A 220,310-nucleotide genomic window follows, 5' to 3' on the forward strand; every position below is an offset into this window, starting at 1 on the left:
CTGTTGGCCGCGCAGGAAGTCGGCGGGGTCGACTTCTCGTGTGCCCAGGGACTCTTCTCCGCTGCGCTGCTCGCGGGTGGAACTCCGGTGGCCGCACAGGAAGTCGGCGGGCCCGACTTCCCGCGCCTTCGGGGCCCGTGGGGCTCGGGCGTGGGTGGAGCTCCGGAGGTGGCGCGTAGGAAGTCGCTCGCGGGCGGAGCCCTGTTGGCCGCGCAGGAAGTCGGCGGGGTCGACTTCTCGCGCCTTCGGGGGCGTGGGGGCTTGGCCGTGGGTGGAGCTCCGGAGGTGGTGCACAGGAAGTCGGGGGGCCGACTTTTGGTGCGTTCGGGGATCCTTTCCCGTTGCGCCGAGCGGGTGGAACTTTGCCGGCGGTACCGGAAGTCGGCGGGCCGACTTCTGGCGCGCTCGGTGGCCCTTTCCGGCTGCGCCGCTCACGGGCGGAGCGCTGTTGGCCGCGCAGGAAGTCGATGGGGTCGACTTCTCGTGTGTTCGGTGCCCGTGGGGCTCGGGCGTGGGCGGAGCTCCGGAGGTGGCGCACAGGAAGTCGGCGGGGTCGACTTCTGGCGCGCTCGGGGGCTCTTTCCGGCTGCGCCGCTCACGGGCGGAGCCTTGTTGGCCGCGCAGGAAGTCGATGGGGTCGACTTCTCGTGTGTTCGGGGGGCGTGGAGCTTGGCCGTGGGTGGAGCTCCGGAGGTGGTGCACAGGAAGTCGGGGGGCCGACTTTTGGTGCGTTCGGGGGCTACCGGCGGGGGTCGGGGATGCCGGCGGCGCGGAGCCTGGCCTCGGTGAGGGTGAGGCGGGCCGAGACCAGGGCCTGGTCGTCGCGGTGGTGGTTGATCAGCCGGTATTGGACGGAGGCCCGGGCCCAGGTGCGCAGGCTGGCGGGGGCGCCCAGCAGCGACGGGTTGGCGAGGTGGCGGTCGGCCATCGCGGCGGCGAGCTCCTCGATCCTCGGGTCGTCCGCCTCCCAGGCGCCTCGGCCTCCCGGCTGCGGCGGGCCAGGGTGACGAACTCCGGGTCGTCCAGGCGGTGTTCGAGCTGGGTCAGGAAGCCGTCGAAGCCCTCCGGTACCAGCGCCCGTGCCAGCACCAGGGCCTCGCGCTGCGCCGCCACGTAGTCGGGGCCGGGCATCCGCTCCAGGACCGCGCAGGCGCGGTCGGGCAGCAGGGCCCGGTCGCCGTCGGCGAGGCGGTGCAGGGTGTCACGGCGGGCGGTCAGCTCCGCGATCCGCTCGCTCAGCCGCCGCTCCACGTCGGTGAGGGAGCCGGCGAACCGCCCGCCGTCGGCGCCGAGCAGCGGCCCGATCTCCGCCCGCGGCACCCCGGCGGCGGCCGGTGTGCGGACCTGCACCAGCCGCAGCAACTCGCCCGAGCCGTACCGCCGGTAACCGGAGGCGTCGCGCCGCGCTCCTCGACCAGCCCCGCCGGTGGTAGTGCCGCACCGTCTACACCGTGACGCCGACGGACGCCGCCGCCTGACCGATCGTGACCCCGGCGGCTGCGCCGAACACCTCGTCGACGAGGCGGCGCTGGGCGCGTTGGACCGCCGCCGCGACGGACACCTCGGCGTCGTCCACGTAGGTCAGGGCGGCGGTCACGGTGGTGCCGCCGTCCGAGAGCCGTACATCAGTGCCGCCGAGCCGATGGGGGCGCCGTTGTGGTGGTAGAGCGGGCCGGTGTCGATGGGCTGGACGGAAGTGCCCGTCGACCGGCGGCCCCGCCTGGCCGCTCAGCTCCCGGGTCCGGCGGCGACCCACTCGCCGCTCGCGTCGTTCACCCGCAACTGCGCGCCGAGGAACCCGGATCCGGCGATCCCCTCGATCGCCCGCCGCAGCCCCGGGCGGTCCGGGCCCCAGCCGGTGTGGTGGGTGGGCATGCCGCTCTCCCTCGCGTCCGTCGGGCCCGCGTCCGTGCCCGGGCCCGTCTTGCAGGAGCCCGCGCCCCTGACCCGGGGCAACCTCAACCGTGTCCCGGCTCACATCCGCCGCCGCCGTCCGTCCGTCCGGCCGGGGGCCGTCGGGGCCGTCCGGGGCCGGGGGGTCAGGAGGTGTGCGGGGTCACCAGGCCGGATTCGTAGGCCAGGACGACGAGTTGGGCCCGGTCCCGGGCGTGGAGCTTGGTCATGGCGCGGTTGACGTGGGTCTTCGCCGTCATCGGGCTGATCACCATGCGGCCCGCGATCTCGTCGTTGGACAGGCCCCGCGCGACCAGGGCGACCGCTTCCCGCTCGCGGCCGGTCAGCTCCTCCAGCCCCGGGCCGGGGCCGGCGGTGGGCGGCTGGGCGAGGTACCGGCTGATCAGTCGGCGCGTGATCGACGGTGCCAGCAGGGCGTCGCCGCGCGCCGCGACGCGCACGGCGTGCAGGAAGTCGTCCGGGACGATGTCCTTGACGAGGAATCCGGCGGCGCCGGCGCGCAGCGCGTCGTAGACGTGTTCGTCCAGGCCGTAGTTGGTGAGGATGACGACGTGCACCCCGGCCAGGGCCGGGTCGGCGGCGATGCGCGCGGTCGCCTCGATGCCGTCGACGCCGGGCATCCGGATGTCGACGAGCGCGACGTCGGGCAGGTGCTCCCTGGCCAGGTCCAGGGCCTGCTTGCCGTCGGCGGCCTCGGCCACCACCTCGATGTCCTCCTCGAGGTCGAGGAGCGCGCGGAACCCGCTGCGGATGAGCGGCTGGTCGTCGACCAGCAGGACGCGGATCACGGCGTCCGGTCCACGGGGAGGTGGGCCCGGACGGTGAAGCCGCCCCCGGGTCGGGGTTCGGCGCGCAGCCGCCCGCCCAGGGCGGTGACGCGTTCGCGCATGCCGAGCAGTCCGACGCCGGGTGGCGGCGCGGTGTCCGGCGTCGCCGTGCCGTCGTCGTCGACGCGGACCGCGAGGCCGTCGGGACGGCAGTCGATCCGCACGCAGGCGGTGGCGGCGCCGGCGTGGCGGGCGATGTTGGTGAGGGACTCCTGGACGATCCGGTAGACGGTCCGGTCCACCGCGATGGGCACGTCGGGCCGTCGTCCCCCGATCGTCAGCGTCGCATCCAGGCCCAACGTACGGGCCCGTGCCACGAGTTCGGGGACGTCGTCGATCCCGCGCGGCGGGGCCGTGTCGTCGTCGCGCAGCGCCTCCAGGGTGGCGCGCAGCTCCCGGGCCGCCTCCCGGCCGGCCTCCTGGATCGCCAGCAGCGCCTCGGGCACCGGCTCGCCGCGCCGGCGGGCCACGTGGACCGCGACCTCGGCCTGCACCTTGATCACCGAGATCTGGTGGGTGAGCGAGTCGTGGAGCTCGCGGGCGATCCGCAGCCGCTCCTCGTCGGCGCGGCGGCGCGCGGTCTCCTCCCGGGTGCGCTCGGCCTCGTCCGCCCGGCGCTCGGCCTGCCGCAGGGCTTCCCCCGCGGCGCCGGCCGCGACCAGCCAGGCGATCTCCAGGGCGCCGCGGGCCTGGGCGAACGCCTGGCCGGTGTCGTGCAGGCCCGAGGCCAGGGCGGCGGCGGGCAGCGCGGCCAGCACGGCCACGCTGCCCGCCGCCGTGACGGTGCGGTGGCCCGCCCGTACGGCCGTGTACACCGCGAACAGGTAGGCGACGGCGGGCACGTCGAACCCGGCCGCCTGGTAGCCGACCGTGCACAGGCCGGTGACGGCCAGGACGGGCACCGGGGCGCGGCGGCGCGCGACCAGCGCGAGGCCGCCGGCGGCCAGCAGCGCGTACCCGGGCACCGTGAAGCCGGTGGCCGGGTGGCGCCCGGTCAGCCCGGTGAGCAGCAGTGTCGCCGTCACGCCGGCGGCGATCGCCCAGTCCATGGCCGCGGCCCGGCCGGTGCCCGGGGTTCGGGCGCCGGCCCCTGCTGTCCTCATGGGCGCACCCTAGCGAGAGGCCCGCGCGGGGCGACTCCTCCGAGCGGATGACCGGGCGGCTACCGCGCCCGCGGCAGGCTCGCGGCTCCTACGGCGCCGGCGGTAGCCGCTACGGCGCCTGCGGCAGGGCGCGTTGTCCGCGTCTGCCGGACGCCCGGGGGCGGGGCCGACGGACATGATCGGGCGACGTCAGCCGAAGCCCGGCGGACGTCCGGCCGGAGCGCGCAGGGCCTCCGGCCGGAGCACGAAGAGGGAGCACCCATGTCCGTACGACTGTCCGTACGACGTACAGCCGCCGTGGCCGCCGCGGTCCTGGCCGCGGCCGTGGCGTCGGCCGCACCGGCGGCCGCCGACGCGCGGCTGCGGCCCGTGGCCGTCGCCGCGACCGCCCTGAGTGCCGGTCGGCTCGGGGCCGTCGCGGCGGCACTGCTGGCGTTGGCCGGCGCGGTCACGGGCGGGCTGGCGCTGGCCCGTTGCGCCGGCCGGGTCTCCTCCGGGCCCGGGCGGCGCGGGGCCGTCCTGGCTCTGGGCGCGGCGCTGACCGGCACGGCCCTGGGCGCGCTGGTGACGACGACGGCCTCCGGTGGCCTCGGCACCGGCAACGGTCTGGGCGGGGCCGTGGTGGCCGTGCTGGTGGGGCTGGCCGGCGCCGCCCTCAGCGCCCTGGCGCTAACCCGACTGCGCGGTACCGGTTGACCAGCTCGCCGTGAGGAAGGTGCCCACGTGCCGGGCGAGGGTCCGTACGAATCCTTCCGCGGCCGGCAGGGGGCCGATGAGGGCGTCGCGGTGGGCGGGGGTCAGGAGGCCGGCGTGCTGGAGGCGGGGGACCATCGCGGCGTAGTCGGTGAAGGCCCAGTGGCCTGCGGCCGGGACGCGGGCGCGGCGGACCGTGCCGGGGGAGCGGGCGGCCAGGGCGGACCAGGAGCGGTCGAGTTCGTCGCGGTGGGGGAAGAGCTCGCTGCCGAGCAGGAGCAGCGGACGGTCGGTGCCCTGCGCCGTGATCCGCAGCGGCTCCGGGGTGGCGCCCGGGGCGGCGGGCGGGTGGTCGAGGTAGCCCTCCAGGTTGACGGCGGCGCGCACGCGGCGGTCCTCGTGGAACACCTCGGTGACCGCGCTCGCCCCCGCCGAGTGCCCGTACACGGCGAGGCGGTCGAGGTCGAGGACGGCGGCGAGGCCCGGCGGCAGCGGCAGTTCGGCGGCGCGGTGGAGTCGGTCGAGGACGAAGCGCAGGTCGGCGATCCGGGCGTCGATCACGGCGCGCCACAGCGGCGGCCGGTTGCGGGGGTCGCCGCGCAGGACGGTGGAGCGCACCGGGTCGTGGCGGAAGGCGGTGGTGCCCGGGAACTCCACCGCGAGCGCGTCGCCCGGGTGGTCGACCAGGACCACCACCGCGCCGTGGGAGGCCAACTCCTCGGCCAGGCAGGTGCCGAGGCCGCGCGGGTCGCCGCCGCCCGGGCTGTACACCAGCACCGGCCGGCGCGCCGCGCGCCCCGGCGGGCCGGTGCGGACCGGGGCGTCGGGGCGGGAGTGGGTGCGGGTGGCGGCCCAGTCCACGCCCGCGGCGGGCAGCTGCAGCGGGGTCTGCGGGGCGACCAGCCCGAAGAGGTCCGCGGCGCCGGGCGGCAGCTGCGGCGCGGGCCGGGCGGGGGCGCCGGGGCAGGGGGCGGCCGGGTAGAGGAAGGTCACCATCAGCTCCCGCACCGGCAGTTCGGGCTCCAGCGGATCGGGCCGGGAGGAGTCGACCAGGTAGACGCTGCGGCAGCCCACCGGGTACCGGCCGCTCGGCGCGGGCAGGGTCAGGACCAGGGCGCCCGGGGACGCGGCGGCGGCGCGCCCGGCGCCCGGCAGCAGGAGGGCGGCGGGCGCCGCCGGCGCGGCCCGGGTCAGGGTGCGCCGGCTCACCGGCAGGCCGCGGGTCGTGCCGGTGGTGCAGTGGCGGGTGAGGTCGCGGGTCGTGCCGCGGGTGGTGTCGTGGACCATGGAGCCAGGTTCGGCCGCGCCGCCCGGGGCGGGCGATCGTTTAGGTTGAGGGCTCAAGGATGGACACCGGCCCGGGGAGGGGCGCCGTGCTGCGGATCCACTGCACCCCCGAGGACCTCGCCCGCGTCACCCTCGCCCCGCGCCCGGCCCCCCTCCAGGAGCTCAACACCGCGCTGGCCACGATGTGCCGCGCCGACGCCGACCCGCTGCACGGCCCCTGGCGCCGCCGGGCCCTGCACGCCCTGCCGCAGGCCGCCGCCGCGCTGGCCGACCTCGTCCCGGCCGGCCGCGCGCCCGGCTTCCTCGACGTGTTCGCCGACGGCCTGCCCGAGGCGCTCGAACAGGTCCGCACCGCCCCGCCCGGCTACGTCCGCACCGAACTGCGCCGCGCGTACGAGCCCGCGCCCACCGCCCCACCGCCCTGGGTCGGCGACCTCGCCCGGGGCGACGCGGCCGCCTGGCGGCTGGTCCACCGGGCGCAGCGCGCCGCGTACGACACACTGCTCGCCCCGGTCTGGGACCAGGTACGGGACCTGCACCGCGCCGAGTTCGTCCGCCGGGCAGTGCAGCTGGCCGAGGGCGGCGCGGCGGCGCTGCTCGACGGGCTGCTGCCCGGCGCGCGCCTGCGCGAGGGGGTGTGGGAACTGCCGGGCGCGCCCAGGGAGATCCGCCTCGCCGGGCGCGGACTGCTCCTGCTGCCGACCTTCCACTGGTACGGGCCCGCGCTGCCCGCCGACCTGCCCGGGCGCCCGCTCGTCCTCACCTACCCGGCCGGGCCCGGGCTGCTGCCCCGGCCCGACGGCCGCACCGGAGCGCAGGCCCTGGCCGCCGTGATCGGCGCCACCCGCACCGAACTGCTGCACCTGCTGGCCGAGGAGCGCACCACCACCGGCCTCGCCCGCCGGCTGGGCGTCAGCGCCGCCACCGTCTCCGCCCACGCGGGGGCGCTGCGCGGGGCGGGGCTGGTCACCAGCGTCCGCGCCGGCAAGGCCGTGCTGCACCGGCGGACGGCGCTGGGGGAGCTGCTGGCAGGGGGGTGACGGCGCGCCGGACCGGGCGCCGCAGGAGGCGGGGCGGTGAGGAGACCGGGTGGCCGGGTGGCCGGGTGGCGCCGGGCGGCCGGGCGGCCGGGTGACGGGGTGGCCGGGTGGCGCCGGGCGGCGGGATGGCCGGGGGCGGGGGTGTCCCGGGAGCCGGGGCCGCCTCCGGCACGATCGGGAAGAAGGCGGCCCCGGCCCCGGTACGGGTTCCGTACGGGCGGGGCATCGACCGCGATGCCCGTACGGCTGCGGTCGGCACCCATTCCACGACTTCAACAGCACTTGAAGTCAAGCCCGGCCGCAGGCGGGCCCCGCCCGAGGGTGCCGCCGCGGGGCGGGGTAGCCTCGCTCCCGGCGGGGGCCTGCGGGGGGACGGACACCAACAAGACGGACAAGACGGGCAGGGGCGGGCGGATGACCGAGCAGCACAGCTACTGGCGGGCGTCGGACGGTTCGGCGGTCAGCGCCGGCCAGGCGCACATCGTGTGGACCAGGGCGGCCTACCCCGCCCTGGTCGAGGTGGCGGGCCGCTACCACGCGGTGATCAGCTACGCGGACCTGGCCGAGGCGGTCCAGGAGGCCTCCGGGGTGCGCACCCGGATCCACCAGCGGCACTGGATCGGCAAGGTGCTGTCCCTGGTGATCCGCGAGGCGCACCGGCGCGGCGACCCACCCCTGACCGCCCTGGTGGTGCACGCCACCGACGGCCGGGTCGGCCCCGGCTACCAGGAGGTGCTGGCGGTCGCCGGACAGCCCCCGGTGGCCGCGGAGATGGACCGCGAGCAGCACGCGGCCGCCGCCCGCCTGGCCTGCTACCGGCACTTCGGCGCCGACCTGCCCGCCGACGGCGGCACGCCCGCCCTGGCCCCGCGCCTGCGCGCCTCGGTCGAGCGCAAGGCCGCCGCCACCGCCGTGCCGCGCCCCCCGGCGATCTGCCCGAACTGCTTCCTGGAGCTGCCCGCGACCCGGGTGTGCGACTCCTGCGGGACCACGGTCGCGTCGTGACCGGCCGGGACGAGGGTCGCGCCGTGACCGGCCGGGACGACGGTCGTGCCGTGACCGGGGGCGCCGCGCGCCGGTGAGCGGGGGAGGGGCTGAGCGGGCGTCACACGGCGGCGGGCAGCCGCCCCGGCATCTGCCAGCCCTCGGCGAGGCGGGAGGGTGCCAGGCGCCGCCCGTCGCCGAAGAACTCGCAGAACTTCATGATCAGCGGGTCCCAGCCGACCGGGTCGACGTAGTGGTCGCTGCCCGGCACCAGCAGGCTCTCCTCGACGTGGGCGCGCACCACCGTCACCTCGAAGGCGGTACGGCCCCCGCCCGCCAGCGGCGTCGCCGCCTCCACCCGGCACTCCAGCTGCACCGGGCACTCGGCGGCGCGCGGCGCCTTCACCAGCTCGCCGGGCAGCTCGGTCAGGCCGGCGGCGGCGAACTTCCGCCGCTCGTGGCGGTAGCCCTGCTTGACCCGGTACTCGGCGATCCGCGGGTTGGCGGTCAGCAGCGCGAGGGCGTCCACGGCGTCCACCTGCGCGGAGGAGGGCAGGTTGAGCACGCACTCGCCCTCGCGCCGCAGGTTGGCGGAGGTCTGGGAGCTGTCGCCCAGGCCCAGCACGCACGACTGCCCCAGCCACCACGCCGAGGACATCGGCATGAGGTTGGAACTGCCGTCCTCGTTGCGGGAGCCGATCAGCACCACGGGGGTGCCGAAGTACAGGACCTTCAGATCGATGACCTTGTGCACGGGAACTGCCGTCCTCGGAAACTCGGGAACTCGGGAACTCGGCGACCCGGGAACGCGGATCGCCGCCGGTCACCGACTCTGCCCCCGCCCGTGCGGGGGCGCTGGCGGCGATCGGACATCGCGTTCCGAGGACGCCCGGCTCCCGGCCCGCCCGGCTCCCGAGGCCGCCCGGCTCCCGAGGCCGCCCGGGTTCCCGGGCCCGCCCGGTCCCCGGCCCGTCCGGTTCCCGAGGACGGACCGGGGACCCGCCGTCAGCCCACCGGCCCCCGGGCGGAGACCAGCCGGGCCCGGCCGTCGCGCAGCCGGTAGGACAGGCCCACCACGGCCACCTTCCCCTCGGCGATCCGCGCGGCCAGCGCCTGCGAGCGCTCCACCAGCAGGTCCACGGTCTGGCGGATGTGCTCGTCCACGATCCCGTCGCGGTCCTCGATGCCCGCCGCCCTGGCGGACAGCACGCTCGGGGTCACCCGCTCCACCACGTCCCGGACGAAGCCGCCCGGCAGCTGCCCCTGCTCCAGGGAGTCCAGCGCCGCCGCCACCGCACCGCAGGAGTCGTGCCCCAGCACCACCACCAGCGGGCAGTCCAGCACGCTCACCCCGTACTCGATGCTGCCCAGCGCCTCCGCGCCGGTGACGTGTCCGGCGGTGCGCACCACGAACAGGTCGCCCAGGCCCCGGTCGAAGATGATCTCGGCGGCCAGCCGGGAGTCCGAACAGCCGAACAGCACCGCGAAGGGCCGCTGCGCCGGGGCGAGGGCCGCGCGGCGCCCGGCGTCCTGGTTGGGGTGCTCGGGGTTGCCCGCGACGAACCGGGCGTTGCCCTGCATCATCACCCGCAGGGCCTGGGCGGGGTCGGTCAGGAAGTCGTCCGTCGGGCCGTCGAGCGGGGGCTCAGGGCTGGTTATCGGTGTGGGGATCATGCCAGCACCCTAGATCGCCGCAGGTGGGGTCCGCAGCCCCGGGTCAAGGGCCGGACGGCCCCATGGACGCGCCCACGCCCCCCTCACGACCCCTCACGACCCCCCCCGACGCCCCCTCACGCCCCCCCCGGGCTCCCCACGGCCCGTCGGTGCCGGCGGCAGCGGGCCCCGCCGGGGGCGGCCCGTATCAGCCCTCGATGCCGGTGGAGGTGTGCGCGGCGCCGACCGGTTTGGACTCGGGTGAGCCGCGCTGGCGCAGGTACACGGAGAGGATGGCCATGGACGCGACCGCGAGGAGTTCGGACTGCCAGTTCTGCAGGGTGCGGCTCCAGAAGTCGGCGGACAGCACGTACTGGCCCCAGCGCACCGGCGCCTGCAGGTCGCGCAGCTGCTCGGCGTTGTAGGCGGACCAGCCCGAGATCGACTGGGACGTCCAGGAGCCGAGGAAGAACACGGCCATGACGATGCCCAGGGACCGGGAGTAGAAGCGCAGGCGCAGTCCGCGCGCTCTGGCCCAGGCGGGTGAGTCCGCGGTGGCGTGCGGGCCGATCTTCTGTTCGCGGTCCGACTCCGTCCCGGCCTTGCCCATCTCCTTGGACTCGGGGGATCCGCGCTGCAGGAGCCAGACGGTGCCGAAGATGTAGAGGAAGAACTGCAGGTACTCCGACTGCCAGTTCTCCGTCACGTCGACGGCGAAGTCGGAACCGGTGAGGTAGCCGGCCACGTCCAGTGGCTGGAGGCCGGCGGCGACGAGCTGGTTGTTGAGGTCGGCACGCCCGGCGGCGGCCTGCCCGGCGAGGGCGAGCAGGAACGCCGTGCCGAAGGCGAGGGTGAGGCCGTTGTCCCTCAGGAACCTCGTGGCCCGGCTCACCGCTGCAGCGCTCCGATCGCGGTGAAGTAGGCGAGGCCGCCGACGACGGTGGCGATGCACAGGACGAACAGGCTCCGCATCCCTCACGCTCCCTTGATCCCGCACTGGTACGGGCGCCGGTCGCGCGGCGTGCAGCCCGCCGCGGTGACCTTCCAGCCCTCCGGGAACGCGGACAGGAAGAGGGTATCGCCCTCCAGCACCACGCGGGCCTGCCGCCCGAACACGTCCACGCGCCGCACCGGCCCGCCCGCGGGCAGGTCGACGCCGGCCAGGGCCGGCTCGCAGTCCTTCTTCTCCTGGTCCTCCAGCTCCTCGCGCGTGGCGGGCGCGAGCGTCCCGCAGAGCGCCGCGGCGTCCGAACGTCCCGCGGCGTCCTCGAACCCGGCCGCCACGGCGGCCGCCGCGTCCTCGCGCCGATCCACCTGGCCGCAGCCCGCAAGGCCGACCAGGGCGGCGACGCCCGCCGCCCGCACCCACCGCATCCGCAGCCTCATCCCCCCCCAGGGCACCACGCCGGCGGGGCCGGGCCAAGGAGGCGCGGCCGGACGGGCGCGGGCGGGCCGCACCGGGCGGGGGCGCCGTCTGTCGGCGGCACTCGGTACGGTGGCGGGTGTGCCACCCTCCTCCTCTTCCCCCGCCTCCTCCCCCCGGCTGCCGCTCGACGACCTCGTCCGGCTGCGCCGGGCCCGGGACCGGATGGACCGCGAGTACGCGCAGCCGCTGGACGTGCCGGCGCTGGCCCGCACCGCGCTGATGTCCTCCGGCCACTTCTCGCGCAGCTTCCGCGCCGCCTACGGCGAGACCCCGTACAGCTACCTGATGACCCGCAGGATCGAGCGGGCCAAGGCGCTGCTGCGGCGCGGGGACCTGAGCGTGACCGAGGTGTGCATGGAGGTGGGCTGCACCTCGCTGGGCTCCTTCAGCACCCGCTTCACCGAACTGGTCGGGCAGAGCCCCAGCGCCTACCGGGCGCGCGACCACGAGCAGGGCGCGGCGATCCCGGCGTGCATCGCCAAGATCCGCACCCGCCCGGCGCGGCACGCCCAGGCCGAGGACGGCGCGGGCAGCGCGGGCGCCGGGGACGCCGAACGGTAGCGTGACCGCCATGAGCATCGAACTCGCGCAGTGCTTCATCGCCGTCGACGACCACGACCGGGCGCTCGCCTTCTACCGCGACGTCCTCGGCTTCGAGGTGCGCAACGACGTCGGCTTCGAGGGCATGCGCTGGGTCACCGTCGGCTCGCCCGACCAGCCCGGCGTGGAGATCGTCCTGGAGCCCCCGCTGGCCGACCCGCACGCCTCCGCGGACGACCGCCGGGCCGCCGCCGAACTCCTCGCCAAGGGCCTGCTGCGCGGCGTCATCTTCCGCACCGACGACTGCGACGCCACCTTCGAGCGGCTGCGCGAGGCCGGCGCCGAGGTCCTCCAGGAGCCGATGGACCAGCCCTACGGGGTGCGCGACTGCGCCTTCCGCGACCCGTCGGGCAACATGCTGCGCTTCAACCAGCCCCGCACCCGGTAGCCGGGCGCCCGGTAGCCGACCGGGCGGATGCGGAGCTCAGACGGGTGGCAGCCGGCGGCGCAGCAGGCAGAACTCGTTGCCCTCCGGGTCGCCCAGGACGTGCCAGCTCACGTCGCCGCCCTGGCCGACGTCGACGGGGACGGCGCCGAGCGCGAGCAGCCGCCGCAGCTCGGCGTCCTGGTCGCGGTCGGTGGGGCTGACGTCGACGTGCAGCCGGAGCTTGGCGGGCCTCGGGTCGCTGGTGGGGCCGAAGACCAGGGTGGGCTGCGGGCCGCCGAAGCCGGTGCCGGGCGGCCCGATCTCGATGCTGCCGTCGTCCTCCCGGCCGACCTCGACGTAGCCGAGGACCCCGCTCCAGAACGCGGCCAGCCGCTCGGGGTCGGCGGCGTCGATGACCAGTTCGCTGATGCGGCATGCCATGGCCGGTGAGCCTACGCGCCGCCCGGGCCGGCGCTCCGGGCGGCGCTCCGGGCGGCGCTCCGGGCGGCGCCGTGGGCGGTGGGCGGGGCGTCAGGTGAGGGCGGGCAGCGGGTAGTCGGGCAGGGCGATGTCGCCGGCCTTGGCGAACTGGGCGGCCAGCACGGGGCGCAGCGGCCAGCGGCCCATCCAGCGCATGGAGGCGGCGCGCAGGCGGATCATCAGGGCGCCCTCGGGGGCGTAGCCGTTCAGGCCGCCGGGCGGCAGTTCCTGGGCGCGGGCCACATAGGGGCGCATCAGCTCCTCGTAGCGGGCGAAGGCGGTGCGGAAGTCGCCCGCGGCGGCGGCGAGTTCGCCGGCCAGCAGGTAGGCGCCGACCAGGGCCAGGCTGGTGCCGAGGCCGGTCAGGGGGCTGGGGCTGTAGCCGGCGTCGCCGAGCAGGGCGACGCGGTGGCGGCTGTAGCGGTCGAGGTGGATCTGGCCGAAGGAGTCGAAGGCGAAGTCCTCGGCGGTGCGCATCCCGGCGAGCAGCCGGTCGACCTCCCAGCCGGCGCCCGCGAAGCGCTCGGCGAGCAGGCGCCGCTGGGCGGCGGTGTCGCGGCGGTCGTACGCCAGGGGCGCGCTGCGCAGGCCGAGGGAGGCCTTGACCTCGCCGGGCAGCCGGCCGGGGCGGGCGCCGGCGACCAGGCCGCCGGGGGCGTTGTACATCAGGAACCAGCCGTCCAGGGCGCGGGCCAGGGCGGGGTCGTGGACGGTGAACCAGGCGTGGTAGCCGCCCAGGGGGCGGTAGTGGGCTGCTTCGGGGCGGCCGGCGGGACCGGCGGCGGGACCGGCGGCGAGGCCGTGGCCGGGGGCGCCGTCGGCGGGGAAGGCGAGGCGGCGGACGGCGGAGTGCAGTCCGTCCGCGCCGACCACCAGGGCGAAGCGGCGGGCGGGGGCGTTCTCGAAGGTGACGCTGACGCCGTCGGCGTCCTGGTCGAGTGCGGTGACGGTGTCGTCCCAGAGGTACTCGACGCCGTCGGTGGCCTCGCGCAGCAGGTCGGCGAGGTCGCCGCGGAGGATCTCGATCTCGGAGACGATGCCCTCGCCGCCGAACAGGTCGACGGGTATCCGGGCGGTGGTGCGCCCGCGCCGGTCGACCAGGGCCATGCCGTGCTGCTCGACGCACAGCGCGCGGGCCCGCTCCATCAGGCCCATCCGCTCGATCACGGTGCGCCCGGCGCCGCGCAGGTCGACGGCCTGGCCGCCGGGGCGCGGGCCCGGGGCGCGTTCGACGACGGTGGGGGTGAAGCCGTGGCGGCGCAGCCAGTAGGCCAGGGCGGGGCCGGCGATGCCGGCGCCGGAGACGAGGACATCGGTGTCCGGGGTGCGGTCCAGGTGTTCCATGCCGCCGAATGTACGCCGTACGCATCGGCGTCAACAAGCTCTGGACTGGGGGTATTTGAAGCTGGTGCACTAGTGCGGCGGGGTGCTCCGGGGCGGCTCGCGCGGCGCGCGGGGGCGTTCGCGCAGGCAGACGGCCTACCGGGTGCACTAGTGCGGCACCATGGGGCGATGGAGAGCACTCGACAGACAGTCAGTTCCGGCTCGCCCCTCGAACCGCGGATCGGCTTCTCCCGCGCCGTGCGCAAGGGGAACCACGTCGCGGTCGCGGGCACCGCCCCGATCGGCGAGGACGGCACGACGGTGGGCCAGGGCGACGTCCACGCCCAGACCGTCCGCTGCCTGGACATCGCCGAAGCCGCCCTGCGGGAGGCGGGTGCCGCCCTTGCGGACGTCGTGCGGACCCGCGTCATGCTCACCGACATGAGCCGGTGGCGGGAGGCCGCGCGCGCCCACGGCGAGCGCTTCGCGCAGATCCGCCCGGCCACCACCTTCGTGGAGGTGTCGCGCTTCATCGACGAGCGGTGGCTGGTGGAGGTCGAGGTGGACGCGGTCCTCGGCTAGCGGTCCGTGCGCCGCCGCCCCGCCCCGGTGCCGCACCGGGGCGGGGCGGCGGCGTGCCCGGGGAGGTCAGGCCGCCGCGGCCCGCGCCGCCCGGCGCAGCGAGCCGACCACCGCCGACAGGTCCTCCTCGGCGATCGACGGGTCCGCCAGCAGCACCTCGCGGGCCGCCGCCAGCACCGGGCCGCCGCCCGCCAGGGCGAGGTCCTTGGCGGCCAGCCGCACCGGGAAGTCCGCCTGCGTGCTGTAGGCCCGGGCCGCCACCCCCGCGAGCGGCCCGACCGACAGCACCTCCCGCACCTGGTCCTGCGGCACGCCCAACTCCTCGGCCACCGCGACCGCTTCGCCGAAGGCGGTGACGCAGGCGACGATCGCGCCGATCACCACCGCCTTCAGCGCCGCGCCCGAGCCCGGGCCGCCGCAGCGCCGCACCCGGCCCAGCCGCTCCAGGACGGGCTGCGCGCGGTCCAGGTCGGCGTCCTCGCCGCCGGCGAACACCACCAGGTCGCCGGTGGCCGCCGGGCCCACGCTGCCGACCACCGGGGCGTCCACCAGGGCGACGCCGTCGGGGAGCCGGGCGCGCAGAGCGGCGGTGGCCCGCGGGCCGATCGAGGACATGTCGATCCACAGCGTGCCCGGCGCGAGCGCCGCCGTGAACTGCGCGGCCACGCCGGTGACGGCCGCCGGGTCGGACAGCATGGTGACGACGACGTCCGCGCCGCGTACGGCCTCGGCCGCGGTGGCGGCCGCGGTGGCCCCGGGGACGTCGCCGGCGCGGCCGGGGGAGCGGTTCCAGACGGTCAACGGGTGTCCGGCGGCGGCGAGTCGGCGGGCCATCGGCAGGCCCATCCGGCCCAGTCCCAGGAAGGCGATCTTCTTCATGGCCACCACGCTAGGCAGCCAGGAGCCAGGCGACAAACGAATGTCCCGCATGGTAGCCATGCGGGATGGACATGGCTTGGCTGGACGTCTTCCGCACCGTCGCGCACCTGGGCTCCTTCACCGCCGCCGGGGAGCGGCTGGGCTTCACCCAGTCCGCGATCTCCCGCCAGATCGCCACCCTGGAAGGCGAGTTGGGCACCGTACTGTTCGACCGGCTGGCGCGCGGGGTGCGGCTGACCGAGCACGGCCGGGCGCTGCTGCCGCACGCCGAGGCGATGCTGGAACGGCTCGACACCACCCGGCGCGAACTGACCGCCCTCACCGAACTCACTGCCGGGCGGCTGCGGGTGGGCGCCTTCGACAGTGCCAACGCCGCCCTCGTCCCCGGCGCCCTCGCCGCCTTCCGCGCCGCCCACCCGGGCGTGGCGATCAGCCTCACCGAGGGGCTGACCGCGCACCTGCTGGACCTGCTGGCCGACGGGGCGATCGACCTCGCCCTGGTCGCCTCCTACACCGAACCCGACGGCCACGGCGAGCAGTTCGACTACCGCCCGCTGATGGCGGACCCGGTGCTGGTCGCCCTCCCGCGCGGACACCGCCTCGCCCGGCGCCGCCGCCTGCGCCTGGCCGAACTCGCCGACGAACCGTGGATCGCCGCCAGCCGCCACGCCGAGTCCACCCTCCTCGCCGCCTGCGTCCGCAGCGGCTTCCAGCCCCGCATCGAGTACGCCGTCGCCGCCTGGAGCGCCAAACTCGGCCTGGTCGCCGCCGGCCTGGGCGCCACCCTCATCCCCTCCCTGGCCGCCCGGGTCAGCCGCCCCGGCGTCGCCCTCGTCCCGCTGCACCCGGACGACACCCCGGTGCGGCGGGTGCACACCGTCACCCTGCGCGGCCGGCGGGTCCCCGCGGCGGTGGAGGCCTTCGAGGCGTTCCTGAAGGAGGCGGCGGGCGAGGGGAACCGGTAGCCGGGCCGGGCCCTCACAACCGGCCGCCGGACGCCGACCGCCGGACGCCGACCGCCGGACGCCGGGCCCCTCCTCCTGCTCCGGCCGGTATCCCTGAACACGGCCCCTGGCCTGTGGGTTTGCCAGATCGTCAACGCCGTTCGCATCCCCGGGCCGGCGCGCCGCATGATCAAGACGCACCCACGGCCACCGGACCCCGAGGAGTCTCCATGACCGAGCCGAGCCGACCGCGCCACCGCACCGTCGACGCCCCCGCCGGACGCCTGCACCTGGTCGAACAGGGCACCGGGCCGCTGGTCCTGCTCGTCCACGGCTTCCCCGAGTCCTGGTACTCCTGGCGCCACCAGCTTCCCGCCCTCGCGGCGGCCGGATACCGCGCGGTCGCACCCGACGTGCGCGGCTACGGCCGCTCCGCCAAGCCGTCCGCGCCCGAGGAGTACCGGATGCGCGCCCTGGTGGAGGACAACCTCGCCCTGGTGCACGCCCTGGGCGAGCGGACGGCGGCGGTCATCGGGCACGACTGGGGCGCGAACATCGCGGCCGCCTGCGCCCTGCTCCACCCCGAGGCCTTCCACGCGGTGGGCCTGCTCAGCGTCCCCTACACCCCGCCCGGCGGCCCCCGCCCCAGCGAGGCCCTCGCCCGGATGGGCGGGGACCAGGAGTTCTACGTCTCCTACTTCCAGGAACCCGGCCGCGCCGAGGCCGAGATCGAGCCCGACGTCCGGGGCTGGCTCGCCGGCTTCTACGCGGCCCTGTCCGCCGACACCATGCCGCCCCCGGGCCGGCCCGACCCGCACTTCGTCGGCCCCGGCGGGACCCTGCGCGAACGGTTCCCCGCAGGCCGGCTGCCCTCCTGGCTCACCGAAGCCGACCTCGACCACTACGCCGGGGAGTTCGAGCGCACCGGCCTGACCGGGGCACTCAACCGCTACCGGAACATGGACCGCGACTGGGCGGACCTCGCCGACCTGAACGGAGCCCCCCTCACCCAGCCGTCCCTGTTCATCGGCGGCGCCCTGGACGCCACCACCACCTGGATGGCCGACGCGATCGCCGCCCACCCGGCCACCCTCCCCGCCCTGGTCTCCTCCCACCTCCTGGACGGCTGCGGCCACTGGGTCCAGCAGGAACGCCCCCAGGAGGTCAACCGCCTGCTGACCTCCTGGCTCGCGACGCTCGCCCCGCCCCGCCGGCCGGCGCAGCCCGCGTAGCACACGGAGTACACGGAGCCGGCGAAAGGGACGCAGCCCGCGCTCAGCAGGTGGTGTCGGAGGCCGGCAGCGCCCCCGTCGACAGGTAGGCGTCGACGGCCCGGTCCGCGCACGCGTCGTAGCCGTTGAGGTAGACGGTGTGGACCCGGCCCGGCACGGTGACCAGCCGGGAGCCGGCCAGGCGGGCGTGCAGCGCCAGCGCGCCCTGGTAGACGGCGTGGGTGTCACCGGTGGCGTGGATCTGCAGCGCGGGGACCGCGGTGCGGACCTCGACGGGCGGCTCCAGCGGGGCGCCGCGCCAGAACGCGCACGGGAGGGGCCCGTTGTAGACCGGGCCGAACACCGGCTGGGCGGCGCGGGAGCGTTCGACGGCCTCGCGGTACCACCAGGCCGGGCGCGGCATCGCCGCGTCGTCGCACAGGATGCCGAGCGCGGCCGCGAGGTCCGCGCCGCCGGCCGGGCCCGGGTCGAGGACGACGGTCAGCAGCTCGTGCAGCACCGGGCCCACCTGCACCGGCCGGCCGTCGGCGGCGTCCAGCAACTGGCGCAGCACCTCCGCGTACAGGGCGCTGTCGCGGTCGTCGCTCTGGCAGACCGCGAGCAGCACCGGCAGCAGGGCGCCGTCGAGCCGGAACCCGTCGACGGCGATCGGCTCCGCCTGCGCCCGGCGCACCAGGCCCTCCACGGTGGCCCGCACCGCCGCCGGGGTGGCGCCCAGACGGTAGGCGGCGTCGCGCGCCGCCGCCCAGGCGGCGAAGTCGTCCAGGGCCCGCTCGTTGGGCCCCGCCATGTCCTGGATGGTCCGCACGCCGTACCGGGCCGGGTCGAGCGCGCTGTCCAGCACCAGCCGGTCGACGCGCTGCGGGAACAGCTGCGCGTACACCGCGCCCAGCAACGCGCCGTAGGACTGCCCGAAGAAGGACGTCCGCCGCTCGCCCAGCGCGGCGCGCAGCACGTCCACGTCCCGGGCGATGTTGCGGGTGGTCAGGTGGGGCAGCAGGTCGGGGTACCTGTTCCAGCAGGCGTCGGCGTCGGCCTCGGCCAGCCGCAGGCTCTGCGCGAAACCGGCCGCGGAGGCGCCCGCCGAGCGCAGCCACGTGCCGCGCGTCAGACCGCAGTCCAGACCACCGCTGGCACCCACCCCGCGGGTGTCCATGCCGACGATGTCGTACCCCGCCGCCGCCTCGGGCGACAGCCGCTCGCGCAGCGCGGCCGGCATGTCCAGCCCCCGGTTGCCGGGCCCGCCGGGGTTGGTCTGCAGGACGCCCCGGCGCCCGGCCTGGTCGGCGGCCCTGATCCGGGAGACCGCCAGCGACAGGGTGCGCCCCTGCGGCTCCCGGTAGTCCAGCGGCACGCTCAGGGCCGCGCACTCGGTGCCGGCGGCCGCCAACCGCGGGTCCGGGCAGGCGGACCAGGCGAGCGGCTGGCGGCGGAAGCGCTCCAACGGGTCCGCGGCGGCCGACGCGGACGCGGACGCGGAGGCCGGGGCGGCGGAAGGGACCGGGGCGGCCGCGGTGAGCACGGCGGCGGCGCAGACGGCGAGGGCGGCGGCGAACGCCGGAGCGGTCTTCATGTCGGCCAGCCTAGAAGGCAGTTGAGCACGACGGCGGACCGGCTCCCCGAACCGCCCTTGACCTCAAGCCGACTTGAGGTCCTAGCGTCGACCCCGTCCTGACGACCAGTCGAAGGAGCACCGGACATGACGATCACGACGTACGAACCCCAGGTCATCGCCGCCCAGCCGATCGGGGCGTGGACCGGCCAGGTCTACCACCTGGTGGTGGGCGGCCTGCGCGAGCAACTGGCCGTGGAAGGCCTCACCCAGCCCCACTGGTGGACGCTCAACCACGCCGCCGGCCGGCCCGGCGGATGGACCCGCGCGACCCTGGCCGAGCGGCTCGCCCCCTACGACCACCAGGACACCGCCTTCGACACCGTCTTCGACGACCTGATCGCCCGCGGCTGGCTGACCGAGGACGCCGACGGGGCGTTCACCCTGACCGAGGAGGGCGAGGCCGGCCGCCTGCGCGCCCACGACCGCAACCGGAAGGTCATCGAGCGCGCCCACGAGGGCGTGGACACCGACGAGTTCGTGACCGCGATCAACGTGCTGCGCCGCGTGGTGGCGAACATGGGCGGCAACGGGAACCTGCCCGACTGACGGCCCCGGCACCGCCCGCCCCGGCACCGCCCGCCCCGGCACCGCCCGCCCCGGCACCGCCCGCCCCGGCACCGCCCGGCGCGGTGCCGGCGGGGGCGGTGCCGGGACGCGCGGAGAGGAATTGACCCATGGAAACGGTCGCCGATTGCCACCTGATCATGGGTCTTTGCGGCCGTAGGTTGGTCACATGACGACGACGAAGAACCCCGCCACCGCCACCACCGCCGCCCCCGTACTGACCCGCTGCGCCGAGGCCGAGACCTGCGCCGACCCGAGCGCCACCATGACGCTGCTGGCCGACTCCGCCCCCGCCGAGGGCGGTTTCACCGTCTACCGCTCCACCTTCGCCGCCGGCGCCGCCGGGGCGCCCGCGCACTTCCACACCCGGGCGTGGGAGCTGTTCTTCGTCATCGGCGGCTCGCTGCGGGTGCTGGTCGGCGAGGAGGTCACCGTGCTCGGCGCGGGCGACTTCCTGGCCGTGCCCCCGCACACCCCGCACGCCTTCGCCGCCGCCCCCGGCGCCGAGGCCGACGTGCTGTGCGTGTTCACCCCCGGCATGGAGCGCTTCGACTACCTGCGCCTGCTGGGCAGCGTCATGCGCGGGGAGAGCGACCCCGGCGCGATCGCCGCCTCGGCGGAGCGCTTCGACAACCACTGCGTGGACAGCCCGGCCTGGCGCGCGGCCCTGGCGGGCGACGCCGCCTGACATCCGCCGGGCCGCTCGGGCCGGGGCCGCTCGACGGGCCGGGGGCGTTCGACGGGCCGGGGGCGCTCGACGGGCCGGGGCCGCCGGGGTGTGGAACGGTGGTAGCCCGGGGGTGTCCCGGTTGCGAGAGGAGTGGCCATGTCGTCGAAGCGCCGCCGCAAGAAGAAGGCCAGGGCCAGGCGCGGGGCCAACCACGGCCGCCGGCCCCAGTGCTGACCAGCGGCCGAACGGGTGAAGGCGCCCGGGCGGGCCCAACGGGCCGTCCGGGCGCGCGCGCCGTGCAGTAGCCCTCTGCCCTCCGGGCTCCGGCCGTCCTGGCCGCCGCCCTCCCGGGCCGCCGCCGGCCCGGGGGCTCCCGGCTCACAGCCGCCCGCGCCCCGCGAAGCCGCCGCGCGCCACCTTGTGGTACTGGCTGTAGTCGGCCCAGCGCGCGCCGAAGGCCAGTTCCAGCACCACGCTCCGCCCGTCCGCGCGGGCCTCGGCCAGCAGCCGCGCCGCGTCCGCGTCCGGCGGGGTCTGCTCCAGGACGAAGAGCCGGTTGGCGTACGGGCCCGCCGGGATCGGGTCCCGGGGCGGGATGCCGGGCCGGTCCCAGGTCAGCCGCGCGCCGGGGCTGGACAGGCAGGGGGAGTCCATCCGCCGGCCGTTCGCGTCGACGCCGCCGTCGCGGTACCAGCGCAGCGCCTGGTCGAGGCTGCCGTGCGGGTCCGGCCCCTGCCCGTGGGCCTGCCACTCGGCCACGCCCGCCGCCGCGATCCGCGGCAGCACGTCGAGGACGTCCTCGCGGACGACGAAGTAGGCGCGGGCGTGGATCCGGCAGACCAGCAGGGTGTCCCGGGGGTGGTCCGAGCCGTGGAAGGTCGGGCGGGTCGACTGGTCCAGGACCTGGGTCAGCACGTGCTCGACCCCCTCCACCGCTCCCAGCGCCGCGACCAGCCCCCGGATCCGCTCGCGCTCCGCCGCCCGGGCCGCCCGCGCCCGCGGTGAGTCGATCAGCCTGAGCTTGCGCCGCTCGGTGGGCCAGTGCCGCGCCCGCAGCGACTGCGCGCCGTCGACGACCGGGCCCACCAGGAGGACGACGAGGCCGACGAGGCTCGTCGCCAGGTCCTTCAGCAGCTTCTTCACCGGCAGGTGTCCTCTCGGGTCGCACGCGCTGTCCGCACCCACACCCTGGCCCGCCCGCACCCGGCCCCGCAATCCGCTCCGGTACTCAACTTCCCTGCGTACCCGCACGGTTGCCGGGTGTTTCGGCGGTCTCCGCGCGGCGCGCCTGCCGTGTGCGGGCGGCTGCGCGATGCTGTTCCCGACCACCTGACGCCCCGTCATCGAAGAGGGTTCCCCTTGAGCGACGACCTGCTGACCACGAAGATCGCCCTCGGCTTCGACCACCTGGACGCCGACGGCGACGGCCTCCTCACCGAGTACGACCACGTCCTGATGGGCCGGGCCTGCGCCGAAGTCCTCGGGCACGCGCGGGGCTCCGACGCCGAGCGCAGCATGATCGCCGCCTACGTCGGCATCTGGCGCGACCTCCACCTGCCCCACGCCGGCAGCGCGCAGGAGATCACCCGCGACGACTTCATCGCCTCCACCCTGACCCTGGCCGACGACCCGCGGGCCGCCGCCGCGACCATCGGCCGCCTCGCCGAGGTCTTCCTCTCCGTCGCCGACGCCGACGGGGACGGCACCGTCGACGCCGAGGAGTTCCGCGCCTTCCACCGGGCCCACTTCCCCCGCCTCGACCGCGACCGGGTGGACGTCGCGTTCGGGCACCTGGACCGCGACGGCGACGGCACCCTGTCCCGCGAGGAGTTCGTCGGCGCGGTCCTCGAGTACTGGACCAGCCGCGACCCGCAGGCCCCCGGGAACTGGTGGACGGGCCGCCACCCCCTCCAGCCGCAGTAGGGTGCCGGGCCGGTCGGTGGGCGTGAACCCGCCCTGGGCGCACGCCCGTTGGAGTCGGAAAGGGAAGGTCACGCCCGATCACCACCAGGGCCCCGGTCGCGGAGGTTTCTTGCATGCCGATCAACCGTAGGACCCTGCTCAGGGGCGCGGCGCTCGCGGCCACCACCGGTGCGCTGGGCGTCGCCGGCTCGCTCGCGCCGGCCTCCGCCGCCCCCGACCGCCTGGTCCACCGCCCCACCGACCGGTGGATGTCGCTGCTGGGCGACAACGTGAAGCTGTCGCAGCTGACGATCCCCGGCACCCACGAGACGTGCGCGATCTACGACGGCGGCGCCTTCGGCTTCGCCCAGTGCCAGGAGTGGCGCATCCCCCAGCAGCTCCAGGCGGGGGTGCGCTTCGTCGACATCCGGTGCCGGGTGATGGGCGACGTCTTCACCATCCACCACGACAAGATCTACCAGAAGATCAACTTCGGTGACGTGGTGAACCTGTGCATCGACTTCCTGAAGGCGAACCCCCGCGAGACGATCATCATGCGGATCAAGAAGGAGTACACCGAGGGCCAGGACTACCGCTTCAGCGAGATCTTCAACTACTACATGGACGGCAGGGACGGCAAGGGCGGCTACCGGCCGTGGTTCTGGCTGCCCAGGGCCGGCTCGCTGCCCGACGGCCTGCCCACCCTGGGCCAGGTGCGCGGCAAGATCATCCCCATCATGTCGGACTTCACCTGGGGCGACGGGCGCTACGACCCCCTGCAGTGGGGGGACGGCTCCCGGATCTGGCTGCAGGACGCCTGGAGCGACGGCTCCAGCCGCAAGGTCCAGCGGGTCAGGGAAGGACTGGACACCGCCTTCTACGGCCAGAACGACGGCAAGCTGTACATCCACTTCGCCAGCTCCAGCAGCTTCCCGGAGACCCCGTACAGGATCGCCAAGGTCGTCAACCCCTCCATCCAGGACTACCTGACGCCGCGCATCTCCCAGCGCGCGCACTACGGCGTGATCGCGATGGACTTCGTGGACGAGCGCAAGGACCTGCTGCAGATGATCGTCGACTGGAACTTCGGGCTCTGAGCGGACCCGAGTCGCAAGCCGCCCCGGCCCGGGCCCGGTAGGAGCCCGGGGCCGGCGGCGGACGGCGGCGGTTCGGGCCCCCGTGGTCGAGCCCGAACCGCCCGGGCGCGGAGCGCCGGTCAGCCGACCGGCGCTCCGCGGCGTTGTCGGCGGGCGCGGCGCCGGTGCGGACCGGATTTCCTCGGATACCCGCCGGGGCCGTCGTCGGATCCGACGGCCCGAACGTGTACATCAGGGCGGCAACTCCCCGACGGCGCCTGCCGCATGCCCTCCGACCGCCGACCGCCGACCGCACCGTCCCGCGCGACCGTCGCGCACCGATCCCGCCCGTCACCCGCCGGCCCGTCCGCCGGCTTTCCGCCGGCCCTCCCGCCGGCCCTTCCACCGGCCGTCCGCCGGCCTTCCGTCGACCCCTCCGCCGTCCGGGGGCCCGCCCCGGCCGTCCAGCGCAGTGGCGGACCCCTCCACCCGACGGACCCGCCCCCACCCGTTGCCGCCCCGTGACCGTGCCCCTCACCGCCTCCACCACGAAGGAGTCCTGATCATGCGCAAGCTCATCATCGACTTGGTCGAGCGCACCGTCGCCACGTACGCCACGGCGTTCCTCGGCCTCCTGCTGGCCGACGGCTTCGACCTGACGTCGATCAGCGCGCTCAAGGCGGCGGCGCTGGCGGCACTGCCCGCCGCGCTGACCGTGGTCAAGGGCGCGGTGGCCACCCGCGTCGGCGACCCGCACTCGGCCGCCCTGCTGTCCCGCGGCCGCGAGTGACCGGCCCCACCCGCCACCGGGAGCCGTGACGGCGCGGCCCGTGCCGCCCTCACCACGGCACGGCCCCGGGCCACGGCCACGGGACGGGGCGTACGGACCGCGTGGACGCCGAGCGCTCGCCGCCGAGGCCCGGCCGCCGTGCGCGGGAAGCCGGCCCGACCGACTTCCCGCGCGCCTCCCGGCGGCCGGGCCGGGCGGCGCCCGGCGGGGACGCGGTGTCGGCCGGCTGTCAGCGGGGACGGCGGGATGACGGTGAGGTGTGAGCGGCCCCCGGGACGGTGGGGACCGGGCGCAACCGGCCGTGCCGCGCGGTCGCGCCCGCCACCAGACCGCTCCGAACTCCGGGAACCGCCATGCCCACCACACCCCCCGCACCCCAGGCCGCCACGCGGTGGGACGTCCACCGGCCGCCCCGCGCCGAGGGGAGGAACTTCCTGGTCACCGGCGGCAACGCGGGCATCGGGTACTTCGTCGCCGAGCAACTCGCCGGCACCGGCGCCACGGTCGTCCTCGGCAGCCGCGACCGGGCGAAGGCCGAAGCCGCGATCGCCTCCATCGCCTCGCGCGTCCCCGGCGCCCGGGTCCGGCACCTGCCCCTGGACCTGGCCGACCCCGACTCGCTCCGGGCCGGCGTGGACGCCCTCGCCCTGGACCGCCTCGACGCGGTCGTCCACAACGCCGGCGTGGCGCTCGACCACCCGCCGCGCCGCGAGACCCGCGACGGCCACGAGCTGATGTTCGCCACCAACCACCTGGGCCACTTCACGCTCACCCACCTCCTCGCGCCGCTGCTCCTGGCGACCCCGGGCAGCCGGATCGTCACCACGGGCAGCTTCGCCGCCAAGTCCGAACGCCTGGACCTCGACGACCTCCAGAGCACGCGCGACTACCGGCCCAAGCGCACCTACGCGCGCTCCAAGCTCGCCCAGATGCTCTTCGCCGTCGAACTCGACCGGCGCCTGCGCGCCGCCGCCGGCACGACCCTGAGCGTCCTCGTCCACCCCGGCGGCGCGCTCGACCCCCTCACCCCGTCGCGCCCGCCCGTCCACGTCCGCACCACCGGCGAGCGGCTGCGCAACCTGCCGCTGGGACTCGTCGTCCAGGGCAAGGACGCCGCCGCCTGGCCCGCCGTCCGGGCCGTTCTCGACCCGCACGTGCGCGGCGGCCAGATGTGGAGCCCCCGGGTGTTCGGACTGCGCGGCACGCCCCGGCTCGAACCCCTGTGGCCCCACCTGACCGACACCGCGACCGCGGCCCGGCTGTGGACGGCCGGCTGCGAACTGACCGGCCACGAACCGACGTTCACCCGCTGAACCGACGATCCGCGGAGCCCGTCGAGCCGCCGGTCCCGCCGCCCGCCCGGGCCCAGCCGCGCCGTCAGTACCAGGCGGCGGGCGGTGCGGCGGTAGCCGAGGCGCTCGAAGGCCGCGGCCATCGGGACGTTCGCCAGGTCGGTGTCGGCGCGCACCGGCGCCGGGCCGCCCTCGGCGGCCAGGATGCGGGTGGTCCCGGCGAGGATCTCCCGCGCGTACCCGCGGCCCCGGTACCCGGGCAGCACCCCGAGGTAGCCGACCACGCGGGAGGCGTGGTTGCGCGAGGGGATGCCGAAGCCGACCGTCCCGCCGCCGGGCGCGTGCGCGGTGCGCCACCACGACCGGTCCCCGGACATGGTGTCGCGGTAAAACGCGACGTCGGCGCGCGCCTGCGCCCGGGCGCCGATCCGCGCGGCCCCCCGGCGGCCGGCCGCATCCAGGGTGCCCTCCAGCACCCGGCGGAACAGCTCGACGAAGACCTCGTCGTCGGGCTCGGCGCGCAACAGCAGGCGCCCCGACGGCTCCGGGAGGCCGGTGCCCGGCGTCCACTCGTAGCGCAGCCGCTCCACGACCACCGGCAGGCCGGCGCGCCGGGCCGCCTCCCGGCGCCAGGCCACGCCCGAGACGACGTCGGGCCGCTCGTGCCAGTCGCCCGGGAGGAAGAGGTGGTACTCGGGCGCGGCGCCCGCCCCGGCCCCGGCGAACGCCGCGTGCGCGGCCGTGAGCAGCCCGGCGGCCAGGGCGGTGCGGTCGGCGGCCGACCGCACCGAGCCGTCGACGAACACGGCGTCCAGGGCGCCGGGCCGGGCGCCGCCCGGGGCGCCCCACCAAACGGCGAGCGCGAGCGGCGCGGCGCCGGGCGCGGCCTCGGCCACCCACGTCCAGGCCGGCCGGTACTCGCCGCCGGCCAGCCCGGCCCGGTACGCGGCGGCCGTGAGGCCACAGGCCGGTTCGGCGACGAGCAGGGGCAGCAGGCCGTCGGGTTCGGACCCGACGGCGGGACGGAAGAGCACGGCGCCTCACCGACCTCCTGCGCGGTGCGCGAACGCAGAGAGACCGCTCGGGCCACCAGGGCCGGGCGGTCTCTGCTGTTCGGACGGGCCCATGCGCCAACACGGCCCGCTGCCGATGTTCCCGAGTTGTTGGAGTGAACAGCGCCCCCGGGTCCGGACCCGCGGGTCCGGGTGACGCCGCTGCAAATCGTCACATCAGGCCAGGACGGCGGACAAGGGCATGCTGCGCAAAGGCGCACCAAAATCCGGTTTCACTTCGTTGAACTGCGCCTTTCTGATAGGGCGTTCACGAGATTGCGGCCAGGGACCGGGACGGTGGCGCATCAATCCGCGCGATGTTCACCGAACCGATTGGGATTCACCCGTACGCCTGACAGAGTGTGAGGCCACCGGGCACCCCGTGCGACGCCAACCGCGCAAGTGCCCGCCAGTTGGAGTGGACAGTGATATGGAGGCCTCCTCGATGACGAGGAACCGCAACAAGCGCATCCGCACCCGAACCCGCACCGCCCACCGCGCGACAGCGGACCCGGTACCGCTGCGCCACCCGCACCCGCACCCCCGCCCGTACCCGGGCCCGGGCCCGAGCCCGTCCCGGCCGCTCGCGGCCGGTGGGACGGCCGTGGTCGTCGTCGTGGTCGTCCTGACCGTCACGCTGGCCGCCGCCCTGGTGACGGCGGGCATGTCGGCCGGAGCCGCGCTCGAACTGGCCACCGGAGCCTGCCTGTTGGCCGCAAGGCTCCGACGGGAGCGGGCCTAGGAAGAACGCCTGCCTGCGATGGGACGCCGCGAGAATCCGATCGAGGCGACCGAGCCGGCGCTGGGCCGGCTGGCCGCCTGGCTGCGCGAGCAGCGCGAGCAGGCCGGACTGACGTACCGTCAGCTCGCCGCTCGGACCAACTACCACCCCACCACCCTGCAACGGGCCGCCGGCGGACGGTCCGTACCGAGCTGGAAGGTCGTCGAGGCCGTCACCCGCGAATGCGGCGGCGACCTCAAGACCGCCCGGCGCAAATGGGCCCAGGCCAACTACTGGGCCCACGTGCCCCGCCCCTCGGGCAGCCGGCGGCTGCGCGCACCCCGGCGGGTCGACCCCCAGCAGGTCGACTCCTTCGCCGACCTGCGCCGGGCGATGCACGAGATGCGCCGCAAGGCCGACTGGCCCTCCCTGCGGGAACTGGACCGCCGCGCCCGCGACCGGGGCGGACGCCTGCCCTCCAGCACGCTGGCCCTGGTCCTCAAGGGCGAGGCCCCGCTGCGCAAACCCGTCTTCCTCGCCTACATGGAGGTCTGCGGGGTCAGGGAGGCCCGCCGCGCCCTGTGGGCGGCGGCCTGGGACCGGACGCACAACGCCCGCACCCCGCCCCCGGTCAACTCGCGCACCTACCAGAGCGAGTTCGCCCGGGCCATGCAGTCCTCCAGCGCCGGCACCTCGACGGACATCCTGTTCCGGCTCTGGATGACCCTGCGCAGCAGCCTGGCCGCCGAACGGGACGAGGGCCCCGGCCACCCCGCCACGGCGGGCCGCGAAGGCACCGACGACAACCCGCCGGTGCTCGTGTGACGCGGTCCGCGGCCGGGGCGCGCCACCCGCGCCCCGGCCGCGGACCGGCACCCACCCGCAGCACCCACCCGCGCCACCTCGGGACACCACGGGACACCACCATGCCGACACCACCACGCCGTTCGGCCGCCCCCGCACCCGCCCTGGGCCTGTGGGCGCTGCACGACCTCCACCTGCGCCACTACCTGGACTACGCCGCCCTGCTCCTGCCGCCCGCCGACGCGCCGCTGGCCGTGCGCGCCGCCTTCGAGGAACTCGGCGGCCACTGGCTCGAGGCCCTGTCCACCGCCAGCCCGGCCGCCTGCGCCTGGCAGGCGGTGCGCCGCCGCGTCTGCACCCTGGCCGGCCCCGGGCCGCTCGACCCGGTCGCCCACCTCACCGCCACCCAGCAGGACGTCCTGCTGCTGCACCTGGTCCTCGACCTGTCCGCCACCGAGGTCGCCGCCCTCACCGGCACCGAACCCGCCGCCGTCCACGTCCAGCTCCGCTCCCTGGCCGCCGCCCACCGCTGAACCGGGCCCGGCCGCCGCCGGACGCGGGGGTGAGCCGGGCCGGGCCGCACCGGGCCGGGCCGCACCGGGCCGGGCCGAACCGGATTGAGCCGAACCGGGTTGAGCCCGCAGACCGGTCGGGGCCGTAGACGTGGACGGGGCGCCCCTGCCGGAGCGGGCGCCGGGGCGTCAGGAGGCAGACGTGCTCAGGTTCCACGGGGCATGGCGGATCACCGTCGTCGGCAAGAGCGCCGACTTCGACCAGCGGGCGGTCGTGCGCGGCGCGTACGGGCTGCGGGTGCTGCCCGGACGGGTCGGCGCCACGATCGAGGTGGACGAGGAGAGCTGGACACTGTCCCTGGAACACCTCCTGTGGGGCCGCAGCTGGCAGCCCAACCTGCGCACCACCCCCGGACCGGTCACCGAACACGACGGCCTGCGAAGCCAGTTGCTCACCAGCAACGACTGCCACTGGCCGGGCAAACCGCTCGACTACGTCAACTTCGTGCTGCGCCTGGACCAGGCCGTCACCCCGGCCGCGGCGCCGGTGCGCGCCGTGCGGCTGACCGAGGAGCCGGTCGGCGCGCCCGTCCAGGCCGTGCGCACCTCCTCCTCGGGCTGGCCCGAGCCCGCACCCGGGCGCGAACCCGGGCGCGAACCCGGGCGTGAACCGGGGCGAGCGCCCGGGCGCGGCACCGCCCCCGCGGCGCGGCCGCTGTCGGCGCCGGTCTCCTCGCCGCTTCCGTCGTCGTCGCCGGGGCAGCCCGGGCGGGCCACCCGGTAGCCGGTCGGCGGGGCCGGGGGATAACCCCAGGTCGCAGCGGCCAGCTGGCCGGGTGTCGCGGCGGGCCGGCACCGGGTTGGCTGGTCGCATCAGCACCAGCCGAACCGAGAGGCCGTCACCCGTGCACCTCCGTAAGACCGCTCGCACCACCCGGACCACCCGCACCACCCGGGCCACCCGCACCGCCGACGCCACCGGCACCACCGGCCGCCGCGCCGCCAAGGCCGTCGCCGTCACCGCCCTGGCCGCCGCGCTCGGCGCCACCGTCATGGCCGGAAGCGCCTCGGCGATCATCAACGGCCGCGACTCCACCGAGCGCTACCCCTTCATGGCCACCCTCCCGCTCAGCGCCGCGCAACTCGCCGACGGCGCCTGCGGCGCCACTCTGATCGACCGCCAGTGGGTGCTCACCGCCGCCCACTGCGTCGTCGGCGACGAGGACACCAAGCTGACCCTCAAGGGCACCGTGCGCATCGGCAGCGCCCACCGCGACAGCGGCGGCACCGTACGCAAGGTCGACCGCGTCGTCGTCCACCCCGGCTTCGAGTTCGGCGACGGCGCCACCCGCCCCAACCAGAACGACCTCGCCCTGGTCCGCCTCGACCGCCCCGCCCCCCAGAAGCCCGTGCGCATCGCCGAACACCGCGCCACGCCCGGCACCCCCACCAGGCTGCTCGGCTTCGGCACCATCGTCGACACCCCCAACTTCCCGGACATGGTCTTCCCCGACCGCCTCCAGGAACTGCCCTCCCGCATCGGCGCCACGAGCGACTGCGCCCCCGGCTGGGCCGACCCCACCCGCCTGTGCACCCTCAGCCAGATCCCCGACGCCATGGCCTGCATGGGCGACTCCGGCGGCCCGCAGATCCAGCGCGGCCGCGGCGGCCGCTGGGAACTGGTCGGCACCACCTCCGGCCCCGGCGCCCCCGGCGTGCCCTGCGCGGGCGGCCCCGGCCTGTACACCGACGTGCCCGCCTACGCCCCCTGGATCCGCGCCACCCTCGCCACCGGCTGACCCGGCGAGGCTAAAGTCCCAGGTGAGAACCATCGCGCCCGAGGAGACCACGCCATGCCGACCGACCCCACCGCAACCCCCGCCCCCGCCGCGCACCCGCACCCCGCGCGTCTCGGCCTGGGCACCGCGGCCGTCGGCCGGCCCGGCTACATCAACCTCGGGCGCGACGCGGACCTGCCCGCCGACCGCACCGTCGACGCCCTGCGCGAGCGCACCCACGCCCTGCTCGACGCCGCGTACGCCGCCGGCGTGCGCTACCTCGACACCGCCCGCTCCTACGGCCGCGCCGAGGAGTTCCTCGGCCAGTGGCTCGCCGAACACCCCGACGCCGCGGCCGAGGTGACGGTCGCCAGCAAGTGGGGCTACACCTACACCGCCGACTGGCGGACCAGCGCGGTCACCGCCCACGAGGTCAAGGAACACTCCACCGCCGTCTACGACCGCCAGATCCACGAGACCCGCACCCTGCTCGGCGACCACCTGGACGTCTACCTGGTCCACTCCGTCACCCCCGACAGCCCCGCCCTCACCGACCCCGCCCTCCACCACCGCCTCGCCGCCCTCGCCGCCGACGGCGTACGCGTCGGCCTGTCCACCAGCGGCCCCGCCCAGGCCGACACCATCCGCCGGGCCCTCACCGTCACCACCGCCGGACGCCCGCTGTTCACCGCCGTCCAGTCCACCTGGAACCCCCTGGAGACCTCCGCCGCCACCGCCCTCGCCGAAGCCCACGCGGCCGGCCGGCTGGTCGTCGTCAAGGAGGCCATGGCCAACGGCCGCCTCGCCGGCCGCAACGCCACCGGCCCCGACACCGCCCCGCTGCGCACCCTCGCCGACCGCACCGGCACCACCCCCGACGCCCTCGCCCTCGCCGCGGCCGCCGCCCAGCCCTGGGCCGACGTCGTCCTCTCCGGCGCCGCCACCCTCGACCAGCTCACCTCCAACCTCGCCGCCACCGCCCTCCACCCCACCCCCGAAGACCTCGCCGCCCTCACCACCATGGCCGAGCCGGCCGACGCGTACTGGCGCACACGCGCGTCCCTGCCCTGGTCCTGACGGCGCGGGCCGCCCTCGGCCGGCCCGCCCTCCGGCTTCGCCCGCGACGGTGAAACCGCCCGAGGCCTACGGCGCCGTCCTCTCCGGGGCTCGCCGCCCTCGGCCGGCTCGCCCTCCAACCCCCGCGGCCGCGCGGCCGCCCCTCGCGCTCCTCTGCCGCTCGGCACCAGGGCGCTCACGCAGCTGCGACTCGCGGCGGGCAAGCCATGGACCGGCCAACTCCTCGATCAAATCGCCGAGTTGCGTACGCGAGATGCCACAGAAGGCAGGACGGGCCGAGGCCGCGCGGGCCCACTTCCTGGTCACACGCGAAGAACCCGCGGCGGCCCTTGCCGCGTCACGGCCGTCCGTGAGGCCCGCCACCCGGCGGGGAGAGCCGGGCTCGGTAGGGTGACCGCCATGGACGATCACTCCGGACCCCGGGGCTTGTCACCGGCCCTGCTCGGCATCGGCGGCGACTGGCTACCCGTCACCGCCGGCGAGTCGGGGGCCTTCGTCTTCCGCAGCGCGGACGCCGGCCGGTATGCCAAGTGCGTCCCCGCGGCGGATGCGGCGGACCTGGCGGCAGAGCGCGACCGGATCGTATGGCTGAGCGCCCAGGGAGTACCGGGGCCGGCCGTCCTCGACTGGTACGACACCGGCGCGGGATCCTGCCTGGTGACCAGTGCCGTCCCGGGCATTCCCGCTGATCAGGTGCCGGCCGAGGATCTGCGGGGCTCCTGGGGCCGCGTCGCGGACGCGGTCCGTCGGCTGCACGAGGTACCCGTGACACAGTGCCCGTTCCGCCGGGGCCTGGACACCATGATCGCCCTGGCACGCGACGTCGTCGCCCGTGACGCCGTGAACCCGCAGTTCCTCCCCGTCGAGCAGCAGCACACCCCACCCACCGACCTGCTGGCCCGCCTGACCCAGCAGGCTCCCCGGCGACGGGCCCAGGAGGCCCACGACGCAGTCGTCTGCCACGGGGACCTGTGCCTGCCCAACATCATGCTCGATCCCCACACCCTGGACGTATCCGGCTTCATCGACCTGGGCCGCCTCGGACAGGCCGACCGCTACGCCGACCTCGCACTCCTCCTGACCAACGCGCGGGAGACATGGGCCGACGAGGAGCAGGCACAGGCCGCAGACGCGGCGTTCGCCGAGAGATACGGCATCGCCCTGGACCACGACCGCCTGCGCTTCTACCTTCACCTCGACCCGCTCACCTGGGGCTGACCCCTCGGCCCGGCCCCACCGATCGCGGACCGACTCGTTACCGGTGCGGCGGGTGGCCATGGCTGCTCGCCCCCTCCTGGCGGGGCGCCCGTTGCGGAGGCGGCCGAGCCCGGCGGCCGCTGCTCGTTGTCGGTGCCCGCCCCTACGGTGGGCCGCATGACCGAGTACCTGGACCTCGCGGCCGCCCTGGCCGCCCTGCCCGTCGAGCTGCCGCCCGGGCGGCTGGCCACCGAGGAGGACGGGCGGCAGCCGCTGCTGTGGATCAGCGACGACCCCGCCCCCGGCGGGCTGTGGCGGCAGCTGCACCGCGCCCACCCGCAGAGCGGGCTGTGGCCGCTGCTGCTCACCCCGCTGGACCGCACCGGTCCCGACTACCGGCCCTGGCTGTCGGGCGAGTTGTACCCGACCGACGCCGCCGAGCCCTCCCTCTACGACCCGGCCGCCCTGCTGCGCACCTGGTGGAAGCAGGTCGACGGGGATGAGGACGGGGAGGAGGGCGAGGACGCCGAGATCCTGGACGAGGCGCTCGCCCCCTACGGCCGCACCTGGCCCGGCCTCGCCCCCGCCGCCGGCGTCCCCGACGGCGCCGCCGGCACCGAGGCCCGGGAGCTGGCCGAGGTGCTGCGGTTCAAGGGCGCCCGCCTCGGCCTGGTGCGGGCCGGCAGCGGCGCCGAGGCGTTGACGGTCTGCGGCTGGGGCGGCCCGGCGAACCACGCCGGCACCGGCAAGATCGCCGCCGTGCTCGCCGACTGGGAGCGCCGCTTCGGCGCCCAGGTCGTCGAAGTCGGCTTCGACACCCTGGAGTTGAGTGTCCCCGTGCCGCCCGCCACGCTCGCCGAGGCGCTCCCGCTGGCCGCCGAGCACACCGCCTTCTGCCCCGACCTGGTGTTCCAGGGCACCGGCTCCCTCACCGCGTACGCCGAGGGGCTGGTGGGTGCCCACCAGTGGTCCTTCTGGTGGGACTGACCCGGCCCTGAACGGGCCTGGACGGCCGGGCCCCGGACCTGGGCCTCAGTACTCGGAGCTGGGCGCCGCCGTGACCGGCCCGAGGTCGGGTTCGTCGCGCAACTCCACCGCCGTGCCGTGGTGTTCGAGCTCCAGGACGACCAGTTCGTTGGCGCCGGCGTGCCACAGCGGGGCGGGGGCGTAGAGGGTGCGCTGGGGGCCGGCGGCGCAGTGGCGGCCGAGGAGGAAGCCGTTGAGCCACAGCAGGCCGCGGCCCCAGCCGGGCAGGGCGACGAACGCGTCGGCGGGGGAGGGCAGTTCGGCGGTGTAGCGGTGGAAGGCCGGCTCCCCGTCGGGGGTGTGGGCGTCGTCCGTGAAGCGCAGTGCGGACAGGTCGGTCAGCGGCAGCGGCCGGATCTGCCAGTCGAAGAGCCGCTGGTGGCCGTGCGAGACGCCGCGGGTGATGCCCTTGCGGTCGTCCATCTGCGGGCCGTAGTTCACCCGGCCCAGCGCCTCCACCAGGATGTCCAGCACCACGCCGTCGGGCCCGGTGGCCAGCGGCAGCGTCGCGCCGGGGGAGTTGCGCTCCAGTGTGCCGATCGGGCGGCCGTCCGCGAACACCTGCGCCCGGTCGGCCAAGCCGTCGATGCGCAGCGGTAGTTCGGGGCGCGGGCCGGGTACGCGGGTGCGGTAGTGGATCAGGCCGCGGTCCTGCCCGACCTGCTCCATCGGCAGCGGCGCGGCGTGCCGGCGCGGCTGCGACAGCGCGTCCAGGGCCGGTGCCAGCGGCGCCCGCCCGTCGGCCCGCTCCAGCCGCTGGGGGGCGATGCGGGGCGGCGGGTCGGGCAGGTCGCCGTCCGGCAGCGGCAGGTAGCGGCCGATGACCTCGCGCAGGGCGTGGAACTTGTCGGTCAGTTCGCCGGCCTCGCCGATCGGCGCGTCGTAGTCGTAGCTGGTGACGGTCGGCTCGTAGCCGGCGTCCAGCGGGTGGGCGCCGGAGTGGTTGGCGCCGGACCACAGGCCGAAGCTGGTGCCGCCGTGCGCCATGTAGAGGCTGACGGAGGCGCCGGTGGCGAGCAGCTCGTCGAGGCAGGCGGCGGTCTCCTTCGGGTCGCGGACGTGGTGGGGCAGGCCCCACTGGTCGAACCAGCCGATCCAGAACTCCATGGCGGTCAGCGGGCCTTCGCCTTGGTGGCGGCGGAGCACCGCGAGGCGCTCGGGGGCGCGGGAGCCGAAGGTGGCGGTGGCGAGGTGGCCGGGGATGGCGCCGCCCTGCTGCATGGTGTCGTGGGCGCCGTCGGTGGTGAACAGCAGGCAGTCCACGCCGCGGCGCACCAGGCCGTCGCGCAGGTGGGCGAGGTAGGCGGCGTCGTCGCCGTAGCTGCCGTACTCGTTCTCCACCTGCACCGCCACCACCGGCCCGCCCCGGCTCGCCAGCAGCGGCAGCAGTTCGGGCGCCAGCGCGTCGAACCAGCTGTCCACCTCCGCCAGGTACGCCGGATCGGCGCAGCGCAGCCGCAGCCCGTCCACCGCGAGCAGCCGGGCGGGCAGCCCGCCGAACTCCCACTCCGCGCAGATGTACGGGCCCGGGCGCAGGATCACGTCCAGCCCCAGGGCGCCGGCCAGCCGCACGAAGCGGCCCACGTCCCGCCAGCCGGTGAAGTCCACGGTGCGGTCGGGCAGTTCGTGGAAGTTCCAGGGGACGTAGGTGTCCACGGTGTTCACCCCCAGCGCCCGCACCCGCCGCAGCCGGTCCTCCCACAGCCGCGGGTGCACCCGGAAGTAGTGCACCGCCCCGGCCACCACCCGGTGCGGTGCCCCGTCCCGGACGAACCCGTCCGCGTCGTACCCGAGCATCGCGCGCACCCCGCCTTCCCACCGCAGACCCTGGCCCCGCCGAGCCTAGCGAGGAACGGGCCGCGGGGGCTGTCGCCGCTCAGGTGTCGTAGCAGCCGTCCCACGGGGCGGTGAAGCCCAGGCCGTCCGGGTAGAGCTCCATCCAGACGCGGTCCTCCTCGTCCTGCTCCTCGTCGTCCTCGTCGTCCACCTCCACGACCAGGCCGAACAGGGCGCCCTCGAAGCGCACCTCGAAGGGCGCGATGACGATGTCCTGGTAGTGGCGCCCCGGCAGGGCGTCCAGCCATTGCGCCAGCAGCACCTGGGCCGCGGCGACGGCCTGCCGCTCGCCGTCCGCCGTCGTGCCGGTGAACTCGATGCGCGAGCCCAGGTGACGCCCGGTCGCGTCGAACCGGTGCAGCACGGCGTACCAGCGCTTGCGCGGCTGCCAGTCGTCGCCGCTCCACCCCTCGGGGAAGGCCGCGGTGACGGACGCGAGGAACTGGCCGCCCTCGCACCGGCCGATGGTGTCCGTGCGGTAGCCGGGCTCGTGGCGGATCGGTATGACCTCGGGAACGTTCATGCCCCGAACCCTAGGCCCCACCTGCGACAACGCCTCAGAGCCGTCTCAGGCGGTGCCCTCGGCGCGGACGTCGTACTCCCGACGTGCGGCGAGGACTTCGTCGACGTGCTCCACCGACCACTGGGTGAGTACGCGCAGTGGTCCCCGCAGGGTCTGGCCGAGGGGGGTCAGGTCGTACTCGACGTGGGGCGGCACCTCGGGATACACGGTCCGCCGGACCAGTCCGTCGCGTTCGAGCGTGCGCAGCGTCTGGGTCAGCATCTTCTCGCTCACTCCGGCCAGCCGCTGCCGCAACCGGGTGAACCGGCAGGCTCCGTGCTTGCCGAGTTCTCCCAGCACGAGCACCGCCCACTTGCTGCCGATCTGGTCGAGCAGGTCGCGCGAGGGGCAGCCGCGCGTGTACGGGTCCCAGGACGCCATGGGCTCCGTCACATTCTCGGCGGTCGCCATTCCACTCACCTCGATACTTTCCCGTAGGTGGTCACCTTACCAACAAGTGGCTACTTACCGATGGAGAGTGAGCAGGTCAATCTGGGGTTCGTCACGCCGCGAGGAAAGTTCGCGGCAGGAAGGGGCGATCTCATGTCCATCGTCGTCACCGGAGCCTCAGGCCAGTTGGGCAGGCTCACCGTCGAGGCGCTGCTGCGGCGCGGAGTCCCGGCCGCGGACATCGTCGCGACCGGACGGGACACCGCACGCATCGAAGACCTCGGCCACCGCGGCGTCGTGGTGCGCCGGGCGGACTTCGCGGAGCCGGACAGCCTCGCGGCGGCGTTCCGGGGAGCGGACCGGCTGCTGCTGGTGTCCACCACCACCGTGGATGAGCGGACGGCCAACCACCGCCGGGCCGTCGACGCGGCAGTGGCGGCCGGCGTGTCGCTGGTGGCGTACACGAGCATGACGCAGGCCGACACGGCGACCAGCATCCTGGCCCGCACCCACCGCGCCACCGAGGAGTACCTGCGCGAACGCGAGGTCCCCGGCACACTGCTGCGCAACAGCTGGTACCTGGAGAACTACACCGCCCAACTGCCCCTGTTCCGCCGGCGCGGGACGGTGATCGGAGCCGCGGGCAAGGGCAGGATCAGCGCCGCGTCAAGGGCCGACTACGCGGAGGCCGCCGCCGTCGTGCTGACCACCGAGGGCCACGCGGGCGCGGTGTACGAGCTGGGTGCGGACGAGGCGTTCACCCTGGCCGAGCTGGCGCAGGCGGTCTCGGCGGCCACCGGGGAGCCGATCGCCTACACCGATCTGCCCGCGGACCGGCTCACCGAGGCGCTGACCGGGGTCGGCCTGCCCGCCGAACTGGCGCACGTCCTCGCCGACGCCGACCTCGGGATGAGCCGCGGCGAGCTGTACACGGGATCCGGCGACCTCAGCCGCCTGATCGGCCGGCCGGCCACTGCCCTGTCCGACGCCATCGCCGCCGCGCTGCGCTGACCGTCCGCTCGCCCTCGCGGCCGTCGCGCCCGGACCGTCGCGCCCGGACCGTCGCGCCCGGACCGCCGCGAGGCGCTCACCCCCCTCGTTCCGTGACCGTGTACGACCCTGCCATCACCCGGAAAGTTGCCGACCATGTCCTCCCGCACCGTTCCCCCGCACGCCGCGTCCACCCGCGCCGCGTCCGCCCGTACGACCGTCCGCGTCATGGGGCGGCGCGCGCTCGTCACCCTTACTGCCACCTCCGCGGCCCTGACCGCGTTCACGCTTCCCGCGACCGCCGCCACCCCCGGTGGCCCCGCCCCCGCCCACGCCTCCCAGGGCGGGAACGGCAACCAGGCGATCACCCTCGACGGCAGCCGCGCGTTCCCCGAAAGCGTGGCGGCCGACCGCCACTTCGTCTACGCCGGCAGCATCGGCGACGGCACCGTCTACCGGGGACGCACCGGGGCGACCACGCTCGAACCCTTCCTGCCGGCCGGCCAGGACGGCCGCACCCAGGCCACCGGCATCAAGATCACCGGCAACCGCCTGCTGGTCGCCGGCGCGTTCACCGGGCGCTTCTTCGTCTACAGCACTTCCGGGAGGCTCGTCGCGGCCTACACCGTTCCTGACACCGGCGAACAGACCCTCGTCAACGACGCGGCCGTGGCCCCCGACGGGGACGTCTACATCACCGACTCGCTGCGCGCCGTGGTCTACCGGATTCCGGCCGCCGAGGTGGACGGCCCCGCCACCGGCGCCCACCGGACCCTGCGGGTGGCCTACCACCTGCCGGACTACGTGGCCGGCCAGTCCAACGGCAACGGCATCGCCACCGCCCCCGACGGCACGTCGCTGATCATCGGCTACTGGTACAGCGGCGCCCTCTACCGGCTCGACCTCACCACCGGCGGTGTCCGCAGGATCGACGCACCGCCGCTGCCCAGCGCCGACGGCATCGTCCGGCGGGGAAACACCCTGTACGTCGCGCGTTCGGTGAACAACGAGGTCACCGAACTGCGACTGTCCGCCGGGAGCACCCGGGCAGTCGTCGTCTCCGAACGCACCTTCCCAGGCGCCGACACCACCACCGGCGTCGCCGTGAGCGGGGGCCGGCTGCTGGTGACCAACTCCCAGATGGACACCTACCTCTACGGCGAACCGCTGACCAGCCCGGCCTTCACCATCGAGAGCCTGCCGCTGCGCTGAGGCCCGGTCGGGGACGCCCGCCGCGCGCGGCGCGGGCTGCCGGTGCAGAGCGCGAACAGGACGCCCTGCAGGGCAACGCCGGTCATCTACCGGGCGAGGGCCCGGCGACCGCTCCGGCCAGGGCGGCAGCAGCGGCTCGACCGGGCCCACAGCTCGTCGTCCACGATCCACGGCTTGTCGCTCACTCCATCACGAACCGACGAATCGTCACATCGGTCACGCCCCACCGGCAACGATCACCGTTCTGACGGGCTGGTGGCCGCCGGATGCCGCCGGGCGGCCTGCCCCGGCTATGTCGGCGGCAGGCCGAGAGTGGGGAGGTGGTCGGCCATCAGGAGGGCGACGAGTTCGCGGCGGCTGCCCGTGCCGGTCTTGTGGAGGATCGCGGTGACGTGCTGCTGGACGGTGGGCACGGTCAGGTGGAGGCGGGCGGCGATGTCCTTGGTGCTGGCGCCGCGCACCGCGTGCAGGGCGACCTGCTGTTCGCGCGGGGACAGGCCGTGGGCGAGGAGGGCCAGCGGCAGGCGCTGGACGGGGGAGACCGGGGAGGCGACGACGGCGACGCCGCCGCGGCGGCCGTCCAGCGGGGAGGCGTGCAGGGTCAGCCACTGGCCGTCGGGGGTGCACACCCGCGTCTCGACGGGGGCGCCGCGGCGGGCGGCCTGGCGGGCGGGGGTGAGGAAGGCGGTGGGCACCCCGCCGGTGTGGGCGGTGGGTTCGGCCATCCGCCCGATCAGTTCGCGGGCCGCCGCGTCCGCCGAGCGCAGCCGCCCGTAGCCGTCCAGGACCGCCACGGCCGGGGCGGGCACGGGCGGCCGGGGGCGGGGGCCGCGCAGGGCGGCCAGGTGGCTGTCGCGCAGCGCGGCGCCGATGGGGGCGGCGACGCGTTCGGCCAGGCGCAGGTCGGGCAGGTCGTAGCGGCCGCGGGCGCGTTCGCGCATGAACGCCGCGCAGCCCCAGCGGCCGCCGCCGAGGTCGAAGTTGATCCGCAGTTCGTCGCCGTAGCCGCAGGGGTGGAGCAACTCCCGGTAGCGCAGGCTGCGTTCGGGGCGTCCCTCGGTGGCCCGGTCCACGGTCTGCACCCGGTGGCCGGCGGTGCGGATCGCGGCGAAGGTGGTGGTGTCCTCGCCCTGGAGCTCCAGTTGCACGGCCTGCTCGAACTGTGCGAAGTCGAGGTTGTCGGCGACGGTGGAGGTGGGGAACCCGGTGACCGGGTCGTTGCCGTGCCAGCAGCCGCCGTCGAAGCCGAGCGGCTTCGCCAGCAGGGCGTGCAGCTGGCGGAACAGCTCGGCCGCGGGTAACCGGGAGGCCGACAACTCGCGGATGGATCCCAGGACTTCGCGCTCGATGTCACGTCGTTTGGCCACGGACGGAATACTACGGACGCCGGGGCCCGCCGTCCGGTGAACGGCGAAGCGGGGGCGGGCGCGCCACTGCTCGGCGCACCCGCCCCCGGTCCCCCCGGACCCCCGTCCCGGTCCCCCCGCACCCCCGTCCCCCCTGGTTCCCCCGTTCCCCCCGCACCCCGTCCCGGGCTCCCCTCGTCACCCGGGAAGCGGGGTCAGCTCCACGGGTTGGCCGGCTGGTCGTTGATGGCCGTCCAGAAGCGGGTGCCGGTCGGCAGGGTGCCGTTGGCCCACATGCCCCAGCCCCCGGCGTCGTGGAACTCCGTCATCCGGAAGCCGCTGCCGAAGGAGGAGGCGCACAACTGGTCGGCGACGGCCTGGCCGGTCAGCCGGGTGCCGGCCACCGGCGCGGTGGCCTTCAGCTCACCGCCGCCCCAGGCGTGGGAGCCGGACGTGGGCGGCATCCCGACCGGGGCGGGCCGGCCGTCCTGCTTGATGCACAGCACCGGCAGCTGGAAGCCCGCCGGGGTGTCGCCGTTGTACGGGTCGCTCTGCCCGTCGTAGCCGACGTGCACCAGGTTGTCGGCACGCTGCTCCAGGTTCGCCCAGGTCATGCCCTTGTGGGCGCCGATCGGGCCGAACATGGCCGCGTAGGAGACCGTGTCGATGTCCCACTGCTGGTAGGGGCTGTCGAAGCAGTCGACCATGTAGGGCGTCCAGCCGCCGAAGTTCTTCCTCCGGTTGTCCAGGCACTGGCCGCCGCCCTCGTTCCTCAGCCGCACCCCCACCAGGCCCCACTTCGCCGTCTCACCGGTGGCGTTGAACGGGGTGACCTGCCAGCGCTGGAGCGGCTCGTCGACGTAGCACTGGTTGGCGGTGGGGCCGTTGGTCAGGCACGAGTTCGGGTCGACGCCGGTGCGCACGGTGAAGTAGCCGGGCCGGCCCGGGACGGCCCGGAACTCGAACTTGCCCGGGTTGTCGGACGGCGCGCAGGGGTGCATGTCGGGCTTGCCGTACGTGGTGCCGTCGGGACAGCGGTCGGACCCCTGGTTGTACAGGACCGTCACCAGGGTGTCGGCCGAGGCGGTGCCGGGCACCAGCGCCAGACCGCTCAGGGCGAGCACGACCGCGAGGGTGAGACTTCGGACCAGCGAACGCACGGGATCTCCAGATCGGGGGAGACGACGGTTTGCGGTCGGCCGACCGCCGTCAGCCTGTCAGCACCCCGTCGACCGCCGGTATCCGTGATTCCTAGGACCCCACCGGCACCCCCCGCGCGGCCGAACCCGGCCACCCGACCGGCTACGGCCGCACGCGCTCGCGCCACCAGGCGACCGTCGCCCGCAGCTGCTCCTCCAGCGGCGTGGCCCGCACCGCGAACGCGGCCTCGTACGCCGAGCAGTCCACCGTGAACGGCCGGTCGAACTGGTAGCGCACCTCCCGCAGTTCGCGCAGCAACGGGGAGAACAGCCCCGCCACGGCCAGCGCGGCCCCGGGCAGACGGCGCACCGCGACCGGCCCGCCGCCGGCCTCGGCGGCCAGCCGCTCGACCATGCCGCGCACCGGCATCGGCGCGACGGTGGGCACGTGCCAGGCCCGGCCCCAGGCCCGCTCCTCGCCGGCGATCTCGACCATCGCCCGGGCCACGTCCGGCAGGTAGGTCCAGCTGTGCGCGGCGTCCGGGTCGCCGAGCACCGCGACCTGCCGGCCCTTCAGCAGAGCCGGCATCACCCGCGCGGCCAGATGGCCGCCGTCGGTGACGCCGGGGCCGAAGAAGTCCGAGGCCCGCACCTCCACCGCCCGGATCCGCCCGGCCTCGTGCAGCGCCCGCGCCTGCTCCCAGGCCGCCGCCCGCACCCGCCCCTTGGGGCCCCTCGCGGCGAGCGGCAGGTCCTCGGTCAGCGCAGCGGCCACCGGCCCGTAGCCGTACAGGTTGCCCAGCAGGACCAGCACCGCGCCGCTCTCCTCGGCCGCCGCGCACAGCGAGGCGCTCAGCGCCGGCCACAGCCGCGCCCACCGCGGCAGCGGCGGCGCGGCGCAGCCGTGGATGGCGGCGGCACCGCGGGCGGCCCGCGCCAGCCCTACGGGGTCGCTCGCGTCCAGGGCGAGGTGCTCGACGCCGGGGACGGCCGGCCCGGCGGGGCGGCCGGTGCGGGTGACGACCCGGACCTCGTGGCCCTGTTCGGCCAGCAGGCGGGCGGTGGCGGCCCCGGCGGGCCCGTGTCCGACGACCAGGTGGAAGCTCATCCGCCCCACCCTAGCGGCGCCCCCGGACGGGCGGGACACGGGGCGCAGCACGGGGAAAACCGCTGGTGGGCGGCAGTGAACCCGCCGGCGGGCGGGGTGGGCCGGCGCCGCCGGACAACCGGTACGGCAATCGTAGAAGTGGATCTATGCTGGCGGACGTTCATGATCCCTTCACATGAAGCAGGTTTGCTCCCGATGAAGCTGCCCCGGGTGTCCGCCGTCGTCGCGGCCGCCGTCCTGGCCCCCGCCGTCCTCTTCCCCGCCACGGCCTCGGCCTCCGACACCCCGAAGCCGACCGGCGTCTCCGGCCCCGACACCGGCTCCGACTCCGTCAAGGACGCCGCACCCGAGGACGGCGACGGCCAGGAGAAGCGCGACCGCGCCGAGGTCCAGCGCATCCTCGCCGACCCGGCCAGCGGCCCCGGCGTGCGCGAGGCGGCCGAGAAGGCCCTCAAGGGCGGCGCCGCCGAGCTGCGCCACTTCCTGAAGGTCGAACTCGACGAGCAGCGGGCGATCGACAACCGGGTCAGGGCCTCCCAGATCCACCACCTGGGCGGCCCGGCCGTGAAGGCGGCCGCCAAGGCCGCCCTCCGGGGCACCGACGCCGACATCACCGCGTTCCTGACGACCGGCCAGTACACCGCCCGCGCCCAGGACGACCGCGCCGAGATCGAGCGCATCCTCGCCGACCCGCTGACCGGCCCCAAGGTCCGCGCGGCGGCCGAGCAGGCCCTCAAGGGCGGCGCCGCCGAGCTGCGCCACTTCCTGGAGGTCGAGCTCGCGGAGAAGCAGCGACCCGACAACCTGCTGCGCCTGACCCGGATCGCGGACGGGGCCGAGGGCGCGGGACCGGCACTGCGCCTGGCCGCCGCCAAGGCCCTGGACGGCACCTACCAGGACGTCCTCGACTTCCTGACGACCGGCCAGTACACCGCCCGCGCCGAGGACGACCGGGCCGAGGTCGAGCGCATCCTCGCCGACCCGGCCAGCGGCCCCGGCGTGCGCGAGGCGGCCAGCAAGGCCCTCAAGGGCGGCGCCGCCGAGCTGCGCCACTTCCTGGAGGTCGAGCTGCCCAAGCAGCGCGCCGACGACAACCGGGTCAAGCTCGCCCAGCTCATGGACGCCGGCGGCAGGGCCGTGCGCGAGGCGGCCGGCAAGGCCCTGGACGCCGGCACGAACGCGGCCGTCGAGGAGTTCCTCAAGACCGGCTTCTTCAAGGCCCAGTACGAGGACGACCGGGTCGAGGTGCTGCGCGTCATCGCCGACAAGTCGACCGGCCCGCACACCGCGGCCGCCGCCCAGAAGGCCCTGGACGGCTCCGCCGCCGACGTGCGGCGCTTCCTGACGGTCGACCTGCCGAACCTGCGCTTCAGCGACAACCGGCTCAAGGTCTCCCAGATCGCCGAGACCGGCGGCCCGGCCGTGAAGAAGGGCGCCCTGGCCGCCTTCGAGGGCAGCTACGCGGACATCCTGGCCTTCCTCAAGGACGGCTGGGCCAAGGCCAAGGCCGAGGACGAGGCCGCGGCGGCCAAGCCCGGCACGGGCACGGGCACCGGCACGGGCACCGGCGGCTCCGGGCAGCAGCCGCAGACCGTCCAGCCCGCCGGCCTCACCGGGACCACCAGCGGCACCGGCACCACCGGCACCACCGCCACCGGTACGGGCACCACCACCGGCACCCGTACGGCCACCACCGGCACCCGTACCGGCACCACGGGCACCACCACCGGCTCCGGCACGCTCGCCGCCACCGGCACCGACGGGCTCGGCTGGGAGGCCGGCGGCGCCGCCGCGGCCCTCGCCGCGGGCGCGGCGCTGGTCGTGGCCGCCCGCCGCCGCTCCGCCGAGAGCTGACACCCCCTCGCGTCCCCGGCCGCCGCCCACCCCGGCGGCCGGGGACGCGCCGCGTCCCGGACCGTCCAGGTTCGGCCCGGTCAGCTCAGTCGCCGTCCCCGCCGCCGTCCCCGCTGTTGCCGCTCCCCTGGCGGGGCCGGCTGCGCTGATAGCCGCGCACCGCCTTCCCGGCGCCGACGGTCAGGGCCGCGACCGCGCGGGTCCAGCGCGGTCCGCCCCGGTCGGCCCACACCACGCAGACGCATCCCGCGACGACCAGGACCAGCACCCCCACCACAACCGCACCGACCACCACGGCCACCCGCCCTTCTCCCGACGTCCTGATACGTGTGACGTGCGGATCCTTCCACCCGGTTCGGCCGCGGGTGCGGGGGCTGTGCCAGGATGCGGTAGCCGAACGGCCCTGGTCACCGCACCGGCCGCCCGCAGCCCCACCCGTCAGCCGTACCCCGAGGAGTCACCCGTGGCCACTGCCAAGTTCGCCACCCTGCACACCACGGCGGGCCCGATCCGCCTGGAGCTGTTCCCGTTCCACGCGCCGAAGACGGTCCGCAACTTCGCCGAACTCGCCGAGGGCACCCGGGAGTACACCGACCCGCGCACCGGCGAGCCGGGCACGGGCCCGTACTACGACGGCACGCTCTTCCACCGGGTGATCGCGGGCTTCATGATCCAGGGCGGCGACCCGACCGGCACCGGCGCCGGCGGCCCGGGCTACTCCTTCGCGGACGAGTTCCACCCGGAGCTGTTCTTCACCAAGCCCTACCTGCTCGCGATGGCCAACGCCGGCCCGGGCACCAACGGTTCGCAGTTCTTCATCACGGTCGGCACCCCCGCCCACCTCAACCGCAAGCACACCATCTTCGGCCAGGTCGCCGACGCCGCCTCCAAGGCCGTCGTCGACGCGATCGCCACCACCCCGACCGAGAACGAGCGCCCCGTCCAGGACGTGGTGATCACCTCCGTCGAGATCGAACACTCCTGACCCGGTGACCGCTGCCCGGAACTCCTTCCCGCCCCGCCCGGTCCGCGGCGTACGGGCCAGCTGCATCCACCAGACCAGCTGCCCGGGCGACCTCGCGATCGTCACCGTGGACTTCGAGCCCTGGCAGGAAGGCCTGCACGTCGAGTCCGCCCCGGGCGCCACCGTCAAGGGCGGACCGGAGCCCGGGGACCTGGAGCGCTTCCACGCCGCCCTGGCCGAGGGCGTGCGCGCGGAACTGGCCGATCGGCTGCCCGGCGTTCCCGTGGCGCTGGCCCTGGTGGTGCACCACACCGTCGTGCACCTGACGGACTCGCGCGAGCACTCCTTCCACACCGCCGGCCGCCTGGCGGTGCGCGAGGCGCTGACCCGGCTGAACGGGAGCGGGCACCAGGAGAGTTGACGTAGCGTCAGGGAACTCTCGCCCGGTGCCCCGCCTCGGCGGCCGCGGGTCGGCAATTCCGGTGCACGCCGGTGCCGGGCGGCGGCCGCTCACCGCGCACGGCCCCGCCCGACCGGGGCCGGGCAGGGCCGTGGGGCGGGGCGGGTCGGCCCGCCGCGGGGTCGGTGGGCGCCCGAGGGGATCAGTACCCCGGGGGCACCAGGCTCCAGTGCTGGACGTAGGTCCCGTGGTAGCTCTCGACGGTGACCGCGCTGCCGACCTGTGCGCTCCCGGTGAGGTAGAGCTCGGGGTGGGCCGCGAGCGAGACCGTCATCAGGCCCCTATCCCAGTACTGCCTGTTCCACTGCTGGTTCACGTTCTTCTCGTCGCAGGTCTGGAGCGTGACGGGGCCCTTGGCGCCGTTGCTCGGCGCGGTCAGGCACGTGCCCGTCGCCTTGTTCTTCAAGAGCTGCTTCCCGGCGGTGCCGCTCAGGCTCCAGAACTGGCGGTCGTCGTTCTGCTCGCGCTCGGCCATGACGACCTTGCCGCCGCTGTCGACGTCCATGCCCTTCGTGGAGCTGTTCGGCGGCTGGACCTCGTACCGGAGCCAGGTGGGCTCGGTCTGCTGGGGTGGCGGTGCCGCCTGCGGGGCGGCCGCCGCGGCCAGACCGGGTGTGCCGCCCAGCAGCGCGGCGGCGATGGCCGCGACCGCGAGGCGCTTGGCAGGAGACGTGCTGGTCACTCTCATGTGCTGTCCCTTGTGGGGTGTCCGAGAGGTGTGCGGGCTCCCCGGCGGATCGCGTCGGGAGCCCGGCGGGCCACGGGTCCGCGCCGGGGGGGAGGATGCCCGAGGGGTCGGATCGCTCGCCGCCCGGCTGACGGGCTCCCGGGGGGCCCGGTGGGCACGGCAGATGCCTCGCACCCACCCGACCAGGCTAGCCAGATGTCCGGCCGCCCGCAGCTTCGAGGAAACGTGCAGGTCACGGCAGTGCCGGGGGCGCCGAAGGGCTGCCAGGGGGGCACTGCTGCGCCACGGGCCGGACGAACCACTGCCGGTCGTCCGGCCGCCCGCAGCTCCTCCGGCGCCCCGGGGCCGATCCGCCTGGGCGGGGGCCGTTCCTCCCGGGGGCGGGGAACGCGGCGGCCGCCGCCCGCTGGAGTGCGGGCGGCGGCCGTGAAGAAGTGAGACGGCGCTACGTCAGGAGCAGCTGCTGAACGTGGCGCTGGTGTTGGCGATGTAGAGGGTGGCGCCGGCGAGGGGGTCGGAGCTGAGCGGGACGGTGACGGTGTCCTCGGCGGTCCACGGGATGCCGTGGGCGTCGAAGGTCCAGGTGCCGGTGACCTTGCGGGCGACCTTGGCGAGCGTCACCCAGCCGTACTGCTGGGTCGGGACGGTGACGGTCACGCTGTTGTTGACGCTCCTCGACCCGTGCCACTCGTTGGTGAGGTGCAGTGCGGAGCTGATCGTCGCGGTCAGGACGTTCTCGGGCAGGCCGGAGGAGATGGAGGACGTCATGTCGACGCCGATGCTGTTGGACCAGCCGCTCTCGTCGGTGACCGCGAAGGACTGCTGCACGGCGCTGCTGGTGTTGTTGAACCAGACGGAGGAGACGCAGGTGCGCGGCAGCGGCGCGGCCGGGGCCTCGCTCACCGTGGTCCAGGAGCAGCTGGAGGCGTCCTTCTGGCACTGCTTGGCGCCGTGGTCGACGGCCAGGTTGCGGGCGGCCTGCTCGAAGCCGGTGGACCACCGCTGGTTGACGGTGCCGTTGCAGGTGTACTGGTCGGTCCAGGCGTCGTCGTAGTTGCCGCCGAGCAGCAGGTCCAGGCAGGTGTTGTCGCCCTTGTGGCGGATCATGAACGAGTCGCCGCCGCCGGGCGCCGGCTGGAAGTACCAGCGCTGGCTGGCCTGCCCGGCGCAGGACTGCTGGCGCAGCGCCGGGGTGAAGAAGGCCAGGTCGATGCACTTGCCGGTGTCGTTGTTGACGATGGCGAAGGTGGAGTCGGCCGGGTCGACGCTCAGCCGCCAGGACTGGTGGTAGCCGGGCGCGGAGTTGGTGACGATGTAGGCGCCGTCGCCCATGTTGCCGTTCTGGACGTCGAGTTGGCGTCCGTTGCTGAGCGACTTGATGGTCAGGCACTGCTGCGGCGAGGCGCAGGCGGCGAGCGGGGCGGGCGCGGCCGCCGCAGCGGCGGCCGGGGTGGCCGACGCGGCGTGGGCGGGCGCGGTGGCCAGGCCCAGTGCGGCGCAACAGGTCACCAGGAAGGCCGCGAACAGGCGCAGCCAGGACGCCGTACGGCCGGGGGTCGTGATGGCGGGCAAGGGTGAAGTCCTTTCGTCGGGAACGGTGTTGCGGGAGAGGAGCGGTGCGCGCGGGCTCAGGGCGCGGCGGCGAAGGCCGCCTCCAGGCGCGGGACGTAGTCCACGAGGTCCTGCGCCCAGCAGCCCGCGGTGTGGCCGCCGTGGCAGTCGGCGCCCCAGCCGGTGCCGTCGCCGTAGTCGACGAAGCGGTACGGCAGGCCGAGCGCGTCCAGGCGCTGCTTGAGGCGCTTGGCGGTGCCCTCGGCCCAGAACTCCATGTCGGCGGGGCTGTTGTTGCCGTTGCCGGTGTAGACGGCGATGCCGGTGTCGGCGAGGCGGGCCGCGCGCGCGACCGGGTCGGCGGCGTTCCAGCGCCAGTCGGCGTTGAACACCGGGTACGGGGTGCCGAAGATCGCGTCGCTGGAGACGGTGGGGCCGAAGTCCATCGCGCAGGGGCGGCCGTCGCTGGGGCCGCAGAGCACGGCGCCGACGTTGGTCAGGGTGGCGACCACCGCGCCGCGGATGATCATCTCGTCGGCGGACAGGTCGTTGGCGCCGGACATGGTCAGGACCTGGCCGAACAGGTCGGGGCGGTCCTGGGCGTAGTGCAGGGCGCCGAAGCCGCCCATCGACAGCCCGCCGACGGCCCGGTGGGCGCGGTCGGTGCGGGTGCGCAGGTTGGCGTCGACGAACGGCAGGACCTGCTGGAGGTGGAAGGTCTCCCAGTTCTGCGCGCCGGCGGCGGTGTTCTGGTCGAGCCAGTCGGTGTACCAGCCGCGCAGGCCGCCGTCCGGGATGACGGTGATCATCGACTGGGCGGCGGTCAGCGCGGGGTAGGCCAGGGCCGGGTCGCTCGGGTTGTCCGAGGCGCCGTGCAGGAAGTACAGCACCGGGTAGCGCCGGTCCGGCTGGGCCGCGTAGTCGGCGGGCAGCAGGATGCGGATGGTGTGCGGCCCGGCGACCTGCGCCGTGGTGACGGTGACGACGAAGTTGGTGGCGCTGCCGGTGGCGGCGCCGACCTGGGTCAGCCCGAAGCCGTCCGCCAGCGGCGGCGGCCCGTCGGCCCCGGCCCGTACGGCGGGCACGGCCGCGGGAGCGGCGGCCCCGGGACCGGCGGCCGCGGGCGTGGCGGTCCCGGGAGCGGCGGAGGCCACGGGCGGTGCGGCGAGCGGGAGCAGGCAGGCGGCCAGGGCGGCGAGAGCCGCGCGGGCGCGCCGGAGCCGGGCAGGGGTCATGGGCGTCCTCGGCCTTCAGTGATCTGACTGATCGCCGACAACTCTCGCCAGCCGCCCCGCCCCGACGCCAGAGCCCCCGGCGGCGCACCTGGGCCACTGGCGCATGTGCGCCGCCCGCGCGGGTAGGCTCTCCCGGCCCCCACCGGGGCGGGGGAAAGCGATGACTGGGGGGCCGTCGTGCACGACGTGCTGGAACCGGAATCCGAACGCGGCCGCGTCTACCACAGCCTGGTCGGCCGGCCACGCGCCCGCGTACCCGAACTCGCCCGGGAGAGCGGCCTGGACGAGGACGCCGTCCTCGCCGTCCTGCGCGACCTCGCCGACGAGGGCGTCGCCGTGGCCTTCGACACCACCGACAGCGCCGACGACCGCGACCACGCCTGGGAGGCACTGCCGCCCGCCCGGGTCGTCGAGGCGGTGCTGCAGCACGACGCGCTGCGCCAGGCCACCGCCCGCCGGGCCGGCGCCGAACTGGAACGCCTCTACCGCTTCGCCCGCCGCGACACCGGCAGCTACGGGGCGCTGGAGGTGGTCGAGGACCCGGCCGAGGTGCTGGCCGCCAGCCGGCGCCTGCAGCTCGCCGCCCGCCACCAGCTGCGGGTCATCGACGTGCCGCCCTACTCCGGCAGCCCGGCCCACTACCTCGACCAGGAGGTGCTGCAGCGCCGCCGGATGGCCGCGGGCGTCGTCTACCGGGTGATCTACCAGGGCTGCGCGTTCCAGCACCCGGTGGTGGGGCCCAACATGGCCCGGATGATCGAGGCGGGGGAGCAGGCGCGGACGTTGGACGAGCCGCCGCTCAAACTCGCCATCGGGGACGACGAGCTGGGCATCGTCACCGTGCCCGCCGACGACCGCCCCGGCGTCGTCTCGCTGCTGATCCGGCCCTCGGGCCTGCTGAACGCCCTGAGCGCGGTCTTCGAGACGCTGTGGCGCCTGGCGGTGCCCGCGTCCATGGCCGAGGTCGACCTGCGCATCGACGAACGCGACCGGCGGATCCTCACGTTGATGGCCGGCGGCGCCACCGACGACGCCATCGCCCGCCGGCTGGGCCTGGGCCGGCGCACCGTGGTGCGCCGGGTGTCGACGCTGCTGGCGCACCTGGGCGCCACCACCCGCTTCCAGGCGGGTGTGCAGGCGGCGCGGCGGGGGTGGCTGTGACGGCGGGGGTGGCTGTGACGGCGGGGGGTGCGCTCGAAGCGCCGGTCGTGTGAGCGCCCGGGGCCCGGTTCGCCGGGGCCCCGGGCGCTCACGCGGCGCCTCGGTTCACGTCAGCACGGGTACACGCTGCCGCCGTCCGGGAGCAGGGTGTCCTTCACCCAGCCGTCCATCGAGGTGCCGCTCTTGCGCAGGTGGGTCCACGTCCCGTCGTTCTGCGTGGTGGTGTAGCAGTGGTAGAAGACCTGGTCACCGGGGTTGAGCGAGCCCACGATGCCGCACGTCGTGTGCGGGCCCGAGCGGACGTTCACGCCGCTGCGGGTGATGGTCTTCGGGTTGCTGCCGTCGGGGTCCTGGTTCGACCACGCGTGCGTGCAGCTGAGCAGGCCGCTCTGCCCGGTGGTCCCGGCGGTGGCCACCGTCGGAGCCAGCCCGAGCGCCGTGCCGGCGACCACGGCGGCGGCCAGCAGGGCCGCGCTCTTCCTGATCGACATGTGCTTGCCTCTCTCTCTCGCTCTCGCTCTCGCTCTCGCAACCGTGACCGTGACCGTCGCGGGTGCGCGGGACGGCCGCCGGTTCGCGGTGGGGACGTGCCGCGGGGCCGACGGGTCCGACGTGGACCCTCGGGGCCCGGCGGCCGCCTTCAGGCTGCACGGTGGCGCGGGCGCCGCCCAACGTGATTCGGTCTGGCCCGAACAAGGGCGAAGCGGACGGTTGCCGCTGACGGGTCCTCCACCGGTCTCCGTCTGCCGGTCTTCGGTCGGTGCCCGTTCGGTCAGGCACGTCCGGAGGGCGCGTCGAGCACCGCCAGGCCGGTGGGGGTGGCGACGTGGGCGGTCGTGCGGCGGTCCCGGTGGGTGTCGATCAGGCCCGCGTTGCGCAGCGTCGTGGCGTGCTCGCTGGCGCTGGCCGTGGCGATGCCGACGAGCGCGGCGAGCTGCCGGGTCGAGCAGCCCGGGTGGCGGGCGATGGTGCTGAGCACCGCGGCCCGGGTGTGGCCCAGTACGGACCCGACGGCGTCGGGAGTCGGGCCGGCCCGGTGGGTGCCGGGCGGGAGGGCCGTGAACAGCGGTGTGGCCGCGGCCTCCTGGAGCCGGGCCACCGGGTAGGAGAGGACGGGTTGCGGCGCCGCGTCGAGGTCGACGACCGGGGCCTCGACGGCGAACACCGACGGCTGCAGCAGCATGCCCTGTCCGGCCAGGTGCACGTCGGCGTCCAGACCGGAGGCCATCGCGACCTCCAGCACGGGCGCCCGCCAGCGGATGCGCCGCGGGTTGACGTGTGCGAGGACGGCCTCGATGCCGCCGCCGAGCAGTTGGCGCGACCGCACCGCGGCGTCGGCCGCCGTCATGGCCTGGACCTCCCGCCAGTGCGGGAGGAGGGCGTGGCCGGCCAGGTGCTCCAGGCTGTCGCACAACTTCCGTAGCAGCAGTGGGTCGTCGGGCAGCCGGTGGGCCCAGGAGGGCAGCGGGTGGGCCTGGGCCGTGTGCTCCAGGCTGGCCCGTAGGCGGGTGCGGGGGGTGGAACGGACCTGTTCGATCAGCTCGACGGGGGTGGCGGCGTTCGCGCCGCTCAGGAACCCGGTGATCGGCCCGCGCGGGGGCATGAGCGCGAGGACCATGCGCGAGGCGGGGTGCAGGGAGGTGAGGGTGCGGTGGCGCCAGGCCCCGAGCCGCACCGGCTGGGTGCGTTCCTGGAGTTGCCGGGCCGCGGTGGTCAGTTCGAGGCAGGGCGCGGGTCTGTCGGCGATGCGGGTCCGCGCGAGGTCCTCCACGGTGAAGTGAATGCGTAACGGCACGTCGTCGCCCTCCCACGAAGCCCGACCGGCTGCTGCCGGTGCTGCTGCCGGTCCTCCCGCTCTCGACGGCCATCCTCGTCCAGAGCGGGGTCGTGGGCCAGCGGGACCGGCGGGGAAGGCGGTCCCGGCGCCGGAACTGCCCGTTCAGCAGGCCGGGTTCGCCCAGCTGATGCGGATCTCGCGGTCGCCGACGGGGAGGGTGAGGACGGGGTGGTCGGCGAGGGCGCGGATGACGTCCCGCTGGGCGCAGGGGCCGGTGAGGCGGCGCTCCAGGACGTGGTGCTCGAAGCGGGACATCGGCAGGTGGCGGACCGAGGCCCAGATCCGTTCGAGGGCGTCGGCGTTGAGGGTGTGGACGGCGGGCGGGCGCAGTCCCGGGAGTTCGACGAGGACGTCGTGGTCGGCCCTCACGCGGTCAGCTCCGACCAGACGATCTTGCCGGTGTGCTCGCGGGGGGAGCAACCGGTGCGGGCGGAGAGGGACTTGACGAGGTACAGGCCGCGCCCGGCCTCCCCGTCGAGGGTCAGCGCACGCAGGACGGGCTCGCGGTCCCGCCGGGCGTCGTGCACCTCGATCCGCAGGCGGGCGAGGGAGGGGGAGAGGGAGAGGTCGAGGGCGAGGTGGATGAGGTGCCCCGGCGGCGTGCCGTGCACGAGGGCGTTGGTGACGAGCTCCGAGACGATCAGGAGCCCGGAGTCGAGGAACCGCGCTCCGGCGGGGGTGGAGGAGAGGAGCTCGCAGAGGTGGAGGCGCCCCTCGCCGGGCGCGCGGCGGCTGCGCGGCAGCCAGGTGGTGGAGGAGTGGCAGGACATGGCGAAGGCACCTTCCAGGGACGGGGTTTGAAGCCATGTGGAAGCCGGGCGGAGGCATGGGGATGCCCGGCGGTAGACGGTCGTGGTTACTCAGGCAATCCGAAGGACTACTGGCTGTAGCATGCTCCGCGATGGCTCGATTGCGCAAGCGCACTCCCGCGCAATTGCGTTGCATCGCAAGATGCTTGTGATCATCGGGGGAGGTGGCAGACTGTGACTCGATGTCAACCAAGAGGGAGCGACGAGCGTGGACAGTCCAACCGTGCTGCGCCGTAGGCTCGGCTCCGAGCTGCGACGATTGCGCGAACGGACCGGGCGTCAGGCCAAGTCCGTCGCGGATGAGCTCGGGTTCAGTGCAACCAAGGTGTCGCGGATCGAGTCAGGCCAGACAACCCTGAAGGAATCAGACGTCCGTGCGATGCTCGAACTGTACGGCGTCAGTGACGACGCCGAGTTGAGGCAGTTCATCTCGCTGACCCGCCGCAGCACGCAGCGCGGATGGTGGCACGACTACGCGGACACGTTGCCGGACTGGTTCCAGACGTACGTGGGACTTGAGGCCGACGCCGCGCGGATCCGCTCCTACGAAACGGAGTTGATTCCGGGGCTGTTTCAGATCCCCGCCTACTCCCGCGCAGTATTCCGCGCGTCCTTGGAAGGGCAAGGCGGCGACATAGAGGGCACTGTCGATCGACGGTCGCAACTCAGAATGCAACGGCAGGAAGTCCTCCATCGGACGGACCCACCCGTCATCCAGGCGGTGCTCAACGAAGCGGCGCTGAGCCGGCCCATCGGCGGCCCTGATGTGATGCGTGAACAAGTCCTGCATCTACTGAAGCTTGTTGAGCAGCCGAATCTCTCCGTTAGGGTGCTGCCGCTCAGCGCTGGCGCGCACGCCGCGATGAGCATGCCGTTCCACATCCTCTCGTTCTCGGACGTGCCTGGCCAGCTTGTCTATGTCGAGGCGCTGACCAGCAGCCTCTATCTGGAGAGGGAAGCTGATATTGCGCGGCACGAGTTCGTTTTCGACCGGCTGACCGAGATGGCGATGAGCCCGCAGGAGTCCGCTACCTGGATGATTCGGCTACTGAAGGAGAACTATCGCAATGACTGCTGACCTGGAATGGCGCAAGAGTAGCTACAGCGGCGGCGAAGGTGGCAACTGCATCGAGGTCGCCAGTGGGCTTCCGGGCTCCATTCCCGTTCGGGACAGCAAGGACCCTGATGGCCCGGCCCTCGCCTTTTCGCCCGAGGCGTGGCGGTCCTTCGTCGCCGGTGTCCAGGCGGGCGACTTCGCGGCCGGCTCCTGACCTGCCTTCACCGGGCGGGCCCGCGGACGCCGCGGGGCCGCCCGGTTCGGGCGAGCCGTCTCAGAGGTGGCTCAGGATCCAGTCCCGCAGATAACCGGCCCCCACCTCGCTGTAGTTCGCGGCCGTCGAGCAGTTCTGGCCCTTCATGACGCCGACCTGGAACAGCTGGCCGCCGATGCTCACCATCAGCGGGCCTCCGCTGTCGCCCGGGCAGGGGCCGCCGGTGGTCGGGATCGACTTCAGCCCCGCGGCGTCGTTCTCGGCCGGCTTGATGGACACGCCCTTGAACTGCAGCCGATCGGGACGCTGTCCGGACCCGTTCTGCCCCCAGCCCGCGATGAGGCCGTCGTCGTACTGCGTGAACGGACCGCCCTGCTGGCCGTCCCACCGGAAGCTCTGGCCGGGATCGGCCAGGCTGATCGGCGCGACGCCAGTCACCGGGGAGCTGAGCTTCAGCAGGGCGATGTCGTTGTGCCCGCCGCTGTACCCCGGGTAGGAGTAGAGCGCGACGGCCTTCCTGACCTGCCCGCCCGTGTCGTTCATATTGGTGCCGACCCGCACGCTCATGTCACCGGGATTGGTGACACCACCCACGCAGTGTGCCGCTGTGAGCACCCAGTCGGCTCGGATGAGGGTCCCGGTGCAGTAGGTCCCCCCGACGTAGGAGACCTTGGCGACGAAGTTGAAGGAACTGTCGGTGACCGCGTTGCCACCGGTTATCGCCTGGGCCGGGGACGGTGCGAGGCCCGCCATCCCGGCGCTGACCAGGCCGCCCGCGACCAGCAGCCGCAACGAATTCCCGAGAGTTCCTTGACGTTTGAAAGACATCGGCTCGTCCTTGTCTCCCGACGATCAGGATGCCCCTCGAACAGTCTGGCGCGCCGTGCCCCGCTCCGCTCGGCGAAGTCCCCGGCCCGGCCCGGCCCAGGGCCTCGGGGCCCTGATCTCGCCGGACACCCTTTCCTCCCGCCGCATCTCGACTACGCTCGCCAGGGCCAGGACCAAGATCGACCGAGGGGGCCACGCCATGCCGTACGAGACCGGTGCGACGGTGAGACTGACCAGGGACGTGCAGGTCACCGCGCAGGCCGCGGGCCTGCCCGGGCCGCTGTTCCTGGCCGAGGGCCTGTTGGGCATCGTCACGGGCTCGGCGCAGCAGGAAGCCGGCGGCGGCGGTGCGGCCCAGGCCGCGCTGGCGAGTTTCGACCAGCAGATGCGCGGCGCCCGGTTCGACGGCTTCACGTCCCACGTGATGAACGACATCCGGCAGAAGTTCATCCAGGCGGGAGCGACCGACACCGGCTCCGGCCCCGGCGCCCGGACCAGGTACCGGGTGCGCTTCGAGAACGGGTTCGTCCTCGACGGCCTCGAAGAGGGCTCGCTGGCCAGGGCCTGAACCCCCTCCGGTGCCGCGCCGCCGAATGCCCGCTCAGCCCGGGTAGGTGATCGAGCCCAGCGGCGGGCAGGGGACGAGCGCGGTGCTGACGCCCGGGCGTTCGACGAACGCCCGGGCCTCGGCGGCCCGTTGGCGCCGGGTGTCCAGGCCGTCGGCGTACCAGGCGTCGTTCCTGGCCCGGTGGTGGTCCCAGGTGTCGTCGATGAGGCTGAGGCTGGTGTTGCCGGCACTGCGCTGGAACTCCGCCTTCACGGCGGCCTGTTGGAGCGCGGTCTGCAGCGCCGCCAGGTCGATGCGGGTGATCCAGACGCCGAGGGTGTTCGGCTCGCGGGTCGGCATCGGGGCCTTGGGGAGCAGGGACACCCCGGTGTCGAGGCGGCCGAGGTTGTCGACGGTCGCGTCCTGGGACTCCTGCACCGCGATCCGCATCTCCCGGTGCAGCCAGAAGAGTTCGTCGAGGTCGGCCATGGTGATGCGCATCCGCTGGTACGCGGCCTGGAAGCGGGGGTCGTGGTGCAGCGCCCGCATGGGGGGGACGTGCAGGCCCACGCAGTCGTTGAAGCCGGCCGTCACCGCCGCGTCGAGGTGCAGGACGGCCTGGTCCGCCTGCCCGTGGGCGAAGGCCAGGTCGCCGAGGCTCGCGTGGCCCGCCGCGACGAGCCACGTGCCGTCGGGGCCGAGCGCCGTGGCCCGCGCGACGACGTCGGTCAGGCCCGAGGCGCTCCTCGCGGTCGGACCCTCGGTCACGATCGCCACCAGCAGTTCGTGGACACGGGCTGCCAGTGAGTTGACGGTGTCGGCCATGGATCTCCTCGGACCTGGGTGGTGGAGAGCGCGAAAGGGGCTGCCGAGCCTGTGGCGACCCTGGTGGAGATGACGGGCGGGCAGGGTGAGCGGTTCCGCTCGTGCCCGTGCGGGCCGGGGACCTGGCCCACCACACCCTGCCGTGTTCGAATCGATGTGTCGACACTGCGTCATCACCGCAGGCAGTGGCCCATTGCGGTTCGATCACGGTGTGTCCGGTTCGTCGAACATTGGATGAGAGTGCGGGGATTTCCTGTGTTGGCAGGGGCACCGGCGGCCTCTCATAATTCCTGCCGACACGTGTGACGGAAGCCCGGGGAACCCGCTTGGGGGAGTGGTTCCCGCGAGGGGCCCGCGCGTGAGATTCCGCATTCTTCCTGGGGGGATTCCCTTGCCCGAGCCCGAGAACGAGGGCGCCACCGCCGTACCTCCGGCACCGGCCGCACCGGCCGCCGCGCCGCGGCAGGCCCCGCGCCGGCTGCCGCGCGCCGTCGGCGTCGCGCTGGCCACCGCCGGCCTGCTCGCCGTCACCGCGGCCAGCGCCGCGGTGACCGTCGCCGTCGGCAAGCCCGCCGCCCGCCCGGCCACCGCCGCCCCCGCCCCGTCGAAGGCGGCCGCGAGCGCGAGCGCCACCGCGAGCGCGACGCCGTCGGCCGCGCCCGTCCCGGTGCCCACCGCCGCCCCGGCCGAACCCGCGCCCGCCAGCACCGTCAAGGGCACCGTCAGCGGCGGCAGGCACGAGGGCGACCTGCGCTACTTCCTGCTCCCCATCCCGGCCGGCGGCGAGTCCTACGGCCCCGTGGACGGCGTGACCATGACCGACGACGACGTCGCCGCGGTCTTCGGCAAGCAGGACGGCATCATGGACATCCTCAAGTCCTACGGCTACAAGGGCGGCGCGACCCGGATGTACCGGACCGCCGACGGCAAGGCCGAAGTCACCGTCACCCTGCTGAAGTTCGGCTCCACCGCGATGGCGGGCGACTTCGTCAGGAACTACCGGATCAAGTCGATGGACCCGTTCGACATCGACGGCGACCAGGGCGGCCGCGGCTACCTGAAGACCCCCAAGCAGCAGGCGTACACCGGCTCGATGACCGGCATCTCCAGCCAGGGCGACGTCCAGTACACGATCGACGTCGACGTGAAGGGGACACCCGACAAGGCGCTGCTGAACGAGCTGATGAAGCGCCAGCGCGAGTGGCTCACCACCGGCGGCTGAGCCCGACCCCGGCCCCGACCGCCCGCCCGACGCCACCTCCTTCCCTTCCTCTTCTGGAGCCACTTCCGTGACCACCGAATCCGCGGAGCCGGTGCCCGCCGCGCCCGCGGCCGCTGTCCCGCCGCCGCCCGCCGTGCCCGTCGCGCCTGCCGTGCCCGTCGCGCCTGCCGTCCCCGCCGAGCCGTTCGCGGCCGAGGGCGCGGCCGAGCCCGCCCCCGCCCCGCGCGCCCCGCGCCGCCCCCGCCCCGTGCTGCTGACCGTCTGCGCCCTGGTGCTGGGCACCCTGGCCGGCGGCGGCGTCGGCTACGCCGTGCAGGCCCAGCGCCCGCCCACGCCGCTGCCGCCGCTGCAGGTCGTCCGCCCGTCGTACCCGGCCGAGACGGTCGACCCGGCCGCCCTCGCCGCCGAGCAGCCCGGGCCGCTCGCCATCGACGGCGACCTGACCAAGCTGCTGGTCAGCGCCCCCGAAGGCAGCACCCCCTGGGCGGACTACCCGGACAAGCCGAGCTGGATCTCGATCGGCGAGGTCGCCGAGCGCAGCGGCAGGTCGGCCGCCATGTTCAAGGACCTCGCCGCGAACGGCTTCCGCCGCGCGGCCGAGGTGGACTGGAAGAAGGACGACGTCCGGTACCGCGTCCAACTGGTCCAGTACACCGCGGACCACGCCGACAACGCGAAGTCCCCCGCCTGGCCGCAGACGTTCGCCGAGAACGCCAACGGCGGCTACAAGGTGGACCCCGAGCCCCACCACTGGGCCGAGAGCACCGAGCAGTACTACTACGGCGAGGCCATCGCCAAGCGCGGCTCGCTGCAGATGACGATCGAGGTCTTCGGCACCCAGCCGGTGAACCCCGACACCCTCAAGGACCTCGCCAAGCGGCAGTGGGAGCGGCTCGTATGAACGACGACACGATGACCGCGACCCCGGCCGCGCCCGAGGCCCCCGCCGCGCCCGAGCCGACGCCCGCGCCCGAGGCCCCCGCCCCGCCGAGCCCCCCGCCGAGCCCCGCCTCCCGCCGCCTGCTGCGCGCGGGCGCCGCGACCGCCGCGGCCGCGCTGGTCGGCGTGGCCATCGGCGTCGGCATCATCAAGACCCAGTACGACGACGACCCCGCGCCGGCCGTCGCCGCCGCCCCGGCCGCCGCTCCCGTCCCCACCGCGACCGCCACGCCGTACGGCGCCAAGTCCAACGGCAGCCACTTCGGCTCGCTGCGCGACCTGCTGCTGCCCGTCCCGGCCGGCTACCAGCCCGGCCCGGACGACGGCGGCTACGGCAACGACACGGAGTTGAACCGCGAGCAGCTGTCCGCCGAACTGGACGCCGACCTCCAGCAGCTCCCCAAGGAGAAGCGCGACACGATGCGCTCCTACTGGGAGGGCATGCACGTCAAGGCCACCGGCGTGCGCACCTACCGCGCCGACGGGGACGACTTGGTGATCGGCCTGAAGCTGCGCCAGTTCAACCAGCAGGAAGTGCAGCGGATCAACGAGTACACCGCGGTCTTCACCGGCGACACCGGCCTGTTCCGGGTCGGCCCGGCCGTCCCCGGCCACCCCGAGGCGCACTGCTACCTGATGCCGGCCCCGCCGTCCGCGCCGATCGACTACCTGGAGTGCTCGGCCGCCGAGGGCGACCTCCTGGTGATCATGAGCGCCGAGGGCGTGGCACCGCTGCCCAAGGACAGGATCGTCGCCCTCTTCACCCTCCAGCTCGACCGCCTCGCCCGCCCGGGAGCCTCCGTATGACCGACCAGTCCGCCCCGCCGACCGCTCCCGAGGCCGTCGCCGTTCCCGAGGCGGTCGCCGTTCCCGAGGCCGCAGCCGCTTCGGAGACCGTCGCCGCTCCCGAGGCCGTTCCCGTTCCCGTCCCTGAGGACCCCGCCGTCCTCGCGGAGCAGGAGGCCCGCCGGGACCGTCGCCGCAAGGCCGCGGTGCGCTGGAGCTGCGCCGCCCTGGTGTTCGTCCTCGCCGGCACCGGCACCGCCCTGGCGGTCACCGCGCCCGAGCGCACCGACCTGCCCGGCCTGGCCACCGCGGGCGACGGCCGCTACACCTTCGCCCCGCTGACCCTGCCGCCGCTGCCCGCTGGCAAGGCCGCCCCGGACGACAAGGGCAAGACCCCGCACCACGCGGACCTGCGCCACCTGCTGCTGCCCGCCCCCAAGGAGGCCGGCGGCTCGCTGACCCCGCCCGTCTTCCCGGCCCCCACCCTCGGCCCCACCCCGTCCGGATCGCCCACCGCCTCCCCGGCCTCCCCGGCCTCCCCGGCCTCCCCGGCCTCCCCGGCCGCCCCGGCCCCGACGGCCTCGGCCCCGGCCGCCACGCCCGCCGCCGCCTCCGGGCTCGGCCAGTGGGTGCCCTGCGACGCGATCGCCGAGGAACAGCAGGACGCGGCCCGGGTGCACGCCCTGCTCCTGGAGGAAGCCTGCCGCGCGGCCACCGTCCGGGAGTGGACCGCCTCCGACGGCACCCGCACCCAGATCCGGCTGCTGCGCTTCGGCTCCTTCCGGGAGTCCTGGGAGGCCTTCGGCGCCCTGCGCGCCAAGGCCCGCCCCAAGGCCGCACCCGACACCAGGACGACCCCCCACGACAGCTGGGACACCGTCGACGGCACCAGCCTCACCACCATGGAATCCACCACGGCCGGCCCCGGCGGCGCCCCCACCGCCCGCTTCGGCTACCTCTCCGCCTCCGACATCCTCGCCGTCGTCACCATGACCAACCCCGCCGGCGTCCCCGTCACCCCCTTCCGCCAGGTCGTCACCCTCCAGGCGGACCTGCTGGTCTGACCCCGACCCACCCGCCGCGACCGGGCCGGCGCCCCCACTCCGGGGCGCCGGCCCGCCGTCCGTCCGGGCGCCGGTTTCTGGCACAGGATCGGGATATTTCCCGCACCGGCCCGTGAACGACCCCGCCGTACGGTGATGACGCAGCAGAGACCGGCACGAGACCGGCACCGTCATCCCAACGACCGCAGGAGAACCCATGCGCACGCGCCGCCTCGTCCTCACCGCCGCCGCCGTCACGGCGATCGCCGCCGCCGCGACGGCCTGCGGCCCGGAGAACAGCGACGCGAGCCCCGCTCCCGCCGCCACCGCCGCCGCGCCCGCACCGGCCACGGCTGCCCCGGCCACGGCCGCACCGGCCGGAGCCGCGCCCACGAAGAGCGCCCCGCCCAAGGCCCCCGCCGCCCCGTCCGCCTCCGCGACCTCCGCCGACAAGAGCGGCTACGGCCAGGCCTGCGGCGCCAACGACCTGGTCTTCTCCGCCAAGTCCGAGAGCCAGGGCGGCGGTTACATCCTGATCAGCGCCAAGGCCAAGCCGGGCATCACCTGCACGCTCCCCGGCACCCACCCCGTCATCGCGTTCGGCTCCGGCGGCATCGAGGCCGCGCCCGTCGAGCACGGCACCGCAGAGCCGATCACCCTCAGCGGGGCCAAGACCGCCTACGCGGGCATCATGGCCAAGACCACCAAGGGCAACCAGGCCGTCGAGTTCACCGACGCCGTCATCGGCATCGGCAACCCCGACCCGAACCCGGCGAGCGTCCCCGTCGGAGCCACCCCGGTCGACAAGCCGGTCGTCACCAACTGGCACACCCTGCCCAAGGACGCCGTCCCGGTGAACTGACGAGACGTCATATGGTCGCTGCTGAAAGCCGGATGGCAGCGCGGTGCCTCAGACCGTCGGTGCGCTGACGGCGCGGTGACGGTACGGCCGGGCACCTTCGAGAGGTCCCGTCCCGCCTCTTCCGGGGAGCGCCCATGCCGATCACCATCCGACCGGGAAGCACCGTGATGTTCACCGGCGACTCGATCACCGACTGCCGGCGCCGGGAGAGCGAGGACGGCCTCGGCACCGGCCACCCGCTGCGCGTCGCGGGCGAATGGGCCCACCGGCACCCGGACCGCCCCGTGACCTGGCTGAACACCGCGAACGCGGGCGACAAGGTGATGGACCTGGAAGCCCGCTGGCGCCCGGACGTGCTCGACGCGCGCCCGGACGTGCTGTCGGTCCTCGTCGGCGTCAACGTCACGGGCCGGCACACCCTCGACCCCGACGGATACCCGATCCCCGCAAAACGGTTCGAGGCCGGCTACGACCGTCTCCTCGCGCCCCAAACCCCGCTCCGGGCCCGGACCGGCCCTGCCCCGACAACTGAGCTCTGCCGGGCGGCTCCGAGTCACCCGAGGACGAACGGGACCCGTTCCCCGAGCGTCCCCAGGGCGGTCCGCTCGGCCTCGCTCGGGGCCCGCCGCCCGGTGCCGACCAGCAGCGCGTCCGCGTCGGACAGGGCGGCCGGGAACGGGGCCCCGGCGATCCGCTCCAGCAGCCTCCGTGCCGCGGCCAGCCCCTCGGCGGGCGGGCCGGGCACGTGTGGCAGGTGCGCGACCAGGTCCAGGTGGTGCAGCGTCCACTCCAGCACGTACGCGTCCAGGTAGTCGGCGGCGGTCAGCACCTGCCCCTGGGTGGCCACCCGCAGCCGCGGGTCGGCGAGGTCGGCGGCCCGGCCCGCCGCGGAGCCGACGTCGTCCAGGTGGAAGCGCAGCAGCGCCGGGTCCCCGTACGCGGCGGCCAGCCGTACGGTCAGCGCGGCCAGCGGGTCCTGCCCGTCCGGCGGCTCCCGGTGGACCTCCCAGTACGACGCGGCGTCACGGGTCGGCTCTTCCGGGGAGGGGGTCACCAGGGTGATCAGCACATCCTGCGCGTCGATCACCAGATGGCAGACCAGATCCCGCACCAACCAGCCCGCACACCCCGACGGCTGCGCGAAGTCCTCCTCCGCGAGCCCGTCCACCGCCGCCCGCAACGCCACCCACGACCGCCCGAAGAGCCCCACCCCCGCAAGCTACCACCACGGCCCCACCACCCTCCCGCCCGCCGCAGCACCAAAAGTCGGCCCCGCCGACTTCCCCTCCACCCTCCGCGCGAGCCCCGCGCCCGTTGCGCCGCAGGTGTCGTCCGCCCCGCACGGGAAGTCGGCCCGGCCGACTTCCCGCTCCACCTTGGCGTGAGTGCTGAGGTTCTCGCTGGAGACCTCACCGCCCGCTGCGGCACGGGAAGTCGACCGGGTCGACTTCCTGCTCCATCCTCCGCGCGAGCCGTGCACGCCTTGCGCCGGAGGTGCCGTCCGCCCGGCATGGGAAGTCGGCCCAGTCGACTTCCTGCTCCGCTGCGGATGGGTGCCGAACATTGAGGGTGCGGCCTCGGGGGCGTGCGGGTGCGGAGGGGGAAGTTGAGTGGGGCGGCTTTCTGCTCCGTCTTCGCCTCCGTTGCCGCTGCGGTACGGGAAGTCGGACCCGCCGACTTTTCACTCCCGCTCTGTGTGAGCGCTACACCCCTTCGATGGGGGTGCCGCCTATCCGGCGTGGGAAGTCGAGCTGGCCGACTTCTTGCTCCGCCTTGGTGTGCGTGCTGAGGTTCTCGCTGGAGACCTCACCGCCCGCTGCGGCACGGGAAGTCGGCCCGGTCGACTTCCTGCTCCGCTGCGCACGGTGCCGCACATCGAGGGTGCGCTTCCCAGCGGCGTGCCGGGTGTGGGGTGGGAGGTTGGGTGGGGCGGCTCCGTCTTCGCCTCCGCCTCCGCTGCGGCACGGGAAGTCGGGCCGGTCGACTTCCCGGTCGGCCCTGGTGTGAGTGTGGGGTGTTCTCGGGGGAGATCCGACTGCCGGCTGCGGGGCCGCAGTGGACGGGGAGGTGCTCGGTCAGTCGGAGAACCCGAGGTGCAGGATGGTGGCCCAGTTGTCGGTGACCAACAGCAGGTTGCGGCACCATATGTCGTCGACCAGGTACGGGCCGTTGACGTCACCGGCGCTTCGGACGGGCCCCAGGTGTGCTTCGATGACGTCGGCAACGCCGTCGGCGAGTTCGCCGGCCCCCCGGATCTCGGCGGGGGTGCGCACGTCGGGGTCCGAGGACCTCTGGGCGGAGTGCATGAACCCGTCGATCACCTGGCGGCGGAATACGTCCCGCCAGGCCCGCGGTGACTCGAACGGGACGACCGACGTTCCTGCCTGGCGTCCACGGGCCCCCGGGTGGCACACGGATTGAGCGAGATCCTTCAGCCGGTCATGCCCGGGCGTCACCCCGGCCACGGGGACCACGTGGAGCAGCTGTACGGACGACACCCCCCAGTTGCAGTCGTCGAGCAGTTCCTCCAGTGGTTCAGCCGCGTCTGACACCGCGTCCGGAGCGTCGAGTGGATTCGGCATGGGCGTCTGGATCCTCTGTGCGGTTCTGCGCTTCGGCCTCAGTCTTCCACTCCACACCCGGGGGCGTCAGGGGGTGCCGGGGGAGGGGTGGCGGTCGAGGGCGTGGCGTAGGCGGTGGATCTCGGCGTGGGCGTCGGCGAGTTGGCGGCGGATGTCGGGGGGTGGTGCGGTGCGGGTGCGGTGCAGGGCGGCGATCCACTCGGCCTCCTCCGCCGGGCCGGCTCCGCAGGCCCGGACGAACTCGACGAGGACGCGCTCGGTGCAGTCCCGTTCGCCCGTCAGCACCCCGTGCAGGGTGCTGCGCGGCAGGTGGCTCACGGCGGCCCGTACCGCGCGGGCTTCCAGTTCGCGCAGGGACGGGCTGCCGGCGCGCAGCCGCAGCCGCCGCATGGCGAGGAGCAGTTCGGAGCGCTCCGTGACGTAGCGCAGGGCCCGGCCCGCGCCGGGCGCGGGTGGTGGGCCCGGCAGCCGCTTGCCCGTGCGCCGACCGGGCCGGTTGGCGTCGGCGCGCAGCCACAGCCGCTCGGCGGTGCGCACCGAGCCGCCGCAGGCCCGGGTGTAGGCCTCGGTGACCGGCCAGGTCGGCACGGTGCGGCCCTCGTCCGCGCGGGAGAGGGTGGCGAGGGAGACGGGCTGGGTGAACCCGGCGGTCTTGTGCGCCATCTGGCTGTAGGTGAGGCCGGAGCGCTCGCGCAGCCCGCGCAGCCACTGCGCGAGCGTCCGGACCTCCTTGTCCCGCTCAGCCAGGGCGCTGTTCAGGCGCCCCACCGGCCGCCGCCTAGCGGGCCCGGTGGGCGGTGAGCGCCTCGGCCAGGCGGCGGGCCAGCTCCGTGCCGAGCAGTCCGGCGGCGGCCAGGGTGGCGACGGCGGTGCGGGCGGGGGTGCCGGAGGCGGTCAGGGCGGTGGTGAGGAGGAGGACGACGACCACGAGCACGGTGGCCGGGACCGGCACCCCGGTGCCGGGTGCCGTCCGGATCTCGACGCACGCCGCGTGCGCGGCCGGGGTGTACTGCTGTTCCATGCGGTCTCCGCTTCGCTGGGTTGCGGGGGGTTGCCACTCGACCGGGGTCCTCGTGCGCCCGACCGGCCTTCCAGGGCCGGTCGGGCTGGACGCCCACGTATAGGGTTGCCGTGGGCCACGGCGGCGGTCCACCGCTTTACGGCGCCGTTTCTCGCTTTGTCCCACTCGAAGTTGAGAAACCGTCAGGGAAAATCCGCAGCTCACACCCGCCGCCCGCTCCCGCCTGCGGGCTCCGGCGGCCCGCCGCGTCCGACCTCGCGCACCCTTTCGGGCTTGCCACGGGGGCGCGAAAAACGCCAGTCTTGGTGGCTGTCGGCGGGGTACGTCCCCGCACAAGCCCCGCCCCGGGCCCGGAGCCGGAGGTGCCGGGGCTCGGCGCGGCAATCGGCACGACGACGGGGGCGGCGGGAAGCCGGCTGGGCGGAAGGCGCCCACCCCCGTCCGACGAACGCGGTCTCCCCGGCCGTTGCCACTCGACACCATCCAGGGGATCCGGCCTGCCCTGTTCCAGCAGGGCCGGCCAGGGGCGGCCCCGCCGCACCCGGGCCCGCACCAGCGGGCCGTCCGGCCGGCTGCCGGGTCAGCCGATCAGCCGGCCGGCGGGGCGGGCGGTCAGGCCGACAGGCGGTCAGTCGGCCGACCGGTCCTCGGCCCGGTCCTCGGGTCGGTCCGCCGTGACCGGCAGCAGGCCGCGCTCGCCGAACACCTTCTTGGCGACGAAGGTGGCGTTGAGGGCCTTCGGGAAACCGCAGTAGGCGGCGGAGTGCAGCAGCGCCTCGACGATCTCCTGCGGCGTCAGCCCGACGTTCAGCGAGGCGTTGACGTGGACCTCCAACTGCGGCTCGCACCCGCCGAGCGCGGTGAGCATGCCCAGGGTGACCAGCTGCCGCTCGCGCGGCGGCAGCCCGGGGCGGCTGTAGATCTCCCCGAACCCCCAGGCCACGATCTGGTGCCCGAGCTCGGGGCTGATGTCCCCCAGTGAGTCCACCACCCGCCGCCCGACCTCGCCGTCGATGCGGTCGAGCACCTCCAACCCGTGCGTGAAGCGCTCCCGGCGGACCTCGGCCTCGTTCGCGGACGTGCTCATCTGCAATGCTCCTGTCCCGTCTCCCGGCCGCCGACCACCGGCGGCCCGAACCACGGCAGAACCGTAGGACTTGGAGTGCACTCGAACTCAAGCCCACCACGCCGCCCCGCCTTCGCAGGAAGATTTGCGGTCGAACCCCCCTGAAATGGCATCACTGCGCCCTATCCGGGCCGAAAGATTTCCTGTGCGCAAACCACCCGAAGGGATGGCCCCGCATCAGGACGCCACCCACGAGCGGGCAGTGCGCCACGAGCGCCGCGCCGGGCGGCGGCTGCCGGCGCCACCCGGCGGGAAGGCCGTGGTGCACGGGTTGCACGGCGTGGGTGGCATGAGTCGACCGCGATGCGCCGGGCGCCCGCAGGGCGGGGAGCCGGCCGCCCGGCTCCCCGCCGCCGTACGGGCGCCCGCGGGGGTCAGGCGCGGTGGTACTGGACGGGGGTGGTGACCTCGCCGCCGAGTTCGGCGGCGGCGTGGCGGGCCCAGTAGGGGTCGCGCAGCAGTTCACGGCCGATCAGGACGGCGTCGGCGCGGCCCTCGGTGAGCACGGCCTGGGCCTGGGCGGCGTCGGTGATCAGGCCGACGGCGGCCACCGGCAGGTCGGTCTCGCGGCGCACGGCCTCGGCGAAGGGCACCTGGAAGCCCGGCGCGGCCTCGATCCGGGCGTCGGGCACGACGCCGCCGGTGGAGACGTCGAGCAGGTCGACGCCGTGGGCCTGGAGCTCCTTGGCGAGGCGCACGGTGTCCTCGGAGGTCCACCCCTCGCGGCCGTCCTGCGGGTCCTCGGTGAGCCAGTCGGTCGCGGAGACGCGGAAGAAGACCGGCAGGTCCTCGGGCCACACCGAGCGGACGGCGTCGACGACCTCCAGCGCGAAGCGGATGCGGCCCTCGAAGGAGCCGCCGTAGCCGTCGGTGCGGTGGTTGGAGGCGGGGGAGAGGAACTGGTGGACCAGGTAGCCGTGGGCGCCGTGGACCTCGGCGACCTGGAAGCCGGCGTCGAGCGCGCGCCGGGCGGCGTCGGCGAACTGCCGCACGATCCCGCCGATCTGCTCCTCGGTCAGCTCGTCGGGCGTGGCGTGGGCGGGGGAGAAGGCCTCGGCGCTGGGGCCGACCGGGGTCCAGCCGTGCTCCTCGTCCGGGGTGACGGGGCGCCCGCGGTCGACCCAGGTCCGCTCGGTGGAGGCCTTGCGGCCGGCGTGGGCGAGCTGGATCGCCGGCACGGTGCCCTGGCTCTTCAGGAAGGAGGTGATCCGGCGGAAGGCCGCGGCCTGCTCGTCGTTCCAGATGCCGAGGTCGTACGGGCTGATGCGCCCCTCGGGGCTGACCGCGGTGGCCTCCGTGATGATCAGCCCGGTGCCGCCGGCGGCGCGGGCCGCGAGGTGGGCGAAGTGCCAGTCGGTCGGCACGCCGGCCGCCTCCCCGTCCGGGGCGGCGCTGTACTGGCACATCGCCGGCATCCAGATCCGGTTGGAGACGGTCAGGGCCCGCAGGGTGAGGGGCGCGAAGAGAGAGGTGCTCATGTCGGTCGGACTCCCGGTGGGGTCGGCTGGCGCCGGGCGAAAGGGTGAGTGAGCATGCAACTTTTGCAGCTGCATTTACATTCCCAAACAATAGTTGCGCGCGCAGGCATTCGCAAGGGGTGCCCCCGCCGCCGCACTCGCCCCTGCCCGCCCGCATGGGACCGGGAACGTAGGCCGTCGGGGAGCGCCCCGCCCGGGCGGGGCGCGGGATCGTGATCGGGCACGAAGGATCGACACGCGGACGAAGCGCGGGAGTCGACGCCCCCGCAACGCCGGACGGCGCCGCCCGGGGGACCGGGCGGCGCCGTCGAGGCGGGACACGTGCCGCACGCCGTACGGCACGTGCCGGGCCGTCAGCGCGCCGTCTGCGGGACCCGCTGGGCCGGGACGGCGCCGTGGGTGGCGCGCGGGGCGGCGGAGGCGGCCGCCGGGGAGGCGCCGAGGGCGGTGCCCCGGGTCTCCTCGGCCCACATGACGCAGACCAGCAGGCCGAGGGCGGTGGTCCCGGCGGCGATCAGCATGGTCGGGCCGGTGCCGAGCCCGGTCAGCGACAGCGGCAGCAGGTAGGTGCCGACGGCCGCGCCGATCCGGCTGACCGAGGTGGCCACGCCCACGGCGGTGGCCCGGATCTCGGTCGGGAACAGCTCGTTGGGGTACGTCCAGTCGAGCACGTTCGGCCCGCCGCACAGGAAGGCGTACGCGCACAGCGCCAGCAGCGCCACCGCCGCCGGGGCGGTGGGCCACACGCCCAGCAGTGCCAGCGGGACGGTCATCAGCGCGAACGACCAGATGATGACGGGCCGCCGGCCGCGGGTGTCGATCAGGCGCAGCGCCGGGTAGCAGCCGAGCAGGAAGACCAGGCTGATCAGACCGGTGCCGAGGGTCTCCATCACGGTGCCGCCCGGCATGCCGAAGGAGGAGAGGATCTGCGGGCCGAAGGTGAGCATCGCGAACAGCGGGCCGACCTGGCACAGGAAGAACAGGCCGCAGAACAGGGTGCGGCGCCGGTAGGGTTGGGTCATCAGCAGGCGCAGGCCGGCGGGGCGGCCGCGCTCGGCCGGATCGGGCATCAGCTCCCGGCCGTCGACCCGGACCCCGAGGTGCTTCTCGACCACGCGCACCGCGTCGCCGACCCGCCCGTTGGCGGCCAGCCAGCGCGGCGACTCCGGCGAGCCGCGCCGGATCACCAGGAACACCACGCACAGCACGGTGGAACTCGCCAGCATCCAGCGCCAGCTGCCCGGACCGGCCAGCTCCAGGAACAGGTAGCCCACCACGTAGGCGAGCACGGAGCCGGCGTACCAGGCGACGATCTGCTGCCCCAGCAGCCGGCCGCGCTGCTTGGCGGGCAGCCACTCGGCGAGCAGCGAGGTGGCGATGGGGTAGTCGGCGGCCACGGCCATGCCGAGCACGAAGCGCAGCACGGCGATCGCCCACACCGCGTCCACCCAGAAGGAGAGCACCGAGCAGGCGACCATCACGAGCAGGTCGGCGGTGTACATCACCTCCCGGCCGATCCGGTCGGTCAGCACGCCGAAGAGCGCGCCGCCGACGAACATTCCGACCAGGGCGGCGGCGCCGATCAGGCTGACCTCGGCGGTGGACAGCCCGAGGTCGGGACGCATCCCGATCAGGGCGACGCCGACGATGCTCAGGATGTAGCCGTCGAGCAGCGGGCCGCCCGAACAGGCCAGGGCCAGCCTGCGGTGGAACGCGGTATACGGGGCGTTGTCGATGGTCTGGGACATGTGCTGGGGGTCCTCCGGAGCGTACGGCGCGCACTGCGCACCGTGCGCCGGGTAGACGGCAGGGAAAGGCGCCGCCCACCTCGGACGGCGCCGTCGCCCGGTCACAACGGGCGACCGTCCACGGTTGCCCCGGCCCCGTGGGGGCGCCACCGGGCCGAAGGTCGACCGGATTCACGACCAAGGTCCCGAAGCGGACAGGCCCTTCGCCCGTGGGCGGGCGGCGCCCGCCCAGTCCTGCCGGGGGTGGCCGCCGCCGACGGCGGGCAGGGCGCGCCGGGCGTGACCCTTGTCACCCGGGAGCCCCAACTGCCCTGGAAATGTGACCTGTTCCACAGCAGGCCGGTGCCCGTCCGTACGGGCGCGGGCGCGCTGCGTGACCCGGAGCGGGCCGCCGCGGGCCCCGGAACGCGCCGCCGCGGGCCCGGTGTCGGCTCCGCGTCAGGGCGCCGGGCGCGCCAGCCCCAGCCGGGCGAGGCCGGAGTCCAGGGCCGCCTCCAGGTGGTCGGCGGAGCCGGTGGTGAGGAGGATCAGCACCCCGCCCTGCACCCCGGCCAGCAGCGCCGCCGCCTCCCGGTCGGCGTCCAGTGCGGGGTCGAGCGTCCCGTCGTCCCGCAGGTGGCGGATGCCGGCGGCGAGTTGGCGCTGCCACTGCCCCAGCAGCTCGGCGGCCACCGTCCGGCCCGCGCCGGCGCCCGTGCCGGCGGCCGTGCCCAGCTGGGACAGCGCCACGTGCAGCGGGCAGCCGACGCCCTGCGCGCGGTAGCGGGCGAGGACCTTGTCGCGCCACCGCCACCAGGCCTCCCGGGAGGTGAGCGCGCCCAGCTCGGGCTGCTGGTCCTCCAGCACCCGGGCCGCCTCGAAGCGGGCCACCGCCAGCAGCAGTTCGTCCTTGCCGCCGGGGAAGTAGTGGAACAGCTGGCTCTTGCTGGTGGAGGTGCGGGCCATCACGTCCTCCAGGCGCAGCGCGAACACGCCCTCCTCGCGGATCTCCCGGGCGGCGCCCTCGACGATGCGCTGCCTGGTCGCCGCGCCCTTGCGGGTCGGCGGCACGTGCTCCCGCGCCGCGGTCACGGCAGCAGCACCAGCTTGCCGGTGGTGCGCCGGGACTCCAGGTCCGCGTGCGCCCGGGCCGCCTCGGCCAGCGGGTAGCGGCCGGTGACGTGCGGGGTGAGCCGGCCCGCCAGGACGAGGTCGAACAGCTCGCCGGTGCGCCGTACCAGGGCCTCGCGGGTGGGGACGTGGTGGTGCACCACCGGGTACGTCAGCAGGATGCTGTTCGGCAGGTCGGTGGGCCGCAGCTCGGGCACGCCCATGAAGGGGCCGTAGTAGGCGTGCACGCCGTGCGGGCGCAGGGACAGCTGGGAGGAGGCGAAGGTGTCGGCGCCGCCGCCGTCGTAGACGACGTCGGCGCCGCGCCCGCCGGTCAGCTCGCGGATCCGGTCCTCGAAGCCGCCGCCGGAGTGGACCAGCACGTGGTCGGCGCCGGCCTCCTTCGCGACGGCGGCCTTCTCCTCGCGGGAGACCAGGGCGATCACGTCGCCGCCGCGCGCCTTGACCAGCTGGGTCAGCAGTCGGCCGACCCCGCCCGCCGCCGCGTGCACCACCGCGGTGTCGCCCGGCGCGATCGGGTGGGTCTCGGTGCTCAGGTGGCCGGCGGTCAGGCCCTGCATCAGCAGGCCGCCGGCGACCTCGTCCGGCACCCCGTCGGGCACCCTGACCAGCGAGGCGGCCGGGACGGCGAGCAACTCGGCGTAGCTGCCCGGGTGGTAGAACCAGGCCACCCGGTCGCCGGCCGCGAACCCGTCCACTCCCTCGCCGAGCGCGACGACGTACCCCATGCCCTCGGCGCCCAGGACCGCCGGCGCCGCCCAGCCCGGGCCGCCCACGGCGCGGGCGCCGACGTCCATGTAGTTGACGCCGGCCGCGCCCAGGCGCACCAGTGCCTCGCCGGGGCCGGGGACCGGGTCCGGCAGCTCGGTCCAGCGCATGACCTCGGGGCCGCCGTGCTCCTCGATCCGGATCGCGTGCATGGGTGACACCTTCCTGTGCGGGCCCGTCCGGGCGCGGAGAGGGGGGACGGGAAGCACGGTAGGCAGCCGGAAATGGACCCTCAAGTCCAGAAATCCGTACGGTCGGGGGGTGGTTGGCCGTCACCCCGGGGCCGGCGCGGCCGGCGTTGTCACCGCCGGCCGCGCCCGCCGGGGTCGGCGGGGTTCGCGGCGAGGCGCCCGAGCATCGCCATCACGGTGATCCGCGCGTCCTTGTCGTTCGTCACCGCGCAGTGGGCGTCGACGGCTCGCTCGTCCGGGTCCTCGTCCGGCTCGATCAGGCCCACGCCGATCAGGTCGACGGCGTACTCGCGGCACCGGGAGTAGCCCGCCGCGGCGCTCATCGCCTCGACGTGGTCGATCCCGTCGGGGTCCGCGGCGCGCAGTCGCGCCGGGGTGGGCGGCGGGCCCTCCACCTGTTCGACCCAGGCCGAGACGGCCTCCCGGGGGCAGCCCCGCTCCAGCTTCGAAGCGCTCGCCGCGGTGAGCGCCAGGTGGATGACGAGCGACCCGAACCAGGCGGTGACCTCGGCCGGAGGTGTGTCCGTGCCCGCCGGCGGCATCACGGCCCGGTACAGCGCGGCCGCGTCCTCGGCGCGGGCGGCGGCGACGACCGCCTTCACCGCGCTGCCGAGGGCGCTCTGATCGATCGTCACGTCGGTGAACCCTTCCCGGAGTCGGCAGCCGTCAACCTACCGCTCCGCAACCGGGGGTGTCGCTTCGCGCGCGGCCGGAGGGCCCCGGGGCCGCGGGTCGGGCCGATCTGCTGCGGAACCCGTCGCGACTGCGGCAGGATGCGGTACGGATGCCTACGGCCGGGCGGCGGTGACGACGAGTGAGACGTTCTGCCCGCCGAAGCCGAAGGAGTTGCTGAGCACGGCCTCCTGGGGGGCGTCCCGGCGCGCGGCGACGACGTCGAGGTCGATGTCGGGCGCGACGCCGGCCGCGGTGAGGTTGCGGGTCGGCGGGATGACGCCGTGCTCCACGCTGAGGACGGCGACGAGCGCCTCGATCGCGCCGGCCGCGCCGAAGAGGTGGCCGAGCGACGCCTTGGGGGCCGTCACCGTGGCGCGGCCGAAGACCTCCCTGATCGCGTGCGCCTCGGCGGTGTCGCCGGCCGGGGTCCCGGTGGCGTGGGCGTTGACGTGGCCGATCCGCCCGGGAGCCAGGCCGGCCTGCGCGAGGGCCTTGCGCATGGCGCGGACCTGGCCGGAGCCGTCCGGAGCGGGGGCCGTGATGTGGTGGGCGTCGGCGGCGATGCCGGCTCCCGCGAGCACCGCGTGGACGTGCGCGCCCCGCCGGGCGGCGTGCTCGGCGCTTTCGAGCACCACGACGGCGGCGCCCTCGCTGAGCACGAACCCGCTGCGGTCCGCGGCGAACGGCCGGGACGCGGAGGCGGGTTCGACGGTGTACCGCGACAGCGCCTGCGCCTGGACGAAGCCGGCGACGGTGATCGGGGTGATCGCGGCCTCCGTCCCGCCCGCGATGACCACGTCCGCCTCCCCGGCGCGGATGAGCCGGGCCCCCAGGGCGATCGCCTCGGCGCCGGAGGAGCACGCCGAGACCGGCGTGTAGGACCCGGCCCGCGCGCCGTACTCGATGCTGATCAGCGCCGCCGCCGCGTTGGGCATGAGCATCGGCACCGTGCGCGGCGAGACGCGCCGCCGCCCGGCCGTCTCCAGGGCGTCGTCCTCCTTCAGCAGCGTCCCCACGCCCCCGATGCCCGTGCCGATCGCCGACGCGAGCCGGTCCGGGTCCACCCGCGGGGCACCGGCGTCCGCCCAGGCCTCGGCCGCCGCGACGAGGGCCGCCTGCTGCGAGCGGTCGAGCCGCCTGGCCCGCACCGGCGGCAGCGACCCGGCGGGGTCGACCGCCATCGTCCCGGCGGCGGTGTCGGGCAGGCCGGCGTCCTCGTGGCCGCGCAGGGCGCCGCCGCGGATGCCCGACTCGCCTGCGAGCAGGGCCTTCCAGGTCGACTCCACGTCTCCGCCCAGTGGTGTGGTCGCGCCGAGTCCGGTCACGACGACCTCGGTCCGGTGCATGCCCCTCCGCCTTTCTTGTATGCCATACAAGCGAACGGGGCTAGTTGTATCACATACAATTCGGGGGTGGAGAAGAAGCGAACCGAAGCCCGGTCGACACCGGCCCGGGTCACCGGTGTGTCCTCGCGTGACCGCGGTCGCGCGACGAGGCGCCAGCTGATCGAGGCGACCGCACGGCTCTGCGAGCAGCGGCCCGGCGCGGAGATCAGCGTCGCGGAGATCGCGAACGCGGCGGGCGTCTTCCCCAACCAGGTCACCTACTACTTCGGCTCCAAGGACTCGCTGCTCGTGCACGCCGCCTTCCTCGGCCTGCTGCACGACGCCCGGCGGATCGAGCGCCTCGGCCGCCAGGCCCCCGACGCGGCGGCGTTCCGGCGCAACATCGCCCGCGCCGTCCTCGCCATGCCCTCGCTCCCGTCGGTCGCGCGGGCACTCGCCGCCGGGATCTCCAAGCCCGACCTCGCCCCCGTCGTCGACCGGCACCTCCAGCTGCTGTTCCGGCAGTCCGAGCGCTTCGTCGGCCAACTCCTCGACGCCCGCGGCTGGCAGGCCCGCCGCCCGCTCGACGTGGAGACCAGGACGTTCTGGAGCACCGCGCTCGGTGCGGTGCTGCTCGTCCGCGCGGGGGCGAACGGCACCGTCGCCGACCTCGACCTCGCCGGAGCGCTGACCGTCCACGACGAGTCCGGGCGCGGCGACTGAACCCGGCCGTCCGTGCTGTTCGTGCTGTGCGTGCTGCTGCTGTCCGTGCTGTCCGTGCTCTCCGGCGGGCAGGCGCTCGACGGCCGGGACGTGCGCCGGACTCTGACGGTCCGTCGGCACGAAGCCGCAGGCCCCGGACCGCGTACGGTCCGGGGCCTACGGCGCGCACCCCCGAGGGGGCCGCGCGGCCTTCAGGAGGGGCAGCCCCCGGGCCGTACGGAGCTGATCTGGTCGTTCAGGCTGTACTGCGTGACGTCGCCCGTGTAGTCGGCGGCGACCGGAAGGCACCGGCCGCCGAAGTCGACGTTGGTGTACACCGACCAGACGCGGCCGGTGCGGTTGCGCAACGACGACGTGATGTTGTCGAAGTCCAGCGAGCCCAGCGAGGCGCGCTGCCCGCCCAGCCCCACCACGCGGCCCTGCCCGCCGACGTCCTGGAACAGGCAGAAGTTGCCGCTCGCGCACCGGTCGTAGCCGCTCTGCGCGGGCGCCGCGGCCGCCGTCGGGGCCAGCGCGGTGAGAGCGAGCCCCGCGGCCATCGACAGGCAGGCGGCCGTCGTGTGGAACTTCGCCATGTCTTCCTCCTGATGCGGTCGGGTGCCGAGCGCGGTGCGCCGGTGACGCGCCTGCGACGGCCTGCCGGGTACGCCGGTCCGGACGGTGGGGCGCTGCCTCCCGGCTCGCCTGCGACTGTGGCAGAGGCAGCGGGCCGGGCGGCGGACATGTCCGGCGATGTCACCCGCGAGGGGCATGGGCCGGGCATTCCTCACATGAGTGGTGAACACGGCGCCCGAGCGGGCCTCGGGCGCCGGTCGCGCGCCGGGTCGTCCCGCCGGGCCGTCCCGCCGGGTCGCCCCCGGGGCGTACCGCCGGGCGCGTCCCGCCCGACTCCGTTCGCGCCGGTCCCGTGACGGCCCGACGGCGATTTCGTGACCTTGATCCCGCCCGCGGCCGCGTCCGGGACCGATACCGTCAGCTCAGGGCGGGTGGGGCGCGGGTGTCGCGCCGGGCGCGGAGGGGAGCGAGGGGCATGGAGCGGCTGGCAGCGGACGATCCGCGGCAGGTGGGCGAGTACCGGTTGCTGCGGCAGCTCGGCGCGGGCGGGATGGGCCGGGTCTACCTGGGGCGCACCACGGGCGGACGGACCGTGGCCGTCAAGGTGGTCCGCCCCGACCTGGCCGGGGACGGCGACTTCCGGGCCCGCTTCCGCCTGGAGGTCGAGGCGGCCAGACGGGTCGGCGGCGCCTGGACGGCACCGGTCCTGGACGCGGACACCGAGGGCGGGCGCCCCTGGGTGGCCACCGGCTACGTCGCCGGGCCCGCACTCACCACCGCCGTGGGGGAGTTCGGGCCGCTGCCCGAGCCCGCCGTACGGACCCTGGGCGTCGGCCTGGCCGAAGCGCTCGCCCACGTGCACGGCCTCGGACTGGTGCACCGGGACGTCAAACCGTCCAACGTGCTGCTGACCCTGGACGGGCCGCGGCTCATCGACTTCGGCATCGCCCGCGCCCTGGACGCCACCACCATGCTCACCCGGTCCGGCCAGGTGTTCGGCTCGCCCGGTTTCATGTCCCCGGAACAGGCGAACGGGCTGCCCGCCGGGCCGGCCGGCGACGTCTTCTCGCTCGGCGCGGTGCTCGCCTACGCGGCGACGGGCACCAGGCCGTTCGGCTCCGGAGTCAGCGTGCCCGTCCTGCTCTACCGGGTCCTGCACGAGGAACCCGACCTCTCCGGACTGGACGGCCCGCTGCGCGCCATCGTCCGGGACTGCCTGGCCAAGGACCCGGCCGCCCGCCCGACACCCGGACAGCTGCGGGAACGGCTGGACGGCGACGGCTCGGCCGCCGCCCGGCTGGGGCACGGGGACTGGCTGCCGGCGCCGCTGGCGGCGGCGGTCGGGCGCAGCGCCGTGCAACTGCTCGACCTGGAGGGGGAGGCCGAGGCGGGGCCGGCGGCCTTCGTCCCGCCGGCTCCGCTCGTCGCCCCGGCTCCGCTCGTCGCCCCGGTCCCGCCGCCGTCGGCACCGGCCACCGTGCCGGACCACCGGCCGCACCCGTCGCGGGCCCGCGGCCGGCGGGGGTACGGCGCGCTGGCGGCCGTCCTGGTCGGCGTGCTGCTGCTCGGCGGCGGATACCTGCTGGTCGAGCGGCTGCGGGACAAGGACCAGCAGGCCACCGGGCCGAACCCCGGACAGAACGCCCCAGCCGGGGGCAGGACGGCGCCGCCCTCCGCCCCGGCCTCGAAGAACAGCGAGCCGACCGACGACGGCTCCGACCCGGCCGAGGACAGCCCCGCGCCCGGCGCGTCCCCCACCGAACCGGGCCCGGGCACCATCCCCGCGAAGTTCCTCGGGACCTGGATCGGCGAGCGCAAGGCCGTCAACGGGGACGTCACCACCGTCACCCTCACCATCGCCCAGTCGGCGCCGAGCCAGGCGAAGAGCAGGATCCGCGTCGAGACGCCGACGACCGGCGCCTGGTGCGAGGGCGCGTGGACGCTCAGCGACGCCGACGAAAGCCGGGTCACCTACGCGTCCAAGACGACCGGCTACTCGCCCGGCGGGCGGTGCATCGACGACGGGGAGACCTACCGCAAGATCATGATGCTGCCGGACGGCGCACTGCGTTACTACATGGACCTGCTCAAGAACGACCAGTTCATGGTGCTGCAGAAGAAGAGCTGACCAGCCGTCCGTCCGGGCTCCCCTCCCGGACGCCCGCGGGCCGCCCTGTACACCACCCGGGCGCCCCGTGCCGGCCTCCCGCAGCGCGCACCCCGGGGACCTCGGCGAAGCCGAACCCCCACCAGGACGCCAGCAATCACCCCCACCCATCCCCGGGGATGCGCAGGAAGTCGGCGGGGCCGACTTCCTACGCGAGGTGGCCGAGATCCGGGCCCGGGGCACGGGCCTCTCGATCGCCGCAGAGCCACCAACTCCCCATGTGCCGCCGGGGGCGCGCAGGAAGTCGGCGAGGTCGACTTCCTGTGTGGGGTGGTCGGGAGCCGGGCCCCGGTCACCCGGGTCTCTCGATCGCGGCAGCGCCACTCCCAACCCGCCGCTGGGAGTGGCAGGAAGTCGGCGGGGTCGACTTCCTGTGCCCGGGCCCCGGCTACCCGGGTCTTCCGATCGTCGCAGCGCCGTCAACTGCCCGCCTGCCGCCGGGTGTGCGCAGGAAGTCGGCGGGGTCGACTTCCTACGCGGGGGTGGTTGGTCTGGGGCCGGGGTGTGGTGGTGCTTGGGGTGGTCTGGCGCCTGGAAAGTCCGTGAGGCCGACTTCCTGTGCGGGGAAGTCGGCCTCGGGGTGGGCTGCCGCGTAGGAAGTCGGCGGGGCCGACTTCCTACGCGGTGAGGGCGGTGACCAGCAGGGTGAAGGCGCCGATGATGACGGCGACGCGGACGTAGTGGAGGCGGTCCCAGCGGTTCTGCTGCTGCTTCCAGTCGGCGGGCCGGTTCTCGGGGGTCCACGTCTTGCCCCGGTTGTTGATCGGGACGAGCAGCAGGACCGACATGACGACGCTGAGGGCCAGCAGTGCGCCGGAGGTGACGACGAGGCCGGTGTCGTGGTGCTCCCGTCCGGCGACGGCCCAGGCCGCGACGAGGACGAGCGAGGTGATGTACCAGACCGGCATCACGGCGCCGAGCATCCGCCCCCCGTGGGCGCGGCCGCGGATGGCGCTGTCCTCCGGGAGGGCGTTGAGGATCGGGTTGATGACGAAGGCGACGGAGAACTCCACCCCCACCATCACGCCGACGATCACGGTGGTGAGGACCTGGAGTGCGTTGAGCATGATGGGGCCCGTCCTGAGATCTAGCGTTGATAGATGACGTGTCGACGCTAGACCTTCTGCTGCTCGATTGTCTAGCGGTGCTAGGATCCGAATCATGTCGGTACAGGAACGCAAGGAACGCGAACGGGCGGACCGCGAGCGCCTCATCGTGGCAACGGCCCGTGAACTCGCCGAGCAGCAGGGCTGGGACGCCGTCACCACCCGCCGGCTCGCCGAGCGCATCGAGTACAGCCAGCCCGTCCTCTACAGCCACTTCCGCGGCAAGCGCGAGATCATCGGCGCCGTCGCCCTCGAAGGCGCCGCCGAGCTGGCCGCGGCGGTGCGGGCGGCGGCCTCCGCCGCCGACGGTCCGCGCGCCCGGGTCACCGCCCTCGCCCGCGCCTACCTCGACTTCGCCGCCCGCAACCCGGCGGTCTACGACGCCATGTTCCAGCTCGACGGCGGACTGGCGTTCGCGCAGGAGGACACGCCGGAGCCGCTGAAGGACGCCTTCGCCGCCCTGCTGGAGAGCCTCGGAGAGGTCGCGGGGGACGGCGTCCACCCGGCGCTGTTCACTGAGGTGTTCTGGGCGGCCCTGCACGGGCTGGCGACCCTGACCAGGGCGGGACGGCTGCCGCCGGAGGAGGCCGAGCGCAGGACGGAGCTGATGGTGAGCCGGCTCGCCGTGGTCTGACGCACCGTCCCGGCGGGGCCCGCAGCCGGGGTCCGCGGGCGCCGCGGCTGCGTCGGCCGGGTCGAGGCCGAACGGCTCGCGGGGACGGGTGCACGCGAACGGCTGGTATTACTGGGGCATGCAGGAAGAGACCGCACGCTCCGCGATCGACACGTTCATCTCCGCGTTCAACGCCTCGGACGACAGCTATGTGACCGCCCTGCTCTCCCAGGCCCTGACCTCGGACGTGGTCTTCTGGGGGCCGTTGGGCCGCAGCGAGGGAATCGCGGCGGTCGAGCGGTTCGTGCTGGACATCCGGCACCACCCGGCGGGGCCCGGCACGATGGTGCGCTGCTCGGCGGTGGACATGCCCGACGAATGGGCCCGCTACCAGTGGGTCTTCACCACGCCTGACGGCGGCCCCCGCCTGGCGGGCACGGACGTCGTCCATCTGCGGCGGAGCCTCATCGACCAGTTCATCGTCTTCGCGGGGGAGATCGGGCCGTCCGCCTCCTGAGCCGTCCGCCTCCTGAGCCGTCCCTCTGCCGCCGTCCTTCTCCTGGACCTGCCCCATCGGCGTTCGGGGGCGGCGGTGGGCGGGGGCGCGTGAGAAGTCGGCGGGGCCGACTTCCTGCGCGCGGTGGTGGGGGCGGCCCGAGCTCGAAGTCCGTCGAGGGCCTGTCGCGAACGTGCCGGTCGCAGCCGCTCGTTGAGGGCTGCGACCGGGGCGGTCGCCACCTGGGGCGCGGCAGGGTCCTCGCGCCTCGGGGCGGCATCGCCGCAGCCTTGACCTCAAGCGCACTTGAGGTCCTAGCCTGGCGATCATGACGACCACAAGCACCCCGAACGGCACCGCCACGCTCGGCCGGCGCCCCATCGCCCTGGCCGCCTGGAGTGCCACCGAGGCGATCCTGCGGCACTCGCAGGCCGCCCTGGCGCGCATCGACGTCACCCAGCCCCAGTGGTGGGCGCTGAACAACGTCGTCCGCGCCGAGCACGGCCTCACCAGGGAGGAGCTCCGCGCCGTGGCCGTGCCCTACGGCATGGGTGCCGAGGTGATAGTCCACGCCGCCGACGCGCTGGTCCACCGGGGCTGGCTCGGCCTCGGCGCGGACGGCCTGCTGACCCTCACGGAACAGGGCCGCGAGGGCCTGGCAACGGCGAAGGAACACATGGACCGGGTGCGTGCGGAACTCCTCGGGGACATCACGGAGGAGGAGTACGCGACCGCGGTCTCCGTGCTCCAGCGCGTCACCGACAACCTCGCCCCGGGGCGGCCCTGAAGCCCGGCCACCTCGTCTCACGGCCGCCCGCGCGTCCGGGCCCGGGGCGTCCGGCTACGCCGGGGCGCCGGCCCCGGCGCTGGGGGCGAACCCCGTCCCCTGCTCGGCGAACACCCTGATCGCGGCGCCCAGGAACTCCACCATCCTGGGGTGGTAGGAATCGTGGAACGCCCTCATGGCCTCGTCCTCGGCGTAGAAGAGCGACATGCCGACGTAAGCCTCCCTGGAGGGGGTGTAGAACCGGCTGACGATGTCGAAGTGCCTGCGGACGAGCTCCTGGACCTGCTCGTCCCCGGGCAGGGAGCCGCCGTCCAGCAAAGGCGTGATCTCCCGGTACAGGACGTCCCAGTCCTGGTGGACCCGCTCCCTGTCCACATGTGCCCAGTTGTCGGTCCCGGCGAGGCTCTTCGCCTGCTCCTGGGCCAACGCTCGGCGGCACTCGTCCTCGTAACTGTTCTCCACGGCACCGGTTCCCATCGTTCGTCACCTCTGAGGGGGATCCCCGAGAGGCTGCCGACATGTCGACATCGGCCGGCCGTCGATGATCAACTGCCGGTCCAGGCCGAACGGTGGCACACGGCCACCGGGTCGGCAAACCATTTCCCGGACCCTCCGGTGCCCGTTCCGGTCAGCCGGCGGCGGAAGGACGCCGTCCCCAGGCGCTCTGACAGGCAGCGAGGCGACCGTGCTGCTCGCAGTCCTCGACGCGGGGCTGGGACCGGCGCTTTCCCGACGCTCAGCCCAGCAGCTGGGTGAGCCGTTCGAGGTCGTCGCGTACGGACTCCTGCTCCTCCGCGGTGAGGCGCACTGCGGTGGCCGCGGCGAGCGCGGACGTCGCGGCTTCCTCGTCGCCGAGCCGAGTGGCAACGTCGGCGCGCAGCACGAGAAGGCGAAGCAGCTGCACGGATGTGGGCCTCTCGTCCCGTAGGCGCAGTGCCCGGTCGATGATCTTCGCGGCGCCCGTCAGGTCCTCCTTGGAGTCGGCGAGGAGGGAAGCGTGGTGCACGGCCCGGGCGAAGGTCTCCTTGGGGGCGGGGCGGTGGTGCTGGTCGTCGCTCACCTGCTGCCCGAAGCGGATGCAGTTGCCGCCCGGATCGGTCATGAGGAACTGCCGCACACCGTGGGACGTGTCATTCAGCGGCCCGATCCGCGGCAGCCCGCGGCTCGGCACTCGCCCGTACGCCGCCTTCAGCCGGGTCCGGAAGGTCTCGTGCAGCCCGTCGATGTCATCGGTCCGGACGATGCAGGTACTGAACGACTCGGCCGGCTCGTAGTGCTTCATCCCGAAGAAGTGGAGCTGTATGCCGCCGCGCTGGACGGCTGCGTACGGGTTGGGGCTCTTCTGCTGGAAGGTCACCTCGAACCCGAGGGTCGTATAGAAGTCGAGAACGGGCTGGATGGTCCGACACGGCAGGATCGGAATCGTCGTCTCGCTCATGCTGATCACTCTAGTCAAAGCCGGCCAGGGGTCAGGGGGCTGAGGGCGCGTCAGCGACGCGCTTACGGGCCCTCGGCGGCGTGCGCCGGCACCAGCAGCCCCCGGCCTGCTGGTGGGTGGCGTGGGAAGTCGGCGGGGCCGACTTCCTGTGCGGCGGGGTTCAGTCGTGGGTGGCTTCCCGGGCGCGGGTGCGGCAGTGGGTGAGGGCGTTCTTGAGGCGGGGGTCGGGGTTGGTGGCGGTGAGGAGTTCGCCGGCGGTGGTGAGGGTGGTCCAGTAGGTGGCGGGGTCGCCGGTGCGGGGGAGGGGGTGGGCGGCGGCGAGGGAGAGGTAGGCGGCGGTGAGGTTGCCGGTGGTGAACCAGCGGCTGAGGCCGTGCTGGTGGCCGGGGCGGATGCCGCCCATGGCGTCGACGGCGGTGAGGAACAGGTTGACGACGGCGAACTCGGTCTCGGTGAGGGGGGCGGGGATGTCGAAGACGCCGAGGGCTTCGAGGAGTTCGCCGGTGTCGTGTTCGGAGCCGGGGCGGGGGTTGGCGAGGAGGGCGTCGTAGCACTCGTCGAGGCGGCGGGTGGTCTCGGCGAGGGGGATGGCCAGGGCGAGGCAGACGGCTCGGGCGCAGGGGAGGGGCTGGTGGCCGAGGCGGGCGATGAGGGCGTAGGTGGTGGCGGGGGTGGCGCCGCGCGAGAGGGTGTGGCGGGCGAGGGTGGTGAGGTGCATGGGGGTCCGGGCTTTCAGGCGGTGGTGACGAGGGTGGGGGAGACGAGGGCCCAGACAAGTTTGCCGGTGCCGCCGGGGCCGGCGGCGCAGCCCCAGCGGTGGGCGAGTTCGTTGACGAGGAGGAGGCCTCGGCCGTGCTCGGCGTCGGGAGAGGGGGAGTTGACGGTGGGGCGGCCGGTGCCGGCGTCGTGGACTTCGAGGCGCAGCAGGTGGTCGGGGGTGAGGGTGAAGCGGACCTCGATGTGCTGGTCGGTGGGCGCGTCGCAGTGCTGGACGGCGTTGGCGAAGAGTTCGCCGAGGAGGAGTTCGGCGGTGTCGCGGTAGCGGTCGCCGGAGGGGAGACCGGAGAGGTAAGCACGGAGGAGGTAGCGGGCCAGGGGCGTGGACTCGGTGCGGGAGTCGAGGCGCGCGACGAACGTGCGGGGGCGGCGGCGGGTTGTGAGCATGGGGGGAGCACCTCGGGGGGCGTGTTGCTGGCGGAGGGGCCGGACCGTACCGGTGGAGGTCCGGCCCTGGGGCGTTGCCGTGGGGTCGGGGTTTGATCAGCCGACCGGGACGGGGACGCCCTGGATGAGGAGGGGGATGCCGTCGCCGTGTTCCCAGGCGTCCCAGGCGTCTTCGACGCGGCGGCACTGGTCGTCGGCCATGACGTCGGGGAACTGGTGACGGGGGACCCAGCGGAGGGCGCGGAGTTCTTCCGGGGGCTGGTGGTGGCGGACGGCCTCAATCTGTCGGGGTGTGAGCAGCCCGCCCGCGTAGACGAGGTTGAGGCCCTCCGGGAACTCGGCGGCGGGCACGTAGTCGATGGTGAGGATGGTGCGCAGGGGCAGGACGAGGCCGGTCTCGGCTTCGAGGTGCCGGCGGGCCGCGAGGTGGGGCAGTTCGTCCTGCTCGGCGCTGCCGCCGGGGAGGGTGAGGCCGCTCCGGTAGGCGGGATCGACGAGGAGGACGGAGAGTTCGCCCGATCCGCCGGGGTCCTCGCGCAGGGCGAGGATCTGCTGCCCCGACCGGCGGGCCGGGGGCTTGCTCATGATGCGGGTCCTGCTCAACTCTGCTCCAGGAGTGAAGAATTGAAAGGTCGCGCGACGCGATTGCTTGACTTCCCGCAGGCGTCGGGTGCGACTCCACGGTTCCGGGCGCAGTGACTCGTCCACGGGAGACCCCTGGCGAGCACAGCGATGGACGGATCACCAAGAGTGCCTCACTGGCCACTCTTGGTGAGCATGCTGCTACAGTCTCGCACTCGGGATGGAATTGCAACATGTGTCACCACCGTCAATTGACGGTGGTAGTGAGCTGGCGCCCTTCGCTTGCGGGCGGCAGACTTGACGAGACGTCAGTTGCTGCTGATAGGGGTGAGGCATGGACGAAGAGGCCACGAACGAAGAGCAGGACGAACGCCCCTCCGGCGTGCCGTTCCTTCGACATCTCCTCGGCGGCCGGCTCCGCCGGATCCGCGAGCGCAACAAGCTCACCCGCGAACAGCTCGGCGAGGCCCTCGGCCTGTCAGCCGCGATCGTCCGACGTCTGGAGACCGGCCGGAACATCATCAAGGTCCACGACGTGAACTCGTGGGTCACGCAGTTCAACCTGGACCAGGCCACCGCCAACTCGCTCAGGGAGATGGCAAAGCAGAGCAAGGAGCACGGTTGGTGGACGGATGAGGACATGCATCCGTCGTTCAGTGCCCTGGTCGAGGCCGAGAAGTTGGCCAAGCTCGTCAAGAACTGGGAACCCAACATCCTGCCTGGGTTGTTGCAGACCGCCAGCTACACCGAGGCGGTCATTTCACGCGAGCGTTTCCTGATGAAGGCGGACAATCCGCTGCCGCTCGAGAAGGTCGTCGAACGCACCGAGCTGCGCAAGCAGGTGCTGTTCACGGAGAAGCCTCCGCAGGCCCGGTTCATCATTGGCGGGGGTGCATTGCGCCTGCGTGTCGGAGACGACGATGTGATGCGCGATCAGCTGGAGCATCTGATTGCGATGTGCGAGCTGGACAACGTCACGATTCACGTGCTTACCGAGGACTCCGGCTACCACGTCGGAGCAGCGGGCAGTTTCGCTGTCTACCTGTTCAGTGAACTGCCTGGTGACGGTGTTGTCTACACCGAACAGAACCTGACATTCGCTGACCGCCTCGCGAATCTCACCCGTCGAAACCGCCAGTTTGAGGTCCTTATGTCCCAGGCACTCGACCCGGCGGCGACCCGGTCATACTTGCAGGCAACCCTGACGAACAAGTCGAGTTGGGGACAACTGAGAGGATGACCATGCACGACGGCACCACCCTCGACCAGGGCGGCTTCAGCTGGGCTAAGTCCAGCTACTCGGCCGGTGAGAACGGCAACTGTGTTGAGGTCGGCCGGACCGCGACCGGAACCATCCCCGTTCGCGACACCAAGCAGCACCGGCGCGGCCCGGTCCTGGAGTTCACTCCCGCGGCGTTCCAGGCCTTCCTTGACGCCGTCAAAGCAGGTGAGTTCCCGGTTCAGCTGTAACGGGTGAAGGACGGATGGGTGGGCCCCGGCGAATCAGCCGCCGGGGCCCACCCATCTTCTTGCATACCACCTAGCCGCGACAATGAACGCAAGCGGCTATCACAACAATTCGGCAAGCCCATCTCAACCGTCAACTGACGCACGAGAGTCCTGTCTCGTCATCGCGCTGGAGCCCGGGCAACGTCTGAACCGCAGGCCCGGACCGTTCGGGGGCCGGGCCTGCGGGCTGCCTCTCCTGCCAAGAGGTTCGGACATCCAGACGCTCGGCTGGGGCCTTTCCCAGCCGAGCGTTTTTGCGCGAGCGGGGGAGGGTACGGATGGGCTGTGAGCGCTATGAAGCTTGACCTGGCCGACGTCAGGTGGCGGAAGAGCACGTACAGCGGCAACGGTGGACAGTGTGTCGAGGTGGCCCCCGGCTTCCCTGGCCTGATGCCCGTCCGCGACTCCAAGAACCCCCACGGCCCGGCCCTGGTCTTCCCGGCCGAGGCGTGGACATCGTTCGTTGCCGCCGTCCGCAGCGGCGAGTTCGGCGACATCTGAGCCCGAGCCCGAAAGAGGCGGCCCGCTTGGAGGCGGCTCCAGGAGGCAATGCGACACATGGTCGGTTGACGAGAGCCAGCGGTGAAGAGGCAGTCAGGCGCTCGGCTGGGATCTCCCAGCCGAGCGTTTTTGCGCGAGCGGGGGAGGGCACGGATGGGCTGTGAGCGCTATGAAGCTTGACCTGGCCGGCGCCAAGTGGCGCAAGAGCACGTACAGCAATGGGCAGGGCGGCTGCATCGAGGTTGCAGACGGCTACCGGGGCGTCATGCCCGTCCGAGACTCCAAGGATCCTCTGGGGCCTGCCCTCGTCTTCCCTGCCGAAGAGTGGGTGTCGTTCGTCGCCGCTGTCCGCAGCAGCGAGTTCAGCGAAGCTTGAGAGGCACGGTGTGGATCTGTCCAGGACCCGGTGGTTCAAGTCTTCCTACAGCCAGCAAGGCGGAAACTGCGTCGAGGTGGCACCCGGGTTTCCAGGCCTGATGCCCGTCCGAGACTCCAAGGATCCTCTGGGGCCTGCCCTCGTCTTCCCGGCCGAGGCCTGGGCGTCGTTCGTCGCCGCTGTCCGCAGTGGCGAGTTCGGCGACATCTGAGCCTCCGCCCCAGCCCCAGCCCCCGCCGCAGGCCCGGACCGGTGCCGGTCCGGGCCTGCGGCGTGCCGACCCGCCCGGGGCGGAAAGCCGGTACCGTCCGCCCGCCGGATGGCGCAGCATGATCCCTGTGTCTGATACCTCAGTCCTCACCCGCACCGAGGCCGTCGAGCGCCACAGCCTGCTCGACGTCCGTACCGTCCACCTCGACCTCGACCTGACCCGGGGCCCGGAGGTGTTCGGCTCCACCACCCTGATCCGCTTCGCCTGCACCGCCCCCGGCTCCGCCACCTACGTCGACGTGATACCGGCCGCCCTCCACCGCGCCGTCCTCAACGGCCGCGAACTGGACGTCGCCACGCTCCGCGACGGTCGCCTCCCGCTGACCGACCTGGCCGCGGACAACGAACTCACCGTCGAAGCCGACATGGCCTACTCGCACACCGGCGAGGGCATGCACCGCTACACCGACCCCGCCGACGGCGAGGACTACGTCTACACCCAGTCCTTCCTCGGCGACGGCCCGCGCGTCTTCGCCTCCTTCGACCAGCCCGACCTCAAGGCGCGCTACACGCTCTCCGTCACCGCCCCCCACCAGTGGGCCGTGATCGGCAACAGCCTGGGCCACCAGCCCTCGCCGGGCCGCTGGAACTTCGCCCCCACCCCGCCGATCAGCAGCTACCTGGTCTCCGTGGTCGCCGGCCCCCTCCACTCGGTGCGCGCCGAACACGACGGCATCCCGCTCGGCCTGCACTGCCGCCGCTCGCTCGCCGCCCACCTGGACGCCGACGCCGCCGAACTCCTGGAGATCACCCGCCAGGGCTTCGACCACTACCACCGCGTCTTCCGCCACCGCTACCCCTTCGGCAGCTACGACCAGTGCTTCGTCCCGGAGTTCAACGCCGGCGCGATGGAGAACCCGGGCTGCGTCACCCTGCGCGACGAATACGTCTTCCGCTCCGCCGTCCCCGACACCCAGCGGGAGGAACGCGCCATGGTGGTGATCCACGAGATGGCGCACATGTGGTTCGGCGACCTCGTCACCATGAAGTGGTGGGACGACCTGTGGCTCAACGAGTCCTTCGCCGAGTACATGGCCTACAGCGTCACCGCCGCCTCCACCCGCTTCACCAGCGCCTGGACCGGCTTCGCCGCCGACCGCAAGACCTGGGGCTACGACGCCGACCAGCGCCCCTCCACCCACCCCGTGGCACCCGGCACCGTGGACGACACCGCCCAGGCCCTGCAGAACTTCGACGGCATCTCCTACGCCAAGGGCGCCGCCGCCCTGCGCCAGCTCGTCGCCTGGCTCGGCGAGGACGCCTTCCTCGCCGGAGTCAACGACTACTTCGACGAGCACGCCTTCGGCAACGCCACCCTCGACGACCTGCTCCGCGCCCTGGCCGCCGCCAGCGGGCGCGACGTCCAGGGCTGGGCCGAGCGCTGGCTGCGCACCACCGGCGTGGACACCCTGCGGCTGACCGGCGGCCGCATCGACCACACCTCGCCCGACGGCACCCCGCGCCCGCACCAGCTGACCGTGGCCCGCTACCGCCGCACCGCCGACGGCACCCTGGAACTCACCGACCGCGTGCCGCTCGACCTGGCGGCCGACGGCACCGCCGCGCCGCTCGACCCCGCCGCCGGGGCCACCGACGGCACCGCCGCCGACCTGACCCTGCTGAACGACACCGACCTCAGCTACGTCAAGATCCGCCTCGACCCCGCCTCCTGGCAGACCGTGCGCTCCTCCCTCGGCGCCGTACCCGAGGAACTCGCCCGGGCCGTGCTCTGGAGCGCCGCCCGGGACCAGGTGCGCGACGGGGAGCTGGCGCCCGCCGAGTACCTCCAACTGGTCGCCGACCACCTGCCCGGCGAGACCTCCGTCCACCTGGTCGACGCGGTGCTCGCCTTCGCCCACGAGTTCGTCGCGGACAGCGCCGTGCCGCCCGCCGAACGCCCGGCCGCACTGGCCGCACTGGCCCGGGTCTGCCGCACCCTGCTGGCCCGCACCGAGGGCGAAGCGGACCGCACCGGCCTGCGCCTGGTGGCCGTGCGCGGCGTCATCGCCACCGCCGACCAGTCCCAGGCCGCCGAACTGCGCGACTGGCTCGCCGCCGGCACCGTCCCCGGCGGCCCGGCCCTCGACCCGGACCTGCGCTGGCAGCTGCTGCTGCGGCTGTGCGTGCTCGGCGCGGCCGGCGAACCGGAGATCGCCGCCGAACTCGCCGCCGACCCCAGCAGCACCAGCGAGGAGGGCGCCGCCCGCTGCCGCGCCGCCCTGCCCGACCCGGCGGCCAAGGAAGCCGCCTGGCAGGCGCTGTTCCACGGCGAGCTCTCCAACTACCTGGCCGCCGCCACCGCCAGGGGACTGTGGCGGCCCGAGCAGGCCGAGCTGCTGGACGGACTGACCACCCGCTACTTCGAGGAACTGGGCCCGGCCGCCGCCCGCCGCGGCCCCGCCCTGGCCCGGGTGCTCACCACGGCGGCCTTCCCCGCCTTCGCCGCCACCGAGCACACCGTCCGGGCGGCCGAGGCCTGCCTGGCCGACCCGGACCTCACCGTGGCGACCCGCCGCGGACTGGTCGACCAACTGGACACGCTGCGCCGCGCGGTGCGGGCCCGGGCGCTGTCCGGGCAGTAGGGCCCCACGGACGACGGGCGGTGGCGCGGGCCGAGTTGCCCACGCCCCCGCCCGCCGCTCCCGCCGTGCCGGCCTCCCGCCGTGCCGGCCTCCAGCCGCGCGCAGGGCGGTTTTCGGCCGGGTCCGGCGCCCGGGGCAGTGCGTTTCGGCCTCCGTTCGTGTCCGCCCCGCACACGCTTCCTCCACATCCGATGCTGGGCCCGGAGTCGACGACACCCGGAGGTGGACGGATGAGGACCAGGCCCAGGACCAGGATCGCCGTACGCGCGGCGGCCGCCGCACTGGCGCTCGCCGCGGCGAGCGGCCAGGCCGCGACCCAGGCGCACGCGCAGACCCGGGAGGAGGTGCCCCAGCCCGGTCTGATCTCCACCACCGACCTGCCGCCGGACTCGCTCAGCTGGCAGGTCTCGTCCAGCGGAGACGGCTGGGGCGTCGACGGCCCCTGCGGCGGCTGGGACCACAGCGCCGTCTCCGACGACCGCCTCTTCTACGCGGACTTCTTCACCTCCGAGACCGCCTCCGCGTACGAGAAGGTCCTGGTGCTGCCGACCGAGGCCGAGGCCGTCGCCGTCGCCGACTCGCTGCGCGGGTTCTACGCCGGCTGCGCGGCCCGCACCGCGCAGCAGCTGCCGAACGACGTGGTGACGGCCCAGGACCACGGCACGGTCGACGTCGAGGAGGGCGCGACCGTCGGCGGCGTCCACGTCAAGCGGATCAACACCTGGGAGGACCACCGCGACGACCTCTACGGGGTGGGCCGGGACGGTAACACCGTCGTCGTGGTCGAGTGGGAGAGCAACTCTACCCAGCCCGACGTGACCGCCTTCAAGGGAACCGTCCGGGCCGCCGTCGACAAGCTCTTCTGACCCCGGCCCAGGCGCGGCAGCGCGGACCGGCCGGACACCGGCGCCCGGGCGAAGCGGCCCGGTGGCGGCCGGTGACGGCCTGGTGACGGCCTGCGGGAAACGGGTTGGCGGGCCGCGATGATCACTGCTACCTTTCCGGAGGCCGTGCGAGAGAACGAGGAGGTGGTACCCGTGAACGCTGTATCGACATGGGTGCTCCCCTCCGGGGTCACGGTCGGACGATAGCCAGGTCGTCCGGGAGCGCCGTCTTGTGAGCACTCCCGAAAGGCACGACCATGCACTTCACTTCCGAACAGCGCCTCGACGGCGACGTCCTCGAGCGCGAGTTCACCCTCGGCGAGATCCCCGGCATCCTGTGGACGCCCGAGTCGGCGTCCGCCTCCGCGCCGGCGCCGCTGATCCTGATCGGCCTGCCCCCGCTCGGGCTGCGCCCGATGTACCCCCGGGTGGCCGGGCGGGCCCGGTACTACGCGGCGCGGTACGGCTTCGCCGCGGCCACCGTCGAGCTGCCCGGCAGCGGCGACCGGCCCCGCCGGCCCGCCCTCGAACAGGCCCGCGCCGACCTGCGCCGGGTGATGGAGGCCGGCGAGCCGGTCACCGACGAGATCGTCGACGCCCTCGTCCTCCCGCTGGTCGACGAGGCCGTCCCGGAAGCGCGGGCCCTCCTCGACGCAGCCCTCGCGCTGCCCGAGGTCGGCGGCCCGGCGGGGTACGAGGGGGGCATCATCTCCATCGGCGTCCGGATGGCGGCCGTCGAGCCGCGCATCGCGGCCGCCGGCCTCTACGCCGGGAGCTTCGTCCCCCGCGCCGTCGTCGAGGAGGCCCGCCGGGTCACCGTCCCGCTGCACGTCCTGCTGCAGTGGGACGACGAGGCGAACGACCGGCAGGCCTCCCTCGACCTGTTCGACGCCTTCGGCTCCCGGGAGAAGACGCTGCACGCCAACATGGGCGGGCACACCGGCGTCCCGCAGTTCGAACTCGACGCCGGCGCCCGGTTCTTCGCCCGGCACCTGAAGTAGGCCGAGCGGCCGCACGCCCCGCCCGCCCGGGACCGGTACCACCGGTCGGACGGGTGGGCGTGTGGGCGTGCGGCCACGGCCCCGCGTCGTCAGGCCCGGGCGCACGACCGGAGACCGGGGGAGGCCGGCCCAGGAGACGACCGGGACGGGACGTCGGACGGGAGGCGGCTACGCGGCGCCGGCGGCGGCGCAGGCCAGGGCCACCTCGGCCCACGTCCAGGCCTGGTCCCGCAGGTCCGCGGTTTCATCGGACCGTTCCTGGCGCCGCGCCGCGTCGAGCGCCCGGCCCGCCGCCTGCACGGCGAGGGGGGAGGGGGCCGCGGCGACGGCCGCGCACGCCCGCGCCACCAGCGCCCACAGGCGGGCCCGCTCCCGTGCCACATCGCGGCCCGTGCCCGTCGTCAGCCCGTCCACCTTCACCGCCCACTCGTGGGCACGGCGTGCCGCCTGCGCCGCTTCCGCGGAAAAGTCCATGCCGGCCTCCCTGATCCCGTCGCTCCGGCGCCCCGCCGGGGGCGCCGGTCCGCACCTTACCCACCCAACGCCCCGGCGGGTGGGGTGAGTTGTGATCCGTCGATCACCGGCCGGCGGGCGGGGCGGCGATCCCCGGTGCCCGCGGTGCGTGCGGCGGGGCGCTACGAGCCGGCGGTGGCGGCCTCCAGGGTGGTGGCCATCACCGGGCTGGTGAAGGTGTTCGTCGCGTCCCCGGTGGACTGGTGGTAGGAGCCCCACTTGAGGTAGTTGCGGTCGCCGTCCCAGGTGGTGCCCGTGAAGGTGCCCGAGCCGGTGGTGAAGGTCTGCTTCACCCCGTCGAACCAGAAGTCGATGGTGCCGTCGGTGCGCCCCAGGTGGATCTTCAGCGCGTACGAGTGCCAGGTGTTGTTCGTGGTCCGCGCCGTCCACAGCGTGTGCGACACGTGGTCGGTGTCCCACTCCTGGAGGCGCACGCGCCCGTTGAGGACGTCGATCTCGATCGGGTGGTTGGCCGTGCCGGTGCTGGGCGAGCACTTCAGCTGGAAGACGTACCGGCTGTTGGTGTCCTTGACGTCCACCTTGGACGACCAGCCCAGGTAGAAGGTGTCGCCCTCCTTCAGGTCCGGGCTGAGCGTCTCGCAGCGCTCCTCGCCGGCGGCCTGGAAGGCCCGCCACACGCTGCCCTTGGCGGAGTCCTGGACGACGCCGAAGTTTCCGGCCGCGCACTGGACGGCCTTGAAGGAGGACGGGCCGGTGCTGGTGCTCGGGGTCCACAGGACCGTACCGGCGGCGCTGCTGGGCGCCACCCAGGCACAGGTGATCGCGAACGTGCCGAGGGCGACGGCCGCGGCGGCGGCCTTGCGGCGGCGGGTCAGAAGGGACATGCCTCTCCCGGGGGACGAGTGGCCGATACGAGCGAGCAGTGATTCGACCACCGCCAGGCCCGTACGGCCAGACGACGCGGCCGGCGGAAGGTCCCTTTCGGACACTTCCGCCGGCCGTCCCCCGCACTGAACCCGGGCCCGCCGCCATCCGTTACGGGGCGGGCCGCTTCCCGTCGGAGGCGTCCTCGTCGTACGAGGAGGTGCCCTCGTCCAGCAGCGGCTCCTGCGTCTTGAGGTGCGCCGGGGCCAGCGCCCGCAGCGCGTGGTAGCCGGTGATGACGACCAGGGTGCCCAGGGCGATGCCGCTGAGGCTGAAGGTGTCGGTGAACTTCATGGTCACGTTGCCGATGCCGATGATGATGCCCGCCGCGGCCGGCACCAGGTTCAGCGGATTGCGCAGGTCCACCCCGGACTTGGTCCAGATCTGCGCGCCGAGCAGGCCGATCATGCCGTACAGGATGACGGTGATGCCGCCGAGCACCCCGCCGGGGATCGCGGCCACGATCGCGCCGAACTTCGGGCACAGGCCGAACAGCAGCGCGAAGCCGGCGGCGCACCAGTAGGCGGCCGTGGAGTAGACCCGGGTGGCGGCCATGACGCCGATGTTCTCCGAGTACGTGGTGTTCGGCGGGCCGCCGACCGCGGTGGAGAGCATGGAGCCGATGCCGTCGGCGGAGATCGCGGTGCCCAGCTTGCCGTCCAGGTTCGAGCCGGTCATCTCGCCGACCGCCTTGACGTGCCCGGCGTTCTCCGCGACCAGCGCGATCACCACGGGCAGCGCGACCAGGATCGCCGACCACTGGAAGGACGGGCCGTGGAAGGTCGGCAGGCCGATCCAGTCCGCCTTGCCGACGCCCGACAGGTCCAGGCGCCAGTGGTCGGTCAGCTGCCCGGCGCCGTCCACCGAGTGGATCTTCCCGAAGACCCGGTCGAACAGCCAGGAGATCCCGTAGCCGAAGAGCAGCCCCAGGAAGATCGCCACCCGCGACCAGAAGCCGCGCAGGCACACCACGGCCAGGCCGGTGAACAGCATCACCAGCAGCGCCGTCCACTGGTCCTGCGGCCAGTACACCGAGGCGGTCACCGGGGCGAGGTTGAAGCCGATCAGCATGACCACCGCGCCGGTGACGATCGGCGGCATCGCGGCGTGGATGATCCGCGCCCCGAACCGCTGGACCGCCACGCCCACCAGGAACAGCACCACGCCCACCACGAACACCGCGCCGGTCACCGTCGCGCTGGTGCCGCCCTGCGCCCGGATCACCGCGGCCACGCCCACGAAGGACAGCGAGCAGCCCAGGTAGCTGGGCACCCGGCCCTTGGTGGCCAGCAGGAAGATCACGGTCGCCACGCCGGACATCATGATCGCGAGGTTGGGGTCGAGCCCCATCAGCACGGGCGCCACGAAGCTCGCCCCGAACATCGCCACCACGTGCTGGGCGCCGAGCCCTACCGTGCGGGGCCAGGAGAGCCGTTCGTCGGGGCGGACGACCGCCCCCGGCGCGGGCGTGCGCCCGTCACCGTGCAGCTTCCAGCGCACGCCGAGATCCATGGTGAGGTTTCGCTTTCTCTGTACTTCCGGGGACCGTCCGCACCATTCTCCCGGCCGCCGGGGCGTCCCGGCGATCACACGCACCCGCGTGAGCTGCGGAGACGTGGGGAGGGGCCTGACGGGCCCGGTGCTGTCGGGGATCTTACGGCCACCGTCCGCGCGGCCCGGATCCGGCCGGGGCCGGACGCCCGGGACGTGGTCATCGAGAAGGTCGTCATCGAGACCCGCCGACCGGCGAGGACGCCCGGCCGGCGAGGGCGTCCAGCGGCCCACGCCCCGGACGCTCACCCCGGACGCCCACCACGGCTGGCTCAGCCCTCGCGCCGGCTCCACTCACGGGCCCCCGGCGGATAGTCGTAGCCCGGCCGCGCGGCGCCCGCGCTGGTGCGGAACGGCGTGCCGGCGCCCGCGTCGACGCGCACCGTTCCCCGGCGCCCGCCGCTGGACCAGTCCAGGGTGAGGTCCCAGCGCACGTCGTGCGCCCGGGTGCGCACGGTGACGTAGAGGACTTCGGGGTCGGACTCGCTGACCTTGCGCGGGAAGTCCCGCTGCCCGCGCCGGGCGGCGACCGTCGGGCTGCCGCTGTCCAGGTCGACGTCGAAGGAGGCGCTCTCCACGTCGCTGCCGCAGCCCGACCCCATCGCGTAGTCGTTCCAGGCGAGCGGCGCGCCCTTGGTGACGACCCGTACGTGCAGCGCCTCCAGGACGACGGTGTCCTTCCCGGTGCCCTGGACGGTCAGCGCGACCCGCTGCTCGTCGGAGGCGACCGCGCCGTTGGCCGCCGCCCAGCGCGGCGCGTCCTGCTCGCCGGCGGGCGGACCGACCTGCTGGGGCGGCTTGTTGACCAGGAAGTGCTGGTAGCACGGGTTGTCGTAGACGTAGGGGCGGGTCGTGACCCGCAGTGGATCGGCGGTGGTGGCGGCGGTGGGGGCGGCCGGGGAGCCGGTGGAGGCCGTGGCGGAGGTGCCCGTCGCGGTGGAGCCGGTGGGGGCGGGGGCGGAGGGCGCGGGGCTCCCCTCGTCCGGGGGAGCGGGGGAGAGGCCCGCCGGGGAGGGCCAGGCGGTGCCCGGCTGCTCGGCGGCCGTGCTCGCGCCGCCGCTCCCGCTCCCGCTCCCGTCCCTGTTCCCGTCCCCGCCGACGGGCGCGAGGCTGAGCGCCACCGCGCCCAGCACGGCCGCCGCCGCGACCGCGGCCACCAGCACGCCGCGCCGGCCCCGGCGCGGCGCGGGCCGCTCGGGCACCACGCCGACGGTGACCGGGCCGTCCGGGCCGTTCTCCGGGCCGTCCCCGGGTCCGTCCTGCACTAACGGCGTCACATCCGGTACGGGCTCCGGCTCCGGCTCCGTCGTCGCCGCCGCGCCCGCCGCCGCCCCTGCCTCCGGCCGGGCCCGGCGCGCCGCGTCCGCCAGGATCCAGCGCCGGTGCAGCTCCGTCAGCTCCTGCGGCGTCGCCCGGCACAGCCGCGCCAGGCGGTCCAGCGGCGCGAACCCGGTGGGCACCACGGCGCCGATGCAGTACCGGTGCAGCGTCGAGGTGCTCATGTGCAGGCGCTTGGCCAGCGCCCCGTAGCTGAGCCCCGAACGCTCCTTCAGCTCCCCCAGCAGTGCCGCGAGATCGTCCGCCGCCGAGCTCCCCGTCGTCCGCGGCTGTTCCATCGCGCATCCCCCACGTCTCATCCCCGCGTTCCAGGGCCCCCGCATTCCCCCTGCTCAGGGCCCGTTCCAGTGTCCCACCGTCCCGAACCGGCCGTTGACCGTGGCGGCTGGGACGGATCACCGGGCAAGCTCCGGCCATCCAAGCACCACACCGGCCCGAGCACCGAAGGGGACACGGCCACATGCCCGGCATCCGCACCTCCCGCACCTCCCGCACCCGCCTCCTGACCGCCGTCGCGGGCGTGGCGGTCGCCGCGCTCTCGCTGAGCGCGTGCAACGACGACGCGGCGGACACGGGCGGCAAGGGGACGTCGGCGGCCTCCCCGGCGCCCGCCGCCCCCGCCGCCCCCGCCGCGAGCGCCCCCGCCCCGGCCGCCTCCCCCGCACCGGCCCAGACCGGCGCCCCCGCCCCCGCCCCCGCCGCCCCCGCCGCGAGCGCCCCCGCCCCGGCCGCCTCCCCCGCACCGGCCCAGACCGGCGCCCCCGCCCCCGCCCCCGCCAAGCCCTCCGCGAAGGCCCCCACCGCCGCCCCGAAGCCCCCGGCGGCCGCCGACGGCAAGGCCGTCACCTGCGAGGGTTCCGTCACCAGGACCGTCGCGGCGATGCTGCCGCGCCCGATCAACCACCTGCTGCTGACCGTCACCAACACCGGTAGCGCCCCTTGCCACCTCTACGGCTACCCGGCCGTACGCTTCGGCGAGGCCCAGTCGGTGCCGCCGGTCATCGAGGACTCCAAGCCGCAGGCCGTCGTCACGCTGAAGCCGGGCGAGTCCGGCTACGCCTCGGTGAGCCTGTCCGCCGCCGACGGCAGCGGCGGCCGGGGCCGCACCGAGACTTCACTGGCCGTCTACTTCCAGGGCCCCTCCGGCGGCGAGAGTGTCGGCGCGGGAAGCAACCCTTCGCTGCCGCCGAAGGGTCTTCACATCGACGACTCGCTCAAGGTCACCTACTGGCAGCACGACCTGGACGTCGCCGTCACCTGGTAGTCCCCGGCCGCGGCGGCCGGGACGGCACCCCCACGGTGCCGGTCCGCCCCCGCCGGGGAGGGCGACGCTCCGCGATCGTCAGATCGCCTGCTGTCATATGCTTGTCATATACATCTTTACCTCTGAGGGGGGTGCGTGGAGTTCCGACTGCTGGGCTCGGTGGCCGTGGTGGCCGCGGACGGCCGGGAGCTTCCGGCCGGATCGGCCAAACGACGCAGCCTGCTGGCCATGCTGCTGCTCCACCCCGGAGCACCCGTCACCGTCGAACGGCTCACCGAGACCCTCTGGGACGAGGAGCCGCCCCGGCACTCGCGCACCGTCATCCACAACCACGTCTCCGGGCTGCGCTCCCTGCTCACCGCCCACGACGCCCCCGCCGCCGGCATCGAGCTCGTCACCGACAACGGCGCCTACCGGCTGCGGGTGCCCGACCAGGCGGTGGACACCGTACGGTTCGAGCGCCTGGTGGCCCGCGCCCGCGCCCTGGACGACGCCGGCGAGGCCGCCGCCGCCCTGCGCGAGGCCCTCGCCCTGTGGCGGGGCCCGGCCCTCGCCGGCACCACGGCCGGCCTGCCGCTGCGGTGCGCCGCCCAGGCCCTGGAGGAACTGCGGCTGACCGCCGCCGAGGAACTGGCCCGCGCCCACGGCCGGCTCGGCGACCACGGCACGGCCGCGAACCTGCTGCACACCGAAGCCACCGCCAACCCGCTGCGGGAACCGCTGGTCGCCGAACTCGTGCACGCCCTCGGCCGCGCGGGGCGCCGCTCGGAAGCCCTGGACTGGTACCACCGCACCCGCCGCGCCCTGGCCGAGGAACTCGGCATCGACCCCGGGCCGGAACTCACCGACGCCTACGACCGCCTGCTGCGCGCCGACGTGCCGCAGCGCGCCGACGTGCTGCCGGGCCGCTCCCACCGGGTGCCGCCCGCCCGGCTGCCCGGCGGCCAGCAGCCGCCGCAGCGCCCGGGGGCCGACCGGGTCCCGCCCGCGCGGGTCGCCACCGTCGGCGGCCTGGCCTCCGTCCCCGACCAGCGGCCCGCACCCGCCGCCGTGCCGGTCGCCGCGCTGCCGTCCGCCGCGCTGCCGTCCCCTGCCGGACCGGGACCCGCCGCCGTACCCGAACCCGCGCCGCCCGCCGCCGCACCGGCACCCGCCGACGAGCCGCAGCCCGCGCCCGCGCCCGCGCCCGCCCTCGCCCCCGCGCCGACCGTCCTCGTCCGCCCCCCGGCGGTGCCCGCCGCCGACGCCGGCCCGCAGCACACCCCCTGGCCCTTCCCCCGCCGCCCGCGCGGCTTCGCCGGCCGGGAGGACGAACTGGCCGCACTGGACCGGGCCACCGCCACCCCCGGCGCCGTCGCCGTGCTCACCGGCGGCGCCGGCGTCGGCAAGACCACCCTCGCCCTGTACTGGGCCCACCGCCGCCGGCAGGACTTCCCCGACGGCCGGCTCTTCGTCGACCTGTGCGGCCACAGCCCGCTGCCCGAACGCGACACCGCCGCCGTCCTGCGCGAACTGCTGCTCGCCCTGGGCCTGCCCGCCGAGCGGATGCCCGCCACCCCCGAGGCGATGGCCGCCCGCTACCGGGAACTGACCGCCACCCGGCGGATGCTGATCGTCCTGGACAACGCCCGCCGCTCCGACCAGGTCCGCCCGCTGCTGCCCGACGGCGACGACTGCGTCACCCTGGTCACCAGCCGCGACCGGCTCGGCGGCCTGGTCGCCTCCGACGCCGCCCGCCCCGTACCGCTCGCCGAACTCTCCTCCCCGCAGGCCGTCACCCTGCTCGCCGCCACCCTCGGCCCCGACCTGGTCGCCGCCGAACCCGAGGCCGCCGCCCGCCTCGCCGGCCTGTGCGACGGCCTGCCGCTGGCCCTGCGGCTGGCCGCCGCCCGCCTCGCCACCGGCCCGGCCCGCGCGCTGGCCGCCCTCGCCGACGAACTCGCCGACGAGCAGAACCGCCTGGGCCTGCTCGACGTCGAGGACACCAGCGTCGCCGCGGCCCTCGCCCTGACCGTCCAGCACCTGAGCGAACCCGCGAGCCGGATGCTGCGCCGCCTCGGCGCCCACACCGGCGCCACCCTCGACAGCCGCACCGCCGCCGCGCTGGCCGGCTGCCGCCCCGAGGAGGCCGCCGCCGCACTGGCCCAACTGGCCACCGCCCACCTGATCGTCCAGATCGGCCGGGACGCCTACACCCTGCACGACCTGGTCCGCCTCTACGCCCGCAGCCTGCCCGGCGACACCGACACCGAGGTGCTGCCCCGACTGCTCGACCACCTGCTCAACACCCTCCTCAGCGCCTGCGCCGCCGCCGAACCGGGCAGCGAACCCTGCTGCGCCCTGCCGCCCGGCACCCGCCGCCCCGCCGAGGTTCGGCCCTTCCCCGACCGGGCGAGCGCGCTCGCCTGGTACGCCGCCGAACGCGACACCCTGCGCGGCGCGGTCGAGGCGGCGGTCGCCGCCGGACTGCACGACCGCGCCTGGCGCCTGGTGCTGCTCCAGTGGCCGCTGATCGTCTGGCAGGTCAGGGACGGCTGGGCGCCGCTGCTCGAACACGGCCTGGCCGCCGCCGAGGCCGACCGCGACCCCGGCGCCCAGTCCCGCGCCCGGGCCCTGCTGGGCTGGGTGCTGCTGGAGGAGGGCCGCCCCGACCAGGCCCTCGTCCACCTGGAACGCGCCCCCGACCTCGCCGCCCGGGCCGGCGACGGCACCGCCCAGGCCGTCGCCCTGGTCAACCACGCCCTCGCCCTCGCCCGCCACGGCGACCGGGCCGGCCGGGCCCGGGTGAGCGGACTGCTGCTGAAGGCCCTGTCACTGGCCGAACGGGCCGGACGCGCCGACCTGGTGGCCCTCGCCCGCCAGCACCTGGCGGCCGAGTGCCTGGCCGCCGGCGCCGCCGAGGAGGCCGCCCACCACGCCGCCCGCGGCCTGGCCGTCGCCGAACCGCCCTTCCCGGTCACCCGCCGAGTGGTCCTGCAGACCCTCTACGGCCGCGCGCTGGCCGCCACCGGCCACCCCGAGGAGGCCGCCCGCCACCTCGGCGCCGCGCTGCGCACCGCCCGTGAACACCAGTACGAGGAAGGGGAGTCGGAGGCGGGTGCGGCGCTGCGCGCCCTGTCGGCCGGCAGCGCCGCGGCGGCCGCGGTCGCCGCCACCGCCGCGGCCGTCGCCACCTGACGGGCAGCCGGCCGGGCAGCCGGCCGCCCGGCCGGCGGCGGCACCGGCCGGCAGCACTGGCGGGCCGGCCCGCAGGGAAGGATGGACACCGGGGGGAGCCCGGGCAGCGGGCGAAGCCGGCACACCACCTGCCCGAGGGGGGACGCGCGATGACCACGCCGCCGGAGCCGAACCGTCAGACCGAGCTGCTGGAGCTGTACAAGCTCGCCGTGGAGATGGCCGACCGGGTCTCGGCCCGCCGGGGCAGCGCCAACACCTTCTTCCTGTCCGTGCAGACCGCGCTGGTCACCCTGATCGGCTTCGGGATACCCAAGCTGTCGGAGTCCCCGTGGTGGGTGGCGACGGCCGTCGCCCTGGCCGGCATCACCCTCTCCGGCGCCTGGTGGATGCAGCTGCGCAGCTACCGGGACCTCAACGGCGCCAAGTTCCGGGTCATCAACAGCCTGGAGGACAAGCTCTCCGCGCGGATCTACACCGACGAGTGGGACGTGCTGCGCAACGCCGCGGCGTCCGGCCGGCGGCGCCGGCACTACACCGAACTCGGCACCACCGAACGGCTCGTGCCGATGATATTCGCGGTGGCCCACCTGATCCTGCTCACCGGCACGCTCGCCACCGGCACACTGGCCGTATGAGCCACCTCGATCCCATCGCCGAACTGATCCGCTCCTGCCTGCCCACGGAGGCCACGCCTCCCGCCGGCTCCGACGACCTCTTCCGCATCTACGCCGTGCTGCTCCAGGCCAAGGGCGAGCAGGTCACCGACGAGGACGTCCACAACGCCTGGACGGCCTGGACCCAGAGCACCGACGACAGCCACAAGGCCCTGGTGGCCTTCCGCGACCTCGACGCCCGCACCCGCGCCCTGGACGCCCCGTACACCCACGCCATCCGCACCGCCGCCCGCCGGCTCCACGACCCGGCCGACCGTTAGGGAGTGTCCGACGATTCCCGCCGGGTGCGCGAACCGTCGGACACGCCCGAGGAGTCCGAGGGCCCCGCCGTGTCCGGCAGGTGCGGCGGGCGCCCGGCCCGGGCGCCGGGCTCCGGGTCGTACTGGGCGAGGCCGTGGCCGAGCGACCAGTCGACCGACGCGTTCTCGGTGAGGACGACGAACACGTTGCGGGGCTCGGTGCCCGCGTACGCGTGGGCGAGTTCGGCGATCCGGCGGTACAGGGCCCGCTTGCGCCCGGCCGGCCGCCCGGCGCGCAGGGTCACGGACACGTACACGATGCCCTCGTCCCGGTGCACGCCGAGGTAGCCGCCGTAGCGCAGCGTGCCGCTGACGCCGTCGTGGCCGGTCAGCACCTGGAAGTGGTCGTCGGCCGGGATGCCGATCGTCTCCTGCAGGGCCTGGTGCACGGCGCGCCCGAGGGCGTCCAGCCGCTCGGGGTCGGCCCCCAGCGCGTCGATGCGGACGAATGGCACGGCACGGCTCCTTCCCCGAGGTCCCTGAGGGCCTTGAGACTACCCCTGTACATACCAGTAGGTACAGAAGGGGGTGGTGGTCCGGCGGCGGCCCGGGTGGGGCCGCCGCCGGACCGGGGTCGGTTCAGGCGCCGGGCGCGGCGGCGGCCAGCTCGTCGACGGTGCCGGACATGACGGTGCGCAGGTGGCAGGTCAGGTGTTCGAGGGGCCAGTGCCACCAGGCGAGGTCCAGCAGGCGGGCGACGTCGGCCTCGTCGTGGCGCAGCCGGATCACCTTGGCGGGGTTGCCGCCGGCGACGGCGTAGTCGGGGACGTCGGAGGTGACGACGGATCCGGCGGCGACGATCGCGCCGTGGCCGATGCGCACCCCGGGCATGACGGTGACGCCGTGGCCGAGCCACACGTCGTGGCCGACCACGGTGTCGCCGCGTCCGGGCAGGCCGGTGATCAGGTCGACGTGCTCGGCCCAGGCGCCGCCCATGACGGGGAAGGGGAAGGTGGAGGGCCCGTCCATCCGGTGGTTGGCGCCGTTCATCACGAACCGCACCCCCGTGGCGAAGGCGCAGAACCGCCCGATGACGAGCTTCTCCGGCCCGTAGTGGTACAGCACGTTGCGGGTCTCGAACGCCGTCGGGTCGTCCGGGTCGTCGTAGTACGAGTACTCGCCCACCTCGATCAGCGGCGAGGTGACCAGCGGCTTGAGGAGGACCACCCGGGGCTGCCCGGGGACGGGGTGCAGCACGGTCGGGTCGGGCACGGCGGGGATCACGAGGGGCACCGCTTTCGCGTGGACGAGGGGTCTCGGGGCGCCGGGGCGCGCCGGTCCATGATCCACCGGGCGGGGCCGCCGTCCAGCGGATCCCCCGGTCCCGCCCGCACGCCCGGCCGGGATTCACGAAACCTCCACACGGCGTCACTGCATCGACGGGCCGGGGCGGGGTAGTCGGGGCGTTCGACCGTGCCGACTCGAGGAAGGACTCCGATGGTCACGACCACTGGTGAACTGACCGCCTCCGCCGCTTCGCCGACGGAGGACCCGTCCCGCACGGCCGCCTCCGCCACAGCGGGGCTGCGCGACCTGCTGCCACCGGAACTCGCCGCGGCCGGCGACCCGCGCGAGGTGGCGCCCGCCGACGCCCGCGAGCTCACCCGGGTGCTGCTGCGCCGGCTCGCCTCGCTGGAGGAGGGCACCCGGGAGTACTCGTACGTGCGGGCCACCCTGGTGGAGATGAACCTGTCCCTGGTCAGGTACGCGATCCGCCGCTTCACCGCGCACCGCGAGCCGCAGGAGGACCTGCTGCAGGTCGGGGCGGTCGGCCTGATCAAGGCCATCGACCGGTTCGACCCCGAGCTGGGCGTCGAGTTCACCACCTTCGCGCTGCCCACCGTGCTCGGCGAGATCCGCCGGCACTTCCGCGACACCACCTGGGCCGTCCACGTGCCGCGCCGCCTCCAGGAGCTGCGGATCGTGCTGGCCAAGGCCCAGGACCGCCTGGCGCAGGAGCTGGACCGGGCCCCCACGGTGGCCGAGCTGGCCCGCCACCTGGAGATCTCCCAGGAGGAGGTGGTCGAGGGCCTGACCGCCGCGAACGGGCACACCGCGGGCTCCCTGGACATCAGCACCGAGGACGACGACCGCCCCGGCGGCCTGGGCGAGCGCTTCGGCGAGGAGGACCGGGACCTGTCCAAGGTGGAGGACCTGGTGGCGCTCAAGCCGCTGGTCGCCGCCCTGCCGGAGCGCGAGCGGCTGATCCTGTCGATGCGCTTCTGCGAGGACCTGACGCAGTCGCAGATCGGTGAGCGCCTGGGGGTGTCCCAGATGCACGTCTCCCGACTGCTCTCGCGCACCCTGCGGCGCCTGCGCGAGGGGCTGGAGAAGGACTGAGGGTGCCTGCCGCCCCCGCACCCGTTTGGCCGCGGGACTCCGCGTACGTAAGGTCGGAGGGCACGGACACGAGGGGACGACGATGATGCCATCCGACAACGACCAGCGGGCCCCCGGGCCGGCGGCCTCCCCGTACCGTGCGCAGCTGGCGGTGCGCACCCGCCACGCGGCGGCCGGTGCGGTGGTCTGCGCCCTGGCGGGCGACCTCGACATCGAGACGCTCGCCCCGGCGGCCGACACCCTCACCGCCCTGGTCGCGCAGCGGCCCGGCGCGGTGGTGATCGACCTCGCCGGGGTCGGCTTCTGCGACTCCTCCGGCCTGAACCTCCTGCTCAGGACCCGTCTGGCGGCGGGGGAGGAAGGCGTGGAGCTGCACCTGGCCGCGGTGCCGCCCACCGTGATGCGGGTCCTCGAACTGACCGGCACCCGGGCGGTGTTCTCCATCCACGCCTCGGCCGAGGAGGCCCTGGCGGCCTGAGCGGTCCCCGGTGCGCCGTACACGGTGCGCCGGGGACTGTGCCGTAGGGGGCGCGCACCCGGCGCCGGGGCAGGCATAATCCCGGGAGCGCCGGGAAACCGACCCTGCGAACCGCCGTCGATCCGAAAGGGTGCCCTCACATGACGATGAGCCGGGGAACCCTGGACGGCGAAGCGCACCGGGCCGGCCCGGTGCTGCCGCCCGGCGGCCAGCGCAGACGGCTGCCCCTGGCGGGGCTCCCCAAGCCGGTCGCCCGGGCCCGGGCCTTCACCGCCGAGGCCGTCGGCGACTGGTACCCGCCCGCCGGGGCGCCGCACGCCCACGAGGGCGTCGGCGAGGACGTCGTGCTGCTGGTGGCGGAGCTGGTGGCCAACGCCATGCTGCACGGTGACGGCCCGTCGGAGCTGGTCCTGCACGCCACCGGGCAGCGCCTGCGGGTGGAGGTCAGCGACCGCAGCCCGGTCATGCCCGTCCTGCGCCTGCCGCACGAGCCGGCCCTGCCCGGCGGCCACGGCCTGTTCATCGTGCAGCGCACCGCCGACCGCTGGGGCGCCGAACCGCACGGCCAGGGCAAGGCCGTCTGGGCCGAGTTCGACGCCCACCGGCTGACCCGGGACTGACCTTCCGGGACCGGCCCGGGCCGGGTGCGCAGGCCCGCACGGCGGCCGGCCGCCGCCCCGGGGCGGCGGCGACGGCCGACGGCCCAGCCGGCCGCGGGTCAGATGGCGCGGTTGCCGTAGAACGGGCCGTAGTAGAGCGCGTACTGGTCCCGGAACGGGGACTCCGGCTCCTCCAGCGCCCCGCTGTCGAGATCGGGGCTGTGCTTGATCTCCTCCCTGGTCCGGTCCACGTACACCTTCTGCTCCGCGACCTCGATGCGGATGACGGTGCCGGCCGGCAGCAGCACCCGCTTGCCGAAGATCCACGGGCCGGTGTCCACGACCAGGTACTGCGCCCCCACCTCCTCGGACAGCTTGTCCACCTTGCCGACGGAGCCGTCCACCGCCTCCACGTGGAACCCGATGAGGTCGGTACCGGCGCTGTGGCCGCTGGTGCTGCGGAACTCCCAGATGTCGACGTTCCCGCTCATGCGTTTCTCCCTTCCGTGGGCCGGGCCGGCGGGGTGCCGGGCCCGGCGCGGACGCGCGATGACCGGCTGCCCCGGACCGCCGCATCCATGCCGCCCCGTCGGACGCGCCGTCCGGCGGCCCCTGTGGGGTCCGTCACCGGCAGGAATGGCCGCGCCCCGCCGGGAAAAGCGAACAGGTGACCGGTGGCGCCCGTCCGGGCGCCCGCCGGCGGCCCCCGGCGAAGGGAAGAACGGCAGATGTGGTGGAGCCTGCTACGGCTGGCACTGGCGAGCGCCGCGGCGGTGCTCTTCGCGTACGGCCTGGACCGGATCACGCAGCTCGCGGGACGGCGCCTGGCCGCCCGCGCGGGCACCGCCGGCATACCCCTGGTGGTACGCCGCTGCCGGCTCCCGCTGCTGGCGCTGACGGCCTGTCTGCTCCTGCTCGCCGCCCTGCCCTGGATCGCCGCGCCGCCCGCCGCGAGCGAGGGGCTGCGCCACCTGGCGGTGATCCTCGCCATCGCCTCCGGCGGCTGGCTGTGCGCCCGGGTGGTGGCGCTGGTCGTGGACAGCACCCTGCGGCTGGCCGTGCACCGCCGCGACCCCGCCTGGGCCGGGCGCGCCCGCACCCAGGCCGACCTGCTCGGCCGGATCGGCCAGGCGATCGTCGCCGTGGTGACGCTGGGCGCGGTCCTGATGACCTTCCCGGCGGTGCGCGGCGTCGGCACGAGCCTGCTCGCCTCCGCCGGACTGGTCGGCGTGGTGGCGGGCGTCGCGGCCCAGAGCACCCTGGCCAACGTCTTCGCCGGCGTCCAGATGGCCTTCGGCGACCTCGCCCGGATCGGCGACGTGGTCGTGGTCGGCGGCGAGTGGGGCGAGGTGGAGGAGATCACCCTGACCGCCGTGGTGATCGCCACCTGGGACCAGCGGCGCCTGGTGATGCCGATGTCGTACTTCGTCGGCCGCCCGTTCGAGAACTGGTCCCGCCGCTCCAGCCGGATCACCGGCACCGCGCTGCTCCACCTCGACCACCACGCCCCGATCCCCCTGCTGCGCAAGGAGTTCGACGCCTTCCTGGCCGGCAACGAACTGTGGGACCGCGAGGGCAGCGCCCTCCAGGTGGTCGACACCACCCCCACCACCATCGTGGTGCGGGTGCTGGCCACCGCGGCGGACGGCGCCGACGCCTTCGAGCTGCGCTGCCAGCTGCGCGAGCACCTCATCGGCTACCTGCGCGACCACCACCCGTACGCCCTGCCCCGGCTGCCGGTGGCCCCGGCGCCCGGTTCCTCCCCGGACGCCGGGGACGGCGCCGACGGGCCGCCCCCGGTGCCGCGGCCGCGGGCCCGGCCCGGCGCGGACGGCGGGTGACCGGGGCCGTTCCGGGCCTCCCGCCAGGCCTCGCGGCCGGCCGTCCTCACCGGCCCTCGACCGCGCGGGCGTCGCCGGTCAGGGCGTAGCGGCGGCAGGCCAGCAGCTCCTCGCAGGTGCTGCCGAGCTCCTTGCCGAGCAGGTGCAGCACCGCCTCGGCGTCGCGGTCCGCGACGTAGCCCGGCGCGACCCGCAGGGCCAGCAGGCCCAGCTCCCGGAAGCCGCCGAGCACCTGCTGCTGCGCGTCCAGGCCCCGCGCGACGACGTGGCGCCAGGCCTCGACGTCGTGGCCGTCGGGGCTGCGGACGCCCTGGAGGTCGACCGGCGGCACGTCCGGGCGCTCCCGCAGCTCGGCGACGGCGTCGGCCACGGCGGCGCCCACCAGGGCGGGCTGCGGCGCCGCGCCGCCGGCTTCGGCGCGCACCCGGGCCAGCCGCTCGGTGATCAGGTCGGTGAGTTCGGCCAGCCGGCCGCGCAGGTCGACGACCGCCTGGACGGACAGCACCGGCCAGGCGTCCCAGCCGTGCGCGAGCTGCGGCCCGGCCTCGCGGCCGACGGTCTCCTCGATCGCCCCGGCCACCGCCGCGAGGTCCAGCAGCCGGTAGGCGGTGGGCCGGGAGAGGCCGAGCTCGGCCAGGGCGTAGGCGTCCCAGGAGGGGAAGCCGAGGGCCGTCCAGACCCGGCCGCGCCGGGCGGCGCGCACCCGCCGGGTCAGGACCAGGGCGGCGGTGCGCGGCTCCGCCACCGCGGCCCGCAGCTCGTCGGTCAGCCGCCTGGCCTCCGCCGCCTCCGCCGTGTCCGCCGGGCCGGCCGCTTCCGCCGCTTCCGCCGTTGCCGCCGGGTCGGTCGCGGGGTCCGGTTCGTGGGGGAGTGGTTCGCTCATGTGTGTGCTCTGCCCGCTGCCGAAAGTACGAATCAGGACGAATCGGGGCGAAGCCTGTCGTCGCGGGCGGCGTCCGTGGCGCCCCCGCCCGTCCCACCGCCCGTCCCACCGCTCTCCGCGCCGTTCTTCGTGCCGTTCTTCGTGCCGTTCTTCCCACTGCCCGGGGCGGCGTCCCGGTCGGCGGCATCCGGGCCCTCGGGCTCGCCCGGGAAGGAGACGTCGACCCGCTGCTCGGGCCGGCGCTCCTCCTGGCGGGCGACCGAGGACAGCACCGCCTGGTCGGCCTCCGTCAGCGGCGGCTGCAGCAGGCTGCGCGGCCACAGCCGCCGGGCGAGCACCACGTTCACCTCGGCCGCGTACACGGTGACCTGCGCCGCCAGGTAGATCCAGGACAGCAGCCCGATCACCGTCGCGAAGAACCCGTAGACCTGGCTCGCGTGCCGCAGCGCGTGGGTGACCAGCAGCGCGCCGCCCGCCTGCAGCGCGGTGAACAGCGGCCCGGCGAGCGCGCAGCCCGGCCACAGCGCCCGCAGCGGGACCTCGCGCGGGGTGAGCACCCGGAAGCAGGCCAGGCACAGCGCGGCGTTCACCAGCGCCGAGACCACCAGCCCCCCGATCCGGGCGGCCGTCCCGGCCAGCGTGCCGCCGACCAGCGAGGCGGCGGCGGTGCCCAGCACCAGCCCGCTGCCCAGCACCGCGAACAGCAGCAGGCTGCGCGCCAGCCGCGGCCAGTAGCCGGGCCGCTGCACCCCGGGCACGTTCCACACCTCGGCCATCGCGTGCTGCAGGACCTGCGCGATGCCCAGCGCCCCGTACAGCAGCCCCAGCGCGCCGATCAGCAACGCCAGGCCGCTGCCCGCCAGGGAGTGGACGTTCTGGCGCAGCTGGTCGCCGATGATCGGGAAGTCGGCGAGCGCGGAGTCCACGACCGCGCGCTGCGCGTCGGGGTGGCCGTGCAGGACGAAGCCGAGGGCGGTGCTGAGCAGGAGCAGCAGCGGGATCAGGGCGACGAAGCCGTAGTAGGTGATCAGGGCGGACAGCAGCCCGCCCCGGTCGTCCCCGTACTTGCGTACGACGCCGACCACCAGGCCGGTGGCCCGGTGGCGCTGCTGGAAGCCGTCCACGGCCCGCAGGCCCCGTTCGATGGGATTCACACCGCGCGTCTGCCCCCGGCGCCCGGCGCGACACCCGGGGATTGGTCCGCCGCCTCCCGGGCACCCGCGAGGCGCAACCCGCGAAGCGGGCACCCGCGAGGCGAGCGGGCGACGGACCACGAGGCGAGGAGCCGACGGTGAACGAGATCCCCCAGGGCGGCGCGGGCGGCGTGCCGCTGCACCACGACGGAGACGACGCCTCCAGCGACCCCCGGGCGCCGGGAGCCGGGCCGGGCGACGAGGAGCGGAGCACCGAGGAGCAGGGCGAGGCGACCACCGCCGAACCCGGCCGGGCCCGGCGGCTCGGCCCCGACGAGCGCACCGGGGACGGGGGCGACGGCGGGGCGGACGACGGGGACGGGGACGGGGACGGCGCCTGACTCCTTGAGCGGCGGGGGCCGGGCGCCGTCGCCCGCGGTCACGGCGTGCGGGTGACGGTGGAGGCGACCAGGCGCTCGGCCAGGCCCTCGCGGCCCAGCTCGCGGTACCAGCGGCGCTGGCGGTCGGCGCCGCTGCCCCGGAGCTCGAAGCCCCGCCACAGCTCCTCCACCCGCCCGGTGTCGCCGGTGGCCTCCAGACCGGGGGCGGCGTAGGCGCGCAGCTGCCCGACCACGGCCGCGGCCGGGCGGCAGGTGCCGTCGGGGGAGACCAGGTCGCCGTGCGTCCCGGTGCGGGCGGCGTGCCAGACGGCGGCGCGCAGCAGTTCGTCGGCGGCCTCCGGGCGCGGGCGCCCGGCCCGCTCCTCCAGCACGGCCGCGGCGACCAGGCCCCGGATCAGGCCGGCGAACAGTTCGGCGTCGGCGACCGTCAGCTGCACGTCCGTCGCCCGCACCTCCACCGTCGGGTAGCGCGCGGACAGCCGGGCCTGCCAGTAGAGCTGGCCGTCGTCGGCCACGACCCCGGCCGCGCGCAGCGCCGCCACCCGCCGCCGGTGGTCGGCGGCGTCGCGGAAGGCGGGCGGCGGGCCGCTCACCGCCCACTGGTCGAAGTGGACGGTCCGCCAGCTGGCGAAGCGGGTGTCGCGCCCGCGCCAGTAGGGCGAGTTGGCGCTGAGCGCGATCAGCACGGGCAGCCAGGGCCGCAGCCGTACCAGGGCGCCCACGCGCTCCTCCTCGTCGGCCACGCCGACGTGGACGTGCATGCCGTTCAGCATCAGGTCGTCGACCAGGGCGGGCGCCTGGCGCCGGGCCCGCCGGTAACGGGTGTCGTCGGTGACCGGCACCCCGCCGGCGGGAGCGAACGGGGCGGAGCCGACCGGGACGACCCGGCAGCCGTGCTGGGCGGCGGCCGCGTTCAGCGCCGCCCGCACCCGCGCCAGGTGGCGGCCCACCGCGGGGAGGTCCTCGCAGACCGGGGTGGCGCTCTCCACCTGGACCTGGAGCAGCTCGTGCTGCGCCTCCGGCGGGCGCAGCGCGGGCGCCAGCGAGGCGGTGGCCAGGACCTCGGCGGCGCGGGGCATCGGCGCGCCGTCGCGGGGGTCGACCAGCAGGTACTCTTCCTCGACTCCGAGTGTCAGCATGCCCGCTCGGCTACCCCGCCGGGCCGTTCGCACGCGGCCGGGCCACGACGGACCCCGCCCGTATCCCCGCACCCGGCCGGGCCCCGCCCGGCTCCCCGCACCCGGCCGGGCCCCGCCCGGATCCCCGCAGCCGGCCGGGCCCCGCCCGTACCGCGAACCCCTGCGGCAGGTACAACTACTTGCCACGACCCAGGGGAGGAAACCGAAGGTGACCGACGCGACGACCCCCGCGGCCACGGCCGCCCCCCACCACGACCACTACCCCACCCTCGCCGAACTCGACGACACCGCACGCCGGCTGGCCACCCGGTGGCCCGACCTGTGCCGGGTGCGCACCGTCGGCACCTCCCGCGCCGGCCGCCCCCTGACCCTGCTCACCGTCGGCCACGGCCCCCACGACGTCCTGGTCGTCGCCGGCGCCCACGCCGACGAGTTCGCCGCCCGCACCGCCGTCACCGACCTCGCCCACCACGCCCTCACCCGCCCGCACCCCGACCTCACCTGGCACTTCCTGCTCTGCCTCGACCCCGACGGCGCCCACCTCGCCGACGGCAGCCGCACCGCCCGCACCCTGCCCGCCTACTTCGCCCACTACTACCGCCCCGCCGCCGAGGACCAGCCCGAATGGGCCCCCGCCATCGGCGCCGACCTCCCCGAGAGCCGCGCCCTCCTCGACCTCGTCGACGAACTGCGCCCCACCCTCCAGTTCTCCCTGCACAGCACCGACGTCGGCGGCACCTTCGTCCAGGCCACCAGCGACCCCACCGCCCTCGCCCACCCCTTCGCCCGCTCCGCCGCCCACCTCGGCATCCCCGTCGAGACCGGCGCCTTCGACACCTTCCACCTGCACGAATCCGGCCCCGGCGTCTACCTGATGACCCCCCACCACATCGACCACCAGGAACGCACCACCGGCATGCTCACCCCCCACCAGGGCGACCGCGGCCGCTCCGGCACCTGGTTCGCCCCGCAACGCCACGGCGGCGAGACCGTCCTCGTCGAAGTCCCCGCCTTCACCAGCGCCCACCTCGGCGACCACCGCCCCGCCGACGACGTCCACCGCCACCTGCGCACCACCGCCGACCGCCTGCGCCACCGCGGCACCCTCCTCACCGCACTCCTCGACGCCGCCCTGCCCCACCTGCGCCACCCCGACACCCCACTGCTGCGCGCCGCCCGCACCCCGCTGACCGCCCTGCACCAGCTCGCCGACGCCTGGGACCCCGAGGTCCACGGACACGACCTCCTGCACACCCCGATGACCCGCGCCCGCCTCACCGGCATCGACCTGTGGGCCCACCGCGTGCCGGTGCGCGCCGCCGCCCTGCTGCGCCGCGCCGTCCGGGTGGCCGGCGCCCCCGCCGCCCGCGAGGCCGCCCGCCTCGACCACCTCCTGCGGGACTGGTGCGCCCAGTACCAGCGGCGCTTCGAACCGGTCTGGCTGCCGGTCGCCCACCAGGGCGCCCACCAGGCCAACACCGTGCGCGCGGCCGTCGCCCTGCGCCACCCGGCGCCCTGACGCCCGGCCCCCGGCCGCCCACCGCCCGCCGCACCCCTACCTGTACCCGCGCCCGCGTCCCGGGGGCGGGACGCGGGCGCGGGTGGGGGGCTTGCCGTCGGCTCAGCCGTGCTGTCCGGCGGCGGCCGGGGCCGGGGCGGCGAAGCGGGGCAGGACTTCCTCGGCGAGTTCGTGGAGGAGGTCGTCGACCGGGCGGTCGTTGGGGCGCAGGTTGAAGGAGACGTGGGAGACGCCGAGGTCGGACATCAGCTCCAGGTGCTCGATCAGCGCGGTGCGCCCGGTGCTGAGGCCGAGGCGGATGGGGCGCGGGGCGGCGGCCGGGTCCTCGGCGAGGGTGAGCACCATCGGGGTCAGGTAGGGCTTGTCGCCGGCGAGGTCGCGCCACTGGCGCATCCGCAGGCGCAGTGCGCCCGGGTCGCGCGGGTAGTTGAGGGAGGCGTCGGCGTGCTCGGCGATCCACTCGGGGCTCTGCTGGGCGCCGCCGGCCACCGCGATCGGGATGCCCGCGGGGTGGCTGGGCCGGGGGAGGACCTCCAGCTGCCGCTCGGCGCCGAGGCCGGCGGCGGGCAGTTCCAGCGGGCCGGGGCGCCAGGCGGCGCGCAGGGTTCGGACGCCGGTGCGGAAGGCCTGGCCGCGGTGGTGGAAGTCGCGGTCGAACAGCGGGTACTCGACGGGGCGGTCGCCGCTGGCCAGGCCGAGCAGCAGGCGGCCGCCGGAGAGCACGTCGACGGTGGCGGCGGCCTTGGCGACCAGCAGCGGTTCGCGCAGCGGCAGGACGACCGCGCCGGTGGCGAGGACCGCGTCGCGGGTGAGGGCGGCGAGGTGGCCCAGGTGGGTGAAGGTCTCGAAGACGCTGCCGGCGTCGCCGAACTGGAGCGGGTCGTAGAGCGGGACGTCGCGCACCCACAGGGCGGCGAAGCCGAGGCGGTCGGCGAGCCGGGCGAGGCGGGCGTGCTCGGCGAGGTCGGGGACGCCGAAGGGGCGGCCCGCCTCGCGGTCGGCCCGGCCGCGGTCCTGGCCCCAGTCGTTGTCCAGGGGCAGTTCCAGGCCGATGGTCAGCCGGCCGTCGGCGGGGGCCAGTTTGGCGAGTGCGGGGTGGGGCGGTGCCATGGCGGGGTCCTCGGGGAAGGCCCCGTCCCGGGCGGCGGTGCGACCGCCCGGGACGGGAGTGGTGGGGCGGGGCGGATCAGTTGAACTGGTCCGGGTGCGGGCCGGTGCGCAGGCCGCGATCGGTGGCGGCGACGGCGGCCATGTCCTGCTCGGTCAGCTCGAAGTCGAAGACGTCGAGGTTCTGCCGGATGCGGGCCGGGGTGACCGACTTGGGGATGACGATGTTGCCGAGCTGCAGGTGCCAGCGCAGGACGACCTGGGCGGGGGACTTGCCGGTGCGCTCGGCGACGGCGGTGATCGCCGGGTCGTCCAGGACGGCGCCCTGGGCGAGCGGGCTCCAGGCCTCGGTGGCGATGCCGTGCGCGGCGTGGAAGGCGCGCAGCTCGGCCTGCTGGAGGCCGGGGTGCAGCTCGACCTGGTTGACGGCGGGCACCAGCGAGCTGTTGTCCAGCAGGCGCTGGAGGTGGGCGGGCTGGAAGTTGGAGACGCCGGCGGCGCGGATGCGGCCCTCCTCGGCGAGGCTCTCGATGGCGCGCCAGGAGTCGAGGTAGAGGTCGCGGGCCGGGGTGGGCCAGTGGATGAGGTAGAGGTCGACGTGGTCCAGGCCGAGCTTGGCGAGGCTGGCGTCGAAGGCGCGCAGGGTGGCGTCGTGACCCTGGTCGGCGTTCCACAGCTTGGTGGTGACGAACAGGTCCTCGCGGGCCACGCCGGAGGCGGCCAGGGCGCGGCCGACGCCGGTCTCGTTGCCGTAGATGGCGGCGGTGTCGATGCTGCGGTAGCCGGCCTCCAGGGCGGCGGCGACGGCGGCGGTGGTCTGCTCGTCGGGGACCTGGAAGACGCCGAAGCCGAGCTGGGGGATCTCGACGCCGTTGTTCAACTTCACGGTGGGGACGCTGGGGGTGGTCATGGTCGGGTGCTCCTTCGGGCGGTGCGGTCGGTGAGGGGGGAGTGGACGGTCCGGGCGCTGCCGGGGCCGTCGCGCAGGACGACGTCCCGCGGGGTGCGGGCCGTGGTGCTCAGCGGGCGGGCGCGGCGAGCTCGGCCAGGGCGGCGGCGGCGAAGGCGTGGTCCTGCTCGGGGGCGCCGCCGCCGACGCCGATGGCGCCGACCAGCCGGCCGTCGCGGTGGACCGGCAGGCCGCCGGCGAGGAACAGCAGCGGGCGGTCCAGCGCGGTGGGCAGGGAGTGGAACGGCCCGTCGGGCTTGACCAGGTCGACCAGGTCGGCGGTGGGGGCGTCCAGCTGCAGCGCGGTGTAGGCCTTGCGGGTGCTGGTCTCGCCGGAGATCAGCACGGCGCGGTCGTCGCGGCGGAAGGCGAGCAGGTGGCCGCCCGCGTCCAGGACGGTGACGCTGACCGTCGCGCCGGCGGCCTCGGCGGCGGTACGGGCGGCGGCGACGAGGGTCTCGGCGTCGGCGGTGGTGAGCGGGACGACGGCGGTGGTGCTCATGGCGGTGGTTCTCCCGGGGTGGGGTGGGGTCCGGTCAGGTCGATGGTCAGTGGTGCAGGGCGGCGGGGCGGGCAGCCGCGCCCGGGGCGACGGCCGCACGGGCGTGGTCGCGGCGCTCCAGGGCGGCGGACCAGAAGGCCAGCAGCAGGGCGGCCGCGGCGAGGGCGGCGCCGACCCAGTTCGGGGCGGTGTAGCCGAGCCCGGCGGCGATGACGGCCCCGCCGAGCCAGGCGGCCAGCGCGTTGCCGAGGTTGAAGGCGCCGATGTTGACGGCGGAGGCCAGGGTGGGGGCGCCGTGGGCCTGGTCCAGGACCCGCTTCTGCAGCGGGGGGACGGTGGCGAAGCCGAGGGCACCCACCAGCAGGACGGTGACGGCGGCCAGCACCTTGTTGTGCGCGGTGAGGGTGAACAGGGCCAGCACCACGGCGAGGCCGCCGAGGGTGGTGTAGAGCATCGGCATCAGCCTGCGGTCGGCGTAGCGCCCGCCCAGCAGGTTGCCGAGGAACATGCCGACGCCGAACAGCACCAGCAGCCAGGTGACGGAGCCCTCGGCGTAGCCGGCGACGTTGGTCATCATCGGGGCGATGTAGGTGATCGCGGCGAAGACCCCGCCGAAGCCGAGCACGGTCATCGCCATCGCGAGCAGCACCTGCGGGTTGCGGAAGGCGGTCAGCTCCCCGCGCAGGTGGGCGCCCTCGGCGCGGGGCATGGCGGGAACCAGGCGGGCGATGCCGAGCAGGCCGACCACACCGAGCGCGGCGACGCCGGCGAAGGTGGCGCGCCAGCCGACGGCCTGGCCGATGAAGGTGCCCAGCGGCACGCCGACGATGTTGGCGACGGTCAGCCCGGTGAACATGGTGGCGATGGCGCCGGCCTTCTTCTGCGGGGCGACGAGGTCGGCGGCGACCACGGAGCCGATGCCGAAGAAGGCGCCGTGGGCGAGCGAGGTCACGATGCGCCCGGCCAGCATCACGGGGAAGGAGGGGGCGGACGCGGAGAGCAGGTTCCCGGCCACGAACAGGCCCATCAGCAGCATGAGCATGGTCTTGCGGCTGATCCTGGTGCCGAGGACGGTCATCAGCGGGGCGCCGATGACGACGCCGAGGGCGTAGCCGGTGACCAGCAGGCCCGCGTCGGGGATGGAGACGCCGTAGTCGCCGGCGATCTGGGGCAGGAGACCCATGATCACGAACTCGGTGGTCCCGATCCCGAATGCGCCGATGGCCAGGGCGATGAGAGCGAGAGGCATGGGCCCGAACCCTTCTGTGATTGCTTGAGCTAGCGCCTTGCGTGCTTAAACAATAGTTGCAGACGCGCGATAAGTGCAAACGCGGATAGGATGCACGCGCTACGGGCTCGGGCGGGCCGCGGTGCTGCGGCCCCTGGTGTGGGTGTGTGGGTGTGCGGGTGTGCGGGGCGCGGGTGCGCGAACGCGAAAGGGCCCGGCCCGTCCGGACCGCGGGTGCGGTTCGGACGGGCCGGGCCCGGGGGAGCGGCGGCGTGGGGCCGGCCGGGTCAGCGGGCGGGGGGGGCGGCGTCCACGGCCTCCACCGCCTTGACCAGCGAGGCCAGCTCGGGGTTGCGGGCGGCCTCGGCCAGCGCCTCGCGCAGCGCCGCGTCGTTGGTCGGCCGGGCCTCCTCCAGGAGCCTGAGGCCGTCCTCGCTCACATTGGTGTAGATGCCGCGGCGGTCGGTCGGACACAGGTAGCGCGACAGCAGGCCGCGGTCCTCCAGCCGGGTGACCAGGCGGGTGGTGGCGCTCTGGCTGAGCACCACCGCGTCGGCCACCTGCTTCATCTGCAGGTGCCCGCCCACGCCGTCGTGCTGGCGGCTGAGCACGTCGAGCAGCGAGTACTCCCGCACGCTCAGGTCGTGCTTGGTCTGCAGGGCGCGCTCGATGTGGGACTCGATCCGGCCGTGCAGGACGGAGAGCGCCCCCCAACCGTTGGCGAGGGCGGTGAGCGCGGGGTCCGTGGCGGTCATGGGGCCTGGCCTCCTTCCAGTCGTGGCTGGATCCAGGATAAGCCATGAACAGAAATATCGGCTAGAGCTTATATAGCGCTCATGCAAGCAATCCCCCGGGCGGGCGCGGTGCGGGCCCGGGGGCGTCCGGTGCCGGGCGGTGCCCAGTATCCGCGGGGCTTTGGCGCAAATGGTTCAGACCATTGACGCGGGGGGAGACCAGATCCTACGGTGTCGGGCAACCGGTCTGGCGCGGGCATGCCACGTCTCGGGCAGGCCGCCGTGCGCACCCCCACGCGCACGCGCACGCCCCGCGCCGGGCGCACACTCCATCCACCCCCACGGAGGAGCACCATGCGCAAGCGCCACCTGATCGCCGCCGCCGCGGCCGCGATCGTCCTGCCGATCGCGGCGGCCCTGCCGGCCCAGTCGCACGGCTTCATCAACCTGCCGCCGAGCCGTTCCGCGCTCTGCGGCGCCAACGCCGTCCCGTGGGACTGCGGCGACATCCAGTGGGAGCCGCAGAGCGTCGAGGGCCCCAAGGGCTTCCCGAGCCGCGGCCCGGCGGACGGCACCATCTGCGCCGGCGGGGACGCCCGCTGGGCCCCGCTGGACAACCCCCGCAACGGCGCCTGGCCGACCACCAAGGTGACGGCGGGCCAGCAGCTCACCTTCACCTGGGAGATCGAGGCCCGGCACTCCACCACGAACTTCAAGTACTACCTGACCAAGCCCGGCTACAGCGCCGGCCAGCCGATCACCCGGGCCGCCCTGGACCTCACCCCGTTCCTGACCGTCCCCTACAACGGCCGCCAGCCCGCCGCCACCACCACCCACACCGCGACCCTGCCCACCGGCCGCACCGGCCACCAGGTGGTCGTCGCGGTCTGGGAGATCGCCGACACCGCCAACGCCTTCTACTCCTGCACCGACGTCCAGTTCTGACCGTCCCGACCGTCCCGACCGGACTGGCCGGACGACCGGACCGTCCGACCGCCGTGTCCCGCCGGCGCCGCCGCCCGACCCCGGGCGGCGGCGCCGGCGGGACACCCGTCCGAGACCCGCCCCCCGGGCCCGCCCCGCCCCCTGTCCCCGGGGCCGTGCGCGCGCGCCGCGGAAGCCGTGAATGGGTACATTGACGACATTTGGGCAGCAGTGCCCAGTGTCAGGCTCCGCGCGTCCACGCCAGAAGGCCGACCGCCTTCGGAAAGGGTCTCCATGCGCCCCGACCTCAGCCCCGCCGTCCTCGCCGAGCTGCGCCGGCCGCGGCCCTACCCGGCGGTGTCGATCCTGATGCCCACGCACCGCAGGGAGCCGGACAACACCCAGGACCCGGTCCGGCTGCGCAACCTGCTGGCCGAGGCGAAGGAGCGCGTCCAGGCCGACCCGAAGGTCTCCCGCGCCGACCGGATCGACGTGCTGGAGCAGCTCGACCGGGCACTGGCCGAGGTCGACCTGGTGCACGCCGAGGACGGCCTGGCGATCTTCGCCGCCCCCGGCGAGCACCAGGTCTGGTCACTCGGCCGCAGCACCCCCGCCCGGGTGGTCCTGTCCGACACCTACCTCACCCGCAACCTGGTCGCCGCGCACGCCGCCGAGCGCCCGTTCTGGGTGCTCGCCGTCGCCGCCGACAAGGTGGTGCTGTGGGGCGGCACCGAGGAGCGGGTCACCGAGGACAGGGCCCACGGCTTCCCGCTGGTACGCGTCTTCGACAACCCCGACCCCGAACGGCAGGAGCAGATCGGCGACACGCCCAGCACCTTCCGCGACGAGGGGACCAAGACCTTCCTGCGCCAGGCCGACACCGAGGTCGGCAAGCTGCTGGCCGCCGCCCCCCGCCCGCTGTACGTGGTCGGCGAGGCCGCCGCGCTCGCCCTGCTGGACGCCGTCGGCCCGATCGCCAAGGAGGCCGCCGCCCAGCTGCCGCACGGCGGCCTGGCCCAGGCCGACGCCGAGACCGTCCGCAAGGTGGTCGAGCCGGCCGTGCGCGCCCGCGCCGAGCGCGAGGTCGCCGAGCACCTCGCCCAGCTCGACAAGGCCCGCGGCGCCCAGCAGTTCGCGGCCGGCCTGGACGAGGTCTGGCAGAACGTCGGCCAGGGCCGGATCGCCCGCCTGGTGGTCGAGGAGGACTTCCGCGCCACCGTGCGCGACGACGGCGAGCACCTGGTGCCCGCCGAGGCCGACCAGGACGGGGCCCGGGACGACATCGTCGACGAGGTCGTCGAACGCACCCTGGACACCGGCGGCCTGGTCGGCTTCGTCCCCGACGGCACCCTCGCCGACTCCGGGCGGGTCGCCGCCGTCCTGCGCTACTGACCGCCCTCGGCCCGGCCCGCCCGCCGCCGGCCGTCCGCCCGGTGGGCGGGCGCGGGCCGCCCGGACCGCCCGTACGGAAGCGGCCGGTACGGAAACGGCGTACGGAAACGGCCGTACGGAAGCGGCCGTACGGAAGCGGCCGGTACGGAAACGAACCGGCCGAACGGTGCACGGAATCCGCCGGTTTCGCGAAGCGCACGCGCAATGGTCACGAACGGTTTCCGGAGCCGTGGGGTCCGGTTCGGCAACCTCCCCTAGCCTGCCGCGCATGACACCGAGTCACCACCCCCGCGCGGGCCGCCGCACCGGTCTGCTCGCCGCCGCCGTCGCCGCCTCGCTCGGCCTCACCGCCGTCGCCCTGGGCGCCCCCAGCGCCGTCTCCGCCGAATCCGCCCCCGGCGCGGCCGGCGCCCCCGCTGCGGCCGGTGCCCCGGCCCCCGGCGAGGTCGTCCTCGACGAGCACTTCTCCGCCCCCGCCCTGCCCGCCGGCTTCGCCGCCGTCGAGGGCGACTGGAAGGTGGAGGGCGGCCGCCTGGTCGGCACCTCCGCCGACTCCGGGCAGCAGAGCCGGATCACCTTCGGCCGCCACCTGGACGACTTCCGCATCGAGGCCACCGCCCGCTTCGAGACCGTCCGGGACGGCGCCCGCTGGACCGCCCTCGGCCTGGACGTCCCCGCCTCCGGCGCCACCCCCTGGTCGATCGCCACCATGCGCACCGGCACCACCGCCGCCAACGGCCTCGAATTCGCCCAGCGCACCCCCGCCGGCACCTGGAACGTCACGGACACCGCCGCGGCCCCCACCGCCGCCGGCACCGGCCGCGACGTGCGCGTCGCCGTCGAGGTCCACGGCACCACCGCCCGCTGGATCCTCGACGGCAAGGAGGTCCTGCGCACCACCCAGGTCGCCCGCAGCGCCGACGGCGGCCAGGCCCTGGTGGTCAACGGCGCCAAGGTCTCCTTCGACGACCTCAAGGTCACCGCGCTCGCCCCCGCCGGCCGACTGCGCCCGGCCGGCGCCCCGCTGACCGTCTTCGCCCACCGCGGCGCCTCCTCCGCCGCCCCCGAGAACACCCTGGTCTCCGACGAGATCGCCCGCCGCGGCGGCGCCCAGTGGATCGAGAACGACGTCCAGCCCAGCAAGGACGGCGTCCCCTACGTCCTGCACGACGACAGCGTCGACCGCACCACCGACGGCAAGGGCCGCGTCCGAGACCTGACCGCCGCCCAGCTCGACACCCTGGACGCCGGCTCCTGGTTCGGCCCCGCCTACGCCGGCGCCCGCGTCCCCACCCTGGCCGCCCAGCTGGAGGACCTGCGCACCCGCGGCGGCAACCTGCTGCTGGAGATCAAGGGCAGGCACAGCCGCGACGAGGTCGCCCGGATCGTCCAGGAGGTGCGCGACCACCGGATGACCGGCCGGGTCTTCGTCCAGAGCTTCGAGGTCGACGCCCTGAAGTACACCCGCGAGCTGGCCCCCGAACTGCCGCTCGGCCTGCTGCGCGGCGCCCTCGACGCCGACCCGGTGGCCGTCTCCAAGGAGCTCGGCCTGTCCGCCTACAACCCCTCCGACGGCGCCCTCGCCGCGCGCCCGGACGTGGTGAAGGACCTGCACGCGGCCAACGTCGCGGTCAACGTCTGGACGGTCGACTCGGCCACCCGCTGGAAGGCCCTGGAAGCCGCCGGCGTCGATGGCGTCATCACCAACCGCCCGGCAGAGCTCGCCGGTTGGAACAGCGCCTGGCTCCAGGGCGGCGCCCCCGTCCAGCCCGCCGCGCCCACCGTGGCGATCACCTCCCCGGCCGCCGGCGCCACCCTGGACCGCGCCCAGCGGCCGGTGACCGCCGTCCAGGCCACCGGCGCCGACACCGTCCGCCTCACCCTGGACGGCAAGGAACTGGCACCCGGCACCGCCCTGGACACCACCGCCCTCGCGCTCGGCGAGCACACCCTGCGCGCCGAGGCCACCGGCCCCGGCGGCCGCGCCGAGACCACCACCGGGTTCACCGTCGCCGCCACCCCCACCGGCCTGGCCGCCCTGGTGCTCACCTCCGGCGCCGACCGCAACGCCGTCGCCACCCTGACCGTGATGCTCGGCCAGGGCCAGTACCAGCCGCTCGCCCACTGGGCCGAGAACCAGGCCGGCCGCGGCGTCCCCGCCGACCGGGCCGCCCTGATCGCCGCCGACGCCCGCGCCCTGGACGCCGCCGCCCGCGGCTGACCCCGCGGCTGACCCCGCGGCTGACCCCGCGGCTGACCCCGCGTCCGGGCCGTGGCCCCGCACCGCCCGTGGCCCCGTACCGCCCGCCGGTGGTGCGGGGCCACGGTGCGTCAGGCGTACGGGGCGGGTGGTGCGGGCCGTGGGTGCGTCAGGGGCGCGGGTACGGGCGGCGTGGGTGCAGACGGCGCGGGTGCGGGCGGTACCCAGGGTTCGGCGCGGGATTGGGTAGCGCCACGCATTGTTCCCGCCCCCGCCCGGCCGGTTTCCTGGAGCCCGCCCAAGCCGACGACCCTCACCCTCCCCGGAGGTCGCCCCCATGACCCGTCGCGAACGCCTGCGGCTCTACGCCGACGAGCACTTCACCGCCCCCGACCCCGGGCTGGTGCTGCCCGCCCGCCGCAGCAGCGGCCTGCGCCGGCCCGGCCTGGCCCGACTGGCCCGGCTCTCCCGGCTCGTCGAACGCGCCGGCCACCACCGGCACGCCTGACGGCCGGCCACCACCGGCCGGCCTGACGGCCGCCACCGGCACCGCCGGCCCCCCGGACCGGGTCCCGCCCCTTTGAGGGAGTGGGCGGGACCCCCCTCACCTCAGGAGGCGTCGTCCCCGGCGGCCGCCAGCGCCTCGCCCAGCCCCGCCCGGCCCACCCCGAGCTTGCGCAGCGCACTGGCCACATGGTGCTCGACCGTACGGGTCGACAGGAACAGCGCCCGCGCGATGTCCTGGTTCGCCGCCCCCCGCGCGGCCAGCGCCGCGACCTGCCGCTCACGCGGGGACAGCCGCTCACCGTAGCCGCGCCGCCCCGGCGAGGCCGCCCGGCCCAGACCCGACTCCCGCCGCAGCCGCTGGCAGCGCGCGGCGTCCGAGGCCGCGCCCAGCGCCAGGTAGGCCCGCTCGGCGGCGGCCAGCCGCTCCCCGGCCGCCGCCCGGTCGACCCCCGCCGACACCGTGCCGGCCCGCTCCTCGGCCCGCGCCCCCTCGTACGGGCGCCCGATCCGCTGCCAGAGCCCGCCCGAGCGGACGAACTGCGCGCACGCGCCCACCGGATCCCCGTCGGCCAGCAGCAGCCCGCGGGCGAAGGCCAGCGCCGCCGACGCGGCCGGCGCGTCCCGCCCCTCCAGGTTCGCCTCCGCCTGCTCGGCCAGCTCCGCCGCCCCCGCCCGGTCACCCGCCGCCAGCAGTACCTCGACCGCCACCGGCAGCAGCTCGGCGGCCCGCGGCCAGGCCCCGGCCCGGCGCAGCGCCGCCAGCGCCGGCGCGAGCGTGGCCGCCGCCCGCGCGACGTCCCCCTCCGCCAGCTGCAGCGCCGCCAGCCCCGCCGCCGCCCGCAGCGCCCCGGTCACCTGCGACTCCCGCTCCCCGTACGGGCCCGCCTCGGTGAAGTGGGCGCGCGCCACGGCGAGTTGACCGCGCGCGGCCGCCAGCCGGCCCAGCAGCAGCGCCTGCTCGACCCCGGCCATCGCGAGGTCCGGGAACTCCGCGCCCAGCGCGGCCAGCCGCTCCTCCAGCCCCTCCCAGCGCCCGGCCAGCCCGTCCAGCCGCACCAGCGCGATCCGGCTGTAGCACTCCAGGTAGGGGATGGCCGCCTGCCGGGCCAGGCGCCGGCTCTCCTCCAGCAGCAGCGCGGCCCGCCGGTCGTGGCCCAGCTCGACGGCGATCTCACCCGCGTTGTACAGCGCGCGGGTGGTCTGCCGGACGATCTCCGGGCGCTCCGAACCGCGCGGCAGCGCCGCCAGCCGCGCCCACACCGCCGGGTCGCCCTCGCGCGCCTGGAAGGTCAGCCGGGTGGCCCGCACCGCGGCGGCCACCTCCTCGTCCGGGTGCTCGGCCAGCGTCCGCTCGGCCCGCTCCAGCCACTGCCGGGCGCGCTCGCCGGCGCCGTCGCGCTCGTTCATGGCCAGCGCCACCATCGCCCGGGCCGCCCGGCCCGGACGCTGCTCCAGCTCCTCCAGGGACTCCTCCATCCGGTCGAAACCGGCCCGGTCCCCGCCGTGCACGGCCATCAGGAAGCCCAGCGAGAGGCGGATCTCGCCGCGGTCGGGCACCGGCAGCCGCGGGTCCGCGATGATCGCGGTCAGTGCCGCCGCACTGGCCACCGAGTCCACCCCGTCGGCGGCGATCCGCGCCAGCGCGAGCGCGGCCCGCCCGCGCCGCCGCAGGTCCAGGTCGGGCTCGTCCAGCAGCCGGCGCAGCAGCGCGCCGGCGCTGCCGCTGTCCCCGAGCGCCACCGCCTGGTCGGCGGCGGCCTCGGCCACCTCCTGCCAGGCCGCCCGGTCGCCCAGCGCCAGGGTGTGGTGGGCGATCTGCACCAGCGGCCGCGGCTCGCGCGCGCCCAGCGCCGCCACCGCGCGCCGGTGCAGGGCGCCGCGCCGCGGCCCGGGCAGCCGCCGGTAGGCCACCTGCTGCGCCAGGACGTGCCGGAACCCGTAGCGGGCCAGCGGCCGCTCGTTGAGCACCGCCGCCCGCAGCGCCTCGGTGAGGCCGTCCGCGGCGGCCTGCGCCTCCAGCCCGGCCACGGCGGCGAGCAGGTCCTCCCCGGCCGGCACGCCGAGCACCGCGGCCGCGGAGGCGATCGCGGCGGCGTCCGGGGACAGCGCCGCGAGCCGCTCGGTGACCGCGTCGCGCAGGCCGCGCGGCACCTCGGACTGCTCCAGGTCGGCGGCCAGGTCCGCGGCGTTGGTCAGCGCCCCGGCGCCGCGCCGCTCGCACAGCGTGATCAGGTCCTCCTCGGCGACCAGCGGCAGGCCCTCGCTGCGGTCGAACAGCACCCGGGTGAGCGCCGCCGTCGCGCGCGGGCCGAGCGCGGCGCGGGCCAGCTGGTCGACCTCGGCCTCGGCGAGCGGGGACAGCCGCAGCAGCGCGCCGCCCACCCCGGCCGGACGCCGGTAGGCGGCGCCCAGCGCGGGGGTGTCGGGCGGCAGGTCCTCGGCCCGGTAGGTGAGCACCAGGGCCAGCCCGGGCGGCACGTCCCGGGCCAGCAGCAGGAGCAGCTCGCGGGTGGCGTCGTCCACCCAGTGCAGGTCCTCGACCACGAGCACCGTCTCGCCGAGCGCGCCGAGCAGCGCGCGCACCGCCTGGACCAGCAGCCGCAGCCCCGGCGGCCCCTCGCCGGCGGCCGCGGGCAGCGGCGGGAGCCGGTCGGCGAGGTCGGGCAGCAGCGGGCGCAGCGCCCCGGCGCTGGCCGCGATGCGCTCGGCGGGCGGCAGGAACGGGCCCACGCCGCGCAGCGCGTCCACCACCGGGCCGAAGGCCAGCGGCTCGCGCAGCGGGTGGCAGAAGCCGGTCAGCACCCGGCGGCCCGCGGCGGCCGCGCCGGCCGCGGCCTCGGCCACCAGACGGGACTTGCCGAGGCCGGCCTCGCCCTCGACCAGCACCACGGCGGGCGGGTGGAGCATCGCCTCGGTGAGACGGTCCAGTTCCGGCCGGCGCCCGACGAACGCGAAACCGGCGCCGGGCGGTCCCGGCTCGACCGGCCGACTCACGGCCGCCCGGCCGGTTCGGGTGCGCGGCGCTCGCCGAGGAGGGGTGCGAAGGCCATGGGCCCATCATGCCGTGACGGCCCGTGGCGGTACCCGCCGGGGCGCCGCCGCCGTACGGGGGCCGGGACGGGCGGGGCCCGGGCGTTCAGGCGGTGCGGGCGGGGGCCCTGCGTTCGGGCGGTGGCGGGCGGGGGCCCTGCGTTCAGGCGGTGCGGGCGGCGACCGGCGGCCGGTGCGGCAGGACGCCCCGGCCGGGCAGGTCGAGCACCGCGCAGCCCAGCGCCTCCAGCCGGCGCACGGCCGCCCGGGCGCCGCGGTCGTCGAGCGAGAAGACGAACGGTCCGGGCACCAGCACCACGTTCACCCAGCCCTGCCCGGCCCGCTCCACCAGCCGCTCCAGGGCGGGGCGCCGGTCGCCCGAGCGCACCCCGTCGTCCACGAAGGCGGCGGGCACCGGCAGGCCGCGGGACCGGGCCAGGCGCTCCAGCGCCGCGCGCTGGTACTCCAGCCCGGCCGGGTCGGCGGGGTAGCAGCGCAGGTACAGCGCGGGGCGGGCCGGGAGCGGGGGGTGGTCGAGCATGTCGTTCACCTGGCCTGTCGGGTGGGGGTGCGACGGGCCCGGGGGAGGGCCCGTCCACTCCAGCAGGCCGCGGTGAACAGCGCGGGATCAATAGGGGGCGCCACCCAATTCCCCTGAAGGCTGTCCACCGGGGTTCACACCGGTTCCGACCTGCCGCGGCGCCGAGCACAGAGCCGCGGGTGGACCGTGCGGTACGTCGGTGGAGGAGACCGCGGATGAGACCAGGATGCTGGATGCCCCCTCCTCGTCCGGCGGGCTACGCGGGCATCACCCCGTGGATGCGGGAGATGGTGAACACGCGCTCGTCGTCCCTCAGGTGGCACCAGGCGCGGAGGTAGGGGGCATCCAGTTCGATCCTGCTGAGGGTGCGGACCGTCGCGTTGCCCGAGGTCGCGACGTACTCGATCGTGATGGCCCGGCCGTCGTCGACGGCGTGGGCCAGCTGCCGGACATCGGTGAAGGGCAGATTGCGCGCGTGTCCGGCGATGATCTCCTCGGTGTCGCTGTCGTAGGGGCGGTTGTCCCACGGGTCGGGCTCCGGGATGTCCTGCGGGGCGTCCCGGAGCCGGGCGGCGAGGGAGGGCAGGTCGACGGCCGTCCGGGCGTCCGCGTGCTGGGCGCGGGATCTGCCGGCGGACGGGCGACGCGGGGCCGGGAGCGGGTTCGCCGCACGGGGGCGTCGGGCCCGCTCGATGCGGACGGACCCGTCGGGTTTCTCGGCGACGGGGGCGTAGCCCGCGGATCGCAGTGCCGCGAGCGTCCCGTCCAGTGGGGTTCGGCTGATCAGCACCGTCGGTGCCAGCAGCCGCAGGCCGAGCTGGGTGAGCTTGCGGTGCGCGGCCAGTTCGGCCAGGAGGGCGGGCTCCTCGCCGTGGATGACACAGGCCGCGGAGACGACGCGCATCCGACCGTGGCTGCGCGCGGTGTCGTGGATCAGGTACGAGAGCGGCTGGGGAAGCGGCTCGACGGCGACGGCGGCCAGGTCGGCCGTGAGGGCGTCGGGGGTGAGACCGGCGTCGAGGGCGCGGCGGACGCTTCCCGGGCCGAACCGCCACACGGACGCCGCACCGGCGCTCTCCCGGTCCGCGACGGAGTCCAGCAACGCGAGGAGGCGGGCCGACGGCGTGCCGGAGACCACGGCCGTGAGATCGCTGCCGAAACGGGCGGTCCCGCTGGCGGCGGGCAGCAGGCGCCGGCAGGCGTCGGTCAGGGCTTCGGCGTCGTCCGCGAGCAGGGCGGCCCCGATCGGGGACACGGCCCCGAGCGCGAGTGCGCCGAGCAGTTCCGCCTCCCGGATCAGGGTGGCGAACGGCGTGGCGTCCTGGGGGAGTTCGTCGGCGAGCGGGCGCAGCCACCCGAGGAGTACCCCCAGGTCCGCCGAGTCCGCCGCGCCTTCGCCGGCGGGGAGCTGCGTCGCGGCTGTGATCAGCCCGTGCCGGGCCCGCACGCAGCCTCCGCAGGGCGGTGCCCCGGCGAGCGCCGGCAGAGCCTTCCCGTCCTCGTCGCGGCTCCCGCCGGGGGTCAGCGGGAGCGTCCACCACGCCTGGAGCAGCAGGGCCAGTTGGGCGGCCGGTTCCTGCTCGGCCCAGGTGTCGTAGGACGCGGTGGCCGCGACCCGGTCGCCGTCCCGGGCCAGCAGTCCGGCGGCGCTCGCCGTCTCCAGCACGAGGCGTACCGGGGTCTCGTCGCACCGCGCCGCCTTGCCGATCCTGGCCAGCTCGCGGGCGCCGACCCCGCCGGTCTTGAGCCGGGCCGGCGGAGCCGCGGCGCACACCCCGAGGACGGACACGGCATGGGCAGCGAACGCCATGGAGGCGGCTGAGGCTTCCCGGTCGACGTCCGAGACGGTGGCGGGCACCGACCGTACGCCGGGCGGGACGGGTGTGAACGGGGCGTGCCAGTCGGAGCCGCGCAGTGCGAGTGCCACCTCCGCGGGCATGCGGGCCGGCCCGTACCGGTGCGGGTCCCGGATCAGCAGCCCCCGTTCCACCGCCCATGGTTCGCCGGGCTCGGGGGCGATGGAGCCCGGTCGCTCCGGAGCCTCGTGCGCCCGCCGTTCAAGGAGCTTTCGAGTGGCTGCGGGCGCCTTGGCCACCAGGGCGGCGACCCGAGCCGGATCGCTGTGGTGGTCGATCAGCGCCGTCCGCCGCAGCTCCTTCCTGTTGGCGGCGGGTTTGACGTCGATCCTCGCCAGGATGCGGCCCAGCTCGTCGGAGTTCGAGCCCGCGAGCAGCCGTGCGAGCGGCGCGTCGAGCCCCAGCGGCGCGTCCCACACGTTCCGCAGCGGCGCCGCCATGTGCAGCAGGCCGTCGCCGTCGGGCCACACCAGGGCGCGATCGGCCAGTGCTTCCAGGACGGCGGCCAATCCACGGGCGCGTTCACCGTGTGTCGCCTCCAGGAGGTCCGCCAGACCGTCCCGTGACATGCCCGGCAGCGCCGCGACGGCCTCCGCCACCTGTAGGCACGGCAGCGCGAGACGAGGCAGGACCAGGGCCACCGACGCCTGGCGCTGGAGGCGGTCCGCCAGTTCGCCGACCGACCTCGGTTCCGGAGGCGACACGACGTCCGGGCGCGCGGCCAGGACCCGCTCCAACCCGGCCGCGTCCAGACCGCGCAGCCACGCGGCCAGCGCCGTTCCGTTCTTCTTGCTGATGGGGCACCTCACCGCAGAGGAGGACGTCCATGCCCGGCCGGAGTCGGCCGGGAGCACAAGGATGACGTACCGACGGGGGCGGGTGCGACGAACGCCCGGGCCGTTCAGTGGCGGAGGCGGCAGGATGATGCGATCACCCACCGATCGTTCCCGGTCCACGACGACGGCCGGAGCCGGAGGGGACAGGGGAGTCGGACGTGCCCGGCACCGAACTGAGCCGCGGCTACAACGTCTCGGCAACGCCCGCCGCCGTGCTCGCGCATCTCGCGGAGCCCGAGAAGGGCGCCGGCGACCGAGGCGGGCGGGCCCGGGTGAACGAGACCAGGACCGGGCGAAGGCGGACGATACGACATTCGAACTCGTGAGGGGGTGCCCCGACACGCTTCCCCTCGTGCGGACGCCGAACGGACCGCCGGCGGGCGCGCCCCGGCCGTCCCGGGAATCCCGGGGGCCACTCCCGGCACTCGGTCGCGGCCCGGCGCGTTGATGAAGCGTCAACCAACTGGCGTGTACGGCAGGTTCACGGGCACCCGCCCGGGGGCCGGCCGACCCGACCGTACGACGGAGGAACGGCATGATCGACAGGCGCACCTTCACCAGGGCCGTCGGAATCGGCGCGGGCACCACCGCGCTGTCCCTGGCCGCCCTGCCCCAGACCGCCGGGGCGGCCCCGGCGGCAGGGACCGCACCGGCCGCCGGCGCCGCTGAGGCGTCCGCGACCGCTGAGGCGTCCGCCACCGCGCCCCGGACCGGCTTCGCCCGCCTCGCCCAGGTCCGCGCCGGCGTCCTCGACGTCGGCTACGCCGAGGACGGCCCGGCCGACGGCCCCGCCGTGATCTGCCTGCACGGCTGGCCGTACGACATCCACAGCTACGTCGACGTCGCCCCGCTGCTCGCCGCCCAGGGCTACCGCGTCATCGTCCCCTACCTGCGCGGCCACGGCAGCACCCGTTTCCTGTCCGACCGCACGACGCGCAACGCCCAGCAGTCCGCCGTCGCCCTGGACGTCCTCGCCCTGATGGACGCGCTGGGCATCCGGCGGGCCGTGCTGGCCGGCTTCGACTGGGGCTCGCGCACCGCCGACATCATCGCCGCGCTGTGGCCCGAGCGGGTCAAGGCCCTGGTCTCGGTCAGCGGATACCTGATCACCGACGTCCGGATGCAGAAGGAGCCGCTGGCGCCCGCCGCCGAGCACACCTGGTGGTACCAGTTCTACTTCGCCACCGAGCGCGGGCGGACGGCCATGGAGAACCGGGACAAGCGCCGCGAGCTGTGCCGCCTGGTGTGGCAGCAGGTCTCGCCGACCTGGGCCTTCGACGACGCCGTCTTCGACCGCACCGCCGCCGCCTTCGACAACCCCGACTACGCGGCGATCGTCATCCACAACTACCGCTGGCGCCTCGGCCTGGCCGAGGGCGAACACCGCTACGACCAGCTGGAGCGCCGGCTCGCCGCCCGCCCGAAGATCACCGTGCCCACCGTCACCCTCGACCCCGGCCGCGACCCCTTCACCGCCCCCGGCGGCGGCACCGCCTACCGCGACTTCTTCACCGGCCCCTACCTCCACCGCACCCTGCCCGACGTCGGCCACAACGTCCCCCAGGAGGCACCCGAGGACTTCGTCCGGGCCGTCCTGGACGCCGACCGCCTCTGAACGGGCGGGGTCGCGAGACCCAGGGCGCCTGAAGGCCCCCGCGCAGCGCACAGGTGCCCGGCCCCCCGTGAGGGCCGGGCACCAGGCCAACGGTCAGGGCTTGCGGTGCCTGCCCGCCGGCTTCTTCGTCGGCTGGGCCGACGTCATCGGGATCACGCCGTCGCCCTCGATGCCGTGGACGAGCCGCTGCGCGGCGGCGTAGTCCGGCGCGATGGTCTCGGGCACCCACTGGTAGCCGTCCCAGCGGGAGACCAACCGCGGTTCGCCCCGGTGCAGATGGGACGGAGCGTCCTCGAAGCCGAGGACAACGGCCTTGAGCGTGCCGACCGGACGGCGCCGCGCATCCCGGCGGGCCGCCCACCGCTCCAGCGGCTCGTCCTCGTCCACCTGGTCCTCCTCCGTGACGGGGCGCCCAGCCCAACGGCGCCCAGGAGCGCAGGACACGGCCCGGATCGCCGATCCGCGCCCCCTGGTCCCCGTCGGCGGCCGTCGGACCTAGCCGGTCCTGCTGCGGGGCACGGCCTTCGACGGCGGGGTCGTACAGTCCTGACCGTGACCGACACCACGCCAGCGGCTCGGCAAAGCGGCGCCCGGTCCCCGTTGACCACCGCGTACGGTTGCGTCCCCCGCCCGGTGCGGGCCGGGGGGGGGGGCGGCGGGTGGCGGCAGTCCTGGCGGGACGTCACCGCGCGCTCGCACGCCGGGATCCGGCCGGCGCTCGGGGAGGGCCGGCCGTCAACCGACGAGCCAGTGCCGAAGGGCGCGGTGCACTTCGCGCAGCTGGGAGACCTCGACGTACTCGCCGGGGGTGTGGGCCAAGGACGGGTCGCCCGGACCGAAGTTGACGGCGGGCACCCCCGCCGCGGCGAAGCGGGCGACATCGGTCCAGCCGAGTTTCGCCCGCGGCGCGGCGGCGAGCCGCGCGAGCAGCGACGCGGCGGCGGGCCGGTCGAGCCCCGGCAGGGCGCCCGGCAGCACCTCGGTCACCTCGACCTCGTACCCGGGGAAGAGCCCCCGCACGTACGCCTCCGCCTGCGCGGGGGTACGGCTGGGCGCGTAGCGCAGATTGACCGTGACCACGCACACGTCGGGGAGCACGTTGCCGGCGACCCCCGCCTCCACCGCCACGGCACTCAGCCCCTCCCGGTACACCAGCCCGTCGATGACCACCTCCTCGGCGACGTGTTCCGCCAACACGCGCAGCACCTCACCCGCGAGGTGCGCCGCGTTGACGCCCATCCACGGCCGGGCCGTGTGCGCCCGCCTTCCCCGGACGACGACGTCCGCGGTGAGGAAGCCCTGACAGCCGCCCTCCACCGTGCCGTCGGAGGGTTCCATCAGGATGGCCAGGTCGGCGTGCAGGAGGTCCGGGCGCTCGGCGGCGATCCTGCCCAGGCCGTTGCGCTCGTCGGAGGTCTCCTCGCACTCGTAGAAGACGTAGGTGACGTCCCGGACCGGTGCCGTGACGGTCGCCGCGGTGTGCAGGGCCACGGCGACGCCGCCCTTCATGTCGCAGGCACCGAGCCCGTGCAACCGCCCGTCCGTGAGACGGGAGGGCAGGTTGTCGCAGGGCGGGACGGTGTCCAGGTGCCCGGCGATCACCACGCGCTCGGCTCGTCCCAGCTCGGTGCGGGCGACCACGGAGTCGCCGATCCGCTCGACCCGCAGATGGGACAGAGCCCTCAACGCGCGCTCCACCCCGTCGGCGAGCGCCGCTTCCGAGCCGCTCTCGGACGGGGTGTCGACCAACGCGCGTGTCAGCTCGACGAGATCCGCGCCAGGGTCGAGCGCGGGCCGGGTGTCGCCGGGGACGGTCATGGCAGTGCTCCATCGGACGGAGGGGACGGGGTGTCGTTGCTCCGGCGCACGGCGGGGGAGAGGGCCGGGGCGGGCGCCGGGCCGCCCGGGTCGATCAGCGGAAGAGGGGGTGCCACACCTCGCACGGGTGCCCTCGGCCGTCGACGACGGTGACGTCGGGCCAGCGGTCGAAGGCGGAGCAGGGGTGGGAGATCCCGAGGTCGACCTCGTCGCCGACGTACAGATCGCGCACACCGGTCAGGACGAGGTGGTGGTCGTAGATCCGCTCCGCCCTCGCCGCGGCGGCGGGCCGCCGTGCGCCGTGCGGATCGTGGGCGCGCACGAGGACGGGCAGGCCGGCGTCGTAGGGCAGCTCGCGCCTCCCGGCGCCGACGACGGCTCGGCCCGGTTCCGGGGTGGAGAGCACGACCGCGCGCACGGTCAGCGCCGCCCTCAGGCCGGGCAGGGGGGAGACCTGCGCGTAGCTGCCGTGGTCGTGGGTGACGTAGCAGCCCGACCGCAGGACGGGCACCGCCGTCGGCAGGTCGCCGCGGTGGCGCGCGGCGTGGGCGAGGGCGTGGACGACCCGGTCGGGAAAGGCGGAGCCGCCCATGCTGAAGACGGGCCGCGGGGTCTCGAAGAGCGGGGTGAGGCGGCGGAACACCGTGACCGTCCGGTCGCAGTGCTCGTCGACGGCCGCGAGGGTGGCGGCATCCCGCCGGTTGGGCCGGACGCCTTCGTAGCCGGCGACACCGGCGAGAAGGAGTCCGGGCGCCGCCCGGACGGCCCGGGCCAGGTCGGCGGCCTCGGCCGGCCCCTGCACACCGGTGCGGCCCGCGTCCGTTCCGACGTCGACGAGGACGCGCAGAGGGGTGCGCGCGCCGGCCGTGAACGACCGGGCGAAGCCGATGCCGGCCGAGGAGTCGACGAAGCAGTACAGCTCCCGTTGCGGTGCCTCGTCGAGCTAACGGCGCAGCAGGGACAGGTCGTACGGGTGGACCACCTGGTTCGCGACGACCACACGCCGCGCTCCCCACCCCAGGGCGATGCCGGCCTGCGTCACGGTGGCGACCGTGACGCCCCAGGCCCCCGCGGCCAGCTGCCGTTCGACGATGGGGCGCGTCATGGTGGTCTTGATGTGCGGGGCCAGCTCGACGCGGTGATCACGGCACCAGGCCGCCATGAGCCGGATGTTGTGCTCCAGCGCCCGCGCGTCGAGGCGCAGCTGCGGCAGCCGGGCGCTCGGGCGTCCGCCTCGTGGCGTCTCGTGGTCCATGGGCTCCTCCGGGCGCGGCACCCGGGGGCCGCCGGGCGATGGGGGGCGTGCACGTGCGACGGAGCGCGGGTCGCGGCGGACGCGCGCCGACGGCTCCCAGGCCGCGGACGCCCGTCGACGCCGGGTCCGCGACGTGCTCGACACAGGAATGCTCCTGACATCAGGGGCCGCAGGGGCATGTCCTCCCGGCCAACGTTGGGCGAGCGGACTTTGCCGGTTAGGACAAACCTTCCGGGCGGTCGGGGCTGAGAGTCTGTGGCGCATGGCCATCTCAACAACGTTGTCCGAGGTCGTGGGCTCGGCGGTACGCCCGGGAGACCCAGGACTGTCCGTCGGCGTCTACACCGACGGGAAGCTGATCCACCAGGCGTCGGCGGGGCTGGCGAGCGTGGAGTTCCAGGCGCCGGTCGACACCCGCACGCGGTTCGACATCGCCTCCGTGAGCAAGCAGTTCACCGCCGCGGCCGTGCTGCTGCTGTGCCGGGAGGGGCGGCTGTCGCTGGACGACGACATCCGCACGCACCTGCCGGAGCTGAAGCTGGCGGTGCCGGTGACCGTCGGTCAGTGCCTGCGGCACACGGGCGGTCTGCGGGACTGGCTGGCCCTGACGGCGATCGCCGGCCGCCCGCTGACGAGGATCACCCAGGACCAGACGCTGGCCTTCGTGGCGGGGCTGAGCGAGGTCGACTTCGAGCCGGGGACCGCGTTCTCCTACTCCAACACGGGCTACGTCCTGGCCGCCTCGCTCGTGCGCCGGCTCACCGGTCGCACCCTGGGGGAGTTCACCACGGACCGGATGTTCGCCCCGCTGGGCATGAACGACACCGTGTTCCGCGAGGACAGCCGGGAGCCGTTGCCGCGGTTCGCCTACGGGTACGACGTCACCCGCGCCGGCGTGCGGCGCGCCGACACCGAGGAGTCCGCGGTCGGCGACGGCGGCCTGGCCACCAGCGTCGCCGACCTGGCGCCGTGGTTCGGGTTCCTGCAGGACGGCCGGGTCCTGGGCGCCGACATCCGCGACGGGCTGCTGCGGCGGGCCGACACCGGGGACGGGCAGGAGTGGCCGTACGCGCTGGGCCTCTACCACACGACGATCGCGGGCCACCCGGCGTTCGGCCACGCCGGCGGCGTCCCCGGGTACCGGTCCCAGCTGCTGTTCATGCCGGACACCGGCCTCGGCGTGGCGCTGCTGGGCAACAACTCCTCGATCGACGCCGCGAAGCTGGCCACCCGGGTGCTCCGGCTGGCCGCCGGGCTGCCCGAGGACGATCCCGTCGAGCTGACGGCGGGCCCGGCGGCCGCCCGGCCCGCCGCCCGGCTGGCGGGGGACTGGCTGGATCCGCGCTCCGACCTCACCCTGCGGATCGAGGCGGTGGGCGACGGCCGGATCCGCGTCCACGGCGCGCCGTGCGCCGGCGAGTTCGCACCGGCCGTCGACGGCAGCTGGCAGGGCCTGCAGGACAGCGCCGGCTTCTGGCTGCGGGCGTCCCCCGACACGGTCACGATCGGATCGGTGTACCGCCCCGGCCGCGCCACGCAGTACCGGCGCTGTGCCCCCGCGACGGCCGGGGCCACGCTGCCACCGGCCGTCTACCGCAGCGCGGAGCTCGGCATCCTGGCGACGGTCACCCGGGACGGCACGCTCGAACTCGGCCTGGAGTTCGTCGGGACGATCGAACCGGCACCGGACGGCGCGTTCCGTGCGGGCGGCGGGATCAGCCTGCGCCCCAGCGGCGACGACCTCCTGATCAGCACACAGGGCGTCCACCGGCTGCGCTTCGTCCGACAGCCCGACGACACCGCCCCCCTGGGCCTTCCCCCCGGCCTCAAGCCCGCGAGCTGACGGCCCCCCACCCGCCGCCCGCGCCGCGCCGACCGCCCGAGGCGTCCCTCACCGGCGTCCACCCCACCCGGTCCACCCCCTGACGAGGACTCCCCCATGACCCCAACTCCGCCACGCCGCCGAACGGCCCGCGGGCTGGTCGGCGGCGCCCTGACCGCGAGCCTGCTGCTCACCGGATGCGCCACGGCCGCCGGCGACCCGGACACGCTCACCATGGCCACCACGAGCCCGCCCAACGTGCTCGACATCGCCCACGGCTTCACCGGTCCGTGCACCCTGGTGCAGTTCGCGGTCCTGGAGTCGCCGGTGACGAGGGACGAGAACGGCAAGGTCGTCCCGCAGCTGGCGCAGTCGTGGACCGAACCGGACCCGGTCACCTACGTGTTCAAGCTGCGCCAGGGCGTGGTGTTCTCCGACGGCTCCCCGATGACCGCCGAGGACGTCGCGTTCTCACTGGAGCGGCACACCGATCCGAAGGTGGCCTCCGAGGCGGCGAGCATGGTGGCCGCCGTCGAGTCGGTGCGCGCCACCGGCCCGGACGAGGTCACCGTCGTGCTGAAGGCCCCGACCCAGACGTTCCTGTCGAACGTGGCGGTGATGTGGCAGGTGGTGCCCAAGAAGCTCGCCGCGGCGCACCCGCAGGACCTGGGGACGCCGGCCTCCCCCACCCTGGGCACCGGGCCGTACAAGGTCACCCGGTTCTCCGGCACCGAGGGCATCACCCTCAAGCGCAACGAGAACTACCGGGGCCCCAGGCCGGCCGTCGGCACGGTGAAGGTGACCACCATCACCGACCCGGAGACACTGCGGCTGGCCGTCTCCTCCGGGGAGGTGGACGGGACCGTCCAGGTCCCGCCGCGCGACATCCGCAAGTGGGCCCCGCTGAAGGACGTCAGGACCCGGTTCTACGCCGGCAACTCGATCGCCTTCCTCGCCCTCAACGTCACGTACGGCCCGCTCGCGGACGTCCACGTCCGCAGGGCCGTCGCCCACGCGGTGAACCGGGAGGCCACACAGCGGCTGGTCGTCGGCGCCAAGGCGTCACCCGCGACCACGATCCTGACCCATCCGATGCTCCGAGCGCTCTACGGCGACGACTTCCAGAGCGCGGTCGACCGGTTGCCCCGGTACCCGTACGACCTGGCCGCGGCCAGGGACGAACTGGGGAAGTCCGCGTACCCCCACGGCTTCGAACTGCCCGCCGACTACAGCACCGGCAACAACACGGCGGACGCCCTGCAGGCCCTCACGGCGGACCTGGCCAAGATCGGAATCAAGCTCAAGCTCAACCCCCTGCCCGACGACGGCTACCGCGCCAAACGGATCCGGCACGACGGACTCACCCTGGGCATGAGCGATCTGTCCTACGCCACCCCGGACCCGGGCGAGCTGCTGCCGGACCTCGTGTCCAGCGTCGGGGCGAAGCCCTACGGCTTCAACTTCGCCCAGTTCCGGAGCCCGCGGCTGGACACCCGGGTGGACACGGTGCTCGCCCTGAAGGACGGCGAGGAACGCCGGCAGGCGGTCACCGAGATCCTCACCGAGACCGCCGAGCAGGCCGCGTACATCCCGCTGTACAGCGTGGACTCGGGCATCGCCCTGAACAAACGGTTCACCGAGAACGTCGGAGTGTGGACACTGAACGTCCTGGCCGAGATCAAGCCCGCGGAGACCGGATGACCGCCGCCCTGCTGATCGCCCGGCGGCTGGCCTCCGCCGTGGTCCTGCTCGGGGCGATGTCGCTGCTCACCTACGGGCTGCTGTCCCTCACCCCGGACGGACCCGTGCAAGCGCTGCTCGGCGACCGCCCGTCGACCCCGGAGACCATCGCCGCGATCCGCGCCCAGTACCTGCTGGACGAGCCGTTCCCGGTGCGGTACTGGCACTGGCTGAGCCAGGTGCTGTCGGGCGACTTCGGAACCTCCCTCCTCGCCAGGCAGCCGGTGCTGACGGTGGTCGGCGAGCGCCTGCCGGTGACCGCCACGCTGGCCGGCTGCGCGATGGTGCTGACCCTGCTCCTCGGCATTCCGGCCGGCATGGCGGCCGGGCTGCGCCGCGGCAAGCCGCTCGACCAGGGCGTCACGCTGGTCGCGCTCGTCGCGCTGTCCTTCCCGCCGTTCGCGCTGGGCCTGCTGCTGCTGTACGGCTTCGCCGTCGAACTGGGCTGGTTCCCCACGTACGGGGGCGGGGACCTGCGGCACTACACCCTGCCGGCGATCGCCCTGTCGCTCGGTCAGGCGGCCGTGCTGGTGCGCCAGACCCGCGCCGCCACCCTCGACGTCGGCGCCCAGGACTACGTCACGTTCGCCCGGGCCCGGGGCCTGGGCCGGATGCGGACCTGGGGGAGCTACTCCCTGCGCAACGCCGCGCTGCCCGTGCTCACCGTCGCGGGACTGCTGGCCGCGGCGAACCTGACCGGAGCGGTGTTCGTGGAACAGACATTCAGCCTGCCCGGACTGGGATCGCTCCTGGTCCAGGCGGTGAACCAGAAGGACATCGCCTTGATCCAGGCCTTGGTACTGCTCGGTGGCGCCGTCGTCATCGGCGTCAACCTGCTGGTGGACCTGGTCTACCTGGTGGTCGACCCCCGCGTCCGGCACGGAGCCCCCGCGTGAGCGCGGCGACGACGACCCGGCCTGGCGCCCGGGAAGACGGCCGGCGGCCCCGGCCCGCCGGCGGCCGCGCCCTGACGACGACCGCGCTGGCGGCCCTCGCGGTCATCGTGCTGGCCGCGGTCCTCGGAGACTGGGCGGCCCCGTACGACCCGGCGCTGCAGAACGTCGAGCTGGGCCCCGCAGGCCCGAGCGCGACCCACCTGCTCGGTACCGACGACCTGGGCCGTGACGTGCTGTCCCGGCTGCTGGCAGGCGCCGGGACCGCGCTGGTCGCCCCGGTGCTGATCGCCCTCGGCACGACCCTGCTGGGGACCACCCTCGGCCTGCTCGCCGGCTACCACCGCGGCCTGCTGGACGCCGTCCTGATGCGACTGGGCGACCTGCTGTACGCGCTGCCCGGACTGCTCGTCCTCATCGTCCTGGTGGGCGTCGCCGGCGGCGGAACCACGGTCGCCGTGCTCGCGCTCATCGTCCTGAACGCCCCGGCCGACATCCGGATCATCCGCAGCCTGGCCCTGGGCCAGCGGGAACTGGCGTACGTCGACGCCGCCCGCACCCTGGGCCTGCCGGCCCGCAGGATCGTCTTCCGGCACGTGCTGCCCAACCTGGCGCCGACCGTGACGGCCAATCTGCTGCTCAGCTTCGTCAGCGCGCTGGTCGCGCTGACCGGGCTGTCGTTCCTGGGAATCGGACTGCCGGCGGGCACCCCCGACTGGGGCCTGATGATCCAGGAGAACCGCACCCTGCTGGACCTCAACCCCTGGGCGGCCGTGGCACCGGCGCTGCTCATCATGACCACCGCCATCGCCGCCACCCTGCTCGGCGACAGCATCTTCGAACGGCTCAACGCCGGGAAGGGCGTTGCGCAATGAGCGAACTGCTCCAGGTCCGGGGGCTCACGGTCACCCTCGGGGACCGGCCGATCGTCGACGGCGTCGACCTGACCGTCGCAGCCGGCGAAACCGTCGCCCTGGTCGGCGAATCGGGCAGCGGCAAGTCCCTGACCGCCCGGGCGATAGCCGCACTGCTGCCCCCGCCCCTGCTCGCCCACGGCTCGGTGCGACTGTCCGGGACCGAACTCGTCGGGGCGCCGGAAAAGGTGCTGCGCACGATGCGCGGCCGACGCGTCGGCCTGCTCATGCAGGACCCGTTCACCCAGCTCAACCCGCTGCTGACCGCGGGCGCGCACATCGCCGAGTCGCTTCCCCGCGGCGCCGGCCGCGACCGGGCCGAGATCGCCCGCCGGCTCGCGGAGGTCGGCATCGACGACCCGCACGTGGCCAAGCGGTACCCGTTCCAACTGTCCGGCGGGATGCGGCAACGGGTGGCGATGGCGGCGGCCCTGGCCGGGGACCCCGAACTGCTGATCGCCGACGAGCCCACCACGGCCCTCGACGCCACCGTCCAGCACGAGATCATGCGGCTGCTCACCGGGATCCAGGCGGACCGGGCCATGGCCGTGCTGCTGATCACGCACGACCTGCGCGTCGCGTTCGCCCAGGGCGACCGGGTCCACGTGATGTACGCCGGCCGGGTGCTGGAGGCGGGCCGCGGCCAGGCCGTCGCCGCCGCCCCGGGCCACCCCTACACCGCCGGGCTGATCGGCGCGCTGCCGGCGGTGGAACGCACCGCCACGCGCCTGGCGGCCATTCCCGGCTCGGTGCCGCGCGCGGCCGACGTCACCGACCGGTGCGCGTTCGCCGACCGGTGCCCGCAACGACAGGACGACTGCCTCACCGGCCGGCCCCCGCTGCGCGAGATCGCCGTCGCCCACCGGACGGCCTGCCGGTACCCGATCCGGCCCCCCGCGCCCCCGGCCGCCGACGAGCAGCCGGCCACGGCCAGGCCTGCGAAGCCGTCGGACCGCCCCCTCCTGCTGGTCGAGGGACTGCGCAAGGACTACGGCAAGGTGACCTCACTGGACGGCGTCGACCTGCGCATCGCCCCGGGGGAGAGAGTGGCGCTGGTCGGCGAGTCCGGATCCGGCAAGACGACCCTCGCCCGGTGCCTGCTCGGCCTGGTCGAGGCGAGCAGCGGCCGCATCCTGCTGGACGGCACGGACACCACCCGGCCGCGACGGCTGTCCGCGAGCCGACGGCGAACCGTGCGGACCCTGGTGCAGTGCGTGTTCCAGGATCCCTCCACCTCCCTCAACCCGGCGATGACGGTGGGCGCCACCCTGGCGGAGGCGGCCGCCCGGGCACGGCCCGAGGACCGCCTGCCCGTCGGCGAACTGCTGGAACTGGTCGGCCTGCCACCCGCCTACTCCGGACTGCGCCCGCACCGGCTGTCGGGCGGTCAGAAGCAACGCGTCGCGATCGCCCGGGCGCTCGCCGTGCGGCCCGCGCTGCTGATCTGCGACGAGCCCACCGCCTCCCTGGACGTGTCCGTCCAGGCCCACGTCCTGGAACTGCTGCGCCGCGTCAACGACGAACTGGGCACCGCCCTGCTGTTCATCACCCACGACCTGGCCATGGCCCGGCAGATCACCGACCGCACCGTCGTGCTCCTGCACGGCCGGGTGGTCGAAACGGGTGACACCGACACGGTGCTCGACCACCCCGCCCACGCGTACACCCGCCGCCTGGTGGCCTCCGTGCCGCCGGCACCGACCGGAAAGACAGCCCATGCATGACCTGATCATCTCCGGCGGCGAGGTCCACGACGGATTCGCCTCCGCCCCCGTCACCGCCGACGTCGCCGTCACCGCCGGCCGCGTCACCGCCGTGGGCAAGGACCTCGGGGCGGCCAGACGGACCATCGACGCGACCGGACTGGTGACGGCCCCCGGCTTCGTCGACCCGCACAGCCACTCCGACAGCGTCCCGTTCCTGCCCGACGCGCAGCCCTTCAAGCTGCTGCAGGGCGTCACCACGGAGGTCGTCGGCAACTGCGGCTTCTCGATGGGACCGGCGGATCCCGCGACCGCCGACCTGAGCCCCATCCAACTGGGCGAGCAGACGTTCACGACCTTCGCCGACTACCTCGACGCCGCGGAGGCCGCCGGGCTGAGCAACCACCTCGCCCCCCTGGTGGGCCACAACACCCTGCGCCTGGCGGTGGCCGGTCTGGACCGGCGGCTGCCGCCGGGAGGCCTGGACCGGCTGTGCGCGCTCACCGAGGAGGCCTTCGCGGCCGGGGCCCGCGGCCTGTCCAGCGGCCTCGAGTACGTGCCCGGAGCGTACGCGGACCCGGCCGAACTCACCGCCCTGGCCCGGATCGCCCGCCGGTACGACGGGACGTACGCCACCCACATGCGCAGCGAGAGCGAGGGACTGGCCGACGCACTCGGCGAAGCGGTCGCCATCGCCAGAGCAGCCGGCACCAGGCTGCAGGTGTCGCACTGCAAGGCTTCCGGACGGGCAGTCCACGGCGCGTCCCGGCTGATCCTGGACACCCTGGCCGAGGCCCGCCGCAACGGCGTCGACGCCCGGGCGGACCAGTACCCGTACCGGGCCTTCTGCACGAGCATGTCGGCGATGCTGCCGCCCGAGGCGTGCGAGGGCGGCATGGACGCGCTGCGCGCCCGGCTCCTCGACCCGCGGACCCGGGCGGCGCTCAGGGCGACGGCCGAGGCACCGGGGCCGGGCACCGGCGTCGGGTTGTGGCGGGAGGTCCACCCCGAGGACCTGCAGATCCTGCGGCACACCGACCCGTCGGTGACGGGGCGCCGGCTCGCCGACGTGCTGGCCGGACGGGAACCGTGGGACGTGCTGTGCGAGCTGCTCGTCGCCGACCCGCAGGCGTACGTCGTCTGCCACACCATGGACGAGGACGACGTGCGGACGATCATGGCCGATCCGCTGGTCGCCATCGGGTCGGACAGCGACATCCCGATCGGCCCGAACCACCCCCGCACCTACGGCACCTTCCCCACCTTCCTCGGCGGCTACGTCCGGGACGCCGGCGTGGTGGACCTGGCCGAGGCGATCCGGAAGGTCACCTCCGCCACCGCGAGCCAGTTCGGACTGTCCGACCGCGGCTGGATCGGCCGCGGCTCGGTCGCCGACCTGGTGCTCCTCGACCCCGCGCGGATCGGCCACGCCGGCACCTACGAGCACCCCGACCTGCGGCCGACCGGAGTGACCCACGTGTTCCTGGCCGGTGAACAGGTCATCGCCGACGGCGAGTTCACCGGAGAGCGCCGCGGCCGGATGCTGCGATCGGAGCGGCGATGACGGCCCCCGCCGGGATCACCCTCGGCGTCGTGCTCGACAGCCTGGGAACCGGCCTCCTGCGGCCGCTCGCGCTGCCCCGGGGCCGGGCGGTCGCCGTCGGGGCACCCACCATCCACGACACCGACGCCCCCGGGACGGGGCTGACCGACGCGATCGTCCTGGTACCCGGCCGACTGACCGCCGACGTCCTGGAGTGGGCCGCCGAACACCACGCCAGCGCCGTGGTCATGCGCGCCGGCACCACGGACACGGCAGCGCTGACGCAGGCCGCCGAACGAACCGGAGTGGCGCTCCTGGAACGCAGCGCCGAGATCTCCTGGGGACAGCTCTACACCCTGATCGACGCGCTGCGCGCCATCACGAGCCCGGTCTTCGAACCGGACCGGCACCGGTCCACCGACCTGTTCGCCCTCGCCAACGACATCGCCGTGCGCGCCGGCGGCGCGGTGGCGATCGAGGACCTGTCCATGCGCGTGCTCGCCTACTCCACGGTCCCGGGCCAACTGGTCGACGACCCGCGGCGTGACGGCATCCTCGGCCGCCGCGTGCCCGACCACCCCACCCACGCCGAGGAGTACGCCGCCGTCCTGCGCTGCGACACCGCGGTCTGGAGCTACGAGCCGAAGGAGTACCGGCCGCGCCTGGCCATCGCCATCCGCGACGGCGGCGAGGCGCTGGGCAGCATCTGGGTGCTCCAGGGCGACGAGCCCCTGACGCGGGAGGCGGCGGACGTCCTCGCCGAGGGCGCGCGCCTGGCCGCGCCCCACCTGGCCCGGGTCAGCCTCGCGGCGGACACCGAGCGCCGGCAACGAGCCGAGCGCCTGGGCTGGTTGCTCCGCGGCCAGGGAGCGACCCGGGAACTCGCCGACTCGTTCGGCATACGCTTCGACGCCCCGGCGACCGTGCTGGTGATCGGCCGCCCCGACGACCCGGCCGGCCACGCCCGAGGCGTCTCGCCGGACTCCGCCGCCGAGTACGTCGGCGACCTGCTGCGGATGGGACTCTCCGCCTACCGGCTGGGAGCCGCCGCCGGAGCACTGGACGGCCAGGCCGCGGCGGTGGTCGACACGGCCTGCGACGCCCCCGTGATCCAGCTGATCATCGCGACGGTGCTGGCCCGGGCGAGGGACACCCTCGGCGGCGGCTGGCGGGCGGGGATCAGCCGCACCCTCCCCGGCCTCGCCGACGTCTCGACGGGGCTGAGCCAGGCCAGGCAGGCCCTCACGGTGGTGTGCGGACCGTTCGGCAGGACGGAGATCGGACGCCACGACGAGCTGGCCGCCCCGATCTTCCTGCGGGACGTCCACGAGGCGCTCCGGTACCGCCCGGCCCTGGCCGGCGAACCCCTGTCCACGGTGCTCGACCACGACGCCCGGCACGGCACGGAGTACGAGAAGACCCTGCGCTGCTGGATCGCCGGGCACTACGACGTGCCACGGGTCGCCGAGGCCATGACGCTGCACCCCAACACCCTGCGGCACCGCCTGCGCCGGCTGGCCGAGCTGATCGACCTCGACGATCCCGACCTGCGGCTCGCGCTGGCACTGCAACTGCGGCTACGGCTGCCGGACATCGGCACAAAGGAGGCCCGGTGAACTTGGGCCCGGACGCCAATGGCCCCGGGCGCTCCGCCCAGCAGACTCGCCCCATGGTCGATTTTCCTTCCGCCGACGCGGAACGGGCGGACGTCCGAATCCGGCTGCTTCGGACCGTCCCCGAACTCCAGCAGGCCGACACGGTGCTGCGCACCGTGTGGAACACCCCGGACATCACCGAGGCACCGCTGGCCCTGGACGTGATGTGCGCGCTCGCCCACACCGGCGGCTACGTCGCGGCGGCGTACCTCGGGACGGCGATGGTCGGGGTGACCGCCGGATTCCGCACCATCGGGGACAGTCTGCACTCGCACGTGGCCGGCGTGCTGCCGGGAATGCACGGCCGCGGGATCGGCGCGGCGATGAAGTCGCACCAGCGGCAGTGGGCCGCCCAGGCGGGCCTGACGTCGATCTCGTGGACGTACGACCCGCTGATCCGCCGCAACGCCTACTTCAACCTGCAGCGGCTCGGGGCGGTCGCCCAGGCCTACCTGCCCGACTTCTACGGGCCGTTGGCCGACGGCATCAACGACGGCGACGACTCCGACCGGCTGTTCGTCAGCTGGCCGGTGCACGGGACGCCGCACGCACCGCCGCCGCTGCCGGACCTGGCCGCGGCGCACCCCGTGCTCGAAACGGACGGCGACGGCCAGCCCCTACCGCGCGCCGCGACCGGCGACGTCCTGCGGTGCGCCACCCCGGCGGACGCGGAGTCCCTGCGGCGGACCGATCCGGCCGCCGCCCGGCGCTGGCGGTCCGCGATGCGCCAGGCGCTCGGCGGCGCCCTGGAGAACGGTTACCGGATCGACGGCTTCGACCGCTCCGGCTGGTACGTCCTGCGACGGAAGGAAACATCGGAATGAAGCTGCGCCAGGTCGAGTTGCGCGAGGTGGCCCTGCCCCTGGTCGCGCCGTTCCGGACCTCACTGGGAACCCAGGAACACCGGAACTCGCTGCTGGTCAAGGTGACCACGGCCGACGGAGCCGTCGGCTGGGGCGAGTGCGTGGCCGACGACGACCCGACGTACAGCGCCGAGTACCTGGCCGGAGCCCGGCAGGTGGTCCGCGAGTTCCTGCTGCCCCGGTTGTCCCGGGCCCCCGAGCTGACCGCGGCGCTGGTGCCCGAGCTGCTCCGGCCGGTCAGAGGGAACCCGATGGCCAAGACGGCCGTCGAGATGGCGGTACTGGACGCCGAACTGCGCACCGCCGGCATCAGCCTCGCCCAGTACTTCGGGGCGACGCGCACCGAGCTCGCGGTCGGCGTGTCGGTCGGCATCACGGACACCGTCGACGAGCTGGTCAGCGCCGTCGACGGCTACCTGCGCGCGGGCTACGCCCGGATCAAGCTGAAGATCGAACCGGGCTGGGACATCGAGCCGCTGCGAGCGGTCCGGGAGACGTTCGGCCCGGACCTCGCCCTGCAGGTGGACGCCAACACCGCCTACGGTCCGGCGGACCAGCCCCACCTGCGCCGGCTCGACGCCTACGGGCTGACGCTGATCGAGCAGCCGTTCGCCCCGGACGACCTGCTGTCGCACACCCGGCTGGCGGCCCGCATGGACACCCCGATCTGCCTGGACGAGTCGATCACCTCGGCCCGGGACGCGGCCACCGCCATCCGGCAGGAGGCCTGCTCGATCGTGAACATCAAGCCCGGCCGGGTCGGCGGGTACCTGGAAGCCCGCCGGATCCACGACCTGTGCCTGGCCAACGGCGTACCGGTGTGGTGCGGCGGCATGCTGGAGACCGGGCTGGGACGGGCGGCCAACCTGGCGCTGGCCGCGCTCCCGGGCTTCACCCTGCCCGGCGACATCTCGGCCTCGGCCCGCTACTACACCCGCGACATCACCGACCCCTTCGTCCTCCACGACGGCCGCCTGACCGTCCCCACCGGCCCGGGGATCGGCATCGTGCCCGACCCCGACGCCCTGGAGGCCGCCACCACCTCCACGGAAACCCTCACCGTCTGACCGGCCGTAGGGCCCCGGGCACCGCCGCGCGGCGCCCGGGGCTCCTCCCGGCCGGTCGGACCGCCCGAGCGAAAGGAACGCATCGGTGACCAGGAACGCCTCGGTGAACATGTCGGTGAACACGTCGGGGACAAGGAACGGCGAAGACCCGCGCCACTCCCCGCCCCCGGCAGGAAGCCGTCACCGGCGACGGTTCGCAACGGGGGGAACGCGCCGGCTCAGGAGGGCGATGGTGGTGACGGTGACCGCCGCACTCGCCCTCGGCGTGGCGGTGGCGGCTCCGGCGCAGGCCGCCCACGCCGGCGACGACCGCCCCGCCCCCGGCAGCCGACAGAAGGGTCTCGCACGGGAGCTGGACCAGGCCCTCGAGCGCGCCTCCGCCGATGTCGGCGACCCGGGAGTCCAGGCGGTGCTGATGAAGGACGGCCGCGTGGTCTGGTCGTCGAACCGGGGCACGGCGAACCTGGAGTCCCGAACGCCCGTCACCGACAGGACGCTGTTCTACTACGCCAGCTTCGGCAAGCAGGTCATCGCCGCGTTCGCCCTCCACCAGGTGGAAGCCGGCGTGCTCGACCTCGACACGCCGATCAGCACGTACCTGGGGGAGGAGGTCGCGGGTTCGCACGCCGTCACGGTGCGCATGCTGCTGACGCACACCAGCGGCTACCCGAACGTGTACGCCGACCCCGCTGTGGCGCCGCTCCTCCCGTTCGCGTCCCCGGGAGCCGAGGACCGGTACGACCCCGACCGGCCGTGGTCGTTCGCCATGCTCAACGCGGGCATCAGAGAACCGGTCGAGCCCGGTGCGCGCGAGGAGTACTCCAACACCGGCTACCTCGTGCTCGGCCGGGTGCTGAGCAGGACGGCGGGCGGTGACGAGGCGCTCGAGCGCGCCATCCGGCGCTTCCTGGGGCGCGCGGGCGACGTCAAGCCGATGACGGAGGACCAGATCACCCTGCAGCGGTCCGAGCGCGCGCTGCGCCGGTTCGCGCACGGCTACCTCCAGCGGGACGACGGATCGCTGACCGACGTCTTCACCGCCTACGGCGCCACCGGCATTCCCACCGACATGTACGGCATGCCGTTCACCGACGGGCTGTTCGCCGGCACCGCCCGCGGGGCCGCCCAGTTCCTGGACGCGCTCTTCGTCCGCGACAGGCTCCTGTCGCCGGGGACCGTCGACGCGATGATCACGCCCTCACCGCAGTCGGCCGCAGCGGGCGGCAGCTACGGGATGGGCACGGACCGCGCCGTCGTGGGAGACCGGATCTGGCAGGGGCACCGCGGAGGCTACCCCGGGTTCACCGCGCAGGGCGCGACGGATCTCGAGCGCGGAGTGACGCTCGTCGTCGTGACGAACAGGTACGCCTTGCCGCGCTCTCCCGCGGACGTCATCTGGGAGCGGCTCGCCGAGACGTACGCGAGGGTCGCACGCTGAGCCCGCCCCGGCGGTCCCGGCGGTCCCGGGGGATCCGGAGGACCGGCTACCGGCGGTTCGGCGGAGCGGCGTCCGCTGCCCGACCGGCGTCCGCTGCCCGCTCTCGGGCCGCCATCACGTCCTCGCCGTGCTCGAAGGCCCAGGCGCCGAACGCCCCGATCGGCTCCAGCAGCGTCCGCCCCAGCCCGGTGAGGGAGTACTCCACGCGCGGCGGCGACCCGGCGTACGCGCGGCGCTCCACCAACCCGTCGGACTGCAGGCGGCGCAGCGTCTCCGTCAGCACCTTGGGGCTGATCCCGCCGATCCGCCCGCGCAGCTCACCCGGCCGCGCGGGCGCCTCCCGCAGCGCCCACACCACCACCGCGTTCCAGGTGTTGGCGAGCAGGTCGAAGGCGAGCCGGGCACGGCAGTCGGCGAGGAAGCCCTGATCAGTGGTCACTTACCAGATGGTGCCCGAGCGACCTCCTAGTGTCGTCCCGAATTCGACGCACGCCACCACAGGAGGGGCTGGACTGATGAGGATCGGAATCGCCGGCACGGGCACCATGGCACGGGCGCTGGGCACCCGCTGGGCGCTGGCCGGGCACGACGTCCTGGTGGGCGGGCGCGACACCGGCCGCGCCGCCGCGCTGGCGGAGCGGATCGGCGCCCGGGCGGGGACCCTGGAGGACGCGGCCCGGCACGGCCGGGACGCCGTGCTGCTGGCCGTGCCGTACGCGGCGGCGACCGGCGTGGTGGCGGCCCTGGGCGGCGCCGTACGGGGCCGCACGCTGATCGACTGCACCAACCCGGTGGCGCCCGGCTTCGTCCTGGAGACCGGCGGCGGCCCCTCGGCGGCCGAGCGCATCGCGGCCGCCGCGCCCGGCGCGTCCGTGGTCAAGGGGTTCAACCTCTGCCACGAGAGCGTGTGGGGCCTGACCCCGCCGGTCTTCGGCGGCCGCCCCCTCGCGGTGCCGCTCTGCGGCGACGACGAGGCGGCCCTCGACACGGTGCGCAGCCTCGTGCGCGACCTGGGCTGCGAACCGGTCAACGGGGGAGGACTCGACCGGGCGGGCCTGCTGGAGGCGACGGCGGCGTTCCTGATCGGCCTGTGGGTGGGCGAGGGCGTGGACGCCCAGGCGATCGCCCCGCCGCTGGAGTACGCGGGGGTGGGCGGGGCCTGACCGGCGCGGTCAGGCGTGGTGGTCGAACTCGCCGGATTTGACGCCGGAGAGAAGGGCGGCGAGGGCGGTGGGGGTGGTGCGGAGGATGAGGTGGGCCTCGTCGGACTCGCGGAGTTCGACCGCCCCGGCGACCGTGCGCACCTCCACGCACTCGTTGGTCGCGCCGCTGTAGCTCGATTTCTGCCACGACTCAGGCATAGCTGTCTTCCGCTTCTAGCCTTGCTCCCCTCGCCCAGGCAGGGCGAGGGGAGCGGAGGGGAACTGTCAGGCACGGTGGTCGAACTCGCCGGCCTTGATGCCGGAGAGAAGGGCGGCGAGGACGGCGGGTGCGGCGCGAAGGATGATGTCGCCCTCGTCGGATTCGCGGAGTTCGACCGCCCCGGCGACCGTGCGCACCTCCACGCAGTTCTCGACGTTTCCGCTGAAGGAGGACTTCTGCCACTCGGTGTCGGTCATGACGGGCCTTTCATAGGTTCTGTGCGATCTTGTGGATCAAGTCACGAGAGTCGGTCTCACTCAGGGCCGAGGCTTCAGTGCGATCGAAGATGAAGCGGTAGCTGCTCAGCTCGCTGACGGCATCGAGATATTCGGGCCCTTGGGAGGACTCCCGTTCGACTGTGTCGAGCTCGGGGACGGCGCCGAAGGCGTAGGTGAGGTTCTCGGCAGCCCCGGGGAAGGTTTCGATGTCGAAGGGCACGACTCGGACGGCAAGCCAGGGTAGCTCGGAGTCTTCGAGCAGCGAAGAGAGCTGCTCCTTGAGGATTGGAGTGCCGCCGAACCGTGTCCAGAGGACAGACTCATAGATGAAGAGTGTCGTCGGCTTCGGGTTGCGACGCAGGTCTGCCTTGCGTTGCATTCTGAACGCCGTGCGTGCTTCCAGCTCATGCCGGGGCAGCGGAGGAAAGACGCGTCCGAAGACAGCCGAGGCGTAGCCGAGGGTTTGGCAAGGTCCTGGCATGTGAGTGAGAAGCCACAACTTGAGCTCGCGGCAAGTCTTCTCCAGCTCCGCGTTCTCCAGGAAGCCGTCCGGGACCGTGCCCCGGTACTCCTCCCACCAGCCCTTGGACCGATCCAGGACTATGGCTTCCAGCGCATCGATCAAGGGCTCGTTCATGCATTTGCAGGCAGCCGCGAAGGAGCGGAGCCGTTCGGGGCTCACACCGACCTTGGCCGCCTCGATCTGGCTGACCTGCGTCCGGTCGATGCCGAGTGCTCTGCTCAGGTTGGTGGTCGACAGGCCAGCGGCCTCGCGCATCTTCCTGAGCTCGGTGCCGATGCGCAGTTGACGCAACGTTGGGTGTGCTCGTGGCGGCATTCGAACCTTCCTGGCCAGTGTGGACCAAGTCTGCCGCGCTGTTGTGTGCAGGGTCCACCTGAGGGTGAACCTATCCAGAATTGGGATCACATGTGATTCCGATGGAGTATGGTCGATCTCACATCGATCCGACGGATCGTCAGTAACGCCTGCTAGCAAGCACCGAAGAGCAGCCACATCCATCTCCACCGGCCTTGCTCACGGCGACCCATGCTCCGCCGGTTCCTCCCCACTCACGCCTCGGGAGAACTCCCATGCGTCACATCAACACCCCCACCATCGCCATCGCGCGGCAGACCCTCCGCACCACCATGACCCGCGTCGGCTGGTCCCCCTCCGCCATCTCCGACGCGCAGCTCGCCCTGTGCGAGCTGCTCGTCAACGCCTGGCGCCACGGGGACACCCCCGCCCCGCTCGTCCAGGTCATCTCCACCAACGGCAACCTCCGCGTCTCGGTCACGGACCAGAGCCCGATCCTCCCCGTCACCCCACTGCTGTCCCTGCTGGCCGAGTCCGGCCGGGGCCTCCAGCTGGTCGAGGCCCTCACCCACCGCTGGGGCGTCGACTCCCACGAGCGCGCCAAATCCGTCTGGTTCGAGCTGGACGGTGCCGCGTGATGTCCCGCCGCCACCCGATGCTGCCGACCGACCCCCGGATCCGGCACTACACCGACGACCACATCCGCACCCTCCTCGCCGAAGTCCAGGAACGGGGCCGGAAGTTCGGGCTGGTCTTCCCCTCGGCCTCCACCGACCAGACCATCGACGGCCGCGTCCTCGTCCGCTTCGGCACCGCGCCGGCCTCGACCCTGCTCAACCTCCTCGTCCTGCTCCTCGACGCCGAACGCGAACTCCCGTGCGGTTCCTGATCGGGACGGCCTTCGCCGTCCTCCTCGCCCTCGCCTTCGCGACCGTCGCCCTGGGCGTCGTCACCGCCCTCCGCGCGGCCCCGCCCGACGAGGACGCCTGACCCGCCACCCGCCGGCCCCCGCCGCCCACGCGCCGGGGGCCGCGGCGCCGCTTCGAGCCCGGCGGCGCACCGGAAGGGCGGTTCGCCGGGAAACGCCGGACAAGACGGCAGCGGACACCGGATGCTGGTGGCCGCGTCAACTCCGAGCGCCGGAAGGCGCATGCCGAGTGACAGGAGAGGCAGCCATGGGCCTAGAGTTCTTCGGAATCGACCCTGAGACCAACGAGGAAGGCTCGCCCACCGTCTGGGCGGACGTTGCTCGGCGTCGGCTCGTGATCCAGAGCGACACCGTCACCGGGGTCGAGTTCGCGGAGGTCAGCGAGACCGAGTGGGTTGCCGGCCACAAGGTCGGTGTACCTGCCCACGAGTCCGTGATCAGCGTCCCCGAGCGAATGATCCCCTTCGTCAGGAGGGCCTGCGATGCCATCGAACGTGCCGGACTTCAGGACCCTCCTCCGGGAGACGAAGAAGTCGGCCGTGCATCTGGAGATGCGTGATCAGTACAGCGTCACCGACGAGGCCGACCAGTTCGCCGCGTGGAAGGCCGGGCACCGGTACTCCGTGGAGAACCGGGCCGAGTGGTGGCATCCGTTCCACGACTTCGTGGTGGAGACCGTCGCCCGTGGGGTGACCATCCGGCGCGCCCGGATCGTGTCGGAGCCGGTGTCCGAGTACATCCGCTACGAGCACTCCCACACGTTCACCAACATCGCGGCCGGCGAGGAGATCCGATGGCTGCCCCGGAGCCGGGCACTGGACCTCGCGTTGCCGGGAGCCGACTTCTGGATGTTCGACAGCCGGATCGTGCGGTTCAACCTGTTCACCGGTGACGGCGAGTGGGCGGATCCCCGGAACGTGATGACGGAGGAACCGGCGGTTGTGGAACTGTGTACGAAGGCTTTCGAGGCTGTGTGGGAACGGGCAGTACCCCACGAGGACTTCGAGGTCTGAGTCGGTTCCGAACCACCGGGTGGGCAGCACATGTCATCGTCGCCTTCGTCCAGTGTCGTGGCAGCGCGGAAGGCCGTCGCCGACCAGTTGGTCGAGATCCGCAAGGACGCCGGGCTCAACGGCGGTGAGCTGTCCGTCCTGTGCGGTTGGCACCCGGCCAAGACCTCTCGCATCCAGTCCGGCAAGGCCGCTCCCTCGGAGGGCGACATAAGAGCCTGGTGCACCGCCTGCGGGGCCGACGACCGGATCCCCGACCTGATCGCGGCATCGCGTGCCGCCGACTCGGTGTACCAGGAGTGGAGGCGCCGGAACGGCTCCGGCATGAGGCTCGCCCAAGAGAGGGTCATCGGCGACTACGAGCGCACGAGGCTCTTCCGGATCTACGTGTCGAACGTGCTCCCCGGCCTCTTCCAGACCGCCGGGTACGCGACGGCGCTCCTGCAGTCCATCACGGACTTCCAGGGCACGCCGAACGACGTGGCGGCAGCCGTACCGGCGCGTCTGGCGCGGGCGCGGCTCCTGTACACCGGGGCACGGCGGTTCGCGGTCCTGATCGAGGAATGGGTGTTGCGCACCAGGATCGGCAGTGCGGAGGACATGGCCGCCCAGCTCGGCCACCTGCTCACCCTGATGTCGCTGCCGTCCGTCTCCGTCGGGATCATCCCGGCCGGCTGCCCGCGCGCCGTCTGGCCCCTTGAGGCCTTCTACCTGTTCGACGATCAACGGGTGGTGGTGGAGACCCTGACGGCGAAGGTCAACGTGCTTCAGCCCCGGGAGGTCACGGACTACATCCGGGCCTTCAGGGGCCTGTCCGACATGGCCGTGTACGGGGCGGAGGCCAGGGCGCTGACTGCCGCCGCCCGTGCCTCCTTCGAGTGATGAACCGCAAGAAGGCGCAAGTTCGTTGAACGCGTTGCGCCGACGTCCCTACGGTCTGTCACGTACTCACCGCATCCTCCCGCCCCGACTGTGGCGGGAGGGCGGCAGCACGGCGACGACGAGGAGGTCGGCATGGACATCGACGGAGGCCACGGCGGCGGAGGAACAGGTGGCGGCGAGGGGGACAAGCACCCCGGAACCCCGTGGACGCCGCCGTCCGACCCGCCGTCCCCCGACGGCACCACGCCGCCCGGCGACGGGGAACACCGCAAGTGACGCTCGCACCCGAGCAGCAGGGCCGCCCCGCGCCGGGGCGGTCCTTCCCCGTCGCCGACGCCTGGGCGCCGGCCTTCGACGCCGTCCCACGCGAGCTGTTCCTGCCGGACCTGGTCTGGGCGCACGACATGGCCACCGGCACCAGCCGCCCCGTCGACCGGACCGCGGACGAGGCCGGCTGGCGGGCGGCGGCCGCCGCGGACATCCCGATCGTCACCCAGTGGGACGACGGCGCACACCGGGGCGTCGAACCCGGCACGGTCCCGACCAGTTCCGCCTCGATGCGCTCGCTGGTCGCCTCCATGCTGGACGACCTCCAGGCCGAGCCGGGGATGCGGGTGCTGGAACAGGGCACCGGCACCGGCTGGAACGCCGCCCTGCTCGCCCACCGGCTCGGCGACGCGAACGTGACCACGATCGAGATCGACCCACAGCTCTGTGCCCGGGCCCGGACCGCGCTGGAGCGGTCCGGCCACCGGCCGCGGGTCGTCTGCGGGGACGGCGCCCTCGGCTGGAGGAACGGGGCGCCGTACGACCGGGTCACCGTCACCTACGGGCTGCGCGCCGTCCCACGGGCATGGGTCGAGCAGACCCGCCCCGGCGGCCTGATCCTGGCGCCGTTCGGCACCCACTACTCCAACGCCGACGCCCTGGCGCGCCTCACCGTCCACGGCGACGGCACCGCGTCCGGCCCGTTCCTACGGCCGGTGGAGTTCATGAAGATGCGCTCCCAGCGCCTGCGGTGGCCGCGGAACCCGGCTGCGGGCGGCACGGTCACCGAGAGCGCCACCGCCGCCGTCCTGCCGTCGCACGGCAGGTTCGACCCGTTCCCGTTCGCCGTCGGCCTGCGCCTGCGCGACGTCGTCCACGCGGTCCAGCCGCACGACGACGGGGCCCGAACCCTGTGGCTCTACTCCCTGACCGCCCCGGCCTGGGCCGCCGTGACCTTCCGCGAGGGCGAGGACGCGCACCAGGTCCGCCAGTACGGCGCCCGCCGCCTGTGGGAGGACTTCGAGCAGGCCCTCACCTGGTGGCACGAGGCGGGCGAGCCCGGCGTCGAGCGCCTCGGACTCACCGTCACCCCGCACGGCTGGCACGCCTGGTTGGACGACTGCGCCCAGCCACTGTGACCGCCCGGCGCCGCGAGCCCGCCTCGCGGCGCCGGGCCCCTCACCACCACCGCACGGGAAGCCCCGACGGGCCCCGCCGGCCCGCCCACCCACGACGCCCGGGGCAAGCACACCCGCGGTCAGCCGGTGGTGAGGTGGGCGGTGAAGAACGCGGCGAGCTTGTCGACGGCGGGGGCGACGTACTGCTCGCGGTCGTAGAGGTCGACGTGGCCGGCGCCCTCGATGCGGTGGAGCTCCTTGGGGCCCGTGGCACGCTGGTGGGCCTCGACGGCCATCCAGGCGGTGACGGCGTGCTCGCCGATGATCTGGAGGATCGGGCGGGGGCCGATCAGCGGGACGGCGAGGAAGGCGTCGTGCAGGGCCATCCGGTCGACGCTCTCCCACGCGAGGGTCTTCGCGGAGCGTTCGTGCCACCCGCGCGGGGTGCGGTAGTACGCGAAGCCGTCGGCGCCGTGCCGGCCGCCGAGCGCGAGGGCCTGCTCGGCGGTCTCCGGGAACACGCTCAACGCCCCGGGGTCCTCGCCGCGCGCGGCGGCGCTGCGGGCCGCCGCGGCCGCCTCCAGCAGCGCCCGGAAGACGGCCGGGTCCTGGGCGCCGTCGGCGCCGAGGCGGAACTGGCGGGCGGGCTCGGCGGTGGACACCGCGGCCACGGCCCTGACCCGCGGGTCCGCGCCGGTCGCGGCCAGCGCGTAGGCGCCCGAGGCGCAGATGCCCAGCAGGCCGATCCGCTCGGCGTCGACCTCGTCGAGGGCCGTGAGGTAGGAGACCGCGGCCTTGAAGTCCTCCACCCGCTGGGCTGGGTCCTCCAGCCCCCGCGGCAGACCGCCCGACTCGCCCTGGAAGGCGGCGTCGAAGGCGAGGGCGACGAAGCCGCGCTCGGCCATCCGCCGCGCGTAGGTGCCCGACGCCTGCTCCTTCACACCGGTGCCGGGGTGGCCGACCACGAGCGCCGGCCGCGGGCCCGGAGCCGGCGCCTGAGGGGTGTAGAGGTGGCCGGCGAGGCTGAGGCCGGCGCTGTCGAAACGGACGGTGGTCCGGGGCATGGGGAACTCTCCAACGAGACGGTGGCGGGGGGCGTGACGTACCCGCACGGGGCCCGGGGCCCCGCCCTGCCGGGCACGCCTCCACGGTCCGTCACCCGCCGCCCGCGCGGCAGAGCCGGATCCGTGCCCGGGAAAGAACCTGCCCCCCTCGGACCCCTGCCGCCACCCTCCCGGCACGACGACACTGGACGCCATGACCTCGGACTCCGACCCCCGGGCGCTGGGCGCCTTCCTCAAGGCCCGCCGGGCCCAGCTGACCCCGCGGGAGTGCGGCCTCCCCGAGACGGGCACGCCCCGCAGGGTCGCCGGGCTGCGCCGCGAGGAGGCCGCCGGGCTCGCCGCCATCAGCGTGGACTACTACACACGGCTCGAACAGGGCCGGGTCCGGGCGTCCGCACCCGTGCTCGTCACGCTGGCCCGCGCCCTGCGCCTGGACGACGACCAGCAGAGGTACCTCTACGAGCTCGCCGGCCGCACCGACGCCCGCCCGCGTCCCCGCCGGCCCGTCCAGCGCCCGCGCCCGGCCATGGGGCGCCTGCTCGACCAGCTCACCGGCACGCCCGCGCTCGTCCTCGGCCAACGCCTGGACGTCCTGGCCTGGAACCCCGCCGCCACGGCCCTCTACACCGACTTCGCCGCCGTCGCGGCCCACCGGCGCAACTACCTGAGGCTGCTGTTCACCGACCCGGTGGTCCGGCGGCTGCACCGCGACTGGTCCCACGACGCCCGGCAGGCCGTCGCCGCGCTGCGCATGGAAGCCGCGGCCGACCCCGACGACCCCGCCCTGGCCCGACTCGTCGGCGACCTGTCCCTCCAGGACGCCGACTTCCGCACCTGGTGGGCCGAGCACCGGGTCAACAGCGCCGGCCACGGCACCAAGCACTACCGCCACCACCTGGTGGGGGACCTCACCCTCGACTGCGACACCTGGGCCAGCCCGGACGGCTCCGGGCAGCGCCTCATGGTCCTGACCGCCGAACCCGGCAGCCCCTCCCACGACGCCCTGCGCTTCCTCACCTCGTGGACCGCCGCCCGGCCGCCGGCCGCCGAGCGTGCGGAGCCCCCGGCACGGTGAGCCCCCGGAGTGGGAAGTCGGCGGGTCCGACTTCCCACTCCGGGGGCTCCCGCCGTCGTCGCCGCCGGGGGTCAGTAGCCGGCGTTCGCCCGGTCGTTGAACCAGCCGGGCAGGTTCGGCCACCACTCGCCGGCGCCCGCGTCGAAGGTCAGGCCGTCGCCGGACAGGTGCACGACCTGGCCGGAGTGGGCGGACCAGCTCCTCAGCGAGGAGACCTTGTGGTTGACCAGGACGGGGAAGACCGTCCAGGTCCCGATCGGGAACTCCCAGCAGTCGCCGGAGTAGTTGTAGTCGGTGAACACCTGCGCGTACCCCGACTGCCCGTAGTGGACGCAGTTGCCCGCCGCCTGGGCGCCGGGCGCGGCGGCGACGCCCAGCACTCCCGCCGCGGTGGTGAGGGCGGCGACGATCCCGGCCTTGAGCCGGGGCTTCCTGGGTATCGCGGGCATCTCGGTCTTCTCTCGTGGCGGGGCGGGCTGCTGTCGCAGACGATGATGGTCGGTCACCCGGCCGCCGTCCAGGAGCTGTTCAGGGTGTGGACCGGTCCCTGGCCGGCTCCTGGACGGCGGCGGCGACCACCCGGCGGTGGCTAGCCGACGCTGACGGCGGACCAGGCCGCGGCGACCGCGTTGTACTCGGTGCTGCCGGTGCCGTACAGGTCGCGGGCCGCGTTCAGGGAGGCGGTGCGGGCGTCCTTGTAGGTGGTGGTGGAGGTCATGTAGACGGTCAGCGCGCGGTACCAGATCCTGGCGACCTTCTGGTTGCCGACGCCCGTCACGGTGGAGCCGTTACAGGTGGGGCTGTTGTAGGCGACGCCGTTGACGGTCTTGCTGCCGCTGCCCTCGCTGGCGAGGTAGAACCAGTGGTTGCCGACGCCCGAGGAGCGGTGCACGTCGAGGCCGCCGACCGTGCTGCTCCAGCAGTCCGCCGAGCGGCCGTCCAGCGAGGGCTTGTCGAAGCGGCGCAGCCACGGCGGGGTGGACTGGTCGCTGAACAGGTAGTCGGGGGTGTCGATGCTGTTGTCGGCGTACCACTCGACCATGGTGCCGAAGATGTCGCTGGTGGCCTCGTTGAGGCCGCCGGACTCGCCGCTGTAGCGCAGGTTGGCGGTGGCGGCGGTGACGCCGTGGGTCATCTCGTGGCCCATGGTGTCGAGGTCGACCTGCTCCGGGTCGGTGGTGCCGTTGCCGTCGCCGGTCATCATGCAGAAGCAGGTGTTGGACCACACGGCGTTGTCCCACCGGGTGCCGACGTGGACGAAGACGGTGGCGGCCGCACCGTCGTTCCGGATGCCGTTGCGGCCATGGACGTTCTTGTAGTAGTCGTACGTCCAGGCGGTGTTGGCGTGGGCGTCGACGGCGGCGGTGGAGCGGTCGGTGGAGAACTTCCTCCCGTCGCCCCAGACGTTGGTGGTGCTGGTGAACCTGGTGCCGGAGCTCGCCGTGAGGGAGCCGTAGGCGACGTTGTTCGCGTCCTTGGTGACGTGGCCGCGGACCGGGTCGGTCAGGGTGTAGCCGCTGGTGATCGGGGTGGTGTCGATGCTGATCCTGCCGGTGTACTCGGAGTTCCCGGTGCCGGTCGCCTGGGGGTCGGCGTCGTAGGCCTCGATCGGCTCGTCGGTGACGGCGTCGGTGACGACGACCCGTCCGGCGGGCTGGCCGTGGTCGCCGCTGCCCCGGACGGTGGTGCGCCAGGCCAGGCGGGGCGTGCCGTCGGCGGCCCAGACGACCAGTTCGGGGGTGCTGACGGCGCCCTGGACGCCGGGGGAGGCGGCGAGCGCGTGCGCGGCGCCGGCCTGGGCGGGCACCGCGGGGACGGTGGACTTCACGGACGGGTCGTGGGCGGCCGCCCGGCTGGAGCCGTTGAACCCGCCCCTGGCGTCCTGGTGGACGACCAGGTCGCCGCCGACCACCGGCAGGCCCTGGTAGGTGCGGTCGAAGCGCACGTGCGAGGCGCCGTCGGCGTCGAGGACGACGTCGGTGGGCAGGAGGTCCTGGCTCGGACCGAAGCCGAACACCTCGGCGTTGTCGGTGACGTTGACGACGGCCCGGGCGATCGCGGTGTCCCGCGCGCCGGGGGCGGGGGAGGCGGAGGCCGCGGTGGTGGGGATCGTGAGGGCGGCGAGGGCGGCGACGACCGCCACGGCCAGGGCCGCGCGGCGGGGGCGGGGGAAGGGGGTGGTGCACACTCTGGCTCCAGGTGGTAGCGGTGCGGGAGAAGAGCTACCACCGAGAGTGACGACGACCCGTCAGCTCTGCCAGAGGATGGGACATAACGTTGCCAAGTCGTGCTTTCGTGTCCAAAGTTGTGGAACGGCACGAATCAACCCACGCTTCCGCCGCGGCGATCGAACACCGCTCGGCGGGGACGCCCCGCGGGGAACGCCGCCCCGCGGATCGTGGCAGGCCTGTTGCGCACGAAGTGACGCAGCTCACAGCCGTCCGGCGGCGGGCATGATCGACTCGACCGATGCGCCAGTCCGACACACCCCGCCGCCCGCTGACGGGCCGTCACGCCGCCGCGCCCGCCCTGGCCGCCGCGACCGCCGCCCTGCTGCTCACGGGCTGCGGCACCACGGTGACCACCGGCTCCGGCGGCGGCGCCCCGGAGGCCTCCGGCACCCCCGGGGCCTGCGGCGCCCCGACGCCGCGTCCGACGGGCGCCGGGGCGGAGCCGACCGGGCGCGCCCAGGGCGGAGTGCGGATCACCTCCGTCGGCCCGGCCTGCGCCGAGTACGAGGTAACCAACCCGAACGGCGAACCGCACGACGTCACCGTGGTGTTCAGCCTCCGCTCGGCCGAGGGGGCCGCGCTGGACAACCTCTCCCGGACCGTCACCGCGCTGGCCCCCGGCGCCACCGAGAAGGGGCGGATCGACCTGAACGGGACACCGGGCCGGCTCGGCGAACCCGCCCTCCCGAGCGAACCCGCCCTCCCGGGCCGGCCCACCCCGCGGCCCGGCCCCCGCGCGACCAAGGCGGAGATCCTCCGGGTCCGCAGCGTCCCCACCGCCGAGGCACCCGGCGCCGCCGGCACCTGCCCGCCCTCCGGCCTGCGGCTGTACGCCGACGAGGGCGACGCCGCGATGGGCCTGCGGGTGGTCGGCCTGCACCTGCGCAACTGCGGCACCGCCACCGTCACCCTCGACGGCTACCCCCAGGTGCAGCCGCTCGACCTCGACCGCAAACCCCTGGACGGGGTGCGCGTCCTGCGCGGCGGCGCCGAGATCGCCACCGGCACCGGCGCCGACGCCCCGCCCCAGAAGTTCGCCCTGCGCCCGGGGGAGGGCGCCCGCTCCACCCTGGTGTGGCGCAATACCACCGACCTCGGCCCCGAACCGCTCAACGCCCCCTACGTCCGGGTACGCGCCACCCCCGACGCGGCCCCCGTGACGGTCGCCCCGGAACTCGACCTCGGCACCACCGGCCGCCTCGGCGCCGGCGCCTGGGTCAGGGAGGACGCGAACGAGCAGCGGCCGTCGACGCCCCCGAGGCCGTGACGACACTGTGATCGGACCGTCGTCGAGCGTCGCGACCAAGATCACTACCGTACGTCGGTATGCATCACACCGATCCTGACCCGAAGCCCCTGCAGGACGCGGTCGGCCAGAGCGTCTTCGCCCACGAGTCCGCCCGCTGACCCGGCCGGCCCGACCCGGCCGGCCCGGCAGGCCACGTCGGTCGCGGCGGCCCGCGCGGAGCCGGCGGCCCGGCACGCTCCCCCGTGGCGCGCCGGACCGCCGGCCTGGAAACGGAACTCGGCGTTCCGCCGCGCGGTGTTCCCAGGAGGAGCATGTCAGGGCGGCGCCCCCGCCGTGTTGGCACCGGGTGGACAGTTGTTGGCACCGGGTGGACTGCTCCGGCTTTCCCGCCCGCCCGTGCGGACGGCGTGCTGGCCGGGTGCCTGCGGCGTGGGGGTTCCGCGCCCGCCCGTGACGGCCCCTACGGCTGCCCGGCCCCGGCCCCGGCCCCGGCCAGGGCCCGGCGGCGGTGCTCGCGGGGCGAGAGGCCGTACGCGGTCCGGAAGGCGCGGCTGAACTCGGCGGCGCGGGGCAGCCCGCAGCGGGTGGCGACGGCGTGCACGGGCAGGGCGCGCAGCGCGGGGTCGGCGAGGTCGCGGTGGGCCCGCTCCAGCCGCCGGCGGCGGACGAAGGCGGCGACGGTCTCGCCGTCGGACTGCCGGGTGAACAGGCGGTGCAGGTAGCTGACGGAGATGTGGTGGGCGGCCGCGATCACGGCGGGCGTCAGCTCGGGGTCGTGCAGGTGGCGTCCGATGAAGGCCCGGACGTTCTCGACCAGGGCCCGCTGCCGGGTGTCGTCGGGCACGGCGGCCTCGGCGTCCAGTTCCCGGGCGAGCCAGGCGGACACCAGGTCGACCACGACCCCGCCCAGCCGGGGCGTCTCGACGGGGCCCAGGAGGGCCGCCTGCCGGTCGAGGCCGACGAGGAACTCCGAGAGCAGCGCGCAGGTGCCCTCCCGGGAGGAGAAGCCGCGGCCCAGCAGCTCGTGCACCCGGTGCGGCGGCAGCGGCAGCAGGGCGGCGGGGAAGTCCACGCCGACGGCCTCGATCCGGCGCTCCGCGGGGGCTCGGCCGCGGGTGTCGAAGGCCCGCAGGTCGAACGGGTGGGAGCTGTCGAGCATGTGCAGGTTGCCCGGCCCGAAGGTCTCGGTGCCCCCGGTGTCGCGGGTCAGGGCGAAGCTGCCGTCGAGCAGCAGGGTCAGGTGGAACACCCCCCGGTCCGAGCGCCGTACCCGGCGGGCGGTGCGCTGGAAGCGGGTCGGCGGGAAGGAGGTCCGCAGGAGGGTCACCGGCCCGAGCTCCAGGCGCCGCATCTCCGCCCGGAAGTCGTCGCGGTGGACGCTGGTCACCTCGCTGTCCCGGGTGCGGCTGACCAACTCCCGCCAGCAGTCGAACCGTTCCTTCTCGGGCACGCCCTCGCTGCGGAACGCGCTCTCCGGGCTCGTGGCCACCGTCCGTCCTTCCCTTCCGGGGTCCGTCCCCTTCCCGCCCGGCCGGGCTCCCCTTCCCCACCGGTTGTCACCGGCTCCTCGCAGCCGGTGACACCGAAACCTACAAGGTCAGACCGGGTGCGCCGCGCCCGGCCCCGGGCTGCGGCCGCCCGCCGCGGCACCCCCGGTGAACCGCCCGCCGCCCGGCCCCCGTTGGCATGAACGCGGGGACCTGGTGGTCCCGCTCCCATCCCGGACGGTGGGCGGGCCCCGGGCCCGTACGGCCGTCGACGACACCGTGCCGCGGCCGGCCCAGAGCGCGCCGCAGCGGAAAGAGGGGAACGATGAGGAAGAACCGGACGGTCGGGCGCGCCCTGTCCCTGGTCGGCGCCGCGCTGGCGCTGGCCTCGGTCACCGGGCTGATGACGGCCACCAGTGCCTCGGCCGCCGACGACTGGAGCTGCGCGCGCAACCCGCGCGGCTGGGACCACATGAACTAGGTGCGCCTGCAGAACGACGCCAACGTCGTCGTCTACCGGCCGCACGACGGCAGCAGCCCCTGGACGCCGGTCTGGTCCTCGTACAACGGCCGTGTCGGCACCTGCTGACAGCCGCCGGGCCCGGGGAGTCGGTGGGCGGTTTCCCCGGGTGATCCGGCACCGTCCGTCGCGCCCGTCGGAGCCGACGGCGACCTCGACGCCGTCCCCGTTGGCATTGCGTCGAGGCCCGCACTCCGGTCGTCAGCGCAGCAGCACCCGCAGGCTGAGCAGTCCCCGGTGCCGCGGGTTCTCCTGCCACCGCGCGGCCGCGGCCGGTTCGGCCAGGCGCAGGGCCGGGAAGCGGCGCAGCAGTTCGCTGAAGGCGACCTCGGCCTGGAGCCGGCCCAGTTGTGCGCCGAGGCAGTGGTGGATGCCGTGGCCGAACGCGAGGTGGCGGGTGGCGTCCGGGCGGGTGATGTCGAAGCGGTCGGGGTCGGCGAAGACGGCCGGGTCGCGGTTGGCGGCGAGCAGCGCGATCTGGACGAACTCGCCGGCCGGGATCGTGGTGCCGGCGATGGTCACCGGCTCGGTCGTGCGGCGGAGCGACGCGATGCCGAACGGGCTCTCGTAGCGCAGGACTTCCTCGATCGCGCCGGGAAGGAGCCGCGGATCCGCGCGCAGCGCCGCGAGTTGCTCGGGGTGGCCGAGCAGGGCGTGGACGCCGTTGGCGATCAGGTTGACGGTGGTCTGGTGGCCGGCGATCGCGAGCAGGAACGCCATCGAGGTGATCTCGGCCCCGGTCAGCCGGTCGCCCTCCGCCTGGGCGGCGAGCAGGTCGGAGATCAGGTCGTCGCCCGGGTGGGTGCGCTTGTGGTCGACCAGGGCGCGCAGGTAGTGCGCCATGCCCTCGGCGGTCTCCACCGAGACCTCGCCGTCCGCCCCGCCGCCGTCCTGCGGGCCGGCCTCGACCGCGTTGCCCCGGACCTGGAGGTTCTCCCGTTCGGCCTGCGGCGCGCCGAACAGCTCGAAGACCACCGCGAGGGGCAGCGGCAGGGCGAACTCGGCGATCAGCTCGGCCGATTCGAGGCCGTCCAGCTGGTCCAGCAGTGCGCCGACGTGGCGCTCGACCATCGGCCGCAGGGCCGCCACCCGCCGCCCGGTGTACGCCTGCCGGACCAGCTTGCGAAGCCGGGAGTGCTCCGGGGGGTCGGAGTTGAGCATGTGCGTCATCAGGTCGCGGCCCGGGCCGCCCTCGGAGTTCCCGACGTGCCGGGCGAACGCCTCGGTGACGGCCTTCTTGCTCAGCCGGGGGTCGGCGAGGGCGGCCCGGCACTCGGCGTGGCCCGTGACGACCCAGCCTTCGAGCCCGGCCGCGCCGCCGAACCGGACCTTGCGGACGCCGCCCTCGGTGCGCCAGCGGCGGTACGCGGAGTGCGGGTCGGCGTAGAACCGGCCGTCGGCGAACTCCGTCCCGGCGGCCCCGCGTTCGGCGCCCCGGAGGTCGGTGCGCGGGAGGTCGGTGCGCGGGTGGTCAGCGGGCATCGCGTGCCTTCAGGACGCGGACCTCGCTGACGCCGAGCAGGCCGAGCAGCGGCACCTTGGCGGTGCGCTGCCCGGGGTCGACGACCAGGCCGGCCTCCCGGATCCGGTCCAGCAGCAGTTCGGCGAGCGGCATCACCATGTGCCGGCCCCAGCAGCGTTCGGAGGAGTGCCCGAACGGCAGGTAGCCGGGAGTGGCGTCCGGGTCGAGGTGGTCCCAGCGCTCCGGGCGGAACTCCTCCGGGGCCTCCCACAGCGCCGGGTCGCGATGGGAGAGCAGCGGCAGCACGAGGACGTCGTCGCCCGCGCCGATCCGCGGGTCGAGCGCGGGGTACTCGGGCGATGCGCGGCGCAGGATGTTCCACGACGGCGGCAGCAGGCGCAGTGACTCGAGGATGATGTTGCGGTTCGGCGTGCTGTCGTCGAACGGCGCGCCGAGCCACAGCGCGTTCGCGACCAGGGTGGAGATGGTGAAGCAGACGGGTGCGGCGGCTCGGCGGTACATGCCCATCGCGTACCGGCGGTCCTGGTAGCCGGGCGCCTTCGCGGCCAGCTTCCCGAGCGCGGTGAGGTCGTCGCCGGGCTTGGGCCCGCCGGGCAGTGCGGCGCCGACCGAGATCACCAACCAGGTGAGCAGCGGCGTCAGTTCGAGGTTGCGGCTCATCAGGATCCGCAGCCGGCGCGGGTCCCGGCCGAGGATGAGGTCGCGCAGGAAGAGGTGCCCGGTGAGCGGCCACGGACCGGACAGGTCGATGTTCTCCGGCAGCGGGGCCTTCAGCGCCTCGCGCACGTCGCTGCCGATCGTCCGCGTCACCGAGGACGCCTCGGTGCGGCTGATGGAACGTCCGTGCAGCGGTTTGAACGTGGGCCGTTCGATCTCGGTGGCGCGCCGCGCGGCGAGGATCCGGTCGGTGAGCGCGGGCCCGGCGACCCCGATCGTGTCGGGTTCGAGCCGGACGGCGTCCTTGCCCAGATGGTCCCTGAGCAGGGCCTCGAGCCGGGGGGAGAGCACGGTGTTCCGCGCACGGGCGGAGGCGGGTGAGAGTGCCATGTGAGGTCTCCGAGACATTGCCGGGGCCGGTCTCCGCCCCCGCCCCGGCCCGGTCTCCCGGCGGAGGCCGCGAGCGGGCGGAGGCGGGGGCGGATCAGCTGTTCAGGTACCGGAGGTACCGATCGGCCGGCTTAGTACCAGATGTACCAGGCGCTGGCCTTCAGGCTCTTCTTGGCGAAGGACGCGTCACGGATGGAGAACAGGATCTTCATCATTTGGGTCTCCCTTGGTTGCCAGGTGGCTGAGTGGACGTAAGGCCGCTCTGCAGTTGCCCTACGGACCTCTCCACGCGGCCGGGCCCCCACCGGGTTCACTCCGGCAGCGCCGCTCGGCGGGGGACCCGCGGAAGACGGGGGCCCCGGACTGCTACGGCCGGCCGGCGTCCGGGGCACCGAGGGCGAGGGTGAAGCTGAACCGGTCGCCGCGGTAGAGGGCGCGCACCTGCTCCAGCGGGCGCCCCGCCGCGTCCAGGCTGCGGCGGTGCAGCAGCAGCATCGGCAGCGCCGGCGGGGTGCCGATCAGCAACGCCTCGCGCGGGGTGGCCAGCACCGTCTCGATCCGCTCGTCGGCCGCGCCCAGGCGCACCCCGTGCTCGCGCAGGTAGCCGTAGAAGGACCCCTCGGGGTCGAAGTCCCGCTCCAGCGCGGGCACCCGGGCGACCGGCACGTACGTGGACTCCAGCCCGACGCGCTCCTCGTCCGCGCGCAGCACCCGCTCCAGGTGCCACAGCGGCTCGCCCTCGGCGACCTCCAGCAGCCGGGCCGTCGACGCGTCGGCGGGCAGCCGCTCCAGGGCGATCAGGGTGCGGCCGGGGCGCAGGCCCTGGCGCGAGAGGCCCTCGGTGTAGCTGCTCAGCGACAGCGGCTGCTCGATCTTCGGCCCGGCCACCACCGTGCCCCGGCCCAGGCGGCGCAGCCGGCCCTCCAGCAGCAGCTCGCGCAGCGCCTGGCGCACGGTGGCCCGGGCGACGCCGTGACGCTGCGCCAGGTCGGCCTCGGTGGGCAGCCGCCCGCCCGGGCCCAGCTCGGCGATCAGCTCCTCCAGGCGGGCCTTGACCAGGTAGTACTTGGGCACCCGGCCGTGCTCGGGAACGCCGGCGCGGGCGGGTTCGGGGCCGGGCCGGGGGATGGGGCGGTTCACCGCGCAAGCCTACCGAGCGCCCTCCGGGCCGACTCCCGTCCGGCCGATCCCGTCCGGGCCGAGCCCGCGCCCCCGCGCCGAAGATCACGAAAACGTAACGGGTCTGGTCTGAATTTCGGCGGTTGTTCATACAACCGTGGACTCGGTGAGGGCGGCCCCTCGTCCGCCCGCCCCATCCTCACTCCCGGTGCAACCGCACCGCGCCGCCGACCAGTTGGGAGCCCTCCGTTGCGCACCTCCCGATCCACCCGCACCGCCGCCCTCGCCGTCGCCCTCGCCGCCGCCACCACCGCCGCCGGGCTGAGCACGCCGTCCGCCACCGCCGCCACCAACGCCGCTCCGGCCGCCCTGGCCGCCGCCGGCGACCCGTACAACGGCCTGCCGAACGGCACCAAGCAGGCCAAGACCCTGGTCATCGGCATCGACGGCACCCGCTACGACAAGCTGCTCACCGCCGACGCCCCCAACCTCAAGGCCCTGATGGCCGGCGGCCTGACCGCCACCAGCAACCTCTACGCCAACCCGATGGCCCCCACCCTCTCCGGCCCCGGCTGGTCGACCATCGCCACCGGCGCCTGGCCCGACAAGCACCTGGTGAAGGACAACGCCTTCACCGGCGCCCGCCTCGACCTCTACCCCGACTTCGCCACCCGCCTGGAGAACGCCGACCCCGCCACCTCCACCCTGGTGGTCGGCTCCTGGAACCCCATCGCCGGCAACGTCTTCAACGGCCGCGCCGACCTGCGCCTGCAGGAGAGCGAGAACGACGCCAAGGCCGCCGCCGACGCCGCCGACTACCTCGCCCACGGCAACCCCGACACCACCTTCCTGCACGTCGACCAGGTCGACGAGGCCGGCCACAACCACGGCGGCGCCAGCACCGAGTACCTGGCCGCCCTGCACTCCGCCGACACCCTCGTCGGCCAGGTCCTCCAGGCCGTCAAGTCCCGCCCCACGTACGCCTCGGAGGACTGGCTGATCCTCGTCACCACCGACCACGGCCACACCGACGCCGGCGGCCACGGCGGCAACAGCGCCAACGAGCGCCAGACCTTCCTGATCGCCGACGGCGCCGGCTACACCCCCGGCTCCCGCCGCTACGACGTCAAGCCGGTCGACATCGCCCCCACCGTCCTCAAGCACGAGGGCGTCCCCCTCGACCCCGCCTGGAAGCTCGACGGCCGCCCCATCGACGAGATCACGCCCGACGCCTTCGACGCGCTGCGCCCGAGCCTGCAGGCCCGCGCCGACGAGAGCGGCATCCCGGCCGCGGTCAAGGGCTGGACCCACACCCCGCCGGCCGGCTGGAGCATCGACAACTCCCGCATGCCCAGCGGCGGCGTCACCGAGTGGCGCGGCTGGGCCTTCGCCACCGACGAGTTCTGGACCGCCGCCCAGCTCGGCCAGTCCCGCGAGACCGACGTGCGCGCCCGCAACGTGTTCGCCGTCGCCGACTCCGACGAGTGGGACGACAAGGCGCACGGCGCCGGCCAGTTCGACTCCACCCTCGTCAGCCCCGCCCACCCGGTCTCCGGCGCGAGCCGCGGCCTGCTCTCCTTCGCGACGAACTACAAGGTCGACGGGCCGCAGACCGGCGACGTGTACGTGGTCTTCGACAACGGCGCCCCGCAGCTGGTGAAGTCCTACCGCAGCGACCTCAACACCGTCGAGAACCTCCCCGTCACCGTCCCCGCCGGCGCCACCACCGCCCGCTTCCAGTTCCGCTACACCGGCACCAACAGCGCCTTCTGGACCGTCGACCAGGTCGCCTTCACCACCTCCTGACCCCCACGGCGTGCAGGCGGGGGAGGGGCACCGGGCCCCGCCCCCGCCCGCGGCCGGTCCCGGCCCCCCTTGCATTGCCACGCGTGTGCAACTATTGTTTCTGCATGTAAGGCGCGCCTGCACCAATTCATCGGTGCGTGCGCAACCCCGGCGGCGCCGTTCCCCGCGCCCGACTGCTCCGCAAAGGCACTGTCATGTCCCTGAAGAAGATCCTTCCAGGCAAGCTCGGCTTCGGCACCGCCCCGCTCGGCAACATGTTCCGCGCGATCCCCGACGTCGAGGCCCTGGCCACCGTCGAGGCCGCCTGGGAGCACGGCATCCGCTACTTCGACACCGCCCCGTTCTACGGCGCCGGCCTGTCCGAGCAGCGCCTGGGCGAAGTCCTGTCCGCCAAGCCGCGCGACGCGTACGTGCTGTCCACCAAGGTCGGCCGGGTCATCCTCGACGAGGTGGAGGAGGGCGAGCGCGACCTCGGCGAGAAGGGCGGCCTGTTCGAGCACGGCAACCCCCACAAGATGCTCCACGAGTGGACCGCCGAGGCCACCGAGCGCTCCGTCGAGGACAGCCTCAAGCGCCTGGGCACCGACCGCCTGGACATCGTCTGGGTCCACGACATCGCCCAGGACTTCCACGGCGACCAGTGGCTCCAGAAGTTCGAGGAGGCCCGCACCGGCGCCTTCCGCGTCCTGTCCCGCCTGCGCGACGAGGGCGTCATCAAGGCCTGGGGCCTGGGCGTCAACAAGACCGAGCCCATCGAGCTCACCCTCGCCCTCGACGAGCCGCAGCCCGACGGCTTCCTCCTCGCCGGCCGCTACACCCTCCTCGACCACGACCACGCCCTCCAGCGCCTGCTGCCGATGGCCCAGGAACAGGGCGTCGAGATGGTCGTCGGCGGCCCCTACAGCTCCGGCATCCTCGCCGGCGGCACCCACTTCGAGTACCAGGCCGCCCCGCCCGCGATCCTGGAGAAGGTCGCCCGCCTGAAGGACCTCACCGCCCGGCACGGCGTGTCCATCAAGGCCGCCGCCCTCCAGTTCTCCCTCGCCCACCCCGTCACCGCCGCCGTCATCCCCGGCGCCACCAAGCCCAGCCGCATCGCCGAGGACACCGCCGCCCTCGACGAGAACGTCCCGGCCGCGTTCTGGCAGGACCTGCGCGCCGCCGGCCTGGTCAGCGAGACCGCCCCGCTCCCGAACAACGCCTGACCCCCACCACCCCGGCACCACCAGGAGAAGCGATCATGGCCTCCACCTCCGTCAGCCGCACCGTCCCCGCCACCCCCGAGCAGGTCTGGGCCCTCATCGGCGGCTTCGACGCCCTGCCCGACTGGCTCCCGTACATCCCCGAGAGCACCGCCGTCGAGGGCGGCCGCGTCCGCCGGCTGAAGAACCCCGAGGGCGAGCTCATCGTCGAGCGCCTCGTCGACTTCAACGAGACCGAACGGCAGTACAGCTACGCCATCCTCCAGGCCCCCTTCCCGGTCGACGGCTACGTCTCCACCCTGCGCGTCCACGCCGTCCCCGGCCGCGACGACCTCGCCGAGGTCCAGTGGTCCGGCCGCTTCAACCCCAAGGGCGCCACCGAGCAGGAGGTCATCGACCTGTTCACCGGCATCTACGCCGACGGCCTCGACGCCCTGAACAAGACCCTCGTCGGCTGAGCAGGGCCCCTGTATCCCCGCAGTGCCCGCCCCCACCGGTGACCGGCCGGGGCGGGCACCGCCACGCCACCCACGAAGGACGCGTCATGGAAACCTCCCGGCTCGGCCGCCCGCCGCTCCCGGCCCCGCGGCCTCCCCACGGGCCCGCGCCCGGGCCCATGTCCGTGTCTGTGCCCGGGCCCGTGCCGACCGAGCCCCCGGCCGACGCGGCCTGCCCCCCGGCCGGCCCGGGGACGTGGGCGGCCACGATCCTCGTCTGCCTCCTCGCGGGAGCCAGCCCGATCATCGGCTTCCTGAGCTTCGCCCACTGACCGTGCCACCGCCCCGCCCGGCCGCTACGCCCGGGCGGCGCCGGCGTCCTGCTCGACGTGGCGCCGGAAGTCCTCCAGGTCGTCGATCACCCGGCGGTCGACGAAGCCGAGCGCCTCGGCGAGGCGTTCCCAGATCCCGTGCGGCTCGACCTCCAGCTGGAGCATCACCCGGGTGGTCCGGTCGTCCACCGGGTGGAAGGTGACCACACCCCGGTGCCGCACCGGCCCGGGGCCGCTGTCCCAGGCCATCCGCTCCCGCGCCACCAGCTCCGTCGTCACGGCCTCGAACTCCCGCGGCCCGGCCGCGGTCCGCACCACCATGCTCGCCCCGCGGTCCGACCGGTCGACGCTGACCACCCCGCGCATGAACCGCGGGAACTCCTCGACCCTCACCCAGTTCCCGTAGACCGTGTCGAGCGGTGCCGACACCTCGACGGACTCCTCGATCCGGTGCATGGCTCCTCCTCCTGACCTCTCGCCACCGGCCGCCCGCGGCGGCTCCCTGCTGCGCGGCTGCCCGCTGCGCGGCCCGGTATGCACCCGCGCCCCCGCACCCCGGCGCCCCCGCGGCCGCGCCCGGAGCCCCGCCCGCCGACGGGTGCGCCGGTGTCGGTGCTGGTCAGGGCCGGTCGGCGGTGTATAGCCTGACGGGGCGTCGGGCCGCGCCAGGATGACGGAAGTTCGCCGACGAACCCTCCTCGGCGACGGCGGCGGCACCCCCGCGCCGGATCCGCCGACCAGGCCAGGACGTCCTGGAACAACCGCAGGGCCGGAAGGGGCAGTGACGTGGACTACGGACTGATGTCATTCGGATCGGCGCTCGGGGAGCCCGTCGCCGTCGCGGACGTGGCCTCCGAGTACACCGAGGACGTCGAGCGCGTCCAGGCGTACGGCTACCGCACCGTCCACCGCAGCCCGGACGGGGTCGGGCTCACCGACCTGGCCGTCGACGCCGCCCGGGCGGCCCTGGACGAGGCGGGCACCGACCCCGCCGACCTGGACCTGGTGGTCCTCGCGATCACCGACATCCCCGAGTACCTGTACTGGGACCCGGCCGCGGCCCTCCAGGACCGCCTCGGCGCCCACCGCGCCGAGGCGGTCCTGGTCGGCCAGGGCTGCGTCAGCGGGATCACCTGCTTCGACCTGCTCGCCGGCCGCTTCGCCACCCACCCCGACTACCAGCGGGCCCTGGTCGTCGGGGCGCACCGGACGTGCGAGCCCTACTGGAACCGGATGTACACCAACTCGCTGCTGTTCTCCGACGGCGCCGGCGCCGCGGTGGCCGGGCGCGGCCACCCCGAACTGCGCTGGCGGGCCGCCGAGACGATCAGCGACGGCCGCTACGCCGACCTGTTCCGGATGGAGGAGGGCGGCGCGGCCGCCCCCTTCCGCGGCGGCCGGGCGCCCGCCCCGGCCCGCGACGCCTGGGGCCTGATGGAGTTCTTCGACTACGACACGGAGCGCTTCCAGGAGTTCATCGGCCTGATGGGCGAACGGGTGCACGAGGTGGTCGCGCGGGCCTGCAAGCGGATCGGCGCGTCCGTCCAGGACCTCGCCAGGGTGGTGCTGCTCAACGACAACCTCGCCACCCTGACGAAGCTGGCCGACCGGCTCGGCGTCCCGGTGGAGCGCACCAACCTCGAAATCTCCCTGGAACGGGGCCACTTCGGGGCCGCGGACCACCTCCTCGACCTCCAGTACCACCGCGCGGCCGGGCACTTCGGCGACGGCGACCTGATCGCCCTGGCCGGCATGGGGCGCGGCATGCACTGGAGCTGCACCCTCCTGGAGTGCTGACCGGCCGGCCACCCCGGTCCACGACCACCAGGGACCCGCTAGCAGTATCAGTGTCAGTGGCGGCCGCCATGATTCCGCCATGACCGACACCGCAGCCCCGCTGTCCTCCCCGTCCGCGTACGCCGACGCCGTCGCCACCGCCGTCCAGGCCGCCGCCGCGTACTACGCCGACGGCGCCACCCCGCTCGGGGACGACGAGTACGACGCGCTGCTGCGGGCCATCGCCGCCTACGAGGACGCCCACCCCGGCCAGGCGCTGCCCGACTCGCCGACCGGCAAGGTGGCCGGCGGCGCCGCCACCGGCGACGTCCCGCACAGCGTGCCGATGCTCTCGCTGGACAACGTGTTCTCCGCGGAGGAGCTGGAGTCCTGGGCCGCCGGCCTGGAACGGCGCCTGGGCCGGCCCGTCACCGCCTGGTGCGTGGAGCCCAAGCTCGACGGCCTCGCCGTCGCCGCCCGCTACCGCGCCGGGCGCCTGCGGCAGGTGGTCACCCGCGGCGACGGCCTCGCCGGCGAGGACGTCACCCACGCCGCCGCCGACATCCTCGGCCTGCCCGCCGAGCTCACCGAGCCCGCCGACATCGAGCTGCGCGGCGAAGTCCTGCTCACCCAGGACCAGTTCGAGCACGCCAACCGGGTGCGCACCGAGCACGGCGCCACCCCCTTCGCCCACCCGCGCAGCGGCGCCGCCGGCACCCTGCGGGCCAAGGACCGCCCCTACCGGATCGAGCTGACCTTCTTCGCCTACGACGCCGTCGGCCCCGAAGGCCTCGCCCACAGCGCCCTGCTGGAGCACCTCGCCGCCCTCGGCGCCAACACCGCCGCCGCCACCGCGGCCCGTCCGCGGCACTGCGCGGGCATCCCGGAGGTGCAGCGGCGCATCGACGAGATCGCCGCCCTGCGCTCCGAACTGCCCTTCGGCATCGACGGCGTGGTGGTCAAGGCCGACCTGGCCGCCGACCGCGCCGAGGCCGGCTCCGGCTCGCGCGCCCCGCGCTGGGCGGTGGCCCGCAAGCTGGCCGCCCAGCACAAGGTCACCCGGCTGCTCGGGGTGGAGTGGAACGTCGGCCGCACCGGGATCATCGCCCCGCGCGCGGTCCTCGAACCGGTGGTGATCGACGGCGTCACCGTCACCTTCGCGACGCTGCACAACCCCGCCGACATCGAACGGCGCGGGCTGATGATCGGCGACCAGGTCTTCGTCTACCGCGCCGGCGACGTGATACCCCGGGTGGAGGCCCCGGTGCTCGACGCCCGCACCGGCGCCGAGCAGCCGATCGCCTTCCCCGAGGCCTGCCCGCGCTGCGGCGACGCCATCGACACCGCCGAACAGCGCTGGCGCTGCGTGCGCGGCCGCAACTGCCAGGCCGTCGCCTCCGTCCTCTACGCGGCCGGCCGCGACCAGCTCGACATCGAGGGCCTCGGCGGCACCCGCGCCGTCCAGCTCGTCGAGGCCGGCCTGGTCGCCGACCTCGCCGACCTGTTCACCCTCACCCGCGAGCAACTGCTCACCCTGGAGCGGATGGGGGAGACCAGCGCCGTCAACCTGCTCGCCGCGATCGCCACCGCCCGCACCCAGCCGCTCAACCGGGTCTTCTGCGCCCTCGGCATCCGGGGCACCGGACGGACCATGTCCCGCCGGATCGCCGCGCACTTCGGCAGCATGGCGGCGATCCGCGCCGCCGACGCCGAGACCCTGGCCGGCGTCGACGGCATCGGCGCCGAGAAGGCCCGCGTCGTCGCCGCCGAACTCGCCGAGCTCGCCCCGCTGCTGGACCGCCTCACCGACCTCGGCGTCGGCACCGCCGTCACCACCCCGACCGCCCCCGCGGCGGCGGGGGAGAACGGCGCCGGCGACGGGGACGACGGCGGCCCGCTGGCCGGCCAGGCCGTCGTCGTCACCGGCAGCATGAGCGGCGCCCTCGCCGACCTCTCCCGCAACCAGATGAACGAACTGATCGAACGCGCCGGCGGCAAGGCCTCCTCCTCGGTCTCCAAGCGCACCACCCTGCTCGTCGCCGGCGAGAAGGCCGGCTCCAAGCGCGCCAAGGCCGAGGAACTCGGCATCCGCATCCTCACCCCCGAGGAGTTCGCCGCCCTGGTGGCCTCCCACCTCGCCGCCTGACCCGGCGCCGGCGGACAGCCAGGGGAAGCGGCCGGGGGGCTGACGGGGTGCGGGGCACCCCCGAGAAAACTCGGATACCGGCGTGCCCGAAGCATCGACAAGGATGACGTCGCACTCCGTACGCACCCCTGCGCGGGGCGTGCGCATCCGTCGCGGACGCGCACGCCCCGGCCCCTTTCCGCGACCGCTGGAGGAGCCCAGATGACCACCACCCGCAGGACACGCCGGCGCACCCTCGCCGCCTCGGCCACCACCGCCGTCGCCGTGGGCCTGTTGGGCCTCGGCGCCGCCCCCGCCGCCCACGCCGACACCCTCCCGACCTTCTGCAACCCGGCCGTGGACCAGACCACGACGGAACCCTTCAACGTGCAGGTCACCCCCAAGGTCACCGACTTCCTCATCGTCAACGTCGCCGCGGGCACCACCGGACAGCACAGCGACACCCTGACCAGGATCAGCTCGGTGAGCACCACCGTCGACAACCGGACCGAGATCACCGCCACGGCGAGCGCGCTGTTCCTCAAGGTCCAGGCCAAGGTCGGCTTCTCGGTCCAGACGACCACCTCCAGCACCACCAGCCAGACCGTGAGCGACACCTGGAACCTCAACTCGCCCGGACGGTACGGCCTCTACCGCGGGACCCGGGTCGTCACCGGCCAGTACGTCAACCGCGTCTGCGCCCAGACCGGCCCCACCACCGGCATCTGGGTCACCTCCCAGCCCACCCCGGGGACGTTCACCACCTACGAGGCACCGGAGATCGGCTCGGTCGGCTGCGCGCCCGCCGAACCGGCCGGCACCGTACGCCGGGCCGCCCAACTCCTCATCAGCAGCTGCTGACCGGCCCACCGACCCGACGACGACGGAGGAACCCGTGACCAACCCCCTACGACACGCGAGCGTCCGCCCCGGCACGGCACTGCGCGCCCTCGGCGCCGCCGCCCTCGCCCCACTGGCCGGCCTCACCCTGCTCGCCGCCCCCGCGTCGGCCGAGACCCGGGCACCGGCCTCGACCGAGTGGCACGGCTACGTCTGCGACGACGGCTACTACCGGATCAGGACGCCGTTCAACCAGCTCGTGGAGAGGAACCAGTACAGCGCCTGGGGGCAGGCCGTCCAGAACCCCGACACCGGCGGCTACAACCAGCAGTGGAAGCTGTGCCACTACAAGGACGACAACCAGTCCTTCATCTTCCGCAGCCGGCGCAACGAGAACGAGTGCCTGGGCATCTGGAAGCAGAACCCGAACGACAACGGCGAAGGACTGGGCGACTCCGCCAACTTCAACGTGTTCGACTGCTCGGGGTGGATCTACGGCAACCAGATCTTCCACCTGCTGTACCCCACGCCCGGCTCCAACCAGGTGGTGCTGCGGATCGGGCACAGCGGCAGCTTCGCCGCCGTCTCCGACCAGGCCGGCAGCGCGGGTTCGGCCGTGGCCCAGTACGCCTACCGGGCCACCCTGTTCACGCTGGACCACCTGGCCGCCTGACGGCCCCGCCCCGCCCGGGGGTCCGGCTGCGCCGGGCCGGACCCCCGCGGCGTACGGCCCCGTGGCGTACGACTCCGGGGGGAGAGGGGGCCGGGAACGGGCTCCCGGACGGCCCGGGCCCCCGGTACCGGGGTGTGAGGGCGGCCTCGTCCCGTGCGCGGACGACCCGACCCGGTCGCGGATGGTCGGCTGGAGGCCTGCCGGGAAACCCCGGAAAACCCCTCCCAGCGACAGGAGTTCCTCGTGAACGCGCACGATTCCCACCGCCCCGGCCGCCCCCGCCGGAGCGCCGCGCGCGGCCGGATCGCGCTGGCCGCCGTCGTCGGCGCGCTGGCGGTCGGGGCCGCTGCTCCCGCCGGTGCCGTGGCCGCCGACGCCGGCCCCGCCGCGGCGCGGCGGCCGGACACCGTCCAGAAGAACCTGGACGCCCTGGTACGGGACTTCGCCATGCCCGGCGCGCTGGCCGCCGTCACCGGCCGGGACGGACGCACCCGCAACTACACGGCCGGGGTGGGCGATCTGGCCACCCGGGCCAAGGTGCCGGTGGACGGCCAGGTGCGGATCGGCAGCAACACCAAGGCCTTCACCGCGGTGGTCGTGCTGCAACTCGTCGAGGAGGGGAAGGTGGCGCTCGACGAGCACGTCGACACCTACCTGCCCGGCCTGCTGCGCGGGGACGGCATCGACGGCGCGGCCATCACGGTCCGCCAGCTCCTCCAGCACACCGCCGGCCTGCCCAACTACACGAAGTACCTCGACCTCACCGGCCCGCTGGACCGGTACTACGAGCCCCGCGACCTGCTCGACCTCGCGCTCGCCCACAAGGCCGACTTCGCCCCGGGCACCGGCTGGCAGTACAGCAACACCGGCTACCTGGTCGCCGGGATGATCATCCAGAAGATCACCGGCCGGCCGGTGGGCGAGGAGATCACCCGCCGCGTCATCGACCGGATCGGCCTGCGGCACACCTACTTCCCGACCCCCGGGGACACCACCGTGCACGAGGCCCACCCCAGGATCTACCACCGGCTGACGCCCGGCGCCCCGCTCACCGACGTCACCCGGCAGGACCTGTCCTGGGGCTGGGCGGCGGGGGCGATGGTCTCCACCAACACCGACCTCAACCGCTTCTACACGGAACTGCTCGGCGGCCGCCTGCTCGGCCCGGAGCAGCTCGCCCAGATGCGCACCACCGTCGCCACCGACGGGAGCCTGGGCGAGGGCGCCCGGTACGGGCTGGGCCTGGCCTCCTACCGGCTGTCGTGCGGCCCCGGCGTCTACTGGGGCCACGGCGGCGGCCTGCCCGGCTCCGTGACCTTCGGGGGCGTCACCGAGGACGGCCGCGCCGCGAACTTCGCGGTGACCACCACGCCGTCCGAAGCGGCCGTGCCGCGGCTCACCGCCGACGTGGACGCGGCCCTCTGCAAGTAGGCCGCCGGACCGCGACCGGCGCCGCAGGGCCGGGGCGGGGAGACCGGCCGGCCTCCCCACCCCGGCCCTGCGGCCCTACTGCGGGTTGCCGTTGGCGGCGAGGCGGGCGCTCATCTCGGCGTGGGCCCGCGCGGAGCGGGTGTTGGCCGGGTCGTGGACCAGGCGCAGGTAGTCGTAGAGGATCCGCACGCACTCGTCGCGGGTCGAGCAGGGGGCGTCGGCGGCCAGGTCGAGGCCCCGGGTGACCTCCATCAGCCTGCCGTCGGCCGCGGCGTACACCGGGTGCCACACGAGCCGCACCGCCGGGTCGAGCGCCATGACCACGCGCAGCTGCGGCACCTCCTGCGCGATCAGCACGCTCTCCGGGTCGTACGCCCGCAGGAAGATGTGGACGGGGCCGCGGGCGCGGCTCACGAAGGCCTTGGACAGGACGTTCCACATCGGCGTCTTGAGCATCCAGTCCGGGGTCAGGGTCAGCCTGTCGACCACCCCGCCGAAGGCGGTGGCCTCCAGCGGGGTGTGGCCCTTGGCGAGGGCGTAGTCGCTGACCTCCCGGCCGCCCGACCACAGGGCCAGCGTCGGCGTGCCGATCTCCAGGTAGTCGCCGACGACCTGCACCAGCTCCTGGTACCAGCTGTTCGACGCCCGGTGGTCGCGCTGGGCCTGGCGCTCGGTGTACCGCGCCATGGCCTCGTCGTTGAGCCGCCCCTGCTCGGCGATGCCGCCGAGGACGAGCTGCCAGGCGACCTCCGTGACGTCCGGGGGAAAGCCCGCCCGGGCCATGTCCGCGCGGAACGTGGCCCACTCGCCGTGCCCGGCGGGGTCGGCGGCGTCGCGCCGCGCCTGCTCCCTGACCCCGTCGGCCGCCTGGCGCTGCAGCCGGCGGGTCACCGCCGCGTTGCCCACCGTCCGCTGGAGGTCGGCGAGTTCGCCGGGGCGCGGCGCCCGGGCGGGGGCGGCGGGTGCCGGCGCCCGGCCCCGCGCCGTACGCCTGGCCGGTGCGGCCCCGGGCGTCGGCGCCACCGAGTGGGTCGCGGTCTCTCGCACGCTCGGGCCCTCCTGCGTCGCTGCGCGGCACACCGACCCTACGGCCCCCGCGCGGCTCCCGCGAGGGACGAAAGGGCACCGGCGGGGCAGTGGCCGGCGCCCCGCCGGCCACCCCCGGGGGCGACGGCGGCGGCGAACGAGGCCGTGCCGGCGGCGACGGTGCCGTGGCGACGGCCGGGTGCGGCCCCGTCCAGAACCCCGGACGTAGGACCAAATGCCGATGGCCGAAGCGCCCGCGCCCGGGTGGAATGGCCGGATGGACCACGCGCCACGCCCCGAGCGGCCGTCCGCCGGCCTCACCGCCGCCGAGCGGTCCGCCTACCTCGACCGGATCGCCCTGCCCGACCCCGGCACGCCCTGCCCGCAGGCGCTCGCCCGGCTCCAGCTCGCGCACCTGCGCACCGTCCCGTTCGAGAACCTCGGCCTCCACCTCGGCGAGAGCGTCGACCTCGACCCCGGCGCCCTGCTGGCCAAGGTCGTGACCCGCCGCCGGGGCGGCTTCTGCTACGAACTCAACGGCGCCTTCGCCCGGTTGCTCACCTCGCTCGGCTACCGGGTGAGCCTGCTGGCCGCCCGCGTCTTCGACGGCGAACGCCTCGGCCCGCCGCTCGGCCACCTCGCCCTGCGGGTGGACCTCGACGAGCCCTGGCTGGCCGACGTCGGCTTCGGCCGCTTCAGCCGCCACCCGCTGCGCCTGGACGAGCGCGGCGAACAGGCCGACGCCGAGGGCGCGTTCACCCTCACCCCGACCGGTCCGTACGGCGACCTGGACGTCCTGCTGGACGGCAGGCCGCAGTACCGCCTGGGCCTGCGCCCGTACGAGCTCGCCGACTTCGCCGCGACCTGCTGGTGGCAGGCCACCTCGCCGGACTCCCACTTCACCCGCTCGACGACCTGCTCGCTGCTCACCGCGGACGGCGGCCGGGTGACCGTCAGCGGCCGGCGCCTGATCACCACCACCCCGGACGGCGGGCGCACCGAGCGGGCCCTCGCCGACGACGAGCTCCTCGCCGCCTACCGCACCCGCTTCGGGATCGCCCTGGACCGCCTCCCGGACCTCCCGGCCTGAGCGGGCTGAGCGGGTTCTGCCCTCCCCGGTCAGCCGCCGGCCCGCCCCTCCGTCCCGGGCGGGTCGGTCGGCTGCGGACGGTCGATACGGACGAGGTCCGGCCAGTACCGCGGCCCGTCGGTCTCGATCCGCCGCAGGACGGGATCGATCGCGGCGAGCACCGCCCCGAGACCCTCGACGACCTCCGACAGGGCGGCGTCGGCCTCGCCCGGCCGCTCCTCGCGCTCGGGGTCCATGGCCCGCGCACAGCGCTGCCCGGCCCGCCGGGCCTGCTCCAGCGCCGCCCACCAGGGCCCGTCCAGGCCGGAGTCGGGGATGTGGAGGTGGCCCAGGGCGGTCCCGGCGGCGCCCTGGATCGCGGTGCAGACCTCGGCGAGGCGGCGGCCGTCGACCCGCACCGACTCCTCCGGATGTCCGGCCGCCGCCTGCTGGAGCTTCCGGACCTCGTCGGAGAAGGCCCGGAAGGCCTCGATGAGCGCCAGGACGTCCTGCTTCCCGCCCACCCGGTACCACATCAGCAGCTGGAAGACCCGGACGCGTTCGGAGCGGGCGTCGGCCGGGCGCGGCGCCGCGGGTGCGAGCGCGCCCCCCGAACCCGAGGGCAGCGCCCCCACGGCGGCGGGCCCCAGGGCCAGCGCCCCGGCGAGGGCCCCGACGAGCACCACCCGCCGGACGCCGGAGCGTGCCACCCGGCCGTCCGGCGGGGCTGCGCCGCCCCGCCGGAGGAGGGCGAGCGGCAGCCGCACCAGCGCCGCGGCCGACGCCGCCCCGAACAGCGCCGGCAGCACCGGGCCGGCCAGCACCTGCACCAGCGGCCAACCGCTTTCCGGCACCCACAGGCAGCTGTCGCCGATGGTCCGCAACGGCCCCAGGCACCCGTCCGCCGACATCAGCACGAACACCGCCACCAGCGCGCACGCCTGGGCCACCCCCGCCGCCACCAGCGCCCCGACCAGCCACAGCCGCCGGGACACCAGCGCCACCACCACCGCCGTGACCACCACCCCGGCCCACACCGCGACCGTCAGCCACGACACGTACCGCAGCACGAACCCGCCCCCGCGCTCGCCCGGCGGCGGACGGTCCGCGTACAGCGCCGCCTTGACCGCCAGCACCCCGGCCACGCACAGTACCCCGCCCAGCAGCCCGCGGCGCACCGCCCGGCCCAGCCCCCGGTGCCCGCCGAGCAGCCACAGCAGGTACGGCAGCGCCCACAGCGCCCCCGCGGCCGCCACGAAGGCCCAGGTGGCCCCGTCCGCGCCGAGCCGCGGCAGCACCGTGGCGATCCACTCCAGCTCCGCCCGGTGCCGCTCCCACCCGCCGGGGAACTGCTGGACCACCAGCTCCCGCGTCCCGCCCCGGCCCAGGACGTCCCCGGCGGTGTACAGGTGGCCGCCGCCCGACCACCAGGCCAGCCCGGCCGCGGCGACCAGCACCGCCCCCGCCGCGGCGGCCACCGCGGCCACCCGCCCGCGCCCCAGCCCCAGCCGCGCGCACTGCACCAGCCACGGGACGTACGCCAGCGCGCCGAGCAGCAGTACGAGCAGGACCGGCGGATGCGCCGGAAGCCAGCTCCCGCCGGCGGTGATGTCCACCACCAGCTCGCCGACCACCAGGCCGGCGCCCAGCCACAGCCCCGCCCGCAGCCCGTCCGGCCCGGCCGTCCCGCGGTGCGCCGCGTACGCCGTCGACCGCCAGGCCGCCACCGCGAGCACCAGCGCCGTCGGCACGGCGGCCAGCCACACCCTGCCCGTCCCGCCGGCGAACGGGGGCAGCAGCAGGGCGATGGTGACGGCGGCCGCGCCCACCAGGAACGTCTGCAGCGGCGCCAGGGTGAACAGCGCCGCCGGATCCTCCAGCGCCCGGCGCCGCTGCGCCCAGGTCGGGTGCGCCCGCCAGAGCCGGGCGAGCCGGGCGGCCGGGCCCGCGGGATCGCGCACGTCCCACACCCGCCGGTCGGCGCCGAGCGCGACGGCGTCCGCGTCCGCGTACAGCTCCCGGTGGCGCAGCACGTCGGCGCGGGCCAGCACCACCAGCAGCGCCATCCCCACCGCGGTGGCCGTCTCCCGCACCAGCGGCGCCCGCCCGGCCGGCCAGAACACCCGGTCCGCGCCCACGAAGAGCCCGAACTCCGCGCCCACCAGCGACCCGCCGACCACCACCACGAACGGCAGCGCCACCAGCAGTGCGAACACCCGCCACAGCGCGGTGACGGCGTACCCCAGGTCCACGTCCCGGTTGCGGATGTGCGCGAACTCGTGGAGCACCACGGCGCGGAACCCGGCCGGGTCGCTCACCCGGGTCACCAGCAGCCCCGCGTACAGGCACACGGTGCGCCGGCGCGGGTGTCCGAAGACCACCGCCCCCGAGCCGAGCCGGCCCGGGTCCACCACGAACTCCGGCACCACCGGCAGCCGGGCCTGCTCCGCCAGGCGCAGCAGCTCCGCCCGCAACTGCCCGTCCACGGGCTCCAGCCGGCGGGAGCGCCGGCGCCAGCGGGGCAGCAGCAGGTACAGCGCGGCGGCCGCCAGCAGCACCAGAGCCAGTGCGGCGGGCACCGGCCAGCGCGGATCGTCCGGGGCGGCGGCCAGACAGGCGCGCAGCGCCGGGTCCGTCCCCGGGCCGGTCCCCAGCTGGGTCAGGAAGTCCCCGTTCGGGTCGAACCCGGCGGCCAGCTCGCAGGCGTACTCCGCGGCCCGGCCCTTGCGGACCAGTTCCAGCAGGGTCGTCAGCATGTGGTGGCCGGCGGCCACCATGGACAGCAGCAGCAGGCCGAAGCGCAGCGCGGTGCCGGCGGGCAGGACGCGCGGGTCGAGGACCGGCGCGGCGGCGGGCGGCTCGGGCGGCTTGGGCGGCAGCGGAGGTGCGGCGGGTGCGCTCATGCCGGCGGCTCCGGGGCGCCGGGCCCCGCCGGGGGAGCGGGCGGGGGAGCGGACGGTGCCGGGGGAGCGGGCGGGGCGGCGGGCGCGCCCGGCTCCATGGCCAGCCGGGCCACCACGCAGTCCGCGAGCGCGCCGGCGGCCGGCTCGTCGAACCCGGCCTCGCGGGCCCCCGTGCGCACCCGGGCGTGGACGGCCGCCAACTGCCGCTCGTCCAACGGCGGTACGGGCGGCTCCAGGGCGGGCCGGGCGCGCCCGCGCCGCCACAGCCACAGCCGCCGCAGGCCGCCGCCCGCGCGCGCCACGCCGGCGCCGACCGCGGCCCGGCAGGCCTCGTCCACCGCCATCCAGACCACCGGTGTGACCAGCGCGGCCGCCTCCGCCAGCCCGAACCCCAGCGGCTCGCCCCGCCGCCGGCGCCCGAACAGCGCCACCACCTCCTCGGCGGGCAGCCTGTCCAGCCCCCGCAGCAGCGGCAGCTCCTCCGGTGCCAGCCGCGTCACCACATCCACGACGACGTCCCGAACCGATCCGGCCATCCGCCCGCCCCCCCCTGAGCTGATCTTTCGTCAACTGACGACGCGTGGGCGGAACTTACCCCCATCGAAGGCCCGCCATCCAGAGGGTTTCCCGACCGTTCCCGGCGGACGGGCGTCCCGGGGCCGGCAACCGCCCCACCACGGGAACACCCCGCCGTGGCGGCCGGGGCGGGTGCCGGCAGGTTGTCCGAAGAACCGGTGGAGGTCCCTCGGTACGGCCTGTTTGATGGTCCACCTACAAGAAACGGTTCAGCTCGGACGGGAGGCGGGTGATCCGGCCCGGCCGAGCGCACAGGAGGGGGCGCGGGGTGGGTCGTGCTGGACGTCCGCAAGGGCGGTACAAGGGAGAGACCGAGCAGGCGGACGAACTGGCCCGGTTCGTCCGGGAGATGACGTCGGGGACCACCGTCCGCGAGCTCGCCCGGCGCTACCGGGCCAGCAAGACCAGCTGGGGCGAGTACCGCTCGGCGGAGCGGGACATCCCGTGGCACCTGCTCCAACGGCTGGTCCACGACCACGCGACGGACCCGCGGGCCCGGGCGGCGCTGCTGGCGCGCGCCGCCCACCTGCACGAACAGGCCACCCGGGCGGCCGGGGGCCTCCAGCCCCCCGCGGCCGGGCGCTCGGCCGCACAGCAGGCACTGGACCTGGCCCGCCAGGCGCAACGGCAGGCCGAGGCGGGCATGGCGGAGGCCGAGGACCTGATCCGGGTGCTGGTGGCGATCGTGGCCGAGCTGCGGGACGAACTGGCCACCGGCGCCGAGGACACGGCGGGCCCCCCACCGGCCGGCGGCGGCGCGGCGGGGTCGCGGCGCTCCCGGCTGCGGGAGGCGACGCGCTGCTTGGCGGAGGTGCGCCGCATCCGGGACAGCGCGCGCGAGGCACGGCGCACCGCGGAACGGGAGCAGGACGCCATCGAGGCCCTGGTCGACCAGGAGCTGACGCAGGCCCGGCCGGCCACCACCAGGCCGACGGGCGCCGAACTGGTGGTGGCCGACGGGGTGCAGGCCCACCTGCCGGTGCTGCGGCGGCTGGGCGCCGGTCTCGTGGAGGTGCGTCAGGCCCTGGCCGACCGGCACCGGGAGGTGCTGCGGATGGCCCCCGCCGTATCCGGCCCCGCGTCCGGCCCCGGGACCGTCCGCGGTGAGCTGGTCCGCACCCCGGACCACCCCCCGAGGGTCCCGCTCGCGCGCGGAGCCGCGTTCACCGGTCCACCGTACGGCGGACCCGCCGATGCGCGGCGCCCCCGTACGGCCGGAACCGGCACGGCCCTGGCGGCCGCGGCGCTGGCCGGGGTGCTGGTGCTCGCCGGCGTCCTGGTGGGCCTGCACCTGAGCCCGGCGCCGACCCCCCTCGACACCGTCCCCCAGGCGGCCGGCACCCGGATCGTGCCGCAGGCCGGCGCGACCGGCGGCCCGCCCTCCGGGGACGGCCCCGCGGCCCCGGCCGCCAGCCCGGCCACCCCGTCCGCCGCCCCCGCACCGGGCGGTACGCCGCCCCCGGCCGCCGCAGCGCAGAGCACGCCCGCGACGCCCGCACCGGCCGCGACAGCGGCCCGGACCGAAGGAGCCGGCGCCCCGCCGGAACCCGCCACCCCCTCGGCCCCGACCGGCGGCGAACGGCCCGCGCCCTCGCCGGCGACCCCCGCCCCGGCACCGGGGCCGCAGACCGACCCCCCGGCACCCGCCCGCCTCGGCGGGACCCCGACGACCCCGCCGGCGGGATCGGTGGCGATCCGCAACGGCAACAGCCTGCAGTGCATGGCCACACCCGGCGGCAGCCGGGAGGAGGGCCAACAGGTCCAGCAACTGCCCTGCGGGGACTACCCCGACCACTTCTGGGAGGCCCGCAAGACCGCCACGGACACCGAAGGCGACACCTACTACCGGATCGTCAGCTACAACAGCGCCCTGTGCCTCTCCGTCCGGGACGCCAGCACCGAGGCCACCGCCCAGATCGTCCAGTCCGCGTGCGGGAACAGCCCCGGGCAGACCTGGAGGATCGAGAAGTGGCCGCACGGCATCCGCTTCGTCAACGGCAACAGCCGTCAGTGCCTCGCCGTCTCCCACGGCAGCAACGCTCCGCAGGCCCCGCTGATGCAGTACCCGTGCGGCGACTATCCGGACCACTACTGGGACTACGGCCCCCGCCGGTAGCCGGCCGTCCCGGGCGGTACCGCAGGGGCCGGGCCCGGGCGCTCTGCCCGTGGCGAATCTGCGGCGGGCAGAGAAACCGCGGGCGGGGGCCGTGGCGGGCCCAGAGTGGAGCGGACGGCATTCCCCGCCCCCGCAAAAGGAGCGCAGATGACCCCCCTCAGCACGTCCCCGCCCCGCGCGGCGGAGGGCGACACCACGCCCACCGCCTTCGACGACCACCTCGCCGCGCAGCTGCTCGCCCAGCGGATCGTCCTGCTCGGCACCCAGGTCGACGACGTGTCCGCCAACCGGGTGTGCGCGCAGCTGCTGCTGCTGTCCGCGGAGGACCCGCGCACCGACATCAGCCTGTACATCAACAGCCCCGGCGGCTCGGTCACCGCAGGCCTCGCCATCTACGACACCATGCGGCTCATCCCGAACGACGTCTCCACCCTGGCGATGGGATTCGCCGCCAGCATGGGCCAGTTCCTGCTCACCGTCGGCGCGCCCGGCAAGCGGTTCGCGCTGCCGAACGCGCGGATCATGATGCACCAGCCCTCGGCCGGCATCGGCGGCACCGCCGCGGACATCGAGATCCAGGCCGAGAACCTCCAGTTCACCAAGAGGGCCATCGAGCGGATCACCGCCGAGCACACCGGGCAGAGCGAGGAGACCATCGCCCGCGACGGCGACCGGGACCGCTGGTTCACCGCCGAACAGGCCAGGGAGTACGGGATCGTGGACCGGGTGGTGGAGTCGGTCGCCGACATCCGCCCGGCCGCCTCCCGCCGACGGATCGGACTGTGACATGGGCTCGTACACGGTTCCCTACGTCATCGAGCGCACCGCCCAGGGCGAGCGCACCTACGACGTCTTCAGCCGGCTGCTGAACGAACGGATCATCTTCCTCGGCACCGAGATCGACGACTCGGTCGCCAACGTGGTCATCGCCCAACTCCTGCACCTGGAGTCGGAGAACCCGGAACGCGAGATCTCGATCTACCTCAACTCGCCCGGCGGATCGTTCACTTCACTGATGGCGATCTACGACACGATGACCTTCGTGCAGGCGCCGATCTCCACCTTCTGCGTCGGCCAGGCGGCGTCGACGGCCGCCGTGCTGCTGGCCGGCGGGGACCCAGGGCGGCGGTTCGTGCTCCAGCACGCCCGGGTGCTGCTCGGCCAGCCGGCCAGCGGCGGCCGGCAGGGGACGGTCTCCGACCTCAGCCTCGCGGCCAAGGAGATGGTCCGCATCCGCTCGCAGGTGGAGGAGGTGCTCTCCCGGCACACCCACCACGACGCGGCGACGCTGCGCGCCGACATGGACCGCGACAAGGTGCTCACCGCCGAGGAGGCCGTCGCCTACGGCATCGCCGACCAGGTGCTGAACCGGCGGCTCCCCTTCGCCTGACCCCGCGCGGCTGGTACGGCGGCGGTGCGCACCGCCGCCGTACCAGCCGCCGAACCGGGCCGGCGCCCCGCTCAGGCGGCCAGGCAGAGGCCGTCGTACCGCGCCGTGGGCGACGTCCGGCCCCGGCCCGCCAGGCCCTGACCGGACAGGGCCTGACCGGACAGGCCCCGGGCCGCCAGGCTCCGGCCCACCCGGCTCGGGACCGCGTACCGGGCCAGCTCGTCCTGGGCCAGCGAGAGCAGGTCCGCGAGCCCCAGCCCCAGCGCCCGGGCGGCCGCCGCCAGCACCTCGGAGGAGGCCTCCTTGCGCCCGCGCTCCAGCTCCGACAGGTACGGCATCGAGATCCGGGCCGCCTGCGCGACGTCCTTCAACGTGCGCTCCTGCGCGAGCCGCTCACGCCGCAGCACGTCGCCGACGACGTCGCGCCACAGCGGCTCCCTGCGCACGGGCGGCTGCGGGGCCTCCGCCGGCCGCGGCGGGCGGGACGCCCCGTCGGACGCGGGCGGCGAGGCCGGCGGACGCAGGGGGATGACGCGGGCTTCGTTCGGCGCTTGAGTGCTCACCCCTTCAGCCTAGGGATCCCCGGCCCGGGGGGAAGGCCGCGGCGTTCTGCCCTGGGTGAATCCGCCCCCCCAGGACCGCGGACGCCCCCTCAGGGCCGCGGCGCCCCACCGGGCAAGAAGCCGTCGCCCGGCCGCCGGTGAATGGATGTCACGGTGGCCGGGCTCTGAGCGGCGGTGGGACGGGCCCGTACCACCCGGTGCTCTTCTCACCCCGATCCGCTCGGCCAAACGGGCGGGCACCCCCGGGCGACGCCCGGGCCACGGCCGCCCACATCCGCGCCCCCGCCCGCACCCGCCGGTAGCCTGCCCCGGTGGACCCCGTGAACGTGAACGAGGCAGCCGCCACCGACCGGCCCGTGCTCTACGAACGGACCGGGCACGTCGCCCGCGTGACCCTGAACCGCCCCCGGGTGCTCAACGCCATGGACCAGCGGATGCACGCGGAACTCGGCGCGGTCTGGGACGAGGTCGAACGCGACGACCGGGTACGGCTGGTCGTGCTGACCGGCGCGGGCGAACGCGCCTTCTCGGTCGGCCAGGACCTGCGGGAACGCGCCCGCCTCGACCGCGAAGGCACCCCACCGACCACCTTCGGATCCCGCGGCCTGCCAGGCTCGCCGCGCCTGACCGACCGCTTCTCCCTGTCCAAACCCGTCCTGGCCAGGGTCCGCGGCTACGCCCTCGGCGGCGGCTTCGAACTCGTCCTCGCCTGCGACCTGGTGATCGCCGCGCACAGCGCCGTCTTCGCCCTGCCCGAAGCCGCCCTCGGCCTGGTCCCCGGCGCCGGCGGGGCCTTCCGGCTGGCCCGGCAGATCCCGCTCAAGGCCGCCATGGGCTACCTGCTCACCGGACACCGGATGTCCGCGGCCCAGGCGCTGGCCTTCGGACTGGCCAACGAGGTCGTACCGGACGAGCGGCTGGACGAGTGCGTCGAGCGCTGGACGGCCGACCTGCTGCGCTGCGCGCCGCTGTCGCAGCGCGCCCTGAAGGAAGCCGTGCTGCGCTCGCTGGACCTGCCGCTGGAGGAGGCGTTCACGGCCCGCTACCACTGGGAACAGGTCCGCCGGGCCAGCGAGGACGCCAGGGAGGGGCCGCGCGCCTTCGCGCAGAAGCGCCCGCCGGTGTGGCGCGGACGCTGAGCGCGCCCGCGCCCGGTGTCCCCGGGTCCCCCGGCCCGGCCCGTCGTCGGGCCCGGCCGAACCGGAGGACCCCACCCCGCTCCGCCGCGGGAGCGCCGCCGGGGCCGGGTCAGTCGCCGGCCGCGCCGCCGAAGGCGGATTCGAACTCGTCGATGTCCTCCTGACCCAGCGAGATCAGCGAGAAGTCCGACGGGGTGTGACCTCCGGGGCCCTCGGAGGCGTGCCGGACCAGCCCTTCGAGCACGGCCCGCCAGCGCCCGGCGAGGTCGCCGAGCTCCTCCCCGCTGAGCAGCCCGCGCGGCGACTCCAGGACGAAGCGCAGCTCGGGGCCCTGCGGCAGGTCCCGCGCCGAGCCGTTGATCTCCAGCACGTGCCGCAGCGGCGTCGAGGCGTCGACACCACCCTCGGGCGACCCGTGCCCGACCGCCGGCGTCCAGGGGGACGCGCCCGCCCCCGGCTCCCCGCCCCGGGCGCCCGCCTCCGGCCCCGGACCGCCGAACCGGCCCAGGTAGTTGAAGCCGATCTGCGGCGCCGCGAGCGGCTCCAGCACCGGACGGGTGGCCGGGTTGGCGTACCTGAGCAGCCCGTAGCCCAGGCCGTCGCCCGGCCGCTGCCGCAGCTGCTCCTTGACCCGCTTGATCAGCCGCGCCGCGTCCGCGCCGCCCGCCCGGACCTCGGCCGGGTCGACCGGGCCCGTCTCCAGCCACGCCGGGTGGACGGCGGTGAACCAGCCGACGGTCCGCGTCAGGTCCATGTCCTCGGACATCGGCACCCGGCCGTGCGCCTCCCGGTCGACCAGGAAGCCCTCCGGCACCGGCCGCCCGCGCGCCCGCAGCCACTCCTCCAGCGCCGCGGCGAGCCCGGCCAGCAGCACGTCGTCCACTCCCGCGTGGTAGGCGGCGGGCAGCGCCGCCAGCAGCGGTCCCGCCGTCGCCGCCGGGACGCTCAGCTCGGCGCTGGACAGGCCGCCTCCCACGGTGTCGGTCCGCGGGTCCAGCGGCCGGCCGGCGAGCGGCGGCTCGCTCCGCTCGAGCATCCGCCGCCACAGCGGCAGCTCGTCCACCGTCTGCTGCGCCCTGGCCCGCTCCGCCAGGGCGAGCGCCCAGCGGCGGAAGGAGGTCGGCTCGGCGGCGACCGCCGCCCGCGCCGCGTCCGCGCCCCCGGCGTCCAGGGCCGCGTCCGCGAGCGCCAGGTCGGGCATCAGCACCCGCCAGGAGACGCCGTCGATCACCAGGTGGTGGGCGACCAGCAGGACGAGGCCGGTGTCGCCGGCGCCGCGGTCCAGGAGCACGGCCCGCAGCATCACGCCGTCGTGCGGCGCGAGCGCGGCCTCGGCCGCGGCGGCCTGGTCGTCGATCAGCGCGTCCAGCCGCTCCCCGTCGAGGCCGGCCGCCTCCACCCGGGTCACCAGGTCCGCCACCGGCACGGCCCAGGGCGCCCCGGGTTCGGGGACCACCAGCCGCCCGTCCGCGTCCTCGCCCTCCAGCCGGGCCCGCAGCACGTCGTGGCGCCCGACGACCGCCCCGAGCACGGCGGCCAGCCGCTCGGCCGTCAGACCGGGCGGCGCGGTCAGCACCATCGCCTGGCTGCCGGCGCGCGCCGGCGAACCGGTGCGGGCCGCGATCTCGCGCATCACCGGGGTCAGCGGGACGGGGCCGCCGGGGACGTCCTCGCCACCCTCCGCCGCGCCGTCGTCGACCGACTCGGCGACCCGCGCGAGCTCCGCGGGGGTGCGCAGCTCGAAGATCTGGCGCGGGGTGACGGTCAGGCCGGCCTTGCGGGCCCGCCCCGCCAGCAGCATCGAGGTGATCGAGTCGCCGCCGAGGGCGAAGAAGGAGTCCTCCGCCCCCACCTGCTCCAGGCCGAGCACCTCGGCGAAGAGCCGGCACAGCAGCTCCTCCGTGTCGGTGGCGGCGGCGCGCCCGGCCGCCCGGCCGGAGAAGTCGGGCGGCGGCAGGGCGGCCCGGTCGACCTTGCCGTTCGCCGTCACCGGCAGCGCGTCGAGCACCGTCACCGAGGCCGGGACCATGTAGTCGGGCAGCCTCCCGGCGAGGTACTCCTCCAGCGCCCGCGGCTCGGGCGAGGCCTGCCCGTCCCCGGCCGGCACGACGTACCCGGCCAGCCGCTTGTGGCCGCCGCCGTCCTCGACCGCGACCACCAGCGCCTGGGCGACGTCCGGGTGGGCGGCGAGCACGGCCTCGACCTCGGCCGGTTCGATGCGGAACCCGCGGATCTTGAGCTGCTGGTCGGCGCGGCCGAGGAAGAGCAGCTGCCCGTCCTCGGTCCACTGCGCCAGGTCGCCGGTGCGGTACATCCGCGCGCCCTCGGGCTCGCCCTCGGCGGGGAAGGGGCAGGCGACGAAGCGCTCCGCGGTGAGCGAGGCCCGGCCCAGGTAGCCGCGGGCCAGCCCGGCCCCGGCCAGGTAGAGCTCGCCCGTCATGCCGACCGGCACCGGCTTGAGGAACGCGTCCAGGACGAACACCCGGGTGTTGTCCATCGGCCGGCCCAGCGGCACCGCGTCGGGCACCGCCTCCGGGTCGGTGAAGGGCAGCTGGGTGGCGAACGCCGTGGACTCGGTCGGGCCGTAGGTGGTGCGCACCACCAGGCCGGGGTGGGAGCGCAGCAGCGTGCGCACGGCGTTGGCGGAGACGACGTCGCCGCCGGTGGACACCTCGCGCACCCCGCCGAAGATGTGCGCGGCCTGCTCGGCGAGCACCCGGAAGTGCCCCGCCGTGGCGTGCACGCTGGTCACCTTCTGGGCCGCGATCAGCCGGCCGCGCTCGACCGTGTCGATGTCCCCGGGGGGCACCAGCACCAGCCGGCCGCCGTGCAGCAGCGTCGTCCAGATCTCGTAGGTGGAGGCGTCGAAGGCGTGGTTGGCCTGCACCAGCACCCGTTCGAGGGTCTCGGAGGACCAGCACTCGTCGAGGCAGAACGCGACGACGCTGCCGTACGTCACCGCGACGCCCTTCGGCAGCCCGGTGGACCCCGAGGTGTAGATGACGTACATCAGGTTCTCCGGCCGTACGGGCACCGGGGGGAAGGCCTCGTCCGGCCCGGCCCCGGCGGGGGAGTCGCCGTCCGCGGGGTCCGGCTCCAGGCGCAGCACCTCGGCGGGGCCGAACAGTTCGGCGTCGGCCAGGCCCCGCGCGGCGTTCGGCTCGTCGACCAGCACCACGGCCGCGCCGGCCTGCGCCGCCACCGCGGCGAGCCGGGGGGCCGGGTGCGCGCCGTCCATCGGCAGGTAGGCCGCGCCGGTCTTCACCACCGCCAGCAGCGCGGTGACCAGCTCGGGCGAGCGCTCGGCCACCACGCCCACCAGCGTCTCCGGGCCGACGCCGAGCCCGGCCAGCCGGTGCGCCAGGCGGTTCGCCCGCCAGTCCAACTCGGCGTAGGTCAGCTCGCGCTCCCCGGCCACCACGGCCACCGCCCGCGGGGTGCGGCGCGCCTGCCGCTCCAGGAGTTCGGCGAGCGTGGCGCCCGGCAGGTCGCGGCGGGTCGGGTTCCCGCCCCCGCCCAGGCCCTGGCGCTCGTCGCCGGTCAGCACGTCGAGCCGGCCCAGCGGCACGCCGGGGTCCTCCGCGACCTGGCGCAGGATCCGCAGCATCCGGTCGACGAGGGCGCGGGCGGTGCGCTCGTCGAACAGGTCGGGCCGGTAGTCCAGCCGGAGCTCGATGTCGTCGGTCGGGGTGACCACGACGGTCAGCGGGTAGTGCGCGGCCTCCTCGCCACCGCCCGCGGAGATCCGCAGGCCGGCCGGGCCCGCCCCGAAGAGCGAGGGCGGCGGCCCCTGCGGCGGACCCCCGGGCCCGTCCGGACCCCCGGGTCCGGGCGGCCCCTGCGGCAGCGGGCCGCCGCTCTGCCGCCCGCTGCGCAGCGCCGTGCCGCCCAGGCCCTCGCCCGGCGGCGAGGGGGGCTCGGGCCCGGCCGCCCCGGGGGGCCCGTCGGGCACGGCCGAGCGCATCGACGGGGCCACCATCGGGCCGCGCGGATAGTTCTGGAAGACCATCAGGGTGTCGAACACCGCGCCCGGGCCGCCGGCGCGCTGGATCTCGGGCAGGCTCAGCTGCTGGTGGTCCAGCAGGGCGGCCTGCTGGTCCTGCAGCGCCGTCATGGCCTCGCGGAAGGGCAGGGCCGGGTCCAGCGGCACCCTCACCGGCACGGTGTTGATGAACAGCCCGACCATCCGGTCCGCCTGCGGCACCTCGGCCGGGCGGCCGGAGACGGTCGCCCCGAAGACCGGGTCCAGCCGGCCGGACAGCTTGCCCACCAGCAGCGCCCAGGCGACCTGGAAGACCCGGTTGAGGGTCACCCCGGAGGCGCGCGCGGTCTCCCGCAGCCGCTCGGCGAGGTCGTCGCCGATCCGGTCGATCACGTGCCGCAGCATCACCGGCGGGCCGCCGCGGTCGCCCGGGCCCACCAGGGTGGGGCCCTCGGTGCCGGCCAGCATCTCCTGCCACGCCCGGCGCGCGGCGTCCTTGTCCCGGCGCACCAGCCAGGCCAGGTAGTCGCGGTACTGCGGCACCTTCGGCAGCACCGAGGGGTCGCCGTCGTTGCCGTAGACCGCCCACAGCTCGCCGAACAGGATCGGCAGCGACCAGCCGTCCATCAGGATGTGGTGCATCGTCACCACCATCCGGTGCCGCTCGGGGCCGGCCCGCAGCAGCAGCACCCGCAGCAGCGGCGGCACGCCGAGGTCGAAGCGCCGGGCGTCGACCTCGGCCAGCCGCGCGGCCCGCGCCTCGGCCTCCTGCTCGCCGAGGCCGCCGAGGTCGGCGTAGGTCCACGGGATCCGCACGCCCTTGGCGATCACCTGGACGGTGTCGCCGGCCGCGCGGGAGCGGAAGCCGGCCCGCAGGCTCGCGTGCCGCTCCAGCAGCGCCTGCCAGGACGCCTCGAGCACGTCGGGCCGCAGCGGGCCGTCGAGGTTGAGGATCCGCTGCCCCACGTACACGTCCCGGGGCGCGTCCTGGTCGTACGAGGCGTGGAACAGCAGTCCCTCCTGCAGCGGGGACAGCGGCCAGACGTCCTCGACCGTCAACTGGGTCATCGTGCTCTCCGTTCGGGTTGGCCGGGGTTGCCCGCCGTCTCGGGCGGCGGCAGTACGCGCAGGGGCCCTCCGCCGGGCGCCAGCGGGGGCAGGTCGCGGTGGCCGTTCGCCGACGGCGGCGCGGGGTCGGGGCGCGGCGCGGGCGGGTCGGCGAACTGGGTGCGGTACAGCTCCGCGTACAGGCCGCCGCCGTCGACGAGTTCGGTGTGCCGGCCGCGTTCGACCACGTGCCCGTCCTTGAGCACGAGGATCTGGTCGGCCTCGCGGATCGTGGACAGGCGGTGCGCGATCACCAGGGCGGTGCGGCCGGACAGGGCGGTCCACAGGGCCCGCTGCAGGGCCGCCTCGGACTCCGAGTCCAGGTGCGCCGTGGCCTCGTCGAGCACGACCACGGACGGTTTCTTGAGCAGCAGCCGGGCGATCGACAGGCGCTGCTTCTCGCCGCCGGAGAAGCGGTAGCCGCGGTCGCCCATGACGGTGTCGAGGCCGTCGGGCAGCGCCCGGACCACGTCCCAGACCTGCGCGGCCTCGCAGGCCTCGACGAGCTCCGCCTCGCTGGCGCCCGGCCGGGCGTAGAGCAGGTTGGCGCGGATGGTGTCGTGGAACATGTGCGCCTCCTGGGTCACCATGCCGACGGTGGCGTGCAGCGAGGCCAGGGTCAGGTCGCGCACGTCGTGGCCGCCGATCCGCACGGTGCCCTCGGTGGGTTCGTACAGCCGCGCCACCAGCTGGCTGACGGTGGTCTTGCCCGCGCCGGAGGGGCCGACGAGCGCGGTCAGTCGGCCCGCCGGGGCGCGGAAGCTGACGCCGCGCAGCGCGTGGGCGTCGCCGGAGCGCTCCGGGACGGGCAGCGACAGCGTCTCCAGCGAGGCGAGGGAGACCTCCCCGGCCCGGGGGTAGCGGAAGGAGACGTCCTCGAACTCGACCTCCGGGGCCCCGGCCGGGCCGGCCGGGGGCAGCGCGACCGCGCCGGGCCGCTCCACGATCAGCGGCTTGAGGTCCAGCACCTCGAAGAGCCGGTCGAAGGAGACGAGCGCGGTCAGGTAGTTCGACTGCAGGTTGGAGAGCTGGTTGATCGGCCCGAACAGCCGCGCCAGGAGGGTGGCCAGCGCCACCAGCGAGCCGATCTGGATCGTCCCGTCGATCACCAGCTCGCCGCCGACGCCGTAGACCACCGCGGTGGCCAGCGAGGCCAGCAGCGTCACCGTCACCAGCAGCATCCGCGCGTAGACGGAGGTGACCACGCCGACGTCCCGCACCCGCGCCGCGCGTTCGGCGAAGCGCCGGCCCTCGCCGTCCGGCCGGCCGTAGAGCTTGACCAGCAGCGCGCCGGCCACGTTGAAGCGCTCCTGCATGAGCGAGCCGAGTTCGGCGTCCAGCTGCATCGAGGTGCGCAGGTTGCGCTGGAGCCGGCGGCCCACGATCCGGCCCGGCAGCACGAAGAAGGGCACCGTGACGAGCACCACCAGGCCGACGACCCAGGACAGGTAGAAGATCGTGACGATCACCAGGCCCAGCACCAGCAGGCTGGAGAGCACGTTGGACAGCAGCACCGTCACCGCCTGCTGGGCCTCCATCACGTCGGTGTTCAGCCGGCTCACCAGCGAACCGGTCTGGGTCCGGGTGAAGAACGCGAGCGGCTGGCGCTGCACGTGCCCGAAGACCTCGGTGCGCAGGTCGTAGATCAGCCCCTCGCCGATGCGCGCCGAACTGCGGCTCACCAGGAAGCCCACCAGCGCCTGCAGCAGCGCCAGGCCCGCCACCGCGGCGGCGGCACCGGCCACCACGCCCCGGTCGCGGGGCACGATGCCGTGGTCGATGAGCACCTTGAACAGCAGCGGCGTGGAGACGGTGACGACGGCGTCGAGCACGGTCAGGCTCAGCAGCGCGACGATCTGCCGGCGGTAGGGCCGCAGGTAGGGCAGGACCCGCCGGGCGGTGCCGGGCCTCACCCGCCCCCGGGCCGGCGCCGCCTCGTCGCCGGGGTCGGCCCGTACGGTGATCAGCGGGCCCGGGCCCATCATGGTGCGGCGACCTCCTTGCCGTTCGTGGCGGTGACCGGGGCGCCGGGCCGCGGACGCTGGTCGCTCCAGGTGCGGTCGACGTAGGCCAGGCATTCGTCCCGCGCGCCCTGGCCGTAGACGATCCGCCAGCCCGGCGGCACCTGCGCGAAGGCGGGCCACAGCGAGTACTGGCCCCGGGGGTTGACGAGCACCAGGTAGGCGGCGTCGGGGTCGTCGAAGGGGCTGGTCATCTCGGTCTCCTCGGGGTTCGGGGTTCGGGGGCCGGCCGCCGGGCGGCGGCGGGGGAGTGCGGGGGGTCAGGGGGCCCGGTGGGCGTCACCCGGGCGGCCGGGCCGAGAAGCGGCCCGCCTTGCCGAGCACGTCGGCGGCGTGGATGCGCAGCGCCTGCTGGACGGCGAACTCGGCCATGTACGCGCGGAATCCGTCGGCCGGCTCCAGGGCGAGGTTCACCATGCGGCGGTTGGCGGTGACGGCCGGGTTGCGCAGCAGCTCGACGGCGCGCTCCACGGCCGCGTCGAGGTCCGCCGGGTCGACGACCCGGTCGACGAGGGCGCGGGCCTCGGGGTCGGTCGCGCGCACCCGCCGGCCGCCGAGGATGATCTGCCGGGCCAGCCGGGGGCCGGTCACCGCGGGGAGGCGGAAGTCCGCCGCGCCGGGGACGATCCCCTCCTGCGCGGCCGGCAGGCTCAGGTAGGCGTCGGAGGCCGCGAGCACGTGGTCCACCGCGAGCAGCAGTTGCATGCCGCCGCCGATCGCGAAGCCGTCCACCGCCGCCACCCACGGCATGTCGGTGAGCGGGTAGCGCCAGGACGGCTCGTCCGTGCGCAGGCCGAGCAGCAGCTTCCTGAGGTAGCCGAGCTCCCGGCGCAGCAGGAAGCCGGTGAGGGTGATCTCGCCCGCGTGCAGGCGCTTGAGGTTGATGCCGGCGCTGAACACCCGGCGGCCCGCGTAGCGCGGGTGGGTCATCTCGCCGCCGCGGATCAGCCCGATCTCGCAGCCCGGGTCCAGCAGGGCGAGGTCGACCGCGGTCTCCATGTCGTCGACCTGCTGCTCGTCCTCGGCGTTGAGGCGGTCCCCGGCGCACATGGTGATCCTGGCCACCCCAGCGCGCCGTTCCAGCTCCGTGGTCTCCAGCCGCACCGTCCCGGTGGCCCGGAACTCCGCGAGCAGGCCCAGGGCGCGACCGGTGGGCCGCAGCATGGAGTCCATCAGGTGCCCGCCGGCGGCCGGGCAGCGCAGCAGGCCGCGCAGGAGCACGCCCACGTCGGTCTCGTAGCCCAGGCGCTCCCCGGGCGGGGCGGCCCGGTCCGCGCGCAGCTGCGCGGGGGTGGGCACCAGGCCGGGTACGGCCGAGGCGGCGTCCTCCACCAGGGCGTCGAGCCGCGGGCGGCGGGTGCGGTCCGCGGTGAGCCGGTCGTAGAGCGGCTCGGCGTGGTGGTCCAGGAAGGCGGTGCGCTGGGCGCGCCCGGCCTCCAGCAGCCGCTCGGTGCGGGCGCGCTGCTCGCCGGTGCGCGGGCCGGGGTCGGGGAACGGGGCGAGCGGCCGGGCGGCCCGGTCGAGCCGGTCCGCGGGGCGGCCCCGTGCGGTGGCGGGGGCCGGCGGGGCGGCGGGGGCCCGGGTGTCCGCGGTGCTCACGCCGTCACCTCGTCGGCGGTCCGGGTGCGCCGCAGCGCGCGGTCGCAGGCGGCCAGGTGCGGGCCGAGCGCGTCCTCGAAGCTCATCCACTGGGCGTCGAAGGCCAGTTGGCGGCGGATCGCGAGTTCGGGGCCGGACAGCCGGCGCAGTAGCCGGGCGGCGGCCGCCAGGGCGCGCCCGGGGTCGGTGCTCACCTGGTCCACCAGGCACCGTTGCAGGGCCTCGCGGGCGGTGATCGGCACCCCGAAGAGCACCGAGCGGCGCGCCGGGGCCAGCCCGAGCTGCTGGACCAGCCGGAAGCCGGCCATCCCCGGCCAGGTGGCCTGCCCCTGGAAGGACAGCAGCAGCCGCAGGTCCGGCGAGGCCACCCGGATGTCGGAGGCGAGCAGCAGGTCCAGCGCGGTGCCGCCGCAGTCCCCGCCGGCCGCGGCCAGGGTGGGCATCCGCAGCCGCTCGAAGCGCCGTACGGCCCGCTCCCACTTGGTGACGGCGGCGACGTCGGCGGCCTTGGCCACCTCCTCGCCGGTCGGGGCGCCGGAGAGGAACAGGGTCGCGAAGTCGGCTCCGGAGGCTTCCGCCTCGTCGCAGAGGTCGGACAGGGCGCGGGTCGCTTCGGCCGAGATCTCCCGGCGGCCGTCCACGTGCAGCACCGGGCCTCCGAGGAGGACGTTGACAGGCATGGCTGTCTCCCTTGCGTCGGGTTGGGTCACCACTGGATGAGCGCGGATTCGATGGTGGAACCCGGTCCCATGGTCATGAGCACGCCGTAGTCCCCGGCGCGGACCACGCCCTCCTTCAGGAGCCGGTCGTAGGAGAAGAGGAACGAGCCGCTGGAGACGTTGCCGAAGTCGCGCAGCACGGTGATGGTGTGCCGCAGGTCGTGCCGGGTCAGCCCCAGGTTGACGGCGACCGCGTCGATGACCTTCTTGCCGCCGGAGTGCACCAGCCAGTGCGCGACGTCGTCGCGGCGCAGCGACGTGCCCTCCAGCAGCCGGTCGACGACGCCCTCCACGTGCGCGCCGACCAGGTAGGGGATCTGCGGGTCCAGGAAGAAGCTGAAGCGGCCCTGGTCGCGGTCCCAGTCGTAGCGCATCGCGTCGATGGCGTCGACGATCGTGACGCTCGCGGTCCGCAGGATCCGGGGCCCCGCGAGCCGGTCGCCGGCCCCCCGCTCCTCCTCCTGCTCCTCCTCGGGTCGCTCCCGGTCCCGCGGCCCGGGATCGGCCATCACCGCGACCGCCGCGGCGCCGTCGCCGAAGAGGCTGTTGACCACGGCCGTGCGCATCGTGGAGTCCATCGTGTAGGCGGCCGAGCAGGCCTCCGAGCAGACCATCACGGCCAGCCTGCCCGGGTTGGCCGCGGCCCAGTTGCCGACCACGGCCAGCGCGTTGAGCCCGGCGTTGCAGCCCATGCCGACGATGTCGGCGCGCGCGGTGTGCCAGTCCATGCCGAGCTTGCGGATCAGCAGCGCGCTCAGCCCGGGGGTGAGGAAGCCGGTCGAGGTCACGCAGCACAGGTACGCCACCTCGGACAGCGCGGCCCCGATCCGCTTCAGGCACAGGGCCAGCGCCTCCGAGCCCATGCTCACGGCCCAGGCCTTGTGCTTGTCCAGGAGGTCGCCCTGGCTCTCCCGCAGCCGGGTGCCGTCGGGCGCCGCCGGGGGCAGCACCAGCGAACGCTGCTGGATGGAGCCCAGCAGGAACACCGAGCGCACCTTGCGGTCGGTGATGCCGAACAGGTCGAGCAGCTCCTCCTGGGAGTAGTGCTCGGGTGGCACGGCGGTGCCCACGCTCAGGATGCGCGGGGCCGTGGCGGTCGGTGCCCGGTCCAGGGTCGCGGTCATGATGCGTCACTCTCCGTTCCGTTGCCGTGCTTCCCGCCGGGCGTCCCGTCGCCGTGCCGACCGCCGCCGGGCGTCCCGGTGCTGAGCGCCTCCACGAACCGGGCGAGCCGCTCCACGCCCTCGGCCACCTGACCGGCCGTCAGGCAGCTGATGGCGAGCCGGATCTCCTGCTCGCCCCCGCCGAAGGGGTGGAAGAACTCCATCGGCGTCCAGATCACGCCGAACTCGCGGGCCGAACGCTCCAGCGCCGCCGTGCCGGTGCGGAAACCGGTGCGCAGGGTGAGGAAGAACCCGCCGTCGGGACGGTTCCAGTCGACCCCCAGCTCCCGGCGGCGCCCCTCGGGCAGCCACCGGTCCAGCTGCGCGAGCGTGTCGGCCATGCAGCGGCCGTAGTGCTCGGCGGCCCGGGCGTTCAGGACGGACAGCCGCCCGTCCGCGCTGAGCAGCGCACCCGCCGCGGCCGCCTGGCTGAGCGAGGAGGTGTTGACCGTCACCATGCTCTTGACCTTCGCCAGGTCCTGCGCGAGCAGCCGCACCCGCCCCCGGGCGTCGCGCACCTCCTGGTCCGCCACCACGTAGCCGACCCGCGCGCCGGGGAACAGCGTCTTGGAGTACGTACCGAGCTGGACGACGCACCCCGACCCGTCGAGCGCCTTGAGCATGGGGCTGCGCGGACCGGGGCCGCTCAGCCGGTAGGGACTGTCCTCCAGGACCAGCAGCCCGTGCCGCTCGGCCAGTTCGAGCAGCGCGGTGCGGGTCGCGAGGTCCAGCGTGGACCCGGTCGGGTTGGCGTGGTCCGGCACCACGTAGACGGCCCTGGGCCGGCGGCCGGCCGCGCGCTGCGCCCGCACCGCCTCGTCGAGGTCCGCCACCACCAGCCGCCCGTCGCGCTCGGGCACCGCGACCATCGGGACGTCGAGCAGCCGCGCGGCCCCGATGATGCCGACGTAGCACGGGGTGACCAGGAGCAGCACGTCCTGGGGCGTCGCGAACAGCGTGCGCAGCGTCAGGAACATCGCCTCCTGCGCACCGACGGTCACCACGATCGCCTCGGGCGCGACCTCCAGCCCCTCGTCCTGCCGCAGCGAGTGCGCGACCAGCTCCCGGATCTGCCCCGCCGCCGGCCCGTACTGGTAGAAGCGGCTGCGCACTTCGGCCGGCCCCGCGCCCCGGCTCTCCAGGTACGCGGCGTACCGGCGCAGGTGGGCGTGGACCTCCTCGACCTCGAAGAAGCCGTCGTAGGGGCGGCCCGGGGCGAAGGACACCGCGTCCGGGTAGCTGAACGTGATCTCGTTCAGGAAGTTCATCCGGTCGAGGACGGGGTCCTCGATGCTCGAGTGCAGCGTCGTCGAATCGAGCACCATGGTGCCCACCTTTCCGCGTACGGGCCGCAGTTCGGGCCCCGCGCCGAAGGGCGCGGGCCACGGCCCGCGGGAAGGAGGTGCGGCAGGGCACCGGTGCGGGCGATGTGCGGCGGACGGCCTGCGGCAGGCCCGGGCCCGGCGGGCGCCGTCGTCCGGCTCGCGTCGTGCGGTCGGGCACCCGCGGCGCGGCGTGCCCGTCGCCGTAAACGCGGGGCGCACCGGGCGGCCGTCCGGCCGGGCCCGTCCCCGGTCCCCGGACGCGCGCCCCGCGCGTCGGCGAGCGCCGCGGGCAGCGGCGCCCGGCCCGACCGGGGTGTGCGCGCGAGGACCGGGGGGCGTCCCGCCGGCGGTTCGCCGGGGTCGGCCTCCCGCGTTCCCGCATCGACCGATTTCGACTTCGAATTCATGGCGGCCCCTCGGACCCGGCCTGCGGGCCCCGGTCCCGGCAACGCCACTGCGCGCGCACCACCGGTCCGGTGGCGCGGGCGCGGCGCTTGAACGCGAGAACGGCCGTCGAAGGCGACGGGGCTGAGCGCGACACGGGGGATGCCCGGCATCCCGGCGCGCCCCTGTCACCGCTTCGAACCGGCAACGGATATCAAACGGATACCTGGAGCAAGGGCCCTGTCTGCTGTTTGTCCTGTTCCAGTACGCGCCCCCGCACAAGCCCCTGTCAAGTGCCGAGCGTTTCCGTCCGACTACGGTCCGCCACCGCCCGGGCGGCCCGGCGGGGCGCCGGCCGCGCCCCCGGCGCCGGGCGCGGGACGTGCGGCCGGCTCCGGCCCGCGGCCGCGGCCGGCGGCGGGCGGGCCGCCATCGGGCATCAACCCCCCTGGGCAAGCAGGAGGTTGGGGCCCTGTGGACGGGGCCGGGCGGCGCGTAGGATCGGAGGCCGGCGGGCGGGTGGCGGGGCGGCGCGGACCGAGGGGGAGCGTGTGACGAAGCGTGATGTCCGGCGGGGCGCGGTCCGGCGCGGTGTGCTGGCGCTGGCCGTCTGGTGGCTGTGGATGCCGCTGGTCGCGGCGCTGGTGTGGCTGGTCAAGCACGCCGTGTTCGGCGGGTTCGGGCAGCAGGACCAGAGCTACGTGCTGCTGGTCGAGCGGCTGTTCCTGCCGAACGGCGGCGTGCTGGACGCGGCGCCGCTGTTCTGGATCTGGGCCGCGATCGGCCTGGGCGGCACGGTGGTCGCGGTCACGTACGTCGCCCGGGAGTCCGGGGCCGGGTACCGCGGGTGGCGCACGCGCCTGACGCTGGCGGCGGTGCTGCTGGCGCTGGCCGGCTCGCTGGTGCGGGCCGGCACCGGGCTGTGGGACGACGACAAGGACGAGGGCCGCTACTACGCGGCGGCCACCGTGCTCGACATCCCCGCCGGCGGGGCGGGCACCCCGCGCTCGGTGCTGCCGGTCACCGAGCACACCCGCGCGGGCGACGGCGGCCGCTGCGACCTGGTGGGCACCGCGGACGTGCCGGCCTGCGTGAAGACCGCGCCGATGCCGGACTTCGACTTCGAGGCGCGCACCGCCTCCTACGCGGCGGCCACCAAGGCGCTGACCGACAGCGCCGGCCTGACCTCCGGGGTCCACCTGATGGGCCACAGCCTGCACTACCTGCCCGACGCCGCACCGGGCGGCGGCGTGTGGACGGCCGTCCTGGACGGCTCCGGCGAGCAGCCGATGGAGGGCGTCGCCGTCTGGGACGGCCGCTCGAACTCCGTCGCCACCTGCGCGTTCCGCGGCGAGCACGCGTTCGGCCGGGCCTTCGCCGGCACCGGGGCCGTCAGCCTGCGCAACCTGCTCGCCGAACGGTTCCCGGACCTGGTCTACAGCGACCAGGACATCTGGGGCTACTGCGACGGCGCCGACCCCCGCACCGCCGAGCCCGTGGTGGTGATCTCGGTGGCCCGCCAGCGCGGCTGGCGCCAGCGCACCGTCCTGGAGCCGGCCGGGGTGCTGGTGCTGCGCGGCTCCCCGGACGGCCGCCCGGACGCGACGTACCGGGCGGACGTGGCGCCGGGCGAACTGCCCGGAGCCGTCTACCCGGCCTCGGTGGTCCGCTCCCAGATCCACGAGGTCCAGTGGCTCGGCGGCCGCGGCGCGAAGGACGACCGCGGCTTCGGCTACGCCCACACCTCGGCCTCCACCAACGCCGTCAACCCGGGCGAGTTCCTGCTGCGCTCGAAGGCGGACGGCCACCTGTACTACGTGACGCCGCTGGTGCCGCGGGAGAGCTCCTCGCAGCTGGTGGTGGCCTTCGCGGTCCTGCAGGCCGACCGGGTCGGCGGCGGCCTCAACGACCTGCACGTGTACGTGCGCGGCGACGACGGCCCGGCGGTGAACCTGGACGTGCTGGCCAGCCGGATGGTGTCGTACATGGCGCAGCAGACCTCGATCTCCATCAGCGCCGGGCCGGGCGGCGCGCTGCAGGAGATCGTCCCGTTCGGGCGGGACATGTGGCGCGGCTTCGTGGACTTCAACGGGCAGACCCAGGACTACATCGACCTGTCGGGCGACGCCACGGTGACGCCCAACCTGGTGTCGCTGAGCGGCGACATCACCGCGCCCGGCGGCGGCCGGCCGGCCCCGGCCCCGACACCGGCGCCGACCGGACCGGCACCCACCGGGCAGCCGTCCACCGCGCCTCCCACCGCGCCGCCGCCCGCACCGGCCGGCGGGTGCGGCGGCGACCCGGCGCAGTTGACGACAAGTCAACTCGCCTCCTGCGTCGCCGAGTTGTCCAAGGCCCTGCAGGGCCGCGTGCAGGACCCGGCGCCCGCCCGGCCCTGACGGCCGCCCCCGCCCCTGCCCGTCCGGCCGGGGGTTCCGCGGGCGGCTCCGCGCAGCGCCGCCGGTGCCGCCCAACGGCCGTCCGGCGCCGCCGAGTTCGGGTACGCGCCGAGCGGCGGCGCCCGTCGTGCCCCAGGCCGCCGCGGTGCTGGGACTTCCGGCCGTGCACGGACTGGACAGCGGTGCGCGAGTCGTCCAGTCTTCACCACCATGACGTTCCCTCAACACACTTCCGGTACCGCACGCACCGCGCTCTTCGAGGCGGTCACCGCGGTCGGCGACGAGGCCGTCGCCCTGCTCGCCGACTGCCGCGGCGACACCCGGATCCCCGGAGCCGAGTGGACGGTCGCCGAGGCGGCCGCCCACCTGGCGATGGCCAACGAGCTGATGGCCGCACTGGCCGCCGGCGAGGACCGGCCGTACGGGGACGGCACCCCGGGGGCGCTGGCCGCGGCGAACGCGGTCTCGCTGGCCGAGCGGCCCGAACGGGACCCGGCCGTGCTGGCCGGGGAGATCGCCCGGCAGGCCTGGGAGTTCGCGGCGGCGGCCGGCCCGCGCACCGGCGCCGAACCGGTGCTGACCCCGCTCGGGCGGATGGACCTGGACACCCTCGGCGCCTACCTGCTGACCCACATGCTGGCCCACCTGTACGACGTCGCCGTCGCCCTCGGCCGGCCGCACCCCGTCGACCGGCGGCGGGTCGAACTGACGATGCCGTTCCTGCGCACCGCCATGCCGCTGGTGACGGACGCCCGCACCGCGGCCGGCCACAGCGCCTGCTACCGGCTGCGGCTGCGGGGCCAGGGCGGCTTCGCGGTGACCTTCACGGACGGCGCCGCCGTGGTGAGCCAGGAGCCGCCGCGCCGCCCGGACTGCACGATCGTCGTCGAGCCGGTGGCGTTCTTCCTCCTGGCCCTGGGCCGCTGCTCCACCACCGGCGCCATCGCCCGCGGCAAGGTGTTCGCCTGGGGCCGCCGCCCGTGGCTGGCCCCGGCCTTCCCCGGGCTGTTCACCGCGCCCTGAGCCCCACCGGCTCCGACCGGCTTCGGACGGCTCCGACCGGCTCCGTCCGGCTTCCGTCCGGCTTCCGGGCGGCCGTCCGGTGGGCCGGGAGGACGGCTACCCGGGCCGGGGGCCGTCCTCGGGGCCGCCCGGGTGGGCCGGGTCGGGCGTGCGGGGAGCGCGGGGCGTGCGGGGCGCCGCCCTGCCCTCCTCGGCGTCCCGGCACGCCCCGCAGGTGTTCCAGTGCGGCCGGCCGGGGCCGGAGGAGCGGTGGGGCGCGAGGGTCATGTCGGAGGTGTGCCGGCCGCACAGGGTGAGGGGCCCGCAGGCCCCGGAGGCCTCCGCGGGAGCGGCGTGGGCCAGACGCACCGGGTTCTCGGGGTCCGCCGGCAGGAGGTCCGGGCCGAGGAGCCGCACGTGGGCCGGCGTATCGGGTTCGAGCACGATGACGGTGTCCATCCCCTCAACGTCGCCGCAGGAGCGCCGCGCCGCACGCGCACGGTGGCATCCGGACCAGCCGGCCGCGGCCCGGGGCCGCGGCGGCGCGGTCGGGTTCAGCGCAGGAGGGTGGCGAGGAGCTCGGAGATGGTGGGCCCGGCGTCGGCGGGGTGACGGAGCTGTTTGCTGGTGATGACGCTGTAGTGGTTGGTGCGGCCGCGGCGTTCGTGGCTGAGGTACCCGGCCTGTTCGAGGTCGGCGATGATGCGCTGGACGGCGCGCTCCGTGAGCAGGCAGCGCGCGGCGATGTCGCGCACCCGGATGCCGGGGTCCCGGGCGATCTGGACCAGCACGCGGGCGTGATTGGTCAGGAAGGTCCACTGCCGTTCGGTCGTCGTGCCGTCGTCCATCCCCCCACGATAGTGCCACGGGTTTCACGACAGCGAAAACACGACAGATAATTCGTGCAATGGTTGACATGTCCGGCGGGTTGGGCGAAGAGTGGAACGGATGCGATCCGAACCGCCTGAACAGGGCCCGTACGGTGGTTCCGTCTGGAGATGGTGTGCGTGGACCCGATGAACAGGCAGGCACTGGAGCGGCTGCAGTCCCTGCTGGCCGACAGCGTCGGCCCGAGCTGCGCGAGCGGGCCGCCGTGCCTGACGTCCGAGACCGCCAGGATCGGTGACGCCCTCGTGTGCTCCTTCGCCGGGGACATGATCCTGGACAGCGAGTCCGTCGCCGCCCGCGCGCTGGCCGCCGCGCTCGACCGGCGCCCGTCCCTGCTCGCGATCGACCTCGCCGGCGTGGAGCTGCTCACCTCCACCGGCCTCAACCTGCTGCTCACCGCCCGCCGGCGGGCGCTGGCCGACGGCGTCCCGCTGGTGCTGGTCGCCCCGTCCGAGCGGACGCTGCGGGTCATGGAGCTCACCGAGACCACCGCGCTGTTCCCGGTCCACGCGAGCGCCGAGGACGCCGTCCGCCGGCACGCGCCGGACGCGCTGCCCGCCGTCCCCCCGTACGGCCGGCCGTAGGCGCTCAGAGCCGGTCGTAGACGGCGGACAGCCGCTGCAACACCTCGGTGGCCCGGTCCAGGGCCTCGTCGTCGTAGTCGGCCAGGTCGGTGTGCAGGGCCTCGGCCAGCGCCCGTTGGCGCTGGTCGTGCCGGGCCCGGCCGGTGTCGGTGAGGGCGACCAGCACGGAGCGCTTGTCCTCGGGCTGGCGGGTGCGGGTGACGTAGCCGGCCGCGACCAGGCCGTTGACCAGCTGGGTGGTGGCGGCGCCGGTGGTCTCGGTGCCGGCGGCGAGCCGGCCGATGGTCAGCGGGCCCTGTTCGGCCAGGGTGCGCAGGGCCCGGGCGTGGGTGAGCGAGAGCGCGCCCGGGGTGCGGGTGGCGCGCCCGCGCAGCCGGGCGTCGGCGGCGCTGAGCCGGTAGGCGGCGCGGGCCAGGCGGTCGAGCGCCCGGGCGCGGTCGTCGGTGGGCTGCGGCTCGGTCATCGGGATTCCTCCTGGACGGGTGGACGGCGGCCCGGTTGACAACAGCCTAGCCTCAGTACTTAATGACTAAGTACTTATTCATTAAGTACTGAGGCAACCGGACCTCCAGGAGGAGACCCATGACCATCCGTTCGACCGGCCAGAGCTGGGCCCTGGACATCGCCCTCGCCCAGGGCGGCTTCGACGCGCTGCACCCCGAGGCCGTCGGGACCATGGAGCAGCTGGGCCACGACCACACCGACTTCGCCAAGGTCTTCGCGCTGGTCAGGAGCGGCGCGATGCTGCCCAAGGCGTGGGCGACGGTGGCCGGCCAGGCCGAGGAGCGCGCCGCCCACCACGAGCGCGGCGGGTTCGCGCAGACCGCCGCCGACCTCTACCTGCGGGCCGCGGTGATGTGGGGCCGGGCGCAGTACTCGCTGTTCGACGCGGCCGACCCGCGCAAGGCCGCCATGCGCGAGCGCGCCAACCACTGCGTGGAGCGCCTGGGCGCGCTGCGCGGGGGCCGGGTGCGGCGGGTGGAGCTGGACTTCGAGGGCTCGCGGATCCACGCCCTGCTGCACCTGCCGGCTGGCCGGGTCGAGAACGCGCCGGCCGTCATCCTCGGCCCCGGGATGGACATGATCAAGGAGGACTACATCTGGGCGGCCGAGCGCTACTACACCTCGCGCGGGATGGTCGCGCTGTCCATCGAGGGGCCGGGCCAGGGCGAGAGCCGCGCCGGCGGGCTGACCGTCGACCTCGCCAACTACGAGCGGGCGATCGGCCGTTACCTCGACCACCTGGCCGCGCTCCCGGAGGTCGACGCCGACCGGATCGGCATGTTCGGCATCTCGATGAGCGGCTACTGGGGCTCCAGGGCGGCCGCCACCGACCGCCGCCTGGCCGCCCTCGCCGCCTTCGAGGCCGTCACCGGCGACTTCGCGACCATCTTCGAGCGCGCCCAGCCGACCTTCAAGAACAACTACATGTACATGGCCGGGTACACCGACGAGGACGCCTTCGACCGCGACCTCGCCCAGCGGATGCCCCTGGGCGACCTGGTAGCCGACATCACCTGCCCGGTGCTGTACGGGATCGGCGAGTTCGACGAGCTCACCGACCTCGGCCAGGCCCTGGAGAGCTTCGAGCGCATCCGGGCGCCGAAGGAACTGCGGGTCTACGAGGACGAGTTCCACCCGCTCGGGGGAGTGGCGGCCGAGGCCTTCCGGTTCGGGGCGGAGTGGCTGGAGCGGGCCCTGGCCGGCGAGTTCGCCGAGCCCGGACGGGACGTGCGCCACCACGTCCACCGCGACGGCCGCACCACCGACGGCAGCGCCGACCCCACCTGGTGGCTCGGCGCCGCCCCCACCCGGCTCACCGAGGCCCGCCGCCGCTGAGCCCGCCCTCCCCGGGCGGGCCGGTACGCCGCGGTCGCTAGCATCGCGCGCATGCTGGCACTGCTCCACACCTCGCCCGTCCACGTCCCGGTCTTCGACGCGCTCCGCGACCGCGAGCACCCCGGCCTGCCCCTGCGCCACCTCGTCCGCGAGGACCTGCTGGCCACCGCCCTGGCCGACGGGCCCGACGCCGTCGCGGAGCACATCGACCGCCTCCTCGCCACCGCCGTCGCCGCCGGGGCCGCGGCCGTGCTGTGCACCTGCTCGACGATCGGGGCGGTCGCGGAGGCCGGGGCCCCGGCGGCGGGCGTGCCCGTGCTGCGCGTCGACCGGCCGATGGCGGCCGCCGCCGTCGCCGTGGCACCCGCGGCGGGCCGGACGGCGACCCGCGTCACGGTGGTCGCCGCCCTGGCCGGAACCGTGCGCCCGACGGCGGCCCTCATCGGGGACGAGGCCGTACGGGCCGCCCGCCCGGTCACCCTGACCACCGTCGTGGTCGACGGCGCCTGGGAGCGCTTCGAGGCCGGCGACCGGGACGGCTACCTGGCCGCGGTCGCCACCGCCGTCGAGGCCGTCGACGACGCGGACGTCGTCGTCCTCGCCCAGGCCTCCATGGCGGCCGCCGCGAACCGGGCCACCACCGCCGTACCCGTCCTCTCCAGCCCGGGCCCGGGACTGCGCGCCGCCGCTGCCGCCTGCCGCCCCGAAGCCCGGACACCCCGCCCACGGACCGCGTGACGCCGTCGCCCGCACGGTGGCCGACGACCTGGACACGGCCCTCGACAGGCTCTCGAAGGGACGCCTGATCGCCGGCTCCGGCACGGCGTCCGGGGTGCCGGCGGCGGTGCGGACGGGGCGCTCCGTCGCCTACCTGGCGCCGGGAGCGGTGGCCGGTGCGGCCATCCGGTCGAACGCGCCGGGAACCGGCCGCGACCTGTTGGAGAGCATCGCCCTGCCGGACCTGCGGGCCGCCGCCGCCCGGGACCGGCTGCACGCCCTACCGGGCCCGGCCGGAGGCGCCTCCTGCGCTGGTGCGGCCGACCGCACCGCTGCGGGTGCGGGCCGGGTCCGGGACGGGGACCATCGTGGCGATGGCCGACCGCCCTCCGGGAGCCGCCGTGACCGATGCCGCAGACCCCGCTCCTCCTGGCGCGCCGCGCTGCCTGGTCACCGGGGCCACCGGGTACATCGGCGGCCGGCTGGTGCCGGAGCTGCTGGCCGCCGGGTACGGCGTCCGGTGCCTGGTCCGGGATCCGGACCGGTTGCGGGACCACCCCTGGCGCGGGCGGGTGGAGGCCGCCGCCGGGGACGTCACCCGTCCGGAGAGCCTGGACGGCGCGTTCAGCGGGATCGACGTCGCCTACTACCTGGTGCACGCGCTCGGCACGGGCTCCGGCTTCGAGGCCACCGACCGGGCCGCCGCCGCGGCCTTCGGGCGGGCGGCGGCCCGGGCCGGGGTGCGGCGCATCGTCTACCTGGGCGGGCTCGCGCCCGCCGGGGTGCCGGCCGGGCGGCTCTCCCCGCACCTGCGGTCGCGGGTCGAGGTCGGACGGGTGCTGCGCGACAGCGGCGTGCCGACCGCCGAACTGCGGGCCGCCGTGATCATCGGCTCGGGGTCGGCCTCCTTCGAGATGCTCCGGTACCTCACCGAGCGCCTGCCGGTGATGGTCACCCCGCGCTGGGTGGAGACCCGGATCCAGCCGATCGCCGTCCGGGACGTGCTGCGGCTGCTGGTCGGGGCCGCCGGCCTGCCGCCCGAGGTGAACCGGGCCTTCGACATCGGCGGTCCGGAGGTGCTGACCTACCGGCGGATGATGGAGCGCTACGCGGCGGTGGCCGGGCTGCCGCGCCGGCTGATCGTCGCCGTCCCCGTCCTCACCCCGCGGCTCTCCAGCCTCTGGGTCGGCCTGGTGACGCCGGTCCCGGGGTCGATCGCCCGGCCGCTCGTGGAGTCGCTGCGGTACGAGGTGGTCCGCGGCGAGCACGACCTCGACCGGTACCTGCCGCAGCCCCCGGGCGGCGGCATCGGCTTCGACGCGGCGGTCGGGCTCGCGCTGCGGCGGATCCGGGACGCGGACGTCGCCACCCGCTGGTCCTCCGCCTCCGTGCCCGGCGCCCCGAGCGACCCGCTGCCGACCGACCCGGACTGGGCCGGCGGAAGCCTCTACCAGGACGTCCGGGAGCTGCGGGTGGACACCGACCCGGCGGCGCTGTGGAGGGTCGTGGAGGGGATCGGCGGGGAGAACGGCTGGTACTCCTTCCCGCTCGGCTGGGCCGTGCGCGGCTGGCTGGACCGGCTGGTCGGCGGGGTGGGGCTGCGCCGGGGGCGGCGGGACCAGGCGCGGCTGCGGGTCGGCGAGTCGCTCGACTTCTGGCGGGTGGAGGAGATCGAACCGGGGCGGCTGCTGCGGCTGCGCGCGGAGATGCGGCTGCCCGGGCCGGCCTGGCTGGAGCTCTCGGTCACGCCGGACGGCGCGGGCGGGAGCCGCTACCGCCAGCGGGCGCTGTTCCACCCGCGCGGGCTCGCCGGGCACGCCTACTGGTGGGCGGTGGCGCCGTTCCACGCCGCGGTCTTCGGCGGGATGGCGCGGCGGATCACCGAGCAGGCGGCGCGCGAACCCCGGGACCCCCGGGACCCCCGGGACCCCCGGGACGGCCGGGCCTGACCGGCGGCCGGGCAGGGGAGAAGGCCACCGCCGAAGGCTCGTGAGGCCGTCCACCCGGCCGGGCCCGCCGACCCCGTCCGGCGAAGTGCCGCGGGTTCAACGCACCGCACCACAACGGGGGTTCACACACAGGCGCCGAACCGGCCATTCTCGATCCGGCCACCGTACCCCTCCGTCAACGGACCGGCGACGGCTAGGTTGACCGTGACAACGAGAGGCGGCCGCCGGGCAGCCGGCATCGCCCTGGCGAAAGGTGCCCGACATGCAGGTGAGCGTCGACCGCGACCGTTGCTGCAGCTCCGGCATGTGCGTGGTGAACGCCCCCGCGGTCTTCGACCAGGACAGCCGGGACAGTCTCGTGACGCTGCGTCAGACCACGGTGCCGCCGGAGCAGTTCGACGACGTCAGGCTCGCCTCCGAGCTCTGCCCGGGCCGGGCGATCACCGTCACCGGGGACGAGCCCGCGCGGACCGGGGCCTGACGGACCCCCGCCGCCGGCCCCGCAGGCCGCCGGAGACCTTCCCGGGCCCCGAACCCCACGGGAACACCCGCGACGTGAGGAGACCCCCCGCCTTGACCACCGCACCCACCACCACCCCCGTCCTCCCACTGCCGGCCCGGCACTCCGGCGGCTGCCCGTTCGGCCCGCCGCCCGCGTACTCCCAGGCCGCCGCCACCGGGCCGGTGACCAGGGCCGAGCTGCCCGACGGCGACCTCTGCTGGCTGGTCACCGGCTTCGCCGAGGTCCGCACCGTGCTGTCCGACCGCCGGTTCAGTGCCGACATACGCCACCCGGCCTTCCCGCTGCTGGTCGCCGGCGCCCGCGAGCTGATCACCGACAATCCGGACTTCCTGCGGCTCGACGACCCCGAGCACGCCCGCCAGCGCCGCATGCTCACCGGGGAATTCCTGGTCAAGCGGGTGGAGGCGCTGCGCCCGGAGATCCAGCGGATCGTGGACGGGGCACTGGACCGGATGACCGCGGGCCGGACCACGGCCGACCTGGTCACCGACTTCGCGCTGCCGGTGCCCTCGCTGGTGATCTGCCTGCTGCTCGGCGTGCCCTACGAGGACCACGACCGCTTCCAGAGCCTGAGCCGCACGATGCTCAACCAGGAGAGCACCGTGGAACAGCTCCGGGACGCCCAGGAGGAGGTCAGGGACTACCTGCGCGACCTGACCACCCGCAAGCGCGCACAGCCGCAGGACGACGTCCTCAGCCGACTCGCGGCGCGGGACGACCTGACCCCGGACGACGCGGCCGGCATGGGCGTGCTGCTGCTGATCGCCGGGCACGAGACGACCGCGAACATGATCTCGCTGTCGACCGCGCTGCTGCTGGAGCACCCCGAGCAGATCCCCGCCCTGGCCGACCCGGCCACCCTGCCGGGCGCGGTGGAGGAACTGTTGCGGCTGCTGACCATCGTGCACACCGGCCTGCCCCGGGTGGCGCTGGAGGACGTGGAGCTGGGCGGCGTCACCGTCCGGGCCGGGGAGGGTGTGATGGCGATGCTCTCCACCGCCAACCGGGAGGAGGCGGTGTTCGGCGGCGCCGGCCGTCGGGCGACGGACGAGCTGGACCTGGACCGGGACGCCCGGCGGCACCTGGCGTTCGGCTTCGGCGTGCACCAGTGCCTGGGCCAGCCGCTGGCCCGCGCCGAACTCCGGATCGCCCTGGAGACGCTGTTCCGCCGGCTGCCGGGACTGCGACCGGCCGGCGAGCGCGAGTTCCGTACCGAGTCGTTCATCTACGGGATGCGCTCACTGCCCGTGACCTGGTGAGCGGGGCCCGATGGAGAACTCCCGTTCTCCGGGCCCGAACCGCGGACGACAGTCACATGGTCGCGCGGACAGCTCCCGGCCGGCCGGCCCCTCCCGGCAGACCGTCCCGGCGCGGGGACGCCACCGCGGTCGGCCGGAGCCGTCCCGCGGGGCCACCCGGTGCGGCACACTGATCGCCGAGGCCTTCGCACGGATTCCCGGGCGGCCGGGGCCGAGGGGACGGGGGCGGCATGGAGACCGGCAGCGTGGTCGGCGGGCGGTACCGGATCGGGCCCGGCGGAGCGGGGGAGGTCCGGTTCGGGCAGGACACCGGGTCCGGGCGGCCGGTGGCGGTGAAGACGCCGGCCCGGGCACCGGGCCCGGCCGTCCGGCTGCGGCACCCGGGGATCGTCACGGTGCTCGACGTGGGAGAGCACGAGGGCAGGCCGTTCCTCGCCATGGAGCTGCTCGACGGGCACACACTGGACGACCACCTGCTGGACGGCTGGTTCCGGCCGGCCGAGGTCGCCGACGTCGGCGCCCAGGTCGCCCAGGCCCTGCTGGTCGCGCACCGGGCCGGGATGACGCACGGCGGGATCGAGCCCGCCCGACTGCTGCTCACCCCGAACGGGACCGTGAAGGTCCTCGGCTTCGGCACGGCCGCCCCGGCGCCCGGGTCCGACCTGTCCGCGCTCGGCGACACCCTGCACGAGCTGCTCGGACACCCCGGCCCGCCCGGCCCGCCGGGCGAGCTCGGCGCGCTGGTGTCCCAGCTGCGGGACGCGCCGTCCGCACAGGACCCGCAGCGGACCGAGGAGTTCGCCCTCCGGCTGCGCCGACTGGCGGAGGAGCTGGCCGCGACGGAGCCGGCGGAATCGGGGGAGCCGGTGGAGCGGCCACGGCGGCCGACCGCGGCCCGGCCGTTCCGGATCCACCGGCGGCCGGAGCGGCTGCCGCTGGCGCGGGCGCTGGCCGTGGTGATCGGGGCCGGGCTGGTCGCGGTGACGGCGTACGCGATCGCGGTGACCCTCTGACGGGATGACGACCCGGCTCGCGGGCGCCGAACCCGACCCGCAGGGGCGCCGTCCGGCTCCCCACAGCGCGCCCCGGCGCACCCGGCACCTGGAACGGAACATGCGGAAGAGACGTAATCCCTGGGCACTCGCCTACCTCCTGGCGGGGCTCCTGCTCCTGCTGGTCGCCGTCGCGGTAGCGGCCACCGCCGCCAGGGCCGACGACCTCGTCCCCATCGTCCTGACCGGCGTGCCGGGCCTGGTGCTGACGGTCCGTGCCCCGATGTACGGCGTCTCCTTCGGGGGCGCCGGGGGAGGGGTGAAGGCGACCGCCTTCCCGTAGTCGCGGTAGGTGAAGTCGCAGGGCTCCGTCCACCGGGGGCGGAGCGCCGTCTTTTTTGAGTACCCGTACTCAGGCGGTGCTGTCGGTGCCGGATGAGACTGTGGAGGTCCGCCGGGACTCCTGGGCCCGGCACCACGAAGGGGGAGAAGGATGAGGCGTGCGGGTTTCGCCGGGGCGGCCGCGGCAGCGGTCGCGGCGGTGGCGGCGATCGCGGTGACGACGGCGGCCCCGGCGGTCGCCGGGGAGAGCGGGGCGCTCGGACAGGGAGTGCCGGGGACGGGCGAGATCCTGCCGTACCCGGGGCCGGAGGGGCTGATCTGGATCCCGGACTGGATCGGCGACGGCGGCGCGGTCACCGGCGGCGCCTACGCGGCCGGTCCGCCCGTCACCGTCACGGTGGGCTGCCAGGGCGGCAGCGGCGGTGCGGGTGAGGTGCGGGTCACCTTCACGCCGTACTACGGCGACCCCACCCCGGTGGAGTTCACCGTGCCCTGCCCGGCCGAGGCCGTCGGCACGGGCTCGGCGGTGGTGACGGCCGAGCAGGGCCGGTCCTTCCACGTCGGGGTGGCCGCCTCGGCCGCCGACGTGCACTGGGGCCTGACGGTCACCCAGCCGGACGCCTGATCACCCGAGGGCGGGGCGGGATCGTCTTCACCTCACGGGAACGCGCTCCCGCCCCGCCCGTCCGGCCCGCCCAACCGCCCGGCGCGTCACAGGATTTCGACGGACCGGCCTACCCTTCGCGCCGCCCCCAGCCCCGCCGCCCGGTCGGGCTTCACGACGCTCCCCGGCACCCCCACCGGTGCGGCCGCAGCGCGGGCTCGCCGAGGACGTAGGTCTGTCTGACGGCGCGGTCGTCGCCGAGGGTGGCCAGGGCGAAGAGGCGTTCGCGGAAGTCCCGGGCCACCTCGGTGCGGCGCCTCAGGAGCGGGGTGGCGGCCCAGTCGAGGACGACGAAGTCGGCCTCCCGGCCGGGCCGGAAGCTGCCGATGTGCTGGTCGAGGCGCAGCGCGCGGGCGCCGCCGAGCGTGGCCAGGTAGAAGCCGCGCAGCGCGGTGAGGGTCTTGCGGTCCTGCTCCGGGACGGAGTGGGGATAGGTGTTGGCCAGGGCGACGACCTTGTAGGCCTCGTTCATGGTCTGGAGCATCGAGTAGCTGGTGCCCCCGCCCACATCGGTGCCGAGCGCGACCCGGACACCGGCGCGGGCGGCGCCGTCCAGGTCGAACAGGCCGCTGCCGAGGAAGAGGTTCGAGGTGGGGTTGAACGCGGCGCCGGCCCCGGCGTCGGCGAGCAGGGCGCGGTCCGCGTCGTCGATCCACACCGAGTGCCCCCACATGCTGCGGGGCCCCACCAGGCCGCACCTGTCGTAGACGTCGAGGTAGGAGCGCGGGTCCAGGGAGTCGCGGAACTTCTCCAGCACCGCCCGCACCTCGTCGCGGTTCTCGGCGAGGTGGGACTGCACCCACAGCGGCCGGTCGGTGTGCCGGGACTCCTGGTAGAGGCGGCCGGCCATCCGGAGCGCCTCCAGGGTGGAGGTCAGCGCGAACCGCGGGGAGACGGCGTAGCGCAGCCGCCCGGTGTGGTGCCACCGGTCGATGAGCCCGCGGCAGTCCTCCTCGGCCTGTTCGACGGACCCGTCGAGGTACTCCTCGGGCACCGTGCCGCCGTTGTCGTCGTCCATCAGCAGCTTGCCGGAGACCATGCGCAGCTTGCGCAGGTGCGCCTCGGCGAAGAAGGCGTCGGTGGCGTGCGGGTGGGTGGTGGTGTAGACGCACGCGGTGGTGGTGCCGGACTCCAGGAGCCGGTCGAAGAAGAACGAGGTGGCGGCCCGGGCGTACTCCCGGTCGGCGAACCGCATCTCCGACGGGTACATGTAGTCCCGCAGCCACGGCAGGAGTTGACCGCCCGGGCTGGCGACGGAGTCCACCTGGCCGGAGTGGATGTGCGGGTCGACGAAGCCCGGTACGAGCAGGTGGCCGCGGTGGTCGACGACCCGCCCGTGGTCGACGAACTCCCGCGGGCACTCGCGGTGGTGGCCGGCCCAGACCACCAGGCCGTCGCGCACCACCAACGCCCCCGGATCGAACAGGTGGTAGGCCCGGGGGTCGTCCTGGCCCTCGCCGTCCGGCATCCACGGATCGTCCGAGAAGTGCAGGACCGTCCCCAGGAACACCGTCACCCGCCGGCCGCGGCCGGTCCCCGCATCCGGGCCCGCACCGTCGTCCGCCGCGGTTTCCGCCGGCTCGCCGGGGCGTCCGGCCCCCTCGTCGCTGTCCATGTCCGTCTTCCTCGGACTGCCGGGTGGCGCGCCTTGAGCCGGCCACCGGGAAATCGCGGCAAAAGCCATCCCAACGGTTCACGCCCACCGTACCCCGCCGGACCGGACCGGACGTCACGGTCCGCCGGAACGGGCGGCGGGCCTTCGCGGGCGGCTCCCGCTCCGGCATCCGGGTGAAATGGCGCGGCATCGCCCGGCGCGAACGGAAGCCGGGTCCGGCGCTGCCAGAATGCAATTTCCTCGAGGTCCACCTGCACAGGCGGTGCCACCGGACAGCTGGAGCGGAACATGCGAATCATTCGGCCACGCAACAGTCCGGAAAAGGCGCCCGGCACAGGCGCGGGATGCTTCCCGTGGACGCTCATGTACCACTCGGTGGCGTCGACGACCGAGGACCCCTATCTGATCACCGTCGATCCCGCGCGGTTCCGCCGCCAACTGCGCTGGCTGGCCACCCGCGGGCTGCGCGGGGTGTCGGTGGGCGCCCTGATGCGCTCCCACCGGGAGGGCGCCGCGGCGGGCCTGGTGGGCCTCAGCTTCGACGACGGGTACCGCGACTTCGTGGAGGAGGCCATGCCCGCGCTCGCGGAGTACGGCTTCACCGCGACGGTCTACGTGGTGGCCGACCGGCTGGGCGGCTACAACGACTGGGACCGCCAGGGCCCGCGCAAGCCGCTGATGACGGCGCGCCAGGTCCGGGAGGCCGCCGCCGCCGGGGTGGAGATCGGCTCGCACGGGCTGACGCACCGGCGGCTGGCGGGCCTGGACGCGCGGGACCTCGCGGCCCAGGTCGCCGACAGCCGCCACCTGCTGGAGGACCTGACCGGCCGGGCGGTCGGGGGGTTCTGCTACCCGTACGGCTCGCTCGACGCCGCCGCGGTGGAGGCGGTGGCGCGGGCCGGCTACGCGTACGGGTGCGCGGTCAGCCCCGGCGCTCACGGCGGCGTGTACGCGCTTCCCCGCTGCTACGTCGGCGACCGGGACGGGCCGCTGCACCTGACCGCGAAGCTGGTGCGCGACCGCTGGCGGCGCTGACGCCGCCCCGACGCCGCCCCGAAGCCCCCGTCGCCCGACGCCGCCCCGACGTCGCCCCGGCGCCGCCGGCGGCAGCTCAGCGGACGGCGGCGGGTTCCACCGCGGGCTCCACCGCGGTTTCCAGGCGCAGCCAGGACTCGTGCCACAGCAGGGCGCAGCGGCGGTCGCAGCCGGTGGCGAGCGGTTCGCCGCCGCAGCGCAGGCCGTGGAGGATGAACCAGCGCCCCCCGGTGGGGTGCTGCCACCAGGCGAGGGACCGGTGGCGCAGCTCGGTGACGCCGTGACGGGTGCCGGCGTGGCGCTCCATCCCCGGCTGGAAGGGGACGCCGTGCAGGCGCCCGTCCGGGCCGAGGGTCGCGTGGATCTCCGCGAGGCTGCGCACCGTCGCCCACCGGGCGGCGGGCCGGGCGGCGGGCACCGGCGCGGGGGAGGGCTCCAGCCACTCGTCGCGGAACAGCAGCGCGCAGTCCATCCCGCAGCCCTGGGTCCCGTCGGCGCCGTGGCAGGTGGCACCGGCCAGCGCGACGGTGCCCGACAGGCGCCGCACGCGGTAGTGGTCGTCGATCATCCGGCGCACGACGCGGTCGACCTGGTAGACGCCGCCGCAGAACGACCACTGGCTGCGGGTGAACCACAGGCCGCGGTGGCGGTCCGCGGCGTCGAGGGTGCCGCGCACCGCGGCCTCGTCCTTCACCCGGACCCAGTCCCCCTCGGCGAAGCGGGAGGGCCGGCCGGGCGCCGGGATGTCGGCGCGGCGCTCCCGCAGGCCCTCGCGGGCGATCCGGGCGCGGCGCAGGACACCGAGCGGGGGAAGGTCGCGCAGGGGCAGGCTCTTGTACTGGCACCGGTTCGCGGTGGTTTCGCAGCGCGGCCCCGCCGTGCGGGTGAACCGTGATTCCTCGACGGTCATCGGTGAAATCCCATCGGGTCGGAGATATCGGCACAGGCTAGCGCACCCCTCCTTTCCCAGGACCGGCTCCCGAGCCCTTTCGGAGCCATGTCGAGAGAAATAGCACTAAACGCATTAAGGGCCTTCCGGAGTGAAGAACCGTCGTTTTCCGAAGGGCCCGGGTTCCACGGGCGGGTAATGTTTCCACCGTCGCCGAGGTGGAGTGGCCGAGTGGCGAGGCGGCGGCCTGCAGGGCCGTTCAGACGGGTTCGATTCCTGTCTCCACCTGCTCTCCTGTTCCTTCCGGCCCACGGCCCGGCGGTACGCCGGCCCCGGACCGACCGTCCCGGACCGGCCTGTCCGGACCGGGCCGAACTGCCGTGCCCCGGTGCTATGTTCACGGTGTCCGTCCCGCATCCGCAGGAACCTCGGGGGGGTCGCCCATGACCGACGCCGACCGTGACACCGACCGCGACGGCGAGCAGGCCACCCGGGCCCTGCTCGCCGAATACGCCGCCGGGACCCGCGAGTTCGACGGCCGGACGTTCACCGGCCTGCGGCTCGGCCGGCAGAACCTCGGCGACGCCGTCTTCACCGACTGCGAGTTCGACGACTGCGTCCTCGCCATGGGCACCTTCGACCGCTGCGAGTTCCGGGGCTGCCGGCTGCGCCGCATCAACGCCATCGGGGCCGGCTTCATCCAGGCCCGGTTCCTGCACTGCGACGTCGAACAGGCGGCCTTCCGCGGCGCCGACTTCTTCAAAGCCACCTTCCGCGGCGGGTCGTTCGGCGGCGACTACCGCGAGGCCTTCCTCGTCCAGGCCGTCTTCGACGAGGTCGTCCTCCGCGGCGCCCGCTTCGACGACGCCCACTTCGGGTTCAACGTCTTCGCCGCCACCGAGCTCGTCGCCACCACCCTGGACCCGGTGGTCGTCCACGGGCTCTGCCGGATCGACGAGCGCACCATCGCCTCCTCCTTCATCCTCAACAGCCGGGCCCTGGACGTCGCCCGCGACCGGCTCGGGGACGACCGGGCCGTCCGGGAGCTGACCCGCGACCTCGCCGGCCTGGAACGGTTCCTCGTCCGCGCCGGGGCCGACCCGGCCTCCGTGCGCGCCTACCGCGACACCGCCCGCGGCGCCCGCGAGCCCGCCCGCCCCAGTGTCTTCATCAGCTACAGCTCGGCCGACGAGTCCTTCGCCGCCGAACTGCGCGACCAGCTGGAGGCCAACGGCGTGGACACCTGGTTCGCCCCGCACGACATCCGCGGCGGCCGGACGATCCTGGAGCAGGTCACCGAGGAGATCCAGCGGCGCGGACGGATGGTCCTCGTGCTGTCCGAGGCCAGCATGGCCAGCAACTGGGTGGCCACCGAGATCGGCCGGGCCGTACGGGCCGAACGGGAGAGCGGCACCCGCAAGCTCTTCCCGATCCGCATCGTCGCCCACGAGCGGCTGCTGCGCTGGGAACTGTTCGACGCCGACGCCGGCTACGACGTGGCCCGCGCCATCCGCGAGTACCACATCCCGGACTTCCGCGGCGACGGCCTCGCCCTGCCCCAGGCCGTCAGCCGCCTGGCCCGCGACCTGCGGGAGGGCTGAGGCCCCCCGGCCCGCGTCACCCCCGCCCCGCCCCCGGCCCCCCACCCCCGGCCCCGGCCCCGGCCCCGCCTCGGCCGGGGGCGCGCGGAACCGGGCCCGGGGCGCGCGCGTCCGTCCTTCACGACGGCGGCCGATGATCACCGCCGTCGGCCGCCCCTGGAAGGAGCACCGTGACGGACGGTACGTCGCAGCGCACGTCGCCCGCCCGCAGGGGCCGTTGGCGCCCGGCCGCACTGATCGGGTGCGGGGTGCTGCTGCTGGGCCCGGCCGTGCTCGCGGCGGTGCGACTGCTCGGGTGGGACGACGGCACGGTGTGGGCGCTGCCGATGGCCGGGCTGCCGTACGCGGCCCTGCTCAGCGTGCTGCTGCTGGCGGCGGTGGCGGTGCTGCGCGCCCGGTGGCTGACCGGGGCCGCGGCCGTCCTGGTGGTGCTGCAACTGTGGTGGCTGGTAACCCGGTTCGTCCCGGACGGGGCCGACGCCCCGGCCGACGCGCCCCGGCTGCGGGTGGCGACCAGCAACAACTTCATGGGGCAGGTCTCGCCGAAGTCCCTGGTCGACCTGGTGCGCGACCAGCGGATCGACGTGCTCGCGGTCGAGGAGCAGAGCGACTCCGCCGCCGACGCGCTGGACGCGGCCGGCATCCGCGCCCTGCTGCCGCACCGCGAGCGGCCGGCCGGCACCGACACCGCGCTCTACACCCGGCTGCCCGTCGGCTCCGCCGCCGACCCGGCCTGGCCGACCACCAACCTGACCGTCGACGTCGGCGGCCGCCCGGTGCAACTGGTCGCCGTGCACACCTACTACCCGGTCGGCGACGCCCGCCGCTGGGCCGAGGGACTGCACGACCTGCGCGCCGCCGCGCCCGGGCGCAACCGCAACGCGGTCCTGCTCGGCGACTTCAACGCCACCCTCGACCACAAGCCGATGCGCGACCTGATCGGCACCGGCCTGACCGACACCCACGAGGAACTCGGTGCCGGCCTCCTGCCGACCTGGCCCCAGGACCACCCCGACTACCCCGTCCCGGCCGTGATCCAGATCGACCACGTCCTGCACGGGCCCGCGCTGACCGCCGTCGACGTCTCCGAGCACGCCCTGCCGCGCAGCGACCACCGCGCCGTGGTGGCCGAACTCGCCGTCCTGCGCTGAACGCCGCCGTCCCGCGCTGATCGCCGTCGGCACCGGCTGAGCGCGGGCGGCCGCCCTCGGCTACCCTCCCCCCTCGTGGACGATCACCCCGAACCCTCGACCCTGCGCGTCTTCGTCGCCCTGGCTCCGCCCGACGACGCGAAGGACGAGCTGGCCCGGGCCCTGCAGCCCGCCTACGCCAGGTACCCGCGGCTGCGCTGGAACCGCATCGAGGACTGGCACATCACCCTCGCCTTCCTCGGTGAACTGCCGGCCACGGCGGTGCCGCCGCTGCGGGCGGCCCTGGCCGGGCGGGCCGCGTCGCAGCCCGCCCTGCGCCTGGGCCTGCGCGGCGGCGGCCACTTCGACCAGCGACTGCTGTGGAGCGGGATCGACGGGGACCTGGAGGGACTGCACCTGCTCGCCGACTCCGTCCGCGACCTGGTCCGGTCCTGCGGGATCGAGTTCAGGGAGCGGCCGCTGCACCCCCACCTGACGCTGGCCCGCTCCCGCCGGGACGACCCGGTCAGCGTGCCGCTGGCCGCGGCGGGGCTCACCGGGTTCGTCGGCCGGCCGTGGCGGACCGAACGGCTCCACCTCGTCGGCAGCAACATCGGCCGCGGCCCCGGGCCGATCCGCTACCGCGACATCGAGGCCTGGCCGTTCGCCGCCGCCGCCCGAACCGGCGACGACGGGGGCGGCGGCAACGACGGAGCCCTCACCGGGCGGTAGCCGACGGGCGGGGCCCCGCGCCCGACGCCGAGCCGCGGTCAGTTCCGCCGGCCGTCGCGGGGCGCGGGGACGCGGGGCAGGACGTTCCACAGGGGCCGGCTGCCGGCGGCCCAGCGGGCGAGCGCGGTGCGGTCGACGAGGTGGACCCCGTGCTCGGCGCCCCAGCGGTGGGCGTCGCGGGAGAAGCGGCCGTTGGTGACGACCACGGCGACGTGGGCGTGGTGGGAGCGCTGGTACGTGCCGGCGAGCGCGTACAGGACGCCCACCCCCACCGGCCTGCCGCCCAGCGGGTCCTGCTTGTGCTTGCACTGCACGGCCCAGCGCCGGCCCATCGGGTCCTCGGCGAGGACGTCCACGCTCTGGTCGTTGGCCCGCCCGACCTTGCGGGCGCGGCAGCCGTCGCGCTCGAACAGGTCGCGCACCGCGAACTCGAACGCGTCCGGCTTCATGTGGTCGAGCCCACCGGGACCGCTCAGGGCCAGCCGCAACCGGGCGGCGCGCAGCCGGTGCTCGCGCGCGGCGAGGACCCTGGCCCGGACGACGGCCGCGGCGGCGCCACCGGCGGCCAGGGCGCCGACGACGAGGACCCACCAGTTCGCCGCCAGCCACCGCAGCGCGGCGGCGACCGCGCTGAGGACCAGGAACGCCACCACGGCGCAGACGAACCAGCTGACGTCGTCACGCCGTCCGGCCCGACGCGGACGCGGGCGCCGCGCCGGAGGCCTGCGCCTAGCCATCCGCCGCTCCGGACCTCTGCATGTCGGTGTCCTTCCTTCGAGGGCTCTCGCCGCAGACGGGGTACGGGCGGGGCCGGGCGGGCGTCAGCGGGTGGCCTCGACGGCGACGCCGACGAGCTGAAGGACGGCGTGGCCCCAGGAGGTGGCGGCGATCAGGACACCGAAGGTGACGGCGGTGAAGACGGTGAACGCCTTGTCGACACGGCTGCGGGCCTCGGTACGGCGGCGGAGCCGGACGACGATGACGATCGCGAGGAACACCGTGGCGCTGATCGTGTACTGCACTGCCCACCCCCGGGTGCTGACCCTGTGTGAGGCCCCCGTCACCGGGAGCCCGCCGCATCCGGGTGAGCATGCCAGAGCCGCCCCCCGCCCGGGGCCGCTTTGCCCGAACCGGGCGGACCCGAACGGTCCCGCCCACCGCCCGCTACGACGCTCCGCATGTGGCCAGCGCGGTTCGCGCCAGCCCGCGCAGCCAGGCGTGGGCGTGGTCGGTGTCGTAGCGCTGATGCCACGACAGGTATATCGGTGCCGACGGCAATTCGAGCGGGAGGGGGAGCACGACCAGGCCGAGGTCGGCGACCGCGGACCGCGTGGTGGCTTCGGGGACGCTGATCAGGAGATCGGAGCCGCGCGCGAACTCCAACGCGGCCGCTTCCGTGGGCGCGGTCGCCACCACGCGGCGGGTGAGGCCGAGCCGCGCGAGGGCGTCGTCGAGGGCATTGCTGAGGTTTCCACGTCGCGAGACGGTCACGTGCTCAGCGGCGGCGTACCGCTTGGCGGTGACGGTCTTGACGCGGGTGAGGGGGTGCCCCTGCCGTACGACGATGACGAGGCGGGTCTCGCCCACGTTCTCGGCACGGATGTCCGGTGCGCTCGGGCGGTTGGCGTTCGCCTCCAGGTCGACCTGGCCGCGCCGCAACTCGGGGGTGTCGATGCTCGATTCCGCGACGAAGCGCAAGCGCACGCCCGGGGCCTGTCCGCGCACGGCCGCGAGCAGTGCGGGGCCGCTCAAGGTGACCAGGGAATCGTGCCAGCGGAGGGTGAAAGTGCGCTCCAGCGTTGCCAGATCGAGTTCACGGCTCGGTGCCAGCACCCCCTGGACCTGGTGCAGCAGCTCGTGCACCTGTTCCCGGACGGCGATCGCATACGGCGTCGGGGTCATCGTGCGACCGGTGCGCACCAGGATCTGATCCCCGGTCGTGCGCCGGATTCGGCCCAGACTCCGGCTCATCGCGGGGGCGGTGACGTGCAGGCGCGCGGCGGCCCCGGCCACACTCCCCTCCTCAAGGAGCGCGTCTAGCGCGGTGAGCAGGTTCAAATCCAATTGCATGTGAGTAATCCTAGCCGTGCTTAGCATGCATTTGAAGTTAATGACGGCGCTCTATACCTTCGAGAGCAGAGCGCAAGACGGAACGCACAGCTCGATCCGACCGGCCTCAACACCCCTCTCTCACACGGGAGTACCGCCATGTCCGCAACGCTTCAGACCACTGACCACGCCGCCTCCGACGCCGACCTGCTCGACCAGACCGCGAGCGCCGTACGCGCGGCCGGTGCGGCGCTGCGCGAGCGCTTCGGCGAGGTGGTCCGCTACCAGACCCGCGAGGAGCTGATGCGCGCGCTCGCCGCCAACGACGACACGGCCCTCGACATCCTGCGCCCCCGCCTCACGAGCCTGCGCCCGGAGGCCGGCTGGGTGGAGGACGAGCTGGACGGCGGGGCGCTGCCGTCCGGCGAGTGGTGGGTCGTGGATCCGGCCGAAGGCAACGTCAACCACCTGCACGCCCTGCCGGATTGGGCGGTGACCGCCACTCTCGTGCGGGACAACCAGCCGGTGCTCACCGTGGTCCACCTGCCGTTGACCGGCGAGACCTACACCGCGCTCGCCGGTGCGGGCGCCCACCTCGACGGCCAGCCGCTGCACGTCTCCCGGACCGAGGACCTCGGCCTGGGCATCGTGGCCACCAGCCAGGCCCGGCCGGACGAGGACGAGAAGGTCGTGCGGCGCGTCGGCTCCTCGATCAGCGCGATGCTCTTCGACGCGCTCGTCGTCCGCACCTCCGTGCCCGCGACCCTGCACCTGGTGAACGTGGCCGCCGGCCGGATCGACGCCTTCTGGCAGTTCGCCGGCGCCCGCGCGGACCTGCTGCCCGGGGCGCTGCTCGTCACCGAGGCCGGCGGACAGATCTCCGACGCCGAGGGCCGCCCCTGGACCCCGCAGAGCGAGAGCTTCCTGGCCGCCGCGCCCGGTGTCCACGCCGCGGCCGTCGCCACGCTCTCACGCTGACCGCGCACCACAACCTGCACGCACGGAAGGACCAGATCATCATGACCACGATCGCTGTTCTCGGAAACGGCCGCGTCGGCGGCAACCTGGCCACAGCCCTCATCCGGGCAGGGCATGAGGTGACCGTGGCGGACCGCGCGCCGGGCGCCGCCGCCGACGCCGCCCGCACAGCCCGGATCGTCATCAACGCCACCCCGGGCGCCGGCTCGCTGGAGACGCTCGTCGCCCTGCGCGAGGAACTGCGCGACAAGATCCTCGTCGACGTCTCCAACGCCACCGTCGACGGACCGGACGGACTGCCCGCCGACCTGGTCTACCCCGGCTCAAGCCTCGCCGAGCAACTCCAGGAAGCGCTCCCCGAAACGCGCGTCGTCAAGACACTCAACACCATGCTCTTCCCGGTGATGACCGCGCCGGCCACGCTCACCCGGGCGCCCGATGCCTTCCTCTCCGGCGAAGACCCGCAGGCCAAGCAGACCGTCCGTGAACTGCTCGTCGACCTCGGCTGGCGCAAGGAGTGGATCACTGATCTCGGCGGGATCCAGACCGCCCGCGCCACGGAGGCAGCGATACTGTTCGTACCGCACGTGATGCGGTCCAGTGGATTCGCGCCCTTCGCGATCTCGATCGCGCGCTGACCCGCACACAGTGCACCGCCCCCGGCGGGCCCACATCCAGAACGGATACAACCGCGCAGCCAGGGTCGGCGATTCAGCGCCGGACGGCGCCCCGTGGCCACCCTTCCCGGGGCCGTCGGCCTCGCACCGAGGATCAGCCCGTCTCACGGCGGACGCGCTTGCGGAACTGGCCGCCGACCCCACCCTGCCGCTGCACGGGCGCGCCTCGGCCGTCCACGCCGCCGCCGCGATCCCCGAGTACGGCGAGGCGGTCGTCCGCGCCCAGCTGGACTCCGCCGACGTGGTGCTCGCCGAGGCGGCCCTCGCCGCCCTGGTCCGGACGGACCGGCCCGCCGACGCGCTGCGCGACCTGCTGGCCCACGCGGGCGGCGACCGCGCCCGGGTCGCGGTGTACGCGGCCACCCGCGCCGCCCGGTACACCCCGCCCGGCGAACTCGCCGAACACCTCGGCGCCCTGCTGTCCGGAGCACGGGACAGCAAGGTGACCAGCCGCAAGGAGGCCGTGCGGCTGGCCGCCGAGCACCTGCCGCCGCGGACCGCCGCCGATCTGCTGGTGGCCGCCTACCGCACCGAGGGCCAGCACCGCGACGTGCGCGCCGCGGCGGTCGCCTCCACGACCGGCCTGCTGGACGCCGAACCGGTCTGGGAACTGCTCGCCGAGGCCGCCGGTCAGGCCCCGCCGCCGGTGCGCCGCGCCGTCCTGCGCACCGACCCGGCGCACCTGCCCGAGGCCCACCGCGCCCGCTACGCCCACCTGGTGGCCTTGGTCGCCGCCGCGGCCGACCCGGAGGTCGCCGCGCCCGCCCTCGCCGCGCTGCCGCGGTGGGCCGCCTGGGCCCCGGAGACCGCGGAGGTCGCCCGACGGGCCGTCACCGACCCGGCGAACCGCGGCGGCTGGCGGCAGGCCGCGGGCGCCGTCCACGCCCTCGCGGCCTCCGGGCTGCCGCACCCGCTCGGCGGCGCCGCCCCCGGCAGCCTGCTGCACCGCACCCTCGCCGGACTCGCCGCCGCCGCGCGGACGGACG

218 protein-coding genes, 1 tRNA gene and 3 pseudogenes (1 of these 222 running past the window's edge) are annotated in these 220,310 nt (G+C 74.9%); 117 read left to right on the forward strand and 105 right to left on the reverse strand.

What is annotated here, in order from left to right; genetic code table 11:
• Positions 1-837: 837 nt before the first annotated feature.
• From ACFY0X_RS15180 to ACFY0X_RS15200, 5 genes are all read right to left on the reverse strand, one after another.
• Entirely contained in the window at positions 838-1,350 is a 513-nt protein-coding gene (locus ACFY0X_RS15180; protein WP_387754094.1) for a hypothetical protein, read from the reverse strand.
• A 94-nt stretch (positions 1,351-1,444) separates the two neighbouring features.
• Positions 1,445-1,597, reverse strand: a complete 153-nt coding sequence (locus ACFY0X_RS15185; protein ID WP_387754097.1) for a hypothetical protein — start codon at positions 1,595-1,597, stop codon at positions 1,445-1,447.
• Between the two features lie 131 nt (positions 1,598-1,728).
• Positions 1,729-1,875, reverse strand: coding sequence for a hypothetical protein (locus tag ACFY0X_RS15190; protein ID WP_387754100.1), 147 nt, complete (start codon positions 1,873-1,875; stop codon positions 1,729-1,731).
• Between the two features lie 164 nt (positions 1,876-2,039).
• The gene (locus ACFY0X_RS15195; RefSeq protein WP_387754103.1) at positions 2,040-2,702 is read right to left on the reverse strand and encodes a response regulator; all 663 of its coding nucleotides are present in this window, start codon (positions 2,700-2,702) and stop codon (positions 2,040-2,042) included.
• Positions 2,699-3,844 (reverse strand): sensor histidine kinase, encoded by a 1,146-nt coding sequence (locus ACFY0X_RS15200; RefSeq protein WP_387754105.1) that lies wholly within the window; start codon positions 3,842-3,844, stop codon positions 2,699-2,701. Before ACFY0X_RS15200 ends, ACFY0X_RS15195 begins: the two co-directional genes overlap by 4 nt.
• Positions 3,845-4,105: 261 nt before the next feature.
• Between ACFY0X_RS15200 and ACFY0X_RS15205 the strand changes: the two genes are divergently transcribed.
• Entirely contained in the window at positions 4,106-4,540 is a 435-nt protein-coding gene (locus tag ACFY0X_RS15205; protein ID WP_387754108.1) for a DUF6223 family protein, read from the forward strand.
• On the opposite strand, the gene ACFY0X_RS15210 is transcribed toward ACFY0X_RS15205, so the two are convergent.
• The gene (locus ACFY0X_RS15210) at positions 4,514-5,824 is read right to left on the reverse strand and encodes an alpha/beta hydrolase (protein WP_387754110.1); all 1,311 of its coding nucleotides are present in this window, start codon (positions 5,822-5,824) and stop codon (positions 4,514-4,516) included. The genes ACFY0X_RS15205 and ACFY0X_RS15210 overlap by 27 nt on opposite strands.
• Positions 5,825-5,910: 86 nt before the next feature.
• Here ACFY0X_RS15210 and ACFY0X_RS15215 point away from each other — a divergent pair, with 86 nt between their 5' ends.
• Positions 5,911-6,864 (forward strand): ArsR/SmtB family transcription factor, encoded by a 954-nt coding sequence (locus tag ACFY0X_RS15215; protein ID WP_387754113.1) that lies wholly within the window; start codon positions 5,911-5,913, stop codon positions 6,862-6,864.
• Between the two features lie 414 nt (positions 6,865-7,278).
• A complete protein-coding gene (locus ACFY0X_RS15220; RefSeq protein ID WP_387754115.1) occupies positions 7,279-7,869 on the forward strand; it encodes a hypothetical protein in 591 nt (196 codons plus the stop codon).
• Positions 7,870-7,969: 100 nt separating this feature from the next.
• Here the strand turns inward: ACFY0X_RS15220 and ACFY0X_RS15225 are convergent, their stop codons facing one another.
• The 4 genes from ACFY0X_RS15225 to ACFY0X_RS15240 form a co-directional block, all read right to left on the reverse strand.
• Positions 7,970-8,602 carry a flavin reductase family protein gene (locus ACFY0X_RS15225; protein ID WP_387754118.1) on the reverse strand — a complete coding sequence of 211 codons (633 nt, stop codon included), beginning with the start codon at positions 8,600-8,602 and terminating at the stop codon, positions 7,970-7,972.
• A 251-nt stretch (positions 8,603-8,853) separates the two neighbouring features.
• Positions 8,854-9,432 carry a carbonic anhydrase gene (locus tag ACFY0X_RS15230; protein ID WP_387754900.1) on the reverse strand — a complete coding sequence of 193 codons (579 nt, stop codon included), beginning with the start codon at positions 9,430-9,432 and terminating at the stop codon, positions 8,854-8,856.
• 277 nt (positions 9,433-9,709) lie between these two features.
• Complete coding sequence (locus ACFY0X_RS15235; protein WP_387754121.1) at positions 9,710-10,393, reverse strand: DUF6766 family protein; 684 nt, start codon at positions 10,391-10,393, stop codon at positions 9,710-9,712.
• 83 nt (positions 10,394-10,476) lie between these two features.
• The gene (locus tag ACFY0X_RS15240) at positions 10,477-10,887 is read right to left on the reverse strand and encodes a hypothetical protein (RefSeq protein ID WP_387754124.1); all 411 of its coding nucleotides are present in this window, start codon (positions 10,885-10,887) and stop codon (positions 10,477-10,479) included.
• Positions 10,888-11,044: 157 nt separating this feature from the next.
• Between ACFY0X_RS15240 and ACFY0X_RS15245 the strand changes: the two genes are divergently transcribed.
• Both ACFY0X_RS15245 and ACFY0X_RS15250 read left to right on the forward strand, forming a co-directional pair.
• Positions 11,045-11,488, forward strand: coding sequence for a helix-turn-helix transcriptional regulator (locus tag ACFY0X_RS15245; protein ID WP_387754903.1), 444 nt, complete (start codon positions 11,045-11,047; stop codon positions 11,486-11,488).
• 10 nt (positions 11,489-11,498) lie between these two features.
• Positions 11,499-11,915, forward strand: a complete 417-nt coding sequence (locus ACFY0X_RS15250; RefSeq protein ID WP_387754126.1) for a VOC family protein — start codon at positions 11,499-11,501, stop codon at positions 11,913-11,915.
• Positions 11,916-11,951: 36 nt separating this feature from the next.
• On the opposite strand, the gene ACFY0X_RS15255 is transcribed toward ACFY0X_RS15250, so the two are convergent.
• Positions 11,952-12,335, reverse strand: a complete 384-nt coding sequence (locus tag ACFY0X_RS15255) for a VOC family protein (protein WP_387754128.1) — start codon at positions 12,333-12,335, stop codon at positions 11,952-11,954.
• Between the two features lie 90 nt (positions 12,336-12,425).
• On the reverse strand, positions 12,426-13,718 hold the full coding sequence (locus ACFY0X_RS15260) for an FAD-dependent monooxygenase (protein WP_387754131.1): 1,293 nt from the start codon (positions 13,716-13,718) through the stop codon (positions 12,426-12,428).
• A gap of 168 nt (positions 13,719-13,886) precedes the next feature.
• Here ACFY0X_RS15260 and ACFY0X_RS15265 point away from each other — a divergent pair, with 168 nt between their 5' ends.
• Entirely contained in the window at positions 13,887-14,279 is a 393-nt protein-coding gene (locus ACFY0X_RS15265) for a RidA family protein (protein ID WP_387754133.1), read from the forward strand.
• 66 nt (positions 14,280-14,345) lie between these two features.
• Here the strand turns inward: ACFY0X_RS15265 and ACFY0X_RS15270 are convergent, their stop codons facing one another.
• Complete coding sequence (locus ACFY0X_RS15270) at positions 14,346-15,158, reverse strand: NAD(P)-dependent oxidoreductase (protein WP_387754136.1); 813 nt, start codon at positions 15,156-15,158, stop codon at positions 14,346-14,348.
• A 65-nt stretch (positions 15,159-15,223) separates the two neighbouring features.
• Between ACFY0X_RS15270 and ACFY0X_RS15275 the strand changes: the two genes are divergently transcribed.
• The gene (locus tag ACFY0X_RS15275; RefSeq protein WP_387754139.1) at positions 15,224-16,123 is read left to right on the forward strand and encodes a LysR family transcriptional regulator; all 900 of its coding nucleotides are present in this window, start codon (positions 15,224-15,226) and stop codon (positions 16,121-16,123) included.
• 209 nt (positions 16,124-16,332) lie between these two features.
• On the forward strand, positions 16,333-17,334 hold the full coding sequence (locus ACFY0X_RS15280; protein WP_387754142.1) for an alpha/beta fold hydrolase: 1,002 nt from the start codon (positions 16,333-16,335) through the stop codon (positions 17,332-17,334).
• Between the two features lie 43 nt (positions 17,335-17,377).
• Here the strand turns inward: ACFY0X_RS15280 and ACFY0X_RS15285 are convergent, their stop codons facing one another.
• Positions 17,378-18,907: an alpha/beta hydrolase gene (locus tag ACFY0X_RS15285; protein WP_387754144.1), complete on the reverse strand. Its 1,530-nt coding sequence runs from the start codon at positions 18,905-18,907 to the stop codon at positions 17,378-17,380.
• Positions 18,908-19,033: 126 nt separating this feature from the next.
• Here ACFY0X_RS15285 and ACFY0X_RS15290 point away from each other — a divergent pair, with 126 nt between their 5' ends.
• Positions 19,034-19,495 (forward strand): MarR family winged helix-turn-helix transcriptional regulator, encoded by a 462-nt coding sequence (locus ACFY0X_RS15290; protein ID WP_387754147.1) that lies wholly within the window; start codon positions 19,034-19,036, stop codon positions 19,493-19,495.
• Between the two features lie 187 nt (positions 19,496-19,682).
• Positions 19,683-20,201, forward strand: coding sequence for a cupin domain-containing protein (locus ACFY0X_RS15295; RefSeq protein WP_387754150.1), 519 nt, complete (start codon positions 19,683-19,685; stop codon positions 20,199-20,201).
• A gap of 360 nt (positions 20,202-20,561) precedes the next feature.
• On the opposite strand, the gene ACFY0X_RS15300 is transcribed toward ACFY0X_RS15295, so the two are convergent.
• Positions 20,562-21,326, reverse strand: a complete 765-nt coding sequence (locus tag ACFY0X_RS15300; RefSeq protein ID WP_387754152.1) for a hypothetical protein — start codon at positions 21,324-21,326, stop codon at positions 20,562-20,564.
• A 216-nt stretch (positions 21,327-21,542) separates the two neighbouring features.
• Here ACFY0X_RS15300 and ACFY0X_RS15305 point away from each other — a divergent pair, with 216 nt between their 5' ends.
• From ACFY0X_RS15305 to ACFY0X_RS15320, 4 genes are all read left to right on the forward strand, one after another.
• A complete protein-coding gene (locus tag ACFY0X_RS15305) occupies positions 21,543-22,106 on the forward strand; it encodes an EF-hand domain-containing protein (protein ID WP_387754154.1) in 564 nt (187 codons plus the stop codon).
• 113 nt (positions 22,107-22,219) lie between these two features.
• Positions 22,220-23,182 carry a phosphatidylinositol-specific phospholipase C gene (locus ACFY0X_RS15310; RefSeq protein WP_387754156.1) on the forward strand — a complete coding sequence of 321 codons (963 nt, stop codon included), beginning with the start codon at positions 22,220-22,222 and terminating at the stop codon, positions 23,180-23,182.
• A 544-nt stretch (positions 23,183-23,726) separates the two neighbouring features.
• The gene (locus ACFY0X_RS15315) at positions 23,727-23,951 is read left to right on the forward strand and encodes a holin (RefSeq protein WP_387754158.1); all 225 of its coding nucleotides are present in this window, start codon (positions 23,727-23,729) and stop codon (positions 23,949-23,951) included.
• A 353-nt stretch (positions 23,952-24,304) separates the two neighbouring features.
• Positions 24,305-25,264 carry an SDR family NAD(P)-dependent oxidoreductase gene (locus ACFY0X_RS15320; RefSeq protein WP_387754160.1) on the forward strand — a complete coding sequence of 320 codons (960 nt, stop codon included), beginning with the start codon at positions 24,305-24,307 and terminating at the stop codon, positions 25,262-25,264.
• A 101-nt stretch (positions 25,265-25,365) separates the two neighbouring features.
• On the opposite strand, the pseudogene ACFY0X_RS15325 reads toward ACFY0X_RS15320, so the two are convergent.
• A pseudogene (locus ACFY0X_RS15325) lies at positions 25,366-25,620 on the reverse strand (GNAT family N-acetyltransferase); the annotation flags it as partial.
• A 1,120-nt stretch (positions 25,621-26,740) separates the two neighbouring features.
• Here ACFY0X_RS15325 and ACFY0X_RS15330 point away from each other — a divergent pair.
• The 8 genes from ACFY0X_RS15330 to ACFY0X_RS15365 all read left to right on the forward strand — a co-directional run bounded on the left by ACFY0X_RS15330 (position 26,741) and on the right by ACFY0X_RS15365 (position 33,371).
• A complete protein-coding gene (locus tag ACFY0X_RS15330; protein WP_387754163.1) occupies positions 26,741-27,037 on the forward strand; it encodes a hypothetical protein in 297 nt (98 codons plus the stop codon).
• Positions 27,038-27,055: 18 nt separating this feature from the next.
• On the forward strand, positions 27,056-27,841 hold the full coding sequence (locus ACFY0X_RS15335) for a helix-turn-helix domain-containing protein (RefSeq protein WP_387754166.1): 786 nt from the start codon (positions 27,056-27,058) through the stop codon (positions 27,839-27,841).
• 101 nt (positions 27,842-27,942) lie between these two features.
• Entirely contained in the window at positions 27,943-28,353 is a 411-nt protein-coding gene (locus tag ACFY0X_RS15340; protein WP_387754168.1) for a sigma factor-like helix-turn-helix DNA-binding protein, read from the forward strand.
• A gap of 181 nt (positions 28,354-28,534) precedes the next feature.
• Entirely contained in the window at positions 28,535-29,116 is a 582-nt protein-coding gene (locus tag ACFY0X_RS15345) for a hypothetical protein (RefSeq protein ID WP_387754171.1), read from the forward strand.
• A gap of 121 nt (positions 29,117-29,237) precedes the next feature.
• A complete protein-coding gene (locus ACFY0X_RS15350; protein ID WP_387754174.1) occupies positions 29,238-30,131 on the forward strand; it encodes a S1 family peptidase in 894 nt (297 codons plus the stop codon).
• Between the two features lie 54 nt (positions 30,132-30,185).
• Entirely contained in the window at positions 30,186-31,187 is a 1,002-nt protein-coding gene (locus tag ACFY0X_RS15355) for an aldo/keto reductase (RefSeq protein ID WP_387754177.1), read from the forward strand.
• A 399-nt stretch (positions 31,188-31,586) separates the two neighbouring features.
• Positions 31,587-32,405: an APH(3'') family aminoglycoside O-phosphotransferase gene (locus ACFY0X_RS15360; RefSeq protein ID WP_387754180.1), complete on the forward strand. Its 819-nt coding sequence runs from the start codon at positions 31,587-31,589 to the stop codon at positions 32,403-32,405.
• A gap of 156 nt (positions 32,406-32,561) precedes the next feature.
• Positions 32,562-33,371, forward strand: a complete 810-nt coding sequence (locus ACFY0X_RS15365; RefSeq protein ID WP_387754183.1) for a DUF4253 domain-containing protein — start codon at positions 32,562-32,564, stop codon at positions 33,369-33,371.
• Positions 33,372-33,416: 45 nt separating this feature from the next.
• Here ACFY0X_RS15365 and ACFY0X_RS15370 read toward each other — a convergent pair whose 3' ends face one another.
• The 3 genes from ACFY0X_RS15370 to ACFY0X_RS15380 form a co-directional block, all read right to left on the reverse strand.
• On the reverse strand, positions 33,417-35,207 hold the full coding sequence (locus tag ACFY0X_RS15370; RefSeq protein WP_387754185.1) for a beta-galactosidase family protein: 1,791 nt from the start codon (positions 35,205-35,207) through the stop codon (positions 33,417-33,419).
• 79 nt (positions 35,208-35,286) lie between these two features.
• A complete protein-coding gene (locus ACFY0X_RS15375) occupies positions 35,287-35,769 on the reverse strand; it encodes a hypothetical protein (RefSeq protein WP_387754188.1) in 483 nt (160 codons plus the stop codon).
• Between the two features lie 45 nt (positions 35,770-35,814).
• On the reverse strand, positions 35,815-36,219 hold the full coding sequence (locus ACFY0X_RS15380) for a winged helix-turn-helix transcriptional regulator (RefSeq protein WP_387754190.1): 405 nt from the start codon (positions 36,217-36,219) through the stop codon (positions 35,815-35,817).
• Between the two features lie 132 nt (positions 36,220-36,351).
• Between ACFY0X_RS15380 and ACFY0X_RS15385 the strand changes: the two genes are divergently transcribed.
• Positions 36,352-37,209, forward strand: a complete 858-nt coding sequence (locus ACFY0X_RS15385) for an SDR family oxidoreductase (RefSeq protein ID WP_387754193.1) — start codon at positions 36,352-36,354, stop codon at positions 37,207-37,209.
• 135 nt (positions 37,210-37,344) lie between these two features.
• A complete protein-coding gene (locus tag ACFY0X_RS15390; protein WP_387754196.1) occupies positions 37,345-38,400 on the forward strand; it encodes an SMP-30/gluconolactonase/LRE family protein in 1,056 nt (351 codons plus the stop codon).
• 290 nt (positions 38,401-38,690) lie between these two features.
• On the opposite strand, the gene ACFY0X_RS15395 is transcribed toward ACFY0X_RS15390, so the two are convergent.
• The 3 genes from ACFY0X_RS15395 to ACFY0X_RS15405 all read right to left on the reverse strand — a co-directional run bounded on the left by ACFY0X_RS15395 (position 38,691) and on the right by ACFY0X_RS15405 (position 41,993).
• The gene (locus ACFY0X_RS15395; RefSeq protein WP_387754199.1) at positions 38,691-39,767 is read right to left on the reverse strand and encodes a response regulator transcription factor; all 1,077 of its coding nucleotides are present in this window, start codon (positions 39,765-39,767) and stop codon (positions 38,691-38,693) included.
• A 194-nt stretch (positions 39,768-39,961) separates the two neighbouring features.
• Positions 39,962-40,906, reverse strand: a complete 945-nt coding sequence (locus ACFY0X_RS15400) for a hypothetical protein (protein ID WP_387754201.1) — start codon at positions 40,904-40,906, stop codon at positions 39,962-39,964.
• Positions 40,907-41,048: 142 nt separating this feature from the next.
• On the reverse strand, positions 41,049-41,993 hold the full coding sequence (locus tag ACFY0X_RS15405; protein WP_387754204.1) for an NAD-dependent epimerase/dehydratase family protein: 945 nt from the start codon (positions 41,991-41,993) through the stop codon (positions 41,049-41,051).
• Between the two features lie 195 nt (positions 41,994-42,188).
• Here ACFY0X_RS15405 and ACFY0X_RS15410 point away from each other — a divergent pair, with 195 nt between their 5' ends.
• Positions 42,189-43,847, forward strand: coding sequence for an ALF repeat-containing protein (locus ACFY0X_RS15410; protein WP_387754206.1), 1,659 nt, complete (start codon positions 42,189-42,191; stop codon positions 43,845-43,847).
• An 85-nt stretch (positions 43,848-43,932) separates the two neighbouring features.
• Here the strand turns inward: ACFY0X_RS15410 and ACFY0X_RS15415 are convergent, their stop codons facing one another.
• Positions 43,933-44,148, reverse strand: a complete 216-nt coding sequence (locus ACFY0X_RS15415; RefSeq protein WP_387754209.1) for a hypothetical protein — start codon at positions 44,146-44,148, stop codon at positions 43,933-43,935.
• A gap of 162 nt (positions 44,149-44,310) precedes the next feature.
• On the opposite strand from ACFY0X_RS15415, the gene ACFY0X_RS15420 reads away from it, so the two are divergent.
• Positions 44,311-44,832, forward strand: coding sequence for a peptidylprolyl isomerase (locus ACFY0X_RS15420; protein ID WP_387754212.1), 522 nt, complete (start codon positions 44,311-44,313; stop codon positions 44,830-44,832).
• 4 nt (positions 44,833-44,836) lie between these two features.
• Complete coding sequence (locus ACFY0X_RS15425; protein ID WP_387754214.1) at positions 44,837-45,232, forward strand: hypothetical protein; 396 nt, start codon at positions 44,837-44,839, stop codon at positions 45,230-45,232.
• Between the two features lie 181 nt (positions 45,233-45,413).
• On the opposite strand, the gene ACFY0X_RS15430 is transcribed toward ACFY0X_RS15425, so the two are convergent.
• From ACFY0X_RS15430 to ACFY0X_RS15440, 3 genes are all read right to left on the reverse strand, one after another.
• Positions 45,414-45,959 carry a ricin-type beta-trefoil lectin domain protein gene (locus ACFY0X_RS15430; RefSeq protein WP_387754216.1) on the reverse strand — a complete coding sequence of 182 codons (546 nt, stop codon included), beginning with the start codon at positions 45,957-45,959 and terminating at the stop codon, positions 45,414-45,416.
• 450 nt (positions 45,960-46,409) lie between these two features.
• Entirely contained in the window at positions 46,410-47,531 is a 1,122-nt protein-coding gene (locus ACFY0X_RS15435; protein ID WP_387754219.1) for an RICIN domain-containing protein, read from the reverse strand.
• A 56-nt stretch (positions 47,532-47,587) separates the two neighbouring features.
• Positions 47,588-48,745, reverse strand: a complete 1,158-nt coding sequence (locus tag ACFY0X_RS15440) for an alpha/beta hydrolase (RefSeq protein ID WP_387754222.1) — start codon at positions 48,743-48,745, stop codon at positions 47,588-47,590.
• Between the two features lie 177 nt (positions 48,746-48,922).
• Here ACFY0X_RS15440 and ACFY0X_RS15445 point away from each other — a divergent pair, with 177 nt between their 5' ends.
• A complete protein-coding gene (locus ACFY0X_RS15445; protein ID WP_387754225.1) occupies positions 48,923-49,906 on the forward strand; it encodes a hypothetical protein in 984 nt (327 codons plus the stop codon).
• Positions 49,907-50,016: 110 nt separating this feature from the next.
• Here ACFY0X_RS15445 and ACFY0X_RS15450 read toward each other — a convergent pair whose 3' ends face one another.
• The 4 genes from ACFY0X_RS15450 to ACFY0X_RS15465 form a co-directional block, all read right to left on the reverse strand.
• The gene (locus tag ACFY0X_RS15450) at positions 50,017-50,397 is read right to left on the reverse strand and encodes an SH3 domain-containing protein (protein ID WP_387754228.1); all 381 of its coding nucleotides are present in this window, start codon (positions 50,395-50,397) and stop codon (positions 50,017-50,019) included.
• Between the two features lie 281 nt (positions 50,398-50,678).
• Entirely contained in the window at positions 50,679-51,701 is a 1,023-nt protein-coding gene (locus ACFY0X_RS15455) for a DUF5937 family protein (RefSeq protein WP_387754231.1), read from the reverse strand.
• A gap of 144 nt (positions 51,702-51,845) precedes the next feature.
• Entirely contained in the window at positions 51,846-52,112 is a 267-nt protein-coding gene (locus tag ACFY0X_RS15460) for a hypothetical protein (RefSeq protein WP_387754233.1), read from the reverse strand.
• Complete coding sequence (locus ACFY0X_RS15465; RefSeq protein ID WP_387754236.1) at positions 52,109-52,513, reverse strand: ATP-binding protein; 405 nt, start codon at positions 52,511-52,513, stop codon at positions 52,109-52,111. Before ACFY0X_RS15465 ends, ACFY0X_RS15460 begins: the two co-directional genes overlap by 4 nt.
• Before the next feature lie 247 nt (positions 52,514-52,760).
• Here ACFY0X_RS15465 and ACFY0X_RS15470 point away from each other — a divergent pair, with 247 nt between their 5' ends.
• Positions 52,761-53,630: a helix-turn-helix domain-containing protein gene (locus tag ACFY0X_RS15470; protein WP_387754238.1), complete on the forward strand. Its 870-nt coding sequence runs from the start codon at positions 52,761-52,763 to the stop codon at positions 53,628-53,630.
• Positions 53,620-53,823 (forward strand): DUF397 domain-containing protein, encoded by a 204-nt coding sequence (locus ACFY0X_RS15475; RefSeq protein WP_387754241.1) that lies wholly within the window; start codon positions 53,620-53,622, stop codon positions 53,821-53,823. Before ACFY0X_RS15470 ends, ACFY0X_RS15475 begins: the two co-directional genes overlap by 11 nt.
• Positions 53,824-53,883: 60 nt before the next feature.
• Here the strand turns inward: ACFY0X_RS15475 and ACFY0X_RS15480 are convergent, their stop codons facing one another.
• The gene (locus tag ACFY0X_RS15480; RefSeq protein WP_387754244.1) at positions 53,884-54,615 is read right to left on the reverse strand and encodes a S1 family peptidase; all 732 of its coding nucleotides are present in this window, start codon (positions 54,613-54,615) and stop codon (positions 53,884-53,886) included.
• Positions 54,616-54,850: 235 nt separating this feature from the next.
• Between ACFY0X_RS15480 and ACFY0X_RS15485 the strand changes: the two genes are divergently transcribed.
• The gene (locus ACFY0X_RS15485) at positions 54,851-55,219 is read left to right on the forward strand and encodes a hypothetical protein (protein WP_387754247.1); all 369 of its coding nucleotides are present in this window, start codon (positions 54,851-54,853) and stop codon (positions 55,217-55,219) included.
• A 33-nt stretch (positions 55,220-55,252) separates the two neighbouring features.
• On the opposite strand, the gene ACFY0X_RS15490 is transcribed toward ACFY0X_RS15485, so the two are convergent.
• Entirely contained in the window at positions 55,253-56,023 is a 771-nt protein-coding gene (locus ACFY0X_RS15490) for a hypothetical protein (protein ID WP_387754250.1), read from the reverse strand.
• Positions 56,024-56,414: 391 nt separating this feature from the next.
• On the opposite strand from ACFY0X_RS15490, the gene ACFY0X_RS15495 reads away from it, so the two are divergent.
• The 5 genes from ACFY0X_RS15495 to ACFY0X_RS15515 all read left to right on the forward strand — a co-directional run bounded on the left by ACFY0X_RS15495 (position 56,415) and on the right by ACFY0X_RS15515 (position 60,875).
• Complete coding sequence (locus tag ACFY0X_RS15495) at positions 56,415-57,245, forward strand: hypothetical protein (protein WP_387754253.1); 831 nt, start codon at positions 56,415-56,417, stop codon at positions 57,243-57,245.
• 67 nt (positions 57,246-57,312) lie between these two features.
• Positions 57,313-58,146, forward strand: coding sequence for a hypothetical protein (locus tag ACFY0X_RS15500; RefSeq protein ID WP_387754256.1), 834 nt, complete (start codon positions 57,313-57,315; stop codon positions 58,144-58,146).
• Positions 58,143-58,991 carry a hypothetical protein gene (locus tag ACFY0X_RS15505; RefSeq protein ID WP_387754258.1) on the forward strand — a complete coding sequence of 283 codons (849 nt, stop codon included), beginning with the start codon at positions 58,143-58,145 and terminating at the stop codon, positions 58,989-58,991. The genes ACFY0X_RS15500 and ACFY0X_RS15505 overlap by 4 nt, the downstream gene beginning before the upstream one ends.
• On the forward strand, positions 58,988-60,034 hold the full coding sequence (locus tag ACFY0X_RS15510) for a hypothetical protein (RefSeq protein ID WP_387754261.1): 1,047 nt from the start codon (positions 58,988-58,990) through the stop codon (positions 60,032-60,034). The genes ACFY0X_RS15505 and ACFY0X_RS15510 overlap by 4 nt, the downstream gene beginning before the upstream one ends.
• A 196-nt stretch (positions 60,035-60,230) precedes the next feature.
• A complete protein-coding gene (locus tag ACFY0X_RS15515; protein WP_387754263.1) occupies positions 60,231-60,875 on the forward strand; it encodes a DUF4232 domain-containing protein in 645 nt (214 codons plus the stop codon).
• 553 nt (positions 60,876-61,428) lie between these two features.
• On the opposite strand, the gene ACFY0X_RS15520 is transcribed toward ACFY0X_RS15515, so the two are convergent.
• The 11 genes from ACFY0X_RS15520 to ACFY0X_RS15570 form a co-directional block, all read right to left on the reverse strand.
• Entirely contained in the window at positions 61,429-62,085 is a 657-nt protein-coding gene (locus tag ACFY0X_RS15520; protein WP_387754266.1) for a maleylpyruvate isomerase N-terminal domain-containing protein, read from the reverse strand.
• 865 nt (positions 62,086-62,950) lie between these two features.
• Positions 62,951-63,181, reverse strand: a complete 231-nt coding sequence (locus ACFY0X_RS15525) for a hypothetical protein (RefSeq protein WP_387754269.1) — start codon at positions 63,179-63,181, stop codon at positions 62,951-62,953.
• Between the two features lie 342 nt (positions 63,182-63,523).
• Positions 63,524-64,225 carry a helix-turn-helix domain-containing protein gene (locus tag ACFY0X_RS15530; protein WP_387754272.1) on the reverse strand — a complete coding sequence of 234 codons (702 nt, stop codon included), beginning with the start codon at positions 64,223-64,225 and terminating at the stop codon, positions 63,524-63,526.
• A 10-nt stretch (positions 64,226-64,235) separates the two neighbouring features.
• Positions 64,236-64,478, reverse strand: coding sequence for a hypothetical protein (locus ACFY0X_RS15535; RefSeq protein ID WP_387754275.1), 243 nt, complete (start codon positions 64,476-64,478; stop codon positions 64,236-64,238).
• A gap of 628 nt (positions 64,479-65,106) precedes the next feature.
• Positions 65,107-65,565 (reverse strand): carboxymuconolactone decarboxylase family protein, encoded by a 459-nt coding sequence (locus tag ACFY0X_RS15540; protein WP_387754278.1) that lies wholly within the window; start codon positions 65,563-65,565, stop codon positions 65,107-65,109.
• A gap of 413 nt (positions 65,566-65,978) precedes the next feature.
• On the reverse strand, positions 65,979-67,082 hold the full coding sequence (locus tag ACFY0X_RS15545; protein WP_387754281.1) for an NADH:flavin oxidoreductase/NADH oxidase: 1,104 nt from the start codon (positions 67,080-67,082) through the stop codon (positions 65,979-65,981).
• Positions 67,083-67,435: 353 nt separating this feature from the next.
• A complete protein-coding gene (locus ACFY0X_RS15550; RefSeq protein WP_387754283.1) occupies positions 67,436-68,830 on the reverse strand; it encodes an MFS transporter in 1,395 nt (464 codons plus the stop codon).
• 438 nt (positions 68,831-69,268) lie between these two features.
• On the reverse strand, positions 69,269-69,880 hold the full coding sequence (locus ACFY0X_RS15555) for a TetR/AcrR family transcriptional regulator (RefSeq protein ID WP_387754906.1): 612 nt from the start codon (positions 69,878-69,880) through the stop codon (positions 69,269-69,271).
• Positions 69,881-69,897: 17 nt separating this feature from the next.
• Entirely contained in the window at positions 69,898-70,860 is a 963-nt protein-coding gene (locus ACFY0X_RS15560; protein ID WP_387754286.1) for a quinone oxidoreductase family protein, read from the reverse strand.
• Between the two features lie 149 nt (positions 70,861-71,009).
• Positions 71,010-71,534 carry a hypothetical protein gene (locus tag ACFY0X_RS15565; RefSeq protein WP_387754288.1) on the reverse strand — a complete coding sequence of 175 codons (525 nt, stop codon included), beginning with the start codon at positions 71,532-71,534 and terminating at the stop codon, positions 71,010-71,012.
• A 153-nt stretch (positions 71,535-71,687) separates the two neighbouring features.
• Positions 71,688-72,920, reverse strand: coding sequence for a beta-ketoacyl-[acyl-carrier-protein] synthase family protein (locus tag ACFY0X_RS15570; protein WP_387754291.1), 1,233 nt, complete (start codon positions 72,918-72,920; stop codon positions 71,688-71,690).
• A gap of 66 nt (positions 72,921-72,986) precedes the next feature.
• On the opposite strand from ACFY0X_RS15570, the gene ACFY0X_RS15575 reads away from it, so the two are divergent.
• On the forward strand, positions 72,987-73,622 hold the full coding sequence (locus tag ACFY0X_RS15575) for a TetR/AcrR family transcriptional regulator C-terminal domain-containing protein (RefSeq protein WP_387754294.1): 636 nt from the start codon (positions 72,987-72,989) through the stop codon (positions 73,620-73,622).
• A 191-nt stretch (positions 73,623-73,813) separates the two neighbouring features.
• On the opposite strand, the gene ACFY0X_RS15580 is transcribed toward ACFY0X_RS15575, so the two are convergent.
• Positions 73,814-74,197, reverse strand: a complete 384-nt coding sequence (locus ACFY0X_RS15580) for a peptidase inhibitor family I36 protein (RefSeq protein WP_387754297.1) — start codon at positions 74,195-74,197, stop codon at positions 73,814-73,816.
• A 455-nt stretch (positions 74,198-74,652) separates the two neighbouring features.
• Here ACFY0X_RS15580 and ACFY0X_RS15585 point away from each other — a divergent pair, with 455 nt between their 5' ends.
• Entirely contained in the window at positions 74,653-76,305 is a 1,653-nt protein-coding gene (locus ACFY0X_RS15585) for a serine/threonine-protein kinase (protein WP_387754300.1), read from the forward strand.
• A 656-nt stretch (positions 76,306-76,961) separates the two neighbouring features.
• Here ACFY0X_RS15585 and ACFY0X_RS15590 read toward each other — a convergent pair.
• Positions 76,962-77,411 carry an anthrone oxygenase family protein gene (locus ACFY0X_RS15590; protein ID WP_387754303.1) on the reverse strand — a complete coding sequence of 150 codons (450 nt, stop codon included), beginning with the start codon at positions 77,409-77,411 and terminating at the stop codon, positions 76,962-76,964.
• A gap of 94 nt (positions 77,412-77,505) precedes the next feature.
• Here ACFY0X_RS15590 and ACFY0X_RS15595 point away from each other — a divergent pair, with 94 nt between their 5' ends.
• The 3 genes from ACFY0X_RS15595 to ACFY0X_RS15605 all read left to right on the forward strand — a co-directional run bounded on the left by ACFY0X_RS15595 (position 77,506) and on the right by ACFY0X_RS15605 (position 79,346).
• Positions 77,506-78,084 carry a TetR/AcrR family transcriptional regulator gene (locus tag ACFY0X_RS15595; RefSeq protein ID WP_387754305.1) on the forward strand — a complete coding sequence of 193 codons (579 nt, stop codon included), beginning with the start codon at positions 77,506-77,508 and terminating at the stop codon, positions 78,082-78,084.
• A 118-nt stretch (positions 78,085-78,202) separates the two neighbouring features.
• Positions 78,203-78,580 (forward strand): nuclear transport factor 2 family protein, encoded by a 378-nt coding sequence (locus ACFY0X_RS15600; RefSeq protein ID WP_387754307.1) that lies wholly within the window; start codon positions 78,203-78,205, stop codon positions 78,578-78,580.
• A 307-nt stretch (positions 78,581-78,887) separates the two neighbouring features.
• A complete protein-coding gene (locus tag ACFY0X_RS15605; protein ID WP_387754310.1) occupies positions 78,888-79,346 on the forward strand; it encodes a MarR family winged helix-turn-helix transcriptional regulator in 459 nt (152 codons plus the stop codon).
• 54 nt (positions 79,347-79,400) lie between these two features.
• Here ACFY0X_RS15605 and ACFY0X_RS15610 read toward each other — a convergent pair whose 3' ends face one another.
• The 5 genes from ACFY0X_RS15610 to ACFY0X_RS15630 all read right to left on the reverse strand — a co-directional run bounded on the left by ACFY0X_RS15610 (position 79,401) and on the right by ACFY0X_RS15630 (position 82,533).
• A complete protein-coding gene (locus tag ACFY0X_RS15610; protein ID WP_387754313.1) occupies positions 79,401-79,823 on the reverse strand; it encodes a TipAS antibiotic-recognition domain-containing protein in 423 nt (140 codons plus the stop codon).
• A 259-nt stretch (positions 79,824-80,082) separates the two neighbouring features.
• Positions 80,083-80,784: a bleomycin resistance protein gene (locus ACFY0X_RS15615; protein WP_387754315.1), complete on the reverse strand. Its 702-nt coding sequence runs from the start codon at positions 80,782-80,784 to the stop codon at positions 80,083-80,085.
• Positions 80,785-80,944: 160 nt separating this feature from the next.
• Entirely contained in the window at positions 80,945-81,502 is a 558-nt protein-coding gene (locus ACFY0X_RS15620) for a hypothetical protein (RefSeq protein WP_387754317.1), read from the reverse strand.
• Between the two features lie 14 nt (positions 81,503-81,516).
• On the reverse strand, positions 81,517-81,948 hold the full coding sequence (locus tag ACFY0X_RS15625) for an ATP-binding protein (protein WP_387754320.1): 432 nt from the start codon (positions 81,946-81,948) through the stop codon (positions 81,517-81,519).
• A gap of 96 nt (positions 81,949-82,044) precedes the next feature.
• On the reverse strand, positions 82,045-82,533 hold the full coding sequence (locus tag ACFY0X_RS15630) for an NUDIX domain-containing protein (protein ID WP_387754323.1): 489 nt from the start codon (positions 82,531-82,533) through the stop codon (positions 82,045-82,047).
• 331 nt (positions 82,534-82,864) lie between these two features.
• Between ACFY0X_RS15630 and ACFY0X_RS15635 the strand changes: the two genes are divergently transcribed.
• The 8 genes from ACFY0X_RS15635 (at position 82,865) to ACFY0X_RS15670 (ending at position 89,653) form a co-directional block, all read left to right on the forward strand.
• Entirely contained in the window at positions 82,865-83,770 is a 906-nt protein-coding gene (locus ACFY0X_RS15635) for a helix-turn-helix domain-containing protein (protein ID WP_387754326.1), read from the forward strand.
• Positions 83,767-84,000 (forward strand): DUF397 domain-containing protein, encoded by a 234-nt coding sequence (locus tag ACFY0X_RS15640; protein WP_387754329.1) that lies wholly within the window; start codon positions 83,767-83,769, stop codon positions 83,998-84,000. Before ACFY0X_RS15635 ends, ACFY0X_RS15640 begins: the two co-directional genes overlap by 4 nt.
• A 333-nt stretch (positions 84,001-84,333) precedes the next feature.
• Complete coding sequence (locus ACFY0X_RS15645) at positions 84,334-84,540, forward strand: DUF397 domain-containing protein (protein ID WP_387754332.1); 207 nt, start codon at positions 84,334-84,336, stop codon at positions 84,538-84,540.
• A 169-nt stretch (positions 84,541-84,709) separates the two neighbouring features.
• Positions 84,710-84,916, forward strand: coding sequence for a DUF397 domain-containing protein (locus tag ACFY0X_RS15650; protein ID WP_387754335.1), 207 nt, complete (start codon positions 84,710-84,712; stop codon positions 84,914-84,916).
• A 10-nt stretch (positions 84,917-84,926) separates the two neighbouring features.
• Positions 84,927-85,127 (forward strand): DUF397 domain-containing protein, encoded by a 201-nt coding sequence (locus tag ACFY0X_RS15655; RefSeq protein WP_387754338.1) that lies wholly within the window; start codon positions 84,927-84,929, stop codon positions 85,125-85,127.
• A gap of 118 nt (positions 85,128-85,245) precedes the next feature.
• Positions 85,246-87,768, forward strand: a complete 2,523-nt coding sequence (gene pepN / locus ACFY0X_RS15660; protein WP_387754341.1) for an aminopeptidase N — start codon at positions 85,246-85,248, stop codon at positions 87,766-87,768.
• Positions 87,769-87,998: 230 nt separating this feature from the next.
• Positions 87,999-88,634, forward strand: coding sequence for a hypothetical protein (locus ACFY0X_RS15665; RefSeq protein ID WP_387754343.1), 636 nt, complete (start codon positions 87,999-88,001; stop codon positions 88,632-88,634).
• A 275-nt stretch (positions 88,635-88,909) separates the two neighbouring features.
• A complete protein-coding gene (locus ACFY0X_RS15670) occupies positions 88,910-89,653 on the forward strand; it encodes an alpha/beta hydrolase (RefSeq protein ID WP_387754346.1) in 744 nt (247 codons plus the stop codon).
• Positions 89,654-89,821: 168 nt separating this feature from the next.
• Here ACFY0X_RS15670 and ACFY0X_RS15675 read toward each other — a convergent pair whose 3' ends face one another.
• From ACFY0X_RS15675 to ACFY0X_RS15690, 4 genes are all read right to left on the reverse strand, one after another.
• On the reverse strand, positions 89,822-90,127 hold the full coding sequence (locus tag ACFY0X_RS15675) for an ABC transporter ATPase (protein WP_387754348.1): 306 nt from the start codon (positions 90,125-90,127) through the stop codon (positions 89,822-89,824).
• A 161-nt stretch (positions 90,128-90,288) separates the two neighbouring features.
• Positions 90,289-91,011, reverse strand: a complete 723-nt coding sequence (locus tag ACFY0X_RS15680) for a hypothetical protein (RefSeq protein WP_387754351.1) — start codon at positions 91,009-91,011, stop codon at positions 90,289-90,291.
• A 151-nt stretch (positions 91,012-91,162) separates the two neighbouring features.
• Positions 91,163-92,563 (reverse strand): uracil-xanthine permease family protein, encoded by a 1,401-nt coding sequence (locus tag ACFY0X_RS15685; RefSeq protein WP_387754356.1) that lies wholly within the window; start codon positions 92,561-92,563, stop codon positions 91,163-91,165.
• Between the two features lie 311 nt (positions 92,564-92,874).
• Positions 92,875-94,218, reverse strand: coding sequence for a helix-turn-helix domain-containing protein (locus ACFY0X_RS15690; protein ID WP_387754359.1), 1,344 nt, complete (start codon positions 94,216-94,218; stop codon positions 92,875-92,877).
• Positions 94,219-94,400: 182 nt separating this feature from the next.
• Here ACFY0X_RS15690 and ACFY0X_RS15695 point away from each other — a divergent pair, with 182 nt between their 5' ends.
• The 4 genes from ACFY0X_RS15695 to ACFY0X_RS15710 all read left to right on the forward strand — a co-directional run bounded on the left by ACFY0X_RS15695 (position 94,401) and on the right by ACFY0X_RS15710 (position 99,315).
• Positions 94,401-95,204 (forward strand): DUF4232 domain-containing protein, encoded by an 804-nt coding sequence (locus tag ACFY0X_RS15695; protein WP_387754361.1) that lies wholly within the window; start codon positions 94,401-94,403, stop codon positions 95,202-95,204.
• Between the two features lie 135 nt (positions 95,205-95,339).
• Entirely contained in the window at positions 95,340-98,381 is a 3,042-nt protein-coding gene (locus ACFY0X_RS15700) for a BTAD domain-containing putative transcriptional regulator (protein ID WP_387754364.1), read from the forward strand.
• Positions 98,382-98,530: 149 nt separating this feature from the next.
• Positions 98,531-99,016 (forward strand): hypothetical protein, encoded by a 486-nt coding sequence (locus ACFY0X_RS15705; protein WP_387754367.1) that lies wholly within the window; start codon positions 98,531-98,533, stop codon positions 99,014-99,016.
• Positions 99,013-99,315 carry a hypothetical protein gene (locus ACFY0X_RS15710; RefSeq protein WP_387754370.1) on the forward strand — a complete coding sequence of 101 codons (303 nt, stop codon included), beginning with the start codon at positions 99,013-99,015 and terminating at the stop codon, positions 99,313-99,315. The genes ACFY0X_RS15705 and ACFY0X_RS15710 overlap by 4 nt, the downstream gene beginning before the upstream one ends.
• 104 nt (positions 99,316-99,419) lie before the next feature.
• Here the strand turns inward: ACFY0X_RS15710 and ACFY0X_RS15715 are convergent.
• Positions 99,420-99,809, reverse strand: a pseudogene (locus ACFY0X_RS15715) (tautomerase family protein); the annotation flags it as partial.
• Positions 99,810-99,933: 124 nt separating this feature from the next.
• Positions 99,934-100,575, reverse strand: coding sequence for a CatB-related O-acetyltransferase (locus ACFY0X_RS15720; protein WP_387754909.1), 642 nt, complete (start codon positions 100,573-100,575; stop codon positions 99,934-99,936).
• Between the two features lie 216 nt (positions 100,576-100,791).
• Between ACFY0X_RS15720 and ACFY0X_RS15725 the strand changes: the two genes are divergently transcribed.
• The 3 genes from ACFY0X_RS15725 to ACFY0X_RS15735 all read left to right on the forward strand — a co-directional run bounded on the left by ACFY0X_RS15725 (position 100,792) and on the right by ACFY0X_RS15735 (position 102,792).
• A complete protein-coding gene (locus ACFY0X_RS15725; protein WP_387754373.1) occupies positions 100,792-101,694 on the forward strand; it encodes a SigB/SigF/SigG family RNA polymerase sigma factor in 903 nt (300 codons plus the stop codon).
• A gap of 82 nt (positions 101,695-101,776) precedes the next feature.
• Positions 101,777-102,172 carry an STAS domain-containing protein gene (locus ACFY0X_RS15730; RefSeq protein WP_387754376.1) on the forward strand — a complete coding sequence of 132 codons (396 nt, stop codon included), beginning with the start codon at positions 101,777-101,779 and terminating at the stop codon, positions 102,170-102,172.
• A 140-nt stretch (positions 102,173-102,312) separates the two neighbouring features.
• A complete protein-coding gene (locus tag ACFY0X_RS15735; RefSeq protein ID WP_387754379.1) occupies positions 102,313-102,792 on the forward strand; it encodes an ATP-binding protein in 480 nt (159 codons plus the stop codon).
• Positions 102,793-102,890: 98 nt separating this feature from the next.
• Here ACFY0X_RS15735 and ACFY0X_RS15740 read toward each other — a convergent pair whose 3' ends face one another.
• On the reverse strand, positions 102,891-103,262 hold the full coding sequence (locus tag ACFY0X_RS15740; protein WP_387754381.1) for a PRC-barrel domain-containing protein: 372 nt from the start codon (positions 103,260-103,262) through the stop codon (positions 102,891-102,893).
• A gap of 237 nt (positions 103,263-103,499) precedes the next feature.
• On the opposite strand from ACFY0X_RS15740, the gene ACFY0X_RS15745 reads away from it, so the two are divergent.
• A complete protein-coding gene (locus ACFY0X_RS15745; RefSeq protein ID WP_387754384.1) occupies positions 103,500-104,612 on the forward strand; it encodes a mechanosensitive ion channel family protein in 1,113 nt (370 codons plus the stop codon).
• Positions 104,613-104,658: 46 nt separating this feature from the next.
• On the opposite strand, the gene ACFY0X_RS15750 is transcribed toward ACFY0X_RS15745, so the two are convergent.
• Complete coding sequence (locus ACFY0X_RS15750) at positions 104,659-105,495, reverse strand: hypothetical protein (RefSeq protein WP_387754386.1); 837 nt, start codon at positions 105,493-105,495, stop codon at positions 104,659-104,661.
• A 32-nt stretch (positions 105,496-105,527) separates the two neighbouring features.
• Positions 105,528-106,649 carry a YihY/virulence factor BrkB family protein gene (locus ACFY0X_RS15755; RefSeq protein WP_387754389.1) on the reverse strand — a complete coding sequence of 374 codons (1,122 nt, stop codon included), beginning with the start codon at positions 106,647-106,649 and terminating at the stop codon, positions 105,528-105,530.
• A gap of 137 nt (positions 106,650-106,786) precedes the next feature.
• Between ACFY0X_RS15755 and ACFY0X_RS15760 the strand changes: the two genes are divergently transcribed.
• Complete coding sequence (locus ACFY0X_RS15760; protein WP_387754391.1) at positions 106,787-107,029, forward strand: hypothetical protein; 243 nt, start codon at positions 106,787-106,789, stop codon at positions 107,027-107,029.
• A 38-nt stretch (positions 107,030-107,067) separates the two neighbouring features.
• Here ACFY0X_RS15760 and ACFY0X_RS15765 read toward each other — a convergent pair whose 3' ends face one another.
• Positions 107,068-108,168 (reverse strand): glutamate--cysteine ligase, encoded by a 1,101-nt coding sequence (locus ACFY0X_RS15765; RefSeq protein WP_387754393.1) that lies wholly within the window; start codon positions 108,166-108,168, stop codon positions 107,068-107,070.
• 208 nt (positions 108,169-108,376) lie between these two features.
• Here ACFY0X_RS15765 and ACFY0X_RS15770 point away from each other — a divergent pair, with 208 nt between their 5' ends.
• Complete coding sequence (locus tag ACFY0X_RS15770) at positions 108,377-109,687, forward strand: M14 family zinc carboxypeptidase (RefSeq protein WP_387754396.1); 1,311 nt, start codon at positions 108,377-108,379, stop codon at positions 109,685-109,687.
• Positions 109,688-109,789: 102 nt separating this feature from the next.
• Here ACFY0X_RS15770 and ACFY0X_RS15775 read toward each other — a convergent pair whose 3' ends face one another.
• The 5 genes from ACFY0X_RS15775 to ACFY0X_RS15795 form a co-directional block, all read right to left on the reverse strand.
• A complete protein-coding gene (locus tag ACFY0X_RS15775; protein WP_387754399.1) occupies positions 109,790-110,797 on the reverse strand; it encodes a TIGR03571 family LLM class oxidoreductase in 1,008 nt (335 codons plus the stop codon).
• A 76-nt stretch (positions 110,798-110,873) separates the two neighbouring features.
• Complete coding sequence (locus ACFY0X_RS15780) at positions 110,874-111,704, reverse strand: aldo/keto reductase (RefSeq protein ID WP_387754402.1); 831 nt, start codon at positions 111,702-111,704, stop codon at positions 110,874-110,876.
• 109 nt (positions 111,705-111,813) lie between these two features.
• Positions 111,814-112,245: a heme-binding protein gene (locus ACFY0X_RS15785; protein WP_387754404.1), complete on the reverse strand. Its 432-nt coding sequence runs from the start codon at positions 112,243-112,245 to the stop codon at positions 111,814-111,816.
• 46 nt (positions 112,246-112,291) lie between these two features.
• A complete protein-coding gene (locus ACFY0X_RS15790; protein WP_387754407.1) occupies positions 112,292-113,494 on the reverse strand; it encodes an MFS transporter in 1,203 nt (400 codons plus the stop codon).
• 266 nt (positions 113,495-113,760) lie between these two features.
• A complete protein-coding gene (locus ACFY0X_RS15795) occupies positions 113,761-114,228 on the reverse strand; it encodes a MarR family winged helix-turn-helix transcriptional regulator (RefSeq protein ID WP_387754410.1) in 468 nt (155 codons plus the stop codon).
• Positions 114,229-114,561: 333 nt separating this feature from the next.
• On the opposite strand from ACFY0X_RS15795, the gene ACFY0X_RS15800 reads away from it, so the two are divergent.
• The 4 genes from ACFY0X_RS15800 to ACFY0X_RS15815 all read left to right on the forward strand — a co-directional run bounded on the left by ACFY0X_RS15800 (position 114,562) and on the right by ACFY0X_RS15815 (position 119,231).
• Positions 114,562-115,152, forward strand: coding sequence for a lytic polysaccharide monooxygenase (locus tag ACFY0X_RS15800; protein WP_387754412.1), 591 nt, complete (start codon positions 114,562-114,564; stop codon positions 115,150-115,152).
• Positions 115,153-115,425: 273 nt separating this feature from the next.
• Positions 115,426-116,523, forward strand: coding sequence for a chemotaxis protein (locus ACFY0X_RS15805; RefSeq protein ID WP_387754415.1), 1,098 nt, complete (start codon positions 115,426-115,428; stop codon positions 116,521-116,523).
• A 268-nt stretch (positions 116,524-116,791) separates the two neighbouring features.
• The gene (locus ACFY0X_RS15810; protein ID WP_387754418.1) at positions 116,792-118,744 is read left to right on the forward strand and encodes a glycerophosphodiester phosphodiesterase family protein; all 1,953 of its coding nucleotides are present in this window, start codon (positions 116,792-116,794) and stop codon (positions 118,742-118,744) included.
• Between the two features lie 316 nt (positions 118,745-119,060).
• Entirely contained in the window at positions 119,061-119,231 is a 171-nt protein-coding gene (locus ACFY0X_RS15815; RefSeq protein WP_387754420.1) for a hypothetical protein, read from the forward strand.
• 101 nt (positions 119,232-119,332) lie between these two features.
• Here ACFY0X_RS15815 and ACFY0X_RS15820 read toward each other — a convergent pair whose 3' ends face one another.
• The 3 genes from ACFY0X_RS15820 to ACFY0X_RS15830 all read right to left on the reverse strand — a co-directional run bounded on the left by ACFY0X_RS15820 (position 119,333) and on the right by ACFY0X_RS15830 (position 125,466).
• On the reverse strand, positions 119,333-122,224 hold the full coding sequence (locus ACFY0X_RS15820) for an ATP-binding protein (RefSeq protein WP_387754423.1): 2,892 nt from the start codon (positions 122,222-122,224) through the stop codon (positions 119,333-119,335).
• A gap of 199 nt (positions 122,225-122,423) precedes the next feature.
• Positions 122,424-122,801, reverse strand: coding sequence for a recombinase family protein (locus tag ACFY0X_RS15825; protein ID WP_387754425.1), 378 nt, complete (start codon positions 122,799-122,801; stop codon positions 122,424-122,426).
• A 256-nt stretch (positions 122,802-123,057) separates the two neighbouring features.
• A complete protein-coding gene (locus tag ACFY0X_RS15830; protein ID WP_387754428.1) occupies positions 123,058-125,466 on the reverse strand; it encodes a helicase C-terminal domain-containing protein in 2,409 nt (802 codons plus the stop codon).
• A gap of 562 nt (positions 125,467-126,028) precedes the next feature.
• On the opposite strand from ACFY0X_RS15830, the gene ACFY0X_RS15835 reads away from it, so the two are divergent.
• A complete protein-coding gene (locus ACFY0X_RS15835) occupies positions 126,029-127,108 on the forward strand; it encodes an alpha/beta fold hydrolase (protein ID WP_387754431.1) in 1,080 nt (359 codons plus the stop codon).
• Positions 127,109-127,201: 93 nt separating this feature from the next.
• Here ACFY0X_RS15835 and ACFY0X_RS15840 read toward each other — a convergent pair whose 3' ends face one another.
• From ACFY0X_RS15840 to ACFY0X_RS15860, 5 genes and pseudogenes are all read right to left on the reverse strand, one after another.
• On the reverse strand, positions 127,202-127,495 hold the full coding sequence (locus ACFY0X_RS15840; protein WP_387754434.1) for a DUF6087 family protein: 294 nt from the start codon (positions 127,493-127,495) through the stop codon (positions 127,202-127,204).
• A 348-nt stretch (positions 127,496-127,843) separates the two neighbouring features.
• The gene (gene dapE / locus ACFY0X_RS15845) at positions 127,844-128,926 is read right to left on the reverse strand and encodes a succinyl-diaminopimelate desuccinylase (RefSeq protein ID WP_387754436.1); all 1,083 of its coding nucleotides are present in this window, start codon (positions 128,924-128,926) and stop codon (positions 127,844-127,846) included.
• Positions 128,927-129,020: 94 nt separating this feature from the next.
• Complete coding sequence (locus tag ACFY0X_RS15850; protein ID WP_387754912.1) at positions 129,021-129,518, reverse strand: hypothetical protein; 498 nt, start codon at positions 129,516-129,518, stop codon at positions 129,021-129,023.
• Positions 129,516-129,851: pseudogene (locus ACFY0X_RS15855) on the reverse strand (hypothetical protein); the annotation flags it as partial. The pseudogene ACFY0X_RS15855 and the gene ACFY0X_RS15850, both read right to left, overlap by 3 nt.
• An 18-nt stretch (positions 129,852-129,869) precedes the next feature.
• Positions 129,870-130,181: a hypothetical protein gene (locus tag ACFY0X_RS15860; RefSeq protein ID WP_387754439.1), complete on the reverse strand. Its 312-nt coding sequence runs from the start codon at positions 130,179-130,181 to the stop codon at positions 129,870-129,872.
• 262 nt (positions 130,182-130,443) lie between these two features.
• Here ACFY0X_RS15860 and ACFY0X_RS15865 point away from each other — a divergent pair, with 262 nt between their 5' ends.
• The 10 genes from ACFY0X_RS15865 (at position 130,444) to ACFY0X_RS15910 (ending at position 143,819) form a co-directional block, all read left to right on the forward strand.
• A complete protein-coding gene (locus tag ACFY0X_RS15865) occupies positions 130,444-132,024 on the forward strand; it encodes a serine hydrolase domain-containing protein (RefSeq protein ID WP_387754442.1) in 1,581 nt (526 codons plus the stop codon).
• 96 nt (positions 132,025-132,120) lie between these two features.
• A complete protein-coding gene (locus ACFY0X_RS15870; RefSeq protein ID WP_387754445.1) occupies positions 132,121-133,704 on the forward strand; it encodes an ABC transporter substrate-binding protein in 1,584 nt (527 codons plus the stop codon).
• A complete protein-coding gene (locus ACFY0X_RS15875) occupies positions 133,701-134,639 on the forward strand; it encodes an ABC transporter permease (RefSeq protein WP_387754447.1) in 939 nt (312 codons plus the stop codon). The genes ACFY0X_RS15870 and ACFY0X_RS15875 overlap by 4 nt, the downstream gene beginning before the upstream one ends.
• Positions 134,636-135,511, forward strand: a complete 876-nt coding sequence (locus ACFY0X_RS15880; protein WP_387754450.1) for an ABC transporter permease — start codon at positions 134,636-134,638, stop codon at positions 135,509-135,511. Before ACFY0X_RS15875 ends, ACFY0X_RS15880 begins: the two co-directional genes overlap by 4 nt.
• On the forward strand, positions 135,508-137,274 hold the full coding sequence (locus ACFY0X_RS15885; protein WP_387754452.1) for a dipeptide ABC transporter ATP-binding protein: 1,767 nt from the start codon (positions 135,508-135,510) through the stop codon (positions 137,272-137,274). The genes ACFY0X_RS15880 and ACFY0X_RS15885 overlap by 4 nt, the downstream gene beginning before the upstream one ends.
• Positions 137,267-138,817, forward strand: a complete 1,551-nt coding sequence (locus ACFY0X_RS15890) for an amidohydrolase family protein (protein ID WP_387754454.1) — start codon at positions 137,267-137,269, stop codon at positions 138,815-138,817. Before ACFY0X_RS15885 ends, ACFY0X_RS15890 begins: the two co-directional genes overlap by 8 nt.
• Positions 138,814-140,412, forward strand: a complete 1,599-nt coding sequence (locus tag ACFY0X_RS15895) for a PucR family transcriptional regulator (RefSeq protein WP_387754457.1) — start codon at positions 138,814-138,816, stop codon at positions 140,410-140,412. Before ACFY0X_RS15890 ends, ACFY0X_RS15895 begins: the two co-directional genes overlap by 4 nt.
• A gap of 53 nt (positions 140,413-140,465) precedes the next feature.
• Positions 140,466-141,275, forward strand: coding sequence for a GNAT family N-acetyltransferase (locus tag ACFY0X_RS15900; protein ID WP_387754459.1), 810 nt, complete (start codon positions 140,466-140,468; stop codon positions 141,273-141,275).
• Positions 141,272-142,381 (forward strand): o-succinylbenzoate synthase, encoded by a 1,110-nt coding sequence (gene menC, locus ACFY0X_RS15905; protein WP_387754462.1) that lies wholly within the window; start codon positions 141,272-141,274, stop codon positions 142,379-142,381. Before ACFY0X_RS15900 ends, menC begins: the two co-directional genes overlap by 4 nt.
• Before the next feature lie 229 nt (positions 142,382-142,610).
• Positions 142,611-143,819 (forward strand): serine hydrolase domain-containing protein, encoded by a 1,209-nt coding sequence (locus ACFY0X_RS15910; RefSeq protein ID WP_387754464.1) that lies wholly within the window; start codon positions 142,611-142,613, stop codon positions 143,817-143,819.
• A gap of 46 nt (positions 143,820-143,865) precedes the next feature.
• On the opposite strand, the gene ACFY0X_RS15915 is transcribed toward ACFY0X_RS15910, so the two are convergent.
• Positions 143,866-144,258, reverse strand: coding sequence for a winged helix-turn-helix transcriptional regulator (locus ACFY0X_RS15915; protein WP_387754466.1), 393 nt, complete (start codon positions 144,256-144,258; stop codon positions 143,866-143,868).
• 76 nt (positions 144,259-144,334) lie between these two features.
• Here ACFY0X_RS15915 and ACFY0X_RS15920 point away from each other — a divergent pair, with 76 nt between their 5' ends.
• The gene (locus tag ACFY0X_RS15920; protein ID WP_387754468.1) at positions 144,335-144,982 is read left to right on the forward strand and encodes an NADPH-dependent F420 reductase; all 648 of its coding nucleotides are present in this window, start codon (positions 144,335-144,337) and stop codon (positions 144,980-144,982) included.
• Positions 144,983-144,991: 9 nt separating this feature from the next.
• Here ACFY0X_RS15920 and ACFY0X_RS15925 read toward each other — a convergent pair whose 3' ends face one another.
• From ACFY0X_RS15925 to ACFY0X_RS15935, 3 genes are all read right to left on the reverse strand, one after another.
• Positions 144,992-145,180, reverse strand: a complete 189-nt coding sequence (locus ACFY0X_RS15925) for a DUF397 domain-containing protein (RefSeq protein ID WP_387754471.1) — start codon at positions 145,178-145,180, stop codon at positions 144,992-144,994.
• Between the two features lie 66 nt (positions 145,181-145,246).
• Positions 145,247-145,438 (reverse strand): DUF397 domain-containing protein, encoded by a 192-nt coding sequence (locus tag ACFY0X_RS15930; RefSeq protein WP_387754474.1) that lies wholly within the window; start codon positions 145,436-145,438, stop codon positions 145,247-145,249.
• Between the two features lie 10 nt (positions 145,439-145,448).
• A complete protein-coding gene (locus ACFY0X_RS15935) occupies positions 145,449-146,297 on the reverse strand; it encodes a helix-turn-helix domain-containing protein (protein ID WP_387754477.1) in 849 nt (282 codons plus the stop codon).
• Positions 146,298-146,551: 254 nt separating this feature from the next.
• Here ACFY0X_RS15935 and ACFY0X_RS15940 point away from each other — a divergent pair, with 254 nt between their 5' ends.
• The 7 genes from ACFY0X_RS15940 (at position 146,552) to ACFY0X_RS15970 (ending at position 150,502) form a co-directional block, all read left to right on the forward strand.
• Positions 146,552-146,914 carry an ATP-binding protein gene (locus ACFY0X_RS15940; protein WP_387754480.1) on the forward strand — a complete coding sequence of 121 codons (363 nt, stop codon included), beginning with the start codon at positions 146,552-146,554 and terminating at the stop codon, positions 146,912-146,914.
• A complete protein-coding gene (locus ACFY0X_RS15945; RefSeq protein ID WP_387754483.1) occupies positions 146,914-147,165 on the forward strand; it encodes a hypothetical protein in 252 nt (83 codons plus the stop codon). Before ACFY0X_RS15940 ends, ACFY0X_RS15945 begins: the two co-directional genes overlap by 1 nt.
• A gap of 286 nt (positions 147,166-147,451) precedes the next feature.
• Positions 147,452-147,763 carry a hypothetical protein gene (locus ACFY0X_RS15950; protein WP_387754486.1) on the forward strand — a complete coding sequence of 104 codons (312 nt, stop codon included), beginning with the start codon at positions 147,452-147,454 and terminating at the stop codon, positions 147,761-147,763.
• Positions 147,687-148,217 (forward strand): DUF6879 family protein, encoded by a 531-nt coding sequence (locus tag ACFY0X_RS15955; RefSeq protein ID WP_387754488.1) that lies wholly within the window; start codon positions 147,687-147,689, stop codon positions 148,215-148,217. Before ACFY0X_RS15950 ends, ACFY0X_RS15955 begins: the two co-directional genes overlap by 77 nt.
• Positions 148,218-148,247: 30 nt before the next feature.
• Positions 148,248-149,096, forward strand: a complete 849-nt coding sequence (locus ACFY0X_RS15960; RefSeq protein ID WP_387754491.1) for a helix-turn-helix domain-containing protein — start codon at positions 148,248-148,250, stop codon at positions 149,094-149,096.
• A gap of 132 nt (positions 149,097-149,228) precedes the next feature.
• Positions 149,229-149,372 (forward strand): hypothetical protein, encoded by a 144-nt coding sequence (locus ACFY0X_RS15965; protein WP_387754493.1) that lies wholly within the window; start codon positions 149,229-149,231, stop codon positions 149,370-149,372.
• Positions 149,369-150,502 carry a methyltransferase domain-containing protein gene (locus ACFY0X_RS15970; RefSeq protein WP_387754496.1) on the forward strand — a complete coding sequence of 378 codons (1,134 nt, stop codon included), beginning with the start codon at positions 149,369-149,371 and terminating at the stop codon, positions 150,500-150,502. Before ACFY0X_RS15965 ends, ACFY0X_RS15970 begins: the two co-directional genes overlap by 4 nt.
• 119 nt (positions 150,503-150,621) lie before the next feature.
• On the opposite strand, the gene ACFY0X_RS15975 is transcribed toward ACFY0X_RS15970, so the two are convergent.
• Positions 150,622-151,545 (reverse strand): alpha/beta hydrolase, encoded by a 924-nt coding sequence (locus ACFY0X_RS15975; RefSeq protein ID WP_387754498.1) that lies wholly within the window; start codon positions 151,543-151,545, stop codon positions 150,622-150,624.
• Positions 151,546-151,738: 193 nt separating this feature from the next.
• Here ACFY0X_RS15975 and ACFY0X_RS15980 point away from each other — a divergent pair, with 193 nt between their 5' ends.
• On the forward strand, positions 151,739-152,620 hold the full coding sequence (locus tag ACFY0X_RS15980) for a helix-turn-helix domain-containing protein (protein WP_387754501.1): 882 nt from the start codon (positions 151,739-151,741) through the stop codon (positions 152,618-152,620).
• Between the two features lie 71 nt (positions 152,621-152,691).
• Here ACFY0X_RS15980 and ACFY0X_RS15985 read toward each other — a convergent pair whose 3' ends face one another.
• Positions 152,692-153,069 (reverse strand): hypothetical protein, encoded by a 378-nt coding sequence (locus ACFY0X_RS15985; RefSeq protein WP_387754504.1) that lies wholly within the window; start codon positions 153,067-153,069, stop codon positions 152,692-152,694.
• Between the two features lie 140 nt (positions 153,070-153,209).
• On the reverse strand, positions 153,210-154,808 hold the full coding sequence (locus tag ACFY0X_RS15990; RefSeq protein ID WP_387754507.1) for a M4 family metallopeptidase: 1,599 nt from the start codon (positions 154,806-154,808) through the stop codon (positions 153,210-153,212).
• 281 nt (positions 154,809-155,089) lie between these two features.
• Here ACFY0X_RS15990 and ACFY0X_RS15995 point away from each other — a divergent pair, with 281 nt between their 5' ends.
• Complete coding sequence (locus ACFY0X_RS15995; protein WP_387754510.1) at positions 155,090-156,118, forward strand: DUF4232 domain-containing protein; 1,029 nt, start codon at positions 155,090-155,092, stop codon at positions 156,116-156,118.
• Positions 156,119-156,560: 442 nt separating this feature from the next.
• Here the strand turns inward: ACFY0X_RS15995 and ACFY0X_RS16000 are convergent, their stop codons facing one another.
• Positions 156,561-157,589: a helix-turn-helix domain-containing protein gene (locus tag ACFY0X_RS16000; RefSeq protein WP_387754513.1), complete on the reverse strand. Its 1,029-nt coding sequence runs from the start codon at positions 157,587-157,589 to the stop codon at positions 156,561-156,563.
• A 323-nt stretch (positions 157,590-157,912) separates the two neighbouring features.
• Here ACFY0X_RS16000 and ACFY0X_RS16005 point away from each other — a divergent pair, with 323 nt between their 5' ends.
• Positions 157,913-158,068 (forward strand): hypothetical protein, encoded by a 156-nt coding sequence (locus ACFY0X_RS16005; protein ID WP_387754516.1) that lies wholly within the window; start codon positions 157,913-157,915, stop codon positions 158,066-158,068.
• 240 nt (positions 158,069-158,308) lie between these two features.
• Here the strand turns inward: ACFY0X_RS16005 and ACFY0X_RS16010 are convergent, their stop codons facing one another.
• The 4 genes from ACFY0X_RS16010 to ACFY0X_RS16025 form a co-directional block, all read right to left on the reverse strand.
• Positions 158,309-159,589, reverse strand: coding sequence for a cytochrome P450 (locus ACFY0X_RS16010; RefSeq protein WP_387754519.1), 1,281 nt, complete (start codon positions 159,587-159,589; stop codon positions 158,309-158,311).
• On the reverse strand, positions 159,579-160,637 hold the full coding sequence (locus tag ACFY0X_RS16015; RefSeq protein ID WP_387754522.1) for a cytochrome P450: 1,059 nt from the start codon (positions 160,635-160,637) through the stop codon (positions 159,579-159,581). The genes ACFY0X_RS16010 and ACFY0X_RS16015 overlap by 11 nt, the downstream gene beginning before the upstream one ends.
• Positions 160,638-160,768: 131 nt before the next feature.
• Positions 160,769-160,852 carry a tryptorubin family RiPP precursor gene (locus ACFY0X_RS16020; RefSeq protein ID WP_387754915.1) on the reverse strand — a complete coding sequence of 28 codons (84 nt, stop codon included), beginning with the start codon at positions 160,850-160,852 and terminating at the stop codon, positions 160,769-160,771.
• A gap of 151 nt (positions 160,853-161,003) precedes the next feature.
• Positions 161,004-161,777 carry a GntR family transcriptional regulator gene (locus ACFY0X_RS16025; RefSeq protein ID WP_387754524.1) on the reverse strand — a complete coding sequence of 258 codons (774 nt, stop codon included), beginning with the start codon at positions 161,775-161,777 and terminating at the stop codon, positions 161,004-161,006.
• A gap of 228 nt (positions 161,778-162,005) precedes the next feature.
• Between ACFY0X_RS16025 and ACFY0X_RS16030 the strand changes: the two genes are divergently transcribed.
• The 3 genes from ACFY0X_RS16030 (at position 162,006) to ACFY0X_RS16040 (ending at position 165,222) form a co-directional block, all read left to right on the forward strand.
• Entirely contained in the window at positions 162,006-163,562 is a 1,557-nt protein-coding gene (locus ACFY0X_RS16030) for an alkaline phosphatase family protein (protein ID WP_387754527.1), read from the forward strand.
• A gap of 194 nt (positions 163,563-163,756) precedes the next feature.
• Positions 163,757-164,767, forward strand: coding sequence for an aldo/keto reductase (locus ACFY0X_RS16035; protein WP_387754530.1), 1,011 nt, complete (start codon positions 163,757-163,759; stop codon positions 164,765-164,767).
• 35 nt (positions 164,768-164,802) lie between these two features.
• On the forward strand, positions 164,803-165,222 hold the full coding sequence (locus ACFY0X_RS16040) for an SRPBCC family protein (protein WP_387754533.1): 420 nt from the start codon (positions 164,803-164,805) through the stop codon (positions 165,220-165,222).
• Between the two features lie 335 nt (positions 165,223-165,557).
• Here ACFY0X_RS16040 and ACFY0X_RS16045 read toward each other — a convergent pair whose 3' ends face one another.
• Positions 165,558-165,989, reverse strand: a complete 432-nt coding sequence (locus tag ACFY0X_RS16045) for an SRPBCC family protein (protein ID WP_387754536.1) — start codon at positions 165,987-165,989, stop codon at positions 165,558-165,560.
• 345 nt (positions 165,990-166,334) lie between these two features.
• Between ACFY0X_RS16045 and ACFY0X_RS16050 the strand changes: the two genes are divergently transcribed.
• From ACFY0X_RS16050 to ACFY0X_RS16070, 5 genes are all read left to right on the forward strand, one after another.
• A complete protein-coding gene (locus ACFY0X_RS16050; protein WP_387754538.1) occupies positions 166,335-167,330 on the forward strand; it encodes a 3-oxoacyl-ACP synthase III family protein in 996 nt (331 codons plus the stop codon).
• Between the two features lie 79 nt (positions 167,331-167,409).
• Positions 167,410-169,455: an NAD-dependent DNA ligase LigA gene (gene ligA, locus ACFY0X_RS16055; protein WP_387754541.1), complete on the forward strand. Its 2,046-nt coding sequence runs from the start codon at positions 167,410-167,412 to the stop codon at positions 169,453-169,455.
• A gap of 201 nt (positions 169,456-169,656) precedes the next feature.
• Complete coding sequence (locus ACFY0X_RS16060) at positions 169,657-170,295, forward strand: hypothetical protein (RefSeq protein ID WP_387754544.1); 639 nt, start codon at positions 169,657-169,659, stop codon at positions 170,293-170,295.
• Positions 170,296-170,329: 34 nt separating this feature from the next.
• Entirely contained in the window at positions 170,330-170,947 is a 618-nt protein-coding gene (locus ACFY0X_RS16065) for an RICIN domain-containing protein (protein ID WP_387754547.1), read from the forward strand.
• Positions 170,948-171,190: 243 nt separating this feature from the next.
• Complete coding sequence (locus ACFY0X_RS16070) at positions 171,191-172,378, forward strand: serine hydrolase domain-containing protein (RefSeq protein WP_387754550.1); 1,188 nt, start codon at positions 171,191-171,193, stop codon at positions 172,376-172,378.
• A 75-nt stretch (positions 172,379-172,453) separates the two neighbouring features.
• On the opposite strand, the gene ACFY0X_RS16075 is transcribed toward ACFY0X_RS16070, so the two are convergent.
• Positions 172,454-173,425 (reverse strand): hypothetical protein, encoded by a 972-nt coding sequence (locus ACFY0X_RS16075; protein WP_387754552.1) that lies wholly within the window; start codon positions 173,423-173,425, stop codon positions 172,454-172,456.
• A gap of 256 nt (positions 173,426-173,681) precedes the next feature.
• Between ACFY0X_RS16075 and ACFY0X_RS16080 the strand changes: the two genes are divergently transcribed.
• The gene (locus ACFY0X_RS16080; protein ID WP_387754554.1) at positions 173,682-174,494 is read left to right on the forward strand and encodes an arylamine N-acetyltransferase; all 813 of its coding nucleotides are present in this window, start codon (positions 173,682-173,684) and stop codon (positions 174,492-174,494) included.
• Positions 174,495-174,523: 29 nt separating this feature from the next.
• On the opposite strand, the gene ACFY0X_RS16085 is transcribed toward ACFY0X_RS16080, so the two are convergent.
• The gene (locus tag ACFY0X_RS16085) at positions 174,524-177,376 is read right to left on the reverse strand and encodes a M48 family metalloprotease (RefSeq protein WP_387754556.1); all 2,853 of its coding nucleotides are present in this window, start codon (positions 177,374-177,376) and stop codon (positions 174,524-174,526) included.
• Complete coding sequence (locus ACFY0X_RS16090; protein ID WP_387754558.1) at positions 177,373-177,885, reverse strand: hypothetical protein; 513 nt, start codon at positions 177,883-177,885, stop codon at positions 177,373-177,375. The genes ACFY0X_RS16085 and ACFY0X_RS16090 overlap by 4 nt, the downstream gene beginning before the upstream one ends.
• Before the next feature lie 335 nt (positions 177,886-178,220).
• Here ACFY0X_RS16090 and ACFY0X_RS16095 point away from each other — a divergent pair, with 335 nt between their 5' ends.
• From ACFY0X_RS16095 to ACFY0X_RS16105, 3 genes are all read left to right on the forward strand, one after another.
• Positions 178,221-180,068, forward strand: coding sequence for an RICIN domain-containing protein (locus ACFY0X_RS16095; RefSeq protein ID WP_387754560.1), 1,848 nt, complete (start codon positions 178,221-178,223; stop codon positions 180,066-180,068).
• 147 nt (positions 180,069-180,215) lie between these two features.
• Positions 180,216-180,854, forward strand: a complete 639-nt coding sequence (locus ACFY0X_RS16100; RefSeq protein WP_387754563.1) for an ATP-dependent Clp protease proteolytic subunit — start codon at positions 180,216-180,218, stop codon at positions 180,852-180,854.
• A gap of 1 nt (position 180,855) precedes the next feature.
• Positions 180,856-181,458, forward strand: a complete 603-nt coding sequence (locus tag ACFY0X_RS16105; protein ID WP_387754566.1) for a ClpP family protease — start codon at positions 180,856-180,858, stop codon at positions 181,456-181,458.
• 71 nt (positions 181,459-181,529) lie between these two features.
• On the opposite strand, the gene ACFY0X_RS16110 is transcribed toward ACFY0X_RS16105, so the two are convergent.
• On the reverse strand, positions 181,530-182,021 hold the full coding sequence (locus ACFY0X_RS16110) for a helix-turn-helix domain-containing protein (protein WP_387754569.1): 492 nt from the start codon (positions 182,019-182,021) through the stop codon (positions 181,530-181,532).
• Positions 182,022-182,332: 311 nt separating this feature from the next.
• Between ACFY0X_RS16110 and dpgD the strand changes: the two genes are divergently transcribed.
• On the forward strand, positions 182,333-183,160 hold the full coding sequence (gene dpgD, locus ACFY0X_RS16115) for an enoyl-CoA-hydratase DpgD (RefSeq protein ID WP_387754571.1): 828 nt from the start codon (positions 182,333-182,335) through the stop codon (positions 183,158-183,160).
• Positions 183,161-183,269: 109 nt separating this feature from the next.
• Here the strand turns inward: dpgD and ACFY0X_RS16120 are convergent, their stop codons facing one another.
• The 7 genes from ACFY0X_RS16120 to ACFY0X_RS16150 form a co-directional block, all read right to left on the reverse strand.
• Positions 183,270-188,210: an amino acid adenylation domain-containing protein gene (locus tag ACFY0X_RS16120; protein ID WP_387754574.1), complete on the reverse strand. Its 4,941-nt coding sequence runs from the start codon at positions 188,208-188,210 to the stop codon at positions 183,270-183,272.
• Positions 188,207-190,234 carry an ABC transporter ATP-binding protein gene (locus ACFY0X_RS16125; RefSeq protein WP_387754577.1) on the reverse strand — a complete coding sequence of 676 codons (2,028 nt, stop codon included), beginning with the start codon at positions 190,232-190,234 and terminating at the stop codon, positions 188,207-188,209. Before ACFY0X_RS16125 ends, ACFY0X_RS16120 begins: the two co-directional genes overlap by 4 nt.
• Complete coding sequence (locus ACFY0X_RS16130) at positions 190,231-190,464, reverse strand: MbtH family protein (protein ID WP_387754580.1); 234 nt, start codon at positions 190,462-190,464, stop codon at positions 190,231-190,233. The genes ACFY0X_RS16125 and ACFY0X_RS16130 overlap by 4 nt, the downstream gene beginning before the upstream one ends.
• A gap of 85 nt (positions 190,465-190,549) precedes the next feature.
• Positions 190,550-191,869 carry a (3,5-dihydroxyphenyl)acetyl-CoA 1,2-dioxygenase DpgC gene (gene dpgC, locus ACFY0X_RS16135; RefSeq protein ID WP_387754582.1) on the reverse strand — a complete coding sequence of 440 codons (1,320 nt, stop codon included), beginning with the start codon at positions 191,867-191,869 and terminating at the stop codon, positions 190,550-190,552.
• The gene (gene dpgB, locus ACFY0X_RS16140) at positions 191,866-192,549 is read right to left on the reverse strand and encodes an enoyl-CoA-hydratase DpgB (protein ID WP_387754585.1); all 684 of its coding nucleotides are present in this window, start codon (positions 192,547-192,549) and stop codon (positions 191,866-191,868) included. Before dpgB ends, dpgC begins: the two co-directional genes overlap by 4 nt.
• 26 nt (positions 192,550-192,575) lie before the next feature.
• Positions 192,576-193,712: a 3,5-dihydroxyphenylacetyl-CoA synthase DpgA gene (gene dpgA / locus ACFY0X_RS16145; protein WP_387754588.1), complete on the reverse strand. Its 1,137-nt coding sequence runs from the start codon at positions 193,710-193,712 to the stop codon at positions 192,576-192,578.
• Positions 193,709-195,076 (reverse strand): PLP-dependent aminotransferase family protein, encoded by a 1,368-nt coding sequence (locus tag ACFY0X_RS16150; RefSeq protein WP_387754591.1) that lies wholly within the window; start codon positions 195,074-195,076, stop codon positions 193,709-193,711. The genes dpgA and ACFY0X_RS16150 overlap by 4 nt, the downstream gene beginning before the upstream one ends.
• A 935-nt stretch (positions 195,077-196,011) precedes the next feature.
• Here ACFY0X_RS16150 and ACFY0X_RS16155 point away from each other — a divergent pair.
• Both ACFY0X_RS16155 and ACFY0X_RS16160 read left to right on the forward strand, forming a co-directional pair.
• Positions 196,012-197,859: a hypothetical protein gene (locus ACFY0X_RS16155; RefSeq protein ID WP_387754593.1), complete on the forward strand. Its 1,848-nt coding sequence runs from the start codon at positions 196,012-196,014 to the stop codon at positions 197,857-197,859.
• A gap of 210 nt (positions 197,860-198,069) precedes the next feature.
• On the forward strand, positions 198,070-198,882 hold the full coding sequence (locus ACFY0X_RS16160; RefSeq protein WP_387754595.1) for a maleylpyruvate isomerase family mycothiol-dependent enzyme: 813 nt from the start codon (positions 198,070-198,072) through the stop codon (positions 198,880-198,882).
• A 96-nt stretch (positions 198,883-198,978) separates the two neighbouring features.
• On the opposite strand, the gene ACFY0X_RS16165 is transcribed toward ACFY0X_RS16160, so the two are convergent.
• Positions 198,979-199,320, reverse strand: a complete 342-nt coding sequence (locus ACFY0X_RS16165; protein WP_387754597.1) for a hypothetical protein — start codon at positions 199,318-199,320, stop codon at positions 198,979-198,981.
• Positions 199,321-199,415: 95 nt separating this feature from the next.
• Complete coding sequence (locus ACFY0X_RS16170; RefSeq protein ID WP_387754599.1) at positions 199,416-199,709, reverse strand: helix-turn-helix transcriptional regulator; 294 nt, start codon at positions 199,707-199,709, stop codon at positions 199,416-199,418.
• A gap of 168 nt (positions 199,710-199,877) precedes the next feature.
• Here ACFY0X_RS16170 and ACFY0X_RS16175 point away from each other — a divergent pair, with 168 nt between their 5' ends.
• Positions 199,878-200,333, forward strand: coding sequence for an STAS domain-containing protein (locus ACFY0X_RS16175; RefSeq protein ID WP_387754602.1), 456 nt, complete (start codon positions 199,878-199,880; stop codon positions 200,331-200,333).
• Positions 200,334-200,337: 4 nt separating this feature from the next.
• Here the strand turns inward: ACFY0X_RS16175 and ACFY0X_RS16180 are convergent, their stop codons facing one another.
• Positions 200,338-200,796: a MarR family winged helix-turn-helix transcriptional regulator gene (locus ACFY0X_RS16180; RefSeq protein WP_387754605.1), complete on the reverse strand. Its 459-nt coding sequence runs from the start codon at positions 200,794-200,796 to the stop codon at positions 200,338-200,340.
• Between the two features lie 119 nt (positions 200,797-200,915).
• On the opposite strand from ACFY0X_RS16180, the gene ACFY0X_RS16185 reads away from it, so the two are divergent.
• From ACFY0X_RS16185 to ACFY0X_RS16220, 8 genes are all read left to right on the forward strand, one after another.
• Entirely contained in the window at positions 200,916-202,172 is a 1,257-nt protein-coding gene (locus tag ACFY0X_RS16185) for an alpha/beta hydrolase (RefSeq protein ID WP_387754608.1), read from the forward strand.
• A 51-nt stretch (positions 202,173-202,223) separates the two neighbouring features.
• On the forward strand, positions 202,224-202,910 hold the full coding sequence (locus tag ACFY0X_RS16190; RefSeq protein ID WP_387754610.1) for an aspartate/glutamate racemase family protein: 687 nt from the start codon (positions 202,224-202,226) through the stop codon (positions 202,908-202,910).
• A 353-nt stretch (positions 202,911-203,263) separates the two neighbouring features.
• Positions 203,264-204,838 carry an SDR family oxidoreductase gene (locus ACFY0X_RS16195; protein WP_387754613.1) on the forward strand — a complete coding sequence of 525 codons (1,575 nt, stop codon included), beginning with the start codon at positions 203,264-203,266 and terminating at the stop codon, positions 204,836-204,838.
• 262 nt (positions 204,839-205,100) lie between these two features.
• Positions 205,101-205,319 carry a ferredoxin gene (locus tag ACFY0X_RS16200; protein WP_387754615.1) on the forward strand — a complete coding sequence of 73 codons (219 nt, stop codon included), beginning with the start codon at positions 205,101-205,103 and terminating at the stop codon, positions 205,317-205,319.
• A 92-nt stretch (positions 205,320-205,411) separates the two neighbouring features.
• Positions 205,412-206,620 (forward strand): cytochrome P450, encoded by a 1,209-nt coding sequence (locus ACFY0X_RS16205; protein WP_387754618.1) that lies wholly within the window; start codon positions 205,412-205,414, stop codon positions 206,618-206,620.
• Positions 206,621-206,850: 230 nt separating this feature from the next.
• Positions 206,851-207,633 carry a hypothetical protein gene (locus ACFY0X_RS16210; protein ID WP_387754621.1) on the forward strand — a complete coding sequence of 261 codons (783 nt, stop codon included), beginning with the start codon at positions 206,851-206,853 and terminating at the stop codon, positions 207,631-207,633.
• 100 nt (positions 207,634-207,733) lie between these two features.
• Positions 207,734-207,955, forward strand: a complete 222-nt coding sequence (locus ACFY0X_RS16215; RefSeq protein WP_387754624.1) for a hypothetical protein — start codon at positions 207,734-207,736, stop codon at positions 207,953-207,955.
• 150 nt (positions 207,956-208,105) lie between these two features.
• Positions 208,106-208,579 (forward strand): hypothetical protein, encoded by a 474-nt coding sequence (locus ACFY0X_RS16220; protein ID WP_387754626.1) that lies wholly within the window; start codon positions 208,106-208,108, stop codon positions 208,577-208,579.
• Positions 208,580-208,730: 151 nt separating this feature from the next.
• Here ACFY0X_RS16220 and guaD read toward each other — a convergent pair whose 3' ends face one another.
• Positions 208,731-210,233: a guanine deaminase gene (guaD, locus tag ACFY0X_RS16225; RefSeq protein ID WP_387754628.1), complete on the reverse strand. Its 1,503-nt coding sequence runs from the start codon at positions 210,231-210,233 to the stop codon at positions 208,731-208,733.
• Between the two features lie 363 nt (positions 210,234-210,596).
• On the opposite strand from guaD, the gene ACFY0X_RS16230 reads away from it, so the two are divergent.
• Positions 210,597-211,268, forward strand: a complete 672-nt coding sequence (locus ACFY0X_RS16230) for a polysaccharide deacetylase family protein (protein ID WP_387754631.1) — start codon at positions 210,597-210,599, stop codon at positions 211,266-211,268.
• A 76-nt stretch (positions 211,269-211,344) separates the two neighbouring features.
• Here the strand turns inward: ACFY0X_RS16230 and ACFY0X_RS16235 are convergent, their stop codons facing one another.
• Positions 211,345-212,178, reverse strand: a complete 834-nt coding sequence (locus ACFY0X_RS16235; protein ID WP_387754634.1) for a hypothetical protein — start codon at positions 212,176-212,178, stop codon at positions 211,345-211,347.
• Positions 212,179-212,374: 196 nt separating this feature from the next.
• Here ACFY0X_RS16235 and ACFY0X_RS16240 point away from each other — a divergent pair.
• The 4 genes from ACFY0X_RS16240 (at position 212,375) to thpR (ending at position 215,620) form a co-directional block, all read left to right on the forward strand.
• Positions 212,375-212,445: transfer RNA gene (locus ACFY0X_RS16240), tRNA-Cys, on the forward strand.
• Positions 212,446-212,600: 155 nt separating this feature from the next.
• The gene (locus tag ACFY0X_RS16245; protein WP_387754637.1) at positions 212,601-213,758 is read left to right on the forward strand and encodes a toll/interleukin-1 receptor domain-containing protein; all 1,158 of its coding nucleotides are present in this window, start codon (positions 212,601-212,603) and stop codon (positions 213,756-213,758) included.
• A 170-nt stretch (positions 213,759-213,928) separates the two neighbouring features.
• Positions 213,929-214,909: an endonuclease/exonuclease/phosphatase family protein gene (locus ACFY0X_RS16250; protein ID WP_387754639.1), complete on the forward strand. Its 981-nt coding sequence runs from the start codon at positions 213,929-213,931 to the stop codon at positions 214,907-214,909.
• Positions 214,910-214,984: 75 nt separating this feature from the next.
• Positions 214,985-215,620 carry an RNA 2',3'-cyclic phosphodiesterase gene (gene thpR / locus ACFY0X_RS16255; RefSeq protein WP_387754642.1) on the forward strand — a complete coding sequence of 212 codons (636 nt, stop codon included), beginning with the start codon at positions 214,985-214,987 and terminating at the stop codon, positions 215,618-215,620.
• A 38-nt stretch (positions 215,621-215,658) separates the two neighbouring features.
• On the opposite strand, the gene ACFY0X_RS16260 is transcribed toward thpR, so the two are convergent.
• From ACFY0X_RS16260 to ACFY0X_RS16270, 3 genes are all read right to left on the reverse strand, one after another.
• Positions 215,659-216,357, reverse strand: coding sequence for a restriction endonuclease (locus tag ACFY0X_RS16260; protein WP_387754645.1), 699 nt, complete (start codon positions 216,355-216,357; stop codon positions 215,659-215,661).
• Between the two features lie 84 nt (positions 216,358-216,441).
• Positions 216,442-216,642 carry a hypothetical protein gene (locus ACFY0X_RS16265; RefSeq protein ID WP_387754648.1) on the reverse strand — a complete coding sequence of 67 codons (201 nt, stop codon included), beginning with the start codon at positions 216,640-216,642 and terminating at the stop codon, positions 216,442-216,444.
• 142 nt (positions 216,643-216,784) lie between these two features.
• Positions 216,785-217,690 (reverse strand): LysR family transcriptional regulator, encoded by a 906-nt coding sequence (locus tag ACFY0X_RS16270; RefSeq protein WP_030065429.1) that lies wholly within the window; start codon positions 217,688-217,690, stop codon positions 216,785-216,787.
• Positions 217,691-217,828: 138 nt separating this feature from the next.
• Here ACFY0X_RS16270 and ACFY0X_RS16275 point away from each other — a divergent pair, with 138 nt between their 5' ends.
• The 3 genes in view from ACFY0X_RS16275 to ACFY0X_RS16285 are tightly spaced (at most 41 nt apart) and all read left to right on the forward strand, a layout consistent with a single transcriptional unit that may run on beyond the window.
• Entirely contained in the window at positions 217,829-218,647 is an 819-nt protein-coding gene (locus ACFY0X_RS16275; RefSeq protein WP_387754651.1) for a 3'(2'),5'-bisphosphate nucleotidase CysQ, read from the forward strand.
• 41 nt (positions 218,648-218,688) lie between these two features.
• On the forward strand, positions 218,689-219,285 hold the full coding sequence (locus tag ACFY0X_RS16280) for an NADPH-dependent F420 reductase (RefSeq protein ID WP_166625743.1): 597 nt from the start codon (positions 218,689-218,691) through the stop codon (positions 219,283-219,285).
• A gap of 10 nt (positions 219,286-219,295) precedes the next feature.
• Positions 219,296-220,310: the 5' portion of a hypothetical protein gene (locus ACFY0X_RS16285; protein WP_387754654.1), read on the forward strand. The gene runs 515 nt beyond the window's last position; only the first 1,015 of its 1,530 coding nucleotides appear in the window; it begins with the start codon at positions 219,296-219,298; its stop codon lies off the right edge, out of view.

This window comes from Kitasatospora sp. NPDC001547, assembly GCF_042894165.1.
GTDB lineage: Bacteria > Actinomycetota > Actinomycetes > Streptomycetales > Streptomycetaceae > Kitasatospora.

What these genes read in the sequence shown, in the direction of transcription:
- ACFY0X_RS15190 (WP_387754100.1), bottom strand. Translation starts at nt 1,875, where the DNA reads ATGCCCACCCACCACACCGGCTGGGGCCCGGACCGCCCGGGGCTGCGG.
- ACFY0X_RS15200 (WP_387754105.1), bottom strand. Translation starts at nt 3,844, where the DNA reads ATGAGGACAGCAGGGGCCGGCGCCCGAACCCCGGGCACCGGCCGGGCC.
- ACFY0X_RS15205 (WP_387754108.1), top strand. Translation starts at nt 4,106, where the DNA reads ATGTCCGTACGACTGTCCGTACGACGTACAGCCGCCGTGGCCGCCGCG.
- ACFY0X_RS15210 (WP_387754110.1), bottom strand. Translation starts at nt 5,824, where the DNA reads ATGGTCCACGACACCACCCGCGGCACGACCCGCGACCTCACCCGCCAC.
- ACFY0X_RS15220 (WP_387754115.1), top strand. Translation starts at nt 7,279, where the DNA reads ATGACCGAGCAGCACAGCTACTGGCGGGCGTCGGACGGTTCGGCGGTC.
- ACFY0X_RS15230 (WP_387754900.1), bottom strand. Translation starts at nt 9,432, where the DNA reads ATGATGCAGGGCAACGCCCGGTTCGTCGCGGGCAACCCCGAGCACCCC.
- ACFY0X_RS15240 (WP_387754124.1), bottom strand. Translation starts at nt 10,887, where the DNA reads ATGAGGCTGCGGATGCGGTGGGTGCGGGCGGCGGGCGTCGCCGCCCTG.
- ACFY0X_RS15250 (WP_387754126.1), top strand. Translation starts at nt 11,499, where the DNA reads ATGAGCATCGAACTCGCGCAGTGCTTCATCGCCGTCGACGACCACGAC.
- ACFY0X_RS15255 (WP_387754128.1), bottom strand. Translation starts at nt 12,335, where the DNA reads ATGGCATGCCGCATCAGCGAACTGGTCATCGACGCCGCCGACCCCGAG.
- ACFY0X_RS15260 (WP_387754131.1), bottom strand. Translation starts at nt 13,718, where the DNA reads ATGGAACACCTGGACCGCACCCCGGACACCGATGTCCTCGTCTCCGGC.
- ACFY0X_RS15265 (WP_387754133.1), top strand. Translation starts at nt 13,887, where the DNA reads ATGGAGAGCACTCGACAGACAGTCAGTTCCGGCTCGCCCCTCGAACCG.
- ACFY0X_RS15270 (WP_387754136.1), bottom strand. Translation starts at nt 15,158, where the DNA reads ATGAAGAAGATCGCCTTCCTGGGACTGGGCCGGATGGGCCTGCCGATG.
- ACFY0X_RS15275 (WP_387754139.1), top strand. Translation starts at nt 15,224, where the DNA reads ATGGACATGGCTTGGCTGGACGTCTTCCGCACCGTCGCGCACCTGGGC.
- ACFY0X_RS15280 (WP_387754142.1), top strand. Translation starts at nt 16,333, where the DNA reads ATGACCGAGCCGAGCCGACCGCGCCACCGCACCGTCGACGCCCCCGCC.
- ACFY0X_RS15285 (WP_387754144.1), bottom strand. Translation starts at nt 18,907, where the DNA reads ATGAAGACCGCTCCGGCGTTCGCCGCCGCCCTCGCCGTCTGCGCCGCC.
- ACFY0X_RS15290 (WP_387754147.1), top strand. Translation starts at nt 19,034, where the DNA reads ATGACGATCACGACGTACGAACCCCAGGTCATCGCCGCCCAGCCGATC.
- ACFY0X_RS15295 (WP_387754150.1), top strand. Translation starts at nt 19,683, where the DNA reads ATGACGACGACGAAGAACCCCGCCACCGCCACCACCGCCGCCCCCGTA.
- ACFY0X_RS15310 (WP_387754156.1), top strand. Translation starts at nt 22,220, where the DNA reads ATGCCGATCAACCGTAGGACCCTGCTCAGGGGCGCGGCGCTCGCGGCC.
- ACFY0X_RS15315 (WP_387754158.1), top strand. Translation starts at nt 23,727, where the DNA reads ATGCGCAAGCTCATCATCGACTTGGTCGAGCGCACCGTCGCCACGTAC.
- ACFY0X_RS15320 (WP_387754160.1), top strand. Translation starts at nt 24,305, where the DNA reads ATGCCCACCACACCCCCCGCACCCCAGGCCGCCACGCGGTGGGACGTC.
- ACFY0X_RS15330 (WP_387754163.1), top strand. Translation starts at nt 26,741, where the DNA reads ATGACGAGGAACCGCAACAAGCGCATCCGCACCCGAACCCGCACCGCC.
- ACFY0X_RS15335 (WP_387754166.1), top strand. Translation starts at nt 27,056, where the DNA reads ATGGGACGCCGCGAGAATCCGATCGAGGCGACCGAGCCGGCGCTGGGC.
- ACFY0X_RS15340 (WP_387754168.1), top strand. Translation starts at nt 27,943, where the DNA reads ATGCCGACACCACCACGCCGTTCGGCCGCCCCCGCACCCGCCCTGGGC.
- ACFY0X_RS15355 (WP_387754177.1), top strand. Translation starts at nt 30,186, where the DNA reads ATGCCGACCGACCCCACCGCAACCCCCGCCCCCGCCGCGCACCCGCAC.
- ACFY0X_RS15360 (WP_387754180.1), top strand. Translation starts at nt 31,587, where the DNA reads ATGGACGATCACTCCGGACCCCGGGGCTTGTCACCGGCCCTGCTCGGC.
- ACFY0X_RS15365 (WP_387754183.1), top strand. Translation starts at nt 32,562, where the DNA reads ATGACCGAGTACCTGGACCTCGCGGCCGCCCTGGCCGCCCTGCCCGTC.
- ACFY0X_RS15370 (WP_387754185.1), bottom strand. Translation starts at nt 35,207, where the DNA reads ATGCTCGGGTACGACGCGGACGGGTTCGTCCGGGACGGGGCACCGCAC.
- ACFY0X_RS15375 (WP_387754188.1), bottom strand. Translation starts at nt 35,769, where the DNA reads ATGAACGTTCCCGAGGTCATACCGATCCGCCACGAGCCCGGCTACCGC.
- ACFY0X_RS15380 (WP_387754190.1), bottom strand. Translation starts at nt 36,219, where the DNA reads ATGGCGACCGCCGAGAATGTGACGGAGCCCATGGCGTCCTGGGACCCG.
- ACFY0X_RS15385 (WP_387754193.1), top strand. Translation starts at nt 36,352, where the DNA reads ATGTCCATCGTCGTCACCGGAGCCTCAGGCCAGTTGGGCAGGCTCACC.
- ACFY0X_RS15390 (WP_387754196.1), top strand. Translation starts at nt 37,345, where the DNA reads ATGTCCTCCCGCACCGTTCCCCCGCACGCCGCGTCCACCCGCGCCGCG.
- ACFY0X_RS15405 (WP_387754204.1), bottom strand. Translation starts at nt 41,993, where the DNA reads ATGAGCTTCCACCTGGTCGTCGGACACGGGCCCGCCGGGGCCGCCACC.
- ACFY0X_RS15410 (WP_387754206.1), top strand. Translation starts at nt 42,189, where the DNA reads ATGAAGCTGCCCCGGGTGTCCGCCGTCGTCGCGGCCGCCGTCCTGGCC.
- ACFY0X_RS15430 (WP_387754216.1), bottom strand. Translation starts at nt 45,959, where the DNA reads ATGAGAGTGACCAGCACGTCTCCTGCCAAGCGCCTCGCGGTCGCGGCC.
- ACFY0X_RS15440 (WP_387754222.1), bottom strand. Translation starts at nt 48,745, where the DNA reads ATGACCCCTGCCCGGCTCCGGCGCGCCCGCGCGGCTCTCGCCGCCCTG.
- ACFY0X_RS15450 (WP_387754228.1), bottom strand. Translation starts at nt 50,397, where the DNA reads ATGTCGATCAGGAAGAGCGCGGCCCTGCTGGCCGCCGCCGTGGTCGCC.
- ACFY0X_RS15465 (WP_387754236.1), bottom strand. Translation starts at nt 52,513, where the DNA reads ATGTCCTGCCACTCCTCCACCACCTGGCTGCCGCGCAGCCGCCGCGCG.
- ACFY0X_RS15475 (WP_387754241.1), top strand. Translation starts at nt 53,620, where the DNA reads ATGACTGCTGACCTGGAATGGCGCAAGAGTAGCTACAGCGGCGGCGAA.
- ACFY0X_RS15485 (WP_387754247.1), top strand. Translation starts at nt 54,851, where the DNA reads ATGCCGTACGAGACCGGTGCGACGGTGAGACTGACCAGGGACGTGCAG.
- ACFY0X_RS15490 (WP_387754250.1), bottom strand. Translation starts at nt 56,023, where the DNA reads ATGGCCGACACCGTCAACTCACTGGCAGCCCGTGTCCACGAACTGCTG.
- ACFY0X_RS15505 (WP_387754258.1), top strand. Translation starts at nt 58,143, where the DNA reads ATGAACGACGACACGATGACCGCGACCCCGGCCGCGCCCGAGGCCCCC.
- ACFY0X_RS15510 (WP_387754261.1), top strand. Translation starts at nt 58,988, where the DNA reads ATGACCGACCAGTCCGCCCCGCCGACCGCTCCCGAGGCCGTCGCCGTT.
- ACFY0X_RS15515 (WP_387754263.1), top strand. Translation starts at nt 60,231, where the DNA reads ATGCGCACGCGCCGCCTCGTCCTCACCGCCGCCGCCGTCACGGCGATC.
- ACFY0X_RS15525 (WP_387754269.1), bottom strand. Translation starts at nt 63,181, where the DNA reads ATGCACTCCGCCCAGAGGTCCTCGGACCCCGACGTGCGCACCCCCGCC.
- ACFY0X_RS15535 (WP_387754275.1), bottom strand. Translation starts at nt 64,478, where the DNA reads ATGGAACAGCAGTACACCCCGGCCGCGCACGCGGCGTGCGTCGAGATC.
- ACFY0X_RS15540 (WP_387754278.1), bottom strand. Translation starts at nt 65,565, where the DNA reads ATGAGCACGTCCGCGAACGAGGCCGAGGTCCGCCGGGAGCGCTTCACG.
- ACFY0X_RS15545 (WP_387754281.1), bottom strand. Translation starts at nt 67,082, where the DNA reads ATGAGCACCTCTCTCTTCGCGCCCCTCACCCTGCGGGCCCTGACCGTC.
- ACFY0X_RS15550 (WP_387754283.1), bottom strand. Translation starts at nt 68,830, where the DNA reads ATGTCCCAGACCATCGACAACGCCCCGTATACCGCGTTCCACCGCAGG.
- ACFY0X_RS15560 (WP_387754286.1), bottom strand. Translation starts at nt 70,860, where the DNA reads ATGCACGCGATCCGGATCGAGGAGCACGGCGGCCCCGAGGTCATGCGC.
- ACFY0X_RS15570 (WP_387754291.1), bottom strand. Translation starts at nt 72,920, where the DNA reads ATGCACCGGACCGAGGTCGTCGTGACCGGACTCGGCGCGACCACACCA.
- ACFY0X_RS15580 (WP_387754297.1), bottom strand. Translation starts at nt 74,197, where the DNA reads ATGGCGAAGTTCCACACGACGGCCGCCTGCCTGTCGATGGCCGCGGGG.
- ACFY0X_RS15585 (WP_387754300.1), top strand. Translation starts at nt 74,653, where the DNA reads ATGGAGCGGCTGGCAGCGGACGATCCGCGGCAGGTGGGCGAGTACCGG.
- ACFY0X_RS15590 (WP_387754303.1), bottom strand. Translation starts at nt 77,411, where the DNA reads ATGCTCAACGCACTCCAGGTCCTCACCACCGTGATCGTCGGCGTGATG.
- ACFY0X_RS15595 (WP_387754305.1), top strand. Translation starts at nt 77,506, where the DNA reads ATGTCGGTACAGGAACGCAAGGAACGCGAACGGGCGGACCGCGAGCGC.
- ACFY0X_RS15600 (WP_387754307.1), top strand. Translation starts at nt 78,203, where the DNA reads ATGCAGGAAGAGACCGCACGCTCCGCGATCGACACGTTCATCTCCGCG.
- ACFY0X_RS15605 (WP_387754310.1), top strand. Translation starts at nt 78,888, where the DNA reads ATGACGACCACAAGCACCCCGAACGGCACCGCCACGCTCGGCCGGCGC.
- ACFY0X_RS15610 (WP_387754313.1), bottom strand. Translation starts at nt 79,823, where the DNA reads ATGGGAACCGGTGCCGTGGAGAACAGTTACGAGGACGAGTGCCGCCGA.
- ACFY0X_RS15615 (WP_387754315.1), bottom strand. Translation starts at nt 80,784, where the DNA reads ATGAGCGAGACGACGATTCCGATCCTGCCGTGTCGGACCATCCAGCCC.
- ACFY0X_RS15620 (WP_387754317.1), bottom strand. Translation starts at nt 81,502, where the DNA reads ATGCACCTCACCACCCTCGCCCGCCACACCCTCTCGCGCGGCGCCACC.
- ACFY0X_RS15625 (WP_387754320.1), bottom strand. Translation starts at nt 81,948, where the DNA reads ATGCTCACAACCCGCCGCCGCCCCCGCACGTTCGTCGCGCGCCTCGAC.
- ACFY0X_RS15630 (WP_387754323.1), bottom strand. Translation starts at nt 82,533, where the DNA reads ATGAGCAAGCCCCCGGCCCGCCGGTCGGGGCAGCAGATCCTCGCCCTG.
- ACFY0X_RS15635 (WP_387754326.1), top strand. Translation starts at nt 82,865, where the DNA reads ATGGACGAAGAGGCCACGAACGAAGAGCAGGACGAACGCCCCTCCGGC.
- ACFY0X_RS15640 (WP_387754329.1), top strand. Translation starts at nt 83,767, where the DNA reads ATGACCATGCACGACGGCACCACCCTCGACCAGGGCGGCTTCAGCTGG.
- ACFY0X_RS15645 (WP_387754332.1), top strand. Translation starts at nt 84,334, where the DNA reads ATGAAGCTTGACCTGGCCGACGTCAGGTGGCGGAAGAGCACGTACAGC.
- ACFY0X_RS15650 (WP_387754335.1), top strand. Translation starts at nt 84,710, where the DNA reads ATGAAGCTTGACCTGGCCGGCGCCAAGTGGCGCAAGAGCACGTACAGC.
- pepN (WP_387754341.1), top strand. Translation starts at nt 85,246, where the DNA reads ATGATCCCTGTGTCTGATACCTCAGTCCTCACCCGCACCGAGGCCGTC.
- ACFY0X_RS15665 (WP_387754343.1), top strand. Translation starts at nt 87,999, where the DNA reads ATGAGGACCAGGCCCAGGACCAGGATCGCCGTACGCGCGGCGGCCGCC.
- ACFY0X_RS15670 (WP_387754346.1), top strand. Translation starts at nt 88,910, where the DNA reads ATGCACTTCACTTCCGAACAGCGCCTCGACGGCGACGTCCTCGAGCGC.
- ACFY0X_RS15675 (WP_387754348.1), bottom strand. Translation starts at nt 90,127, where the DNA reads ATGGACTTTTCCGCGGAAGCGGCGCAGGCGGCACGCCGTGCCCACGAG.
- ACFY0X_RS15680 (WP_387754351.1), bottom strand. Translation starts at nt 91,011, where the DNA reads ATGTCCCTTCTGACCCGCCGCCGCAAGGCCGCCGCCGCGGCCGTCGCC.
- ACFY0X_RS15685 (WP_387754356.1), bottom strand. Translation starts at nt 92,563, where the DNA reads ATGGATCTCGGCGTGCGCTGGAAGCTGCACGGTGACGGGCGCACGCCC.
- ACFY0X_RS15690 (WP_387754359.1), bottom strand. Translation starts at nt 94,218, where the DNA reads ATGGAACAGCCGCGGACGACGGGGAGCTCGGCGGCGGACGATCTCGCG.
- ACFY0X_RS15695 (WP_387754361.1), top strand. Translation starts at nt 94,401, where the DNA reads ATGCCCGGCATCCGCACCTCCCGCACCTCCCGCACCCGCCTCCTGACC.
- ACFY0X_RS15705 (WP_387754367.1), top strand. Translation starts at nt 98,531, where the DNA reads ATGACCACGCCGCCGGAGCCGAACCGTCAGACCGAGCTGCTGGAGCTG.
- ACFY0X_RS15710 (WP_387754370.1), top strand. Translation starts at nt 99,013, where the DNA reads ATGAGCCACCTCGATCCCATCGCCGAACTGATCCGCTCCTGCCTGCCC.
- ACFY0X_RS15725 (WP_387754373.1), top strand. Translation starts at nt 100,792, where the DNA reads ATGGTCACGACCACTGGTGAACTGACCGCCTCCGCCGCTTCGCCGACG.
- ACFY0X_RS15730 (WP_387754376.1), top strand. Translation starts at nt 101,777, where the DNA reads ATGATGCCATCCGACAACGACCAGCGGGCCCCCGGGCCGGCGGCCTCC.
- ACFY0X_RS15735 (WP_387754379.1), top strand. Translation starts at nt 102,313, where the DNA reads ATGACGATGAGCCGGGGAACCCTGGACGGCGAAGCGCACCGGGCCGGC.
- ACFY0X_RS15740 (WP_387754381.1), bottom strand. Translation starts at nt 103,262, where the DNA reads ATGAGCGGGAACGTCGACATCTGGGAGTTCCGCAGCACCAGCGGCCAC.
- ACFY0X_RS15745 (WP_387754384.1), top strand. Translation starts at nt 103,500, where the DNA reads ATGTGGTGGAGCCTGCTACGGCTGGCACTGGCGAGCGCCGCGGCGGTG.
- ACFY0X_RS15750 (WP_387754386.1), bottom strand. Translation starts at nt 105,495, where the DNA reads ATGAGCGAACCACTCCCCCACGAACCGGACCCCGCGACCGACCCGGCG.
- ACFY0X_RS15765 (WP_387754393.1), bottom strand. Translation starts at nt 108,168, where the DNA reads ATGCTGACACTCGGAGTCGAGGAAGAGTACCTGCTGGTCGACCCCCGC.
- ACFY0X_RS15775 (WP_387754399.1), bottom strand. Translation starts at nt 110,797, where the DNA reads ATGGCACCGCCCCACCCCGCACTCGCCAAACTGGCCCCCGCCGACGGC.
- ACFY0X_RS15780 (WP_387754402.1), bottom strand. Translation starts at nt 111,704, where the DNA reads ATGACCACCCCCAGCGTCCCCACCGTGAAGTTGAACAACGGCGTCGAG.
- ACFY0X_RS15785 (WP_387754404.1), bottom strand. Translation starts at nt 112,245, where the DNA reads ATGAGCACCACCGCCGTCGTCCCGCTCACCACCGCCGACGCCGAGACC.
- ACFY0X_RS15790 (WP_387754407.1), bottom strand. Translation starts at nt 113,494, where the DNA reads ATGCCTCTCGCTCTCATCGCCCTGGCCATCGGCGCATTCGGGATCGGG.
- ACFY0X_RS15795 (WP_387754410.1), bottom strand. Translation starts at nt 114,228, where the DNA reads ATGACCGCCACGGACCCCGCGCTCACCGCCCTCGCCAACGGTTGGGGG.
- ACFY0X_RS15800 (WP_387754412.1), top strand. Translation starts at nt 114,562, where the DNA reads ATGCGCAAGCGCCACCTGATCGCCGCCGCCGCGGCCGCGATCGTCCTG.
- ACFY0X_RS15805 (WP_387754415.1), top strand. Translation starts at nt 115,426, where the DNA reads ATGCGCCCCGACCTCAGCCCCGCCGTCCTCGCCGAGCTGCGCCGGCCG.
- ACFY0X_RS15810 (WP_387754418.1), top strand. Translation starts at nt 116,792, where the DNA reads ATGACACCGAGTCACCACCCCCGCGCGGGCCGCCGCACCGGTCTGCTC.
- ACFY0X_RS15815 (WP_387754420.1), top strand. Translation starts at nt 119,061, where the DNA reads ATGACCCGTCGCGAACGCCTGCGGCTCTACGCCGACGAGCACTTCACC.
- ACFY0X_RS15825 (WP_387754425.1), bottom strand. Translation starts at nt 122,801, where the DNA reads ATGCTCGACCACCCCCCGCTCCCGGCCCGCCCCGCGCTGTACCTGCGC.
- ACFY0X_RS15835 (WP_387754431.1), top strand. Translation starts at nt 126,029, where the DNA reads ATGATCGACAGGCGCACCTTCACCAGGGCCGTCGGAATCGGCGCGGGC.
- dapE (WP_387754436.1), bottom strand. Translation starts at nt 128,926, where the DNA reads ATGACCGTCCCCGGCGACACCCGGCCCGCGCTCGACCCTGGCGCGGAT.
- ACFY0X_RS15850 (WP_387754912.1), bottom strand. Translation starts at nt 129,518, where the DNA reads ATGGGCGGCTCCGCCTTTCCCGACCGGGTCGTCCACGCCCTCGCCCAC.
- ACFY0X_RS15860 (WP_387754439.1), bottom strand. Translation starts at nt 130,181, where the DNA reads ATGGACCACGAGACGCCACGAGGCGGACGCCCGAGCGCCCGGCTGCCG.
- ACFY0X_RS15865 (WP_387754442.1), top strand. Translation starts at nt 130,444, where the DNA reads ATGGCCATCTCAACAACGTTGTCCGAGGTCGTGGGCTCGGCGGTACGC.
- ACFY0X_RS15870 (WP_387754445.1), top strand. Translation starts at nt 132,121, where the DNA reads ATGACCCCAACTCCGCCACGCCGCCGAACGGCCCGCGGGCTGGTCGGC.
- ACFY0X_RS15875 (WP_387754447.1), top strand. Translation starts at nt 133,701, where the DNA reads ATGACCGCCGCCCTGCTGATCGCCCGGCGGCTGGCCTCCGCCGTGGTC.
- ACFY0X_RS15885 (WP_387754452.1), top strand. Translation starts at nt 135,508, where the DNA reads ATGAGCGAACTGCTCCAGGTCCGGGGGCTCACGGTCACCCTCGGGGAC.
- ACFY0X_RS15890 (WP_387754454.1), top strand. Translation starts at nt 137,267, where the DNA reads ATGCATGACCTGATCATCTCCGGCGGCGAGGTCCACGACGGATTCGCC.
- ACFY0X_RS15895 (WP_387754457.1), top strand. Translation starts at nt 138,814, where the DNA reads ATGACGGCCCCCGCCGGGATCACCCTCGGCGTCGTGCTCGACAGCCTG.
- ACFY0X_RS15900 (WP_387754459.1), top strand. Translation starts at nt 140,466, where the DNA reads ATGGTCGATTTTCCTTCCGCCGACGCGGAACGGGCGGACGTCCGAATC.
- menC (WP_387754462.1), top strand. Translation starts at nt 141,272, where the DNA reads ATGAAGCTGCGCCAGGTCGAGTTGCGCGAGGTGGCCCTGCCCCTGGTC.
- ACFY0X_RS15910 (WP_387754464.1), top strand. Translation starts at nt 142,611, where the DNA reads ATGGTGGTGACGGTGACCGCCGCACTCGCCCTCGGCGTGGCGGTGGCG.
- ACFY0X_RS15920 (WP_387754468.1), top strand. Translation starts at nt 144,335, where the DNA reads ATGAGGATCGGAATCGCCGGCACGGGCACCATGGCACGGGCGCTGGGC.
- ACFY0X_RS15925 (WP_387754471.1), bottom strand. Translation starts at nt 145,180, where the DNA reads ATGCCTGAGTCGTGGCAGAAATCGAGCTACAGCGGCGCGACCAACGAG.
- ACFY0X_RS15930 (WP_387754474.1), bottom strand. Translation starts at nt 145,438, where the DNA reads ATGACCGACACCGAGTGGCAGAAGTCCTCCTTCAGCGGAAACGTCGAG.
- ACFY0X_RS15935 (WP_387754477.1), bottom strand. Translation starts at nt 146,297, where the DNA reads ATGCCGCCACGAGCACACCCAACGTTGCGTCAACTGCGCATCGGCACC.
- ACFY0X_RS15940 (WP_387754480.1), top strand. Translation starts at nt 146,552, where the DNA reads ATGCGTCACATCAACACCCCCACCATCGCCATCGCGCGGCAGACCCTC.
- ACFY0X_RS15945 (WP_387754483.1), top strand. Translation starts at nt 146,914, where the DNA reads ATGTCCCGCCGCCACCCGATGCTGCCGACCGACCCCCGGATCCGGCAC.
- ACFY0X_RS15950 (WP_387754486.1), top strand. Translation starts at nt 147,452, where the DNA reads ATGGGCCTAGAGTTCTTCGGAATCGACCCTGAGACCAACGAGGAAGGC.
- ACFY0X_RS15955 (WP_387754488.1), top strand. Translation starts at nt 147,687, where the DNA reads ATGCCATCGAACGTGCCGGACTTCAGGACCCTCCTCCGGGAGACGAAG.
- ACFY0X_RS15960 (WP_387754491.1), top strand. Translation starts at nt 148,248, where the DNA reads ATGTCATCGTCGCCTTCGTCCAGTGTCGTGGCAGCGCGGAAGGCCGTC.
- ACFY0X_RS15965 (WP_387754493.1), top strand. Translation starts at nt 149,229, where the DNA reads ATGGACATCGACGGAGGCCACGGCGGCGGAGGAACAGGTGGCGGCGAG.
- ACFY0X_RS15975 (WP_387754498.1), bottom strand. Translation starts at nt 151,545, where the DNA reads ATGCCCCGGACCACCGTCCGTTTCGACAGCGCCGGCCTCAGCCTCGCC.
- ACFY0X_RS15980 (WP_387754501.1), top strand. Translation starts at nt 151,739, where the DNA reads ATGACCTCGGACTCCGACCCCCGGGCGCTGGGCGCCTTCCTCAAGGCC.
- ACFY0X_RS15985 (WP_387754504.1), bottom strand. Translation starts at nt 153,069, where the DNA reads ATGCCCGCGATACCCAGGAAGCCCCGGCTCAAGGCCGGGATCGTCGCC.
- ACFY0X_RS15995 (WP_387754510.1), top strand. Translation starts at nt 155,090, where the DNA reads ATGCGCCAGTCCGACACACCCCGCCGCCCGCTGACGGGCCGTCACGCC.
- ACFY0X_RS16005 (WP_387754516.1), top strand. Translation starts at nt 157,913, where the DNA reads ATGAGGAAGAACCGGACGGTCGGGCGCGCCCTGTCCCTGGTCGGCGCC.
- ACFY0X_RS16010 (WP_387754519.1), bottom strand. Translation starts at nt 159,589, where the DNA reads ATGCCCGCTGACCACCCGCGCACCGACCTCCCGCGCACCGACCTCCGG.
- ACFY0X_RS16015 (WP_387754522.1), bottom strand. Translation starts at nt 160,637, where the DNA reads ATGGCACTCTCACCCGCCTCCGCCCGTGCGCGGAACACCGTGCTCTCC.
- ACFY0X_RS16020 (WP_387754915.1), bottom strand. Translation starts at nt 160,852, where the DNA reads ATGATGAAGATCCTGTTCTCCATCCGTGACGCGTCCTTCGCCAAGAAG.
- ACFY0X_RS16035 (WP_387754530.1), top strand. Translation starts at nt 163,757, where the DNA reads ATGTCCCTGAAGAAGATCCTTCCAGGCAAGCTCGGCTTCGGCACCGCC.
- ACFY0X_RS16040 (WP_387754533.1), top strand. Translation starts at nt 164,803, where the DNA reads ATGGCCTCCACCTCCGTCAGCCGCACCGTCCCCGCCACCCCCGAGCAG.
- ACFY0X_RS16045 (WP_387754536.1), bottom strand. Translation starts at nt 165,989, where the DNA reads ATGCACCGGATCGAGGAGTCCGTCGAGGTGTCGGCACCGCTCGACACG.
- ACFY0X_RS16050 (WP_387754538.1), top strand. Translation starts at nt 166,335, where the DNA reads ATGTCATTCGGATCGGCGCTCGGGGAGCCCGTCGCCGTCGCGGACGTG.
- ligA (WP_387754541.1), top strand. Translation starts at nt 167,410, where the DNA reads ATGACCGACACCGCAGCCCCGCTGTCCTCCCCGTCCGCGTACGCCGAC.
- ACFY0X_RS16060 (WP_387754544.1), top strand. Translation starts at nt 169,657, where the DNA reads ATGACCACCACCCGCAGGACACGCCGGCGCACCCTCGCCGCCTCGGCC.
- ACFY0X_RS16080 (WP_387754554.1), top strand. Translation starts at nt 173,682, where the DNA reads ATGGACCACGCGCCACGCCCCGAGCGGCCGTCCGCCGGCCTCACCGCC.
- ACFY0X_RS16085 (WP_387754556.1), bottom strand. Translation starts at nt 177,376, where the DNA reads ATGAGCGCACCCGCCGCACCTCCGCTGCCGCCCAAGCCGCCCGAGCCG.
- ACFY0X_RS16100 (WP_387754563.1), top strand. Translation starts at nt 180,216, where the DNA reads ATGACCCCCCTCAGCACGTCCCCGCCCCGCGCGGCGGAGGGCGACACC.
- ACFY0X_RS16105 (WP_387754566.1), top strand. Translation starts at nt 180,856, where the DNA reads ATGGGCTCGTACACGGTTCCCTACGTCATCGAGCGCACCGCCCAGGGC.
- ACFY0X_RS16120 (WP_387754574.1), bottom strand. Translation starts at nt 188,210, where the DNA reads ATGACCCAGTTGACGGTCGAGGACGTCTGGCCGCTGTCCCCGCTGCAG.
- ACFY0X_RS16125 (WP_387754577.1), bottom strand. Translation starts at nt 190,234, where the DNA reads ATGATGGGCCCGGGCCCGCTGATCACCGTACGGGCCGACCCCGGCGAC.
- ACFY0X_RS16130 (WP_387754580.1), bottom strand. Translation starts at nt 190,464, where the DNA reads ATGACCAGCCCCTTCGACGACCCCGACGCCGCCTACCTGGTGCTCGTC.
- dpgB (WP_387754585.1), bottom strand. Translation starts at nt 192,549, where the DNA reads ATGCCTGTCAACGTCCTCCTCGGAGGCCCGGTGCTGCACGTGGACGGC.
- dpgA (WP_387754588.1), bottom strand. Translation starts at nt 193,712, where the DNA reads ATGACCGCGACCCTGGACCGGGCACCGACCGCCACGGCCCCGCGCATC.
- ACFY0X_RS16150 (WP_387754591.1), bottom strand. Translation starts at nt 195,076, where the DNA reads ATGGTGCTCGATTCGACGACGCTGCACTCGAGCATCGAGGACCCCGTC.
- ACFY0X_RS16160 (WP_387754595.1), top strand. Translation starts at nt 198,070, where the DNA reads ATGACGTTCCCTCAACACACTTCCGGTACCGCACGCACCGCGCTCTTC.
- ACFY0X_RS16165 (WP_387754597.1), bottom strand. Translation starts at nt 199,320, where the DNA reads ATGGACACCGTCATCGTGCTCGAACCCGATACGCCGGCCCACGTGCGG.
- ACFY0X_RS16170 (WP_387754599.1), bottom strand. Translation starts at nt 199,709, where the DNA reads ATGGACGACGGCACGACGACCGAACGGCAGTGGACCTTCCTGACCAAT.
- ACFY0X_RS16175 (WP_387754602.1), top strand. Translation starts at nt 199,878, where the DNA reads ATGAACAGGCAGGCACTGGAGCGGCTGCAGTCCCTGCTGGCCGACAGC.
- ACFY0X_RS16180 (WP_387754605.1), bottom strand. Translation starts at nt 200,796, where the DNA reads ATGACCGAGCCGCAGCCCACCGACGACCGCGCCCGGGCGCTCGACCGC.
- ACFY0X_RS16185 (WP_387754608.1), top strand. Translation starts at nt 200,916, where the DNA reads ATGACCATCCGTTCGACCGGCCAGAGCTGGGCCCTGGACATCGCCCTC.
- ACFY0X_RS16190 (WP_387754610.1), top strand. Translation starts at nt 202,224, where the DNA reads ATGCTGGCACTGCTCCACACCTCGCCCGTCCACGTCCCGGTCTTCGAC.
- ACFY0X_RS16195 (WP_387754613.1), top strand. Translation starts at nt 203,264, where the DNA reads ATGGCCGACCGCCCTCCGGGAGCCGCCGTGACCGATGCCGCAGACCCC.
- ACFY0X_RS16200 (WP_387754615.1), top strand. Translation starts at nt 205,101, where the DNA reads ATGCAGGTGAGCGTCGACCGCGACCGTTGCTGCAGCTCCGGCATGTGC.
- ACFY0X_RS16210 (WP_387754621.1), top strand. Translation starts at nt 206,851, where the DNA reads ATGGAGACCGGCAGCGTGGTCGGCGGGCGGTACCGGATCGGGCCCGGC.
- ACFY0X_RS16215 (WP_387754624.1), top strand. Translation starts at nt 207,734, where the DNA reads ATGCGGAAGAGACGTAATCCCTGGGCACTCGCCTACCTCCTGGCGGGG.
- ACFY0X_RS16220 (WP_387754626.1), top strand. Translation starts at nt 208,106, where the DNA reads ATGAGGCGTGCGGGTTTCGCCGGGGCGGCCGCGGCAGCGGTCGCGGCG.
- guaD (WP_387754628.1), bottom strand. Translation starts at nt 210,233, where the DNA reads ATGGACAGCGACGAGGGGGCCGGACGCCCCGGCGAGCCGGCGGAAACC.
- ACFY0X_RS16230 (WP_387754631.1), top strand. Translation starts at nt 210,597, where the DNA reads ATGTACCACTCGGTGGCGTCGACGACCGAGGACCCCTATCTGATCACC.
- ACFY0X_RS16235 (WP_387754634.1), bottom strand. Translation starts at nt 212,178, where the DNA reads ATGACCGTCGAGGAATCACGGTTCACCCGCACGGCGGGGCCGCGCTGC.
- ACFY0X_RS16245 (WP_387754637.1), top strand. Translation starts at nt 212,601, where the DNA reads ATGACCGACGCCGACCGTGACACCGACCGCGACGGCGAGCAGGCCACC.
- ACFY0X_RS16260 (WP_387754645.1), bottom strand. Translation starts at nt 216,357, where the DNA reads ATGGCTAGGCGCAGGCCTCCGGCGCGGCGCCCGCGTCCGCGTCGGGCC.
- ACFY0X_RS16270 (WP_030065429.1), bottom strand. Translation starts at nt 217,690, where the DNA reads ATGCAATTGGATTTGAACCTGCTCACCGCGCTAGACGCGCTCCTTGAG.
- ACFY0X_RS16275 (WP_387754651.1), top strand. Translation starts at nt 217,829, where the DNA reads ATGTCCGCAACGCTTCAGACCACTGACCACGCCGCCTCCGACGCCGAC.
- ACFY0X_RS16280 (WP_166625743.1), top strand. Translation starts at nt 218,689, where the DNA reads ATGACCACGATCGCTGTTCTCGGAAACGGCCGCGTCGGCGGCAACCTG.